Raw genomic sequence first — 187,813 nt, forward strand, 5'->3', positions numbered from 1 at the left:
CGCCGCGTCGAGTGAAACGCGGATCGGATCGGATGAATCTGCGTAGCTCGTGTGGCTCGTGACCCAAGACGTGAGGTACGCTGCTGGGATTTCTACATCGCGCAAGATCAGCACTGGATCGCGATGGCTCGGAACCGCTACGGCGTGATATGAGAAAAAGCCCGCCCCAGCGTCGAGACCTGTCAGATATTGAATGTTCTCGGGCTGATGCAGGAGTAACACGTCCAGATCATGCTTTGCCATTTCCTCCTGCGTGCGTTGAAGGCGTGTCTTATATTCTTCAACAGGGAAATCCATCCCGCTATTCGTATGCTCGGTCACCGTCGTGGGCTCCTTCGTTGTCGCCCCACCTCTAGATGTGCGTACCTTCTGCATTCGCCTGGGTGAAACAAATCTCTTGGCCAAGGATAGCAATTGGGCAAGTGGTACCATCCGGAGGAGAGGACTTTGCGCCAAAATGAGTCAGCAGCTGAAACGTGAGCCGCGCAAGGGTGCTCGGTTTGACATGCAATCTTCCGTTGGCCTCCGTTCGACGACCCGTTAGGGATTCATCCAAATCAACGGGCTGTATGTAAGCGAGGATCTACTGCTCGTCATCGCGATCGGCATGAAGGGGCGGAATAAGAGCAGTTCGAAATCGTACGAGGCCTTTATCAACCAAAGACAGCTACGGCGGATTTGACGATGATGCAGCCATACTGGCTTTGGCGCATCTGACGACCTATGGCTGTGCGAAAAACATTCGTCAAGTGCAGCGCAGGCGTCACGCGCGGCGACAGGGTACGCACGCTCTCCCGGCCATGCCTGGTTTTGCGAATGACGTTTCCTGTGACGACGCGCTGCGACCATCGGAAGTCGATCTCGTGGAAATACAGGTCGGCATGCTGCGGGCTGATATGATGAAAGACGCCGGCGATGGTACGGGGGACGCGGAGTTGAAGCCCTCGACCGAGTTGACGTGGACAGCGTCGCGAACAGCTGGTCTCATGCTTGGCAAAGCTCTCACCAATGGCCATGAATGCCTTCCACTCGTCGCTCATCAAGTGAGCTCCGGGTTCAATCTGCGCCTCAACGACGCGTTCGCTTGCTCGCGCCGAAAGACCGGTCACAACCGCCGCACGCGCATCACCGGCCAGCGTGCCACGCATTACATCAGTCGGACGCCGCACCATTGCCATAACTGACGTTTTGTGCGTATTCGCCTGGCCTTTCCAGCCGCGGCCCGGAGGTGGGTCGTCGGGATTCTTTCTGGGCCTTTCACCGAGATGGAAATGGTCGATCTCCACCGTGCCGGCGAGCACGTTCTCCCGCGCCACCAATAAGACGCAGTGCATGTCCAATTCGCCAGATGCTGGCTGGCTCACCCCGAGCGCCTCGGCTGGACGCACCCACGACAAGCCCTTGTCGGATGGCAGTAACAGCCACATAGCCTTCAGGCAAACACTCAAGGGAAGCTTCGTGGAGTGCAGAGGCGTATGTGTCGTCACCGTGAACTGGAACCGGCAATCGCCGCTGGAACATTGATAACGACCCGGTCGGGCACGCCGCTTGCCGGTATCGCGACCGGCAAGTGCAATCGAGCGTTTGTATCCGCAGGCGGAGCAGATCCGGCCATCCGGCCGAACCAGCAACCGACGGCTATGCTGCTATCCGGAAGGCCGCGATCATTTCTTCAACAGTTCGAATGCTGGAAAGCGTGACAATGTTCTTCATCAGCCATGCAGCAGCCACGCCTGAACCAGGGTACCAAGGTTCGAAATAAGTGCAGCTGACCACTAGCAACGGAACGACTTATGTAAAACGGTAACGGGTGGAGATGTTCTCCTCGACATTGTCAGAGCTTCTCGATCGATTGCGGGCTGGATTTCACGAGTTATTCAAATGGCCCTCGCCATTCAAGCCAAGCCGCCAAACTTGCGCACCCGCTAACACCAGAAGCGGGATCCGTCATGGCTAGGGTCAGGATCTGTAATTTGCAGAGCTTGGCGGTGTATCCCTTGAGGGTTTCAAGGATCTGTCCGCACTGGCCGAGCCGGAGCTGGTCGTGCTGTATCGGGTCTCACAAGGCCGGACGTTGCATTGACTCGAAGCGGGCTGTCAGGCCCATCTGACTACCTTCGCATATCGTCCGTCCCTGCGTTCCCTCGCGGGACACCGCCCTCGGATCAGCGCTGGCGCTTCACCGCTGGCAAACTGTTTCTACCTCATCTCAAGCCTCGAACAAAGTGCCGTCGCGCAGCATGGCATGCATGATGACAGCGAGACGCCGCGCGAGTGCCACTCGGGCTTTCTTCAGGCCGCGGCGCTTCGAGATTTTCAGCGCCCAGGTCTTGAGCGCGAAGCTCTCCCGGCTCCGAGTCAGGATTGAGTTGGCCGCTTCATAGAGAAGCTTGCGGACCATGCTGTCACCTTGCTTGGTGATCCGGCCGGTCCAGTCGAGTTCGCCAGATTGACGACGCCTGGGCACCAGACCAAAGTAGGCGCCCGCGTTTCGCGATTGTCGGAACCGACCGCCTCGTCGATGGCGGCGGAGAACGCGGCTGAAGTCTGGATGCCAACACCAGGTATACTCATAAGGATTTGGCAGGCCTGCGACTGAGCGGCGAGCATACGCAGCTTGAGATCCAGCTCCTTGATCTGCTCGACCAGTTGCACGCGCACCGTCAGCAACGAAGTAATCGCTTCGCCAAGACCAGGGATGTGGGATGCTTCCATGATGCGTTCGATGAAGGCCTTTCCCTGCCCGACGCCCGGCCTATAGCCGAAGGTAGCGCACAACCAACGGATCATGTTGTCGAGCCGGACACGGGCCTCCACCAGATGACCGCGAGCGATGATCATGCTGCGTATACCGTGTGCGCCCGGCGATTTGACATGAACCTCCTTGTAGAAGCCCGTTCTTGCCAGTTGCGCGAGCCCTGCAGCATCATGCGGATCGGTCTTGTTCGCCTTCATCGCCTCGAGGCTCTGGTGCGCCTGGCGGGCATCGATACACACCACGTTGACGCCCAACTCCCGCAGGCCAAGGCAGATCGCGGGTGACATACGTCCGGTTTCGATCACCGCCCGCTCGATCGGGCCGTGTCGGCGTAATGCGTCGGCGATCGCATCCGGCGTGCTCTCAGCGTTCTCGGAACTCAGCTTGCGCCCATTTTCATCGATAATGCAGACCTGCGTGCTTTCCATCGACAGGTCCAGTCCGGCATAATGCTTCATGGCTGTTTCCTTCCTTCAGGATTCGACAACCAGAAGTGTGCGCCTCACCCGAGTCCCGAGGGAAGCAACCACAAATTACACGATGACTCATAAGCGCGCAGCCACAGGCGTATTGACGCGAGCTGGACCATGGGGAGGAAGTTGTCGGCGAGCTTTTCATAGCGGGTTGAGACGCGACGGAAGTGCCTCAACTTGGAGAAGAAGCGTTCGATCAGGTTGCGCTCGCGGTAGAGCCGTTTGCTGAAGCAGGGCTTCCATTTCCGGTTACTCTTGGCCGGGATGTTGGGCGTGGCACCCTGCCCCTGGATCAGTGCCCGGATGCGGTCGGCGTCGTAGGCTTTGTCGGCCAGCACGATGGTGCGTGGGCCAAGATGATCGAGAAGCCGATCAGCGATCTGACCGTCATGTGCCTGTCCTGCTGTCAGACCGAGCCGGATTGGGAGCCCTTGCGCGTCGTCGACGACGTGGATCTTGGTCGTGAGCCCACTGCGCGATTGACCGAGACAATGATCTGGCCCCCCTTTTTTGCCGTCGCAGCCTGCTGGTGCGCCCGGATGGAAGTGCTGTCGATCATCTGTATGGCGCCGTCGTGGGCGGCGCTGATGGCGTCCATCAGGCGGTCCCATACGCCTGCCTTCCGCCATCGCGCAAACCGGTTGTAGCAGGTGGTCCGCGGACCGTAGCGTTCCGGCAGGTCTCGCCATGGGGCACCGGATCGCAAGACCCAGAAAATGCCGTTCAGCACGTGGCGGTCATCGACGCGCGGCATCCCTCCCGGCTTGTTGGGCAAGAGCGGCTCGATAACGCGCCACTCGAAGTCGGTCAAATCATATCGGCTCATAGAGAGTCTGAATCAGAATTCGCGGAGATATGAAAGTGGACCGTCGGAAAACGGCTTAACCGCAAATATTGACGGATCGCTTGGCAACGCTGCATCCTTGGCACCATGCTAATCGCAGACGCTGAAGCCAGGATCCGTGAGATCATAATTTCCATCTCCGCAGGGGACTGCCAGAGTGCAGTCACCAAAGCGGATGTGTCGCACTGTTCGGCGGCCGACGTCGATCGCGTTATATCGGATTATGGACGAACATTCTCTGCGCCGCCGTTTGCCGTTTGGATGTAATAGCTGTCAACACAGCGGTCGGCGAAGAAGTGGTCAGTCCGAGCGCCGCTTTGGAGCCAAAACGAAGGTGGTCGATCCGATTTGGAGCTTCGTCTCACCGTGACAATGATCAACGGTGTGGCGACGGTTGAGCTAAAGCGTGTCGCGATTAATTGGCCTCATATCCGGCAGCTTTGAAGAAGTTTCTGCATTCGGCTGGCTGGAACAGATGGCAGATATCGCCGAGAGCCTCGCAGAGGGCATCGAAGCTTCTGGCCGCCTTCTTTCGCAGCCTCGCCTTGAGTTTTGAATAGGCCATCTCGATCGGGTTGAGGTCTGGCGAGTATGGCGGCAGGAACAGGAGCCATGCGCCCCTTTGGCGAACCAGTTGCGCGGCGCGCTCGTTCTTGTGGAAGCCGACATTGTCGAGAATGACGACATCGCCGGGCGACAGTTCGGGAGCGAGCTGAGTTTCGACGTAGCGTTCGAAGATGGCGGCATTCATCGGCGCGTTGACGATCCATGGCGCGACAAGACCGTGGCATCGCAGCCCGGCGATGAAGGTTTGCGTCTGCCATTTGCCGAATGGCGCATGCGTCCTGAAGCGCTCGCCCTTCGGCGCCCAGCCGGTGCGGGCGCAGGTTAATCAGATTGTTCACAAAGCGAGGCGAAACGCGGAAATGACGCGCGGCCTCGCGGTGGCCATGTCCCTCATCGACATACGCAACAACACGCCGACGCAACTCAAGCGGTAGCGGCTTGCTTTAGACGACATACTTGTAGCTTGATCGCAGTTCGCCAAGCATCGCGGTCATCCCCAATTTATGAGTTCACGACCTAATTGAGAACTGCTGACGAAAGCTCGTTGCAGCTTGCTGGTAATTGTATGGTGTTGAGCAGAAAACGTGAGCCGCGGTTATTCAGAAATCGGCGTTAAGATGAGCTATCTCGTCCCACAGACTTTGACCAAAGCCGCGAAGCACAATCAGCTCAAAACGATTCAAAGCGACGCGCGTGATGTGCACGGAAATGTGTCCCATCAGCGTCATCGCGGACTGTCCCACGGCCACGGCGTTAAGATCGATAGCGGTACCTTTTGCCAGCAGCGATTGGACAGCGCGGCCCGCGACTTCAATCCTGATGCGTCCATGGGTCTGGTCGACCGCAAATGCCCGTGTGTCGAGTCTTTCGAAGAGGGCCTGCATATCTGAGCGGGATGTCGGCTCATCCCTGACGACCAGCCATTGGCCGGGGCCGAAGGTGCGGATCCTGTTGGCCTCGCCGCCGAACAGGCCTTGCAGCGTGGCCGTAAGATTCTCTGCGCCGGGCTTGCCGAGTATGTGGATCAGGGTGCCCTCGGGCATCGCCTTCATAGCGAAGGCGTCGGAGCTCCCTACCGGTTTGGTGCTGATCGCCGGACGGTGGATGAGTTCGAAATCAGACATGGAGCTTCTCGTTTGCTGGATCGAAGAAGACCGGATTGCAAAGACGTGCGACGGTAAATTCCTTGCTCAGGCCGTTCCACACCACCACCTCTTCGCCATGCCTGGCATGGCCACTCTTCACCAGCGCCAACCCGATAGTCGAGCCGACGTGGGGTGAAAAGGCACTCGACGAGACATAGCCCTGGTCGTTCTCGAGCGTCTGCGCGGCCCCCTTGGCGAGAATGTGCGAGCCGGTGCGGAATGTGGTCGTTGGATCGAGCGGGACGACGCCGACAAGGCTCGGGCGATCCTGGGCCACCAGTCCCTCGCGGCCGAGCATCGCCTTGCCGATGAAATCCGGCTTGGCTGTCGACACCATCTTTGCGAAACCGAGATCCGAGGGGATCACAGTACCGTTGATCTCGTTATGCGTCACATGGCCCTTCTCGATGCGCAGTACGCTGAGCGCCTCCACGCCATAAGGCTGGATGCCATGTTCCTTGCCTGCCTGGAGAACGCCGTCGGCGACGCTCTCGCAATAGCCGGCCGGCACGGCAAGCTCATAAGCCAGTTCGCCCGAGAACGAGATACGAAACAGGCGGCCATGCAGCCGGCCGCCGAAGAGCGAGACCTCCTTTGCGGCAAGAAAGGGGAAGGCAGTGTCGGAAATATCACCATCGACGATCGCCTGCAGCGTCGCGCGCGCCTTGGGCCCGACCACGGACATCTGTCCCCATTGGTCCGTCACCGAGGCGAGTCGTACGTCGAGCTCCGGCCACAGCCCCTGGGCGCAGAATTCGAGATGCGTCATGACGCCGGCGGCATAGGCCGTGGTCGTGGTCATGAAGAAGCGGTCGTCAGCCAGGCGGCTCGTCGTGCCGTCATCATAGATGAAGCCGTCCTCGCGCAGCATCAGACCATAGCGCGCCTTGCCGACTGGCAGTTTCAGGAAGGCGTTCGAATAGACCCGATTGAGGAACTCCGCCGCATCCTTGCCGCAGACCTCGATCTTGCCGAGCATCGACACATCACAAATCCCGACATTCGTTCGAACGTTCAGGACCTCGCGATCGACGCTCTGTCGCCAGCTGGTTTCACCCGCGCGCGGGAACCAGGATGAGCGATACCAGAGACCGGTCTCGACGAAGACCGCGCCGTGCTTCTTGGCCCAGTCATGCAGAGGCGACTTGCGCACCGGCTGGAAATGATGGCCGTGATGCGGGCCGGTCAGCGCGCCGAAGCTGATCGGCGTATAGAAGGGCCGGAAGGTCGTCGTGCCGACTTCGGCGGGAGAGACGCCACGCGCTTCGGCCAGCAGGCCAATTGCGGTGACATTGGAGAGCTTGCCCTGGTCAGTGGCCATGCCCGATGTCGTGTAGCGCTTGGCAAGTTCGACATCGCCATAGCCTTCCTGCACGGCAAGGCCGAGATCCTTGCGGCCGACATCGTTCTGGAAGTCGACGAAGGCCTTGCCCTTCACGCCACGGATATTCCAGAGCGGGCTGGCCGGCGAAGCAACGATGTCGCCATCGACAGGACCGGCGTCGAATGGTTGGGCGGCGAACCCGAGATCTTGGGCCATGGTAGCGCCGCGCGCAGCGCCCTCTGCAAAGCTTGCCGACAATCCGGTTGTGCCCGTGACTGCGCCTGCGAGCACGAGGCCCCTGGTTTCCGACGGGGCCATGAAGGCGCCATGCACATCCGACCATTGCGGCTTGCCGCCGCGATGGCAGGCAAGGTGAATAATCGGGCTGAAGCCGCCGGACATGGCGAGCGCATCCACAGCAATGGCTTCGGTCGCGCCGTTTGCGGCCGTGACGTTGACGCTGGAGAGCGCTTTGCCGCCCTTGGCATCAGACACGACGGCGCCCTTGAGAAGGCGAGCCTTGCCGGTATACACGAACTGGGATTCGGCGCGGCTGTCGATGATTGCGGTAAGCTGGACACCCGCCGCCTCGAGGTCGCGGGCGAGTGCATATCCGCTGTCATTGGTGGTGAAGATGGCGGTGCGCTGGCCGGGGGCCACGGCAAAGCGGTTGAGATAGCAGCGCATCGCACCCGCGATCATCACACCGGGAATATCGTTGCCGCCGAACACGAGCGGCCGCTCCTCGGTACCGGTGGCGAGAAGCGCCTTTTTGGCGACGATGCGCCACATGCGCTCGACCGGCTTGTTCGGATCGGGGTGGCGCACATGCTTCTGGGCGCGCTCCACAGCGCCAACGACATTGCCGTCATACCAGCCGAAAGCGGTTGTGCGGGTCAGTACGCGTACATTCGGCAGCGTTTCCAGCTCGTCGGCGAGCCGCTTGGCAAATGCCGGCGCGCTTTCCCCGCCGATGGTCGCGGCCTCCGACAGCAACGATCCGCCCGCCAGGCTGTGTTCGTCGAGGATGATGACACGTGCCCCTGCACGGCCGGCGGACAGCGCGGCGGCCAGCCCGGCTGGGCCGGCGCCGATCACCAGCAGGTCGCAATGCGCCCAGCGCTTCTCGTAGCGGTCGGGATCGGCTTCGTAGGTCGCCTTGCCGAGACCGGCGGCGCGGCGGATAAAGGGCTCGTAGAGACCTTCCCAGAGCTTCGCCGGCCACATGAAGGTCTTGTAGTAGAAGCCCGCGGCGAGGAAGGGTGAGAGCAGGCCGTTCAGCGAACCGATATCGAAATCGAGCGAAGGCCAGCGGTTCTGGCTGCGGGCTTCGAGACCGTCGTAAAGGTCCTGCATCGTAGCCCGGGTATTGGCCTCCGTGCGCCCTCCGCTGCCGATGGTCATCAATGCATTCGGTTCCGCCGCGCCCGCGGTTAGGATGCCGCGCGGCCGATGGTATTTAAAGCTGCGGCCCACTAGCTGGCGGCCATTGGCGAGCAAGGCGGAGGCCAGCGTATCGCCGGCATGGCCCGTGACCGACTGGCCGTCGAAGCTGAAGCCGAGGCGTGACTGGCGATCGATCAGGCCACCCTTGGGCAGTCGATAGGAGGTCATCAGAGCGCCTCCGCCGATAGCTTGAGTACCACGTCGCGGGAGCCCGAGATTTCATGCGTTGCCGTATTGCGGCTCACCACCAGCCAGCGCCGGCAGCCGGACGTATGATGCCAATATTCCTCATAGGCGCCGCGCGGATTGTCGCGCAGATAGACATAGTCGATCCACGCCGCCGTGCCGGCATCAGGTGCGGGTCGGGCGAGTGCCGCCCCCTTCACAGTGAACTCTTCTTTCGGTCGAGAGCCGCAATGGGGACACGGGATCAGGCTTGCCATGTTCAGGTACCCTGCAAATTAGTGGAGGTTGGGCTGGGCGCCCTGGCCCTTTTCGTCGAGGATATGGCCGCGCGCGAAACGGTCGAGCCGGAAGGCGCGAGCGGTCTCGTGCGGCGTGCCGCGTGCGATGAGATGCGCAAAGCAGAGGCCCGATGCGGGGGTTGCCTTAAAGCCGCCGTAGCACCAGCCGGCATTGAGGTAGAGATTGTTGATGTGGGTGCGGTCGATGATCGGCGAGCCGTCCATCGACATGTCCATGATTCCGCCCCAGGACCGCAGCACGCGGACGCGGGAAATGCCGGGGATCATCGCCTTACCCGCCTCGGCGACATGCTCGACGGTGGCGAGATTGCCGCGTTGGGCATAGGAATTGTAGCCATCGATGTCTCCGCCGAAGACGAGCCCGCCCTTGTCGGACTGCGAGACGTAGAAATGGCCCGCGCCGAAAGTCACGACGCAATCGATGAAGGGCTTCAGGCCCTCGGAGACGAAGGCCTGCAGCACATGGCTTTCCAGCGGCAGCTTGATATCGGCCATCTCGGCAACGCGCGAGGAATTGCCGGCGGCCGCAAGCGCCAGCTTGCCGCAGCCGATGAAGCCGCGCGTGGTCTCGACGCCGAGGACCTTGCCGTTTTCGCGGCGAATGCCGGTCACTTCGCAATGCTGGATGATGTCGACGCCGCGCATGTCGGCGCCGCGCGCATAGCCCCAGGCCACCGCGTCATGCCGCACAGTACCGCCGCGCCTCTGCAGCAGACCGCCCTGGATCGGGAAGCGTGCATTGTCGAAATCGAGGAATGGCAGCTTGGCGCGCACCGCCTCGCGGTCGAGCAGTTCCGCATCGACGCCATGCAGCAGCATCGCATTGCCGCGCCGCGTATAGGCGTCGCGTTGCGCGTCGGAATGATAGAGATTCAGTACGCCGCGCTGAGAGACCATCGCGTTGAAATTGAAATCCTGCTCCAGTCCTTCCCAGAGTTTCATCGACAATTCGTAGAAGGGGTTGTTGCCCGGCAGCAGGTAGTTGGAGCGGATGATCGTCGTGTTGCGGCCGACGTTTCCGCTGCCGATGTAGCTTTTTTCCAGCACTGCGACATTGGCGACGCCAAATTCCTTAGCGAGATAATAGGCCGTCGATAGGCCATGCCCGCCACCGCCAACGATAATCACGTCGTAGTGGGATTTGGGCTGCGGCGCGCGCCAGGCCGGACCCCAGCCGGTATTGCCGCGAAGGCCGTTGAGAAAAATCGAGAGAGCGGAGTATCGCATCGCTGGCCATGTCCAAGCTGGGGAGTCGGTGCAACCTATGCCCGTCGACAACAATTTAGTTCCAAAAATGGGACGATTAGTTATATAGATCGGACATGACGGTTGAATTGGATCGACAAACTCAGCGGTTTGGTTTTCTCCTGCTACCGAATTTCGCGCTCATGTCCTACGCATCGGCGACCGAACCCTTACGCGCCGCCAATCTGCTCGCGGGCCGCAGCCTTTACACTATCAGGCAGCTTTCGCAGGGTGGCCTGCCTGTGCAGAGCTCCGGCGGCATCGACATTGCCTGCGATGATCTCTCGTCCGCGGGTGCGGAATTTCATACAGTGTTCATCTGTGCGGGCGGCGATCCAAGCAACTGGGCGGAAGCGGACAGGCTGTTCAGGGCGTTGCGGCGGCTGTCTCGTCTCGGCGTCCGTCTCGGCGCGATCTCGAGCGGCGCGTATATCCTGGCCGCCGCCGGTCTGCTCGACAACAGGGACTTCACCATTCATTGGGAGCATGCCCCGATCTTGCGCGAGGCCTATCCGGCTCTAGCGCTTAGGCAAGCCCGCTACGTCATCGACGGCGATCGTATAACCTGTGGCGGCGGCGTGGCTCCGCTCGACATGATGCATGCGCTGATCGCCGAACGCATGGGCGCGCATTTCGCGAGCCGCGTCAGCGACTGGTACCTTCACACTGCGATTGCCGACCCATCCGACCCGCAACGCGGTTCTGCGGCTGAGCGATTTGGCACTCACAATCCGATCCTGCTGGCCGCGCTTGAAAAGATGGAAGCGACGATCGAAAATCCGCTCGATCGCGAAGCAATGGCGCATTTCCTCTCGATCAGCTCCCGCCATCTGGATCGCCTCTTCACCCAGCATCTGAGCGCCGGCTTCTTGCAAACCTACCGCCGGATCCGGCTGGATCACGCGCGGCGGCTGATCGAACAGAGCCCGCTTGCGATCGCCGAAATTGCCTTTGCCACCGGGTTCTCCAGCACCGGACACTTTTCCCAGGCATTCAAGGCCCATTACGGCAGGGCTCCTAGCTCTTTGCGATAAACTCCTCCGAATGCACAGGTCTCCTTCGGAATAGATGCATCGCCTCGCCACGAACTGTCGGCCTGCTTGCGAACGGGGCGCGTGTTGCGGGTCCCCAGGGCACGGGTACGCAGGCGAGGCAAGAGCTTTGTCTCGCCGGAGATCATGATTAGTCAACGCCCCGCCGAAGCGGCCGATCGCGGAGTGCCGGGCCACTGGGAGCGAGACCTCATCCTTGGTCTTGGCAGCTCGGCGATCGGCACGCTGGTTGAGCGTACGACACGCTTCACGATGTTGCCGCATCTTCCGCGGCTTGCGGGGCATGGCGAAGCTCCGCGCATGAAGAATGGCCCTGCTCTCGCGGGACACGGGGCCGAAGCCGTGCGCGACGCGATTACGCGCACCATCATCACCTTGCCCGAAGAGATGCGTCGTTCGCTGACCTGGATCAGGGAGCCGAAATGGCTCAGCACGATCGTCTCAAGATCGACGCGGGTGTCCAAGTCTATTTCTGCGATCCGCAAAGCCCCTGGCAGCGTGGCACCAACGAGAACACCAATGGGCTGCTGCGTCAGTACTTCCCGAAAGGCACCGACCTGAGCGTCCACAGCGCCGACGAGATCGCCGCCGTGGCCGCGGCCCTCAATGCTCGACCGAGAAAAACTTTGGGTTGGAAAACGCCAGCAGAGACGCTTGACGAGTTGCTGTCATGAGTGAACACAATCGGTGTTGCGACGATCGCTTGAATCCGCCCAATACGCCTGCGGGGCCTACTCCGAACTTCTGCATCGTCACGGTATCCAGGCGAGCATGAGACGCTCAAACCGACCGAGGAAATCGCTGTCGGGTGAGATACTGCGCAGATCGCGCCTTGCAAAAGGACATCAGAGCGATGCGCCACGGCACCTTGCAATAGCTCGATGAACATGGAGCTTACGCGCAATGACATTGGAACATGCAGACGGCGATGTGGTCCCCGAGAGCAGCGGCGCTGCGGCGTGCGACGACGGTGTAACGATGCCCGGCCGCGCGGCAACAAATGCATTAGCTCGGGTGAGGTGGATTACGAAGGCCATATCTCCCGCCGTGGAAATACACACATGTGCGTTCACTTCTCTATGAAGGCTGCAGTTGTGAGCCTGACTGGGAAAAGATCGGCTTCAGAGGTACCGCCGTCGCTGTCGCCCCCTAACTCGCTGTGGCATGCGATGCTTCGATCCGCCGAATTCCTTGAGGCGACAGCCATCAGCTATCGTTCGAGCTCTGCAGCACCCATACCGTGCGGATACGTCCCTGCCGGGGCCGAAGCTGGTTCATTCCGTTAAGACGGTTGCGCCACGAATTTACCTGGAACGTGCGAGACATACACCGGAAGGACTTCCCCACGAAGTGACCTGCCACTGAGTTTTTCCTCCACTTGGAGTTAGAGTCCGGCCTCATTTGAAGGACGGACAGATGAAGCGGAAGCGGTTCACGGAAGAACAGATCATTGCGGTTCTGCGCGAGCACGAGGCGGGTGCGAAGGCGGGCGATCTTGCGCGCAAGCACGCGATCAGCGAGGCGACGCTGTATAACTGGAAGGCGAAGTATGGCGGGATGGACGTGTCCGACGCCAAGCGCCTGAAGGCCCTGGAAGACGAGAACGCGAAGCTGAAGAAGCTGCTCGCCGACCAGATGCTGGAGGCGGCGGCGCTGAAGGAGCTCCTGTCAAAAAAATGGTAGGGCCCGCCGCCAGGCGCGAAGCCGTCGCGCATCTGCAGGCCGTCATGGGTCTGTCGGAACGCCGGGCCTGTTCCATCGTCGGCGCCGATCGGAAGATGGTGCGCTACCGGTCCTGCCGGCCGCCGGAGACAGAGCTGCGCGGCAGGCTTCGCGAGCTCGCCAACGAACGCCGCCGCTTGGGCTATCGGCGGCTGTTCATTCTGCTCCGGCGGGAGGGCGAGGCATCAGGGGTCAACCGCATCTACCGGCTCTACCGCGAGGAGGGACTGACGGTGCGCAAGCGCCGGGCACGGCGACGAGCGGTCGGAACGCGGGCACCGATCCTGGTCGAGGCGAGGCCGAATGCCCGCTGGTCGCTGGACTTCGTGCATGATCAGTTCGCCTGCGGCAGGCGGTTCCGGGTGATGAACATAGTTGATGACGTGACCCGGGAGTGCCTGGCCGCGATCCCCGACACCTCGATCTCCGGTCGCCGAGTGGCACGCGAGCTGACCGATCTGATCAGCCTTCGCGGCAAGCCCGACATGATCGTTTCCGACCATGGCACCGAGTTCACCTCGAACGCCATCCTGGCCTGGTCGAAGGATCACCGTGTCGAATGGCATTACATCGCGCCGGGAAAGCCGATGCAGAACGGCTACATCGAGAGCTTCAACGGCCGGATGCGCGATGAGCTCCTGAACGAGAGCCTGTTCTTTGGCCTCGATCACGCCCGCTGCGCCATAACCGAATGGGTGGAGGACTACAACACCGCGAGGCCTCACTCCTCGCTCGGCTACCAGACCCCGGCGGCGTTCGCCGAGGTCCTCACCGCAACCGGCTCCAACGCTGCGCTCGATGTGGGCTTCGCGTCTCCGCCGGTTGCTCAACCCGCGCCCTACGGCGTAACTGAAACGGTCGAGGCTCTAATCGCCGCTGGATGACAGTTCAGGGGCAGGTCAGAAGCAGCACGTGGCCATGTTCGCGGCAATCAGCCAACCGTAGCTAAAAGGCGCCTGCTCAATCAGCTCCGATATGTCCTACCTTAAGAAATACTATCTAATGCGACAAGATCTGGCTAAGGAACAGCCTGGTCCGTTCATGGTGGGGGTTGGTGAAGAAGTCGTTCGGATTGGCCTCCTCAACAATCCGGCCTTTATCCATAAAGATAATCCTATCGGCGACGGCACGTGCAAAGCCCATCTCGTGGGTAACGCAGACCATGGTCATGCCATCGCGTGCCAAGCTCGTCATGGTTTCCAACACTTCCGACACCATCTCAGGATCAAGTGCCGATGTAGGTTCATCGAATAACATGACCGCGGGCTCCATGCACAGCGAGCGGGCAATGGCCACGCGCTGCTGCTGTCCGCCCGAGAGTTGAACCGGGTATTTATTTGCCTGTTCTGGAATTCGCACGCGTTCGAGATATTTTAGCGCAGTCTGTTTAGCTTGGGCTTCGGGTACCCCCTTGATCCACATTGGGCCCGCCATGCAGTTCATCAGCACAGTCATGTGAGGGAACAGATTGAAATGCTGGAATACCATTCCTACGTTCTTGCGAACTTCGGTCACATTCCGCATCTTGTTGTGCAATAGCATCCCATTCACCCTGATCTCGCCCTCCTGATTCGCTTCGAGCCGGTTGAAGCAGCGGATCAAGGTGGACTTGCCCGAGCCGGAGGGACCACAGATGACGATGCGTTCGCCTTTGCGGACGGTAAGGTTGACATCAGTTAATGCTCTGAAGCTGCCGTACCATTTAGAGACGTGCGTCGCTTCGATAATTTTGTCAGCACTCATTGGCACCTGCTTCTGGCCGGATAACGCCTGCGATGATACTGGTATGCGCCGCACATTGCCTGTCGCCATCGAGGAATCGCCTCCATTGAGGCCTATCAAATGATCTATGTCGGTAGCGGTCATCGCACTTTACTCCTTGCGAAGTGGTGCTCAAGCCGTGATTGGAGCACCTCGAGGCAGGCGGACAGGATCCAATAGATCATCGCCGCTGTTATCAGCATCTCCATATGATGAAAGGTCGGCTGGCCGATCGTGCGAGCAAGGAATGTCAACTCCCATACGCCGAGGACCGAGACAAGCGAGCTGTCTTTCAGCATTGCAATGAACGTGTTGCCCATGGGGGGAATGATGACTGGAAGCGCCTGCGGCAGGATTATCTTGCGTATGGTAAGGCCGAAGCCAAAGCCGATCGAACGGGATGCTTCCCATTGGCCGCGGTCAATGCTCTGGATACCCGCGCGGAAGATTTCCGTCATATAAGCTCCTACGCAAAGCGACAGTGCCAATATACCCGAAGGAACTGCATTGATCACGATACCCAGCTGCGGCAGCCCCAGGTAAATCAGGTAAATCTGGATAAGAAGCGGCAGACCGCGGAAAAACGAGGTGTAAAAGCTGGCGAGGGCATAGGCGAAGCCATTGCTTGAAAGCTTTGCAATAGCAGCGATCATCGCGATGATTGATGCGAAAATAAGTGAAACTGCCGAAACATAAATCGTGGTCACCACACCCTGCGTGATCAGGTATGGCAGATGCTCCCAGATGAACGGCATGTTAAGGTTAAATGCGTTGAAGAAGCCGAGAAACAGCAGCAGCAGCTCGGCCCATACAATGCCGATCTGCACCCTCAAGGGGGCAAACCCGATCAGCACGATGTTGACGCAGAACATCACCGCAATGACGAAGGCGATTGCGACACGCCCATAAATGCCGCTCTGCAGCGGGTCGCCGATAACAGGCCGCATAAGGTCGCCGAACGCTGTGCCCGAAAGGTTGAACATCAGAGAAACTGCGAGCACGGCGGCGAAGATCGACGCAACAAACCAAGGTCGATGGACTAGTACCTCGGAATCAACAGTATCTTGGTAAAGCAAGAGAGATCCTCCAACCAGGCGGCTCGGTTTGACCCGAGCCGCACAATGTTCACGAAGCTACTTACTTCGCGACAGAGTGGTCCGATCCATACCACTTCACTGATAGCTTCGACAGTGTCCCGTCATCCCTCATGCTTTTGATCGCGGCAGAGACCTTTTCTACCAGTTCTTTATCGCCCTTCATCATCGGGATTGCCGCAGGCAAGGCAAAGAGCCTATCGATAATCTTGATTGGATAACCTGACTTGATTGCACCTTCCGTGAAGGTTTCGTCTGTAATGACAGCGTCGAGACGGACGCCATCGCCCAGTCGAAGATCATCAAAGGCGATAGTCGAATTGCCATACGTTTTGACCTCGCCAGCTTTGAAATCGTAGGGAACGGGCGCCGCATTGGGGTCATCCGGCGTGTAGGTTTGGTTTGCATAAGCTTCTGCAACAGTTCCACCGTTTACGCCAATCTTCTTGCCCTCAAGATCGGAACCTTTTGTTGCCTTGCTATCCTTGTGGACGACAATCACCGTGCGGTCGTAGAAGTATGGCACAGAGAAATCGAACTTATCCGCGCGAGCCTTGGTAGGTGCCATTTGTCCTGTACCAATGTCCCACCGACCTGCCCAGTTACCGGCCGCAATCAAGTCCCAGCCGGGCGTTACAAATTCAGCGTTTACGCCCAAATACTTCGCAATTCCTTTGGCAACATCGATATCGTAGCCGACTAGTTCGTTCTTTTCGTCCAGGTGAGCAATTAGCCCCCAATCGGCACCCGCAGCAACCCTGAGGGTTTTAGAGGTAAGGATGCGATCCAGAACCTCTCCCGCGTGAGCCGAAGGGCCAAAAGCCACTGACGTGAGAGCGATTAACACCGCTGTTACAGCCATCTTAATCTTTTTCATGCTCGTTCCCCTTGTTAGGTTAGTTTTTTCGATCTCCGGCCGACATTCTACTACTCAGATTTCTGAGCCGGCCTCCTCATGGTACGAGGTCTCAGAATCGTGTGGGTAAACACTAAGCCAATGGCTACCTATGCTGACGAGGTCCCAGGCGAGATGTGAACGCACGGTATCGAGCCGTTCACACATCGCCCCGGAAGTTTTTGTCTCCAGTCCCAACAGGCTTTCGTTGGCCGTCGTCATATGGCCATGAATAGTACATGATGGCATGGGATGTGCGCCAGAATGTGCCCGAGGCCGAAATGGCCATTTCAAAAGGCGCCTTTGTTTGAAATCCGTTGATGTCACTGTTCAAGAACTTGGATAGGCGGTCATTCTCCCGCTTCCACGTTGCAGGCCTTAGATGTCCAAGTCATTTTGCATCCCCAGGAATGGCGGAATGGCAGCCACCTAGTCTAGACTAGGCGCGTCCATAAACGGCAAGCTGCTGATATTATTGAATGAATCCTGATTTTGGGTAGGCAAGGCCCGGCGGGTTCAGATACACTTCGAGATCAAGCCACTGATTCCAAAGCGTTTCTGCCACCGCCGGAGCCGACAATGCGCCAAGAACGCACCGTCCAATCCAGTGTATTTGATCTTTTCGCCGGACACGAGATCGGCTGTGAATTGAAAGCCATGTCGCAATGGCTGGACGGGCATCGCGAGCTTTTGAGCCTGGTGACGCGGGACCTGCGCCGGCACGATCTCAAGGAGACCGGCCGCGAGGGCCTGCCGGCGGAGGCTGTGCTGCGCTGCGCGCTGCTCAAGCAGCACCGCCAACTAAGCTATCAGGAACTGGCCTTTCACTTGGAGGATTCCGCCTCGTTCCGGGCTTTTGCCCGGCTGCCATGGGGGTGGAGCCCAAAGAAATCAGTCCTGCACAAGACGATCAGCGCGATCCAAGCGCCGACCTGGGAAGAAATCAACAAAGTACTGCTGGCAAGCGCCGGGCGAGAGAAGCTGGAAGGCGGCAAGGTCGTGCGCGTGGACAGCACCGTCACCGCCGCACTCGTCCACGAGCCGAGCGACAGCAGCCTGTTATGGGACGCTGTGCGGGTGATGGTGCGGCTGTTGCAGCACGCGGATGCACTGGGCAGCGCCATCCCATGGCACGATCACTGCCGCGCGGCGAAGAAGCGGTCCCGGTCGATCGAATATACCCGCGGCCGCCCGAAACGGGTGAAGCACTACCGCGAGCTGCTCAGGATCACACGCACCACCTTGGGCTATCTCCAGCAGGCGGCTGAGCAGCTGACCCTGGCGGCGTGCCCGGCCGTTGAACTGTGGCAGGCCCAAGTCCGCCATTACCGGCCGCTGATCGAGCGGATCATCGCCCAGACCGAACGGCGGGTCCTGGCAGGCGAACCGGTCCCGGCCGGCGAGAAGCTGGTGAGCCTGTTCGAGCCGCATGCCGATATCATCGTCAAGGGCAGCCGCGACGTCGATTATGGTCACAAGATCAATCTGACGACCGGTCGCAGCGGACTGATCCTCGATCTCGTCATCGAAGCGGGCAACCCAGCCGACAGCGAGCGTCTGCTGCTAATGCTGGAGCGCCACATCGCGTTTTACGGCGAGCCGCCGCGTCAGGCGGCGGCCGACGGCGGCTATGCCAGCCGCCCCAATCTGCGCCAGGCCAAGGCTTGGGGCGTGCGCGATATGGCGTTCCACAAGAAGAGCGCCCTCAGGATCGAAGACATGGTCAGCAGCCGCTGGGTCTATCGCAAGCTGCGCAACTTCCGCGCTGGTATCGAGGCCAGCATCTCCTGCCTGAAGCGCGCCTATGGCTTGGCCCGCTGCACCTGGCGCGGGCTCAACCACTTCAAGGCTTACGTCTGGTCCTCGGTGGTCGCTTACAATCTCGCCCTCTTCACCCGCCTCAGATCGAACTGACCCCAGTCATCGGGCTGCGTTCAGGAGCACGCCGGCGAGCGCCGGCCGATACCCCTATGACCCCATTGCCGCCAGATCGACCCCCGGCCGCAACCTCCATGCCCTTGTACCATCACGCCTCCCCAAAACATCGCTTCAGCAGGCCAAAGACCACTGAAAACTCCGGAAAAACAGCCGTTTATGGACGCGCACTAGACTAGACTAGAGGCTGGATCGATTTTCTCACATGGCGCCCAACAACCTATTGAATTCCGAGTCTCAAAGGCTCAAGCACAGGCTTATGTCTTTGATGTTACCCGCAAGCCATTAATAAGAGGGAGTAGCGGCTGCCGTGGATTCAGATGAACGTGTCGGCAGCAATTCTGAGCTTAGGACGCTTGAGGACCGCCTTCGCGTGCTCCGCCGCTAGACGATGGAGGTTGAGGTGCTCCGCGGCGCCCTTTCAACTTTCAAAGCAGGCCGAAAACAGATATCGTGGCCTGTCTTTTTTGCCGAAGGGCGGTCGCCGATGAAGACCGCGGCCGACGTTCTGGGAGTCTCTCGTTCCAAATTCGCTGAGAGCCTGAGGAGCGTATTAAACTCGCGCGGTGATTGTCATAGGCCGAGGATGCTGAATTCCCGCAGCTTTCGCACATTGATAGAACGGTATGTCCTCCGGCTCGCCCTCGAGGACGGCAACGAAATCTCTCCGATACCTCGCTCAAGATGGCTCCCAGGGCAGTTCCTACTGGCAATATCAACCTGGCTGACTTTCCCCCGGTGAAACAAGGAGCATTCCAGTCAGAGACGCCACCTGCCGATCTGGATAGCGGAACTATGGCTGACAAATCTCATACAGAACATCCATCTAGTCCTGCCAACTCTCCTTAGACAGTGCCGGGATTCTGATCGAGGTGCGGCAGTCTTAGTGGGATGACTCCCAGTTCTTTACCGACCTCCACAAAGCATTCCACCGCGAAATCGACATCCGCCAGAGTATGTGCTGCTGACATCTGAGTGCGGATGCGCGCTTGGCCTTTCGGAACGACAGGAAAGGAGAAGCCTATCACATAGATGCCCCGGAGGAGCATCATTTCGGCCATCTGCTGCGCTACGCTCGCATCGCCCAGCATCACCGGTATTATGGGATGGTCCGCGCCGACCAACGTAAAGCCCGCCTTGGTCATTTCGGACCGAAAACGACGGCCATTATCGTAAAGCTTCTGGCGCAAAACCCCCGCACGATCGACAATGTCGAATACCTTCAGCGAGGCAGCGGCGATCACCGGCGCCAGCGTGTTGGAGAAGAGATAGGGCCGAGAACGCTGGCGCAGCCAATCAATCACTTCTGAATTGCCGGACGTGTAGCCGCCGGAAGCACCGCCGAGCGCCTTGCCGAGCGTGCCCGTGATAATGTCCACCCGACCCTCCACGCCGCAGTATTCGGCAGAGCCGCGCCCATGCTCCCCGACGAGGCCGACGGCGTGGCTATCGTCCACCATGACCATCGCATCGTACCGGTCCGCGAGGTCGCAAACGCCCCTCAGATTTGCGATGATGCCATCCATCGAGAACACGCCATCAGTCGCGATCAACTTGAAGCGCGCACCGTCCGCCTTTTTCAGTTCTTCCTCCAGCGCCTTCATATCGTTGTTGGCGTAACGAAAGCGCCTTGCCTTCGAAAGGCGCGCGCCATCGATGATCGAGGCGTGGTTCAAGGCGTCGGAAATGATAGCGTCCTCCTCACCAAGCAGCGTCTCGAAGAGGCCTCCGTTCGCATCGAAGCAGGAGGAATAAAGGATCGTATCCTCCATGCCGAGAAAGCCGGAGATGCGCGCTTCCAGTTGTTTGTGCTCTTCCTGTGTGCCGCAGATGAAGCGTACCGAGGCCATGCCAAAACCATAACGGTCAAGCGCCTTTTTGGCGGCGTCAGCAATCTCTTCGTTGTCCGCCAGGCCTAGATAGTTGTTCGCACAAAAATTCAGTACACTATTCCCGTTGGCAACCCTGATCTCTCGAGACTGCCGCGAGCTAATCACCCGTTCGGATTTGTAGAGACCGCCGGACTTAAGATCCGCCAGTTCACGTCGAAGATGCGCAAGAAAGGTTTGGGTCATCGATGTATCCGACGTTCAGCCTTGCGCAACTCCCCCGAGATCGGAGCCGTCTGCTTAACGCTCGACTAGTTACGCATATTTAACGGGGGTAGACCAAGCATCATCGGAATGCTTTTGCCAGTAGAGGTCCATCAGCTGCCGGGTCACGACGCCAACTTTACCGCTGCCGATGGATGAACCATCAACGCGCGTCACGGGCATGATCCCCCCTGCGGTGGAGGTGATGAACACCTCATCGGCTTCGCCCAGTTCAAGACGAGGTAGGTCTGCAGCCGTCACCGCAAGTCCCACTTCCCCACACAGGTCGAAAACGGACTGCCGCGTTATTCCTGGAAGCACCCCAAAGGCTGGTGTCTTCAGCTGACGGTTCTTAACGGTGAAGACATTAAAGCCGGGACCTTCCGCAATATTGCCGTTGGTGTCCATTATGAGCGCCGTTTCCGCCCCCACATCGTAAGCATCGTAAAGACCTCTGACCAAGTCAAGCCAGTGGTAATTCTTGATCGTCGGATCCACTGACTTCGGCGGAATTCGGACAGTTTCGCTTACGCCAACGTGGAGACCACGCTCCAACTGTTCTTTGTTGGCAACCGAACCAAACGGCACAGCAAAGGCAATGAACCGATTCTCGGCCTCGCGCGGATCGCGGCTAAATGTCGGCGAACCTCCCCGCGTGCAGATCATCTCAACATAGGCTGATTTATGTCCAGACAGAGCGACGCAGTTTGAAAGAACCCGTTCGACCTCTCGGCGATGATAGGGCAGCTTCATTCGGAGACGATCCATCCCCCTGAAGAAGCGATCAAGATGAAGGTCCAGTCTGAAGAATCGCCCTTCCCAGACGTGCACGGTATCGTAAGTAGCGTCAGAGTGCAGGAAACCCCAGTCAAGGACAGAGATCTTCGCTTCAGACATTGGGAGGTACTGTCCGTCCATGAAGGCGACACCGTGAGGATAACGCCGGGTATCCTTATGGGTAGTTTCGACTTCCGGAACTCCCACCGTCGCGTCTGTCGTGGCAAGTGTCATGTTTTCTTCCTCTAAACGTGGCTACGCCAAGATCTCTGCGCGCGTCTGACCTCATGCCGTCCCAAGGGACCTCATGTACTTTCCACGCGAAACCTTGTTGCTGCTAATGGGTCGCTCTAAGATCCCGTTAGGTCTGGAATGTCTAACGTTCGCGTGACGAACAAGAGGACCGAAGCCGCTAGTTCATACATGCTGGCAAAACGCCAGTGCACCTATTCATTGCATCAAATTATGCGCACGCACGATCAAATCGGCACCGCAAGCGCAATAGGCGCTTCAAAAAACACCGTCTGCTGGCAAAAAAAATCAGCGTAAATAAGCCTTAGACCAAAATGCGAGGTTCGAACTTCACACGGTCGAGCGTGATCATACTTCTAAACTTGCGAACGTTTGGATTAGTATAGAGCTTGGTCTTCACAAACACATCGAACGCTTCTACGTCCTCCACTGTGACGATCAGAACGAAATCTGCCTCGCCCGTTACCATGTAACATTGAGTTACCTCCTTTGCGGCGCGCATGGCGCGCTTGAACTCGTCGACAAGATCTAAGCGTTCCCGGTCTAGTTCCACATTTACAACAACGGTCAGGGATTTCCCAAGCGCTTTCGGATCGACTAGCGCTATATCGGCTATTATCACTCCGTCCGCTCGGAGCTTATTGACGCGCCGCATGCACGAGGCTGCCGAAGAACCTACGAGCTCAGCCAGTTCCGCAAAGGACAATCTATTGTTCTTCTGAAGTGCGGCGATGAGGCGTCGATCGAGATCATCCAACATGTTCGTGCAGCTCCGGCATTATACTCGGCAAACTATCGACAGCGCCGAGGTACCGCAAACTATCTTAACGCATGGTTTTCTACAAAGCACGCGCCACCTTTTGCCAGGCGATGCAATGTAGGTTTCAAGTCGACTGGAATCATGCAACGATGTCAGCGAGTGCTTTCGACAGGGTGGTTGAATACCAGCTGCCGGTTTGGCTACCAACCTTGGAGTTTGGTCAGCTAGGCGTATCGGCGAAATTCTCACCTCGCGCCGCTTCCGAGTGTGGCTGGTCGCCTCGGAGTGAGGATATTGGCCAAGTTAAGGGCGTTGCGGGACACGTCGGCAATAACTGACAGTCGCATTTTGGAGTCTGCTCCTGTTTATGGAGAAGGGTAGTGGTTTTGAATCGGATGCCATGAGGTGACGATCATCGGCCAGCAAAAGGTCCGGCGCTGGAACCCTGCTTTGCCCATGCCGGCGTAGTTTCGTGCGGCTATTGTTCACCCTAGGCCGCCCCTGGTACTCCGCAGAAAGCCATCAAGTGGCTATTCATGGAACATGCACCGATCATCCAGCGGCCCAAGATCGTCCACGCCATGCTCTCCTGGCTGGTGAAGATATTGTTCAACTGCACGTCCGGACGGTATGCCATCAACTTGCCGCTCTCCGGCAAGCAGAGCGCTCAACTTAGACACTCTGCCTCCGTGAAGTCGACCCCGGCGCGGGTCACAGAAGGCACGCCCGTATCGTCAACCAATCGAGGTCAGTAATTCACGAGCAGTTTACGCGACATGTTGCTCAGCGACTTCGCACCAGTCTCAGTGACGCGGACGGTCTCACTGAAGATGTAGCCGTCTTCTTTCTCCCAAATGCCAATAAGGACATGGAAGGTCATGTTAGCTTCGATCACGGTGTGATCGTCGGGATTGAAGCTGAGATCACCACTCCAGTCGATACCCGTGGAGTAACCGCTCCTGGACTCTTTACGCACGCCATAGGGTTCGAATGCTCGCTTAAACGCGTGGGAGACATCGGAGCACTTAACGCCCGGCCGAATTGCGTCGAACTCCGAGAGAAAGCCGTCCAGCGCTGCTCGATGTAGATGTTGTGCGCGAGCGCTTGGCTCACCCAAGAAAATCGTCCTCGACAATGCGCATGCATAACGGTGTCGAAAGGCGCCAATCTCAAAATTTGTCTGACATCCCAACCTGTAGGTGGCATCGGACCACTTGAGATGAGGTGCATTGGCCGGGGAGCCAACGGGCATGGTGAGAGCGCCATAGCAAGGCCCGCCAGGGAATTCTGGAGTTCCTCTAATGAGAGCACTTTGAACTGCGGCAGCCACGTCACACTCGCGCGCGCCCACAGAAATCTCAAGCCGACCGGCTTGCAAGGCCCTGTCGGCAATCTTCCCAGCCTGTTCCATGTAGGCGAGTTCTGCCGGCGATTTTACTCGATGCAGCGTGGCAACCATGCCATCCGCATCAATCGCTTTCGACATGTCAAGATTGTTGGCAAGAGCGGCATAAGATTTCATGCCAAGAATTTTCGCCCCCATTTCAACGCCGAGCCGATTAGATTTGGAACGCTCCCTGATAAGATCGGCTATCGGTTGCCACGGCGTGCGCTCGCTGGAACCAATATATTGCTCGGGATAGCTTAGGACGCGCGACTCCGGCAGGTAGGAGGTCGGTGTCGCGCAAAATGTATCAATCTCGCGCAAGATGAGCCACGGATCTTCTTCGTCTTGAGACACCAGAGCGAGTTGCGGAACGTAATCTGAATACCCCTCATAGCCAGTGAGATAGTTCATATTTGACTCGTTCAGGACGAGCAGCGTGTCAATGCCGCGCTCGGCCATCCGCTGGCGAAGTCGACGTGTGCGTTGGCGATATTCTTCTCGAGTGAATGCGGCGGACATCAATGGTTCTCCTAGTTGTGTCTGATAGCGATTCGCCAAACTGCGCCACCCTGACATGCGTGGCGGCAGGGTCATTGCCGGGCGCCGACCGGATCGAGGTTGTCAGCGCGAATAGGCGCCGCGTGGTCGTGGACCACGATGTCCAGTTGAAGCGCTGCTTGGGATCATGTGCCAATTGGATGCGCTGCGGTGAATCCGTTTTCCGATGGGAACAAGGCGGGCGAATCGAGGTCGCCTCGGGCGATAGCGCCTAACACTCTTAGGCTGCCGAGAACGGCCAGTTGGCCGAACCGGCAAAAGGCTCTCAACCGTTACAGCTATGGTATTTGCGTCGGTCCGCTTCACATGCGGCACATAGGTCGCGCATAAGCAGCTCGAGGCGCGCTCGTCGTTCCTTCGTGTGGGAGACACGATCCTCTACTCCTCTTGCTTCGACGCGAACGGCAGCCTATTCGAAGCGATTTTCATCTCCGACTCGCTCAACTGTGCCGCGATCATAGACAGCGTGCGCATCTCTAAGGCCAAGGGCTTTCGCTATGCCAATAACGACATGGGCCGCTGCAAGTTGAACTGCAGAAAGCCAAGGAGCGGAGTTGCAGGAAGCGAGGCGAAGCCGTCCGACATCCCCAATCGGGAAGTTCGGAATCCTTCAGGCATGTGAAGGCCCAAGGAGCGGCTGGTGGAAATGGACCGTCAATCCAACACGCCAAGGTTCGGCTCGCCGACGACCTCTCAAGTTCTGTAGCCGGCTGTCCTTTCCAGCATCAATAGGTCGCTCGGATCGCCACGGCTCCCCCGCGCCGTCGGATAGGCATGTTGCCTGGGAGCGGCCAGGGATGAAACGAGATATGACAGTCCCCCCTCCTCGAAATTCAATGCTGCGGCAACAAGGTCCTCCTGCCATTCGCGCCCGAGATTTTCGGTGATGTTCATGAACTTGTGAATGACTTGCTCTCTCGACATCGGATTTGCCACATCTCCAAGCGGATGCAGTACAAGCATTTCTTGAACCCCATCACCCTGATCGAGGAAGACCCTAGCCGGTGTACCAAAAGGAAATGCCGTGGCGAATTCCGGCGACGGGACGAGTTCGATGAGGTTAGCAATTTCGAGAACCCTCTCGTCAGTGAGTCTCTCTAAGGCGACCGGTTGAAGTTCCTCAGCGCCGTAAAGAGAAGCGAGCGCGCAATTGAAATAGAAGCTGTACTGAGCCCCCTCTAGGTTGGTTGGGGCGCGCTCGTTTGCCAAGCGCATTGCTTGGGGAAACGTGTTGATTCGAAGCGTCTTGATCTCAGTTCCACGTCTACGCATCGAGATGATAGCGTCAACGGCTGCATGCATGTATCGGCAACACGCGTAAGGTTTCAGATAGCAATTTTGCGCCTCCCAAGACGATCCCAGACCGCCCAAAAGAACGTTGCGATCAAAACGAACCTCGTCGTTGAAGAGGTCGAGCGGGCCGGTCGCTCCCTCTCGAGCCCGATAAGCAGCAGTAATACCTGCCACGACGGCAGGAGGAATACCTTCTTTGATCGTGCTGCCTTCGAACTTTGGAGACGGGGCCGTGAAGACGATTGGGCCTTCGCCGCCCGCGATACCAAGCGCATGAGCGGTCTCGTTAGCGGTTAACTTGAGCAGGCGGGCTGCAGCGGCTGCAGCGCCATAGTTTACCCATCGCCCACTAGCATAGGTATCCACCGATTCCGCGGGGCGGGAACTTGCGACGCGCAAAGCGATCTCGTAACCGAGCGCAATTGCTTCCGATACTTCCGATGATGATCCACCAACGGCTTCGGCGACTGCCAGAGCAGCAGGTATAACGCCGGCGCCAGCGTGACCCGCAGCGCCGCGGTGACCGTCATCGATATCAAGCGCGCTGGCGGCAGCGCTGTTGGCCATGGCAGCGCCTACAACACTTGATGTCCGATTAGTCAGCCAAATCCTCACAGACCCTTCACCATATGCATTAAGGGCGGATGCTCTGGCAGCCCTCGCAAGCGGCGAATGTAAGCCCGCTCCTGCAGCACCGATCAGATCGAGCATCAGGGTGGAGATCGTCTGCGTGGTTGGCACAGGCAAACTTTTCGGCGGAAAGGTAGCCACGAAGTCGGCGAGTTTTAAAAGGGGCTGCACGATGTGCTCCAATATTCATGATAAGCCGCCTTAGCAGTCGTAAGAAAAAGTATCTTGCGCTCAACCCATAGTCATTACTCGCGCGGCTATTGATGTGAGTGAGCGGGTTGCCATCCTAAAGGAAGCTGAGCGTTTTGCAACATGCGTCTACCTGCCGCTATAGTGAAACGACGATACTGCTGCTCTTTGGCCTTATGGATTTTACTTGACCCCGCAAGCTTTGGCGAAGTTCTGAATCAGTGACCGGCACGCAGGCTCGCTCTCGAACATCGCCTCGGGATGCCACTGCACACCGATGACAAAGGGCCGATCCGGCGCCTCGATTGCCTCGACGATACCGTCGTCGGCTCGTGCCGAAACGACGAAACCAGGTGCCAGCCTGTCAATAGCCTGGTGATGCGAGCTGTTGACCCGGAATGACAAATTTGGGCTTTCGACAAGTCGCGAGAGGTATGTATTTGGCTCAATGTTAATCCCATGGACTGTCTGTTCAAGCGGGGTCCCATCACGATGGTCGCCGACTTCAGGGAGAGCGTCCCGAGTATGGGGATAGATAGTTCCTCCCGCGACAACATTCAGTATCTGCATGCCACGGCAAATACCGAGTACCGGCACCGGCCGTTCAAACGCTGCCCGGGCGAGAGCGAACTCGAATCGATCACGCTCGGGGATCATTCGCTGTACAGTTGGGTGTGGATCCGCACCGTAGAACTCGGTTGGAAAGTCCCCACCGCCGGTCAGAACTATTCCCGACAATGTGTCGAGCAACTGCCCAACATCGCCTTCACTAACATAAGGCAGGATGATTGGAAGCGCTCCGGATTGCTCGATCGCACGAACATAATTTTCTAAACAGAAGTAACCCTTCTTATCGACTTCAAAGTTGCTGACAATTCCAACAAGTGGTCGCATTTTGTTCCCCAGGGTAAGCCGTCAGGCACTCTCAAAAAGTCTACGGTCCAAGCCCGTCAGGCGTTCAGGCCCATCTTCCGTTACCAGAACAGTCTCGCTGAATCCCATGCCGCCGGCGATCGCCACCATATGGAACACCATTCCGGGCTGCAGCACCCATTTCACATCCGGCAGGAACTCTCGGATCAATTCGGCGGTGGAGGGCCGTTGATTGAGCCCCAGCGAATAGCCAGTACGGTTGGTGTAGGTCTGGCGAAGACCCGCCACTAAGATCGGTTCGCGGCAAGCTTGATCGACTACGCTGGCCGGTATGCCCGGGCGCATCAGCGCGATAGCCTCGTCTTGAATGCCGATGATTTTCTCCGCTACACGGCGCTGCTGCGCAGTCGCCGGGCCAACGACCGCGGTACGCATCAAGCGCGCCCAGTATCCTTTGTGAATTCCGTTGAGCTCAAAATAAACAGGATCGCCGCGTTCCAAGCGTCGGTCAGTGGACCACCCGTGTATGAGATTTGTTCGGTCACCAGAGGTGATTTGACAGCCGTCTGGCACCTGTGTGCAAGCGCGTGTCAATTCGCTATAGACTGCGACAGCCAACTCTCGCTCCGACACGCCGCCCTTGATCGCATCAAGACCCACTCGCATCCCCGCGTCAACGCTCCGAGCAGCGCCACGTAGATAATCTATTTCCCGCTGTGACTTGATCAGGCGGAGGTGATCGACAATCAGCGGTTCTGCGACTAAGTTTGCATGAGGCAGCACCGTTTGAAGCATTTTCCAACGTTCTGCGGTCAAGAACCACGAGTGGTCATCTAGACCAATCCGTCCGCCTGCCAAACCTAGGCCATGTAGGGCCTTGTGTGCTGCATCGAGAGAAACACGGAGCGGATCGATAGCAGCATCTGGATATACCACGTAGTCTTTTACCCACGATGTGTTTTGTGCTGCCGGAACTTCCATGTCGCGAATGACAAGCACCGGGTTTCCGCGGCTGGGAACAACTAAGGCAAGATAGGAGACGTACATAACGTCATCCAAACCGGTAAGATAGTTGATGTTTTCTGGTTGGTGCAGCAAGAGGACAGGAAGATGGTATTTCGCCATTTCCTCCTGGGTACGGTGCAACCGTGCACGATACTCCTCGAGTGGGAAATCCATCCTGCTATTCGCCGCCTCAGTCACTGTTCTCAGCTCCGTTGAAAGTTAGTGCCAGTTTGTGGTTCCGGGACCGATGGTTCAGCCAACCCTCATATGTTAATATCGAAACAAGACGCGTTTCCGTCAAAACTTAGTGCTTGTTGAAATTCGGTTGCAGAAGTTGGCCCAATTTGAAATCGGCGCTCAACGTACGAGGTTTCGCTGGTGAAGATCGCTCACACGCACATGCCCAAGCTATGGAGTTTTGACGGCCCGACAGCGATCTTCTGTCACGACTGCAGCCGAGTATCCCGGCGACCCCGACAAACAGCGCTACTTTGTCGGAAGAGTTTTTAAGTCCTCCTAGTCTAATAGCCGCTTCGTACGCCCTCGGGTGAAGGGCACGCGGCGTCAGCCGTATAAAGTCGAGCCCAGCCAGAAGCGCGCCCGCCGTGCATTTCTGCAATCTCGAACATTGCCTCCGTCCGCCGCCTAAAGCGTGTCGCGATTTAAGGGATTCAGGATTCCCCTTGATTTGAGATCGTGATTCATTGCGGTTGAAAGGAGACCGCGATGGGCAAGCCGCTACCGCTTGAGTTGCGTCGTCGTGTTGTTGCGTATGTCGATGAGGGACATGGTCACCGTGAGGCTGCGCGCCATTTCCGCGTTTCGCCTCGCTTTGTGAACAATCTGATCAACCTGCGCAGGCAGACCGGTTCGCTTGAAGCGCGCCGGCAGGGCCATGTGGGCGGCGGGAAGCTTGAGCCGCATGCCGAGTTTGTCCGCTTGCGGTTGGCCGAGGCCGGCGAACTGACGCTGGATGAGCTTTGCGTCGAACTGGAAGTGCGCGGGGTGAGCGTGCACCGCTCCAATGTCGGGCGCCTGCTCAATCGCCTGGGGCTCAGTCATAAAAAAAACTCTGCAGGCCAGCGAGCAGCAGCGAGCCGACGTGCGCCAGGCGCGTGAGCTGTGGATCGGACGGCGAAAGCGCTTCTTCAACAAGGCTTTGGCGCGGCTGATCTTCATTGATGAGACGTCGACCACACCAAGCTGACCAAACGCACCGGCTGGGCGCCGAAGGGCGAGCGCTTCAGGACGCATGCGCCATTCGGCAAATGGCAGACGCAGACCTTCATCGCCGGGCTGCGATGCCACGGTCTTGTCGCGCCATGGATCGTCAACGCGCCGATGAATGCCGCCATCTTCGAACGCTACGTCGAAACTCAGCTCGCTCCCGAACTGTCGCCCGGCGATGTCGTCATTCTCGACAATGTCGGCTTCCACAAGAACGAGCGCGCCGCGCAACTGGTTCGCCAAAGGGGCGCATGGCTCCTGTTCCTGCCGCCATACTCGCCAGACCTCAACCCGATCGAGATGGCCTATTCAAAACTCAAGGCGAGGCTGCGAAAGAAGGCGGCCAGAAGCTTCGATGCCCTCTGCGAGGCTCTCGGCGATATCTGCCATCTGTTCCAGCCAGCCGAATGCAGAAACTTCTTCAAAGCTGCCGGATATGAGGCCAATTAATCGCGACACGCTTTAAGGCCTAAGGTCTTTGCGCCGCCAGCGCACCATGCCGTTTGCGCCCAGGATCGTGGCCCTGTTCCACCAACGCGCCAACGCGACCTTCTGCGTCGGCGTCACTGCGCCTGGAGCTCCAGCGATTTGCGGCTGCAAAGGCCGCTCAATCCGCCCGCATTGTAGCGAAGCATGCAGTGGCGCGGCGTCTGCCGATGCATGCCCAGTGTCCGCCGCTATCTTGCGGTCGCGGGCGATCGCCCGTGTCCGGGGTGCCGCCCGTGCATCCCGCGTCTTCGCCGGCGCAGCCCGAACTCGCGCTGCCGTCAGGTCCATCCGCGTGATTGCCATCTCGCCAAGCCGCGTTCGGCTCGCGACAGCCGTGAGTAAGGCTCGTCGCCTTTTGGCGACCCCGTACGAGTCATCCGCAAATGCTGTTGCTATAAAAGCGCGTGAACGTCCGAGCCTTTTCTGGCTTGGCAACCATTCGGCGAATTGGAAAGCCTGCACTAAGCTACCTTACTCTATCCTCCTTGAGGCAATTTCTAGCGCGTGCCAGAGCGAAGCGCCAAACGAGCGCGCGCCAAGCACGGCGACATGGGTTTCGCTGCGGCGGATTACGAAACAGGTCATGTGATCAAGGACTGTACGCGTCGCGCGACCCGGACCGAAACCGGCAAGATCGATGTTGATTAGCTTCGCCAGCAATGCGTCGAGGGGGCCTGTGCCGGCCCGAGATAAAATTTCGACAGCCACCCACCCACCAGTTTGCTCGGTCACCGAACAACCGCGGGCAGCCTCTTTCAGATCTGCGGCAAAGTCCTCTTCGGCGCGGCCTTCGGCTTCAACCATCCACTGACCTGGTCCAGTCCAGAAAGCTGCCACTTCCTGATCTGCTACCCAGCGTCCCGGCCTCGGCAAATTCAAACCGAACGGTTGGGGTGCAACGGTTTTCCGGCGCAGCGCTAGAGAGGCAAGCGCCAAATCTAGGTTCTCACGAATCTCCAGCGCTGCAAACGATGCGTAACGAGGATTTTCGGCGCCCAGCGCCTTGAGCGGTCTCAGGTTAGCCACGCAGACGTACTCCTTCAGCATCAACGAAATGGGACGAAACGACGCGCAGGCGTGCGCTTTCCCCTTCGACCGGGTTCGCAGCCATGATCACCTCGCCCAACCGTTCATAGCCATTCTCGAGGAAAGCCAGCCCGATCATTGAGCCGACATGGGGCGAATAGCAGGCTGACGTGATCCAGCCCTGATCGGTATCGTGGTTCAATGCTGCTCCTTCGGCGAAGAGATGTGAGCCGACAACGATCTTGCTCCCAGGCTCGACGGGCTGAAGACCCATCAGTCGGCGCTTATTTCCCGCCAGCCCCTCGCGCCGAGACATGATCGCGCCGATTGCGTCTTTCTTCTGCGACACCATTTTGCCGAGTCCGAGCATTTCGGCAGTGGTTTGGCCGTTAAGCTGGGCTCCACCGACGTGACCCTTTTCCATCCCTAGGACAGATAGCGCTTCGACTCCAAAAGGTGTCACTTCCAGATCTTCACCCATCTCCATCAGCCGATTCATCAGTGCATGCCCGTAGCGGGCGGGAACCGCAAGCTCGTAGCCAAGTTCTCCCACGAATGAGACGCGGAAGAGCCGCGCCCGCAGACCGCCGCAAACCGTTAGTTCCGCGCAAGCCATAAAAGCAAACGCGTAGTTCGATAAGTCGAACCCGTCGACGACCCGCTCGAGCAGCGCACGCGATCTCGGACCTGCGACAGCAATTTGCGCCCAGGCCTCCGTCGTGGATATGAGCTGTACGTCAAGCTCGGGCCAGAGGCATTGCCTGGCGAAATCCATATTTCGGAAAACCAGGCCCGCATTGCCCGTCGTTGTGGTGACCACATAGTGGTCATCGGCGAGTCGCGCGCAGGTACCATCGTCATAGGGAAAGCCGTCCTCGCGCAGCATCAGCCCATAGCGAACGCGGCCGACCTTCAGCGTCGACATCATGTTGCTGTAAAGACGATCGAGAAACTGCCCCGCATCGGTGCCCTGCACGTCGATCTTTCCGAGCGTGGAGACGTCACACAAGCCAACGGCGCTACGCACGGCCTGCGCCTCGCGATCTACACTCTGGCGCCAGTGCGTTTCCCCCTTACGGCGAAAATAATCGGCTCGCCGCCAGGGGCTAGACTCGTCAAATACCGCGCCTTGGGCTTCGGCCCACCGATGGGTCGGCGTCAAGTGGGGAGGGTGGAAATGCGGCCCTATATCGCCGCCCCCCAGGACCGCCAGTGCCACGGGAGTATAGGGCGGGCGGAAGATTGTAGTTCCGGTTTCCCGGATTGTTTTTCCAGTGAGCTCCGCCATTACGGCGAGCCCGATCACATTGGCGGTCTTGCCCTGATCCGTCGCCATGCCCAAAGTCGTATAGCGTTTCAAATGCTCTACCGACCGCATGTTCTCGGCATGGGCGAGCTTGATGTCCTTCACCGTCACGTCGTTCTGGAAATCGACCCAGGCGCGTCTCCTACCCGGCACGTGAAAGACGGGTGCGATTTTATATGCATCCTCTTCCGGGGTCGGAAAATTAAGAGATTTCGCCGTGATCCCTATGTCTGCCAACGCACATCTCGCCGTTTCCGCACCCGAACGCAGCGCTTCCGCGGTCGAGAAGCGGCCCGCTGCAGCGCCCGCCGCCCGCAACCCAGAAGGCCCGTACTCGCCAGGCAGGAACGCCAGCAGCAGCTCATTCCAGGTCGGCTTACCCCGATGGTGCGAAGCCAGATGCACGTTCGGGTTCCAGCCGCCCGCGACCCCAAGGGCGCCGCAATCGATCCATTCGGACCTGCCCTTTGTTTGAAACTCAATCGAGGTTAGGCCAAGACGGCCGCGCGAGCCGGTCACAACCCCGCCGGCGATTAAACGGTAATCACCACGAGCCTTCGCCTCTGGGCGCGCGTCGATGACAGCGGCGATCTCGACGCCCTTGGCGGCGAGGTCGCAGGCGGTACGGTGACCGTTCTCGTTGTTGGTGAAGACGGCGACCCTTTCGGATGGGCACGCTGCCCAGCGATTCGCGTAAGCTCGCATCGCGCCGGCCAGCATGATGCCGGGACGGTCATTGTCCGCAAAAGCGACGGGTCGCTCTATCGCGCCTGCAGCCAAGATGGCACGTTTCGCCGTTATGCGCCAAAGTGTCTGGCGTACGCGGCCTCTTGGCTGCGCAAGATGATCCGAAACCCTTTCCACCGCACCATAGATGCCGTGGTCATAGACGCCGAAAACCGTGGTTCGGCTCATCACCCGAAGACGTGGCAGGCTCTCGAATTCTGACTCCAGCGCTGAAATCCAATCGAGGGGCGGGGCCTCGCCCAGTGTTTCCGTCTCGCATAACAGCCGCCCGCCCAGGCGGAAATCCTCCTCCGCCAGGATCACACGTGCGCCTGAGCGAGCGGCCGTCAGCGCCGCAGCAAGTCCGGCTGGCCCCCCGCCGATCACCAGCAAGTCGCAATGCAGGAAGCCCCTGTCATAGGCATCGGGATCGGCCTGCATTGAGATGCTGCCGAGTCCTGCCGCCCTACGGATGGCTGGCTCGTAGACTTTTTCCCAGAAACTTTTCGGCCACATAAAGGTCTTGTAGTAGAACCCGGCTGTGAACAGCGGTGAGAACAGGTCATTGATAGCCATTGCGTCGAAACCAAGCGAGGGCCAGCGATTCTGGCTTCGCGCCTCCAGTCCCTCGAACAGCTCGACCGTTGTCGCGCGTGTGTTAGGCTCCTGTCGCGGGCCGGTGCGCAGCTCGACCAAGGCATTTGGCTCCTCCGAACCGGCGGACAACACCCCGCGGGGACGATGATATTTGAAGCTGCGCCCAATCAGGCGAACGCCGTTGGCTAACAGCGCCGAGGCAAGCGTGTCGCCGGGATGCCCCTGGTAGCGTTTTCCGTCAAACTTGAAGTTCAGTGTTTGTGTACGGTCGATTAATCCGCCTGAGAGCCGCGTCATTTTACGCTCCTCTTGCGCGCAAGGGCCACGTCGTGGGCCAACTCGGCGCCGAGAATTTCGTGGGTGATCGTATTGCGCGTAACGACCAGCCAGGAGTGGTCGCCGTGCTCGTGGAACCACAATTCCCGGTGCGCGCCCGCTGGATTGTCGCGCAAGTATACATAGTCGCAAAAGGCGGCCTCGGCATCGGGTGCAGATGGGTCTGGACGGTCGATAAGCCGGGCGTCTCCGAGATAGGCAAATTCTCTTGCATCGCGCAAACCCAGAACTGGATGGGGAATGAGCATTTTGACCTCACTGTAGGTTCGGCTGCGCACCAGCGCCGCTTTCATCGATTAAGTATCCTCTTGCGAAGCGATCGAGTCGGTAAGCGCGCGCAGTCTCATGAGGCGTATCGGTCGCAAGAAGATGGGCGAAGGCGTGGCCGCTGGCGGGCGTCGCCTTGAAACCCCCAACGCACCAGCCCCCGTTAAAATAAAGGCCTTCGATGCCCGTGCGGTCGATGATTGGCGAGCCGTCCATCGACATGTCCATAACGCCGCCCCATTGCCGCAGGAGCCGCACCCGACCGATCATCGGCATCACGGCCATGGCGCCTTCGCAGACATCCTCCACCATCGGCAAGTTCCCACGCTGCGCATAGGAATTGTAGCCGTCGATTTCGCCACAGAAGACGAGGCCGCCCTTATCGGATTGGCTTATATAGAAGTGCCCCGCGCCGAACATGATAACACAAGGAATAATGGGCTTGAGACCTTCCGTGACGAACGCCTGCAGGACATGGCTCTCGATCGGAAGGCGCATCCCCGCCATCGCCATGACGCGGCTCGAGGAGCCCGCCACTGCCACGCCGACCTTGTTGGCACCGATGAAGCCACGCGAGGTCTCCACACCACGGATGTTGCCATCAACGATGCGAAAACCTGTCACCTCGCAATTCTGGATAAGGTCCACACCGTACAGATCGGCGCCACGAGCGTAGCCCCAAGCGACAGCGTCATGCCGTGCCGTCCCCGCGCGTGGCTGCATAAAGCCGCCATGGATCGGAAAGCGCGCATTGTCGTAGTTCAAGAAAGGAAGCATCGCCTTGAGATCCTCGCGGCTTAACAGGCGCGCGTCCGCACCGGCGAGCGCCATCGAATTGGCGCGGCGTCGATACGCATCTCGCTGCCAATCCGAGTGAAAGAGGTAAATGACGCCGCGCTGGGAGACCATCGAGTTGAAGTTCAGTTCCTGCTCCAGCCCCTCCCAGAGCTTCAGTGAAAACTCGTAGAACGGCCCGTTACCGGGCAGTAGGTAGTTCGAACGGATGACTGTCGTGTTTCGGCCAACATTCCCGGATCCCAACCAACCCTTTTCCAAAACGGCGATACGGGATTGCCGGAAGGTCTTGGCCAGGTAATAAGCCGTCGCGAGGCCGTGCCCGCCGCCGCCAACGATGACGTAATCGTAAAACGGCTGCGGATCAGGATTGCGCCATAAAGGTTTCCATCCAGAATGACCTTTGAGCGCTTCAGAAAGAACGCGAAAGCCTGAAAATCTCACAGCGGGATTCCTCGATAGCAACGTCAGAACTACAACTCCGTCACCCAAGACACGCAGTTTCGAGATGTCCGAATGTGGCAGAAAAGGTGTACCACTGCGAAAATGGCGGGGGTATCGCAAAAAATCTGAGGATCTGTTCGTGACGTGTCAAAAAAGGGCGTCGAATGACGAATTGCGCCACGCGGACCGCACTTGGCGCATTGAATGTTGCGATGGGTTAGGCGATCTCTTTTGGGCTACCTTGATGAGGATACCCTAAGGCTTTGTCATGACAGGCGAATAATGCCAGTCAAGCGCGGCAGTTTGCCGGCGATCGGTTCGAGCTATGATGTGGCTCTGGTGAAGATGCAGCGCTGCCCCGCAGGGCCACGGTGCGGCTCAAGCAGGACTAGGTGGTGCAGGTCAATAAGTGCGGTTCCAATGGGTTAAGTAACGGCAGAATCTCCGGTTAAGCCGCCGCTGTTGAATGACAATCAAGGCTCGGCATTGTCGCAAGCAATCGACCTCGACGGGGCCATGTGCTGATGGCTGTGTGACCTGGCCTGGTGGCTTTGGGGGGAATTACGTCTCAGTAAGCGAGCAGACCTTGGGGGGCGCGGAGTGCGCCAGACGGGCTACCGCACCCCTCGTCCCGCCCGAGGCATCATGCGGAGGATGCCTCGGGCGCTTTCGATCGAATATAGAGCCACCCAGTATTGGCGGACATTGACATCTCACCGTCGCGAGCCGCCGACATGTTCAGCAGCCTCTCAGGTTTTGCCGAGGCGATGCTCCGCCTTTACAGCGCGTACAAAGAGGAGCAATTCGCTGCTGCCGATCCGCGGAAGTCGCGATGGTCGGTTGCGTGGGTGCGAAGGTTCCTTGCCACATGACGCGACTGCGTTCTTGGCTTAGGAGGCTGAAAAAAGAGCGGAGATACCCGTTTTGAATTTGCTTTGTGCTTGATCTGATTCCGACACGTTCCGTAAACAAAACAGTTGTTCAACAGATGGGGTGATTGGGGTCTCGCCCGAGCCAAATTGAGGGCGGCTGCTCCTATCGAGATGTGAGAACGTGGTCGATGTAGATCGCCACAAACATCAGGAGGAGCAGCCATGAAGTATTTTGCCGGACTTGACGTGTCTTTGGAAGAGACCGCCATCTGCGTCGTCGACGAGAGCGGCCGGATTGTGAAGGAAGGGCGGGCGGCGAGTGAGCCGAGGGCGCTTTATGAGGTCTTGCGGAAAATCGATCTGCCGCTGGACCGCATCGGGCTCGAAGCCTGCTCGCTGGCGGCCTGGCTTTATGACGGTATTCGCGCCGAAGGATTGCCGGCCATTTGCATCGAGACCCGACTGGCCAATGCGGCGATGAAGACGATGCCGAACAAGACGGACCGGAATGATGCCCGCGCCTTGGCGCAGATCATGCGCACCGGCTGGTATCGACAGGTGCATGTGAAGAGCCAGCAGTGTCGGCGCTGGCGGTCCCTCCTCGTCGCACGACGCACGGTCCTCAATGAAATGCGATCCATCGAGAACGTGATCAGAGCGATTCTGCGGGAGGCCGGCATCAAGCTCGGCACGCCAAGTCGTGCAGCTTTCGCCGATCGCGTGCGCGAACTGATTGGCGCAGATACGGTCGTCATGGCGCTTGTCGAGCCGCTTCTGGCGATCGTGGCCACGATGCTCCGCGAGTTCGGGCGACTGACAAAGCAAGTCCTCAATATCGCCCGCAAGGAGCAAGTCTGCCGGCGACTCATGTCCGGGCCCGGTGTGGGACCCATCACCGCGCTCGCCTTTCGTGCCACGGTCGATCAGCCGGACCGCTTTCGCCGATCGAGCGATGTCGGAGCGCATCTGGGTCTGACCCCGGCACGCTATCAATCAGGCGAGACGGACATTCAGGGCAAGGTAAGCCGATGCGGTGACGAGCTCGCCCGCACGGCTCTCTATGAAGCGGCTCATTCGCTGCTTGTGCTCAGCAAGAAATGGTCGTGCCTCAGAGCGTGGGGTATGAACGTCGCCAAGCGGCGCGGTATGGCCCGAGCCCGAGTTGCTGTTGCCCGCAAGCTCGCTGTCATTCTGCATCGCATGTGGAGCGACGGGACAGAATTCCGCTTCGGCAAGGCACCCGGCCCCGTATCGGCATGAAATAGGGACAACAGACCAACGAAGGAGGAGTTGATTCCGCCCGAAAGGGCGTGATCCGGATCGTTCCCGCGGGGACGATGGGCAAGGCGATCTCGTTAGCAGGCACGATCCTGGGACGAACTCTCTCAAGGTCGTTCAACAGATTGAGACGCCTCGCCCTACTGACCCCATCATGCGGCGGCCTAACGTCGACCGCGAAGAGAAGCGAGTGACCCGCGGGGCGACATGGTCCGGAAAAAAATATCAGGAGGAGCTTGACCCCAAGGACCCCAATCAGAGAAGCCTGCTAGATCACCTCTCGCGTTGCGTCTGCCTTGCTTAACATCACCTCGCGATGCCTGTTCAGCTTGGCACCGCGAACAGTGGAGCGCCGGGTAATGCGGACAGGGCGGCTGTGACTAAAGGCTCCCCTCGGGTTGCGACCGATGTGATACCTGTCGGCGGAAGCGCAGTCAGTCGCTGCGACATCCTTAACTTCAAGTCCACCAGAGAACAAGATCTGGCCGGGCAAATCCGAAAAAGCTGTTTAGCAGCACGCGACGCTTTCCGTTGCCTGCTTGACCAGTGACCCCATGAACGAAACCGCCGTCAAGTAAGGCGATGTCCCCGGCCTTGAGCCGGATGTCGCGACAAGGCACATCCTTTAGATAGACTGCAGAATAGGGATAGCCCGTTGTCTCCACCCCCTGCGACTTTCGGTCGTCAACTGTCGGCTTGTGGCTCCAGAGCCGCAGATTGCCGCCTTCCTCGGACATGCTGGGGTAGAAGTTGAGCGCGGCGACGGTATTGTGCGCCACCGCAGATAGCTCGTAATCGTTCCCGGCACGTAGCACTTGAGCGACATCGTCGTGGGGGTCCAAGGAAAACGTGCCGCTGCCGGTCCAACTGAGAGCCCGACAAACGTTAGCCTGACCGTGTTCTGAGCGCGCCAGCCGCAATTCAATGCCTTGTTTGTGAAGCTCGCGCTTCAACGCGTCGAAGAGGGCTCGGACCGGATCAACTAAATTGCCAAAAAGAGCGTCAACGTGCGGCCGCGCAGTTTCTGCCTCCGCGAAATAGGTGGCTGCATCCTTCCTGTAGTGGGATGCGCCCACATATTGTCCGGGGACGCCATCTTTGCGCTCCCTGAGACCGGGACTGCCAAAAAACTTCGCGGTGATCTCCTCGGCTATTTCGGTGCTGAAAGCTTGGCTGATATGCAGAGCCGTGATCTCACCTTTTAGGACCGAGATGATCTCCGCAGTGCTGATCGAGCCGGTTCGTTCCTCGATCGTAAGAGGCGAGATGGCCGGCGTTTGACGTGCTTGGTTAGTCGCCATTTGTTTTCTCCTGTAGTGCCTGATCGAGGATGGCAATTCCGTGATCAAGTTCGTCATCTGAGATGGTTATCGGCGGAAGGACTTTAATGACGTCGCGATTTGGCCCCGACGATTCGATCAGCAGGCCGTTTTCGAACGCGACATCGTGCACACGGCCAACAACGGCCTGTGATCGGCACTTGAGGCCGGCCATCAGACCACGGCCGCGCTTTTGTTCGATGCACTTAGGGAATTTCGCAACGAGGCGATCAAGGTGTTCTTGCAGTTTGACGGCCGTCCCCTCAACGGCTTTAGTAAACTGCCTATCGGACCACATTTTGCACATGGCCGCGGAAGTCACAAAGGCGAGATTATTGCCTCTAAAGGTCCCGCTATGTTCTCCCGGTTTCCATATGTCCATCTCGGGGCGAATCAGAACTATGGACAACGGATTACCTGAACCGCTTAGGGACTTCGAAAGACACACGATGTCGGGCTCGACTTTCGCGAACTCGAATGAGAAGAAATCGCCCGTTCGTCCCGAACCTGCCTGAATGTCGTCGACGATGAAAACGACGTCGTGCTTACGGCAAATGCGCTGAATTTCTGCAAGCCATGGTGCGGATGCGGTGTTCATGCCGCCTTCTGCCTGGATGGGCTCCAGGATGATTGCGGCCGGCTTTTCTATGCCGCTGCCCGGGTCGCCCAACACGTGATCAATGTAACTCGCGGAATCGAAAGTTTGGTTCGGATAGTTCTCGTAAGGGACACGGATCACGTCGTGGCGAGCAACGCCGCCAAGCTGTCTGGTTGACGCTGAACCCGATACAGCCAAGGAGCCGAGTGACATGCCATGGTACGAATTTGTGAAGGCCATAACACTCGAGCGGCCGGTATATTTTCGCGCCAGCGCCAACGCCGCTTCGTTAGCGTTTGTCCCGGTTGGCCCAGGAAACTGTATCTTGTAAGAAAGGCCCCGGGGCTTCAGGATCGAATTGACGAACACTTCGATGAAATCACGCTTTGCAGTTGTGTACATATCAAGCGACAAGACGATATTTTGGTTGGCGAGATATTGAATTGCCGGCGCCATAATATCTTGATTGTTATGACCGTAATTGAGCGCACCTGACCCAACAATGAAATCAATATAAGGTTTTCCGGACTCGTCCCAGATTGTCGCCCCAAGAGACTTTGTAAAGACTGTTGGGAAGGATCGTCCATAGCGACGAACGTTAGACTCGTAAGCTTCAAAAATGTCGATATCCATTAAAGGGCCTCTCTGTATGCGGCTTGCGATTCAACGCTGCAGGTTCTATGTTCACGCATTCCAAACCAATTATTTCGACGATCAGCTACGGCAAATCTCTGCCTTAAAGCGAACGTATCATGGTCAGCGACTTGAGTTCGCAAAGAGTCTGTAAACTTGTTTGACGAATCTGTTGCAACGCATTGGATAGCGATAGCGTGACAGTCAGTACCCGCCTTGCGGCAGCGCTAATCGGCGGCGTTGTTGGCGGGGGCACTGACCACCGGTTTTTCCAAGCATGACTGCAACCACGATGCTTGGGTATTTCCCTATGTCGGCCGTGACGGGATCCTTGCCGACGAGTAGCTGTGACAGATAGCGATTTCTCTCCTTCGATGTGACGGCGAGACCGGTGGCCGCTCGAGTTTCGTTTTGGACGCGGACGAGCCAGACCGCGGTTTGCGATAGAACTGGAACTGTCCGCGGCCTCTAATCGCGGCCGTGGCCGCCGTGGCGGTGATTGCGCTGTTGCCTGGGCGGCGTGTTGGCCCACCTCCTGGCTTCACGGCATATTGAACGCCTCAGTCGGCCCTCGCGAGATGGCGGCCGCACTACAGTCCATGGACCGAGCACGCGAGTGGTGTTCGGCACCCACGAGCCGACGCAGAATCGACTGCGCCCTCGAGGAAGCGCGATCGATGCGGCTATCGACCACCCGGTGTTCGCCACCGCACTGCGTGGTCACGATGGCGCGGCTTTTGGAGCGCAGCACGACTTAAGAGTTCCCACCCTTACACTGGTCAACATTCATGTGATCGAAAACGCTGGCTCAGGCGACGCCACTGGCGATGTGTCCGATGCCGCTTTTTGAACGCAAGGTTCACTCTGTCCGACATCCGACAATTGTTAGATGTCAGACAGGGCGCAAAATCAGCTAACCCGTTGTTTAATTGAATTTTCCTCTCTGGCACGTTCTGTGCAGCGTAGCTTGCGAAGCATCAGCAAGAAACTTGCGAAGCATCAGCAAGAAAATAGTCCCATGATCACACTTACTGAAAACGCCGTCGCTGCCATCAAGACCGCGCTTTCCCGCGCCGACGAACCGGCGGAAGGCTTTCGCATCATGGTCGAGGCGGGCGGCTGCGCCGGCCTCAAATACCTGTTGGGTCTGGAAAGCGTCTCGCGCGAGGGCGATGCCATCATGGAGACGGACGGGTTCAAGGTGTTCGTCGACGCAAACTCCCAGCCCCATCTCGCCGGCATGACCGTTGACTTCGTCACGGACCTGGAGTCCTCGGGCTTTGTCTTCGACAATCCCAATGCGCGGGACAAATGCGCCTGCGGCAAGTCCTTCGGCTAGCCGCCATCACGACAAGGATCGGCGCCGTGCGGGATAATACCGACAACGTCTACCTCTTCAACGACAAGCTCTATCTCATCAACCCGCACAATGTCGGCGCTTTGGACACCCCCAATGCGGCCGGCGAGGTCGGCGCCGTCGCCTGCGGCGACGGGCTTAAATTGATAATGGGTTTCGACCCCAAGACCGAGACGATTACTGCCGCAACGTTCCAGACCTTCGGCCGCGGCTCGGCCATAACCGCTTCCTCGACATTTACCGAATTCATCGTCGGCAAGACCATCGATGAAGCCCTTCAGATCACCGATCAGGACATGGCGGATTTTCTCGGCGCCCTGCCGCCGCACACGACCTACTCATCGCTCGACCGCCTCATCCTGGAGCGCGGCTTGCGGCTGATGAGCGAGTTCTTCCGTGCTGTGAGGCAGGCTTTCGAGGAGACACCAGGATTCTCACGCCTCGTCGTCGTCAAGGCATCATCGCCATGACCGGCGTGATAGCGGCGTTTTTCGAGGTGATAGGTTTCAAGGAGGGAGAGGCCCTTCCCCGCAGCCTCCGCCCGCTGAAACCTAATTCTGCGTGGAGTTCGGGTGAGTGGGTTTTCGGCAATCAGCCTCGATGGTGGAACGAACTGCAAAACCTGCAGTGGGACATTTCCCACCGATTGCCGCGTCTCCTAAGCCAGCAGAGATGCTCCCTTGCTCACTCGAAGGCCGCTTAAGCCATGCCATATGCGGTCAAAGAAATTTTCTACACCCTTCAAGGTGAAGGACGAAATGCCGGGCGGGCTGCCGTATTTTGTCGTTTCGCCGGCTGTAACCTTTGGTCGGGACGTGAAGGCGACCGGGCAAGAGCATTCTGCGAATTCTGCGACACGGATTTCGTTGGGGTAGATGGCCCCGGTGGCGGACATTTTGCCACCGCACAAGAGTTTGCGTTGGCGGTCGAACAAGCCTGGCGCGGGTCGGGAACTAGGCAGCGTCTTGTCGTGCTCACCGGAGGGGAACCCCTCCTCCAGATCGATGAAGAACTCCTGGAAGCTCTGCATTCCTTGGCGTTTGAAATTGCCGTGGAGACCAACGGTACCATTCCCACACTCGCCGGCATCGACTGGCTGTGCGTCAGTCCGAAATGCAATGCACGCCTCGTGGTCATGGCAGGGGACGAGCTAAAGCTTGTATATCCTCGGATTGGCGCGGAGCCCGAACATTTCGAAGTTCTCGCGTTTGAGCACCTTCTGCTTCAGCCGATGGATGGGCCCGAACGCGAGGCGAATACGGCCGCCGCAGTGGCCTATTGTCTTGCCAACCCACGTTGGCGCTTGAGCCTTCAAACCCACAAGTTTCTCGGGATCCCATGAAAATTACGCAAGCTTTCACCTTCGAGGCAGCGCACTGTCTTCCGCGCGTGCCAGAGACCCACCGCTGTCACCGCATGCATGGCCACTCATACCGTGTGGAACTGCGTCTGGAAGGGCCCGTCGATCCAGACACGGGCTTTGTCATCGACTTCTTCGATGTCGGGGCTGTGTTCGGACCGCTTCTGCAACGTCTCGACCATCAGCATCTGAATGAGGTTGAGGGTCTCGACAATCCGACAGCGGAAAACATTGCGGTCTGGATCTGGAACCAAACCAAGCCGCTTCTTGGCCAAATGTGCTCGGTAACGGTCTATGAGACGCCGCTGTGCTGGGCTGAATACGAGGGTTGACCCGATGCAACGAGATCCGGGAACCGCACTCGTCCTTTTCTCCGGCGGCCAGGATTCGACAACCTGCCTGGCTTGGGCGCTCGAGAACTTCGAGCGCGTCGAGACAATCGGCTTCGACTATGGGCAGCGGCACCGGATCGAGCTCGATGTGCGGCCCTACCTGCTCGGGCGCATTCGAACAGACTTTCCGGCCTGGCGTGGGCGACTAGGCGAGGACCACATGATCGACATGGCCGTGCTCGGTCAAATCAGTGATACCGCGCTCACGCGCGACGTCGAGGTCGCACTGAACGCGAACGGTCTAACAAATACCTTCGTGCCTGGCCGCAACCTTCTGTTCCTCGGCTTTGCGGCCGCGATAGCTTACCGGATGGGCGCGAAACACCTCGTGATCGGCGTGTCCGAGACGGATCGTTTCAGCTACCCGGATTGTCGGGATGACGCAGTCAAAGCGATGCAACTTGCCCTTAACCTTGGAATGGAGACGCATCTCGTCATTCACACACCCCTCATGCGGCGCGACAAGGCGCAGACCTGGGCGCTGGCGGGTTGGCTGGGCGGCGAGGTGCTGGTGAAGCTCATCTGCGAGGGAAGCCACACCTGCTATAGCGGAGACCGCGAACATAGACATAGCTGGGGTTTCGGTTGCGGGACCTGCATCGAGTGTAATCTTCGCGCAGCGGGATGGGAGCAATTCCGGTGCTGCAAAGAGGCACCCGTGGCCGCCCATGAAATGACGTGAGCGCCCCAGGTCCGGGCCGACGGTGGCAATCTGTTCCATAGATCGTTTCCTTCTCTTTGTGGTGTTCAGCACGACCAGGGTGGGTGCCTTCGATGCCGTTTCGAAGGGCTGTTCCATAGGATTGAAAAGGCGGCTGCCGTCACGAACGATACGCGTGACCGCATCAAGCGCCGGGGCAAAGCCATCCCAATGAATTAGAATGGCGAAAGTGTTGTCGAGGTCCAGAAAGCACTGTCCGTTGACGTCAGCCAGATTGGCGCCTTCGCGTTGCAGCGCGCCGCGTGGCTTCGGATCGCACAGCCGCAGCGCGCGTGGTGCCATCGGGAAAAATGGCGGCCGCGGGCGAACAATCGTGCCGATTGGCGTCAGGCGGCGCGAAGCTTTGTGCAATATGTCAGACCTCTCCTTGGGCCTACTCCGCCTTCGTCGCTGACTAGATGGCGTTTGCACTTGGTAGACGTCATTCACGAAATGAGAGGCGGCTGATGAACAGGCCAACGATCGCCGATCTGGCGAAAGCCGCGGGCGTAAGTGTTTCCACGGTCAATAGGCTCTTGCACGGAACTGGCACACTGCGACCGCAGACGGCCGACCTCATTTTGAGCGCAGCGCAGCAGATCGGCTTCCGCAGTTCGGGGCCGCTGCACGAACGCAGGCGGGACAATCTCCCGCATCGGCACTTGAGCTTTCTCATGCAGCAATCGCACCGGCCGCTCTGCCGGATCTGGGCCGAGGCGCTTCTAGGTGCCTGCGCGCGACGCACAGATGCGGTTATTGAGCCAGACGTGCTCTTCGAGGACGACCCTTCCCCCGAAGCGGTTGCTGCCAATCTGCTGAAGATAGGCGGAAGCGCCGACGCAATCGCGGTAATCTCGGCCGATCACCCGCTCGTCGGCCAGGCGATTGATGAGTTGCGCCTCAAAGGCGTTCCAGTGATCGCCTACGTCACTGACCTGTCCGCCGCCAGCCGGGCCGGCTTTGTGGGAACCGACAACTGGAAGGCCGGCCGCACCGCAGCATGGTTTATCAGCCAGACGTCCGGTCGGCCCGGCAAGATCTTTCCTCTCATCGGCAGCAACCGTTATCAGTTCCAAGACATCTCGGATGCGAGCTTTCGCTCCTACATGCGCGAGCACGCGCCCAAGTTCCACGTCAGCGAAACCCTGCTGACCCATGAGGCGCCGAAGAACGCCTATGCAATCGTTCGCAGGCTGATAGCGGAGGAGCCGGAGCTCCGGGGCATCTTCGTTAATGGCGGCGGCATTTCCGGCGTTCTGCGTGCTATGCGCGAGCTCGCTGCGGAGCAGCAGTGCAAAATCCGGGTCGTCTGCCGCGACATCGGGCCCGAGGCACGCAAGGGATTGAGCGAAGGCCTGATTACTGCTTCCTTGTGCCATCCCGTCGACAGGATGCCTGAAGAACTCATCAATGTGATGCTGCGCATGATCGAACGCACGGACACACGGTTAATCGAACAGCGGATTGTTCCGTTCGAGATCCTCACGCCAGAGAGCATTTGGACTTAAGAATCGGAAGAACCATCGTCGTCCGGATAAGGTCGTCCGTGCCGCTGCGAAGCGAACCGCTTCGTGGGTTAAACTGGGGCGCAAAGGGCAGCTCGGCACTCATGATCCTCGTTGCAACCGAAATTGGCCAGGAGGACGAGGAGATGGAAATCTCCGAGGAAGCCGATCTTGTCGAGAGCTGGACCCCACGCTCGCGCCAATGATTAGGCTGCTTCGGCCGTCCGTGCCGATTTGCGCGGCTTGTGGCGCACCACAACGTCCACCTTATAAGCGCGCGTCGATCGAGGCAGCGCACCGGGCGATCTATAGAGAACTTGCCTGTTCGCCCATGACTACGGCGGATATGTCGAGCTGTTTCATAACAAGCAATTGAGCTGATTTGGCTTGAGTGAGGCGCCGACGCATAATGATGGCGCGGATCTCACGGGCGAGCTTGGCTTTCCGCAATTCCTCTTCGGAATTATCAAAGCCAAAATCCGCAAACACGTTGCCGCTGGTCATTCGGCCGGTGATTCTTCGTCATAACTTTGTTCCTTCCCATAGTTTTCGCGATCGTGCGTCTCGGCCGCCTTCAATCGCGCCTAACGAGATCGATTTCGCACTTGGGCGTGTCCCTGCCTTTCTTCTGGAAGCAAGGATGTAGATCACGCCAGCGAAGCGACGGCATGGACGGCGCGATAAGTATCCCTGTCTAAGTCGTCGACCCCCGCAAGGATGCGGCCGCCAAATCCCTTGAGGGCTTTGACCGCCAGATGCTGTTCGCCATTTGGGCATCGTTGATTGCAACACCCATCACGCTGCAGATATCGACCAATCTGACTCCGCTCAGCCACTGAAAAGAAAGATTCGGGTCAAACAGCCGTTTTCGCCAAGTGATCATATTTCCTATGAACGCATTTTGGACTGCACGGACCGTTCCAGCTCGGCGCAAAACCCTCCCAGATATTCGTCAATCGCGCTCTGCAAATGCACCCAGTAGAGCACTTTGGCGGTGCTACATCGATAATGAGCCCAGTTTTGCTTTTTTTGAGAAGATGTCCCTCTTGCTTGGCCGCAGCCAATATCCCGGTAAAAATTGGCGGCAGCGCATCGCGTTTAGCGCTCGCCGGGCGGAGCTGGTCCGGGTTGCGAAGCCCGGCGAGCGCGGATCGTCTTGGGCGATGTGTTGATCAGGCGCGGTTCTTGGAGCGCCAGGATTCATGTCCGGTTTCGATGATCTCGCAATCATGCGTGAGAGGATCGAGCAGTGCGGTCAGTTGTTCCGTCGAAGTAGCCGCGCCCGCTGACGCGGATGAGCGCCCGGGCGATGGCAATGGCCAGATGCCGCTTCCCGTTCCGGGCCACCAATCAACACGCCATTGGACAAATGCCATCAAGGGCATCTCACCGCCGGTCGGCGGCGAACAAGAAGGAGAGGAAGACATGGAACGCAGGCTTGATGACGTGATCGCAGCCCTCCCTGAGTAGCGTCGGGAGCGTGTCGATGCACGTTTCGAAGAGCTAAGGACGGAGGTCGAGTGCCTCGGCGGTCTGCGCCGTGCGGCTGGGAAGGCCCAGGCGGAGATTGCCTTGCCCCTCAAGATCAACCAGCCCTCTGTCTCGAAGATCGAGCAACAGGCCAATACGTATCTGTCGACACTTTAGAGCTACGTAGAGGCGATCGGGGGACAACTCGACCTCATCGTCGCCTCGCCGCGCGCGCCCCTCCGTATAGAGCGGCTCTGCGACGTCGTAGCCCAACCCCCTCCGCACGTAGTGCTGAAAGAGCGCCAGGTGGATGAACCCGCCCGAAGGCAACGCGCCGGCTGAACGCGCCGTTTCGGTCAAAATTGCCGAAGGGACGACAGTCTCGTCGACGCTCGCAATAGGTATGAGCAAGGCCTCGTTAAACCGGATACCGACTGCCCGCGGTCACGTCGCGGGGGACGCCTCTTCCCCTCCCCCATGCTGGCCCAGCTCACCGCCGCGCTGGGGGTGTCCGGCGATGTGCTCGCCGACGACGACCCCGCTCGAGCACGCTTGGTCACAGCTTCCATACCTGCTCAAGTAGATACCACGCGCCTGCGGATATCTTCGGTGGCTTACAATTTATAAAATTTACGGCGATTATCGCCGCACCGCAAAATGACAAAAAAGTCAAACGGACACGTCTTCTCCCTTCTTATGCGGCTTCAGGACACATTGAGCACAGGCAAATGCTGCCAAGCATGCCAGCACCACGACCCCACGTCGTGGCGGCAGTTAACAACTGCCCGCTGAAGTTTGCCAACGGGCCTTCGGTCAAACCTGGCGGAGCGCTGTTACGGCAGGCACAGCACGTGGAGAGCTGTCGAGCATCAGCCATTGCGAAAGGTGTAGCCATAACCGTTGATGGCCGGCGCGCCGCCGAGATGCGCGTAGAGTATCCTCGAGCCCTCAGGAAAAAAGCCTTTTTGAACGAGGTCAATCATCCCTTGCATCGATTTGCCCTCATAGACGGGATCGGTAATCATACCCTCGAGCCGCGCACACAGACGGATCGCCTCCTTGGTTTCCTCGGATGGAATGCCGTACCGCGGGTGCGCGTAGTCCTCCAGCAACACCACGTCATCCTCGGCAAGTTCCGATCCGAGCTCGACGAGGGTCGCTGTATGTCGGGCAATGCTAAGCACCTGCGCCTTGGTCTTGGCCGGGGTAGCAGAGGCATCGATACCGATCACGTTGCGCTGCCGACCGTCCTTGGCAAATCCGACGAGCATGCCGGCGTGCGTTGAACCGGTGACCGTGCAAACGACCATGTAGTCGAAGGCAAACCCGAGCTGTTCCTCCTGGGCGCGCACTTCCTCCGCGAACCCCACATAGCCGAGGCCTCCATTCGGGTGAACAGACGCCCCGGCCGGTATCGCATAGGGCCTGCCGCCCCTTGCCTTGACCTCATAGAGCGCTTTTTCCCAGCTGCGGCGGATACCGATGTCAAAGCCATCGTCGACCAGACGCACCTCTGCGCCCAAGATGCGGCTCAAGAGAATGTTGCCGGCCCGGTCGTAGACGACATCCTCATGTGGAACCCAGCTCTCCTGGACCAGGAGACATTTCATGCCGATCTTGGCGGCAACGGCGGCGACCATCCGCGTGTGGTTGGACTGCACGCCGCCGATGGTGACAAGGGTATCGGCATCTGACGCGATCGCGTCAGGGATGATGTATTCGAGCTTGCGCAGCTTGTTGCCGCCGAACGCCAGACCGGAGTTGCAGTCCTCGCGTTTGGCGTAGATCTCCACGTTGCCGCCCAGATGCTTGCCGAGCCGGTCGAGCTTCTCGATGGGTGTGGGTCCAAAGGTGAGCGGGTAACGCTCGAATTTTTCCAGCATATTCTCTCCGGCGATGATCATTCAGCTGAAATAGCCACGCAAAACTCGTTCCATAAGCGCTGCTTGGATTGGTCGGCCGCGCTCTCCGACCACCCATCAGAGCTTTGGGGATTTCCAGCGCTCTCCTTGCGATTGAGACGAAGCGATCCACATGTCGCCATGCTGCGATGAGGCGACCATCGCCTAGGAAACCTAGGACGACACGCGGTCGACATCTGCGTTTTTGCCAGCTTTGCAAGTGCAGCCAGACTGCCAAACCAACAGACTTCGATAAAAACGCAGTGGCTCTTGTTTGCGATTGGACCGGCAGGAACTGCACGGTTGCCGAGCCGGATTCCGCGAGGCGATTTTTGTGGCGCTCAACGCGTCACAGAGGTTTCAGCTGCTCGATCGAAGTGCTCGTCTACCTGATCGAAACGGGTGCCAATGCCCTCGAAAGGCTGGGCTCGCCGCGGCCGTAAGTCGTCGGATTGTAGTTGACGAGCGTGTGGGTCCTAGCGGTATCCAGCAACTGATTAGTAATCTGTGTCGGTGTTGCTGACGTGAACTTGCTGCTCTTCTGAACGCGAGTCGTCTGAAAGGCATGCCCGGCAGAGACGGAGCTCCCTGCCGGGCCGGGTTCGCCTTGGGAGGTGGCGTAAGCTAGCGACTTTCGTGGCGGTGGAACCACTCAATCCGTGCGTTTTGCGCAATAACGAGCATGTACCGTGCCAAGCCAAAAAGCATTTAAAAAACACCCAAGAGTCAGCTTCCTCTACGTTGCATACCCGACATTGTCGGTTATCGGACAATGCCGAACGTGCCTCTCGGCATCGACCTACGCCTGAACCCGAGCGCCCCCGCAAGGTCGTTCGCTGCCATTTCGACCTGGTGGTGACCGGGTTTTAGCTCCGACTGTTCTCCGCTGACGGACAGGGCGGATGTCGCTTTTAAAAGAGGAACTGTCTGTACCTTCAATTCAAGAGGGCGCGGCCACGAGAGACGGCGCGGCGAATGCGGTCGCGCAGATGATCGCGAGGATCAACACATCCGGCAGACTGGCAAATCAGCAGCCTGATATCTGTCCACCCTCAGGGGCGCACTCCAAACCGGGGTCAAAATTGGACGCCGATTCCCCGCCTCAGGTGTCAAAATCGCACGCCGAAACACAGGACCGTCATCGGCGAATCCGCCCGGAGAACCGAAACTGCATTCCCCTGGGCGGTAGAACGATGAGAATGCCGTCGCCTTCGACCCTACCAGGGAACCACAGCCTGAATAATGAATCTGCGCTCTGATCTTGTTACGGCGCCTCAAGGGAGGAGCAGCGATATGCCGAGCGTTTGATTGCGCTGGGGCACATCTTGAGTTTCATTCCTATGCTCATCGTCGCGCGACTGGTACCGAACTTCCTGGGACCCATCGAAAAGCTCAGCCCCTTGGCCGGCTTTGCCAGCGCAGCTGGATCGCCAAATCAGAAAGAGCACACTTACGAAATAGCCCAGCTGAAGAAGTAGCGAGCAGCCCAGCGTCGTGACGACTGCTAGACGGAAAGAATGCGAGGCGAAGTAAACCGCCACAGCGTTGCCGCACAGGACCAGCCCGAGGAGCCGACAAAAGATGATGAAGCGCATGCCGTTCTCCTGATTTTGTCTCGTCAAATCATGCAGCTCATGCTGCGATCTGGTCGGCCGCGAGATGGGTCTGGCAGTTCTTTGGGCAGACGCGGCCGCAGGCTCCGCAGCCAATGCAGCGGCCGGCATGGTCGACAACCATGATCATACGATTGAGCTCACCGTCGAAATCGTCGTCATCGGCGCCGCAGGCGCCGAGGATTTCACCCGCGTCATCGACGCCGTAAAGATGCATGACCTCCCGCGAGCAGACTTTGAAGCAGCGGCCGCAGCCGATACAGATCTTGCCATCGATAGCGATCAGATATTCCGGCACCCATATTGAGCCGTCGCGGCTGATGAATTTGCTCCTCATCGCAAAGTCTTCATTTTGGCAAGCTCTCTCCTGGCACCATCCAACTCGGCATAAACGGCATGCGTTTTCTCGGCGACTTCCTCTATCTCAATCCATTTGACCGGGAGACCCTCGGCAAGGTCGCGCAAGTTCGTCTTGGCAATTGCCGCGCGCAGTTGAAGCTTTCGGACTTTCTTCGCCATCTCATCCAGGTTTGACATGATCCTTCCTCGAAAATGGGTTTCTTCACGCCCGCGCCACTTCGGGATAGGCAATAGCTGCAGTCTCATCGCCGACCAGTTTCGCGCCGGTATCCGCGAGTTTCCGGAGAGTCTCGAAGCCGAATCGGAGACGTCTCGACAGCCGTTTGATTTCTGTTGTTGACAATGTCATCACGCCTGAGCGCTCCTCGATCGCCAGCTCCGACATGTCGAGCCTCCACAGCACGTCCGGATCCGGATTGCCAATGAGTGGATATTCCGGCGCAGTTCCTCGGTGATAATGAAATCGGCCAGCAGCCAAGTGTCCGATTTCCGTTGGCATGAGCCGTGGAAATCCTGAGCACGGATCAGCCGCAGGAGGCATTTGACGAACGGGCGGGAAAGGGCCTCGCCATTCTTGTTGACGGCAGGGCCAAGCGCTGCGTGAGACATTTCGTTTCGTTTCCTCAATTTCAGGTCTCGTCCTCAACGGAGGATTTCTGCTTTCGGTTACGCTGACTTCGGGCTCGCTTCCGCAGCCGACGTCCGGCCTCGCCAGGCCGATTCCACGTAAATGCTGCCCCTGTGGCCGACCTTGAACAGGTCCTGGACTGTGACGTCTTCAACGGCGGGCCAAATTCGCTTCGAATATCGCCGCCGCGGCTATTCGGTTGGAAGTCTAAGGTCCGAGCCCTGAGCTGGAGCAAACCGTCGACCCTGTGCTCCATGGACACAGTTACTGCGGGCGCGCCGCAGAAAATGGGCGAATTGACCAGGGTTCCATTCCACTTGTCATCCCGACACCTTGCCGGGCTGAAAGTTCGTGAGAGGATCGCCACGCAGCCAGTCGTCCACTTTGATCAGAGGAGCCGGTGACTCTCTACGCAACATGTTGTTCTCCATTCCCACACCTTTCCTGACGTTTATGCGCGAGCTGGTTCTCTCAGAACGGAACATTAGGAGACCATCAAAGTCTTGCGTGTTCTCATGCGATCAGCCCTCACTCAGTATTTCCGATCTCAACCAGCAAACGTCATGCCAGCGCGTTGCCCGCAGTAAATGCATGATTCTGCCTGGAAACCTTACAGGCCCAAGACGGCCGGTTGTTTTGAACCCAACATGTTTTCTGCTGCTGTCAGCTTTTGGACACGCATCATGCGTCAGACGCTTGAGGGCGAGAACGGCTTGGCTGTCTGCCCTGCGGCAATGTTGGCGTCGGCTCATCTAGCATCATTCGCCGCTGGCGATGCGCGGGCGCGCTAGGCTGACCCAGCGCCCCGAACCGCATGACCTTCTTGATCGGCTGGCTACAGGTCGGAAATTCCGCGATTCCGAAAAAGTTGGTCAGCGCAGTGCAGCCCGCTCGGCATTTGCCGCACGAATGGCAAGCGCCCGAAAGCTGTCAACCGAGGGATCCTCCAAGGCGCGGGCCGGCATCTCGACGATATGTTGGTTAAGGCCGGCCAGTGTTTGTGCCTATGGTCTGGGAGTGGCCTTCGGGCAGCCAGTGGTAGCGAGTAAAGCTTTGGCATCCTCGGCTTTGATTGCCGCCCAAATCTGGTCGAAATCACGATAGGCTATTATGCCTCCTCCTCATGGAGAACAGGAAGCTCTGCTCTGGCGTAGAAGCCTAGCACGGGTCCGAGATCAAAGGTCGTTCCTGGCGCAAGGCGCCGGACGGACGTGGGCCATGTTTCGGTCGAGACGCCATCGATAGCTCGCGCCAGCGTGCTGGCGAATCGGGGCATCAGCGGTGCGAGTGTCTGCGCCAGGATCGCAGCGGCCGTCGTCTGAAGGGCGAGCGAAGTGCGGGTGCGGGCGGGATAGAGACGTCGCGCCGCTTCATAGTCTTGCGCCTGTCGGTAGACTACACAATCGCTCACGAAATCGCAGGCCTGCGCGGCCGCGCGCCGGACCGAGAAGCCATCGTCCGAATAGGCGCGTTCCATCGCCGCGCGATGGATCTCTATCCGAGCAAAGAAAGCGCGATCGGCGGGAGCCCAGTCGCCTGCATCGGGCACACAGCCGCCAAAGTCCTGCTTGATTTCCCGGTGCAGCGCATCAAGCCAATTCAGCCAGATCCCTTGGAACACCTCGTTCTTGGTGCGGCGTAGCGCGTCCAGCGTGAAGTTCGTTCGCTCACCTTCCGGGCGTGTCAGGCCCAAATGAAGACGGACGACATCGACTGTCTTTGGGCCCAGAACCTCTTTGCCCCAGACCGCATGACCGCGGCTGGTCGAGAACTTCTGGCCGTCGAGCAGGTAGAACTCGTTCACATGATACCGGATGCGCGGGGTCCAGTGGGAGAAGACCTCAGCATAAAGCGCCGGATAAAGCAGGGCGTGATAGAAGGAATTATCGAAGCCGAAGAAATGGACAATTTGCCAGTCCTTGCTGGGCAGGGCCGCATTCCAGTCTCGGCCGAGCGATGTAGCTAGCGCCTGGATGTTGTAAAGAAAACCAAACGCCATCTCTGGCCAGACCCAGATCACCTGCCCCGGGAGCCCCTCGGCCGGCAGGCCCCAGTCCGAGGGGTGGGTGATGGGCACGGAAAAGTCGCCACGTTGGCGTAGACGCGCGAAGAGGTCCATGATCCGAACGGGGGCGCCCGACGCCCTTAAATGCCGGTCGATAGTGTCGTAGCACCGTTCCAGCGCAAGTTCGGGACGGCGCACGGAGCCGACCACCGGCGCCTCGGCCGAGTGCCGCGACCGGACTGCACCTAGGTCGTGGCATAGGTTCGGTGCGCCGCATTCCTCGCAGATGTTGCCACCAGCGGAGCTGCCGCAATAGGGGCAGAGGCCGATTACATCCGGTTCGTAAAGGTAGTCGCCTGTCACAGCATCGAAGAGCGCAGGGCTCCGGCGCAGATCTACCGCCGTGCTGCTCAGAAGACTACGGAAACACGCGGCTTGAAACTCTGCGTAAGCGCTATCGCCCAAAGTCGGGAGGAAGCTATGGACCTCACAGTCGAGAAGCGCAAGCGTGGCTCGAATCTCGTCGGCGTAGTTGCGCGCCACCTTTGCGGGCGTCGATTGATCGGCATCGGCACGCGTGGCGACGTAGCTCTGGTAATCGTCGCTTCCAGTCAGGTGATAGGCTTCGACCCCTTTCATGCGCAGGAAACGCGTGTAGACATCGGCGCCAAAATAAGGGCCAGAAAGATGCCCCAGATGCAGATCGCCATTAGGTGTCGGCGGCGTGGAGAAGACGAAGATCGGTCCGCGCGGAGTCGCGACCTGTGCAGCAGCTTCGAGGGCGGCCTTGCCGTCGCGCCAGTAGACATCGACGAAATTTAGCTCTTCGTCCCCATCGTTGTGCAGCACATGCGCTTCAAAAGGGTGGAACAGAACGACGTCGCCGGCTTTGACCGAGATTTCCCCAAGGTCGGTCCTGACCTTGCCCGCTCCTGACAGGACCACGAAGGCCTCGATTTCGTCGTGCCGATGGGGCTCGGATGTGACGCCTGGTGCCACCTTGCCAAATGAAAACCCGGTGCCCGCGCTTCCCGTCCCAAGCGCAGCCATGTCGATACCGAACACCCGCGACAGCTGCGTTCGAGAAAACGTGGATTTCCGCATGACGAACCTCAGCTGTCGAAACAGTGGTCTCTTCGGCTGCCGACGCAACAGCATCTGCTGCAAGTTGCGAAGAGAGCGGCAGCCCGACACGTTGGCCCCCCGTCAGAATAGTCCGGCTCTGGGCCCCAGGCGGGCGAAACTACGGGCGCCAGGAGGGCTTTAGGCGTCACAGAAGAGCGCCCGGCGACACCTCTTCACATCGACATACCGAAGCGTCGTGACGGACTGCAGGCGATGCTCCAGTAGCCGGCAATCAAAACCATGCTCTCCGCGCATTTTTTTGGCGGCCGATCAGTTTCGTTTGCATTCCCGCCTGGTTCCGTGAGCTCAATCGCGATAGAAAATGCCGTTTGGGAGCTTGAGGTTGTCGAGATCAGCCACTTTGCCCTCTGGCGGATTAAGGGCGCGCTTAAGCACGTTATACTCAGCGCGGGTCGGTCCACCGGTTGAAGCACGCTGGAACACCAAGTAGAGCGTCCGCCGCGAACGATTGCTTTTATTCGGCTTCGAGTAATGCGGTGCATAATCGTCGAAGATGAAGATGTCGCCAGCCTTCCATACTACGGGTTCCCAGGAGAATGTTTCGGCGACCTCAGGATCAATCACCCCGCCGGCATCCATGGGAAATACCCCCTTCTTGTGGTTGCCGGGGCTGAAGAAAAGGCCACCATTGTCCGGGTCGGAATCGTCAATGCCTATGGCAACGATCGCATGGACCATCCGGTCGGGCAGCCTGTGTGGAATGTGATAAATGTCCTGATGCGGGCGATAACCGCCGCTATCGGGATAGTGGAAGATCAGCAACTCCTTGAGTCTGCGCGAATCTTCGCCAAGCAAATCCTCGACCGCAGAGTTTATGCGCTGATCTTCTAGGAGGAGCAGACGCAATGGGTCATGGAAGTCCAGAAAATTCTCGGCCTTAGACGTGATCTTTCGATCATCAGTCGTCTTCTCGAACCACATGAGCCATTTATCATCGCTGACATCCCAGCGTGATATGTCTTCAACAAAGCTAGACATACCTTCCACAGCCGCGGGATCGAAGAACCTTTCGAGCCTGATGTATCCGTCTTTCTGCCACTTTTCTCTTTGTGCATCGGTCAACATGCGAAAAGCCTCCTGTTGGAAAGAGTGGTTGGTCAAACATTCCGGTTAGAGGCAGTCGGGCGCCGTCAGGGTGTGGGCCGGAGACGATACTCCACGGCATGCAGACGGCGACGCTAAGTGCGTTGCGCTCCGGGTGGATTGCAAGGCTTTGTTGTCCCTCCTCAATGGAGAGATCGCCCAGGCCCGTAAAGATCTATCGATCCGGTACGTCTGCATAGTAGTCACGGCCGAGCATGCTGTTGATGGTGCGACTGCCCGATAAGAGGACCTTTCGTGCAGCCTGACGCAACGCAAGTCGTGCGCCGCGCAAATCTTTGCGACAAGTTCCCGTTCGGGTCGGGCGATCAGGGAGGCACGTCGCTGGCATCGGGTCCATCGATGCTCCAAAAACGAGTATTGTCCGCACAAGTTCGGCGCCAGACTGCCCATCCGAGGCCACGCAGGGTCCAGGGATTCCCGAAGCTGGTGCCGATCACTTACCTCACCCGGTCCAGCCACCACACGCATCGCTACGAGCCGGAAGCCTCCGCTGACGGCCGACGCAGCCATGGTCGCCAGGGCCACTGCGCACTTTCGAGTGAGCGACCTAGTACGGTTTCGACGACCCTGGGGCAAATGGACGCCCGCAGAATAAAGCGATGCGCCCATAGATCCAAGGGCATGTTCAGTGACGATGAGTTCGGAGCGGACTCCGGCCGTCGCCGCGGCGGAGGCGGATAAAATTCCTTGGATGCCACCGCCGATGATCAGTAGTCGCTGAGTCATATCCCGCTGCCCATTTCTTCGGCTACCGGGTCGGGCCAGCTCTCGACGGTGGTACGGCTGATAAAGCCAGGATGCTCAGGGTTCGCGCACGGCGCGCGCTGTAGAAGGCTGTCAAGAATGCGGCGAGCTCGCCACGCCAGCAGGCTTAGGTTCGGATCGGCCAGCCCGCGCTGGCCGGGATTGGCGTTCTGTACGAAGATGCGTCTGTCACGCGGTCCGTCCCAGCACACCGAAAAATCCTCGTTGATGACCAACTCATTGTCGGTCTGTTGCAGCTGATCCGCCATCGGTTCCAAAAAGCTTGGCACGGCGTTCTCGTAACCGGTGGCCAGGATGACGATGTCGGCCGTGACTTCTTCGACGTCGCCCAAGCCGCGCTGCAGCGTCAAGTTGTGACCCGCGCCGGCGTTGATGCAGCGCGAAACGTTGCAACCCGGCCGCAGTGCGATGTCACATAGGTCTGGCTCAAGAAATTCGTGGCGATACAGCGCCTGGTAGACGGCGCGCAAAGTGCGATCCGAAATCCCATCCGAGGCGAGCACGAAACGCCGCAGGAACAGCTTGCGCTGCGGCTCGCTCATGGCCGCGAAACGATCCGAAAAACAGGGCATGAACAACTCGTTTGTGAACGGGCTGTTGTCGAGGGGCAGGTAGTTTTCGCGCTGCGAGACCCAGGTGATCGAGGCAGGCCGCCGTTCTCTTGGCCCACCGACCAAATGCAACAGCACCTCGGCTCCCGACTGGCCTCCACCAACGACACAAACATGTTTATGTCGCACCTCAGGATGGATGTGCAGCAAATCGGATGAATGGAACAGGTTGCGTCCGATCCAGCCCTGAAATTGAGGTGGAATCCGCGCTTGCTTGCCGATGCCGACCACCAGGTCTCTTGCACCGAGAACTGCATCGTCCGTCCGCACCCGAAACTCGCCATCATAGCGTATTTCGCGGACGGTCTCGCCGCCGCGCACAAGTGGGTTTCTGCGGAACGCCCAGTTCAGGTATTGTTCGAACTCAGCCCTGAGCACAGCATCGAACTGTGCATTCAGAAAGTGGTATAGACGCCCGTTCTCGTGCAGGTAGTTTATGAACGTGTAGGCGGATCGCGGATTCACCAGCGTGACCAGATCCTTGATGTGGCTGACCTGGAGTTCTGAGGACTCGAATGCGCTGCCTGGATGCCAGCGGAAGTCGACTTGCCGATCCAAGAACAGTGCCCCGTGCCCAACCTGCTCATGGATCTGACACGCGAGGCTCAAATTGGACGGGCCAGCACCGATCCCAATGCAAGAGAGCTCCAGGTGCCTTGCTCCTGCTGACGCCTCCCAATCAGGCGCTGTACGCGGCGAATGTCGGCCATAGCCGGTCGGCTTGCCCTCCCCGCACGCATCATCGACACCACAGGACTTGCAACAGTTTGTCCGGGCGTTCGTAGTATCGGGTGTGACGCCCGCAGATGCCGGCTCCGTGATGAGATCTGAACTCATGCCGACGACATGTTGCGCGTGGCTGGCATCAAGACTCCCGCCTCGATGACCCGGAGTGGTCAGTGACATGCTTTCGCAGCCTATCCCTCATTGCAATTGGGCTCGGTTGCCCGCCTCGACCGTGATGAGCCGACCTTCGGCCTGCTTGGCGACCAGCGAGGGCACGATCATGAGTGCGGCGACAGCATTTTTCCGTGGGTTTGATCATAGAAGACCTCCGCTGCTGCTTTCGGGAGGTCCCCTGCATCGAACGTGCCAGAGCAAAACATCAGCAAAGGGAACGGAAGGCAGGTTCGCAATCCTGTCGAGTATCCGACATTGAGGCCGAAACCTTGCACCGGCGCCGATTTTTGCACGCAATCGTACTCTTCGACTTCATAGCGTTGCAGGCTCTCTTGGCACTTTCCACACGGCCGTCATCGAGGACTGGCCCGGCGCCGAGTGTCGATCCCTGAAAAGGAATTTCCGTTATCAAGGTCCTCATGAGGACTATCCCGACATGGTCCTGCATTACGGCGACACGACGGATGCGGCTATGCGGTGGCGAAGCTCTACGGCTACTGGAGCACCATGAACTACCGCGAGGTATACGGGCTCTATGGCATCCTGTTCAATCACGAAGGGCCGACGCGCGGCGAAACTTTCATCACGCGCAAGGTGACGCGTGCGGTGGCTCGATCATGGCCGGCAAACAGGACTGTCTCTATCTCGGAAACCTGGAAGCAAAGCGCGACTGGGGCTCGGCGCGCGCCTATGTCGAGGGCATGTGGCGCATCTTGCAGCATCAACCTGACGATTTCGTGCTGGCAACCGGCGAGACACACACGGTCCGCACCTTTGTCGGGGCTTGCCTTCAGGCGAGTCGAAAAGGAAATCGTCTGGGAGGGCGAAGGCGTTGACGAGGTGGGCCGTGAACGCATGAGTAATCAAGCGCTGATCCGGATCGACAAACGCTGTTTCGGGCCAATCGAGGTTGACCTGCTGATCGGCGATGGCTCCAAGGCAGCCGACAAAACTCGATTGGAAGCCGAAGACCACTTTCGATGAGTTCGTCTCGGAAATGGTCGAGGCTGACTGCCGCGCCTACGGGATCGTGTTAGCGTGGCGTGAAAACACGATGACTTCGCGGCATGTGCATCTTGCCGTTTCAGGGACGTCGGCATTTCAGGCCCGCCGCGGTCAGCCGGCGTCAGTCAGTTCTATCGTTTGGATCGGCAAATTCACACATCCTGCAAAGCAGAAAACCAGCCGCTCCATTCATGCGATCGACGATTTCGCAAAAAACTTGGCTTTTAAAGAGATCGCCATATTCGTCGCATAGAAGGTTGCCCAATACGTGACGCCGCTCAAAATCCATGGAGCAGAGAGTGACCTCGCCGTTTGGAAGTAGTACATTCCGATACTGCCGTTCGTCCACGCATATCAGCGCTCCGACGACTGGCTGCCGTGGTTCTACAATCTTAGGGTCTACGCTTCCACCCCTGCTGCTCACCGGTCGCGCGCGAACTAGGGCTTGGGCAGGGATAATGTCGGCGATATCGGGATGGGGCTCACCCAAAACCACGAATCGGATCGAAGGGATGTCGGCGTCGACGAGTTGACCAACCAAATCGCGATACTTGGCTCCGACAAGGCGGCTATTCATGTGGGCGCCATCATCAAAAACATGAACCACGAATACCCCCAACCGCAGCGCCTGCAAGCGTTGTAGATCCTGCCCCTTCATTCCCACAAGCGTCGTGAAAATCCTGATGCCGTGGCCTTTGGCGGAAGCGTGCTCGACCATTTCGGTGCAATCGGGATTGAGCCATGGCTCAGAATACCCGGCAAAACTAATGTCGACGGAGGCTGGTACGCGCGCCAGACAGCGCTTGAAATCTCCAAGACTAAGATGCTTCGTATCAGATACTTTTCTTTGCCGGTCAGCGAACTTGTCCTGCGGACAATATGAACATCCCACGATGCATCCGGTGGTCGTCGTTATCTCCAAAACTCTGCCGGCTGGGATAGCAGAGCGCAGTTCCGGTAAAATCATTCGTTGTGACTCCCACTCGTCTTGGTCATGCATAACGTCCAGCATGGTGTCGTTGGCTTCATGACACCGACGGTCAAGACAGTCCGAATGAGCCCAGCCATCTCCGCCTGGGCAGCAGTCAACAGCCGGTTTCCTCAATCTGCCGGGCGGACTATCAACGAACTTTGGGCGCATCGGCGCGGCAGGGCGGCGCAACCGCAAAGTCGCGCGTCAGCCATTGCCAAGGTGTAGCCGTGACCGTTGAGCGGGCGCGCCGCCGAGATGGCGCAGCAGAAAATCAATCGTCTCGCGTTCTTATGCGGTCAGCCCCCACTCAACATTGCCGCATCTCCAGCAAAGGCCGTGCCAGCGCGCTTAGCCGCAGCAACTGCACGAGTAGGCTTCGAGAAACCTCACGCCCAAGGCGGCCGGTGGTTTTGGACCAGACAGTTTTTTGTCGCTGTCAGCTTTTGGACATGCATTTCAGACGCTTGAGGACAGACTTGGCTGTCTCCCCTGCGGTAATGTTGGCGTCGGCTCATCATCTAGCATCATTTCGGCACCGGCTGTGTGCGCGGAAGATCTACACGACCTGACCGCCGCGTGCAGCGACTGCCTGCCGGCTCATAGCTGATCTTTTCTCCTGAAGCCGGCGATGGGGCCAGGCCGTCGAGTGCGTGCTGCCGGATGCTGCGTATGCTGTCTGGCTAGACGGCGGATACCGCGTCACCTCCATATTTTCGCGACAGAGGTTTGGTGGCGTCGCAGGCCTTCCTGCTACATCACCGCAGTGCTCGGGAATTCGTATCTGATCCCCGTGAGGCGAAGACCTTCTCTCTCGACTGGCTCGCCGAGGCCGTCTGTCCTGCGGGCACCGAATGATTTCTCATTTGGCATGGCGCATGCGCGTCGATCCGCAAACCCCGTCTGGACAAATCGGAGCTGGCCGCCACTCCACCTCCTCCTACCACGAGGGCAGACGGGAAGCAGCGCCTTCAAATAAGGAACAAAATCACTTTACCTCGAATCTTGCCTCTCGATCACAACCGGAGCCATGGAACCGCGTCCGCGACCATCGCCTCGCGCCCCAAGGCAATTGCCCAGCGCAAATGGCTACGCGCGATTACGCCATGCATCCCTTACGAGGCTATGACAGCACCTCGGAGAGCCTCGCCGCCATCATGCAGACCGATCTAAGCCCACCTGATCCAGCACAAAGGAATTTCAAACATGCACCAAGATACCGTCCGTGGGAAAGCTTTCGCCATGCCCCTGACCAGCCCGGCCTACCCGGCCGGCCCATATCGCTTCCGCAACCGGGAGTATCTGATCATCACATATCGCACCGATCCGCAGAAACTGCGCGACCTTGTGCCGGAGCCGCTTCAGGTGTGCGAGCCTATGGTCAAGTTCGAGTTCATTCGCATGCCGGACTCGACGGGCTTCGGCGACTACACGGAAGGCGGACAGGTCATCCCTGTCTCCTTCTGTGGCCGCAGGGGGAGCTATACCCACTGCATGTTTCTCGACGACCATCCGCCGATAGCGGGCGGACGCGAGTTGTGGGGCTTTCCCAAGAAGCTCGCTAGCCCAACGCTCCGAACGGAGACGGATACCCTTGTTGGCACGCTGGACTACGGGCCGGTCCGCGTCGCGACGGGTACCATGGGCTACAAGCACCGAGCCGCCGACCTCGCGAGCGTGAGGGCCTCGCTCGCTGAACCGAACTTCCTCCTCAAAATTATCCCGCATGTCGACGGCACGCCGCGCATCTGTGAGCTCGTGGAATATCATCTAGAGGACGCCCATTTGAGGGGCGCCTGGACCGGCCCGGCAGCCCTGAACCTCTGGTCGCATGCGCTTGCCCCCGTCGCCGAACTGCCGGTGCTGGAAGTAGTCTCGGCAGTACACCTCGTCGCAGATCTCACGCTCGCGCTCGGGAAGGTCGTCCACGACTATCTCCCGGAAGCCTAGCCTCGCCATCGGAAAGGAAGAACCATGAACTTTTACAGTGATATCTCATTGAACCAACGCGATGGGGAGCTGCTGGACGGCTTCTCGACAAGGAACGCCACTGACAATCTCATACAACGTCTTTCCAGCTACCTAGCCTTAGAGGACATTCCGCCGCTTTGCAGCGAGTGCAGGCGCCTCGCGAGTAAGAGCGATTGCCCTTGCCCATCCTCCCTGCTTTTGGTGCAACATATGCTCGCTGCCGTTTACCAGCGGCTTGACGCCATTGACTGCCTCTCAGAGCAAGGCCCCATAAGACTGAAGGCTTTTACCGATTATCTGGCGGCGGTCGTTCGAATAGCTTCAGAGAGCGGCGACGCGGCACCCTGGATTGATCTAGCAACCCGGTTTAGCGCTCTTTTCGATCCCGACGAGGTTGCCCATTGATCTCGCGCTTATCGCTTTTTCGTGGAACGAGCAGCCTCGTCGGCAGATGCGTCATCGATCGCCAGCGGCGTGCCGGCGCATATGCGAGCGTAAAAGTGCCGAGCAGCCGGTGATGTATCTCGAACGTGACGACGCCGATTGGCGCGATGCGCGTTGGCTCGGGGCCTCGTGCCCAAGCATGGGTGCGTTCCCATTCCGCTGCATCGTACTCGCGATCCCGTCTGTGCCGTGCTCAAGCAAACGAGCTCGAGCGAACCGCCCCAGGTTGCGGATTTAGACAGTCGTTGATGGAGTTGGCTGGCGAATTGGCGCGTTCGGCCTTCGGTTGGAAGACCGGCTTGAGGGGGGCCAACGAGACGGAATTGGCGAAGCCACGCTGGAGTATGCCTTCACTGGGGTCGCGTCCCTGCACGTGCTGTAGCGCAGCGTTCGCGAAGCCGCTCGCGAGCGCGCCCTCATAGCGCTGAGCGGGCGAGCGGCTTCGGGGCGGGCGCAGAGGCTGGGTAGACGGGCCGGACTCACCTCACCTGGTCCAGCCACGACATGCATCGCCAAAGGCAAGGACCCCGCTGACCGCGCCCGCAAGGGGGGAGATTGGCCGTCATCGCTGCCTTCGCCAATCTCCAAGGCTAGAAGTTTGGAGCCGCCAGGGAAGCTGCCGGTCTCCCCCTTGCGGGGGAGATGGCCGGCAGGCCAGAGGGGGGCTGTCCCGCCAGCGTTAGATCACATTCAATTCCCTGAACGCCCGCCCTTCAGCGACACGGCTGTACCCAAACGCCGAGCAGTCCACCGTGCGGTAGCCGCCGTGCACGATCAGCTCGGCCAGCGCCTTGCCGACCGCCGGGGCCTGCTGCAGGCCGTGACCGGAAAAACCATTGGCGAAGAGGAAACTCTTAACCTGCGGATGCGGGCCGATCACCGCGTTCTGGTCGAGCGTGTTGTAGTCGTAATGGCCGGCCCAGGCGCGTGTCGGCTTGATCGCCTCGAAGGCCGGAATGCGGGTCGCCAGCACCGGCCAGATCACCTCTTCGAACAGCGGCCAGTCGACCTCGAAATCGGTGGGGTCGGCCGAGCCGTCGCCTTCTTCCGGTTCGGCGCCGCCAGTGAGATAGACCGAGCCTTCCGGCCGGACATAGATGCCGGAGGGATCGACCAGCAGCGGCATATCAGAATATTTGTCGCGCGCCTCGAAGACGAAGACGTTGCGCTTGCGCGGCTCGACCGGCAACACCAGCCCCGCCATGGCAGCCACCGTGCCGGCATTCGGCCCGGCTGAGTTGACGACGATGCCGACTTCCAGCCTGTCGCCATTGTCGAGGCTGACACTGGTCACGCTCTGGCCGTTCCACCTCCGCCTTGCGCATGACTGGAGAGATTTCCGGCGGGCGTCGCCTCCCGAGCAATGCTTTTCATGTTCGTTACTCTTCGTAAGATCGATTATTTCGATGGAGCCCATCTACGTATGAATGCAGGCGTCACAGTAGAGCTTTGAACAGCATCGGTGCGGGTCCGGAACCGTCATCGAGCCAAAAACAGCGGCAATGTCGGCTTTTCAAAGATCCATCTGGTCACACCGCCAAAGAGCCGCTCACGCAGCCGACGGCTGCCATAGGCGCCCATGACGATCATGTCCGCAGAAATGTCGATTGCGTGCTGCGCAAGCACCGTGGCCGCCGATTTGCCGGCACTTGGCAGGAGGTCAACCGACACCCGAGCACCGTGCCGAGTGAGATAGGCAGCGATGTCGGCTCCAGGCTCCGCGCCGTTCCCGTTGTAGTTGGCCTTCGGATCGACCAGGGCGACACGAACTTCCTCAGCAGCGCATAGGAGACCCAGCGCTTCTCGAGCCGCACGGGACGCCTCGACTCGGGAATCCCAACCGACCAGGACGCGCCGTGGCCACAGTGTCGCCTCAGCCCCCTTCGGCACAACGAGCACCGGCTTTCCCGTATCGAACAAGCAGCCGTTGACCACAGGAGGTCCGAGATTCTCGTCGTTGAGGAGCCCCGGTCCGATGATCGTGAGGTCGGCGCAGAGCGCCCGCTGTCGTGCCACTTCACCGAGGCTGGCCGGATCGCAATAGTCGGTGTCAACGTCATAGGCGAGCGACATAGATTCCAGCAGTTTCTGGATATCTTTGGAGCGTTTTTCCAGTCTGACCACGTCCTGTGTAAATCGATCGATTTGCCGAAACCGATCGTTCAATCTGGCAATTGCCTGTCCACGCCCTACCGGCCACTCGGGGACACCATCTCCGATCCGCCGATGCGACATAAGGAGCATCGGAGGGGGTATGATCAGTACGGAAAGGTGCGCGCCGACTTCCGCACACAAGCCGGCAGCGGTTCTGACGTCCTGATCGGAATGGTCAGCGCCGGTCAAACAGAGTACCGTTTTAAAGCCCATTTTCCTGCTTCTTCCTGAGTGTTCGATGAGGGCGTTTCAGGCCGCGAGACCGGCTCACAGCGCGAGGAAAGGGAGTGGAACCACACCCGGCACTCGATTCAGCCGTCCAGCTTCTCGAGCGAGTAGCCGGCCGACCTGACGGTACGGATGACAATACCGGTCGAGGCCGCCTCCAGAGCCCTTCTGAGCCGACTGATGTGGACGTCGACTGTGCGTACACCGACATGGATATTGGCCGGCCAGGCCCCCCCGATCAGCTCGTCCCTACTGAAGACCTTGCCGGGAGCCTCAAGCAAATGCCGAAGCACGTTGAACTCGATCGGTCCGAGATGGATGTCATGGCCATTGCCGCAAACCCGGTGGGCATCGAGCTTCATCTCAAGGCTGCCATAGGAAAGCCAGCTGTTGTTTTCAATCGCGTTTGAACCCGGCTTCGGCAGCGCCAGCCTCGTCCGCAGATAATCGAGCAGCTTGGCCGGCGCCATTGGCCGCACAAAGCTCTCGTCAATCCCGGCCTTCAACAGATCAAGGTGCTGGTTCTCGGCGCCGGGCGCGATCAGGGCAATGATGGGCAGGCCGCCGGTCCGGGGTTCCCGCTTGAGCCGGGCGCAGATTGCGGACCCGGTAAGGCTCGTTGGACCGCAGTCCAGCACCACGGCCTGGAATTCCCGTTCGTCGGCCTTTGCAAGTGCTTCCTTGGCGCCGCCTGCCGGCTCACTGACGAAGCCATCCACCTCCAGTATGTGGCTGAGGAACAGATAGAACTCCGCATCTTGCGAACAGATCAGGACGAGTGGCTTCATCAGCGCTACCCCGAGAACCACATTGGCCTCGACCGCGTCGGCCGCGTGGGCTGGCCATCGCGGCTCCTCAAGGCCTGACATGATCCTCTTGCTCCAAAATTGGTTTCATGCCCGTGCCACCTCGGGATAGGCGTCGATGGCTGCGATGGCATCGTCGACCAGTTTCGTACCGGCCGCGGCGAGTTTGCAAAACGTCTCGAAGCCGAAGCGATGGGCGTCGCGCAGGGTCCTGGACAGAACGACCAGCCGCCCGGCGGTGAAAAGCACGCGCCCGAACCCCTCATGGCTCATTTCGATCATCGGCGATGCCATCAGGCCGGAGCGCTCCTCGATCGCAAGGGCGACGGCAGTGTAAAACTTGTCGAGCCTCCACAGCACGTCCGGATCGGGATCGCCGATGATTGGAATCGTACGCCGCTGTTCCTTGCTGACGATGAAGTCGGCCAGCAACTCACCGTCCGCTGTGCCGTCCCATGACCCGTGGGAATCCTGAGCACGGATCAGCCGCACGAGGCATTTGACGAACGGGCTGGCAAGGGCCGCCTCGTCATCGTTGACAGCAGGGCTAATCGCGACTTCAAACATTTTGCTCTTTCCTCGTTTTAGTCCTCGTCCTCGAAGGAGGGTTTCTTTTCGGCGACACCAGCTTCGGCCAGCACCTTGCGCAGCCAGGGCGGAGGACACGTTCTCAGCATCATCTGCGTGCGCAACAGCACCTCTTGGATGGTTTGTGGCTGCGGCACCTTGATTGGATGGATTTTTGCCGAAATAACCTTGGCTGCCGAAGGCCCGCCGATGGCCAGACAGAACAGCAGATGGCAGCCCTTCAGCGCCTCCACCTTCGGCGTGACGCGGTCATCGCCCTCGGTCCGACGCTTCCCGCTCTCATCGGAAACGTCATCGAAGGCCACGGCTTCCACGAGATGCCACTCCTCGCGCGTCACGTCGTAGACAGCAAAGCGCTTGGCCGACCCGAAATGAGCATTGAGATTCTTCATGTCTTGCGTGGCGATGGCTACGCGCAATGCGCCTACTCGTCGTTCCGGCATTGGTGCGTGAACCTCGTCAGTGACGAGTGAGAGGCGACGAACGGAGCTCATCTGGCATTTCTCGTTTCCGGAATGGATCAAGCGCCTCAGGCGTCGGCGCGTGCTGATTGGCCTGGAAGATGTTGGCAACATCGAAGATCAGGTCGCGCGTCCCCCGATAGAGGATTGTGAGCTTGTGCTGGCTGCCGAGCCGGTCGAAGATCGGGAAGCCGACGCGCATGAGCGGAATGCCAAGGCGTCGCGACGCCTGGCGACCGTGGGAATGCGTAACGAGAAGATCCGCGCCCGCTGCAAGAACTTCCAAATCGCCGAGATCGCCGATCTGAACCCAGTCCGCCGGTACTTTTTGCAGAATCTTCGACATATCGGTCGTCGTGACCGCCGCTGCGATTTCGCAGCCCATGCCGGTGAAGAAGGTTGCGAGTTGATAGAGTTGGTCTGGTTCCGCAGCGATCGCAATTCTCTTGCCTCCGAAATGGAAATGTCCGTCGAGCAATGCATCCTCCAATTGCGCCCGGCGACGGCGAACCCGGGCCGGCACCGCCGCGCCCGAAACCGCCGATAGCAGCGAGACGAACCGGTCGACGGCCTTCAATCCGGTCAGCGACTGGAACACCGCGTAAGGCACGCCGGTCAACCCGTGCAGCGTTTTCGCCGGGTGGCGCATGTGCTCGCCGATGACGATGCATTGCGCGGCCGTGCCAAGCTCGCGGATTTCCTCGACGCTGGTGCCGCCATAGGTAGTGGTTACCCAGCGGTCAGGAACCGTGCCGTCGAGTGAGCCGGAGACGTCCGGCAGGATAACCGGCTTGAGCCCAAAACTTTCAACCATGTCACGCAAATGCTCGACGTCAGCGACAGTGAGATTGCATCCGGGCAGGATCGCGATCTTCTTCGGCTGCCGGGTCCGTGCGCCCGACCGTGTAATCCCTTCGATCATCGCCGCGACAGCCTTGGCCCAGCCTTCTTCGATAGCGCCGCCGAAATCAGGCGTGTTGGCCAGCACAACCTCCGTACCCGCGAGCTCTTCCGCATGCTTCAGCTTGACGTTGGCGATATCACTCGCGCAGTCTTCGCCACGGGTCTCCACCAGCGCGGTCGTGCACACTCCTATCAGCTTTGGCTTAGTGCGGGTTTTGAGGTTGAGGATCGCCTCTTCCAGATGGTCCGCTCCGCCGAGTATGGTTGCCACCTCATCCATCGCCGTTGTCTGCAAGGGGATCGCTTCCTTGAAATGCCGCACGAAGAGCACGAGCGCGAAGCTGGTGCAGCCTTGGCTGCCATGGAACAGGGGCATCGCACCCTCGACTCCAAGAAAAGCGAAGGCGGCACCCAGCGGCTGCGACGACTTCAGCGGGTTGACCGCCGCTGATTTGATTTTGCGAAGGATGCGGACCATCGAATTTCCTCAACGGTTGCCGAAGCGGTGAGCCGTCGCGCCAGCAAATTCATTGAAGGCGTTCACAGTCGCGGTCCCGTTCTTCATGCTCGCCAGATTGTCCTCCACAGCAGGCTGGCGATCCCACGGCGCCGGCTCCCGCACCTGGTCCCAGATCGGGCTATGAATGGCGAGGTCGATCTGCCGGACAAGTTCCACCATGCCGTCATAGCCGGCATAAGGATGTTGGCGCTCCTGGTTGATATCGAGCCAGGGTGTCTTGGCCTTCAGCGCGATGAATTGCGTGCGCCCGCCCGACAGCATGATGTCGGCCTTGTGTTTTGAGAGCATGGCGTAAAGATCGAGCGCTGCCATCTGCTCGAACATGTGGTTTTCGTCCTTGAGGATCCGCTTGATCCGCTCCTTGTCTTCGACTGTGGATTTCTTGACCGAGGTGCCGACGATCTCCATGCCGATCTCCATCAGCGCGTGGACGACTGACCAGGACTTCACACCGCCCGTATTGAGCAGCACGCGCTTGCCTTGAAGCCGCTGGCGGTAGGCCTCGAGCTTCTTCCACGCAATCGCCTCCTGCTCAGCGATCAGCGTGTCCGTGCGCTCGAGGATCTCCGCATCGGCGCCCTTCCTCACCAGCAGCTCAGCAATGTTGCGAAGTGCCTCCGAGGTATCGGTTATGCCGTAGAAGGAGCCCTCGAAGAACGGGATGTCCCAGCGCCCCGCCATCTTGCGGGCCAGATTGATCAGTGCGCTCGAGCACACCAACATAGCCGCCTGGGAGCGGTGCGCGGATGCAACGTCGATGTAACGCGCATCGCCCGGAATGCAGGCGCGCACCCGGATGCCGAGCCGATCAAGCAGCGGCTTCACCAGCCAGAATTCGCCGGAGAGGTTGAATTCGCCAAGGATGTTGATGTCGTAGGGCCCGGCGTCGTCGGGTTCCACCGTGCCGATGACATGATCGAGCAACGCTTCGGCGGCGAGTTTGTTGCCGAGGTTCTTGGAGCCGGCCAAGCCCGGCGCATTGATCGGCACCACGGCCAAGCCGAATTTTTCGGCCGCGCGTTTGCACACGGCCTCAATGTCGTCGCCGATCAGCGCCGTCACGCAGGTCGAATAGACGAAGACTGCCGGCGGCGCATATGTTTCCTTGATCTCGCGGATCGCCCTGAACAGCTTCCGCTCGCCCTGCCCCATCACGACGTCGAGTTCGGTGAGGTCGGTTGTGAAGCTTGTCCGCCACAGGGTTGGCCCGGACGAGGCTGCGCCTCTGTTGTCCCATGAATTGCCCTCGCAGGCGAGCGGTGCATGGACCAGGTGCGCAACGTCGGTGATCGGCTGCAGGACGATCTTGGCGCCGTCAAAGGCGCAGCCGCCGGCTGCCGCCCCGGGGGTCAGCGGCTTCGAGCAGCCCTGCTTGCGCGCCTTGGCATCCTTGCCGCGGTTGTTATCGCAGGCGGGCTCGTCGAAAACGTCCTGGATCTTGGCACTGAGCGAGGTCATTGCGTCAGTCTCCGAAGTCCATTGGGCGATTGGCGGCCTCGGCGAAAAGCCGGCACGGGCTTAGCGGGTGAGGTCATAGGAATAGTCCGTCACGCCCGTTTCGCTCGTCTCGCGATCGAGCTTGTCGAATATCTTGTCGAGGATCGTCGTCAGCACGCGTAATCCACCCTGGTAGCCCATGAGGGGAAAGCGATGGTGATGGTGCCGGTCGAAGATTGGAAACATCAGCCGGATCAGCGGCGTGCCGGTGTCGCGCTCCAGATACTTGCCATAGGAATTGCCGATCAGCAGGTCCACCGGCTCTGTAAAAAGCAGCGAACGCATCGCCCAGAGATCCTTGCCCGCCCAGACCTGGGCATCCTGGCCGAAGGACGAGGATGCAAGCAACTCCTTCATCTCGGCCTCCCAGGCCGATGTGCCGTTGGTCGCGAGGCAATGTGTCGGCTCGCCGCCGGTCTCCATGACGAAGCGGGCCATGGCGTAGACGAAGTCCGGATCCCCATAGATTGCGTACTTCTTGCCGTGCAGCCATGACTGGCTGTCCGCCATGGCGTCAACCAGTCGGCCGCGCTCCATCCGGATCGTCTCGGGGATCTCCTGGCCGGAAATCGCTGAGACCTTCATCAGGAATTCGTCGGTCGCCTGGACTCCCAGCGGATAGTGGAAGGATGCCGTCGCCTGCCCGACCTCGTTGCAATATTCCAGCGTCTTGCGGGTGTTGTAATGCTGCAGCGACAGTGTCGCCTCCGCGTTGAGTGCCCCTTTCACGTCTTCGATCTTCGTGCCACCGTCATACATGCGGTATTCACCGTCCGACGGCGTGTCGAACTGGTCTGAGGCGTCTTGAATGACGGTATAAATGACACCCATCAGGTCGAGGAGGCGCTTGAGTTCCCGGTTGTTTCCGACGCAGAATCCGTCGAAGCCTGGAATGATGTTGATGGTCCCAGCGGCTTGCGAGCGCTCGCTGCCCTTCCAGAAATGCTCCAGCACGCCCTTCACCATGCCGTCGTAGCCATCGACATGGCTGCCGACGAAGGCAGGCGTATGAGCGAAAGGCACGTCGAAGTCGCACGGGACCGAGCCTTCGTTCTTGGCGTTCTCTATGAAGCTCCGCAGGTCGTCGCCAATGACCTCGGCCATGCAGGTGGTCGAGACGGCGATCATCTTGGGGTCGTAGAGCTTGTATGTATTGGCGAGCCCGTCGACCATGTTCTTGAGGCCGCCAAACACTGCCGCGTCCTCGGTCATCGAGGAGGAAACCGCTGACGAAGGCTCCTTGAAATGTCGCGACAGATGCGAGCGGTAGTAGGCAACGCAGCCCTGGCTACCGTGGACGAAAGACATGGTGCGCTCGAAGCCCGCGGCCGCGAACACCGCACCGAGCGGCTGGCAGGCCTTGGCGGGGTTTATGACAAGCGCCTCGCGAGCGAGGTTCTTTTCGCGGTATTCCCAAGTCTTGGTCAATTCGCGTTGATCGGTGACGATCTGATCAGGGTGCGGACATTCGAAATTCAGTTTCTTCTCGGCAAGCATTTGTCTGTATTCCGGCTCGCGGAACAATGGAGCATGGTCGAGAACTTTTTCGGCCGATTGCGGCATGGTGGTTACCTTTTCCATCTGGCTGCGGCAAGCGGCAGCACAGGGACATCGAAACTTGAAGGGCCTCTCGCGGATCGAGTGCCCCCGAGCATTTATCGGCCTCCCTGCCTGGCAGGGAGGCCAGTCCTCATTCGGCGGCGACGGCCCTCAGCGGTGCGTCCTTCATCTTCTTCCACGGCGCGCGGTAGAGACCCCAGACCGGGTTGTTGATGGCCAGATCCATGTCGCGGGCGAAAATGGCGAAGCCGTCATAGCCGTGATACGGGCCGGAATAGTCCCAGGAGTGCATCTGGCGGAACGGGATGCCCATCTTCTGCACCGGGTACTTCTCCTTGATACCGGAGCCAACGAGATCAGGGCGGATGCCTTCGATGAACTTCTCCAGCTCGTAACCGGTGACGTCGTCATAGATGAGCGTGCCATTTTTCACGTAATGGCCGGTGCGCTGATAGTCGTCGTTGTGGGCGAACTCATAGCCGGTGCCGACGATCACCATAGCGAGGTCCTCGTAAGCAGTGATGACGTGACGAGGACGTAGCCCGCCGACATAGAGCATCACCGTCCTGCCTTCGAGGCGCGGTTGGTACTTGGCGATGACGGCATCGACCAAGGGCCGGTATTTGGCGATGACCTTTTCGGTCTTCTCCTCGATTTCCGGGCCGAAATGCTTGGCGATGTTGCGCAGAGAGGCCTCGATCTGGGAGGGGCCGAAGAAATTGTATTCCATCCAGGCGATGCCGTACTTTTCCTCCATGTGCCGGCAGATGTAATTCATCGACCGGTAGCAGTGGATCAGGTTGAGCTTGGCCTTGGGAGCGCGCTCTATTTCGGCGAGTGTGGCGTCGCCCGACCAGTTGCCGACCACCCGAAGCCCAATCTCTTCGAGCAGGATTCGCGAGGCCCAGGCATCGCCGCCAATGTTGTAGTCGCCGACGACGTTGACGTCGTATGGGCCGGACTCGAACGCGACATCGTCCTTGTCGAAGACCCAATCGCGGATCGCATCATTGGCAATGTGGTGGCCGAGCGATTGTGAAACGCCGCGGAAACCTTCGCAGCGCACCGGTACAATCGTCTTTTCGTGCTCCTTGGCTTTCTTGCGCGACACGGCCTCGATATCGTCCCCGATCAGGCCGATCGGGCATTCGGACTGCACCGAGATGCCGCCACTGAGCGGAAACAGGTCCTCGATCTCGTCGATGATCTTTTCCAGCTTCTTGTCGCCGCCGAAAACGATGTCCTTCTCCTGGAAGTCGGAGGTGAACTGCATTGTCACGAACGTGTCGATACCCGTCGTGCCGACGTAATAGTTGCGGCGTTGCGACCAGGAATATTGCCCACAGCCGACCGGCCCGTGCGAGATGTGGACCATATCCTTGACTGGACCCCACACCACGCCCTTGGAGCCGGCATAGGCGCAGCCGCGGATTGTCATCACGCCCGGAATGGATTTGATGTTCGATTTGACGTCGCATTCGGAAAGGCCCTTGTCCTCCCCGCCGGCCTCGTCCTTGCTCGTTGCGACACTGAGGTGCTTCTTGCGACGCTTCGCCGCCTTGTCTGGATATTGGGACAGCACGTCTTCGATAAGCTTCGCATGCAAAGCGCCGTCATTCTCATAGTCGAGGCCCATGGGACCTGCCCCTTTCAAGGTTCGGGTAACGCCTCGCCAACGAGGCCTTGTTTCGTACAAAGGGGCGCCAGGTCACGGTCGGCGCCCCCTGTCGGTAGCGGCGGCTACTGAGCGACGGCCAATTTCGCTTCCTTGGCCTGAAGCTCGGCAAGCATTTGCTCGTCCGTCTTCATGATGCCGAAGTCGAGCAGCATGTCCTCGAGCTCCTCCATGGTGATTGGGGTCGGGATGGTGCCCTGGCCCGAATTGACATGGATCTTCTCGGCCAACGCGCGGTACTCCCCTGCCTGTTTGGAGTCCGGCGCATACTGGATTACCGTCATCTTTCTCAGTTCGGCGTGCTGGACGATGTTGTCGCGCGGCACGAAGTGGATGAGCTTGGAATTGAGTCTGGCGGCCAGCGCCTCGGAGAGGTCGAGCTCGCGGTCGGTCTGTCGCTCATTGCAGATCAGCCCGCCGAGCCGCACGCCGCCCGAATGGGCGTATTTCAGGATACCCTTGGCGATGTTGTTGGCGGCATAGAGCGCCATCATCTCGCCGGACATGACGATGTAGATTTCCTGGGCCTTGTTTTCGCGGATCGGCATCGCAAAGCCGCCGCACACCACATCGCCCAGCACGTCGTAGGAGACATAGTCGACATTATCATAGGCGCCGTTCTCCTCGAGGAAGTTGATCGAGGTGATGACGCCGCGGCCGGCGCAGCCGACACCCGGCTCGGGGCCGCCGGACTCCACGCACTTGATGTCTTTGTAGCCGATCTTGAGCACGTCCTGGAGTTCAAGGTCTTCCACAGAACCTTCTTGGGCGGCGAGATGCAGAACGGTATCCTGCGCCTTTGCGTTCAGGATCAGCCGGGTGGAGTCGGCTTTGGGGTCGCAGCCGACGATCAGGATTTTCTGTCCGAGGTCGACCAGGGCGGCTAGCGTATTTTGAGAGGTGGTGGACTTGCCGATGCCCCCCTTTCCGTAGAATGCGATCTGACGCAGACCTGACATGTTGCTTCCTTCCTTCTTTCCATCCATAGCGGTTACCGCGACTTCAATGCCGGTCGGCAGATCCCGCCGCCTCGCACCGATCGTTTCAAAACTCGTGCCAATTCGGCCAGTTAGATCGAAGAAGAAATTTTATGATTGCTTTTCAGCTATTTAACATTTGGCAAAAATATTAAATTGGCTAAATAGACTTGTGTCGCGGGCCCGACAAAGGCGACAGGAGATGTCGGATGAGGCCGGCAATCGCCTCGAGATGACGTTGCTCCGGGCCGGCGTCGGGAAGCCTCCACGGAAAGAACCCGCGGGCATGCAGAGCGGTGAAGAGCGGTTGTGGTCGTGACGCCCTCGTCCATGGCGGCGCGGGCGTAACCGGTTAGCCGATCCGACTTGTAGAACTCGGTGAACATAGAGATTCGTCAGCGTCACGAGGCTCGCCACGCACTTCCGAATGGCCCATGTTCTTCGTCTTCGAGCCAACCGACTGGATCAGTTTCTGGTAGGCAACGTTCGCGACCCGCAACGCTGTCTCCGCAGCCTTGTTCGCTCGCCTGCGAACTTCAGGCGTCGACCAAGCTTGGACACTAGGTCAGGCAGGCTTTCGCCAACGTCGTCGTCGGCAAGCTCTGGCGTTCGCTTGATGAGACCGTAGATTGCGTGGACGACCTCCTGCGGTGTGGGGAAGGACGCACCACGAGAGAAAAGCGCTCATAGGTATCGAGGAGCGCCGCTTCGTAGAGGAACCGGAATTTGCGGGATAAGATCAAAAGAGCGTCATCATTAAGATAACGGAAGAGTGTCATTCGTGGCATTTACCCGAGGTGCCCACGAATTGTATGCCACCGCTTAGCGAGCCAACTTTTTCATGAACTTAGCGACACAGCGAAAGTTGCGATTTTGGCGATAGGTACGGTACGCCTGGCGCTCTTGCTTGCCGTGGAACCATCATCGCGGTCACAACGAAGTCGTGCGCTTCAATTGCGGTGCCAACTCTTTCCTGCGATTATTGGCGGGGGGAGCGGGCGATGATTAAAGGCTCAATTGCTGGATGCTTGTTGGTTCTGACACCGCTGCCGGCATTGGCCGGCGATTTCGGTGGTCTGACGTTAACTTCGACGTGCGACCAATATAACAAGTCATCAGGTTCGAACCGCGCCGGCTTCGTCCACGACTTGATCGTCGGAACAAGTGCCGCAACGGGCAAAGACTACCAATCCCACCGCGTTGACATTCAAGCGTGTGTTGCAGCGACGTTCGCCCCACCCTGCGTGACGGGAACAACATCCATCCGCGAAGTGTTGGCCGCTTGCATGCTGATGGTAGGCAACTAAATCGATGAGAGCAGTATCCCGTGCCTGTGGCTGTTGAAGCGGTTTGGACGAGCAAAGAGATCATCCTCGCGATCATCGCGACAGGGCTAATTTCGGCTTTGGCAGGCTGGGTAGCCGATTTCGTTAAGGAGCGTTGGTCCGAAAAGCGGTCAGCGCGATACGCGGCGATGCGGTGCGCGATCGCCTTTGAAAGCTACGCCGCAGATTGCTGGAACAATGCCAATATGAGCGAGGGCCATTTTCATATGGCCGAGGAGGCCTATTCGGAGTCCCTTCCACCGGCGCCTGTCATTCCGGAGGATATTGATTGGCGTTCAGTGGATCCGATTTTGGCGGATGCGGTCTTGTCCTTTATGACGTCCAGCAAGATCGCGGAATCAGAGGCGGCTTACGCACGCGTCTACGAAGGCAACCCCTTCGACTTCGACGATGCTACTCGGATGCTGGGACGTCGGGCGCTGGAAATATCGTCCAAACTCCGCTCACGATATGGCATGCGACCAAGTGCAGAGTACGAGAAGATGCATAAGCGGTTGAAAGGCAGCGGCTAGCCTGTCTGGCTGGATTGACAAGACCCGCCACCGTAGCAGCGGGCCAAATTCCAATCCGGTGGGGATTTCACTCGTACCGGAAATCCTGCAGCGAGGCGTGACGCAAATCCTCCTCGCCTCGCCCGATCAGCCCAGGCTTGGCCCATATACTCCAGCGCACCCAATTTTTTGGCGATTATGTACTTTACAAACCAAGCCTCAATAGGTATCGTGAACTATATATCAGGGTTGCCATGTCTATCTTTTCCAAGCCTTATTTTCATGATGAAGCAGCCGCTTTCGAGCACCTTGAGGAGGTGCTCTGGAGGGGCGAGCCGGTATGTCCGCACTGCGGCACGATCAACAACGCTACCAAGTTGCAAGGTCAGGCTACCCGAGTTGGCGTTTGGAAGTGCAAAGACCGCCATTGCCGGAAGCAGTTCACGGCAAAGGTCGGGACTGTGTTCGAGAACGGCCGCATTCCTTTGAACAAAATGTTGCAGGCGGTGCACCTGATGGTCTCCTCCAAGAAGGGGATCAGCTCGCACCAACTGCACCGCATCCTTGAGATCCAGTACAAGAGCGCATGGTTTCTGGCGCACCGTATCCGTGAGGCAATGCGTGACGGTTCACTGGCGCGGATTGGCGGCGGTGGCGGCTTTGTGGAGGCTGACGAGACTTTCATCGGTCGCGAGCCCGGAAAAGCAAAGAAGCGCGCCTACCATCACAAGATGAAAGTGCTTTCGCTGCTCGACCGCGAGACCGGCCAAACGCGCAGTATGGTCGTGGACGACCTGAAGCCGGCGACCATAACTCCAAACTTGGAAGAGAACATCGCCAAGGAAGCCCGCGTCATGACCGAAGGCCGGACACTATTTCCACCTCAACAAGAGCTTTGCTGAACACAGCATCGTTCGGCATGGACAGGAGGAGTATGTTCGCTACGACGCTCGCCATATCCACCCACACCAACACGATTGAAGGCTATTTTTCGATCTTCAAGCGCGGCATGAAAGGCGTTTACCAGCACTGCGGCAAGAAGCACCTGCACCGCTATCTGGCGGAATGTGAGCGCTGTACCGGCACCACCTTTCGCGCGTGGTCGTGAGCAGCGATGTTCGGAGCCTTTGAGGGCTTCGACACATGACGATTTCAGAGCTTACGCTTAAGTCCAAGGATTCTGAGCCGGCGCGACGTTTCGAGGTGTTCACGGGTTCTGGACGGCGGCGCGATTGGTTGCCGGAGGAGAAAGCGCGGATCGTGGCGGAAAGCTACGATGCTGGCGAGACCGTGAGCGCAGTGGCCCGGCGACATGCATTGTCCCCGCAGCAGCTGTTCGCCTGGCGCCGGTCCGCGCGGGTGCCGTTGGCGAATGCGCCAGCACCGGAGCCGTTGTTTGTTCCAGCGGTGGTCGCGGCACAGGAGCCCGAACCGGCGGGGAAGCGCGCGAGATCGACACGGAAGCGGAAGGCCGCGCGAGAAACCGGCGTGATAGAGCTGGAGATTGACGGCGTCGCCATGCGGGTCGGTCGTGGCGCCGACGCCAGGACAGTGGCGGCGGTGATCCGTGCGCTGAAGGCGCCGTCGTGATCGGGCCGACGGGTGTGGTCAAGGTGATGGTCGCGACGAAGCCGGTGGACTTCCGCAAGGGGGCCGAGGGCCTGGCGGCGCTGGTGCGCGAGACGATGGGCGCCGATCCGTTCTCTGGCGCGGTCTACGTCTTCAGGGCCAAGCGCGCCGACCGGGTCAAGCTGGTGTACTTCGACGGCACCGGCGTGTGCCTGCTGGCGAAGCGTCTGGAAGACGGGAAGTTCTGCTGGCCTGCCATCACCGATGGCGTGGTGAGGTTGTCGGCGGCGCAATTGCAGGCGCTCCTGGAAGGGTTGGATTGGCGGCGCGTGCATGACGCCCGCGAGACGCGCGCGCCGGTCGCGGCAAGTTGATTCCATGGGAGGCTAGAGGCGCTGGCAAAGCATTGGAATGCATGATTGAATCGGCCTTGTGAGCAACCCGGCCGAGCCTCAGACCAACGATCCGATCGCGCTTCAGGCGATGCTGGCGGCGGAGCGCGCCGAGAACGAGCGGCTGCGCCAGATCATCAAGGAACTGCAGCGCCACCGCTTCGGCCGCAGAGCAGAGAGCCTGCCGGTCGACCAGCTGCTGCTGGGCCTTGAAGAGGCCGAGCAGATCGAGGCTGAAGGCTTCGCCGCGGAGGACACCGCCGATACTGCCAAGCGCGAGGCTCGCGCCAGGAAGCGCCGCGCCAACCGTGGATCACTGCCCGCGCATCTGCCGCGTATCGAGCAGATCATCGACATTCCCGACTATATCTGCCCGTGCTGCAAGGGGATGCTGCACGTCATGGGCGAGGATCGTTCCGAGCGCCTCGACATCGTGCCGGCCCAATTCCGCGTCATCGTCACGCGCCGGCCGAAGTATGCCTGTCGGAGCTGCGAGGAGATTGTAGTGCAGGCGCCGGCTCCGTCGCGGCTCGTCGAGGGCGGCATCCCGACTGAGGCGACCGTCGCCCATGTGCTGGTCTCCAAGTACGCCGACCATCTTCCCCTGTATCGCCAGGCGCAAATCTACGCCCGCCAAGGCGTGAACCTGGATCGCTCAACGCTTGCCGATTGGGTCGGCAAGGCGGCTTTCCTGCTCCGCCCCATCCACGAGCGGTTGTTCGAGCGGCTGAAGGCGTCCGGGAAGCTCTTCGCCGACGAGACCACGGCGCCGGTGCTCGATCCCGGGCGCGGCCGCACCAAGACGGGCCAACTGTTCGCCTATGCACGCGACGATCGCCCCTGGGGCGGGATCGATCCGCCCGGCGTCGCCTATCTCTATGCGCCCGATCGAAAGGCCGAGCAGCCACTGCGGCACCTTCAGGGCTTCGTCGGGATTCTGCAAGTCGACGGCTACGCGGGATACCGGGCGTTGGCCGAGCGCAATGCCGTGAGCCTGGCCTTCTGCTGGGCCCATGTCCGTCGCCGCTTCTACGAACTGGCCCAGTCCGGGCCCGCGCCGATCGCGACAGAGGCGCTCCAGCGCATCGGCGAGCTCTACAAGATCGAGAGCGAGATCCGGGGCCGCCCGGCGGAGGAGCGCTGCGCTGCTCGCCAGCAGAGAAGCCGACCCATCATCGACGCCCTCGAGCCGTGGCTGCGCGGGAAACTCGCGCTGGTCAGCCAGAAGAGCAAGCTCGCCGAAGCAATCCGCTACCCGCTGTCGCGCTGGGCTGGGCTTGGTCGCTTCCTCGACGACGGCCGCGTCGAGATCGACTCCAACGTCGTCGAACGCTCGATCAGGCCAATCGCCCTCAATCGGAAGAATGCGCTCTTCGCCGGTTCCGACGGCGGTGGAGAGCACTGGGCGACGATCGCCTCGCTCGTAGAAACCGCGAAACTCAACGGCCTCGACCCGTACGCCTACCTCGCCGACGTCATCACCCGCATCGTCGCAGGCCATCCGCAAAGCCAGCTCGACTACCTGCTGCCCTGGGCGTATGCCCCCGCGCCACTCAAGGCCGTGGCCTGAGAACAGCGGTTACGGCGGAATTTGACTTCCGCTACAACAACCGCGTGGCGTTGGGCGTTGACGATGTTGCCCGGGCTGAAAAGCTCGCCAAGGGGCTCGGCGGAAAGCGCCTGACCTATCGCAGGCCTGACGTCACCACAGCCTAAGCGCCGGCTCACACCGCGCGAGCTTTGGGAGGCGATGAAGCGGAAGCACCGCTAGGCGGCGCTTCGGTATTGAGGTTTGTGAACCTGTGCGTCTCGAAGCTCGTCGGGCACTTTAAGGCCCTTGGATACGACGAGAAGTTCCGAGCCAACGCGCTTTACCTGAGCCGAGTAGTTGAGAGAAATCTCATACTGCCTGCGCGTCTTGTAGAGAGCGCTTATTTCGTCGCAGCGGTCGTAGGTGATTATCCAAGGCCTATCGAGGCCCAGGATTTTCGTCGCGACCGCTGCATGGTCCTCGGGATCGTAGAAGCTCGTATAGAGGGTCGAGCCTTTTTTGAAGTACGGCGGATCGATGCAAAGGAATGTGCGTTCGGGGAGGTTTCGTTCGACGTGCTTGAGGAAGTCTAGCGCGTCCTTTCTGTGCAGGTGGATGTGGTCCCGGTATCTTTGCACTCGCCTAATTCGCCGCTCTAATTCGCTCTTGGTGAAGCGGCAATCAATCTTGTAGTCGCCTACCTGACCGAGGCCACCGATAACCCCTGCGTTCTTGATGATTCCGGAGCGATTTGTTCGATTCAGGAAGAACGTGGTGAAGGCTATTTCTAGTGGTGATAGGCCGCGCTGATTTCGTTGCATTTCACGTCTTCGACGCCATTCGTCGAGCGTGACAGGCGTTCGATTCATCAAGTCGATGAAATCGTCTGTTTGGTTGAGGACGACATTCCAAAACGCCCATATTCCGCGGTCGATGTCGTTGATGTGAATGTCGCTGACGTAGCCGCCGTAAAGCAAGCCGAGCGCCAGCCCGCATCCCCCGGCATAGGGTTCCGCATAGTGCCCGTACTGCAATTTGTTCAGACGGATGATTTGGGACACAAGTCCCGTCAGTGGAGCTTTTCCGCCCGGATAGCGCAGCGGTGAGGTTGCCAAAGGCATATCGCAAACGACCCTTCACTTTGAAATGATGGGGGATTTTAGCGAGTTCGTTTCGCCACGGCCATAGCTATTTTCGCGGCTTTATGGATTCGGCCGTTTTGGTCAACAATGGCGTAATCGTCGCCAGATCGTTCGCGAGTTGCAACCTGTCAAAATTCGCCGATGTCTGATGATGCTTGGTTGCGTTTCCGTTGCGGGCAATACGCATCAACGCATCGCGGATCGGATTGAGTGCCCTGCCGCTTGCGAGGCCCAAGTCTGACATCCTTTGATTGCTGAAGAATGCGTTGAAATCAGTGTCCGCATTCTTGCCTGCGAGGGCCGCCAGCGATTCAACAAATGCCCACACGCCAATCGTCAGGAGCAACGTATGTTCGACGTGCACCGCGCAAATCGAATAGTAGAGTGCCTCAAGCTTGGAATTTGTGTTGTCCTCAAGAGCCTTTGCAAGGCCCTTTTCGTATTCCAGATGGGATACGGGCCGCGGCTTCTGGGGCTGGGCTTTCCGGCGGCTTTTCACCACGGCCGGCGTGATTGTTTTCAGCGAAATGGGCTCGGTGCGCTCGCCGGTGATATCCGAACTGGCCGCCAGCTTGCGGCCGTAGGTATCGATCTGCGCACGATTCCGACGTGAATTTATCTTTTCGCCTTCTTTGAGATCATCAACGAACCGAGCGAGCTGCTTCTTTATGTCGTCGGACGGTCGAGTGTACGTCACATCGTCAGGGCTGCTTGAGTCGATGCCGATCGCCTCTCGCACAATGCTGCTGTTCAGGAAACGTTGCGCTGTCGTCAGCTTGCCTTGGCGTTCGTCCTTCGAGATGAAGCCTAGGCTTTCGGCGGCATCCAATACCGCGAGGGCAACCCTGTTGCGACTTGACCCGAAGTGGCGCGCTTTCTGCGCGGCATCCCAGTCAAGCAGACCAACGCCGCCCTGCGCGCCATCGTGGATGATCCCCATCCAATATTTGAGGTCGTCATGGTCGCCGAAAACAACAGCGCTTAGCTTCTTGATCGGAACATGGCCCGAGGTTGACGATAGCCGGGCAAAATCCTTCCGGAGATGCGGCGGCGCAAGGTCCGGATCATTAAGCAGTTTGATCGCGCATACCCGTCGGTTGCCTTCCCAAACCTGGTAGGTCTTTTTTGTGGCGGCCGATCCGGAACCGGGAATCTGAACGAGTCCAACCAATTGCAGCGGATTTGGCCCGGCTTCCGCAATGCTTCTGGCGAGATTGAAAACTTGTTCATCCTTGCACAGATACTCTATAATCTCGTCTTGAGATTCCATAGGCTCATGGCGAGGGTTTTCCTCATACAGGTAGATTCGATTCACCTCAATAGAATCCGGCTGTCGAGTTGTTGCCACTGCGTTTCCCCCCAAGAATTGTCCGTCATCGGAACAGGACATTTTTAGTATGACGGATGAGAAACACCTAACGCAATCTCAGAAGTTTGAACAGGCAGCCCGCGAATTGGGCTGTGATGATTCAGAGGAAGTGTTCGACGCTAAATTGCGGGCGATTGCCAAGCAGAAACCAAAAGATGAGCACCCGCGCCAGAAAGCCGGCAAGCCTCGGTCGCACTCAAAGTAGGGGCGACGCCGGTCATGCGTGTAGCCCGTATCTAGCGGTTGGTGCGAAAAGTACATAATCGCAGTTTTTTCGCAAGCGGGGGTGTATGGCGAGTTGTCACTGGACGGATACGATTCAAAACTCGTGCTGCATGACGTCGAGCATGAGCTTTACCCAGGATCGTTGGACTTAACCATTCACGGCGTTGTCGACCATACAGTTAAGATCTCTCTGGTCGATTGCATCCGGATGGGCAGCAACAGAAAAGCAGATGCTAAATGGACTATTTCAAAACATTTCGTCACCATATAATATTTGGTGGTATTAATTTCAACGACATAGATAGATATATTAACTTCTATTCTTCCCCGTCTGACTGACTCCTCCAAACTGTTCTGTGACTCCGATACATTTTGAACTATTATCGACCTCGATCTTGTCAAAGCGACCTTGGCTGCTAATGCTGATTTTTTCAAGGCGTACGATACACATGCTGATCGACAGAGCCGTGTCACGCAATCAGGCGACCGCAAACAACCGGTCAGCGACAGCTCGGCGTACCTCTTCGTCATGGAAGATGCCGACGATCGCTGCCCCGCGCGCCTTAGCTTCGGTGATGAGGTCGACGACGGTGGCCCGGTTGGCGGCGTCGAGGGATGCAGTCGGTTCGTCGAGGAGTATGATGGGATAGTCGACGACGAAGCCGCGGGCTATATTGACACGCTGCTGCTCGCCACCGGAGAAGGTGGCTGGTGCGAGCGGCCAGAGCCGTTCGGGAATGTTGAGGCGCGTGAGCAGCGTTTTGGAGAGCGCCTTGGCCTGGTCGGCCGGGATGCCCTTGGCGATGGCGGGGCCCGCGACGACGTCGAGGGCGGGCACCCGCGGGATGACGCGCAGGAACTGGCTAACGTAGCCGATCGCGCTGCGGCGGATTTCGACGACCTCCCAAGGTTCGGCGGCGAGGAGATCGACGGTTTCGTTCCTATGTACGACGAGGATCTTGCCGGCATCCGGCTTATAATTGGCGTAAAGCGAGCGCAGGAGCGTCGACTTGCCGGCGCCGGAAGGACCGACGAGGCAGACGCACTCACCGGCGTTGACCGTGAGTTCGATATTGTCGAAGACAGGCAGGACAATGCCGCCCTGGGCGTGCAGCGTGAAGGTCTTGGCAAGGCCAACGGCGCGAAGTGCGGGGTCCGTTGCTGAGGATATCACCAGACAATTCTCCTTGAGGGTCATCGGACCGTATGCTTGCGGTCCGCTTTCTATCAAAATACTTGACGACCTTGCCTCCACACTCCGCGAACAACGGGAATGTCGGCGATTTCAACGATGTGGCAGAGATCGGCGCGGCCGCCGATTCCAATCATCCCTCTGTCGCAAAAGCCGGTCACCGAGGCAGGGACCGAACTAACCGTGGAAATGGCCTTCGTAAGACTCATCCCGATCGGATCCCTTGTCAGTTGAAAGGCTCCATGCAACAGGCTCGCCGGAACGTAATCCGAGGCAAGGATGTCGAGGTGACCGGTTGTCGCCAGCTCACGGGCGCTTATGTTTCCCGAGTGCGAGCTGCCGCGAACGATATTCGGTGCGCCCATTAAGATGCAAATGCCAAGGGAGCGCGCAATCTCCGCAGCAGCCCGGGTTGTCGGAAATTCAGAGATCAAAACTCCAGCGTCATTCGCTTCTCGAACATGTTCAGGTGTTTGATCATCATGGCTGGCGAGCGGCAGTTGCCGAGCGCGCGCAAGGGCAATAATTCGGCTTCGGTTTTGAGGTCCTATCGTCCGTGAGGCATCGATCCATGCTTCGATTCGACGGTCGGCGTCCTCTGCCGACCAGCCATACTGCTTGATCTGCATTTCACGGAAGCGGTCGAGTTGGGGCGATTGGCGATGACCAGGGGCATGGTCCATCACCGATACGAGTTTCACAAGCGGATCGCCGACCAAAGGCGTGAACACGGACATCACCTCTTCGTCGGTCACCTCGCAACGCAAATGCAGAAAATGATCCGCTCGAAGCAGTCCATGGGCCCTGGCTTCACGAATCCCGTCGATGAGAACGGGCAGGATGCGAGCTCGATCAGCTTGTCTGGTATGATCCCGGGTCGTTGATCCTATGCAAAGGGAATCAAAAACTGTCGTGATGCCGGCTGCTATGACCAGCGCATCGTGTGCCATGACCGCCGAAAGATGATTCCACACCACGCCGGCGCGCGGCAGTGCATGCTTCTCCGAATTGTCGGTATGGAGATCGATGAGGCCTGGCGTCACATAGCCGCCTTCGAGGTCGATCGCGCCAGGCACTGTGCTTCTGCCGGCGGCGATGTCGTCGATGTAGCCATCGATGATGTGGACTGTTCCATCATAAACTTCATCCGGCAAAACAAGTCGCGCGCCGGTTAATGTCAGTTCGTTCGGGGAGAGCTTTGCCGCTGCACGGTGCGGTGAAGTATCCGTTCTTATGATCATTCAGAGCACCGAGGAAACGAGAAGCTGCGTGTAGGGATGATGCGGATCGTCCAGAACCTGGTCGGCGAGGCCGGTCTCCACCATGTTTCCTCGCCACATCACGATGATGCGGTCCGCCAATAGTCGGGCAACAGACAGGTCGTGGGTGACTATCACGACAGCCACTCCGATATTCATGACCAGGCACCGCAGCAGGTCGAGCAGCCGGGCTTGAACCGATACATCGAGGCCGCCCGTCGGTTCGTCCATAAAGACGAGGCGCGGCTTGGTAACGAGAATTCTGGCAATTTGCAGACGTTGCTGCATGCCACCGGAAAACGTTTTCGGTCGATGATCTGTGCGCAGCAGGTCAATCTCAACCTGGGCAAGCCAATTCTGAGCTTCCTCTCGTATGCGACCATAGTGGCGTGCACCGACTGCCATTGGCCGCTCCCCTATATTGCCACCAGCGGTGACTTCCATTCTAAGGCCATCTCGCGGGTTTTGGTGGACGAGTCCCCAGTCCGTCCGCATCAGCTTGCGGCGTTCCGGCTCCGATAAGGTCAAAATGTCCGTCGGTCCTTTATGATTCAGATCGTAAATGACGGAACCCTGATCAGGCATCAAACGTCCCGACAGGCAGCTGAGCAACGTCGACTTTCCGGATCCGGATTCCCCGACAATCGCGATGATTTCCCCTGGAAAGAGATCGAACGAAAGGTCCCGGCAGCCTACCGTCTTTCCATACATTTTCGTGAGCTGCCGGACGGAAAGCAGCGGCTGGCGGCGGGCGGGCTGGAACTGAGCCGCTGCTCTCATCGTGATTCCGATCCCGTTGCGATTTTCGAGGGTAAGAGCAATTCGATGTCGGCGGGATCGCCACGATCCGGTCCAAGGTGACCATGGTTCCGGCGAGTAGTGCAGTAGTCGGTGTCCGAGCAAACGAACATCCGACGACCCTTGTCACTCATCACGATCTCATCAAGATAACTGTCAGTCGCCCCACAAAGGGAGCAGCATTGCCTCCATCGCTGCACACGAAACGGATGGTCTTCGAAATCCAGGCTCTGCACCTGTGTGTAGGGGGGGACGGCGTAAATCCGCTTTTCACGGCCCGCGCCGAAAAGCTGAATGGCTGGATTGTTCGCTATCTTCGGGTTGTCAAATTTGGGAATAGGTGAAGGCGACATCAAATATCGCCCGTTTGTCATAACTGGATAGCTGTTGGTCGTCGCAATATGACCAAAGCGCGCGATATCTTCGTAAAGCTCGACACTCATCAGACCATATTCTGCATAGGCATGCATCTTACGGGTTTCGGAGTCCCTCGGTTCCAGCCGGCGCAACGGTTCGGGCGACGGCACTTGGTAGACGATAATTTGTCCCTCCTTGAGAGGCGTTTCGGGCACCCGATGACGCGTCTGAATGATTGTGGCAGCCTCTGTTATTTCGGTCGTAGCGATGCCGGCCACACGCTTGAAAAAACGCCGGATGGAGACGGCATTCGTTGCGTCGTCCGCGCCCTGGTCAATCACCTTCAGCGTGTCGTTTGGTCCAATGACACTGGCTGTGACTTGAATGCCGCCGGTCCCCCACCCGTACGCCAGCGGCATTTCGCGGCTGCCAAACGGAACCTGAAGGCCTGGAACGGCCATGGACTTCAAAATGCATCGCCGGATCATCCTTTTGGACTGTTCGTCCAGATACGCAAAATTGTAGGGTTGGCGGAAGCTGCGGCCGGCTGCGTTGTCATGAGGTCCCGTCATTCCGCGGCCTCCTTGCTTGAACGGCGGCGGTTATGCTCCTCCCGCAACTGTCTTATGAATTGCAGGTCGCCCTGGAAATCGACATAGTGAGGCAAAGTGAGATGCGAGACGAAACCGGCCGCCTCGAGATTGTCGGTATGGGACAGAACGAACTCTTCATCCTGAACAGGGTATTTTGCTTCCTCGCCGTATTCGCGACAGCGCAACGATCGGTCAACGATTGCCATTGCCATCGCCTTGCGCTCACTCTTTCCAAATGAGAGACCATATCCGCGGGTGAAGCGCGCAGGCTCGTCTTCCGAGCCCCCAAAGAAATCCAGCATCTGGCATTCCGTGACGATGATGTCGCCAATAGAAACAGAAAAGCCCAATTCCTCGGGTAGGATTTCTATCGTGACATCCCCAACCCTTGTTTCCCCTACGTAGGGATGGGCAGCGCCATAGCCACGCAGCGCTGAATACGCCAAACCCACGACAAATCCCTCATCGCCACGGGCCAGATTTTGCAAGCGCTGATCGCGACCGGCGGGCATGGCAAGAGGATCTCGGGTGAGATCGAAAACCGGTGACTGGTCGGGTTCCGGCAACTCGGCTTCAATCAGGTCTTCGTCGGAAATGCTGTCGAAGGCACGCGGAAAAGTTGGATCCAGCGGATCATCCGCGACCTTCGCTTTCGGCATATCGCAATCAACAATATCGAGATGATCAAAATCAAGCAGCCTATGTGTGTACTCATAGGTCGAACCGAGAATCTGCCCTCCGGGAATGTCCTTGAAGGTTGCTGAGACGCGTCGCTGAATGGCCATCCGGGCTGTATCGAGCGCGTTTGACACTGCCAAGCGCGGTAGAGTCGTGCGAAACGCCCGGAGAAGGAAGATCGCCTCAACGGCGTCGCCTTGGGCTTGTTTCAATGCCAATGCCGCAAGCTCTCTATCGTAGACAGAGCCCTCACACATCACTCGGTCGACAGCGAGACCGAACTGCTCGGCAATCTGCCGGACCGTAAGTTCGGGAACTGCTGGGTCTCCCCGCCGATCCTCCGCAACCAAACCATGTGAGTTGAGGATAGCCTCCTCCCCACCTTTTACGGCAACATAAGCCATCTAGATCTCCCCGGATATGCTGCGAGGAAGAGCGATAATTGCATTTCCGGAGGTAAAGAGAACATCGACTCCACTCGGATAAAGCTCATGATTGAGCTCCCAGTCCTCCCAAAACCAAGATGCAAGCCCATCAACGTCCACCGAAACTTCGCGCTGGATGCCCGGTCCACGCCACCGAACAGGCGGACCGCCGTTTAAAGATGGCACCTGGACAACAATCGTCGTCGAGACCTGAGGCTCCAATTCTGTTCCGGGATTGAACTCGGCCAGGCGCGGCATCGTCATCGGATTGGCCACAATGGCAAATGTCGATCTTTCAACGCTGTCCACAAACGGCACCCCGCAGTGAAACCCAAGGTACTTGCGAACCGAAGGTAGATTCGACCGGGAATCGAGCCAGACCGGTGTTTCGCAATCCGCAAGCGTGAGGCAGACGGCGGCGGTCGCCGGATCAAGGGGACCGACTGCCGCAGTGGCAGAGACCAGCGTTTGCGGCCTGCCGACATATGCATACGCATCTAACACGCGGCGGAATGTGTCCTGGCTATCGAAGACAGGATTTGCGAATCCGGGCTCAAGCCCGGCAGTATCCAAAACGCTGATCATTCCGGACTGATGCCTCGAGCCATTGCGAAAAAGTGGACCTTAGTCGAAGCCGCTTTGCGGCTCTTGATCTCACGGCGGGCGGATTGCGCGATTCCAAATTCGGTAACGAACCGAAGTACGCCGCTCGCACTGTCATCTGTTCCTTGCAACAGCGCATCGAAAACTGCCGCCAGTTGTGCATGACGCTGGTCGCGCCCGAGGACGAAGGCGAAGCCCGTCATGCCATCGGCCAACCTAACGGCACATCGGGTCATCGTGACCTCACCAAGGTTGAATAGGGCGCCGGTACCCCCGGCGCGTCCACGCACAAGCACGAGGCCGGTTTCCGGTCGGCGAAGCCAATCAAATTGCGGCTGGATGGCCAGGTTGTCCCAGGCCCGCTCAAGTTCATCGCATCGGGCTCGCGCGAGAACCGCCATCCATCGCTGCCGCTTTTCAACTTCAATCCGCACCGGTGTTCGCCGCTTCGATTAAACGCCCGGCTCAGGTCCGGGCTCATCAGGGTGTTGGACATTGATGCCTAGATGTCTAGGTATCTCCGGATAGACATAGTTCCTTTTTGCAACGATTTGATGACAGGGCATCGGCCCATCAAGTATTATTGCGATCCCGACTGGCAGAGCGGCCGCCTGATCCGCCAGAGGTGGTCTCGCGAATAAGCCGCCGTGTTCACACGCGACTCTTCGCGCTTATTCGTTCGTTTCAATAAGATATTCGTACCGGTCGCTTCGTATGACGCTGAAAGCGTATTTGATCGGTAAGCCATCCGGCGTTACGTCGACATTGGTCTCAAAAAGTACCGGGCTGGACGAAGATATTCGCAGGAGCTGCGCTTCTTGCGGGCTAGGTCTTCGGGCCGTGATCCGTGTCCATTTCCGCTTATATTCCGCGATGCCGCAGCGCTTCAAGGCGGCAGTGGGAGAGTTCATTCCCTCGAATGCGGTGGCGAGGCCAGGAACGCGCGCTGCCGGATAGTAGCTCGTTCCGGTCGCCAAAGGCCAATCATTGATGAATGAGGTCGACCTGACCTCGGTAACCAGTGCTGAGGGAGCGATGTTCAAATGACTTGCAATATCAGGTTCGACAGAAGTTTCGTTGATCGACAGTATCTCCCGCTTCACGGACTTGTTCTGACCAAGGAGCTTATAAGTGAACCTGGGATCGCTGTTCAGTTTGTGTGAAACGAAATCATCAGCAACAAAGGTTCCGACACCATGCTGAACTCGCAAGGCGCCTTCAGATTCCAAAACCTTGATGGCATTGCGCACGGTATGCCGATTGACGCCAAATCGGTCTGCCAAGACAAAATCGCCAGGCAGGCGGCCATCCTGGAAGGCTCCCGCATCAATATCATTGAGTAGAGCGGACCGAACCAGTTCCCAACGCTTCATTGAACACCATTTTCTTTTCGGTTCGAATCAATATCGTCTCCTGGAGCGATATAACTGCTCATTGTGTATTATCGGAAAAGCGGGCAATCGGAAAATGTATCGCCGGGCAGTCCAAGGACGCATGAAAGCGTTGGAGTTAAGCGCGTCGCTTCAGCCCCTTCCGCGACCTCATTCGGAACAGCCGGCCCGGAAATAATGCAAACACGATCATCCGCAGCAGAGCCAGGTCGAAAACCATGGGTAGATTTGTATTTCGGACAGCCGACCGGTTGGTCTGCCGGATGGTGTGCCGGGGTCTCTTCGAAATCACATTCTGGCGGCGCCGTGAAAGTGGCAATTCTGTTGCGGAGTTCAATTGGTAGATGATCGCTATTCCAGGCCTCTGCGCCATACTGGAGCAATTTCTTGGTTACCTCTCGGCGGTCCATATCGCTTTCAACCAAAACGTGCAGCGTTGCACCTTCGGACTGCCACACCTTTCCCGGAATGATCAGGTCCGGCAAGATTGATGTTTTGATGTTACGGTGGCCATGATCGCTGACGATCGCAATCGTGTAATCATCACGCCGACCTGCCCGGCGCAGACTATCCAAACAACGACCAACGAGAGAATCCGCGAAAGCGATCGCGAAATGAGCTTCGTCGCTCCCATAGCCGAAGTCATGCTGGAAGGCGTCCGTGGCATTGATCTCCGTAATGAGAAGATCAGGTGCCTCTTCTGACTCGAGCAGACTGGCGGCCGCGGCGATCGTAAGCTGGTCACCGATAAGCGTCCTGGTAATGCTGGATACGCCGTCCGGCCCGCTGAATTCAGGTACGTAAGAGGGCAGCGGGATGGCCCCCAGTCGGCCGCGTGGATCCTTTATCTTCAGCAGTGACGGCGTACTCCCATCGCTGGGGATCTTGATGAAGCCCGGGCCACGCAGCCAGCAAGGTGGAACATAGATGGACGTATCTTCCGGCTTAATGAGGGCGTGCCCGATGCAAGCCACGTCGAGGCCGGCACGCGAGGCAAGAGTCGCAATCGTCGGAACGAGGAGGTGTTCTGCTTCAGCTGCAACAAAGGCGCCGTCACTCAGGATGCGATTGCCAAAGATACCATGTATCTCGGCTCCGACACCTGTGAGTATGGAAGCCCGACCCGGCATGGAGGTCGCTGGTACCGCAGAGCGCATGCGGCGTACGAGATATCCATCGGCTGCCAGTGACGATAAGTTTGGCAGACGGTTGGCATGTGCTTGGAAATAGTCGGCGCTCACGCCATCGATCATTATGAGAAGAAGTTTTCGATGCGTCATTGCAATCTAGCTCACTCAAAAGAGATTAACGTTTTATACATGCTATCCAGTGGCCTGCGCCGACTTGCCGAAGATCTGGCGTGACCTTGGCACATTCTGCGCTGGCAATTGAGCACCTCGTTCTAAAGACGCAGCCTGATGGAGGTGTAACAGCGCTCGGAACTTCGCCTTTCAGAACTACCCGTGCTCGGCGAAGACTTGGATGGGGAACGGGAAGCGCTGAAACCAGGGCTTCGGTATAAGGATGAGCGGGCGCATTTCGAAATATTTCGGCCGGTGCGATTTCCACGACCTTACCGAGATACATTACGATTACCCGATCTGCTATATGGCTAACCACTCGCAGATCATGCGAGATGAACAGGATCGTAAGAGCATGCCTTTCCTTCAGATCAAGAAGTAGATTAACGATCTGAGCCTGGACCGAAACATCGAGCGCCGATACGGGCTCATCGGCGACGACGAAATCCGGCTCGGTGGCCAGGGCCCTGGCGATGGCAATCCTTTGGCGTTGCCCCCCACTAAAAGCGTGAGGGTGACGCGAGCCGTGTGCTGGGGATATTCCGACTTGAGATAAGAGTTCGGCGATCCGTACCTGCCGCGCCTGCGTTGTCAGATGAGCTTTGTGGATTGACAGCGGGTCACCAACAATTTCCGCCACAGTCATGCGCGGGTTGAGGCTGCTATACGGGTCCTGGAACACCATCTGCATTTGCCGCCGAAAAGAATACATCTCTTTGGACGACAGAGCTGTCAGATCGGTCCCTTTAAATCGGATCCGACCGGAACTCGGCGTGACAAGCCGCAGCAAGCTCCGACCTAATGTCGTCTTGCCTGAGCCGGATTCGCCGACCACGCCCACGATTTCGCCAGGAGCAATGCAAAACGATATTCCATCGACGGCTTTTATGGATCGTTTCAACCTGAACGGTGAGATGTTGCGGAGTGGCAGATGGACGCGAAGGCTGTCAACTTCAAGCAAGGGCTTGCCACCATAGGTGATCGGGACTGCACCGGTTTCGGGCGTTTCAATATCGCTAATATTAGCATTCATAGGACAGCCTCCGGCTCCCCAGCGGCCTCCACGATTTGACGCCAATGCATGCAACGCACGCTGTGCCCGCGGACTGTTTCGAGGTCCGGTGGGCGGTAGGCGCAATCAGCGGCTGCATGGCAGCATCGTGGGCGAAAGGAGCAGCCAATTGACAGGTTTGCGAGGTCCGGAGGATCGCCGGGCACGGCAGAAAGCCGCCGGGAAGATCCGTCTCCGGAGTGGAGGCCCGGCCGCGCTTTTAGTAGACCGCGAGTGTAGGGCATCCACGGATCGTCGAATATCTGCATGACATCGCCTTCTTCGACAATTCGGCCGGCGTACATCACCAGAACCCGGTCAGCGATCTCGGCGACGACGCTGAGGTCATGCGTGATGAACAGCAGTGCCATGCCAGTGTCCGCCTGCAACTCGTGAAGGAGGCCGAGAATTTGCGATTGAACTGTCGCGTCGAGCGCTGTGGTCGGTTCATCGGCGATGAGTAACTTAGGGCGACACGAGAGTGCGATCGCGATCATTGCTCTTTGTCGCATGCCACCGGACAGCTGGTGCGGGTAATCGTCCAGGCGGCGTTGAGCGTCGGGAATACCGACGCGATCAAGCATTGCCTTTGCTTGCCGGCGCGCCTCACGAGCACTGCACTGTTTATGGGTTCGAAGAACCTCCGCGATCTGCTCGCCTACGGTGCAGACGGGATTAAGCGCCGCCGCGGGTTCTTGAAATATCATGGCAATTTCGTTGCCCAAGATCGTGCGTTGACGTCGTTGAGAAATCCGGAGAAGGTCCTCCCCTCCATAGAGGACCTTCCCCGCAACTACGCGCCCCATCGACTTTGGGATAAGGTTCAGGATAGAAAAGGCAGTTGCCGATTTGCCCGATCCGGATTCTCCGACAAGGCACACAGTACTCCCTTGCTGAACCGAGAACGACACATCTTCGACTGCTCTGACAGTGCGACCTTGGGAGTAGAAATAGGTGCGTAGATTTTCGACACGGAGAAGCTCGCTCTGTTTCATCCTAGACTTACCTAGTTGCTGGGAGGTCTAGCTTTTCACTTCGTGAAGTGAATGTTGTCGGGGCGAAAGTCCATTGTGTATTCGGTGTTCGGGAGCCACTGAATACCTGATCGGACCCCGTAGAATTCCGGTGCGCGGTACAAATACGTGCCCGGAGCTTCCTCCTCAAAAAGGTCGATCATCTTCTGGTAGATGTCGTGACGACGTCTCCTGTCGAGGGTCGTCTCGCCCTCCTCGGCCAGTTCGTCGAAGTGCGCCTCGTCTTTCCAAAGGTCCTTCGACCAAGTCATGTAGAGGGTGACCGCAGGATCCGTTGGCACGACCCAGTCAGAGCTGTTTCGTGCGGTAAGTACCGGATTGTCCTTGGTGAGTTGGGTCCATCCTTCATCGACGCGGACACTGGCATTTACGCCAATCGCCTTCCACATCTGCACGACGGCTTCCGCAACAGCGACGCCATTGGTGTAGTACACTGGGTGCGTCACGTAGAAGATCGGCTGCCCTTTGTACGATGATTCCTTAAGCAGCTGACGAGCTCGATCCGGGTCGAACGGCGGAGTCGGGCGATTGGGGTCATAAAGCTCGGGTCCCCATGCCTCGTATTGCGCCGAATGCGGAAGCGTGGCCTTGCCATCCCATAGGGCATCGACGAGCAACTGGCGATTGATCGCCAGATTGAGGGCCTGTCGGAGCTTCACATCGGCCATCACCGGATTATAGGTGTTGTATTGAATGAAGTGGTGGTTCATCAAGACACTGCGAACTTTGCAGCAACCCAGACTTTCCACGGCTTTTAATTGATCCGGAGGTATGCTGTTGACAATGTCGACTTCACCATTTGCAAGTGCAGTTATTCTTGCCGACACCTCTGGTATGGACCTGAACGTCAATCTGGAGATCGTGGGGCGTCCACGGAAGTAGGAGTCATTTGCTTTGAGATCGATGCTTTCATCAGGCTGGAGCTTGACGAAATCGAATGGACCTGTGCCCACTGGCTTTTGCCCAAAACCGCTTTCTCCGACCGACTCGAAATATGCCTTCGGCACGATTTCGCTGGTGTGATAGGCCAGCAGCTGAAGCAGGATCGGGCTTGGTGCCTTCGTCGTGATCCTCACAGTTAGGTCATCGACGGCGTCGATTCGCTCGATAACCTTGAGAAGATTCCTGGCTTCGACATAATCGGAAGCCGGATCCAGGATGCGGTCGAACGTGAATTTCACATCAGCACTGGTGAGAGGCTGACCATTGTGGAAATGAACATCGGGCCGGAGTGAAAACTCCATGGTGCGGTCATCGATCTGCTTCCAGCTCTCTGCCAAGCCGGGCACGAGTTCATAGGACGTCCGGTCTTTGCTTTTGGAAAAGTCCCTCGCGACCAGCGTATCAAACATGTTGTAGGTGATGGGTAAGTCCACATTCCCGAGAGCTAGCCCAGGATCGAAATTGGCGCGAACCGTGTTGACGCCAACGGTGAGTGGCGGCCTCGTATCCTCCTGCGCGACAGCGAAGGTCGGCAGCAGCATGGCGATGGCCAAGAGTAGTTTTCGCATATGGGGTCTCCAAGATTAAGGTGATGGTGGCTAGTCTTTCCTGCAGGAAATGGGATTGGAGCTGCGGCTCTTACGTGCGGCTCCGGGGATCGAGGGAGGCACGCAGCCAATCACCGATCGTGGCTGCCGCGACGGTGATCATAACGATCACGACACACGGAAATATCGCGAGCCAAGGTGTGGAGATCAGGTAGTTTCTGGCCTCGCCGAGTAGCGATCCGAGGGAAACATTTGGCGGCTGAACACCTACGCCGAGGAAAGAAAGTGAAGACTCCAGCACGACGATCTCGGCAAAGCTCAAGCTGGCCAGAACGACGACGGGCGAGAACGTGTTAGGAAGAACGTGACGCATCGCGATACGCCAAGGCGACGCCCCTGAACATCGAGCCGCTTCGATGAAACTGCGTCCTTGGAGGGCCACGACCTGCCCGCGGACGATGCGGGCATACCTATAGTAATCCGAAAAGCCGATGATCAGCACCAAAACGAGTGGATGCGTACCAGCTAATGCGACTGCTGTCAGAGCCACCAAAGTGGTTGGCACAGCGGCCTGCGCGTCAACCACAGCCGACAGGCATTGGTCGGCCCATCCTCCTAACGTTCCGGAAATCAATCCGCCCAGCGTGCCCGCGACGACGCCAATAAAGACACCGGCAAAAGCGATGAATAGCGTGGTGCGCGTCGCGAAAAGGAGGCGAGAAAAAACATCGCGCCCAAGATGATCAGTTCCTAACGGATGGTCGTCTGTGCCGCCTGCGAAAACAGGCGGCTGGAGACGACTCAACAGGCTTTGCTCGGAGATATCGTGTGGAGTGATTGCGGGAGCAGCTAAAGCCAACAAGATCATAAGAAACAGAATGGAGAGCGAAATGATCCTCGCTGCCGGCGGGCGGCCACGCCGGGGCGGAGCCAGAACAAGCTTGTCTTCGGTTTCGCCAACAATTGGTTCCGACACGCGGATATCAATGCTCATGATCACCTCTCACGTATCCTGGGATCCAGCAGGCCGTAGGCAACATCGACAAGAAGGTTGGCGAAGATAATCGCTGCCGAGAAAACCAGAATTCCGAATTGAAGCAGGGCGAAGTCGCGTTTCATGACAGCATCGATCACGAGACGCCCTGCGCCAGGCCAGGCAAAGACTGACTCCGTCACGACCGCGCCCGCAACTAGGCCGCCGAATTGCAAACCCATAATAGTCAAGACAGGGAGTATTGCGTTCCTCAGCCCGTGCTTCAGCACGACAACAGCTGGGCTCAATCCTTTGCTGCGGGCATAGCGCATGTAATCCTGCGCTAAGACCTCAAGCATGCAGGTTCGGACGAGGTGAGCTGTGTTCGCGCACGTCGCAAGAGCGAGCGTGATCACGGGCAGAATAAAATGTTTCCACGTCCCCATGCCGCCACTCGGCAGAAGCCTGAGGGAGAGGCTGAAGATTAAGATGGTGGCGATGCCGACCACGAAATTTGGGATAGCCTGCATCACAACTGTTGCAGTCGTGAGCGAACGATCGAAGAGACTATTGTGACGGAGCGCAGCCCATAGGCCGCCGCACAAGCCGATGGCGACAGACAACACAAACGCTGGAACGGTTAAAAGAAGAGTGTTGGGGACCCGCTCCATAAAAAGTTCGACAACTGGTCTTTTGGAGAAGAAACTTTGCCCAAAATCTCCCCGAAGGAGCGCTTCGCCATACCTTAGATATTGTGTTGCGATGTCATCATTCAGTCCAAGCTTTGCCCTAAGCTCAATTCGTTGTGCTTCGGGCATCTCTGGCGGCATAAGGAAGCCTGTTGGATCTCCCGTCAACCGTGTCGCAAAAAACACGATGGTAAGAATTGCCCATAAGGTAAGTGCGCTGCGTAAAGCTCTAGAGATGAAGAACACAGGTCTTGCTCCACGCAACAGCCTGAAGGGCTATGAGTGATGTACAGATGTCTAGGTATCTTAGGAACCTTCGTGTAACGCTTTGATGACAATGGGACCAAGGAATTTGGTTTTCCTGCAAACGGGGAGAGCTTTGGTCGATGTACCGCCTCAGCCAGAGCCGGTTACGCAGCCAGCGTTGTTTGCGTCCCTCCGGCTTCAGCTAGCCCTGCTCCATCGCTGGCCATGAGACCGAACCCTCAGAATTTGGTCAGCCGGCGGGTCGTTTGCGGGTGATCGAACGTTGACTCTATCGGGTCGGTCACAAAAAAGCCGACTGCCAGCCACCCGGCTGCCGCGTCTTCGAATTCGCGCACCTTAGTCCGGCAGCTCGGTGTGAGTGGAGGCGGGCAATGGGTGAGCGCGATGGCACGGCGCTACCGGCGGCATTCGAGCCAGCTTTCACTTGGCAGCGCGTGGCGGGAGCGGCGTGAGCCCGGCCCGCATGGAGCACATCGGATCGATGGAGCACCGCTCGTCACGACCAAACCTGGCGAGTCCCTTCTGAGCTTCTTCTTGTATGCGGCCATAAAGCCGCGCGCCGATCGCCCTTGGCTCTGTCGTAATTCCCCACAGGCGCTAACTTCATCGTGACACCATCCCCTGCAAAGCGGGCCGGCTAATCCGCGGGTGCATCAGCGAATTAGCCACGGTTTCGCGCCGAATTCTCCGTGCTAATCATTGATTTCGATAAGATATTCATATCTGTCGCTTCGTATGACGCTGAATTCATATTTGATCGGCAACCCATCGGGGGTTACATCGACATTGGTCTCAACCAGTACCGGGCTGGACGACGATATCCGTAAGTGTTGTGCCTCCTGCTGGGTGGGTCTTCGTGCCGTTATCCGTGTCCATTTCCGCTTGTATTCCAGAATACCGCAGCGCCTCAAGGCGACAGTGAAGGAGCTTACTCCTTCGAACGCAACTGCAAGACCCGGAGCTCGGCTGATTGGAACGTGGCTCGATCCGGTGGCCAAGGGCCAGTCATTGAGGAACGAAACCCACCTGACCTCAGTAACCAACACTAACGGAACGATCCTCAAACGCTTTGCGATATCGGGTTCAACGGAAGTCTCGTAGACCGACAGTATCTCTCGCTTCACCGATTTGTTCTGACCGAGGACTTTGTAAGTGACCCTGCGATCGCTGTTCAGCCTAGGTGAAACGAAATCATCCGCAACAAAAGTCCCGACACCGTGCTGAACCCGCAAAGCGCCTTCAGATTCCAGGGCCTTGATCGCATTGCGTACCGTGTGGCGATTTACACCAAATCGTTCTGCTAAGACGAAGTCGCCAGGCAAGCGCCCATCCTCGAACGCACCAGCATCGATGTCACTGAGGATAGCAGATCGAACCACTTCCCAGCGCTTCATACCTCACGACCTTCCTTTCCGACTTGCGTCAACAACCTTCTCCGAAGGAAAAAGGACTGGGGAAGACCCGACGAGCGGACCACCGGCAGCCAGCGGTTGACGTCTACTGATTTGCGCGAACAGCCCTGGTCATGCGTAAGGCCGGAGGGTGGCTGGAGCGAAGTGCCGAGGGGCCGTTAGGCACATGCGTCGTCATGCGCTCGGCGGATTTCGTCGTGATGATTTTGTTTGGGGCACCATCTCGCCAGACATCGCAAGCAACCATATGGTCGATGGAATAATAACCGACCGGGGCGACGCCAGCGGCAAGCAACCCGTCGATCCGGTTCAGCCCCAACATCAGCCGCGACCGAAGCTGCGTGGCGAGCGCACGGCGTTTTCGATGGCGACACACAATTCTCATGGTGTTTTGCGAAATACCGACATGTACTGCCAAGATGCGTTGTCAAACGGGCGCCTATGCCAGTCTCCGTAACGCTCGAGAAGCTCAAGTCCGCTGATCTTTGCGAGCAAGTCGAGTTCCGTTGGATAAACATATCGCATTTTAATCGGCATCGTCCGGCTTCCGCCCGGTGTGATCCAAAGGTCTTGAGAAACAAAAAGTTGTCTAGGTCTGTCATGCCTGGTAAATCGCACCATCGCGCGCCGTTCATCGATATGAATAACGGTCGTTCTTTGGTCACCATAGAAGCCTGCGCCTGAAAAATTCTCAGTATCTGGATAGTACAAGTGCACCACAAAGCGACCGTCAGGCTTTAACGACTTCGCGACCGATTCAAAGCAGCCAATTTGTTGACCGACGGTCACCATAAGTGAAAAAGTGCTATTAACGCAGTAGACGAGATCATATTGAGTGCCCAGGTCAAACTCTGCCATGTCGCCAAGGTGCGTTGTGACCAAATCGCCACCGGCTTTGGCACGAAGCGATGCAAGCATCCTTTGCGAGTTATCGAGACCGTGAACCGAAGCTCCCGTCGCCGAAAGGGGCAAGGCGATGTGGCCGTTTCCTACGCCCAGTTCGAGCGTGGTTCCGTTCCTTGCGAAGGGCGTGAGAAAATTGACTGCCCGCGCGTTCTCGACGGACTCATTGAGCGCTTCCACATATTCATCGTAGACATCGCCCCATATTTCACCATAGGCGGTGTAAGCGTCCTTCACTTGCGCATGATCTTTCATGACGTCTTCCTCAATTGCCTGTCCAGCCAGTATGTTGATACAGGCCCTTCGGAAATCGCCCGCCAGAGTTGCGCATACTGGTTTCGTGTTGCCACAGGTCACACTGCCTCGGGCTCGCGAGTACGGGCCTTATCTTTGCCGGCCATGGGTGCTTTCGTGAGCTATTCTTCATCCAAAAATCTGACTTCAGCTCGAACAATGATGAAGTGCGGCGGAAAGTCCGTTTTGTAGAATTTCGCTTGGTGTTTCGGCGGATAATTTTGATGCATGTCGTTTCGAAAGCTCTTGCCAGCAACAGCTTGGCTCGAAGAGGGTGAGCTCGGGGGCGAGAGGACAGCCGACCTTGAGCATGACTTTGCCGCGAGATGCAGGGCCGTATCCTGCGTGCTTTCGAGTTCATTATCAGACGGCTGTCGGCTTCGGGTCACAGCCGACGATGCGGATCTTCTGCCCGAGGTCGACAAGGGCCGCGAGATTTTTTTTGGGAGGCGGTGAACTGCCGATGCCCCCTGCCGTAGAATGCGATCTGACGCAGACCTAACATGTTGCTTCACTTCCTCCGTTCCCATCCATCACGACTGCCCGCGACATGAACGCTGGTCGACAGCTCTCGCTGCCTGTGCCGAAGCGATTCAAAACTCGTGCCAACTCTGGCCGATCGAGCCGAACGAAACTTTGTGGCTGCTTTTCATCGATTTAGCCTGAGCAAAACAGGAGATCGGCTAAGGCTGTGTTGCGAATCCGACAAAGGCGACAAGCGATGTCGGATGGCGTGTTTGAGACGACGGCCTCGGAGGCCGGAAGGAAGTCAGGGGGCCTCGGGTGGCGAGACTAGGCGATTTTGATCGGAAGACCGCGGCAGGGAAGGCGGTTTACGCAAACTTGCGTATCGCTCCAGGTGCGTTTTGGCTCAGCGTCGACCCTACTTGTGCGGCCGCCATCGGGACGCTTTGCCGCCAATGGGGCACGTAGTCTACCAAGTATCCTATGTCGCGGGCGACCTACCTTCGGAAATATTGAATCGCGCCGTCAAATCTCGGATGCACACTTCGCCATTGGCCTGATGATTTCGACGAGCCTTTTATGACGGTTATAAATAAGACAACGTGCTTTCCTCTCGCGGAATATGAAAAGGACCAGTCAGTTCGAAGCGTACATGTCACGTCAGACATTGGTCTCAGAGACGGTAGATGAGTGGCTTAAAGTGCGCCGCAGGGTTTTTGCCAGCCTCTCGTTCTCCGCCCGACTTCGAACCGTCAGGCGAAGATATCGATCTGCGTCGTCCATCGCTTGGTAGCCGCATTCTCTTACAAGGACGGATTCAAAGAGAACGAGGCGGCGCTTGAGCTCAGCGGCGGATACCGAATTTTCAGGCAGCCGGCATAGGATGAAATTCGTTTGCGAAGGAACTACGTCGAGACCCGGTACCGTCTGCAGCTCCTGGATCAACAGCTCTCTATCCTTTCTTAACAGTCTCAGACTGTCTTCCAGTTCCTCTGCGAATTCGGGCAGCAGGAACAGTGTGTATTCCGCAATGCCGTTGATGTTCCACAACGGCAGTTTCCGGCGCACGGCCGCAACCAGGGCGGGATCGCCAGCCAAGAGGTAGGCGAGCCGGATTCCGCCGAGTCCGAAGACCTTTCCAAGGCTCTTCACCACGATCAGATTGCCACAGGACTGCACCAGATTCTCAACGCTGTTTGATCGGCCGTCGGCGGGAAAATCAATAAACGATTCATCCACGATCAGCCGCAGCCCGCGAGACCCTAGACCCTCGGCCAGCCATGCCACGTCAGCATAATCAACAAGTCGACCGGTCGGATTGTTTGGATTTACAACGATTGCCGTATCTGCGCCTGTCGCCGTTGCGAATTCCAAGAAAGCTCGAACGTCGAGATCGAAATAGGGCGGAGCGAGGACGAAGTTGTTCTTTCGTTCGTCATCGAGTGGCGTTTGAAAGCCGGCGAACGTGGGCGTGGGAATCGCGATTGTGGGGTTCAGCACTGAATAGAGCGCCTGGATGAGATCGGTCACCCCGTTTCCGACTGCAATAAAGTCCGGCTGCTGCGACGTCATCGCGCCAACAACTGAAACGATATCGATCTGCTGAGAAGGATAACATGTTAACACGCCTTCAAGCCTCGTCGCCAGCCGGTCGTAAAAAGCCGTCGGAGGGAAACGGGTATTGCAAAGAAGCATGTGCTCGGCGATTGGCTTACGCCAATAACCTCCGACGCTCGTTTCCAGACGCCGCAGCAAGTTCTCCTTGTCACATCGAAATTCCGCTATGGATGCGTCGACACCGTCGCGAATATCGAGCAGTTCGGAGCCAGCATTCAACTCATCTGCAGGGAGCGCCATCTCCAGCCCGGACAGACCCACGGCTAACGTGCTCAAGGTCTGACGTCGAACGTCAGATGCCGCGCCGTGGCTTTCAGGTAAAAAATTGCGTAGAACATCCGCACTCAATCGATAAATCCCGGTCGGTGCGTCGGGCCGCCAGGCAGAGCCGCGCAATCCGCTGTCGGTATCGATTCCGTCAAGAACCTCGCTGTCGAAAAACGGCGTTCCCCATATTAGGAGAGTGTCACCCTCATGATCCCGTAGCCTCTCAATGAGGTCGCTGTGATGCGCAGCGCGCCACGAAAGGGTATTTGTGCTGTCCTGTAGGCAAAACCTCTCGGATATGCCGCTGCTTAAATTTTCAACGAGAGCGACATCTTCAATGCCGTTTTCGGAACAGGCGTTGACGAGACGGTCCAAGAGCGGCTGACCGCTGATCGGGACCAATGGTGCATCGTAACTGCCGCTCCACAGATGTATTTTTGGCGTTCTGAAATCGAGGATAAAAACGGCACGAGTTGTACCTACCATTTCGGGGCTCCTTTCTTACAAGACGCAAAAAGTACGAATGGAAGCCCCTCCATCCCCAAATGAAAACGACGAACAGGCGATCGAAATGTCCGTATGCGTTCATATCGGCGTCATCCGGAGCTTATAGGGGGCTCGGATATTCGTCATGAGAATACCTCTTTGAAGAATATCCCAAGGTTGGCCAGCAGCCAGAACTTCCGGCCAAACGAATCTGAAGGATTTCGTCGTCCGGCCTTGAACCAACGCCGCAAAGCAGCAGGGTCGAACAAATCTCCCAGCGGAGAGTCCTTATCAAACAACAGCCTTCGATATTCCGTTGCTCCCTCGCCCACGGCCCACTGGCCCAATGGAAGCGGAAATCCCATCTTTTTGCGAGATAGAACAGATTTGGGCAAGACGCTCCGGTATTCCCTTCGCAAGGGGTATTTTGAGACGTCGAGACGTTCACTGAAGGAAGCAACCGGATGCCAAAGTGCCTGGGCCGAAGCGATTGGAGACCTCCACCTCAACCGCTGGGAGCCGGGCATCGCCATTGCGGCGGTGACGAGCTGGTGATCGGTATAGGGGACGCGAGCTTCAAGCCCAGCTGCCATTGTGGTGTTGTCAACCATTTCCAGCAACGCGGGCAAATGCGTAGAGACGAGAACATATGAGATCTTGCTAAAGAAATCTCCGCCCGCCTCCGCAAATTGAGTCGAGAAATGATCGAAGAGCTCCATCTCGTGCTCGGTTCGCATCTGGCCATCGATAGCAAGTGAACGGATCTCATCAGCCGGGAAGTAGCTATAGCGCTCCAGGAAGAACTGCAGCTGACTGCAATGGACGCCGAGTCCAAGGCGTCGACGTGCGATCTGAGCAAGAGCAGGTGGCAATGCGGTGATGATTTTGCTTCGGTTGTAATCATACGGTGTACGGAACAATCGGCTGTAACCAGCAAAAATCTCATCGGCGCCCTCGCCCGTGAGTACGACTTTGTGCTCCTTCGAAATCGCCTTTGCGAGCGTGAACATGGCGGTTTCGTTATGCATTCCAAGCGGATGTCCACGCAGGCGAACCAGCTCCGCTACAGCGTTGATATCGGAAGGTTCTCCAATTGGGACGACCCGGTGAGTGAGCCCGAATTCGGCGGCGACCTCCATCGCATAGGCCGTTTCGTCATAATCGGGGGTCTCGACCTTGCCGGTATAGCAGACCGGACGGATTTGGGAGCGAGCGGATGCCTCATAGGCCAGGATGCTCGAGTCAAGTCCACCGGACAACAATGCGGCGACCGGTACGTCAGCCACCAGCTGACGTTCGACGGCGCTTCCAAATAGTCTCCTTATGTCGGAATAGTCCGGCTTCGATCGCGAAATTCGCGCGGACAGATTCCACCAACGTTCGGACGTGTGTCGCCCATTTCTTATTTCGAGGAGATGTCCGGGCTCTAACTTGGAGATCCCGGCGAACAGCGTTCTGGCGCCGACAACCGCGCGATAGGATAGAAAGCTGAGCGCGCCGATCATGTCAGGTCCGTGCATTACGCCCGGCCAGCGAATGAGAGCGTTCGGCTGCGACGCAAACAGAAGCCCAACATCGCAAATCGTGTAGTAGAGGGGTTTTACCCCCAAACGATCTCGGGCGATGAGAACAAGCGATTTCCGTGGATCGAAAAGCGCGAAGGCAAATATCCCGTCAAGGCGATTTAGGAATGACTTTCCCCAAGCAATATAGCTAAGAATTAGAACCTCGGTGTCGGACACCGTCGAAAAGGAAAAGCCCATATCCCTCAATTCAGCTTTAATTTCCCGATAGTTGAATATCTCGCCGTTGTACGTTACCACCACTCCGGTATTGGCATCGCGATAGGGCTGATTGGCTCGAGAATGAGCGTCGACAATCGATAGCCGTCGATGCGCGAATGCTACCGATTGATTAATGTATAGGCCGCTGGCATCAGGTCCGCGATGAGCGAGAGCGTCAGCGCAACGCTCAACGGCCGCAGCACAAACGGGTGTTCCCTCGTTTTTGAGGACTATCCCAAAGATTCCGCACATTGGGGTCGCTCTCTTGGCACGAATAACGCCGACTACGTGCTCGGCTTTTCGCCGATCATCTGGATGCAGCCATCGCCGAACCAGAAGCGGGCCAGCGGGTGGTCATAATGACGGTACATCGGAGCGAGAAAACGCCGAAGGTTATGGAAATTTCTCGTATATCTTGAGATCCTGCGGATTTTCTCGAAGCCGCACTCGCCATACCAACCTCGGATTTGAGCCTCTGTGAAGGCGAACTCGTGATAGGTCGGCGCCTGGAAGCGATCCCGGATCGTCACGAACAAATCATCATCAAAAAGACTCCGAAAGAATTCGTTTTCGCCAGGTATATATTCCTTCTCTTCGCCGTCCTTTATTCTCAAGATCCAGTTGATGGCTTCGCGTGCGGTGGATGCATCCAGATTGTCAATGGAACTGCGGAATTGCTCGTCGCTTTGGTAGAGTTCTCGCAAGTGATTGATGCATCGGTAAATGACGCCGTTGGCGGTACCCATAATCGTCAAAAAGAAGCTGCCGCCGGGGCGGGTTACACGGGCAAGCTCTTCAAAGCCTTTTTTCGGATTGCTGGTGTGCGGCAAAACCCCTGCGCAATGGACAAAATCAAAACTGAAGTCGTCAAACGGCAGATCGAGCACACTACCAGCGACCAGTTCCGAGCGCGGCCCAAATCGGCTGAGCCGTTTGCGCGCGCAATCCATCCAATCATTGCTCAATTCAAGCGAAACAACGTTTCGTGCCCCCTTGTCGAGAAACGCATAGGACGCATTCGCGTTGGAGCCGCAGCCCGCGTCCAGGACATCAAGGCCGCGGAAGCTGCCGGTTGGCAGGCCGAAATATTCCTCCTCGATTAGAGAGACCAACCTGTCGAATATGTGGTCGTCATTCTCCTGCTGGCGCTGGTAGCGATCAAAGACGGTGCGAGTTTCGATCTCGAAAGAGTTTTCCATGTATTCTCTTCCCTATAGCTTTGTGAGCAAGGCGACAGATCCGGCTGCGGCGAGTGTAAGGTTGCCCAAGCGCAACGCACTGCCGGTACCCGGAAATTTGAAGTTTGAAAGATGCAGGACCGACAGCACAAACCCTGCACCGATCAATAGGTTGCCCAGGCCCTTCACCGGCAAGTGACGGTCGGCGACGAACAGCAATGCCAACACGAAGAGGTTATTGTTCAACGGCAATCCTCTGCCGAATCCGTCAGCGTCCAGTCCGAACGTCGAAAAATAGCTGAGGCGCAGAGCCCCTGACAGGATGAGGCAATTGGCAGCCAACAATGCGGGAACGGAGAACGCGTTGAAGGACAAAATGAGAACCGCTGGAAAGACGGCTGCGTAGACCAAATCAAGCAGCCCGTCCAACGTGCCACCCAGCTGTGCCATCAAAGCGGACCGGTTCGGGGAACTCTTCGCAACCATGCCGTCGGCATCATCCGCCAAAAGAGCCCACAAGCCGAAACAGATGCCAATCTCGAAGCGCCCGATCAAAGCAAAGTAGATCGCCGTGGTGGCCAAGATCAGCCCAAGGGCCGTAATGGCATTTGCAGCATCGAACAGATAGCGGATCATCCTCCTACCCCCGCAACGGCGGCCGGCGCGCCGGCACTGTGTCTGTGAGGTCGCTCGAGGGCGAAAATTCTTTCCGCCACCCGCAGGTCCTGTTCACTGTCGATCTCGTACCATCGCAAATCGTCACATCGCGCCGCGGCGAGTTGCAGCCCGCGCTGCTCGATGAGATGCGCGAGCAACTCCTCCGTATAGGCTTTGATCGCGCCCGAGCCGATCAGGTCGTGGAGGACCGGGACGATCACCGTTTGGAGTTCGGCGCCAGAGAACCGGATGAGGTTCATCATCTTGAAGAGCACCGGGGTGCCTGATGCCAGATTTGCTGCCGTCTGCTTCAACCGGACTTCGGATATGAAGCCGTTGCCGGAAAGGACGGCCGCGGACCCTTCCATGGATGGATCGAACGGCGCGACCGCGGCGGCATTGGCCGCCTCCACCCTGATCAGGTGGCGCAGCGCATCTTCTTCGAAGAAGACGTCACCTTCGAGGAGATAACAGTCGCCGGAAAGAAGCGTGTCGCGTGCCAGCCAGAGCGAGTAGGCGCTCCCTGTCTTGTCGAAGACCGAGGACTCGACATAGTTGATTTCAAGTCTGCCGAAGCGTTTGCCACAGGCATGGCGTATGGCATCCTTGCGATAGCCGACAACAATCGTTACCTCTTCGACTCCCACCGCCTGAAGGTTCCACAGTGCATTGTGAAGTATCGGTGTGCCGTTGACTTCGACGAGGGGCTTGGGACACAGATCGGTCAGCGGACGCAGGCGGGAGCCGAAGCCGGCAGCGAGAATGACGGCTTTCCTGGGAGCAGCGGGAGGCATCTCATTCACCTCTTTCGTTGTGTTGCGGTGTCATTTCCAGGCGTTGAGGAATTCGACGAGCCGGGCCAGGCCGGTCGCGAGTTTTTCAGGTGGAATTCCATAGGACAGGCGCAGGCCGGCGGGGTCGCCGAACGCGGTGCCCGACACAGCTGCGACGCCAGCTTCGGCAAGCAGACCCGTCACGATATCGTCGGCTGTCGTTGAGGCGCCGTCTTCCGCTCCCGGTCGCAGCAGATGGGAAAGGTCGAGATAGAAATAAAAGCCCCCTTGCGCCCTGGCGACCGGGACACGCGTCAACGAAGAAAGCACGTCGAGACCGACCCGTCTGGCGCTTGTCAGGCGTGAACGCAGCTTGCCTTCATAGTCCGAGCCACCCCTTTGCAAATGGGCGAGCACCGCGTGCTGGGCAATTACGTTTGGATTCGAAGTGGTGTGCGATTGCAGGGCCTTGACGGCATTGATCACCCCTTTTGGACCCGCCAGATAACCGATGCGCCAGCCGGTCAATGCTAGCGATTTGCTGAAGGAGTTGACGATCAGCGCGCGTGCTCGAATTTCGGGAGCGACCGAGACGATCGGATGGTGGGTATGACCCCCATGCACGAAGTCACCATAGCACTCGTCGAAAATGATCCACAGGTTGCGGCTGACCGCCAATTCAGCGATGGCCATCAGAGTCTCAACATCGTAGACCGCACCGGCCGGATTGCTGGGCGTGTTGACGACGATCGCCCGCGTGCGTTCGGTGACCGCCTCCTTGATGTGTTCGGGGCGCGGGACGTAACCGTTGGACTTGGTGTCGACGAAGACCGGTGTGCCGCCGGCGATTAGCACCTGGGCCGGAAACGTTGTCCAGTAGGGCGCCGGGATGATGACCTCGTCGCCCGGATTTAGCAGCACCATTGCGGCATTGAACAAGGCCTGCTTCGCTCCGGACGTCACGGCAACTTCCTCGGCCTTCCAGATCTGTCCGGTATCGAGGGAGATCTTCCGCGCCAGTGCCTCGCGCAACTCCACCATGCCAACGCTATCAGTGTAGCGATTGACGCCCTTATTGATGGCGTCGATCGCGCCGTCGCGAATCGTGGGTGCAAGCTCGCTCCAGATCTCGCCGGCGGTCAGATCGATGATCTCCTTGCCAGCATCGGCCGCCGCTTTTGCGGCAGCGCGCGCCGCGGCGGTACCCGATGTACCGAACAGATTTGTCCGATGCGCAAGCATGTGCGCTCCTGTTTTCGTTTTGCTTTTCAAAAGACGGGCTGGGCCTGCTACCGCACGCTGGTCGCCGTCTGCGGCAGATATTTCTCTTCCGCCGCTGAGAGTTCCTGGTAGTTGAGGAGATCGAAGAGTTCGTCGAGCGTCGCCACCTCGTCCTCGATACCGGCGATACTTTCTTCGCGGAGGATGCGGTCGCAGACCTGGCGCATGGCCGAGATCGCCGCGCGCATGTTATGGTTCGCCCATATGACCGTGGAGATTCCGGCCGCCCGATACGCGGAGACCGGTGTGCGGTAATATTTCGTAGGCACGATCACGACCGGAAGGTGGTTCTGCCAGGCGCGCGTGAAGGCGAAAATCTGCTCAGCGTTGGACTTGCGGGAATGAATCAGAATAGCATCGGCGCCGGCCTCAGCGTAGGCTTGTGCTCGCGCCAGCGCCTCATCCTCTCCGCGGCCGGCGATGAGCGCCTCGATCCGGGCGACCAGAACGAACTCCGCATCCGGCACTTGGTCCTTCACCGCCTTAAGCCGGCCGCAGAACTCGGGAATATCGGCCAACGGGTGCCGATCACCGATGAACGAGTTCATTTTCGGGAACGCCGTGTCCTCGAGACATATGCCGCTCGCGCCATGTTGGCGCAGCTTGCGGGCGACCAAACGGGCATTGTTGAAGTTCCCGAACCCGCTGTCCCCGTCGACGAGGACTGGAATGTCCACCGTGTCGGAAATTCGCTCAACGACATCGACGAGTTGGGACCAGGAAGCTTCGTTCGCATCTCGATATCCGAGACTGGATGAAATCGAGAGGCCGGACGCCCAGAGCGCCTTGAAGCCAGCGCGCTCGGCAATCGCCGCCGAAAGGCCGTCATGAGCCTCCATTGCGAAGGCGAGTTCACTGGACGCGATCATTCGGCGCAAGCTCTCTCGCGTCTGCGCACCAGACTGCCTCTCCACCATGCGGTCTCACCTCCACCAACGCTATCCAGCCGACAAGCCTGTCATCGCTGCCGCACGAAGTACTTTCAGTGACGCACGCTCTGCCCGCCGATTGGCGATCCGCCACTGTCGTGCACCCATACAGAATCAATGAAGCAAGGCGCGTGCCGAATTGGCGAACCACCTGCGCCGCACCAGTTCTCCATACCGGCGCGCCAGGTCCCCTCTCGACCATTTGTCGGGCTTCCGACATCCTCGTCCAACTTCGGACACAAGAAGGGTCGCGGGAGTGGCTATTCGTCTACGCCATGGCGGCCGTTCCGGGCTGCCGATCAACGGTCTCAAGCGAGATGGCCAGGGAGCGGAAGACCGGCGGTCCGTGCAGGCAAGGACGGACGACGTTGGTCTTCGATCCCGGCAATCGCCAGTCGGCTTGATTATTTACCCATGCCTCATGGACGAAGTGTCGAGCATCGGCATACGAGATTTCAACACCCCCAGGGGCCCGCCCCAAGCTTCAAGCCTTGACCTAACCAAGCGACTTGTTGATCGCTGGAATGATCTTGTCTCCCCAGAGCTCAATCTGGCGTAGCATCGTCTTTTGGTCGAAATCTCCCAATTGGGTCTGAATTGCGATCTGGTCCGGCTTCAGGATACTTATCTCTTCCAGCAGGCGATCGATGACGCGACTTACGCTGCCGATCGGCAGGTTCTGGCGCATGGTCTCGAACGACAGATCCTGCTTCGTCGGTGTTTCCTGCAGCAGATAGCCGTCCCGGCTCTGCTGGCGGCGCTGATGAAGTGCTTCAGATAGCCGGCGCTGGAAGCGGGCGTTGTCGAGATAGCTGTCGAACTCCGCCTGATCGTCGCTGGCATAGCAGCAGCGCAGAAGCCCTACCTTGGCGGCAGTGACATCCTTACCCCGCGAGGCCGCTGCTGCCTCGATGGTCTCACGCAGCGTTCTCAAGTTTTCCAAGCCGTTGTGGAACGCCGTGACGAAAAGATTGTGGCCCTCACGATAGGCCCGGCACATGCTTCGCGCGGACCCGCAGGCGATCCAGATCGGTGGGGCTGGCCTTTGGATGGTGCGCAGCGAAATCGCCGTTAAAGGTATTTTCTCATACTGGCCATTGTGCTCGAAGACCTTCTGGTTAAGGCCCTTGAGAAGGATATCCAGGTATTCCGCAAACACGGCCGGCGCCTGATCGACATCGACGCCGAAGCGCTCGAACTCGAACTGCTGGTATCCCGAGCCGACGCCGAGTTCGAGGCGGCCGTTCGAAACGATATCGGCAAAGCCGATCTCGGAGAGCAGGCGCTGCGGTTGATATAGCGGCAGCACACACACACCGGTGCCAAGGCGAATGGTGCTCGTAAGGCCAGCACAGTGCGCCACCATCATCAAGGGCGAGGGAACCAGGCTGTAATTGTTGAAGTGGTGCTCGGCGAACCAAGCGGTGTTGAAGCCAGCCTGCTCCGAAGCGATTGTCTGTTCTATGGAATTACCGATGACGCTGTCGCACGATTGATGATAGCCTCGCTGGGCCGCCAAGATGAACGTCGCGAATTCCATGGCGTGTCCCTCGTTTACACAAAGTGGCCAATCAAGCCTTCGACTTGTGCCGATTGCGGGTGGGCCGCGGTATCGATCCGGCCTGGCGGCGACGTAGTCGACGATCTTGCGCAAAGCCGCTTATCGTTCGGCGGCCGCAGGCAAGCGCCAAAACCTGGCTAGTGATTCGACCCTGATGACGAGTTTTCCGTCACCGATGAAGACGATCACTTGGCAAGCCGTGCTTGGCACGTGCCTTGCAGCCGCAGTCTCAATCCTCGAACCTCGTCGGCTTCGACGAACCGCAACCGGTCGCCGGCGAACATTCGGTTGGATTTTCTTGATCGGTTGGCTGGGCGTTTCGCGCGTCAGCCAACGAGGTCAAGCCGCCGTCCACGTAGAGGGTCGAGCCGTTTACGTATGAGGCATCAGGCGAGGCCAGAAAGAACACTGCCTCGGCGACGTCTTCGGGCTCTCCCATCCGCCCCATCGGGATGCGCCGTTTGATCGCTACGGAATCGATGCAGCCGGACTCGATCAGCTGAGCAATGTCAGGCGTACGGATATAGCCAAGAGCGACGGTGGCCGTTCGGATGCCGACCGACCCGAGTTCGGCCGCCATGCACCGGGTCAGAATGTTCATACCCGCCCTGGACGCCCCATAGGCATGGCGCGGCACGAAGGGCAGGAAACTATTGATCGATCCAAGATTGAGGATTACGCCGCCGGCGTCCATCGACTTGATCGCCTCGCGCGCGCAGGTGAAGGTGCCGGTGAGATTGACGTCCAGTACCCGCTCGATCTGTCGCGGGATTTCGATCCCTCGCACAAACGTATCGGCAATAGCAGCACAGTTGACGAGGATCTCGATGCGACCGAAGCGCCCCCGTATTTCCTCGAACAGGGCCACCACCTCGCTCTCGACCGCCAAGTCGGCGGATTTCGCCACGTGCCTGCCGCCCAGCAAACCAGCGAGTTCTGCCGCCCCAGCACCATCTTTATCAGCAATCACGACTGTGTCGGAGTTCGCGGCAAAGCGGCGAACGACGGCGGCGCCTATACCGTTCGCGCCGCCCGTCACGACCACTGTGCGCGCGCCAGTTCGTTCGGCCGGCCGGAAGAGTTCGGCTCGAGGCGTCTCGTCGACCGGCGGGTGCGCGTCGCCCGGCTGGTTGAACGACATCCAACCGCCGTCGACCGTCAGCACCGATCCTGTGATGTAGCCCGTCTGTGCGCTGGCCAAAAAACGCACGGCCCGAGCGATCTCGTCGGGGCGCGCCATTCGCCCCATGGGCACGCGGCGGCGCACGGCCGCGAGGTCCATCTTGCCCGCACGTTCCAGTTCCGCCACCATCGGCGTGCGCACGTATCCTGGCGCTACCGCCGTTACGCGGATGCCGCGCGAGGCCCACTCGCATGCAAGCGATCTCGTGAGAGCGATCAAGCCTGCCTTCGAGCTGGCATAGGCGTTGCGCTTGGGATTGCCGAGCACGCCCGCCAGCGAAGCGACGTTGACAATGGCAGCGCCGGGCTGCATGCGGCTCGCCGCTTCGCCGGCCATGATGAAAGGCCCGATCAGATTTGTTGCCAGCACGCGTCGGAAGGCCTCGAAACCGGTGTCGATAGTCGCAGCCATGGCGGGTCCTATCGCCGCGTTGTTGACGAGAACATCGATTTTCGCGAACTGCGCTTCGATGTGGCCGTATAGGGCGACAATGTCCTCTTCTCGTGAGACATCGCATTCGAGGCCCAGATGCGGATGGCCGAGACCGCCGGCCAGTTCAAGAACGCCGCTGCCAGGAAGGTCCACCGCAACGACGATGTCTCCATCGGCGGCAACGATCTCGACCAGCGCACGGCCGATTCCGCCTGCCGCTCCCGTTATGATGACGACCCGTCCTGCCTGCTTCATATGAACCTCTCCGCAGCCAGCGTCAGAGATATCGACGCGAGTCAGCCGCAAGACCGGTCGCGGACGTCCTGGTGACGGCGAGTTTCCATACCGGGTAGACGTGTTGCGTTCCGCGACCGCTCCCGCGACGCGGCTCCGCAATTGGGAGCCTTGGAAAGCATTGTGGTGACATGCATGGCATTTTCATTTTGATGACGAGCTGCGGCGCTTCCTGAGCGCGTAAACCGGGTCATTGGGATGCGCTGCTCCGATCGGTTGCCGCAAGCCGAACCGTTCTGCCTCGGGGACCGCTGGTGGGGTCTGCTCTTCGATCCAATCGTAAACGACGGTCCGTTCGGCGATGCGCCACGCCCCTTCCCTCTTCTGAAAAAGATCGCAGTAACGGCCGCAGAGAAGCACCTGGCGTGCTTCTCCGTCATTGTCTGGTCCGCGTTGCAGCGCGGTGAAATAGCTTTCGACCACTGCCTCCGGCGGGTCGATGAATTCGATCAAGACGTTCGTGATCTGGTGGATTAAGCGCGGTCCGGTTTTGAAGAGACCAAGCGCAAACTCAAAGAAGCCCTCGGCTGAGCCGCGATAGGCACCGTGATTGTCATGCGCATCGGGCCAATATGCACTGCGCAGCGCAGCCTCATCCGCGCGGTCTATGCCGCGGCAGTACCGATAAAGGCAGTCGCGGATCGCCTCGCGGTCGCGCAGTTCGGTGATTTTTGCCTGGCCCATCGCTCTGTCGCAAATTTGAGATTGGAAGAGGCGTTTCGTGCCTCTAGGTGCGTGCAAGGTCGAACCGATCGGCAACTGAAGAAGCCAGAACGGAGACGAACTTCACGTGTTGCGTGCGTGTCATTGAGGTCTCGACGCCGGAGAGAAGGTAGGCAGGGAAGCGGCCGGACATCTTGCTTTGCGGTGTGGGGCCACGTCTCGTCGATTCCACCTAAGCTTCCCCAGTTCTTGGTTGCATGGCGGCTGGTCCGAACCGCGCTGCCGATGTGCGATCGACTTCCAGCGCACGTTCGGGGCAGGATCGCGCGCCTTGTGACGCAAGCAGTTGCTCCCCCTCCGCAACCTGAATGTCACCGGGCAGGATGTAGCCATCGTCATCAAGCTTGAAGATGTCCGGCGCTTGCGCCCAGCATCGCGCGTGACCCTGGCATTTGGCATTGTGGACGATAATGCGCATAGCGCTGCCTCCATTGTCTTGGCATGGCTCGGCGATGGTCATGACCAGTCCAAGATCAGATTTTCGATCCCGAACACATGGCCGCCACAGGTGATGGGCGCTGTACCCTCCTTGATCCGGAAGGTCGGTATGCGCGCCAGCCACTCCTCCAGGCCAATGACAATCTCGCGCCGGGCAAGGTGTGAGCCAAGGCAACGGTGGGGACCATAGCCAAAGGCGGCGTGGCGGTTGTGCTCTCGCGCCAGATCGACCGTGTTGGGGGATTCGAATTCCTCCGGGTCGCGATTTGCAATCATCGTGGCGCACGAAACATAGTCTCCCTTTCGGATCGGCGCGCCTTCGAAGTCGATATCTTTCGTAGCCACGCGGATCAACTGAATGGGCGGATAGGCCCGCAGCAACTCTTCGGTTGCGAGCAGGATGCGGTCCGGTTCGCTGCGCAGCAGTTCCTGATCCTTGAGGTTGCGCGCTAGATAAGCCAGGTCAAAGCCAATAGCTGCTGCGACAGTGTCAAGTCCCGCGACGAACACAAGCACGCCGATGCCACGGATCTCCCCGTCGGTTAGCCGGCGGCCTTCGATCTGTGCCTGCACGATGAAGGTCATGAGATCGTCGACCGGATCCTTGCGGCGATTGGTTGCAAGTTCATCGATGAAAGCCACAATCTTGCGGGCAGCCACAGGTCGTTCCACATCGTCGCCGTGGAGCAGATCTTTCGCCCAGCCGACAAATGTATCGAGTCCCTGATCCGGCAACCCCAGAAAGCGAAGGAAGATGCTGACAGTGAACGGAAAGGCAAAATCCTTCATGACGTCGCAGCTCGTGGCCGATGCGGTGATCCGGTCGATCAGGGCTATCGCTCGCTCACGGACAGCCGGTTCCAGTGCCGTCACCCGCTTGGGCGAAAGCAGCGGACTGAGCAGTGAGCGAAATGCGCCATGGGCCGGTGGATCGAGCTCAAGCGGGATCGTCGGCCAGGTTTCGCCCAGTATGGAGGAGAAGATGCTGCGATGGCTGGAAAAAGTTTCAGTGTCCTGCAGCACCTTACGCTGGTCTGCGGCGCGGGTGATGACCCAGGTGCCCCGGCCATCTTGCGTGTTGTAGGGGGAATAGAAGATCGGAGGCCCGTCATGGGCGCAAGCGACGGCTGCGTGTGGATCCCCGTTGGGCGTTGGTGGCATGCCTGGCGATGTGAACAGGCTGAAGTCTCTCACCATTTCGGGCGGGACATGATCTGGAACCGGGTTGATCGCCATTGCATTTCTCCTGCCGTCTAACCACTAACCAGGCCGCGCACCATGGCATCTTGGCCATCCAGCAAGCTTGTTGCCCTCTTGGCCAGACCGCTGCCTGTCCGCCAAAGAGCCGACGAGCGAAATCGTCGGAGACGCGGCGTTTTCCAGCTTCGAACGGCGAACCGGAATGAAGCTCTTGCTCCACAGCGGTTCGGGGTCGATCATCTCTTCGAGGATATCCGCAGCGCGGCACGCGAAAGACCGGCTGGCCGCCGAAGTGCTCGCCGGTCTCCTCAAGCGCCGGCGAGAGGACAGGAGCAAGCACATTCTGGTCGAACCGTATCTGCAGGTCGATCGGTGGCCATTGGCCGGTGCCGGGCGGTTGTGACGGTGACGCCAGTCACGCCGGTCGATATTGCATTCCGCGGGCAATGCCCGTTTCGGATAGAAACTGAACTGACGCTGACCTGACATGTCGTCTTCCTTCATTGCATTGAGCACTCACGAATGGACGCCAGTCGGTATCTCCTGCCGTCTCACATGAGAGCTTCAAAAGTCGTGCCAACGGCGCGGAAAGAGCCCTGCAGGAGATTTTCTACATATCATTCAACAGCTTGAACGAATGCGCAGCCGCAAGCCTGGCGGAGCAAAGCCGTGTCCCGGACATGACAAACCCGACGGCAAAGTCGCGGCAGCTTCAAAATGCTCCGAGAGCACAAGGCGGTCTTCCCGTCACTTCAGGACCGTGCCCGCCTCACGCAAGCGCAGTTCAGGAAGATGGGCATGGCCAGCTTGCTAATGGACGTGCTGGCTTTTTTGTACCCGTTGTCGATTTCGAAGCGGTCTCGCGGGCGTCGGTAGGGCGAAGCGCGTGGGCCTGTCAGCCGTCTCAATCCTGAGAACGGAGGCCATAGGGACCCTCGTCAGGTTAACCCCGATCGACTCCTGTCCCTCGTTCCGAGTTTGAGCCCAGATTTTCGCTTCGAATACGAGCCACGTGTTCGCCGACCCGGCGACCCGGCGACCCTCCGGTCCGACTTCCGACATTTTTGTCCAGCTTCGGACAAAGAGGGGGCGCGGCTTGATACGCATAAACGGGATCTCCTCTGCCCAGAGCTCACGATCAGATGATTATGGGCGCGCTCGCTCTCGGCGAAGGCACGGTCTTGGCCGCTCAAGGCAAAGAGTGTCGCTGCAAAAAACAGTGTGAACCCCCAGCCTAAAATCAAATGGCACGGCGCTTGCGTCGTACTCGGCAGAACCCATCACAAGGTGGCCAGGAGTAAGACCATTGCTGACATCGCGACGCCCCGTACAAGCGCGTAGTGAAACCGTTCTCGTGCCGCCACAAATCGAGAACGCCCGTGCTCGCGAGCGGTTTTGCCATGGCTGATCCAAGGTCGACGCAAAACGCGCGGCGCTCGACCGAATTGCCGGCCGCGGTCGATGCCGTGTCAGTTTCAACCGAAAAAGCAGCGCACCAGTTTTCCTCCAGGAGCACATTGATGACGGTCAAAAAAAAGGTTCCTTTTGTCACCTTTCGCACGCGTGTTCGCGATGAGTCCATCGAGGGGCCAAACCCGTACCGCTGGGAAGACAAGACATCCGACGACTATTTCAGCGGCAAGCGCATCATCCTGTTCTCGCTGCCCGGTGCCTTCACCCCGACCTGCTCGACCTTGCAGTTGCCCGATTTCGAAATGCTCTACGACGAGTTCGAGAAGGAGGGAATTGACGCGATCTACTGCGTTTCCGTCAACGATGCGTTCGTCATGAATGCGTGGGGCAAGGCCCTGGGGCTGAAGAAAGTCCAGCTCATACCAGACGGCTCGGGCGAATTCACCCGCAAGATGGGCATGCTGGTTGCCAAGGACAATCTCGGCTTCGGCATGCGCTCCTGGCGCTACGCTGCCGTGATCAACAATGGCGTAGTGGAGCAGTGCTTCGAGGAGAACGGTTTCTGCGACAACAGCGAGGCCGACCCCTATGGCGTATCGTCGCCGCAGAACGTCCTTGAAACGCTGAGAGCCGCCAAAGCCGTGACGGCTGCATGATCTAGACGAGTCAACGTCTCGAAAATCCCCTTGCACAAGGCGAAGGGTCGCTCGGTAGGAGTTTCACGCTAACCATGGAGTCCTCAGCAAGCCTGCTTCAGCGTCAGAAGCAATCGTTGGTTTTGACGCCGCAAATGATGGAATCCATTCGCCTGTTGCAACTGGCGCATCCCGAACTGCATCAGTTCGTCGAGCAGGAAATCGAGAAGAACCCCTTTCTGGAACGGGCATCAAACCGGGCGCCGAAGGACATTCCGTCGATTTCGGCCGGGAAGCCGCGCATCGGGCCGACCACGGGCGGAATATCGGATCAGGCCTCGCAGTGGAAATCAATCCGCGGCAAAAACAATGTCCAACCGGGGGGAAACCATGCGTTCGAAGATACCTGGACGTCCATCGAAACATTGCACGACCATGTCGCTCGTCAGATCGCTCTCAGCGCATTCGCGCCGCTGGAGCGGCGAATAGCTGGCGAGCTTGCCGGTCATCTGGAAGACACCGGATACCTTCCGGTGAACCTTGCGGAACTGGCCCGCAGCCTGAATGTCCGGGAGGCTGTTGTGGAACGGGTTCTCGGAACCTTGCAGCAGTTCGATCCACCGGGTATTTTTGCGCGAACTCTCAGCGAATGCCTTGAGATACAATTGCGGCAGCTAGACAGATTCGACCCGGCAATGGCAGCGCTGGTCGCCAATCTTGAAGCGCTGGCGCGACGCGATTTTCAATCATTGAAGCGCCATTGCGGTGTCGATGAAGACGACCTTCTCGACATGTTGCACGAAATCCGCGCGCTCGATCCCAAGCCTGGAAATCGATTCCAATCCGGAGGGCCTGAATCGATCATTCCCGACGTCTTGGTCCAGCCCTCTCCCGGAGGTGGGTGGCAAATCGAACTCAATCCAGACACGCTGCCCAGGCTGCTGATGAACCAAAACTATTTTGCCCAGGTCTCCCGCCTAAGCGCCCAAAATTCGAAAGACCAGTCATTTCTCAACGAATGCCTCCAAAACGCGAACTGGCTAATCCGCAGCCTTGATCAGCGCGCCAAGACGATCCTCAAGGTAGCGGCTGAAATCATCCGCCAGCAGGACGCCTTTTTTGAACATGGGGTCGCCCACCTGCGGCCTCTCAATCTCAGGACTGTCGCGGATGCGATCAACGTGCACCAGTCGACGGTAAGCCGGGTAACGTCGAACAAGTACATGCTGACCCCGCGCGGCGTGTTCGAACTGAAGTATTTTTTCACTGTCGCGATCGGCTCCTCCGAAGGCGGCGACGCGTACTCCGCCGAAGCTGTGCGCCATCAAATCAAGGCGATGGTTGCCGTGGAATTGCCCGACGAAGTGCTTTCCGACGACGACATCGCCACGCGGCTCAAGGAAACCGGGATCGACATTGCTCGCCGCACCGTTGCGAAATATCGTGAGGCGCTGAACATCCCGTCCTCCGCGCGACGTCGCCGGGAAAAGCGCGTGCGGCTTCGATGCCAATCAAGCCCGGACGGCGGCGGCGACGAAAGCAGCTCTTAATCCAAAGCGAACCCGTTCTTGATCCGTGCCAAATGGCTTTCGCCTTCCTCCGGGCCAAAACAGCTTTCGAAATCGCCGCATTCCTGACAACTGGGCGCGGTGCATAGCGAAAAGCCTTCAGCCTCGCAGAGCTTACGATAGAAATACTTCTTCCATTTCATGTTTTTGGTGTTGCCGGCCGCCAGCGCCGGGAAATGCCTGGCCATTAAGCGGCTGAGTTCGGCCCGATTGAAAAGGCCAAGGTCCTGCCACAGATGGTCATTGCGCAAACTGCGCCTGGCGATGATCTTGGCGAAGAGGGTGCTCGCCGGATCGCCTGGTCTGGCATGCCCAATAAGCAAGCCGCGCAGAAGCCCTTCCTCCATATCCGGCTCGGGATCGGTCAGCTTTTCCAGCGCGAAGGCGTTGACGGGAACAGCCGGGAAATAGCGTGTCATGACATCTCGCAGGTCGGCACGCGAAAGGCCGGTTGCTTCGGTCGCGGTCGCCTTGCCGGCCTCGACCTCCTCGAACGCGAGGTAGAAAACACAGGCAAGCACATGCCGGTCGAACGCCGCCGCCTGGTCTGTCGGCGGCCATTGGCTGGTGCTGAAACAGCCACGGTGATGGGCGAATGTGGCGCCGTTCTGCTGGTCTTGTCCCCAGCTCATGCAGCAAGCTTGTCGGCCGCAAGGTGGGTCTGGCAGTTCTTCGGGCAGACGCGGCCGCAGGCGCCGCAGCCGATGCAGCGGCCGGCATGGTCGACGATCATGACCATGCGGTTGAGCTCGCCGTCGAAGTCGTCGTCCTCGCCCGCGCAGATGCCGAGGATTTCGCCTGCGTCATCGACGCCATGAAGGTGCATGACCTCGCGCGAGCAGACCTTGAAGCAGCGGCCGCAGCCGATGCAGGTCGCGCCATCGATCGCCGTCAGATAGTGCGGCGTCCAGGGAGAGCCGTCGCGGGTGACGAAAGCGCCCGTCATTGTGAATTCTCCAACGCTGCGAGTTCTTCCTTTGCCGCATCCAACTCGGCAAAAACCTCGAAGGCTTTCCAGGCGACCGCCTCGATCTCGGTCCAGTTGACCGGAAGGTCCTCGGCAAGGTCGTGCAATTCCATCTTGGCGGCTCCCGCGCGCGACTGCAGCTTGCGGACCTTCTTCTGCAACAGCGCAAGGTCTGACATGATCCCCTTCCTCGCAAGCCGGTCGTTACGCCCGCGCCATGTCGGGACGCGCTTCGATGGCCACGACCGCATCGCCGGCGCGCCGGCCTCGGCGGGTTTCCGGAACGTCTCGAAGCCGAGCCGGTGATGCCGATGGTAGGCGAGACGCTGCAGCCAGCTTATGCAATCCCGCGCGGCGAGACGCAGGTCCGTATCCTGCACCTCGAGTTCGGCATAAGAGCGGTTGAGCGCAGACGACAATCAAGATCTTGTTCCCGACGTCGACGCGGGCGGTGAGCGCATATTGTGAGGGTGTCGATTTGGCGACACCCATATGCCAGAGAAGGCGGATCTCGCGTGGACCCGGCGCGTTGCTTTCCTTCGCTCCATTGATCGCATCAACCAGGATCTAAATGATCGCGCGGCGGCCGCCGCCTCAGGAGGAAGCCCCAAGCGCCGTGCCGGGAACGCAGGACGCAGCTCATAAAAAATTGTCTTCATCCCATTCATTGGTTTGCTCAAGAGCGCGTCAGGAAGACAGGCCGGCACCAAGCGTGTCGTGGATTGGACAAACCCGACGACAGGTTGGGGCCGCCCGTTCAGGAACGGCCCGACAGGATTGCTGGGGAGGCAAGCTGAATTCACGCCGCGTTCAACCGTGTTGCACATTGGTCTCATCCCACCCCTTTGTCAGTTCCAAGGCCTGCCGCTCGAACAGGCGGCGGTAGATGCCGTCGCGACGGATCAGCGCGTCATGGTCGCCCTGCTCGGTGATGCAACCACGGTCGAAGACAAGCAGCCGGTCGAGTGCCCGCACCGTCGAGAGCCGGTGCGCAATGACGAGCGTGGTGCGCCCGACCATGAGCCGCTCCATCGCCTTCTGGATCAGCACCTCCGATTCCGAGTCGAGGCTTGATGTCGCCTCGTCCAGAATGAGGATCGGGGCATCGGCGAGGAAGGCGCGCGCTATCGCCACACGCTGGCGCTCGCCGCCTGAGAGCTTCACGCCGCGTTCGCCGACCAGCGTACCGTAGCCGTTCGGCAGGCGCGCAATGAAGTCATGCGCGCTGGCGAGCCGCGCCGCCTGCTCGACATCGGACCGAGAAGCACCCGGCCGCCCATAGGCTATGTTCTCGGCCAGCGAGCGGTGGAACAGGAGGGGCTCCTGCTGTACGATCGCGATCTGCGAGCGTAGCGAACCCTGCGTCACCCGCGAAATGTCCTGCCCATCGATCAAGATTCGTCCAGCATCCAGGTCGTAAAGCCGCTGGATGAGCTTGACGAAGGTGGTCTTGCCGGAGCCAGAGGGGCCGACCAGACCGACCCGCGCGCCGGCCTCAATCGAAATCGACAAGTCGCTGTAAAAGGGCGACCAATGATTGCCGTAGTGGAAGTGGACGCTCTCAAAATCGATGTGACCCTTCGTGATCCGGATCGGCTTGGCGCCCGGATCATCGGCCACGTCGGGCGGCTGGCTGTAGGTTTGGACCAGTTCCTCCATCTCATTTACAGAGCGCTGGATGTTGCGCACGTGTATGGAAACATCACGCAAGTAGCCATATAGGACGGTGAAAGAGGCGAGCACCAAGGCGATGTCACCTGGGGTAGTCTGGCCGCGCGACCACAAAAATAAGGCATAGCCAATCAAAGCCGCTCTCATCGCAAGAAGCATGATCCCCTGGAATGCAGCACTGACCGTCCCGCGCACCCAGGTCCGGAGGGTGCGGTGCCGCCACTTGGAGATGACTTTCGCAAGGCGATGATCTTCCCGCACCTCGGCGCCGAAGCCTTTGACCACCGCGTTACAGCTGATCGCGTCCGCAAGCGAGCCGCCAAGCCTCGTATCCCAGTTGTTGGCGAGGTTTGCGGCTGGCGCCACATAGCCGAGCGACAGGATAATGATCAGCGCCACATAGCCAACCGAGCCGCAAGCGATGATCAGCCCCATCATCGGCCAATACCAGCCGAGCAGAACGCTCGACCCCACGAGCATGATAAGCGACGGGAACAAGGCAAGAAGGATCGTGTCGTTAAGGAGGCAGAACGCCCACATGCCGCGCGTGATCTTGCGCACCGTAGAGCCGGCGAAGGTTTTCGCATGCCAATCGGTCGAAAAGCGCTGGACGCGATGGAACGCGTCGCTGGCGATGTCCGACATCATCTTCAGAATGAAGTCATTGACGGCAATGAAGGCGATGTTGCGCATGACGACGGCGCCGAGTGCGAGCGCGATCAACATTGAAAAGGCCGCAAGAGCCGCATCCCACACGACGGCGTCGGCTGCCGCTCCTTGGGCGACCGCGTTTACGAGCCGTCCGGAATAGAGCGGCGTCAGAACGTCAAGGAGCGTTGCCACCAGCACCGCGATCATAATGATCGCGAGCCGGACCGGCTGCTTGCTCCAGTGGCGCATGGTGAAGGCGAAAACGTCGCGAAAGGCGGCGCCGCGTAGATCGATGTGAAAACGCCGCGTGGCTTTGTACGAGCGCAGCAGGCCGCTCGGTCTCAAGAAACCCGAAATGGAAGGTCTGCGTGAGGACGAAAACATCGCTCGGAATGCGGGTGGCTGATCTGGACCTGACATGTTGCTTTCTTTCCTTCGTTCCATCGATCGCGATGTCACCCGCGAGATGAATATCGGCCGCGGGCACGCGCTGCCCTACGAGGAGAGAACCGCAAAAGCCGCGCCAAAGGCTCAGAAAGAAGCTCAGAAGAATTTTCTGCATATTCTACAATGACAAACGAGATCTCAGCAGGGCAACGGGGGCGTAACAGTGCCGTGTCGCGCACGCGACAAACCCGACAGGACGCCTCGGTCGCGCGGGCATCCTTGGCGAACGGCCCGACAGGATTGCTCCTCACGCGAGGCGGAATCTACGCCCGCCCGATTCAACGGCGTTCCGCGTTGAACAATTCCCGCCGATGTCGGACATGCGACATAGCAGTGTTAGAGCCATCATGTTGTTTTGAAATGATTCCCTTCTTTGGCACGGTCCATGCGTAGCTGTTCGCGAACGCGTCCGGCCTGAAGGAGAGACAGTCCATGATCAAGCGCACCGAAAACGCCGTGGCCTAAAGACCGCGCTTGCCGGGGGCCGAGCCGGCGCAACGCTGGCGCACCAAGGTCGAGGCGGGTTGCCGCGCCGGCGCCAAGAAGCGCGCAGGCCGAATGTGGCGGCGGCAACTCCTTCGGCTAACCATCATCATCATCATCATCATCATGACAGACCGGGCGTGCGCCTTGTGTGATTGCGCTCAGCAGAAGGATCACATCCATGAGACCTGTTTATCTGGACAACAACGCAACGACACGGGTCGATCCTGAAGTCGTTCAAGCAGTGCTGCCGTTTTTTACCGACCAATTCGGCAACCCTTCGTCGAGCCACGATTTTGGCGCTTCCGCCGGGGCGGCGGTGAGAAAGGCGCGCCTGCGGGTGCAAACGCTGATCGGAGCGGAGTTCGAGGACGAGATCACCTTCACCTCGGGCGGGACGGAAAGCGACAACGCCGCGATCCTTTCTGCGCTCGAGGTGATGCCTGAGCGCACAGAGATCGTGACTTCCGCAGTCGAGCATTCGGCCGTGCTGACGCTTTGCGCCCACCTTGAGAAGACGCGCGGCATCAAGGTGCATAGGATCCCGGTGGATCGCCACGGCCGGCTCGACCTCGACACTTATAAGGCCGCCCTCACCCCGCGCGTGGCGATCGTCTCGATCATGTCGGCGAACAACGAGACCGGAACGATCTTCCCGGTGGTCGAGCTTGCTGAGTTGGCCAAGGAAGTCGGCGCCCTTTTTCATACCGACGCGGTGCAAGCGGTCGGCAAGCTTGCGATCGACTTGAAATCGACGGCAATCGATATGCTGTCTCTCTCCGGTCATAAATTACACGGACCGAAAGGGGTCGGCGCACTTTATGTAAAACGCGGCGTGCGCTTCTGTCCGCTGATCAAGGGGGGAGGCCAGGAGGGCAACCGCCGCGCCGGCACGGAGAATACGCCAGGCATCGTCGGTCTCGGCGTGGCAGCCGATCTTGCCTTGAAATTCATGGACGACGCGAACACACGGGTAAAGGCGTTGCGCGACCGCCTGGAGAAGGAACTTCTCCAGCGCATCCCACACGCCTTCGTCGCCGGCGATTTGCTAAAGCGGTTGCCGAACACCGCAAACATCGCCTTTGGAGATATCGAAGGTGAGGGCATACTGCATTTCCTTAATCGCGAGGGCATCGCCTGCTCCTCCGGCTCTGCTTGCGCCTGCGGCTCGCTGGAGCCGAGCCACGTCTTGGTGGCGATGAACATCCCCAATAGCGCGGCACACGGGGCAATCCGTTTCTCCTTTTCGCGCAACAACGGCGAGGAGGACGTCGACCGCGTGCTCGAGGTCATGCCCGGGATCGTTAAGAAGCTGCGTGAGCTTTCCCCATCTGCCAGCCAGGCGAGAGGACTTCAATCAGCTCCAGGCCTGGGCGACAAGGCAAACCCGACCACCGTTTCCGGCCCAGGAGAATGCAATGCGCAGTTGTTTCGCTGAAAGCCGCGCCATCGATGTCACCGACATCCTCGCCCGGCTGAAGAGCCTGTCGGCTGCGGAGGAGTTCTTCGCAGCCCTTGGCATCTCTTATGATCCGAAGGTGCTCAATGTCTCACGGCTGCATATCCTGAAGCGCATGGGCCAATATCTCGCTGAAGAGGATTTCGCCGGCCTTCCCGACGGGGTGATCGCCGCGCGGGCGCGTGCGACGTTGGAACGCGCTTATGAGGATTTCGCGACATCCTCGCCACTCACCCAACGGGTCTTCAAGGTGCTCAAAGAGCACGATCCCGACAAACCGGCCACTCGGGACCACACCTTTGTCCCGTTCGAGTCGATCCTGAGGCGGTTCGGGACAGAATAACGCGACACGAGTGCGACGCGACAATGTCGAAAAGCCGACAAACCCGGTCATCACGACGGCACCTTCGGAAGAAAACAACCCATGTCAAAAGGAACAGAGCAACGCAAAATGGTTGGCACGAATGATGCTGCGAAGGAGATGAACGCCAGGGCCGCTTGCGGATTGGAGCCGAGAAAGACGCAATGCACATTGTAATCTGTATCAAGCAGGTGCCGGACTCCGCGCAGATACGTGTCCACCCGGTGACGAACACGATCATGCGCCAGGGCGTGCCGACCATCATCAACCCTTACGACCTGTTCGCCCTCGAAGAGGCACTGAAATTGCGCGGCGCCCATGGCGGCGAGGTCACCGTGCTTACGATGGGTCCGCCGATGGCAGAAGATGCGCTGCGCAAGGCGCTCACCTATGGCGCCGACCGAGCGGTACTCTTGACCGACCGCTGTTTTGCCGGCTCCGACACGCTGGCGACCTCCTTCGCGCTTTCTCGGGCAATCGTGAGAATTGCCGAGACCTTCGGCGCGCCGGACATCGTCTTCGCCGGCAAGCAGACGATTGACGGCGATACCGCCCAGGTCGGGCCCGGCATCGCCAAGCGCCTCGGCCTCCTGCAGTTCACCTATGTGGCGAAGATCGACTCTATCGATGTCGATGCGCGCGAGATCACCGTCAAGCGCCGTTCGGAAGGCGGTACGCAGATGCTGAAAAGCAGGCTGCCTTGCCTCATCACAATGCTGGAAGGCACCAACGAAATCCGCAGGGGCTCGCTCGACGACGCCATGCGCGCCGCGCGCAGCCAGATCGTGAAATGGAGCGCGGCCGAAGCTGGCATTGAGGACCTCAACAAATGCGGCCTGCGCGGCTCGCCGACGGTCGTCAAGCGCGTTTTCGCCCCAACCACGAAGGCGGAAAAGGCGACGCAGATCGACATGACCGACAAGACGCAGCACGACCTCGCTGACGAACTGATCGCCGCAATCTTTACCCGCCAGCCAGCGCTGGAACACGAACTCGCCTTCGACGGCGGCCAGTGACGGGACGGCAAGGAGAGATGATGTCGAACGCGAACCGCGAAGCCCCTCCTTCCGCCGGCCGTGCCGGCATCAAGAGGGAATTGCCTGAGCACTTTAGGGACTATCGGCACGTCTGGGTTTTCATCGAACTGGAACGCGGCGAGGTCCATCCCGTGTCCTTCGAACTGCTTGGCGAAGGCCGCAAGCTCGCCGACAAGCTAGGCATCCAGCTTGCGGGGATCGTGCTCGGACCGCCGGGCGAGGCCACGCAGCATGCCGTTGCCGAGGCCTTTGCTTACGGCGCCGACCTTGTCTACCTCGTCGAGGCACCGCTGCTTGCCGACTATCGCAACGAGCCTTTCACCAAGGCGATGACGGATCTGGTCAATACCCACAAACCGGAGATCCTGCTTCTCGGTGCGACCACGCTCGGCAGGGATCTCGCTGGCTCAGTAGCGACGACCTTGCTGACAGGGCTCACTGCCGACTGTACCGAACTCGATGTAGATGTCGACGGTTCGCTCGCCGCGACCCGTCCGACTTTCGGCGGTTCCTTGCTATGCACGATCTATACGCTCAACTACCGGCCGCAGATGGCCACGGTACGACCGAGGGTTATGGCCATGCCACCGCGGACGGACAAGCCGGTCGGGCGTGTCATCCGGCACAAGCTGTCAATGACCGAGGAAGAGATCATCACTAAAGTCCTTGGCTTCAACCTCGATCGCCAATCGGCAAAGGCAAATCTCGCCTACGCCGACATCGTGGTTGCCGGAGGCCTCGGTCTCGGCTCAGCGGAGAATTTGCAGCTTGTGAAGAATCTAGCGCGGGCAATCGGCGCCGAATATGGCTGTTCGCGCCCGTTGGTCCAGAAGGGCTGGATGCCTGCCGATCGGCAGGTTGGCCAAACTGGCAAGACCATCCGGCCAAAGCTTTACATAGCGGCCGGGATTTCCGGCGCCATTCAGCATCGGGTTGGCGTGGAGGGGGCTGATTTGATCGTGGCCATCAACACCGACCCGAACGCCCCGATCTTCGAATTTGCCCATCTCGGCATCGTCACCGACGCAATCCGTTTCCTGCCGGCATTGACGGAAGCTTTCACCCGGCGGCTGTCGCCGCACAGCCACGACAAGCTTGCGAGCTAAAGGGAGAGGGCCATGATCGAGCAAGAATTCGACGCCATCGTCGTCGGGGCCGGTATGTCCGGAAACGCGGCCGCCTACACCATGGCAAGCCAGGGCCTGACGGTGCTGCAGTTGGAGCGCGGCGAGTATCCGGGCTCCAAGAATGTCCAGGGCGCCATCATGTACGCCGACATGTTGGAGCAAATCATTCCGGATTTCCGGGATGATGCGCCTCTCGAGCGGCATCTGGTCGAGCAGCGATTCTGGGTGATGGACGACACCTCCCACACCGGGATGCAGTATCGATCGGACGATTTCAACGAGGCGAAGCCCAATCGCTACACGATCATCCGCGCCCAATTCGACAAGTGGTTTTCGCGCAAGGTGCGCCAAGCCGGCGCGACGGTGCTGTGCGAGACGACGGTGACCGAACTTGTCCGCAGTGCCAGCGGCAAGGTGATCGGCGTGCGCACCGACCGGGCTGGCGGGCCGATCTACGCGGACGTCGTCGTGCTCGCAGAAGGTGTCAACGGGCTGCTCGGTACACGGGCCGGCCTGCGCAAGATGCCGAAGCCAGAAAGCGTGGCGCTCGCTGTCAAGGAAATGCATTTTCTACCCGATGAGGTCATTGAGCAGCGGTTCGGCCTCCAGGGCGACGAAGGCTGCGTGATCGAAGCGGCGGGCACGATTTCCCGCAGCATGGCCGGACTGGCCTTCCTCTACACCAACAAGGAGTCGATCTCTCTCGGCATCGGCTGCCTCGTCTCCGATTTCGCCCAGACAATGGAGAGCCCTTACGTCCTCCTCGACAACTTCAAAAACCATCCTTCGATCCGGCCGCTGATCGCGGGCTCGGAAGTCAAGGAGTATTCCGCGCATCTCATTCCCGAAGGTGGCTACAAGGCAATTCCGCAGCTCTTCGGCGACGGCTGGGTGGCGGTCGGTGATGCCGCCCAACTGAACAACGCTATCCACCGCGAGGGTTCGAACCTCGCCATGACTTCCGGCCGCATCGCGGGCGAGGCAATCATTGAGATCAAGGGCCGCAACCAGCCGATGATCAGGAGGAACCTCGCCCTCTACAAGACCATGCTGGACAAGTCCTTCGTAGTCAAAGACCTGATGAAATATAAGGACATGCCGGCCCTGATACACACCAATTCCCGCAATTTCTTCATGACATACCCGCAGTTGATGTCGCAGGCCGCGCAGAACTTCATGCGGGTCGACGGCACCCCGAAAATCGAGAAGGAAAAGGCGACCACTGCTGCCTTCATCAAGGCGCGTTCGCGCTGGGGGCTGATCAGCGATGTGGTCCGCCTGGCACTCGCGTGGCGCTGAAGGAGAAACAGGATGACGATGGCCGTGACGAAGTTACGAGTCGAGGAGAAGCTTTATCAGAACCGCTATCTGGTCGATCCGGGCCGCCCGCATATCAAAGTGCGACCGCACGAGAGGCCGAGCGCGAACCTGCTCGCGCTGACACACATCTGCCCGGCCAAGTGCTATGAGTTGAACGACAAGGGACAGGTGGAGACCACTTCCGACGGCTGCATGGAATGCGGCACCTGTCGCGTGTTGTGCGAGGCCAACGGTGAGATCGTATGGAATTACCCGCGCGGCGGCTTTGGCGTACTCTTCAAGTTTGGATGACTGGCGCAAAGAGCGAGAACGAGAGGCTCGCAATTGCGGTCAAGACCGCCAATATTGTTCACAATTGCCGAAAAGCTGAAAATACTATGTTTCTGGAACTCGAAGTACAAAAAAGGGGTTGGGAGGAGCACCTTGGACAACCCTTGAGGTGTTTGCATGGCTCACATGCTTCCAGATCAGGTCGGTGAAATTGTATCTCGGAACACTCCGCCTGAACCTGCGGTCGAAGCGGCGCGCAATGCGGACAGCTTGCTCAGGGGAATCTACGAGATATCGAAGATTCTGACTGCCCCGACCCGGCTGGAGATTACGCTTGCCAATGTCGCGAATATCCTCTCCTCGTTTGTGCAAATGCGTGATGGCGCAATCGTCGTCCTGGACGCTGAAGGAGAGCCGCAGATTAGCGCAACTACCGGCGGTGCTGTGCCTAAGTCAGCCGCCGGCAGCGTCATACCCCAGGCTGTAATAGACAAAATCGTCGCTACTGGAGTTCCGATCGTCATACAAGACACAAGCACGTCCGAGCTATTTCAGGCTGATCCTCAATCGAGCAGCGGCACGGTCGCAACTGCGTTTATCGGTGTCCCGCTAAAGGCTGAGGAAAAGATCTTCGGGACGCTGTCGATCGACCGCGTCAGGAACGGTACCACCAGGTTCCGCTACGAGGAGGACTTACGTTTCCTGGCCATGGTCGCCAATCTGGTCGGCCGGACCATCCGCCTGCATCGCACTTTGAGCACGGCTGGTCAGCGACTTATCGAGAAGCAACCGAGACCAGAGCAGTCGCTCGACGAGGACAGGACCCATTCGGCCCGACATCCGCATGTCAAGATCGACGGAATCATAGGAGAAAGTCCCGCGCTCAAGCAAGTGCTGGAGATCGTCTCGGTCGTGGCCAGGACCAATTCCACCGTGCTTCTTCGAGGCGAAAGCGGTACCGGCAAGGAGTTCTTTGCACAGGCCATCCATAAGCTTTCACATCGGAGGGAGAAATCCTTCGTCAAATTGAACTGCGCGGCACTGCCCGAAAGCGTTTTGGAATCGGAGCTCTTTGGCCACGAGAAGGGCGCCTTCACCGGGGCTATCCTGCAGCGCGCTGGCCGGTTCGAATTGGCAAATGGCGGAACCCTGCTGCTTGATGAAATCGGCGAGATTTCGCCTGCCTTTCAAGCCAAGCTGTTGCGCGTCTTGCAGGAAGGAGAACTGGAGCGAGTGGGCGGCACCAGGACCCTAAAAGTTGACGTGCGGCTCATATGCGCCACCAACAAGGACCTCGAGACGGCTGTCCGGAATGGAGAGTTCAGGGCCGACCTTTATTACCGCATCAATGTGGTGCCAATAGTCCTGCCTCCCCTCAGAGAACGACCGGGCGATATTCCACGCCTTGCGAACGCTCTCCTCGACCGATTCAACAAGGAGAACCATCGCGATCTTGGCTTCACGCCGTCGGCGCTTGACCTGATGTCGCAATGCTATTTCCCTGGCAACGTGCGTGAGTTGGAGAATTGTGTGAGACGGACGGCCACACTTGCGCGTTCAACGACAATAACTGCGTCGGATTTCGCCTGCAAGAACAGCCAGTGCCTGTCTTCGCTTCTGTGGAAAGGAGTCGACCGTTCGCACGGCGCCTATGCCGTCGACGAGTTCGCACGTGGCAATATGATGCCGGTTGGATCGCCGCTGCCTGCCATGCGAGTCGGCCCCTCACAGAATGAGGCATCGCCCGGCGAGACCTGCGACCCCCACCATCCCGTTTGCCCTGCAATGAACCCGCGTCTGACGGAACGCGACCGGCTGATTGATGCGATGGAGAAAGCCGGCTGGGTTCAGGCCAAGGCGGCTCGTGTTCTTGGTCTCACGCCGCGGCAGGTCGGCTATGCTTTGCGCCGGCATCGTATCGGAGTGAAGAAGTTCTAAACGTCCCTGATGACATCAAACGTGGGGGCGCGCTTGCTGCCCGCACCGGGCGTAACTGAGACAAGACGTCACTTTTCGCATTGCTTTTGACCGTTGTCGGCGACCTGACAAAACCGTGTCGCAGGAAACGGACACAATTGGACACAAAAGGCCGACGTAAAAGCCAACATGACGGATAAGACCGCTTTTGGGGTTGGCATATCTCTTGCGCTCTGAAGTGCGATGTTCACATCACGCACGGAGCCGCTCCATGTCCGCACCGATGATTTCGCTACAGGGCCTTTCCGGCACGACAGTCTTCGATCAGTCGCCGGCGAGAGCGAAATCCGGTGGCTGCGCATCTTCATCCTGCGGCTCCTCCGCGAAGCCGCACGAGATGGACTCGGCCGTCTGGGAGAAGATCAAGGATCATCCCTGCTTTTCAGAGGAAGCGCACCACTATTTCGCGCGCATGCATGTGGCGGTCGCCCCAGCCTGCAATATTCAATGCAACTACTGCAATCGCAAATTTGACTGCGCCAACGAAAGCCGGCCTGGGGTCGTTTCGGAAAGGCTGACGCCCGACCAGGCGCTGCGCAAGGTGATCGGGGTTGCCAACGAAGTGCCGCAGCTTTCCGTGCTTGGCATCGCCGGACCGGGCGATGCCTGTTACGACTGGAAGAACACAAAGGCGACATTCCAACGGGTCGCCAAGGAAATCGCCGACATCAAGCTGTGCATCTCAACCAACGGGCTCGCGCTGCCAGACCGCGTCGCCGAGCTTGCCGAAATGAATGTCGATCACGTGACGATCACCATCAACATGGTCGACCCGCGGATCGGTGCCAAGATCTATCCGTGGATCTTCTATGACAACCGCCGTTATACCGGCGTTGAGGCAGCCACGATCCTGCACGAACGACAGATGTCGGGGCTGGAGATGCTGACGGCGCGCGGCATCCTCACCAAGATCAATTCGGTAATGATCCCCGGCGTAAACGATGAGCACCTGATCGAGGTGAATAAATGGGTCAAGGAGCGCGGCGCGTTCCTGCACAATGTCATGCCGCTGATTTCCGACCCGGCGCACGGTACGCATTACGGCCTGAGTGGGCAGCGCGGCCCCAAGGCAATGGAGCTGAAGGCCCTTCAGGATCGTCTCGAAGGCGGCGCCAAGTTGATGCGCCACTGCCGGCAGTGCCGGGCCGATGCTGTCGGCCTGCTCGGCGAGGATCGTGGCCAGGAATTCACGCTCGACCGGCTTCCCGACAAGGTCACGTACGACGCCAGCAAGCGCGAGACATATCGGGCAGTGGTCGCGCGCGAGCGGGGCGATCGCCTGGCGGCCAAGAGCGAGGCGCTCGGGATGGTCAAGACCGCAGGCTCCGGCAAATCGCTTCTGGTAGCGGTGGCGACCAAGGGTGGCGGCCGCATCAACGAGCATTTCGGCCATGCGAAGGAATTCCAGGTTTATGAGGCCTCTCCGAAAGGGATCAGTTTCGTCGGTCATCGCAAGGTCGAACAGTATTGCCTCGGCGGCCGGGCCGAGGACAAGAGGCTCGACGGCGTCATCTCTACGCTCGAAGGCGTAGACATCGTGCTGTGCGCGAGAATTGGAAATTGCCCCGAGGATCGTCTCAAGGAAGGTGGGATCCGAGCAACAGACGCTTACGGGTATGACTACATCGAGACCGCGATCGGCGCGCTTTACGCCGCCGAGTTTGGGAGTGAGCCACTGGCTGCGACGGCCTGAGCCGCCTCATTCTAACCGAACCGGAGTTGAAAATGGCCTTTAAGATCATCGCTTCCCAATGCACCCAGTGCGGTGCCTGTGAGTTTGAATGCCCTTCGGGCGCGATTAAGTTCAAGGGCGAGATCTACGTGATCGATCCGAAAAAGTGCACCGAATGCGAGGGGACCTTCGAAACGCAGCAATGCGCCTCGGTATGTCCGGTGTCGAAGACTTGCGTCCCTGCCTGACCTCCATTTCGGCTACCGACACGGTCGAGGCGCCTCCGCAGGACTATTGACCTCCTGTTGGAAAGCTGCAGCCGAGAGAAAGGAACGGCCATGAGCCTCGGACGCGAACAGGACATCGAAATCCGTACACCCCCGCGATTCATGCCGGGTGAGCGGGTCCGCGCCACACGCCACATAAAAAATGACGGCACCTATCCGGGCAAGGAGATCGGTGAAAATCTGGTGCGCAAAGGCGACGAGGGCTATGTGCGCGACATCGGCACCTTTCTCCAGCAGTTCTACATCTATGCGGTCGAATGGGTCGATCGCGGCACCGTCGTCGGCATGCGTGCGCGTGAACTCATGAGCCTTGAGACGGCCCGGACTCCTTCCAGTGCCGAAATCGGTGCTGGCTTTAACAAAGGAACGGCCCGATGAGGGTAATGATCCGCAGGACCGGTGCTGGCTTGTCGGCATATATTCCCAAAAAGGATCTCGAAGAGCCGATCATCAAGGTCGACAACGAACACTTATGGGGCGGGGCTGTGACGCTGAAGAACGGCTGGCGGTTAGTTCTGCCCGACCTTCCGTGGGACACGCCTTTGCCGATTACCGTCGAGGCAAGGAAGATTTCCGGCGAGGACTGACCTTCGGGTTGACACAAAGAGAGCGGCAAAGGGATACGAGCATGAACACAATGACCTCGGGCCATCTCGTCGTCATTCGGGACAGTTTTGCCGAAAGGCAGCTTGACCTTTTGAAGAAAGCGCTCGCGGCCGATCAGGTCATTCCCTATCTCGGCCCGGGTCTGCTTGAGATCCGCTCCGCGGGACCGCCCGTACCGCATACCCCCGAAGCCGTTGCCGCAGCGCTCAACAAGCGCACGCCAGCCCCTTCGAAGATTCGCACCAACATGTGGTCGGTAGCGCAGTATATCGAACAGCGCCGGCACCGCCGGACGCTTCAAGCTTGGATGGCCGAAATATTCGCGGCCCCGGTGGTGCCGACCATCTTGCATGCCTGGCTTGCAACGCTGCCGCTCTCCGTGATCGTCGACAGCTGGTACGACGGTGCCATGCGCGCGGCTCTAATACAGACCCGCCGAACGGACGTCGTCGAAATACAGGGCGTAACACGGGCGCACGAGATCGGTGACATTTGGACGAAAGCCTACGATTTGTCCGGGATATTACTCGAATCCGCACCAGCGGCGAAGACGGTTCTCTACGCCCCTCACGGCGGTGCCAGGCCGGCCGCAAACTTCCTCGTCGCAGATTCCGACTACGTTGAAGTGCTGAGCGAAATCGACATCCAGACGCCGATCCCTGACCTGGTGAAGGAACGGCGAGCCAGCCGTGGTCTTTTCTTCATCGGCTGCCGCTTCAACGATCAGATGCTGCGCACCTATGCCCGGCAGATCATGAAGCGCTCCAATGGCCCACATTTTGCGGCAATCGATACAGCGACGCTGACCAAGAACGAGCGTCGTTTCCTTGCGGCAAGCGCAATCACGGTCATTGACATGCCGACGGGTCAGGCCGCAGCCCGTCTCGTCGGACTGGGCGAGACATTGCATGAAGCCAAACGGGGTATCGTTTGAGCCATTCTCAGACGCCTCAACATTGCCGAAAAGGTAAAACGGGCAATTGACTTCCGGGTTTTTCAACAACTCCGAGAGGCGCTCTGAAAAGCTACGACGGTTATTTCATTCGAGGCTGCAGTGGATATGGCATTCGATGCTGCGGATGAACACAGCGGCGACGGGCTCGAACCAGCCGAGCAGAGCATAGTCTGGCGCCAGGGTTGTCGCGGCGAGCGGTCGCAGCTGATCGGCTTCACTTGGCGGTAAAAGCTGTGGCACGGCGCGATGACCAGGGCCGGTTGGGGTCGATGCCAATCGAGCTAAGGCCAAGCGTGCTCACCGCATAGGCGGTCACCTGCCACTGCCATCCCAGAGTGTCAGGATGATCGCGTTGCGACAGCTTGGCGCGCCGCAGACGCGAGCGATTGGTTCAGGGCAGCCCGCTTCGCCATCAACGAGACCCACTGCTGCATGAGTTGTAAACGCCCGCACCACGGCGCCGCGAATCCGCGCTTGTGGCGCCATGACCTTGAGGCGAGTGAGTTCGGCGCTAACAACGCAGACTGAACCAATCCGATCAGCCCGGCCCATGCCGGAGAGCACGGCGACCAATGCCGCCAGCTCCACCACGCAGGGGGACACGATCCCGCCTGCGGCTAAGCGCGAGTTGAAAAGCATACGTCGACGCCCGCCATTTCCGCATGCACCGCCTTGGATAAGGCCTGCCTCGAGGCATGATGCGGGCCTGGTTGGCCTTCCTGTCGATGCCAGCTTCGTAAGCAGCGGCTCCCGCGAGGTCGAGCAGTTCTAACTGGCGGCTTGAGTTGACGGCGCTCACGCACAGCCGTTCCAGTGCGGCCGGTTATGCGGCCTTCCTTCCCTTCCCATTTGGCTTGGGCAAGCTTCTGGGTGATCCTCTGCATCGCCGGTCGCAGAGAGGTCCGGTCTGCAACGTCAGCACAGGCCACTATTGCGGCCGCCTCGGGATGTATGCGTCCCTCTCATCTGTTTGGCCGGACTGGGCGAGCTTGCACCCGGTCGGACATGCAGTCCAACCTGGATGCGCGCTTCCACATCAAGCCGCATGAAGGCGAAGAAAATCCTCATACGTCGCTTGCAACCCGGCACCAAGAGACGTTTTGGCTTTCCAGCCAAGGTTACGCAAGCGCGTTACGTCCAGTAGCTTGCGCGGAGTACCGTCTGGCTTCGTCGTGTCGAACACCAAATTGCCCTCCCAGCAGACCGCCGCCTTGACGAGTTCCGCCACCTCGCGAATTGTGACGTCCTCACCAACGCCAACATTAATCAGGGGCGCAGTGTCGGGGGCTGTCAAGGCGTCAAAATCCGAATCTGGCAGGCCAAGCAGGAACGCAATGGCATCTCCTACATCCGACGAATACATAAACTCTCGCCGAGGATTTCCGGATCCCCAGACCCCCACAGAGGAGTCGCCGTTCATTTTAGCTTGATGAAAGCGGCGTATCAGAGCAGGCAGAACGTGACAATTTTCGGGGTGATAATTATCGCCGGGACCATATAAATTGGTCGGCATCAACGCGAGATAGCGCGCCTTGTACTGCCGGTTGAAAGACCAGCACGATTCGACACCTGCGATTTTTGCCAAAGCGTAGGGACGATTCGTCGCTTCAAGCGGACCGGTGAGAAGGTATTCCTCCCGTATCGGCTGCGGACAGTCGCGTGGATAGATACACGAGGAGCCAAGAAAAATCATCCGTTCGACGCCGGAAGCGTAAGCGGCATCAAAAACACTGACTTGAATCGCGAGGTTGTTATGAAGGAAATCGACAGGGGAGCTGGCGTTCGCCAGTATACCACCAACCTTTGCGGCGCACATAACGACGTAATCTGGCCGCTGCGACATGAAGAACCTGCGCGTCTCGCTCCGGTCAAATAGATCCAGTTCGTCGTGAGTACGTGTTATTATCTCATAGGATCCTAATGCCTCGAGGGCTCTCATTGTGGCGGATCCAACAAGGCCGCGATGGCCTGCCACATAGACTTTCTTCATCTTTTTGTTTTCCATTGTTAACGCTCTGGGCGCTCCTTAAGAAGGCCACCATAGCACTGACAACAACCCAGCATGGCGCCGCCGTTGTCAGCATAACTCTCGTGGACTGTGTGAATAATAACCCTGCTTCATCAGCACTGCTTCACGCTCAGCCATGCGCAAATCTTCCCGAACCATCTCCCTAACCAATTCGATGAAGGAGATTTTGGGCTCCCACCCAAGTTTTTCTTTCGCCTTGCGGGCATCGCCGAGAAGTGTCTCGACTTCTGCAGGACGAAAATAACGGGGATCTACTTTTACGATCAGAGCTCCCGTCTTTGCATCGTACCCCTCTTCGTCGACCCCTTCCCCCACCCAACGAACATCGATGCCGAGTTCAGCGGCCGCGACGGTGACGAATTCGCGCACCGAATGTTGCTCACCGCTAGCGATCACAAAGTCTTCAGGTTGCTCCTGCTGCAGCATCAACCACTGCATCTGGACGTAGTCTCGAGCGTGCCCCCAATCGCGACGCGCATTAAGGTTGCCCAGAAATAGAGTGCGCTGCATTCCAAGCTTAATCCGAGTCAAGGCGCGCGTGATTTTGCGAGTTACAAATGTTTCTCCGCGCGCAGGTGACTCATGATTAAATAAAATGCCGTTACACGCATACAAATTGTAAGATTCTCGATAGTTTACGGTGATCCAGTGAGCATACAATTTGGCAACAGCGTAGGGGGACCGGGGGTAGAACGGTGTCGTCTCGGTCTGTGGCGTTTCCCGCACCAGCCCGTAGAGCTCAGACGTCGAGGCTTGGTAGTAGCGCGTATGCTTGACGAGCCCCAGGATCCGAATTGCCTCGAGGATACGCAGCGCACCCAAGGCATCGGAGTTCGCGGTGTATTCTGGTTCTTCAAAGGAGACTGCAACGTGGCTCTGAGCTGCCAAATTGTAAATTTCGTCCGGCTGAACCAGTTGGATGACGCGCGTAAGGCTCGACGAGTCTGTCAAGTCCCCGTGGTGAAGTGTAAGATCAACGCCACTTTCATGAGGGTCATGATAGAGATGGTCTATACGGCCCGTATTAAAAAGAGACGATCGTCTCTTTATCCCATGCACGGAATAGCCCTTTTCTAAAAGCAATTCTGCGAGGTAGGAACCGTCTTGCCCCGTAACCCCGGTGATTAAAGCTACTTTTCTCTTTGACAAGCTTGAATCCTTTTGATTTTGACGCGCCCATGAAAACGCTCGCGTGCGGCGGGATTGCGTGGCGAGAAAGGGGCGTATTGGGCAGGGCGAACGGGGGCCTCTGCGCGAAGGCAAGTGAGAGTTCGAGCGGGATGCCAGCCTTTCATGGAGCCGGGGGACGTTCGAAAGAGTTGTCGATCAAGATCAAACGACGCGGGTCATTCAAATCGAATTCGACAATTCGTGGCACGAAGAGGCGGGCATAGCGGGTGAAGGCGCTAGTCGGAGGAAAGCGAATAACAGTGTCGCATCGACCGAGGAGATACATCTCAACGAGCGCGGAAAACCCCCCGTCGGTGCCCAGTGCTGCACTGTGTAAGGGGCCGGCCTGATCCTCCTGGAAGCGTTTTGGGACGGTGAAAAGTTCGGGAAATACGCCCGACAGGTGATCAACAACCTTGGCGCTGTCTGTACACAAGAACACCCTTACAGGTCTTGAATGCGGTTGCGCCTTGGCCATACGAATGGCAGTGCATACCTGCTCTAAGGCAACCTTTGGATCAGCCCAGTAAGGTGCGTGATCCATAATATCTTCGCCGTTGCCGTGGCGGACATGGACTCCAATTATGCTGTGCCCGTCAAAATGTTCCTGGTAGAGCGCTTCAATGCGATCCTCAATTTCGACCCTCGGTGTGATGCTCCTAAATATGGTTCGCTCCGCCTTTTCATCGCAGCGCCACATCAAGCAAGCATCACACACTACCGTGTTGGCTTCACAATCATCTTGGGCCTGGAAAAGATCGTTAAGCTCGTCACGTTCTTGGAAAATCTGTTCATCCGGACGGTACACGCAGTCGATGGATGGCTTGTTCCACCACGACGGGAAGAAGGGACCAGGGAATGAGACGTGGTTGATCTGGTCATCGCAAATGACCCGTACACCACCGATATCCGCAATTGGCTTGAAGAAAGCTGGAAAGGCATTCGCAAACGGGTTGTCAAGGTAACAAGAGCCGCGCCAATCTATTGCTAAAGCGCGTCCCGTCCGATGTGCGTAGTCCCAAGCCGACGCGAGAGACCACAGGCAATCACCGAGACCCGTGCGCCGTCGAGAAACAACGAACCGATCGTTCCTTGAGCGATCAACAAGCATCTAAATTGCCTCTCTCCAGAACACCACAAGCCTCAGCTTTGCTGCTGCGTTTGAGGCAAGCGCCTGCGCAATTCGGGGAAGATTGTCGTGCTGTGCCAATGCGATGTAGCTTGCGTCTGTCGCGGAAGTGCCTGGCCGCGATGGACGCGCGCCTGGGCTGGTCTTCCGCGCAGACCAGAAAATGCTCTTCGGAGCCAACGCAAACATCAACCACTTTCCTTAAGGCTGCTACATTCTTGAATTCTTTCTATGCATCGTGCCGTAACATCGGTAAAATCGTCTGTTTCGATGAAACGCATCCACGCCATGGATGGCTAGGGACATGGGTTCCAGAGCGTTGGCTGTGAACCCGCTCGCTGTGCTCGACGCACCGCTAACCCCAGCGGAACCTCACGGTGACAGCACGCAGCATCGACCTAAGTGAGCCGGCCATGAGCGCGGGCCGCGGCCACGAAGCTTCGACTGGGCCAGGTTCTGCACGGGAGCGCCACAAAGAAAGAGGCGATGCGTCGAGCTGTAAGCGAGCCTGAGCTCGCTTTCGAAGCGCTATGCCATCAACCCCAAGACGGTCGCGAAGTGGAGGAGCGGAGTTCGACCGCCGATCTGCCCACCGGCCCCAGGGAGCCGAGATCGAAGGTTCTGTCTGCCGTAGAAGAGGACTGTTGTTGTGGCCTTCCGCCGCAACACACTGCTGCCGCTGGACGATTGCCTCTACGGCCTTGCAGCCGACGATCCCGCATCTGACGCGCTCTTCATTGCACCGATGTCTGCAGAGCAAGCATCGGCTTCTTCCACATTGATATTGCGGAGATCCCAACCGAACAGGGCAAGCTAAACATCAAGGCCTTTGTACCGCGGCACCGCCTGTCGCGAACCTTCGCGCCCCTCTGTCCCGCCGGCACCAAAGGAGCCGTCGCGGCGCCGTTGTTGCTAGATCACATTCAATTCCCTAAACGCCCGCCCTTCGGCGACACGGATGTACCCAAACGCGGAGCAATCGACCGTGCGGTAGCCGCCATGCACGAGAAGCTCGGCCAGCGCCTTGCCGACCGCCGGGGCCTGCTGCAGACCGTGGCCTGAAAATCCGTTGGCGAAGAGGAAATTTTTCACCTGCGGATGCGGGCCGATGACCGCGTTCTGGTCGAGGGTGTTGTAGTCGTAATGGCCGGCCCAGGCGCGTGTCGGCTTGATCGCCTCGAAGGCCGGAATGCGGGTCGCCAGCACCGGCCAGATGACCTCTTCGAACAGCGGCCAGTCGACCTCGAAATCCTGGGGATCGGCCGGGCCGTCGCCCTCTTCCGGCTCGGCGCCGCCGGTGAGATAGACCGAGCCTTCCGGCCTGACATAGATGCCGGAGGGATCGACCAGCAGCGGCATGTCGGCATATTTTTCGCGCGCCTCGAAGACGAAGACATTGCGCTTGCGCGGCTCGACCGGCAGCGCCAGCCCGGCGAGAGCGGCGACCTTGCCGGCATTCGGCCCGGCGGAATTGAGGACGGTGCCGGCTTCGATCGTCTCGGCATTGTCGAGCCTGACGCTGGTGACACGGTGGCCCTGCCGCTCGATGCCGATGACCGAGGCGGTCATAAAGTCCACGTTCTTGCCGCGCAGCGCCTTGCGGAACAGCGTCAGCATCGCATGCGCGTCGAACCAGCCTTCGCCGCTGCGGCCGTAGGAGCCGGCGGATATACCTTCGGTCGACAGCCAAGGGAAGCGGCGCGTCAGCTGATCCGCGTCCTCGAGCAGGATGTCGGCCCCCTCGGCGACCTGCGCTTCGTGATTGGCATACAGGATCGGCAGCCCGTTCTCGCTAGCGAGAATGAGAAAGCCGCCCTCGCGAAAACCGATGTCGGCGTCCGCGCCGAATTCTTCCTTCAGCCGCCGGAACAGTTTCATGGTGAACTGCGACAGGCGGATGTTCTGCGGGATCGAGAATTGCTGGCGAATGGAGGCGCAGGACAACGTCGTTGCCGCGTGCGCGAACTGCGGATCGCGCTCGATCAGCGCGATCGAGCCGGAAAACCCTTCATCGCGCAGATAGTAGGCGATCGAGGAGCCGACGATGGCTCCTCCGATGATAACGATGTCGTAACGCACTTTTTTGTCGCCTTTCCGGTAACCGCCCGTGTCGATCACACAGCCGTCAGCATGATGTCGAAGCGCGTGCCGCGGCGGGCGCGGGCCTAGCGAGTTGAAAAGGGTTGCCGCATGCGCTTGATCCAGCGGCGCTCACGCAGCTGCCGGTCCTGCCTCACGCAGCAAGTCGTCGGCTCTGTCCTTCTTCTCCCAGGTGAACTCAGGCTCTTCACGGCCGAAGTGTCCGTATGTCGCCGTGTTGCGGTATATCGGGCGTACGAGATCAAGCATCTTGATGATGCCTTTCGGTCGGAGATCGAAAACATGCGAATCCAAACATGAGGCCCTGATCCCGCCCTTGCTCGAGATCCTGCCATCGTCCTTCATCAACGCCCTGGCTGATGTCGGGCGACTGCCCGGTGAGAGCCAGAACGACGGCGCAATTTCGACCATCAAAGCCGATGGCATCGTCGTAGCCAATATCGAGTATCGTATCGCGGGCGACTTGGGTGTAATCGATGTGCGCATGGCTGGTACCCTCGTCCTGCTGGCTTTGTCATTTCGCGCTCTTCGCAAATGCTGTTTGGCGGCGGAACATAAAACGGCACCAGATTTCTGCCGCCACTGATCTCGCAAGTTGTGATGAGCGTACCATTGACAGCGATTTGCGCTCGCAACGATTCCATGAATTTCTTTGAAGGATCTGTTGCAACGCTAAACAACAACGCAACGAGATTGGCGGGGGCCTGGTAAGACGGCAAGCTGGAACTGGTTGGCCAAGAGGGAGGCGATCGGCGCACCTTTCCCCAGGCGACGTGCTAACTTGCATCGTGCACCTCATCCGCCATTTGCTAAATGTTTAGTCCCGGCATTTGCTGGAGCGGATTGAAAGTGAACGCTCGGGCTGGGAAGCCCATGCCTTCCAGATGAACTCGCAGGGCGTGAGGCCCTTGAGGGTCTTCAGCTTGCGGCCGAAATTGTAGGCCGCGACGAAGTCGGCAAGATGCCGACGCAGTTGGTCGCGATCGTCGTAGTGGAAGCGCTTGACGGTTGCGTCTTGATGGTCCGGTTCATTCTCTCGACTCTTCTCGCCGGCCTGTCGCCGTCGACATCTGGCAATCGGCCGATGCTTGCCTGCAGACAGTGGTGGGAGCGCGTCAGATGCGGGACGTCGGCTGCAACGCGTAGAGGCAATCGTCGAGCGGCAGCAGCCTTGTTGCGGCGGAAGGCCACAACAACGGTTTTCCTCGACACACAGAACTGTCGACTCCCTGGAGCCGGTGGACAGATCGGCGGTCGAATTCCGCTTCTCCACTTCGCGACCGTCTTGGGGTTGATGCCATAGCGCTCCGAAAGCGACCTCAGGCTCGCTTCACCTAGCCCATAGTGCATCCTTTGAGTCGGACGAGAATGGCGAAATTTCTTTTCCGCGACATGCAAGCAAGAAGGCTTCAGCCAATGGCGGTTTTTCGATAATCGGCCGTGTCTATCCCATGCCGTTTCAGCTTGTCGTAGAAGGTCTTGCGGGGAACTCCCAGGACTTCGATCGTGCGCCTCACGTCGCCGCCGCATTCCTGCAAGGCATCGCGGATGACAGTCGCCTCATAAAGGCTGACCTTCTCGGACAAGTGGAGGCTTGATACCGCTTGTTCCTTTCGACCTGATGCAATGGGCGTGCCTAGCCTTTCAAGTCCCAATGCAACGCGATCGGCGAAATGCACGAGTTCACGGACATTGCCGGGCCAATTGTGGCTCACGAGGCGATCGCGCACGCCAGCGCTTATGTCCGGAACTGGCCTGCTGAAGCGTTTGGAGGCGCGTTCCAGGAAATGCCCAAAGAGCATCGGGATGTCTTCGCGCCTTTCGCGAAGCGGCGGGATGCGGAGCGTCACCACATTCAGCCGGAAATAAAGGTCTTCCCGGAAATCTCCGCGGGCGGCCGGATCGCCGAGATCGGCCTTGGTAGCCGACACGACACGAAGGTCGATGCTGCGGGTTTCGTTCGTGCCAAGCGGCGTGATCTGTCGGGTCTCAAGCACCCTCAGAAGCTTCACCTGGAGTGCTGGCGGCATCGACTCGATTTCGTCGAGGAAGAGCGTCCCTCTGTTCGAATGCTCGATGCGACCGGTCCTGCGCCTCTGCGCGCCAGTAAAGGCGCCTGCCTCGTGCCCGAAAAGTTCGCTATCGATGACGCTTTCGGGCAGCGCTCCACAATTCAGGGCAACGAAGGGCTTCGTGCGTCGTCTGCTCCAGCGGTGAAGCAGATCCGCGACCACCTCCTTGCCCGTGCCCGTCTCGCCTTCCACAAGGACATCCACATCAGTATCGGCGATCTGGCGGAGAGTTTCGCGCAATCGAATCATGGTCGGTGCCTCCCCGATCAGCGGGATATCGCCCGCAGATCGGACAACCGCATCCCTAAGACGTCTGTTTTCCAGGACCAGGCGCCGTTTTTCCGAAGCGCGATGCAGCGTCACGAGAAGCCGGTCGTTCGCATATGGCTTCGAGATGAAATCGTAGGCGCCATCCTTGATGGCGGCAACGGCCAGCTCGACGTCGGCATGCCCGGTGATCAGGACAACCGGAATTTCCGGGTCGATCGCCTTCACTCGCTCGAAGAGCTGAAGTCCGTTCAGCCCGGGCATACGGATGTCACTCACGACAGGGCCATCGAAGTTCCCGTCGATTCTGGCGAGTGCGGCCTCGGCCGAACCGAACACGCTCGGTGAGAACGAGGCAAGCTTCAGCATCTGCGTGGCTGCGCGAAGCACATCCTCGTCATCGTCGATAAAAATGACCGGTCCTGATTCAGCACTCATGCCGCTCGCCTCAGCTCGACCGTGAAGGAAGTCCCTCTCCCGTGGCCGGCATCATCATGCCGCAACGAGCCGCCGAGCTCACGTGCGATCTCTTGCGAAATGACCAGGCCAAGACCGAGACCCTTTTCCTTGTTGGTAACGAACGGCATGAAGAGGCTCCTGCGAATGTCGGGGGCAAGGCCGGGGCCGTTGTCCCGAAGGGAAATAGCGACCATTTCCCCGTTTTCGGCGAGCGCTATCTCGACGCGGGGCTTCGGTTGATCCTTCAGAGCGTCAAGCGCGTTCTGGAGAAGGTTGACGAGTATCTGCTCCAGTCGCATGCGGCTTGCCATGACAATTGGAGACGGATCGATCCGCTTCCGTTCAATCGTCACCCCGGAATCGCGAATTCGGCCTGAAAGAAGCGACAGAGCGCCGTCGATCGCGTCGTCCGCCAGTATCGGTCCCATCGATCCGCTGGCGCGGCGGGAAAAGGACCTTAGCGTTTCAGTGATCGTGCCGATCCTGCCGGTTATGGCGACGATCGAGGTCAGATTCTCGGCGGTTTCTTGCGACCGGCCGATCCCTAGAAGACGCGCGGCATTTTCAGCATAGGTGCGGATTGCGGCGACCGGCTGGTTGATCTCGTGGGCGACCCCGGCCGTTATCTGTCCCAGGATTGACAAGCGGTTCGCCTGGGCGAGTTCCTCGCGCAGGCGACGCACTCTTGCTTCAGCGTTCTCTCGCTCGGCGATCTCACCGGCGAGCGCTGCGTTCGAGCTCTGGAGCTCCGCCGTGCGCAGTTCGACGCGATGCTCCAGTTCCGCATTCAGCAATACAAGCACTTCTTGCCGCTGCCGGGCCGCCCGCCGCCGTCGAACAATGATGAAAATGACGAATCCAACGAGAACGAGGGCAAGCAGCGTTGTCACGCGGGCTGTCATGACCGCCGAGGAGATCTCGGTGTCGGCGGGGATGAGCAACGACATGCGCCAGCCCGGAACTGCTTTGCCGAGATCCTGCGAAACCGCAACGAAACCGGCTGATCGACTCTCAGGAGTTGCGGTGACCAGGTTGTCGCCGCGGCGGGAAAGCGGCACCGGCTCGAAAGTCACGCCCGGTAGCTGCAGACGATCGCGAGCGGTTTGCTTCTCCTTTGCGGAAAGCGGTGAGAGAGCGCCAAAACGCCATTGGGGCACGCTCGTGGCAAGAACCACGCCTCGCTCATCGGTCGTGAAGACCACGAAGCCGCTCTCCAGCCAACGCGACTCGACGCGGTCGAGCTCCACCTTCACCACAACCACACCGAGCGGCCCCTCCGGCCCATCGACCCGGCTCGACAGATAGAGACCAGGGCGCGCGCTAACCGTGCCGAGCGCATATTGCATAGCCGCGCCATCCGCCATCGCCTCGGTGAAGTAGTGGCGAAAGCGGTAATCGCTGCCGACGAAACTGGTCGGCTCGCCGGCGTTGCTCGCAGCAACCGCTACGCCCTCAGGATTAATGATGTAGAGTATAGAAGAGCCGGCGTCGCGCGCGATGGCGCGAAGCTTCTCATCAAGCGCGGCTTCGTTGGCAGTGCTCGGACTGCGAAGCATCTCCTGAACGGCACCGTCGCGTGCCAGAACCAGCGGAATCATTCGCTGCTTCTCGATCTCTCCTTTCAAACTGTCGGCTGCAAGCGGGAACGCGGCAAGAGCACGGTCGCGTAGGGCATACTCTGCTCTGGTGCCGGCGATGCGTCCCGTTGCAAAGACGACGAAACAGAGCGCCGCACCAAGAATTGCAAGCAAAACCACAAGCCAGAGAGATCGACCGCCGGATCTACCAGGGAAGACCAATGGGGCGCGCTGGAAGGCGCCATTACCCATGTCTTCTTCTTCTGCCATCGTATTCTTAAAACCGATCATTGACGAACCATAGTGCGGGGTTCCGCCAGAAGGGAAGGCGATCCGTGCGGAAAACCGCACAATCTTGCTGCGCGATTTGTTGAAGATACCTGAGGCTCCGGCGATTTCCGCGCTCTCTTGGCTTGGCACGGCTATTGCGGTCAACAACGCAGCAGCGTTCGACCGGGGCGCCGCGATGGGAGAAGCCGCGGGGAGGAACAGCCCGCCCCAAACCGGTCAGGGAGAGAAAACTTACATGTTGACCCCACTGGCTCCAAGCGTAAAGCGCGCACCCCGCAAGACCCTTTTTGCCAAGCCTTACGTGCAGGTGCTTGTCGCAATCCTCCTCGGAGTTGCGGTTGGCCATTTTTATCCGCAAATCGGAGAAAACCTGAAGCCGCTCGGCGATGCCTTCATCAAGCTCGTCAAGATGATCATCGCGCCCGTTATCTTTCTGACCGTGTCGACTGGAATTGCCGGCATGAGCGATCTTCAGAAGGTCGGCCGTGTTGCCGGCAAGGCGATGGTCTATTTCTTCACCTTCTCGACGCTCGCGCTTATCGTCGGCCTCATCGTCGGCAATGTCATTCAGCCTGGCGCCGGCCTCAACATCGATCTGACCTCGCTCGACGTCCAAGCCGTCAATGGCTATGCCTCAAAGGCCCATGAGCAGTCCGTGACCGGCTTCCTCATGAACATGATCCCGACCACGATTGTCGGCGCCTTTGTGGAAGGCGACATTCTACAGGTGTTGTTTTTCTCCGTCCTCTTCGGCATCGCGCTGGCGATGGTCGGAGAATCGGGCAAATCGGTTCTTTCCTTCCTTCAGGACCTCACTGCACCCGTTTTCAAATTGGTCGGCATCCTGATGAAAGCCGCGCCGATCGGTGCTTTCGGAGCAATGGCCTTCACGATTGGCAAATATGGCATCGGTTCGGTAGCCAACCTTGCGATGCTGGTCGGGACCTTCTATCTCACGGCCTTCCTCTTCGTATTCGGGGTTCTCGGTGCAGTCTGTCGCTACAACGGCTTCTCGATCTTTTCTCTTATCCGCTACATAAAGGAAGAGCTGCTGCTGGTCCTCGGAACGTCCTCCTCCGAGGCTGCGCTGCCCTCTCTCATGGAGAAAATGGAAAAGGCCGGCGCCAAGCGCTCGGTCGTGGGCCTGGTTATCCCGACCGGATATTCCTTCAATCTGGATGGCACCAATATCTACATGACCCTCGCCGCCCTTTTCATCGCGCAGGCGACGAATACGGATTTGTCAGTTGGCGATCAGGTCCTGCTGCTGCTCGTCGCGATGCTTTCCTCCAAGGGTGCAGCAGGTGTCACGGGTGCCGGCTTCGTCACGTTGGCCGCGACGCTCTCCGTAGTGCCGGCAGTTCCCGTTGCTGGAATGGCGCTGATCCTTGGCGTCGATCGCTTCATGTCGGAATGCCGGGCACTGACGAATTTGGTCGGTAACGCGGTGGCATCGCTCGTCGTCGCCCGCTGGGAAGGCGAACTGGATCAGGCGCAATTGAAAGCTGCATTCTGCGGCCACCAGCCTGCCGAGACATCAACCGGCCAGCCACTGAGAACGCCCGCGCCGAGCAACTCGGCAGCATCGCTGCCGGTTGAATCGCCTGGCTGGTCCCAAACGCCGGACGATCGGGCCGCGGGTTCCAAACAAACTCTCGCGGGCCGATGAAATCAAGAATCCCGAAATGCAGTGGGTGCAAAATCATCTGCGCCTTGCGAAGGTCTTGCACCGGGCACGACACACAAGCCATCGATGATGCGCTTAATGCCTCCGAAGTTTGCGACGGTTCGTGGAACCGGGCGTGGAGCTCGATCGGAGCCGTCGGCACGGCTGAACAATTCGCCCACGCTCTACGTCTCGGCTTCTACCTCGCACCATGCCACGACAAGAATTCGGTAGCGAACAGGATCAATGCAGGAATGACAGATTTTACTGAATCGACCTTTGCCGGGACTCTTGATGTCGTTTAATCAGACTCGAACAATGGCGAAGCGACCCATAATTGCTGATATCGCCCGGGAAGCCGGGGTTAGTGTTGCCACCGTTGACCGAGTTCTGAATGCCCGTCATCCGGTGCGGAAGGAGACTGCGCAGCGGGTCTTAGCGGCGGCACAGGCCATCGGATATCACGCCGCAGGTCTTATCAAGCAGCGCCTGCAGCCGGACCTGCCGCAATATCGGCTTGGCTTCATCTTGAGAAAACCGACTCACCACTTCTACCAGGGCTTCGCGCGTGAGGTCGAAGCGGCGGTCAACGCGGCGAAGTGCTTCCATGGCACTTCGCTCATCGAATTCGCGCCGTCGCACATGCCATGCGACCTTATTCCATTGCTCAAGGAATTCGGAGCGCGCTGCCACGCGATCGCCATGGTGGCGCCGGACCATCCGGCGATCACGGCAGCCGTCCAAGAACTCAAGGCAAAAGGCATCCCCGTTTTCTCGCTGCTTTCCGATTTCGCCGAAGGTGTTCGTGAGGGTTATATCGGCCTCGACAACCGCAAGGTCGGGCGGACGACAGCGTGGATGCTTTCAAAGGTCGCAAGACGGCCGGGCAAGGTGGCGGTTTTTGTCGGCAGCCACCGTTTTCAGGGGCAGGAGCTGCGGGAGGTCGGCTTTCGCTCCTATTTCCGTGAGAATGCACCGGCATTCGAGCTGCTCGATCCGCTCGTGAACCTTGAGGCACGGCAGATCACCTACGAGGCCACGCTGGATCTCATGCAACGGGAACCCGAACTCACCGGCTTCTATGTGGCCGGCGGAGGTATGGAGGGAGCGATCTCCGCGCTCCGTGAAGAAGGCGAAAGCCGGGGTCTCGTCGCGATCGTTAACGAGATCACGCCGGAGTCACGGGCTGCACTCGCAGATGGCATGATCACGATGTCGGTCGCCACGCCCCAGCGCCTGCTTTGCCAGGAACTGATGACGCTGATGGCCCAGGCCATCAAGGTCGGCACTTCGGAGACGCTTGGGCAGACTTTTCTGCCGTTTGAGATCTATCTGCCGGAAAACATCTGAAAAACTGATAAAATACTATCATGAGAGCCTAATTTCCTTTCATTCATGAAAGAAAAGCAGCGGGAGTTTGATTGACTCACCTGCCTCATTCCGGTCTCGTTTAACAACGAATGATTGCTGCGCGGCGGAAGCCAGTCAGCCGAGAACGATGACCCGCACTTCATGAAGAGAGAGGAAAGCCATGCGTCAAGCATCGCTCCGCTTTGCGATCGACCGCATGACGCCGCCCCATCTTGCCAGGGCCGCACTTGCTCGCGGCCCGGGCCTGACTGGCATCGACATTAGCTATCATCTCGATGGCAATTTCATTGCGCGCGAAAAGCCGGCTGCAGACGTCCGTCTTGCTGACGGATCAATCGTCACGACTATCTTCATCAACGCCTTTTCGTGTTTCAATGAATCCCCGCGTGCAAGGGCGAGGCGAGCAAACTCGTCGATTGTGCAGCGGCCTGCGGAGCGAAGACGCCGACGAATGCGATTCGCCAAGGACATCCACGCGCTGGACAATAGGCGCACTTGCCTCGGGCATCGATTTCATGGCGCGAGATGGATGATCACATGCACGATACTCGCAACTGCGAGCAAAGTGCCAGGCAGATCTCGTCACGCTGCATATCGCTTCCAAAAATGAAAAGCCCTAATTCAAAGTCCGAGATGAATAACGTGGTCCCTATTGTGCCGTTGCACCAGAGGGCGCCGGACATCTTTGAAACGTCGACAGCGCTCACCGCTCCCTCTGGGCTGGAAGCCGCGTTGGCCAACGTCGTCGACCTCCTGCCATCGTTGGTGCAGGTGCGGCACGGCATCATCTCGCTCTGCGACGGTGCCGGCATACCGGACATGACCGTCGGCGCCGGCTGGAGCGAAGGCAGCGATGAGCGCTACCGCAAGCATCTGCCACGGGCGGCGATCGACCAGATCATAACGACGGGCATGGCGCTCGTCGCCGAGAACATAGCGTTGGATCCGGCTTTCAACGCCGCCGACAAGGACGTGCTCGGGGCGTCCGACAACATGAAAGTGTCGTTCATCGGCGTACCCATTCGCGTCGATGCGAACGTCGTGGGCACGCTGACCATCGACCGCATCCTGGACAACAAATCAGGCTCCCTCCTCGATTACGACCTGCGCCTCCTTACCACAATCGCTAATCTGGTTGGACAGACAGTGAAGCTGCATCGCCTGTTCGCGTCCGACCGCGAGCGACTGATGGCCGAAAAAATCCGGATGCAAAAGCAATTCGGCGAACTAAAGCAGCCTGGGCATGAGGGCAAAAGGGCTCATGTCAAGGGGATCATTGGCGACAGCCCGGCGCTGCGCGGGCTGCTTGAGAAGGTCGCGTTAGTAGCCAGGTCCAACAGCACCGTTTTGCTGCGCGGGGAATCGGGGACCGGCAAGGAGCTGGTCGCCAAGGCCGTTCACGAGATGTCGGGACGCGCCAAGCGGCCGTTAATCAAGCTCAATTGCGCAGCGCTCCCTGAGACAGTCCTGGAATCCGAACTGTTCGGTCACGAAAAGGGTGCCTTTACCAGTGCATTCAACTCGCGCAAGGGGCGCTTTGAGCTCGCCGACAAGGGAACGTTGTTTCTGGACGAGATCGGTGAGATTTCGGCCTCGTTCCAGGCAAAGCTGCTGCGCGTGCTGCAGGAGCAGGAGTTCGAGCGCGTCGGCAGCAACCAGACGATTAAGGTCGACGTTCGCGTGATTGCCGCCACGAACAGGAACCTGGAAGACGCGGTTGCAAGGAATGAGTTTCGCGCCGACCTTTATTATCGCATCAGCGTTGTTCCCTTGCTGGTGCCGCCATTGCGCGAAAGGCGCGGTGATATTCCGCTCCTTGCCGCTGAGTTTCTCAAGAATTTCAACAGCGAGAACGGCCGTACGATGGTCTTCGATGCGAGTGCGACTGAAGTGCTGATGAACTGTGCTTTTCCCGGAAATGTCCGCGAGCTTGAAAATTGCGTGCAGCGCACAGCGACCCTGGCAGCGGCAGCGTCAATCGGCAGAAACGACTTTGACTGCTGCCACGGCCGATGCCTTTCCGCGATGCTATGGAAGCACGCATCGAAGGAGACTGCGCCGAAATCGGAGCCGATCGCACCATCGTCACTGAACCCGGCCATGCAATCGTCTGGTGCTTTTGCTTCGGCCGCCTTTGGCGGCCCGCCCGTTGACAGCGAGCAGGCACTGCCAGCGCCTGTTCGGCTAGGCCTCGTAAGCGACGCGACGATGACCGATCGCGAGCGTCTCATCGCGGCCATGGAAAGATCCGGCTGGGTACAGGCAAAGGCAGCGCGCCTGCTTGGACTGACGCCGCGCCAGATTGGCTACGCGCTGAGGAAATACGGTATCGAGATCAAGAATCTCTGAACCGGCTCGCGGACCTCAAGCAGGGCCGCGAGATAGCGCGCGAGGAGAATAGCTGGGACAATGAGCGTTGATTGGTACGGCTCGGACCTCCGTCGGTGAGACGTTGCAGCCGTCCTGTTGGCGCCGGCCGCAATCCACGGCCCGCTCGACCGCACGGCGCTTGGTATCCCAATCAAGTTGGCGAGAACGCAGCGCCGTCATGGTCGGTCCGATGGCCATGTCGCTCCGCCGGCCCCGTGCCGGATGTCTCGCGATTGAAACGGAGAACAGTACGCCGTCAACCAGCCTAACCGGAGTGGTGTAGGTCGTCAGGCAGATAAGCGCCGTACTGCCTTTCGCGCACGGATATCCGGCGGCGTGATCGCCTTTCACGAACCAGCGACGCTCAATCGACGTCTCTCCTCACCCAGCGTCACCCACGGCGAGTGTCGCGTTTGGCATATTTTTGTGCAGGCGCGAAGAGGTAAAGTCGCCACAGCGCGTGGTGTTGACGCGACGATTGGTATGATACAGAACAGAACTAAATCGGTTTAGACAGTTCGCGCGGAGGCCTACCCAAGTGGGTCAGGAACCATGGATCAGGCCAAAGGACCAAGGAAAGGCAGAACCATAGGCAAGACCAACGATGTCAACGCCGACCTGATCGCAGTCGTGGTCGCCGTGAACGACGCTGGACCATGTGTTCTGACCATCGAACAGGGGGCCGCTCTTCCCTCGGGCCCGTTTGAGCTCGCTCATCGTTCGCTCCAGTCGGGGCTCAGGGCATGGGTAGAACTGCAGACCGGTCAGCCTCTCGGTTATATCGAGCAGCTCTACACCTTTGCCGATCGCGATCGGGTCGGCGCCAACCAGCGCGTGATCTCGATCAGCTATCTCGCACTCACCCGCGAAGAAGATGCGGGCGCCTCGGGCAGGCGCAGTTGGGCCAGCTGGTACGACTATTTTCCGTGGGAGGATCATCGCTCCGGCAGGCCCCCGATAGTGCTGGAAGAATTGCGGCCGCGCCTTATCGAATGGGCGGACGGCGCGGACGACGGCGCGACGCGCTTCGATCGCCGACGGCGAGCGGCGGTTGCCTTTGCCTTGGACGGCCGGGCATGGAACGAAGAGCTCGCGCTGCAGCGCTACGAGCTGCTCTACGAAGCCGCCCTGGTGGAGGAAGCAAAGCGCGGCGGAGTTTTGGCCATCCTCGCTTCGGTGCCGGGCAGATCGATGATCGCCGATCACCGCCGCATTCTGGCAACGGCTATTGCGCGACTGCGCTCCAAAATCAAATACCGGCCTGTTGTGTTCGAACTGATGCCGCCGCTCTTCACGCTTTTGCAGCTACAGCGAACTGTGGAGGCGCTCTCCGGCAGGCTCATCAACAAGCCGAACTTTCGCCGGCTCATAGAGCAGCAGGAACTGGTTGAGAAGACAGGGGCGACGACCGCCGAGACCGGCGGCCGGCCGGCGCAGCTCTACCGCTTCCACCATACTATTCTCGACGAGAGGCCTGTGGCCGGCACAAAATTGCCGATCGCACGGGCTTGACACCGCTTATAGTCACAACGATTATATACGCCTTATAATCAGGTAGACTATAACTGGAGGCTCGATGAGCGCCGTCCTGCCTTCGAGCGCCTCACTGTACGACCGCGTTCGGCGCGTTATCCCACCGATCGAGTGGCCGGTCTTCGTCGAGGATATCGATGCAATCCTGAAACTGAAGCGACAGCGCAATGCCGTCATCCTGGCGCATAACTACCAGACGCCGGAGATTTTTCACTGCGTGGCTGACATCGTTGGCGACAGCCTGGCGCTGGCCCGCAAGGCCATGACGGTCGATGCGGACGTCATCGTGCTCGCGGGCGTGCATTTTATGGCCGAGACCGTCAAGCTGCTCAATCCGGACAAGACCGTGCTCATCCCGGATCTCGGCGCCGGCTGCTCGCTGGCGGACTCGATCACGGCCGAAGACGTGCGCATGATGCGGCAGCGCTATCCGTCCGTTCCGGTCGTCACCTACGTCAACACCTCCGCCGCGGTGAAAGCCGAGTCAGACATTTGCTGTACCTCAGGCAACGCGCTTGCAGTCGTAAAGTCGCTCGGCGCGCCGCGTGTGATCATGCTGCCCGATGAATATCTGGCGAAGAACATCGCGGCGCAGACCAAGGTCGAGATCATTGCCTGGAAGGGGCGCTGCGAAGTGCATGAGCGTTTCTCGGCGGCCGACATCCGCGAGTTGCGTGAGGCCCATCCCGGCATCAGTGTACTTGCCCATCCCGAATGTCCGCCTGAAGTGGTCGCGGAAGCCGATTTCGCCGGCTCGACGGCGGCGATGTCCGACTATGTCGCTTGGCACAAGCCGGCGCGTGTGGCGCTGATGACGGAATGTTCAATGAGCGACAATGTCGCGGTCGAGCATCCGGACGTGGATTTCGTGCGTCCCTGCAATCTGTGCCCACATATGAAGCGCATCACACTTCGTAACATCCGCACCGCGATCGAGGAGAACCGCCACGTCGTCACGATCGATCCTCATGTCGCTGAACGGGCCCGCTGGGCTGTGGAACGCATGCTCTTTGTATGACGGCGGACATTCATCACATTGGCGGAGCGCCGGTCATCATCGGGGCCGGTATCGCCGGGCTCATGACGGCGCTTCACCTGGCGCCGCAACCAGTCGTTCTGCTCTCCAGAAGCCCACTCGGGACGGAGGCCTCGAGCACCCTCGCGCAGGGCGGCCTCGCAGCGAGTCTTGGGGAGGACGACAGCCCCGACCTGCACCTCGCCGATACGCTTGCTGCCGGCGATGGGCTTTGCGACGAACAAATGGCCAGGCGGGTGGTAGAGGCCGCACCTCAAGCCGTCGAGAACCTTATTCGTCTTGGTGCTCCTTTCGACCGGTCGCTGGACGGGAGGCTGCAGCTGGGCCTGGAAGCGGCGCATTCGCGTCGCCGCATCGTGCACGCCGCCGGCGACGCAACCGGCCGCGAGTTGTTTCGGGCGCTACTCGGCGTGGCGCGGCGAACCCGTTCGATCACGATCATGGAAGGCATGACAGCGCTTCGCTTGGTTGTCGCGGAAGGGAGCATTGTAGGGGTGGTGGCTGCCCTGCACGGCGGCGTGTTCGCATTGCCCACACGCCGCGTGGTGCTGGCCACCGGTGGGATGGGCGGCCTGTTTTGCGACACAACCAATCCGCTCTCCACATTCGGGCATGGCCTGGCGCTGGCCGCCTGCGCGGGCGCGGAACTAGCCGATCTCGAATTCGTGCAATTCCACCCAACGGCCCTCGACATTGCGCGCCGGCCAATGCCGCTTGTCAGCGAAGCAGTGCGTGGCGAAGGCGCGGTGCTGATCGATGAGCACGGCCATCGCTTCCTGGCAGATACGCCCGGGGCAGAACTCGCATCGCGCGATGTGGTCGCGCGCGCGATCTCGGATCAGCTCGCAGCCGGGCATGGCGTCTATCTCGATGCCCGACATTGTCTCGGGCAGAAATTCGCAAGACGCTTTCCGGCAATCGACGCTATTTGCAAGCATGCCGGCATCGATCCGGCGGTGGAACCCATTCCCGTGCGGCCCGCTGCTCACTATCACATGGGCGGCGTGGCCGTTGACGCCGATGGGCGAACTTCCGTTAGCGGCCTGTGGGCCTGTGGCGAAGTCGCATGCACGGGACTGCATGGCGCCAACCGGCTTGCCAGCAACTCGCTGACCGAAGCGGTTGCAACCGCCGCCTGGGTGGCTGAAAGCGTCGCGGCTACCGCTGCGGGTTGGCAGTGGCCTAGGCTTCCCGCAACTGTTCCCATTCGGCCCGACCCTTCACCTATTCGCCCGATTGTGTCCAATGCGCTTGGCATTGTTCGGAATGGGAAATCACTGCGCGACACGGTCGCGACACTGCTGCCGATATCTGTTTGCGAGACGGCCGCGGCCGATCCGGCCCTGGTGGCATTGTTGATGGCGATCGCCGCGCTTCGGCGCGAGGAGAGCCGCGGCTCCCACTATCGATCCGATTTCCCTGGCCGCGATGCCGCCGCCCTCCCCTCACGACTGACGCTCTGCACAGCTTTTGAGAATGCCGTCACGCTCAGATGGCAAGCATCCGAACGGAGCCTTTGACATGACTTCACTTGCACCACTTCCCCAGATCATCATGGAGCCCATCGTGCGTTGTGCCCTACTTGAAGACCTGGGCAGAGCCGGCGACATCACGAGCGATGCGATCATTCCCGCCGATTGCAAAGCGACGCTGGCGTTGAATGCCCGGCAGGGAGGCGTTGTTGCCGGGCTCGACTTGGTCATGTTTGCCTTCCTGCTGGTCGATCCCGGGATCAGCATCCAGCTGCGTTGTCCTGAGGGCGGCAAGGTTTCGGCCGGCCAGACCATCGCGATCGTAAACGGGCCGGCGCGCAGCCTGCTGACGGCGGAGCGGACGGCGCTCAATTTCTTATGCAAACTCAGCGGCATCGCGACGGCAACGGCTACGCTCGTAAACGCGGTGAGGGGCCATCACGCAAAAATCGTGTGCACGCGAAAGACGACGCCGGGCCTGCGCGTCCTGGAAAAATATGCGGTACGAGCGGGCGGCGGTGCCAATCACCGGTTCGCGCTCGACGACGCCGTGCTCATCAAGGACAACCACATCGCCATTGCCGGCGACATTCGCACTGCAATCGAGCGCGCGCGCAGCGCCATAGGTCACATGGTCAAGATCGAGGTCGAGGTGGACAGGCTGGACCAGTTGGAGATCGCGCTTACAGCGGGCGTCGACGCCGTGCTCCTCGACAACATGTCGGTCGAGGACCTTGCGCAGGCTGTGGCTATGGTCGGGGGCCGTGCGATCACCGAGGCTTCAGGCCGGGTGACGCGGGCGAGTGCCGCGGCAATTGCGGCGACCGGCGTCGACCTCATATCGGTCGGCTGGCTTACCCACAGCGCGCCCATTCTAGACATCGGTCTCGACATGCCGGCCGACCGAAATTGCAACAGGCATCTGAACTGATGGAGAGGACATGAGCCGGGATCGCAGGAACTCCTTTGGTCGCAGGCTAACCTGCATCGGCACGTCCCCGGTTCCACCAACAGCCGACGCAAGCCTGCTCGGCGACAAGCGCCACGCTTCAACAACGGAGGCGGGAACGACGGACCAGCAAGGCACAGAAAGCCGCGTCGCAGCCCTTGGCGTCATCATCTGCCGACTCGACGAGATGCGCCAGTTGGCGGCCTCTCACGGCCTGGAACTTCTGGGTTATCTGCTGGACGTCGCCTTCACCGAATCCTGCGACGCGATCAGAAAGGAGCATTCCTGCGCTCAAAGTAAAACAACGGAAACCGAAATCCCCACGGATGACGTGAGTTGAGCCTGCGGGCAGCAGTTGGAGAATCCGCTTCAAGCGCGCCACCGCTCGCGTTTCGATAGAAGACTTCCCGCTGGCATGCGCCTTGTCTTCAACATCCACTGCAACGCTCCAGGTCAAGGACGGAAGATTAGGAGAACAAGACCGTTATGAACGAACTCAGCCCAGACCTGACCTCGGATCCAATCGGTTGGGCGCTTCCCCCCTGGACGCGAGCGGAAGCCCAGGCGGTCTACGACCTGCCTTTCAACGACCTTTTGTTTCAGGCGCAGACCCTTCACCGGCACAATTTCGATCCCAACAAGGTCCAGCTCAGCCGGCTTCTCAGCATCAAAACAGGCGGATGCCCGGAGGATTGCGGCTATTGCAGCCAATCGGCACATCACGAAAGCGGGTTGAAGGCGTCAAAGCTGATGGAGGTCCGGCACGTCATCGCCGAGGCGACCAAGGCCCGTGACGCCGGCGCCACCCGCTATTGCATGGGCGCTGCCTGGCGAAACCCGAAGGCGCGCGACATGGACGCGGTGGTGGCGATGGTCGAGGGTGTCAAGGCACTCGGTATGGAGACCTGCATGACGCTCGGCATGCTCGATCTTGAGCAGGCCGCTCGTCTGAAAGAGGCCGGTCTCGACTACTACAACCACAACATCGACACCTCCGAGCGCTATTACTCAGAGATCATCTCGACGCGCACGTTTGCCGACCGGCTGGATACGCTCGCCAATGTCCGCGACAGCGGCATTAAGGTCTGTTGCGGCGGCATTGTCGGCATGGGCGAAGAGCCGGTGGACCGGATCGACATGCTGGTGACGCTGGCCAACCTGCCGGAGCACCCGGAAAGCGTGCCGATCAACATGCTCATCCCGATCGAGGGCACCCCGCTTGCCGAGGCTAAACCCATCGAGCCGATCGAATTCGTGCGCGTCATCGCGCTGGCGCGCATCATGATGCCGAAATCGCATGTCCGACTCTCCGCCGGCCGCACCGCCATGACCGATGAGATGCAGGCGCTGTGCTTTTTTGCCGGCGCCAACTCGATCTTCGTCGGCGACACACTGCTGACGGCGGACAATCCCGGCGAAGACAAGGATACTCTGCTGTTCCAGCGTCTCGGCATCGAGCCGATGGACCTCGAGACGCAATGAACGAGGCACTTCTTGCCCGGTATGACGCGTCCTTGCGCGGACTGGCGCGCAAGGACCGGCTGCGGACGCTGTCGCCACGTGCCGGGCTCGACTTTTCCTCGAACGACTATCTCGGTCTAGCTGCCTCCAAACGACTTGGCGATGCGGTTGCGGCAGCAATTGCGCGAGGCACGCCGGTCGGCGCCACCGGGTCGCGGTTGTTAAGGGGCAACTCACCGGAGCACGAGGCCCTGGAGGCAGACGCCGCGGCGTTCTTCGGCGCCGAACGCGCGCTGTTCTTCGGCAGCGGCTATATCGCCAACTTCGCTCTGCTGACGACGCTGCCGCAAAAGGGCGACCTCTTGATCCTCGACGAGCTTGCTCATGCCAGCATGCATGAGGGGGCCCGCGCTGGCCGCGCCGAGTTCAAGCTCGCCGCGCATAACGACATCGATGCTGTCGAGGATGCGATCACCCGCTGGCGCGCCGAAGGCGGCATGGCCCGCATCTGGATCGCGGTCGAAAGCCTCTACAGCATGGATGGCGACCGCGCCCCGATGGCGCGCCTTATCGCGCTTGCCGATCGGCACGAGGCATTCCTCGTCGTCGACGAGGCGCATGCCACCGGCATCTGGGGACCGGACGGCCGCGGGCTGGCCGCCGCTTTCGAGGGCCGCGACAACATTGTCGCACTTCACACATGCGGCAAGGCGCTCGGCGCGTCCGGCGCACTCGTCACCGGGCCGGGAACGCTATGCGACTATCTCGTCAACCGCTGCCGGCCATTCATCTACGCCACCGCGCCGTCGCCTCTGATGGCGGTGGCAGTGCGCGAAGCGCTGGCCATGCTATCCGACGAGCCCCAACGCCGTGTCCAGCTTCAGGAGCGCGTAGCCTTCGCGGGCCGCCAATTGGCCGAGCGCTGCGGCGTGAAGCCCAGCGGCTCGCAGATCCAGCCCTTTGTCATCGGCGACAACAGGCGCACCATGGCGGTGGCGGCGGCGCTGCAGACGCGCGGTTTCGACATACGCGGCATTCGTCCGCCGACCGTACCCGAGGGCACATCGCGACTGCGCATTTCGCTGACGCTCAACGTCGACGAAGCCGACATTTCCGCCATGGTCGAGGCGCTCGTCGAGGTGCTGGCCTCGACATGACCAAGCGCATCGTCATCACCGGAACAGATACCGGAATCGGCAAGACGGTGTTTTCGGCGGGATTGGCCGGCTTCCTCAACGGCTTCTACTGGAAGCCGGTGCAGTCGGGCCTCGACGGCGAGACCGACAGCGAGGTTGTTGCGCGGCTTGCCGGCCTTCCGCCGGGGCGCGTGCTGCCGGAAGTGTATCGCCTGAAGGAGCCGCTGTCGCCGCATCGTTCGGCCGAACTCGATGGCGTCGCGATAGACGTGGCAAGGCTCTCGCTTCCGGACTTGCCGGGTCCGATCGTCATCGAAGGTGCCGGGGGACTGATGGTGCCGCTCAACCGGCGGACCAAGTTCATCGACATATTCGCTCAGTGGCGGGTGCCGGTCATCCTGTGCGCCCGTACCAAGCTCGGCACCATCAATCACACCTTGTTGTCGATCGAGGCCCTGCGGGCTCGCTCGATCCCGCTCGTCGGCATCGCCTTCATCGGCGATGAAGTGGCCGATACGCAAAGGACAATCGTGGAATTCAGCGGCATACGCCAGCTTGGCAGGCTGCCGCTGCTCGATCCGCTGACGAGTGAGACGCTGAGGGAAGCGATGGTTGCCGGCTTCGACCTCGCAGCGATCGCAGGAGGCGAGTGATGTCGCAGTCTCAAGTCTGGCATCCGTTCACCCAGCACGCGCTCGAGCCGGCTATCCCTGAAATCGTCAGGACGGAAGGCGCCTATCTCTACAAGGCTGACGGCACACGTATCCTGGACGCCATTTCGTCCTGGTGGGTCGTCACGCATGGCCACCGCCATCCCCGCATCATCAGGGCCATCGAGACGACCGCGTCGAGCCTCGACCAGATCATCTTCGCGGGCTTCACCCACGAGCCAGCCGAACGCTTGGCCAGGGCGCTTGTCGGGCTCGCTCCCACCGGTCTCGACTGGGTGTTTTATTCCGACAGCGGCTCGACCTCAGTCGAAGTCGCGCTGAAGATGGCGCTCGGCTATTTCCGCAACATCGGCGCGCCGCGCTCGCGCATCGTCGTCATGGAGCACAGCTATCATGGCGACACCATCGGCACGATGAGCGTCGGCGCCCGAGGCGTGTTCAACGCCGCCTACGAGCCCTTGCTGTTCGAGGTCGACACAATCCCCTTCCCGGCCTCCGGGCGCGAGCAGGAAACGCTGGATCGTTTCGAGGCCGTCAGCCGTGACCGGCGCGCGGCCGCGCTGATCGTCGAGCCGCTCGTGCTTGGCGCCGGCGGCATGCTGATGTATCCGGCCTCGGTTCTCACCGAATTGAAGAAGATCGCAGAAACCTCCGGAACTCTGCTGATCGCCGACGAGGTGATGACCGGCTGGGGGCGCACCGGGACCATGTTCGCCTGCGAGCAGGCGTCCATATCTCTTGATATCCTGTGCACCTCGAAGGGCTTGACCGGCGGTGCCATCCCGCTGGCCGCCACACTTGCCACCGATGCCATCTTCCAGGCCCATTATTCCGAGGACCGCACGAAGACGTTCTTCCACTCGAGTTCCTACACCGCCAATCCGATTGCCTGCGCGGCAGCACTTGCCAATGTCGAGATCTGGCGCGACGAGCCGGTGGCCGAACGGATCGCGACCTTGAGCGCGAAGCAGGCCGCCGGGCTGCAACGCTTCCGGGACAATCCATATTTCACCGACTGCCGGGCGACCGGCACGATCGCGGCACTCGATCTGCGCACCGGCTCAGCCGGCTATCTGGCCGAGATCGGACCGAAGCTCCGCGCCTTCTTCCTCGAGCGCGGCCTGCTAGTGCGCCCGCTCGGCAATGTCCTCTATCTTCTGCCGCCCTATTGCATCACCGGCGAGGAATTGGACGGGCTCCATGACGCCATCGAGGAGGCCGGCGAACGCTTCGGCACAAAGCCATGAGCCGATCGTCGCGCGTCCTCGGGTTTGGTCATCATGCGCCGTCGCGCAAGGTCGAGAACCCGGAAATCGAAAACCGTCTCGGGCTAGAACCCGGCTGGATCGAGCGGCGCACCGGGATACGTTCGCGCTTCTGGGCAACGGACCAAGACACGCTGTCTGGTCTTGCCACGCAGGCTGGCGACATGGCTTTGGCGAACGCCGGCATCGACCGCAGCGACATCGGTCTTTTGTTGCTTGCCACCTCGACACCCGACCACCTTCTGCCGCCCAGCGCACCCCTGGTCGCGCACAAACTCGGCCTTGGCCGCGCCGGCGCCGTCGATCTGACCGGCGCTTGCGCCGGCTTCATCTATGCGCTGATGTTTGCCGACGGCTTCACTCGTCTGCATGGGAAGGCGAGCCTTGTCATTGCCGCCAACATCCTCAGCCGCCGCATCAATCCGGCCGAGCGCGCAAGTTCGGTCCTTTTCGCCGATGCCGCCGGCGCCCTGGTGATTGGTGCGTGCGAGGACCCTGATCTAGGTATTCTCGGCGCTTCGGTGGATTCGGACGGCTCGCGCTACGGGCTGATCCAGATCCCGGCCGGCGGAAGCAGCATCCCATTCCATGACGATCTGGATCTCGGGCAAACTCGGATGACGATGACCGACGGACGCGAAGTGTTCGCCAAAGCTGTTGAGATGATGACCGATTGCTCTACAAGCGCGCTTGCCGTTGCCGGAGTGCGACCACAGGACATCGATCGGTTTGTGCCGCACCAGGCCAATGCCCGCATTTTCGATGCGGTCGGGCGAAACCTCGGCATCGCCGATGAAGCGATCGTCAAGACGATCGCCGAGTATGGCAACTCTTCCGCCGCGACGATCCCGCTCTCGCTGTCGCTCGCCCATCGGGCGGCGCCGTTCCGGCCAGGGGAGAAGGTTCTTCTGGCGGCCGCGGGTGCGGGTCTTAGCGGCGGTGCGATCGTCGTTGGAATTTAGCCGCGCGAACCGAACTGCCAAGACTGACCTTGAACGATGAATACAGGGACAACGACCAATGCGAAAACTAGTCGCCGGCAAGCTGCACGGCATCCACGTCACCGAAGCGAACCTCAACTACCATGGTTCGATAACGCTCGACCCCGACCACTGCGAGGCAGCCGGGATCCTGCCGATGGAATTCGTGGAGATATGGAACAAGAATTCCGGTGCGCGGATTTCGACCTATGTCATCCTCGGCGAGCGCGGTTCACGGTGCTGCATCCTCAACGGAGCGGCGGCTCGCACCTGTCAGCCCGACGACCCAATTATCGTCTGCAACTCCATCTACCTGGACGAAGCGCATATCACCTCGCTGAAGCCGCGCATCGTCACGTTCGACCAGGATAACTACATACTCGACCGCCTGAGCTACTCCGTCGATCTTGACACAGACGGCCGTTACAGTTTCTCGATCCTTGATGAGGCGAATGAAGCTTTGGCAATTCCAGCCTTGGTTTCCGGGGCGTGAGCCGCGCTCCGCAGATGTGCGAGCCTCGGCACTGAAGAGCGTCTGGTCTAAGACTCGACGAAGTTGCTGAAAAAGGCCGATGCCCACTGCGCCTTGGGCACCGTGGGCCTTCGTGGGATGGCGCAATGTCTCGCAGCTGCTGATCCGCGAACAGCGGTTTGCATGTCTGACCCTTGTCTCAGGTTACTTGCGGTGGCGGCTTGCAAATTCTCTCTGCTTTCTCAAGCGCCGCGGCTGGGTCCTTGACGACCTGGCTTTTCATGATCTTTGCCGCCGTGTCGATCAAGCAGGCCACCGTCTTCCGCATCGGCAGCGGTGCCAACCATCATCGCGAATATGGCTAGCCGAACGGCCGCAAGCAGCATTGAGGTGGGCCTTCGGCAAAGTGTTTCTCGCCGGCGCCAAGGCTCGCCAGCCATCCGACGCCTGATCGCGTTACATATCAGGTTCGTCGATCGGTGGCTTGGCAGCAAGACCGAGCCTGGCTCGTTGGCCATCGGCGTAATTTTCGGCGGGAAACTGTGTCTTGAACCGAAGAACTGTCAGTTTGCCGTCCTCGACAATATGAACAACCCATCCCCCACTACAACGCTTGACCCGCACGTCATTAGGTTCGCCAGCCACCATTGCTGCCCTCATTTTCGTTGCCCTTGGGCTGAGACTGGAAGTCGTTCCCGCACATCGGAAAACATAGGACCTTACGTAACGTCAAGCCCCGATTTTGGGATAGCCGATGCCTTGTCGATTTCAGGGTGACGGCGATTCTGGTCCGCAACGTCCGTGAGTGCTCAAATCGATTTAGATGCGCAGATTCTGCATGTTAATTCAGCCTTGTTATCCACAACTAACGTGAATGGGAACGCGTATTCAGTCCGAGTACCTCTGCAAAAAATCTGCCGCTCTGGTGAGGGGAGCGGGCGATCAGGGCGTGTGAGGTGCTGACGTCAAACGCGAGATTCCGGAAGATTGATAAAATCGTTTGTTTCGATGAGATGCATCCACCCTGTGGATAGAAATACAGTCCCATGAACGGGCAAGCCTCTGGTGCGGGAGATGATGCTAAAGGAGACATCCCGCATGGCCACTCCACGCAAAAGCTCGGCACGTCTCGGCGCTACCAAATGCTCAGCCCCTCACCTCGCTCTCTACGGTGCGACGAAGCGCGCTGGCAGATCGCGGAAGGCACAATGGTTACCGATCCGCAGGGTGGATTCATCCTGTGGGTCGAGCCTCCGAACACCATCGATTGGCTCGACTCTTTCAGGGCTGCATCGTCCGGAAAATCGTGATCGCCCACCCTCTTGTCTTGACTAGCCCCCGCCTGGGGCTTATCTCGTCGCATTGTTAGCGCTCGCCCTTGGTGAGTGCTAACCGCAGGCCGGCATAGCCGAGCTTTGTAAGTTATCCGGCGTCGCCGGACGCTTTTCTCACCGTTCTCATCGAGGAAGAAAAAATGGCAAAGTCGAAGTTCCGCCCGCTTCATGACCGCGTGGTCGTTCGCCGGGTCGAATCCGAATCCAAGACCGCCGGCGGGATCATCATCCCGGATACGGCAAAGGAAAAGCCGCAGGAAGGCGAGATCATTGCTGTCGGCTCCGGCGCTCGTGACGAAGCCGGCAAGCTCGTCCCGCTGGACGTCAAGGCCGGCGACCGCATCCTGTTCGGCAAGTGGTCGGGCACCGAAGTCAAGCTCAATGGCGAAGACCTTCTGATCATGAAGGAATCCGACATCATGGGCATCATCGGCTGATATCAGGCCTTTCCGTCAACTGAATTCCCGGGCTCAATCCAAGCCCTTGCCAGGAGTTAAAAATGGCTGCCAAAGACGTAAAATTCTCCCGTGATGCCCGCGAGCGCATGCTGCGCGGTGTCAACATCCTCGCCGACGCGGTGAAGGTCACGCTCGGCCCCAAGGGCCGCAACGTCGTCATCGACAAGTCGTTCGGCGCCCCGCGCATCACCAAGGACGGCGTCACCGTCGCCAAGGAAATCGAGCTTGAAGACAAGTTCGAAAACATGGGCGCACAGATGGTCCGCGAAGTCGCTTCAAAGACCAACGACATCGCCGGCGACGGCACCACGACCGCGACCGTTCTGGCGCAGTCGATCGTCCAGGAAGGCCACAAGGCGGTTGCCGCCGGCATGAACCCGATGGACCTGAAGCGCGGCATCGATCTTGCCGTGACCGACGTCGTCGCGACGCTGATCAAGAACGCCAAGAAGATCAAGACCTCGGAAGAGGTTGCCCAGGTCGGCACGATCGCCGGCAATGGCGACGAGTCGGTCGGCAAGATGATCGCGGAAGCGATGCAGAAGGTCGGCAATGAAGGCGTCATCACGGTCGAGGAAGCCAAGACTGCCGAGACGGAACTCGAAGTCGTCGAAGGCATGCAGTTCGACCGCGGCTATCTCTCGCCCTACTTCGTCACCAACGCCGACAAGATGGTTGCCGATCTCGAGGACGTCTACATCCTGCTGCACGAGAAGAAGCTCTCCAACCTGCAGACCATGCTGCCGGTTCTCGAAGCCGTCGTGCAGACCTCGAAGCCGCTGCTCATCATCTCGGAAGACGTCGAAGGCGAGGCTCTGGCCACGCTGGTCGTCAACAAGCTGCGTGGCGGCCTGAAGATCGCCGCCGTCAAGGCGCCGGGCTTCGGTGATCGCCGCAAGGCCATGCTGGAAGACATCGCCATCCTCACCGGTGGCCAGGTCATCTCCGAAGACCTCGGCATCAAGCTCGAGAACGTCGGCCTCAACATGCTCGGCCGCGCCAAGAAGGTGTCGATCTCCAAGGAGAACACCACCATCGTCGACGGCGCCGGCAAGAAGGAAGAGATCCAGGGCCGCGTTGCCCAGATCAAGCAGCAGATCGAAGAGACCACGTCGGACTACGACAAGGAGAAGCTGCAGGAACGTCTCGCGAAGCTGGCGGGCGGCGTTGCGGTGATCCGCGTCGGCGGTGCGACGGAAGTCGAAGTCAAGGAAAAGAAGGACCGCGTCGATGACGCCCTCAACGCGACACGCGCGGCCGTGGAAGAAGGCATCGTTCCCGGCGGCGGCGTTGCCCTGCTGCGCGCTTCGCTGAGCATCAACGCTGTCGGCGCAAACTCCGACCAGGCCGCCGGCATCAACATCGTGCGTCGCGCGCTGCAGGCTCCGGCCCGCCAGATCGCGGCCAACGCCGGTGCGGAAGCCTCGATCGTTGCCGGCAAGATCCTTGAGAACAAGGGCGCGACCTTCGGCTACAACGCCCAGACCGGCGAATATGGCGACATGATCGCCATGGGCATCGTCGATCCGGTCAAGGTCGTGCGCACGGCTCTCCAGGACGCGGCCTCGGTCGCCGGCCTGCTCGTCACCACCGAAGCCATGATCGCGGAGGCTCCGAAGAAGGAGTCTGCTGGCGGCGGCGGCATGCCTGGCGGCATGGGCGGCGGCGGCATGGGCGGCATGGGCGGCATGGACTTCTAATCTAGCCTCTATCAGCTTTCAAATACCGAGAGGGCGGCAGCGACGCCGCCCCCTTTTTTTGGGACGGAGCCGGTCGGAAAAGGTTTGGGCTCGCGTGATATTGTAGTGCGCGCGCCTACACGGCCACACTACATCGTCGCAGTGGAGCTTTCGGGTGGCGAACTGAACAAACATGGCTTTGTGCGCGACTATCAAGACTTAGCAGCGCTCAAGCCACTACATCGATGGCACGTTCGACCATGGCGGTCGGTTTTCGATATGCCTGATATGAGCGGCCGTGGAAGCCGCTCAAAGAATGATACCGCAGTGCTGTTGCCAACGTCGGCGATTTCGATGATCGACTCCGCCTATGCCAGCTCTTCACGAGCTCTATCCGCGCTTGCCTACTATGGAGCGAAAGCCTTAGCGCGACTCGTGATTGAGGCTGTCATTGCTATGGGCTAATCAGTCGGGAAGCTGCGCTTGCAATGACGGAGGGCCGGAACGATCTCGTCCGATCATCTGGCACAAGGTGTGCTTATTAGTACGTTGCGAAGCTAGTAACTTAACCATGAAGGGGGACGACGGTTTGACCGTGACACAGTCGCTGACGAGACGTCTCAAAAATCCCGAGCTATTTGACGATCTGGCCGGTGTGCCTGGTCGGAAGGCGGAGCAATCCACGAGGCGTTTTTCGGTGTTCAATCCCTCAACGGGCGAGCTGTTGGCTGAGCTTCCAGATATGGATGTCCGGGACGTTTCCAAGGCAATCGATAAGGCTGAAGCTGCGCAGGAACATTGGGCGGCGCTCACCGCGCGCGAGCGCTCCGACATCTTATGGGAATGGCACCAACTGATCCTCGACCACAGCGAGGATCTTGCAGCCATTTTGACGGCTGAAATGGGTAAGCCGCTTGCAGAGGCGAAGTCTGAAATCGCCCATGCCGCAGCCTACCTCCAATGGTATGCCGAGGAGGCCAATCGCATCTATGGCGAGACGATTTCACCGCCTTCTAACGACAGGCGTATGCTGGTAATCAAACAGCCGATCGGTGTTGTCGGCGCCATTACTCCTTGGAATTTTCCCGCCTCGATGGTGGCTCGCAAGATTTCGCCTGCGCTTGCCGCCGGCTGCGCGATTGTTCTGAAACCCGCGGAGCAAACACCGCTTGTCGCGGGTGCTATGTTCACGCTTGCCCGGATGGCAGGTTTTCCCGATGGCGTTCTAAACTTGATCTACGCATCGGAAGGCGATGCGGTTGGGCGTGAACTTTGCTCGAACCCGAAGGTCCGCAAGATCAGCTTCACTGGGTCGACCGAGGTCGGGCGGCTGCTCATGAGGGAGTGTTCGGATCAGATCAAAAGAACTAGCTTCGAACTTGGTGGTAACGCTCCTTTCATTGTTTTTGATGATGCAGACGTCGACGCTGCCGTCGATGGTGCGCTACAGGCAAAGTTTCGGAATGCAGGCCAGACCTGCGTTTCAGCCAATCGGCTTTACGTACAGTCCAGCGTGTATAATGAATTCTGCGACAAATTCACCAAGCGCGTCAGTGCATTGCGCGTCGGTGACGGTTTCGAGCCAGAAGTTGCGATCGGTCCCCTGATCGATAAGTGCGCGCTTGCAAAGATTGAAGATCATATTCGCGATGCTGTGCGGCAGGGTGGGAAGATCCGTTGCGGTGGCAACCGTATCGGCGAATCGGGAACCTTCTTCGAGCCAACGGTGATCACCGACGTCGAAAGGACAATGCGGGTCGCTCAGGAAGAAACCTTCGGACCGCTGGCTCCCATAATCCGCTTCAACGATCCCGACCAGGTGGTGCGCGAGGCGAATGACACGATTTACGGTCTTGCAGCCTACTTCTACGCTTCCAATCTAAAGCGCGTGTGGCGCGTGGCTGAAACCCTCGAATACGGAATGGTCGGCATCAATACGGGACGCATGTCATCCGAGGCCGCACCCTTTGGCGGAATGAAGCAATCAGGGATCGGTCGTGAGGGGTCGCGCCACGGCCTCGAGGATTATCTCGAAATGAAGTACCTGTGCATGGGTGGGCTATAATCCCACAGCATCGGCGTCCCATTGACTTCGCCCTGACAATCCGCCGCGGCCATCGATGGAATGGTGGCCTTCGATCAAGGCCCAGTGTAAAACCTTGATGCTGTCATCCTTGCCTTCGGCCGCATTCACCGATCCCTGATTGACACGTGCTTGCCATGTACCGCTTCAATCCGCCGGGAGTGGTTTTTCCTGTCTCGGCCGCGACAGATCAGGGTGCTGGTGAACAAAATCTCCGTCCATCCGACAGCCGGCGAGCCTTCGATCACAGTTCTACCGTATGGGTCGAATGGCGGCATCTTCTGAAGCCTTATTGCAGCCCTAGCTTCCTCTTCAGTTCCGCGTTCTCTGTGCGCAGGCGTTCCGCGAGCAGGCTCTTCAATCGCTTGTTTTCTTTCTCGAGCGCGACCAGGTCCTTCAGATCGTCACCATCGGATCTAGGCGCCGCGGCCTTCTTCCAGTGATAATAGGTCTGTTCCGATATACCCGCCTGCTTTACGGCGCTCTTGAGAGTGGTGCCGCCGCTGATCGACGTCTCGACCTGAGCGAGCATTTGGGCGCGCTCTTTTCCGGAGTAGACCTTCCGGGCGCTCCGCACGGCCGCTCCTGTTGCTGTTGCTTCCGCCGGGGACGCCGTATTGGCGCCATTCTTGCGACCAGGCTCAGTCTTGGCCTTCCGCGAAGGTGGGGTTTTCTTCTTCGTTTCAGGCGTCCTTCCTTTGGGAGCGTGTTCGGTTGCAGCTTCTACTGATTCAGCGTCTAGGGGATTTGCCATGAGATACTCCGCTCGCGGTTTGTGCGCGTGTTCAGCATCAAGGGCTATGACATTAGAGTCAATCAGCCGACGATTTGGCAGATCCATATCTTTGAGCTCCCTTGTTGTGTCGGCTATAGCCGCGGAGAGATCGACATCGCTCCAGATGGAATGGCCCCGTTTTTGATAATTGCGCTTTTGTTTGACCTCCACAGTGAACGGTCGGGTCTGCCGCCTCATAGTTTCTTCCTTGTTAGAACGAATTGCACAGGAGGTCGCGGCTGACGATGACTGAACAACTGGCGCTTCCTCTGTTGCGCCGAGCTATATGGATGAGATAGCCCGAGAGCAAGCGGCACTTGCGGTGTGCATCGACAAATGCTCGGGCCACGTCGCTGGCTGGCCGCAGCTTTGTTTTCATATCGATGCGTTTGCAGAGCTGGAACAGCGGCTCGCGCGTCATAGCTTTCCAGTTGGATAGGCCTCGCCGGAAGTCATGATCGTCTCGTCCCAGTGAAGGTCGCAATCATTCGTGATTGCGACCTTCACTAGCCAGCTCCGGCCAATCATTGCGGGAGGATATGCAATACAGGTCGAGGCGTTGTCGGCGTTTCGGCGGGTAAGACGGGATAGGCGACCTCCGGTACTTTTCCGGTCAGCGAATTAAGGAAGGCAACGAGCAGGTCGACTTCTTTTTCCGTCAATTCTTGGCCGAGCTGGGTGGTCCCCATAATGGCGACGGCCTGTTTCAGATCCCAAACCTTGCCCGAATGAAAGTATGGCGCGGTGAGTGCTACGTTGCGCAACGGCGCCACGCGGAAAACATAGGAATCGTCGGCTTCATGGGTCACGGCAAATCGGCCTTTGTCGTTTTCCGGCAGGACATCGGTGTTGGGCTTTTCAACGAGGCCGAATGGGGAATAGCCCTCCCCACCCACGTTGATACCGCCGTGGCAGGACGAGCAGCCTTTGTCCATGAAAAGCGTCAGGCCCTGTTTCTGTTCGGAAGTCATAGCGGCGTCATCGCCGTTGAGGAAGGCATCGAAGGGCGCCGGTGTGACCAGTGTCGCCTCAAAGGCTTCGATTGCCTTGGCGACGTTTTCGAAGGTGACGCGATCGGCTTCGCCCGGGAAAGCTGAATTGAACCACTCGACATATTGCGGCATCGACTTGAGCGTGGCGATGAGTTGACCTGGTGTGTTGGCCATTTCGACAGCGGCTTGGATCGGTGCCTTGGCCTGAACCTTCAGGTCTTCAGCACGACCATCCCAGAACTGCGCTATGTTGAAGACAGCGTTCAGTACCGTCGGCGCGTTGCGCGGTCCCTTCTGCCAACCATGGCCGATCGAGCTTTCATGATTGTCGTCGCCCCCGGTGGCCAAGTTGTGGCACGAATTGCACGACAAGACGCCTGACGCCGAGACGCGTGGATCGAAGAACATTGCCTTGCCCAGGGCTATCTTCTCCGGTGTGATCGGGTTGTTGGCGACTGTCGGCGTGATGGATGGTAGAGGCTTGAAGGTGGCCCGTGCTGTTTCTCTGAGGTATACGGGGATCGTTTGCGCAGCAAAAGCGATGGCCGGCAACGCGACAGCCACCGTAGTGAATAGGATTTTCACAAGTGATCTCCCTGCGTTTTGCACGGAAGCCATTGTTGATATGCGGTTCGTGAACGCCTTGCGCTAAAGGCGGCAATCCTCTTTGCATAAAACCGATTCTGACGCGGACCTGACATATTGTCTTCCTTCGTTGCATTGCGCGATATCACCCACGATGAACGCCAGTCGGTATCTCCTGTCGCCTCTCGAGAAGCATCAAAAGTCGTGCCAACTGAGCAGAAGGAACCTCCGGGGGATTTTCTGGTCATCATTCAATAGGTTGAGGGAATTCGCAGCAAAGCGCAGCTCTACTCCGGTGTCGCGGATCTGACAGCCAGCAGTCGGGCTGAAACAGAGAGATGTTGGTCCCTCAGCGTCTTGTCCGATGGGCACCCGGCCTCCTGCATGGGCGGGAGGGGACCACACGGTATTAAAGCTCAAGATGAACGCCGCCGGCAAGCATCGCTAGACAGTCCCCGCAGATACTTTGACGCTGGTCCGCGAGCTGGTGCGCCTAGTGCCCGACCGCCAGATCGCGGCTCCTCAATCGCGCCGCAAGCCGACGGCGCGTTAAAGCGGCCGCGCAATCATCGATGTGAGCGTGATGACGGCGCTGCACTGTGTCGTCGAATTGTGGCCACTGGAGCAATCCTCGTAAAGCGAGCCAAGGTTCTTGATCTAAACGGCGGCGGCCGCCATATTAGCGTAGCGCCTCTCACACGTTCGAGAGTGATCGCATTTTTGGATGCCGCCGGCTCGGGCTGTTTCGGCATCCTATTTCAACATCGGCCGCCGCTTGTTTCGAGTTATCGAATGGCCGTTCTCTGCATTTGGAGGCAAAATGACCGCAACGCCTTTCGCGCTGCCCGAGGCAGTGCTTACCGCAATCTCAAACGGAAAACCCGTAATTCAGGCATGTCGGGAACATCTTGGCTATTCGACCGAGGACGTTGCCGTGACCAGCGGTCTGACAGTCGAGGAGGTCGGGCTGATCGAATCTGGCCATTGTTTCGACAAGGGCTATCGCGATCGGATCGCTCGGGCGCTTGGCTTGGCTGAGAGTATCTTCGATGAAATCTGGGGTATCCCGAACGCTGCCTGACGTCGGCCTCTGAAGATTACCCGCCGCCTGCCAGGTCGGATCAAAATCCCAAGGGTATATCAATACCCTTACGGCGGCGGGGCGGTGGCAGAATTCTTATTTCTACGGAATCGATTCGCTCTGCGGAAGATCGGCCTCATGCTGGGCGACACGGATGTAATCTTGGCCCGCACGAGAGGCCAGATCTGTGGATAGAGAGAACCGGCTAGCCGGTTGATCGTACGAGGGCATGTGGACAAAATATTCCTACCCGATGGTGGCGCCGAACTACGGCACAACGATCAGCGCTTGCGAAGTCGAGCGCTTAGACGAAAGATTTCGGCGAAACCACCCGAGGCCATCAGGAAGGTTCGTCACGATGAAAGCGATCCCTTGCCCGTTCTGCACAAGCTGCGAGGTTAGGCCATATGAGACGGACGAGGCGCGCGTTGTGATGAAATGCGAGGACTGCGGTGCATCGGGGCCGGTCTGCATCGACGAAGTCAACGCCGTCGAAAGCTGGAATTACCGTCCATCTGCCCAGCCCGAATAGGATTGTCCACGTGGCATGGCGATAGCGATGCGCCTACGCCTAATGGCCCCGGTCCGTCACCGGCGCGCAGGAGCGTATTATCTTCGTCAGCCGGTGCCGCGTTTCTCTTCCGAGCCCCGCCAGTCAGGCCCGGCGCATGCTGGCCTACCCCGTCAGAGTGCCAGGCCGCTCATGTCGCGCCTGCCGTACATGGCAACGAACCTTATCGCGCACCTGATCGACTGATATTGCCGATACCTTCCGCAACTCGAGCGGCTGTAGCAGCGCATGCCGTTACATCGGATGCGCAAGTGTCGTCTGACAATCTCGCCGGAAAACTGCCGTCTCAACAATTCGGCCAGCCTGTCGTTGCGACATCGCTCACTAGCCATACTCATAAAACCTGTTCTGGTTTGCCTCGCCTTGCCTAGCCGCCGGTCGCCTGACAGCCCACATGCCGACGCAGGTTCGGTCTGCCAGCCACCGTAGGGCATGTGACGTTGAACTGTCAGGTTCGACCGTATACGTCCTCAAGCCGCACGATGTCATCTTCGCCGAGATACTCGCCGCTTTGGACCTCGATCATCACCAGTCCGATATTGCCGGGGTTTTCGAGCCGGTGTTTGTGGCCGCAAGGGATATAGGTGGATTGATTGGTGGTCAGGAGTAGCTCCTGGTCGCCGTTGACTATTTTCGCAGTGCCGCTGACCACGACCCAGTGCTCGGAGCGGTGATGGTGCATCTGCAGGCTCAAGCGTCCGCCCGGCTTCACCTCGATGCGCTTGATTTTGAAGCGCTCGCTTTCCTCCAGAACCGTGTAGGTGCCCCAGGGCCGGTGCACGGTACTGTGAAGCAAGTGCGCTTCATGTCCCGCAGCCTTGAGGCCCTCGAAGAGTTTCTTGACGTCCTGGACGCGATCGCGGGATGCAACAAGCAATGCATCGGGGGAATCCACGATCACCAGGTCGCTGATGCCGACGGTGCCGATGACGCGTTTGTCCGAGCTTATGTAACTGCCCACGGTGTCGACCACATGGACATCGCCGCGAATCCTGTTGCCGCTCCCGTCAGCGGCGACCAGTTCGGCCATTGCGTTCCAAGATCCAATGTCATTCCACCCCATTTCGCAGGGAACGACAGCGAGATTGTGGGTTTTTTCCATCACCGCATGGTCGAGTGAAATACGCGGCGCCATGGCGAAGTGCTCAGATGAGAGTTCGACGCTGGCAACATGTTCGCCGTGGCTGACGCGAGCGTTATCATAGCTATCGAGAACGGCATCGATCACCTGCGGGCAATGCGCAGCCATTTCGTCGAGCATGACCTGCGCCTTGAAGCAGAAGATGCCGGCGTTCCAGAAGAAACGTTTGGACGCGACATAAGATTTGGCAGTCTCGGCGTTCGGTTTCTCGACGAACCGGACAACTTTCTCACCGTCGGCCTCGATGTAGCCGAATGCGGTGTCTGGCCTATCCGGGGTTATGCCCAAGGTTGCAATACGCCCCTGCTGCGCCTGTTCGATTGCCCGGTTCATGGCGGTTTGAAATGCGGGCAGATCACCAATCATATGGTCGGCGGGAAAAACACACAGAACAGCATCGGGACCCTGTGTTGCCTTGGCATGGACGGTTGCCGCAGCGACGGCGGCGGCGGTATCCCGACCCTCAGGCTCAAGCAGAAAGGTGCGTGGCAAAACAACGGAATCCAGCTCGTCGAAAACGTCTTTCGTAAGGAAGAGGTGCCCCGTGGACGTCACGGTAACAAGCTCCACGACATGCTGCATCGAAGCGGCGCGCAACACGGTGTGCTGGATGAGCGAAAGTCCATCCGCCACCTTGAGGAAAGGTTTGGGGTGCGATTGCCTTGAGGCGGGCCAGAGCCGCGAACCAGCTCCACCGCTGATGATGACCGGAACCACTTTCATCAAAGGTCCTCTATCTCGTCTGTAAGCGCGAACGCATGTGCCCCTTGCAGCGTCGAGGCGACGATCGCCATGGCCCTGCTCTCGGTCGAAGCTTCCGAGTAGCAGCGCAGTTCCGGGGCATTGCCGGAAGGCCGCAGATGTATGATCTCACCTGAAAGCATCCGCGCCCTGAGGCCATCGGTTTTGTCAATTTCGGCGACGGTCCCGAACGAGGCAAGAAAGTGCTGCAGTGCGTTCCGGCTTGCGAGATGATCCATCAATCTGCGCGAACTTTCCGCGGGGAAGTTCTGAAGCCGGTCACTGACGCACACAGGAAGATTCCAAAGCCCGCGCAGTCGCGACAGCTTCTTTTTTGTCGACGCCATGGTACTGAGCACGGCCAAAATCGGGAGGAATGAGTCCCGCGTCGGCAGTGCAGTCAATGTCTTCCCATTCACCACACAATCCGAGCCCAGCAGAACACCACCATTGGCCTCAAAGCCGACGATGACGCCGCCGGCGCCGTGTAATGCTTCCATTGCTTCAATGACAAATGGAGACCCGACTTTCGTCCTCTGGACCGCGAAACCAAAGGCCTTCGAAATTCCCGAATTGGAGGTCACTGGCGTCACGATCGTGTCTGCCTTCAGGAAAAGAGCCGTTGCAAGCCCAACCAGGTCGCCGCGAAGAAGATCGCCATTTTCATCAGCGATGAGTGGCCGATCAGCGTCCGCATCGGTCGACACGATGGCATCGAGACCGAATTCGCGGACCCACTTCTTCAATTTTGCGATTGTTGCTGCGTCCACGGCTTCGGTATCGACAGGTACGAAGGTCCCGGTTTTCCCGACGGCGACCACGCTGGCACCGAGCGATCGAAGAACCTGTACCAACAGTTCCGCCGCGACCGAACTGTGCTGATAGACACCAAGTCTCATGCCGGAAAGTGAGCCCGGCTCCAGCATGTCATGGGCGCGCTCTCGATAAGAGGCGATCGCTTCTTCACGGTGCATAGGCCACGTCGTTCCCAAACAAGCCGTTGGTAAGCAATACGCAATTGATCTTTCGGCTACAAAGCGCGTAATCGCGGCCTCATCCGCCTTGCTGATTTCACCATTCGGGCCATAAAATTTGATGCCATTGCGATCGGCTGGAATGTGCGACCCGGTGACCATAAGAGCCGCCGCGCCGTGTTTGCATGCATATAGTGCCAGGGCAGGCGTGGGTATGGTGCCGCAATCGATCGGCTGGAAACCATTTGCGGCCAACGCCGCCATGCAATTGTTGGCTATCGCCTGACTGCTGTCACGTAGGTCGCGGCCTATGAAGACTGAACTATTCGGCTGAACCCGGCTGGAAATCAAACGCCAAGCGAAAGCTTCGGTATAAAGTCCGCTGGCCTTGCCGACCAATTCCGAAGCCAAACCTCGAACGCCGCTTGACCCGAATTTCATGATTTCGCTTTGCTAGTGGACAGGCAGGGTGGGGTAATGTTGCAACGGGCTAGTACTTTCTACTGCAAGCGCCATCGTTCTCAGGCACCTGCTGTTCAGGTATGCGGTCTCTACAACACGGTGTGGCGTAAGGACCCCTCAGAGTTCCGCCGAACAGCAGGGCATCCACTGGCACAGGGGCATCCACAGTTCTCCTTCTAATGGAATCTTTTGGCGCGCTCATCTAATGATCAAGGAAGTGGAGTGATCGATCGGTGCCTGCCGGTATTTCGCTATGCATCATCATGACAGGTCCGTAAACTTGGTTGTTTGGATGGAACGCATCCATGGCATGGATAGGGCTAGAAAGCCGTCTCGATCAGCGCAATGGACCCTGTGATTCTTGGGTAATGGATTAAGGTCAGCCAGAGCGCTCGCCGACCATGGCGTCGCCTAGGGCGCTGGGCCCAAGCAGGAACCGATGCTTGGATCAGTTGGGGCGACGATCAGCGCCGACAATGTCTTGGCTTGCGACGCCTTCAGAAAGTTGTTTCTGGAATTGCGTTCGATCAAGGCCCAGCGCAAAACCTTGATGCAGTCGTCGCCGCCGCAATCTTCGCCTTCGGCTTTGTCTACATCCATCCGTTCGAGGATGGAAACGGCCGCATTCACCGCTACCTGATCCACCACGTCCTTGCCATGCACCGCTTCAATCGCCGGGAGTGGTGTCCCGTATCGGCCGCGATCCTGGACCAGATCGACGAGTACAGGCGCGTGCTGGAGAGCAATTCGAAGCGCCTTCTGCCATTGGTCGAATGGGAACCGACGCCGCAATTCAACGTGCTGAATGACACCGGGGATTTCTACCGATACTTCGATGCAACCCCGCACGCCGAATTTCTTTATGCCTGCGTTCGGCGGACGATCGAACGGTACCTTTGACGAAACAGCTTTTCTGCAGCGCTACGATCAATTCCGGCAATAGGTGAATGCCTTTATCGACATGCCCGAGCGGCTGATCGATCTGCTCTTCCGTCTCCAACCAGAATGGTGGCCCCTCTCGAGCCGCGCCCTCGGAAAGGAATTCCCACCAATGACGAGGCGCGGCGGCTCGAGGCGATCTATGCGCAGACCAGAAAACGGCAAACCACGAGGCAGAAGCCTTTCACTGGACTGCCGGTCGACCCTTGCGTTGTCGCCGAAACTCGGGACGTCATGTTCTGGGGCAAACCGGACAAGCCGAAGGTGTGTCGGGAATGCTGCTGCGCCACGGCAGTGATTTCTGCATCGTCTATACGCCTATATACGCAGTGCCGGCGTCAGCCCCCCAGCGGTCGAAGATACGCGACAAGTCGCGTGCAAAGTCATCTTGGGGACGCTGACAACAAGGTACGTGGGCTCAATCGCGTCCACCCCATTCACAAAACCGGCTCCGTGGAGTAGTGGGAACGCAGAGAAATCTCCGGTCGCAGCCTTACCCGGTCAAAACAAGGACTCAAACCATGAATGCCCTCGTCATCTGCTCCGGCGGATTGGACTCTGTTTCGCTCGCTCACAAGGTGGCGACCGAGCAGAAACTCATTGGCCTGCTTTCGTTCGATTACGGCCAGAGGCACAAAAAGGAACTCGGCTTTGCCGCTATCTGCGCCAAGCGGCTGGGTGTTCCGCACCAGATCGTCGATATCCGCGATGTTGGCCGGAACCTGAGCGGCTCGGCGCTGACTGATAATGTGGACGTGCCCGACGGGCACTATGCCGAAGACTCCATGAGGATCACGGTGGTGCCGAATAGGAACGCCATCATGCTGGCCATCGCCTTCGGGGTTGCCGCCGCGCAGAAGGCCGATGCGGTGGCCACTGCCGTCCACGGCGGAGATCATTTCATCTATCCCGATTGCCGGCCCGCTTTTATCGACGCCTTTCAGACGATGCAGAACCATGCGCTCGCAGGCTACGCCGATATCCGCCTGTACGCTCCGTATGTGAATATGTCGAAGGCCGACATCGTCAGCGAGGGGGCAAAGTACGCCACGCCGTTCGAGGCGACGTGGTCCTGCTACAAGGGCGGTGCACGTCATTGCGGTCGCTGCGGGACATGCGTCGAACGGCGCGAAGCATTCGATCTGGCCGGCATCACCGACCCGACAGATTATGGGGACGCAGACTTCTGGCTCCACGCTATCCAGACAAGGAGCGCGTAATGTTCCACATTACCAAAGAGTTCCACTTCTCGGCCTCGCATCAGCTCACCTCCTTGCCACCAGGTCATCAGTGCGCACGTCTGCACGGCCACAACTACATCGTCGTAGTGGAGCTTTCAGGTGGCGAACTGGACGAACACGGCTTTGTGCGCGACTACCAAGATCTGGCGGCGTTCAAGCACTACATCGATGGGACCTTCGACCATCGGCATCTTAACGACGTGCTTGGGCATGACCATGCCACAGCGGAATACCTGGCCAGGCACTTCTACGACTGGTGCAAGGTGCGGCTACCCGAAACCTCCGCCGTGCGGGTGAGCGAGACGCCGAAAACCTGGGCGGAATACCGACCATGACTTGCGCGTTGCATCCCGGAATCCGGGTGAGCGAGATTTTTGGGCCGACCATTCAGGGCGAAGGCGTGCTGATCGGCTTGCCGACGGTGTTCGTAAGAACCGGCGGGTGCGATTATCGCTGTTCCTGGTGCGACAGCCTGCATGCGGTGGACCGTCGCTTCCGCCATGATTGGGAGATGATGTCTCCCGACGCGGTTTGGCAAAAGGTCATTGCGCTTTCCGGCGGTCAGCCCGTGATGGTATCGCTGTCGGGCGGCAATCCGGCCATCCAGCCGCTTAGCCAGTTGATCGACCGCGGGCATGGTGAGGGCTACCGTTTTGCATTGGAAACCCAAGGCTCGGTGTCTAAGCAATGGTTCGCGGATCTCGACGTGCTGGTACTAAGCCCTAAGCCGCCCTCAAGCGAAATGACGACAGATTGGGCCGCGTTCGACGCCTGCTTAGAGGCGGCGCAGGATAAGCCGCAGATGGCGCTCAAGCTCGTTGTCTTCGACGATGATGACTATGCCTATGCCAAAGACGCCGCGGCGCGCTACCCGCAATTACCCGTCTATCTGCAGCCCGGCAATCACACGCCGCCGCGTCCCGGCGACGAAGACGCGTTCATCGACATGGCCGGTGTGATGAGGCGCATGGAATGGCTGGTTGAAAAGGTGACTCGTGACAGGTGGTTCGAGGCGCGTGTACTGCCGCAGCTTCATGTTCTGCTCTGGGGAAACAGACGGGGCGTCTAGCCGAAGGGGAAGGATTGCCGACGACGAGCAAGACAGACATCTATAGCAATCTCACCCAACTGGGCGGCAGCAGCGTCGTTCCGGAAAGCCCCGAAAATACCGTGCTGGAAAAGGCACCGAATCCGCATGAGGGCTCGCCTTATTGGGGGCGCTTCACCGCTGCTCTGGGGCGTCACTTGCTCTCGATACTAGCATGCTTTTCCGCTGGGTTTGTTTGGTCGTCGATCACCGCTGCGGGACGAATGCGCTTGACAAAATAGCGCCGGCCCATTCAATTCGACGCATTCACCAGGGGAGTCCCGGCAAGGGGCTGAGATACTGCTGGCTTTCGCGGCGCAGTGACCCGTTGAACCTGATCCAGTTCATACTGGCGTAGGGACGGTGCAAGCGCTTTGCGGGAGTTCACGCCCGAAGACCTGTTTTGAACAGGTCGACAAAAGCGTCTTTTCATCCTTCCGGCACAGAACTGGGTCTCCAATGCATGAGCAAAGGAGCCTCAAGATGAATGCCCTCACCCCAGCCGTGTCGACGGGACCGCTGCCCGCCTCACGGAAGATTCACAAGTCCGGCGTCCTCCATCCGCACATCAAGGTGCCGATGCGCGAAATCTCCGTCCATCCGACGGCCGGCGAACCGCCCGTCATCGTCTACGATCCGTCCGGCCCCTATACCGACCCGATTGTCGAAACCAGCATCGAAAATGGCCTTGCCCGGCTTCGTAACGAATGGATCACAGCGCGCGGCGATGTCGAGGCCTATGACGGCCGCCATGTCCGGCCGGAGGACAACGGATTTGCGACCGGCGAGCGCCTGACGCCGGAATTTCTCACTCGCAACCGGCCACTCAGGGCCAAGCAGGGCAAGGCGGTGACCCAGCTCGCCTATGCGCGCGCCGGCATCATCACGCCCGAGATGGAGTTCGTCGCCATCCGCGAAAACCTCGGCCGCGAGATGCTGCGTGGCAAGCTTGAGCGTGACGGCGAAGCCTTCGGCGCGGCGATCCCAGACTTCGTCACGCCGGAATTCGTGCGCGATGAGGTTGCGCGCGGGCGTGCGATCATTCCCGCCAACATCAATCATCCCGAAAGCGAGCCGATGATCATCGGCCGCAATTTCCTGGTGAAGATCAACGCCAATATAGGCAATTCCGCCGTCACCTCCTCGATGGCCGAAGAGGTCGAAAAGATGGTCTGGGCGATCCGCTGGGGCGCCGACACGGTGATGGACCTGTCGACCGGCCGCAACATCCACAACATCCGTGAATGGATCGTACGCAATGCGCCGGTGCCGATCGGCACGGTGCCGCTCTATCAGGCGCTCGAAAAGGTCAACGGCATTGCCGAGGACCTTACCTGGGAGGTCTACCGCGACACACTGATCGAGCAGGCCGAGCAGGGCGTCGACTATTTCACCATCCACGCCGGCATGCGGCTGCACTACATCCCGCTGACTGTCGACCGGGTCACGGGCATCGTCTCGCGCGGCGGTTCGATCATGGCCAAATGGTGCCTGCAGCATCACCGGGAAAGCTTTCTCTACGAGCACTTCGCGGAAATCTGCGACATCTGCCGCGCCTATGACGTGTCCTTCTCGCTTGGCGACGGTCTTCGTCCCGGCTCGATCGCCGACGCCAACGACGCGGCGCAATTCGCCGAGCTGGAAACGCTTGGCGAGCTGACGCAGATCGCCTGGGCCAAGGATTGCCAGGTGATGATCGAGGGGCCTGGCCACGTGCCGATGCACAAGATCAAGGAGAACATGGACAAGCAGCTCGCCGTTTGCGGCGAGGCGCCGTTCTACACGCTTGGACCGCTGACGACCGACATTGCGCCGGGCTATGACCACATCACCTCCGGCATTGGTGCTGCCATGATCGGGTGGTTCGGCACCGCCATGCTCTGCTACGTCACGCCGAAGGAACATCTCGGCCTTCCCGATCGCAACGACGTCAAGATTGGGGTGATCACCTACAAGATCGCCGCCCATGCCGCCGATCTGGCGAAGGGCCATCCGGCGGCGAAAGTCAGGGATGATGCCCTCTCCCGCGCGCGCTTCGAGTTCCGCTGGGAGGACCAGTTCAACCTGTCGCTCGATCCTGAAACCGCGCGGTCCTTCCACGACCAGACCTTGCCCAAGGAGGCGCACAAGGTGGCGCATTTCTGCTCGATGTGCGGGCCGAAATTCTGCTCGATGCGCATTTCCCACGACATCCGCGCCGAGGCACAGAAGGAAGGCATGGCGGCGATGGCGGCGAAATATCGCGCGGGTGGCGATCTCTATGTGCCGGCTGACAAGACCGGCGTAGCACTCATGACAGGGGCGCCGGAGCCGTCATGAGGGTGCTGGTCAAAGGGGCCGGCATCGCCGGCCTCACCGTCGCCTTCGAACTCGCCACGCGCGGCGCGGCGGTGACCGTTGCGGAGACAAGGCATGGCCTCGGCGGCAATGCGTCGTGGTTCGCCGGCGGCATGCTGGCGCCATGGTGCGAGCTCGAAAGCGCCGAGCAACCGGTGCTGGATCTCGGACGCGATGCCGCCGACTGGTGGGAGGCGGCAACGCCCGGGCAGGTGACGCGGGCCGGAACACTGGTCGTGGCCGCGCCGCGCGACGCGGGCGAACTCGACCGGTTCGCCAGCCGCACGTCGGGTCATCGGCGCGTCGATGAGGATGAAATCGCATTGCTGGAGCCCGACCTCGCCGGCCGCTTCCGCCGCGGACTGCTTTTCTCCGACGAAGCCCATCTCGACCCGCGCCAGGCGATGGCGTTACTTCATGACAGGCTGGCGGCGATGGGAGTCGAATTCCACTTCTGCGCCGATGCCCAGGCTGTTTCCGGGTTCGATCGCCAGATCGACTGCACGGGAATAGCGACGGGCGACGACCGGCTGCGTGGCGTTCGTGGCGAGATGCTGATCCTGCGAACGCCTGAAGTCTCGCTGTCACGCCCGGTCCGTCTGCTGCATCCACGCTTTCCGCTCTATGTGGTGCCGCGTGCCGACCACCATTTCATGGTCGGCGCGACGATGATCGAGAGCCAGTCCAGTGGACCGGTCAGGGCGCGTTCGATGATGGAGCTTCTAGGTGCCGCCTATGCCCTCCATCCGGCCTTTGGCGAGGCCGAGATCGTTGAAACCGGTGTCGGCGTTCGTCCGGCCTTTCCCGACAACCTGCCGCGTATCGAGGCACTCGGAAACACGGTCGCGATCAACGGGCTCTATCGCCATGGCTTTCTGCTCGCCCCAGCCATGGCGCGCCAGGCGGCCGAGCTTGTCTTCAGTCACGACAAACCCGCGGAGTTTGCACATGAATCTGATCGTCAACGGCGAACCGCTTGAGACCGCCGCCACATCGCTGGCGGCGCTGCTTGCCGCGCTCGACTATGAAGGCGATTGGCTAGCAACCGCCGTCAACAGCGACCTCGTACACAAAGCCAACCGCGCGGAGTTCCAGTTGAGCGACGGCGACCGGATCGAAATCCTCTCGCCCATGCAGGGAGGCTAGCATGTTCGAACTTTTCGGAACGTCGCTTCCCTCGCGGCTGCTTCTCGGCACGGCTCAGTATCCTTCACCGGCCATCCTTGCCGATGCGGTCAAGGCGTCGGGCACATCGGTGGTGACCGTCTCGTTGCGGCGTGAGATGGCAGGCGGGAGGGCCGGCGAAAAATTCTGGTCGTTGATCCGCGCGCTCGGCACGAGAATCCTTCCCAACACTGCCGGCTGCCACTCCGTCAAGGAAGCGGTCACGACCGCGAAGATGGCGCGCGAAGTGTTCGGCACGAGCTGGATCAAGCTCGAAGTGATCGGCAACCAGGACACGCTGCAACCGGACGTGTTCGGCCTGGTCGAAGCCGCGCGCATCCTGTGCGAGGACGGTTTTACGGTATTTCCCTATACCACCGACGACCTTGTTGTCGCCGAGCGGCTGCTGGAGGCGGGCTGCAAGGTCCTGATGCCGTGGTGCGCACCGATCGGTTCCGCCCTCGGGCCGGTCAACATCATGGCACTGCGTTCGATGCGCGGACACTTCCCGGATGTCCCGCTCATTGTGGATGCGGGGCTCGGACGGCCGTCGCACGCGGCAACCGTCATGGAACTCGGCTTTGACGCCGTGCTGCTGAACACGGCGGTCGCCAGGGCGGCTGATCCGGTCGGCATGGCGCGTGCGTTCGGCAAGGCTGTCGAAGCCGGCCGTGAAGCTTACAGCTCGGGAATGCTCGAACCGCGCGACGTCGCCGTGCCATCGACGCCGACAATTGGCAGAGCCGTTTTTTCATGAAACTCGATCCCTTCTACCTGATCGTCGACAGCGCTGCCTGGATCGAACGGCTGGTCCCACTCGGCGTCAAGCTGGTTCAGCTTCGCATCAAGACCATGGATGAGGCCGGGTTGCGCGCGGAGATCCGCAAGGCAAAGGCCTTGTGCGCCCAAAACCGTTGCCAGCTCATCGTCAACGACCACTGGCGCCTGGCAATCGAGGAAGGCTGCGACTTCGTCCACCTTGGCCAGGAGGATTTGCAGACCGCCGATCGTTCGCGGATTCGGGTAGCCGGCGTGAGGCTCGGACTGAGCACACATGATGATATCGAACTGGAAACGGCGATGGCCGCCGGGCCGGACTATATCGCGCTTGGGCCGATCTATCCGACCATCCTGAAGACGATGAAATGGGCGCCGCAAGGGCTCGAACGGATCAGCGAGTGGAAGCGCCGGGTCGCGCCAATCCCATTGGTCGCCATTGGCGGTCTCAACCCTGACAGGCTCAACGGTGTTTTCGCGGCGGACGCCGATAGCGCGGCAGTGGTCACCGACATCACGCTGAATGCCGATCCCGAAGCGCGCACACGAGAATGGATCGAAAAGACGGAGCGATGGCGCTGAGGCGAGAACCGCATGTGCTTGTCGTTGGCGGGTCGGACTCCAGCGGTGGAGCTGGAATTGCCCGCGATATAGAAACGGTTTCCGCCTTCGGGCTGCGCAGTTGTCTTGCCATCACCGCCGTGACAGTCCAGACGCACTCGGCTGTCGAGCACGTCAAGCTTGTGCCGTCGGAGCTTGTCGCCGCTCAGATGCGCGCCGCGTTCGCTGCCAACGCTGTCGCGGCCGTCAAGATAGGCATGATTGGGACATCGGCGGCTGTTGAGGCAGTCGGCGCTGTTTTGGTCAACCGCCAAGTGCCTGTGGTACTCGACCCGGTCCTGGCCTCTACCTCGGGACGCAATCTGCTGGCGGACGATGCCATTAATATGCTGCGCCACGATCTGATGCCGATCTGCCGGCTTGTAACGCCTAACCTGGTCGAGCTGGCTGCGTTTACCGGCTCGTCACCGGCCGCGGACGAAGAAGGGGCTTGTCGTCAGGCTGAAGAGCTATCGAGGACGGTGAGGACCGCTGTACTCGTCAAGGGCGGCCATGCACAAGGAACCCGTTGCGTCGACGTGCTTTTGCAGCCGAACCAACGTGCAGTTCGGTTCGAGGCGCCCCGCTTGCCGCGAGGGATGCGCGGAACGGGTTGCATGATGGCCAGCGCAGTCGCCGCCTCGCTTGCTCTTGGAGCGTCGCTGGAAGCGAGCGTGCGCCAAGGCAAGCAATATGTTCTCGATGCGCTTGCCGGATCGAAGGACATCGGGCCGATTAGCTGATCGGGCCGAACGTATCCAACGCTCCGATCAAGTCTGGCAGGCGATCGTGGGTCTACTGCTAGGACATGAAGGCCCTATCCGAGGGGTGAGAATGCGGCATACACGGTCGCTTTCGCCTATGAACAACACGCCGCTTTGAGGAGGAAGCCGCATGCCTCTGTGCCAACCGGTTGATGGGTCATCCGAAACCCGCACCTAGTCGTCGCTAGCGACAGCATGCCGCTTGGCACGTTGTTGGGTGAGCGAACGTTCGAACCGGGGTTAGCCAACTCGAGCCATAATTGCGGATTGAATCGCCGTTGCGGTATATAGGGAAGCATCTAACGACAGATTCCCAAACGCCGGTTGACAAAGGAGGTAGTTTGCACCTGCCGCTTCCAGCTGATCAAGAAGAGCTTGTCCCGCAGATGCTGCCGTTCCTACTACGCACAATTCCTTCTCGATTGCTGCATCGAAGGTCAGCGGCAGGTTTGGTGGAGTCGGCATGCCATTGAGATCATAAAGGAATTTAAAGCTCTTGAGCCACCGTTCGTAAGCAGGTGCGGCGAGTGAACGTGCATCTGTTTCAGAACGCCCAATCACGACCATTCGGAGCAATCCAAGAAATGGCGCTTGGTCGTCCGCCTCACTGGTGTGCTCTCGACCGGCGCGGAAGGCATCAGTGATTCTTCGAACGGAAGAGGAAGGTCCCACGCACGCGATGTTCATGCCATTCGCAGCGGCCCAGCCTGCCGATTCCGGTCGATTGGTGGCGATCCAAGTCGGCGGATGTGGACGCTGATGAGTTCTTAGCGTCAGCGGAACGCTGTTCAACTCAAAATGGCGACCTTGATACGATAGCGTGCCGCCCTTCAGCGCATTGATAAGAATTTCGCTGGCTTCCGCATAGTGGTTTGGCGCCGCGTCCGAGCCAATCCCGAAGTAACCCAATTCGATCGGGAGCGAGCCGCGCCCTATCCCAAGTTCGAGCCTGCCACCGCTCAATTGGTCCAGCATACAGATCTCTTCGAACGCACGTAGCGGATGATAGAGGGCAAGCAGCATTACCAACGGGCCGACACGAAGGCGCCGGGTTCGCTGGGCTACGCTCGACAAGAACAGATTCGGTGAGGGACCTCTCCCATGTGGGGTACAATGGTGCTCTGCGAGATGATATGCATAGAACCCAAGGTGATCGCACGCCTCCGCTAACATCAGGCGATCTTCGTACTGTCGGGCGATATCGGGGCCGTCCTCGTCCAGATGATCGAAGATGCCGACAGCTAAGCCTGAAGGAAAGGCCTTATCCATGATATTGTCTCCATTTTTGACGCAACAAGTCCGGTTGCTTGCGCATTACAAGCAATTTAAAGATTTCTCGCTTGTGTAATCGCTCGGATTATTGCCTGCGAAATGCTAAAGCAGAGCCTTAGCAACCTAATACGGGGGCCTTGACATATTCAATATTCGACTAATACGACTAGCGGCACGAAGAAACGCATCCATTTGCTCTTTTGTACCGATGCTGACGCGGATGTAATTTTCCAAACCTTTATCGGGAAAGACGGCAACAAGTATTTTTTGCCTTGCAAAGGCTGATTGCCACCATAAGCCGTCCTGTCCCGTTGGCACGCGGGCAAGTAAGAAGTTTGCGTGGGAAGGGATTACGGAAAATCCAAGTTGCGAGAGCGCGAGCGTCACTCGCCGTCGTTCATGCCTGATGTGTCTGTGGTTGTCTGCATAGGCGGCGCGGTGCGCAAGGACGCTGATACCAACCGCCTGCCCGATCACATTCATGTTGAAGACGTTCTGGATGTTGCGTAGCCTGCCGATAATTTCAGGGTGACCGAAACCGAAACCGACGCGAACGCCGGCGGCAGCATAGCTTTTCGAAAATGTCCTTAAGACCAGAAGGTTCGAATATCGATTGATGAGGCGTAGACCATTCTCGGGTGCAAAGTCGACGTAGGCCTCATCCAGCACGATCAAGCGGTCCGATTTCGCTACCAGGCGTTCGATATCGGCCACCGGAACGAACGTTCCGGTCGGATTGTTCGGATTGGCTAACAGAATGAACTTGGCGTCCTTTGCAGGACCGAAGAGCAATTGCTCCATCGGCAAGGAATGATCTTCGCTAAATTTGATTTCGACAAATTGAGCACCCTGCAACGTTGCAAGTTTGCGGTTGAACGAAAACCCTGGCGACATCATCGCCACGCTATCCCCCGGGGCAAGGAAAGCTCTGTAGACAAGTCCAAGCAGTTCAGACGATCCGTTGCCGGCGATCACCTGATCCATGGAGACGCTGTAGGCATTTGCGGCTGCTTCCCTCAAGCTGATGTTATCGTCTTCTGGATATAGATACTGCCGTTCGAGAGCTGCAATCGCGCTTTGCATTATGATTGCTGGAAGCGGGAACGGGTTCTCATTCGTGTTTAGTTTTACCCAACTTGAACCAGGCGCTGGTCTATCGGATGGCAGAGCATCTAACTGTCTCGCCACTTGCGAAAGAGACGAAAGCACACTCTGAAGTTTTGCATCGGACATGTTTTTCTCCGTTTCAGTCGCAGAGGGAATCCGGGATGAGCGATGGTCTAGAGCACATGGCCGACCGACGGTTCGTTCACACCGCCGTTGTCAGCACATTGACCCCGTGAGGTCGGGCGGGCTGTCCTCCCGGGTCGGATTGGCCCGACGCTCAGGTCCGCATCCACTCGTCATCGGGCCAAGGCTCCGCCAACCACCAACGCTTGATTTGTCCCTGATATTGCCTCGGTCGGCCTTTCAAGGACGCTTGATCTGATGCCGTATTTCCTCAGCGGGTATCCAATCTGGCGCGGCGTCAGTCCAAGCAGGCGCCGCCTTTGCCTGCACCGAGCCACATCTCTCCACGGCCGCGATGACACGCTCGCGATTTGACATACTCGCACCGCGGATTTTGACCGGTCACGGGCAAGCGCGAAAAATGCCCTGGCCGTAAGTCGCGACGTGTCGAGTGCACAGCGGTGTGATGCCTGGCCATGGGTTTCCTTTCATGAATCGCGACCGTCGACTGACTTCTGCAGGCCGCAACCGCACGTTGATTCACGAGACCGGAATGGGGCGGGCGAGTCAATCGAGCTTTCTTTCATCCGCGAAAGGAAACTCTGCGCTCATGATAGAATTCCATCAGTTTCATATACCTCCGGTAGATGATATCGAACGGCAGAATGTCTGCGCCGGCGTCCCCGCGGTGCCGGTGCTGATGGCCCGGGCCATCAGTCTAATCAGCTCCTGGCAAAGCTGGCGCAGTGGCGTGGCGACCGCCATTGCGACGATGTCATCTACGAGGGCCGACCGCGACTCCGGCGTGATTTCATCACAATCGCGACAAGGTCTTGACCTTTGCCCACCTCGCCGAGCGGCTGATGGCCCCCTGTCCCGCCGACCAGCTGCGCTGCGCCGTTTCCCAAACCTCTAGGTCACATTTTCGAAGTGCGTGTTGGAATCGGTGATTCCGTATCACATTATCGCCACGTTTTAGCCAGACGTGGTCGCAATCTCCCACCGAGAGCGCCGTCACCGGACCGACGCCCGGGATCGCCATGAAGCGCCGGCAGAGCTCGCTCTTCGCGACGATCTTCACGACCAGGTCGTGCAGCCGACAGTACTCTCGCCACAGCGCGGCGCGTGCTGACAGCATGGCGTCCATCAGCTCGGCCGACAGCGGATCGTCTGTCACAGCCGTGCGTACCGCCTGGTCGAAAGCGCCGCGCGATGTGCCGCCAAGCTTGATGCCGAACGCTTTCAGCGAGTGGCGGATGGCGTTTTCGATATCGAGGAACTTGCGCTTCAGGTTACGCCGGTGGGTCAGCAAAAGCCGCATCAGCTAGCAGTCCTGCGTTTTGATATGCGCCTGACGGAACCAGCCCGTGCGCATGATGTGGGCGATGCCGAGCGCGTCGGCAGCGTCCGTCTTGTTGCGCTGCGCCGACATCGCGGCGCGCACGTGCTGGGTCTCCAGGCAAACCACTGGCGTCCGCGTTTCAGAGCTCGGGATGCAGCCATGGCGACAGAGATCCCGCCTTATGGCCGACACGCCGCAGCCGGGCGACGAACGGCTTCAACACCACAAACAACGCATCGGGATCGGTCTCCACCTTGACCGTCAGATGCACCTCACCGTGCTCGTCGACGACGCACACCGCCGTCTCGTCCACTGCAACATCCAGTCCGCAAAAGTATTCCACGAGCCGCCTCCTGCGTGGTTTGACAATTGATTTCTTAGCAGTCGGCGCAGCGGGCGGCAGCGATCCGGCAAATAGAGGAGCGGCTTGCCGATTACGGGCGGCAATCCCTCGCCATCCGATCCGGCTTTTCCTGCAGCGTCTCGTACGCGAGAAGGCGGGTGCTGTGGAAAGCCGCGACGGAGAGATCAAGCGCCTTCAGTCGATCATCAGAAAGCTCCAAGAGTGTAGTTTGGTCGGCGTTCCAAACGTCTCGATCCAGATCAACTGGCACTCGCGCTTGAAGACCTCGACGCCGATATCGCCCCGCATCCGGGTGAGCCGTCGCAGTGTCAAAAGACAGCGGTACGAGCGGCCATCCCACCGCAACCCGCTGCCCGATCATCTGCCGTCAGATCGGGTGCATGATCACCGCCAACTTGCACGACGGCGACACAGGCCTTGCCGTCGCATGAGCCCGGCCCACCTTGGACCTCCACTTGAGGCGCGTCAGCAATTTCGACGCCGCTTCGTAAGTGCGACGTCCCCGTCGCCAAAGATTCGGCTCTGAACGTCGATTCAGCGGACTGATGTAAACATGCAAAAACGTTGTCCACTGCCTGTGCCAAACCTCACGGCAAGGATACCGCCTGCCGGAAATGCCGATGAGCAGGATACTACACGGTTGAGCATCTCATCATGTTGACACACCGACACCCGGGCGGCATGTCGAGCATTGATAAGCTGGCCAACATGTCCTGGGGCGAATGCCTGCGTTGCCAACAAATCTGATTGGCTGCCCGTGGCCCGCTGACATGTGTGGTTACGCGGCCAGGCTCAACTAAGTTCGGCGAGGCACTGTCAAGTGCGACCACCGCGCCAATATCGTGACCTTGCCCCTCAGATCTAATCCGGTTTGAAGTTCGTTCTGGCCCATCGAGAGGACCAGGACATGAAACGTAGCCGCTTCTCTGAAGAGCAGATCATCGGAATTTTGAAGGAACACGAGGCCGGGGTATCGGTTGCCGATCTGTGCCGCAAGCACGGGGTCAGCGACGCCTCGATCTACAACTGGAAGGCCCGCTTCGGCGGGATGGATGTCTCCGAGGCTCGGCGACTGAAGGCGCTGGAGGACGAGAACACGCGGCTGAAGCGGCTTCTGGCCGACGCCATGCTCGACAATGCCGCGTTGAAGGATCTTGTGGGAAAGAAATGGTGACGCCCGCGGCCAAGCGGAAAGCTGTCGCTCGCCTGAAGGAAGGCTTCGGGATGAGCGAACGGCGGGCGTGTAAAGCCATCGGCTGTTGCCGCTGACCTGCCACTGAGAATTTCCTCCATGTGAGATTAGAGTCCGGCCCTTGATCGAAGGACGGACTGATGAAGAGAAA

Annotated in this window: 155 protein-coding genes, 16 pseudogenes and 1 riboswitch; of the genes and pseudogenes, 75 read left to right on the top strand and 96 right to left on the bottom strand. The window is 59.0% G+C overall.

Translation table 11 applies throughout. From position 1 onward, the window contains the following. The 9 genes and pseudogenes from LB557_RS25570 to LB557_RS25615 all read right to left on the bottom strand — a co-directional run. The coding region (locus LB557_RS25570) for an aminopeptidase P family N-terminal domain-containing protein (RefSeq protein ID WP_224713123.1) at positions 1–321 on the bottom strand (321 nt) is incomplete at its 3' end. 332 nt (positions 322–653) lie between these two features. Then, positions 654–1,631, bottom strand: a complete 978-nt coding sequence (locus LB557_RS25575; RefSeq protein ID WP_152536301.1) for an IS1595 family transposase — start codon at positions 1,629–1,631, stop codon at positions 654–656. Positions 1,632–2,209: 578 nt separating this feature from the next. Then, positions 2,210–3,216, bottom strand: a pseudogene (locus tag LB557_RS25580) (IS110 family transposase). Between the two features lie 44 nt (positions 3,217–3,260). Continuing rightward, positions 3,261–4,057 (bottom strand): IS5 family transposase gene (locus LB557_RS25585; RefSeq protein ID WP_411970574.1). Its coding sequence is split into 2 segments (ribosomal slippage): positions 3,261–3,710 and positions 3,713–4,057, totalling 795 coding nucleotides; the frame shifts between segments, so codons are not numbered across the junction. A 433-nt stretch (positions 4,058–4,490) separates the two neighbouring features. Further along, positions 4,491–4,949: pseudogene (locus LB557_RS25590) on the bottom strand (IS630 family transposase); the annotation flags it as partial. Between the two features lie 292 nt (positions 4,950–5,241). Further along, a complete protein-coding gene (locus LB557_RS25600; RefSeq protein ID WP_027033261.1) occupies positions 5,242–5,766 on the bottom strand; it encodes a sarcosine oxidase subunit gamma family protein in 525 nt (174 codons plus the stop codon). Next, complete coding sequence (locus tag LB557_RS25605) at positions 5,759–8,725, bottom strand: sarcosine oxidase subunit alpha family protein (protein WP_027033260.1); 2,967 nt, start codon at positions 8,723–8,725, stop codon at positions 5,759–5,761. The genes LB557_RS25600 and LB557_RS25605 overlap by 8 nt, the downstream gene beginning before the upstream one ends. Continuing rightward, the gene (locus LB557_RS25610; protein WP_027033259.1) at positions 8,725–9,000 is read right to left on the bottom strand and encodes a sarcosine oxidase subunit delta; all 276 of its coding nucleotides are present in this window, start codon (positions 8,998–9,000) and stop codon (positions 8,725–8,727) included. The genes LB557_RS25605 and LB557_RS25610 overlap by 1 nt, the downstream gene beginning before the upstream one ends. Before the next feature lie 18 nt (positions 9,001–9,018). Further along, positions 9,019–10,269, bottom strand: a complete 1,251-nt coding sequence (locus tag LB557_RS25615; protein ID WP_027033258.1) for a sarcosine oxidase subunit beta family protein — start codon at positions 10,267–10,269, stop codon at positions 9,019–9,021. Positions 10,270–10,364: 95 nt separating this feature from the next. Here LB557_RS25615 and LB557_RS25620 point away from each other — a divergent pair, with 95 nt between their 5' ends. The 3 genes and pseudogenes from LB557_RS25620 to LB557_RS25630 all read left to right on the top strand — a co-directional run bounded on the left by LB557_RS25620 (position 10,365) and on the right by LB557_RS25630 (position 13,945). Continuing rightward, a complete protein-coding gene (locus LB557_RS25620) occupies positions 10,365–11,321 on the top strand; it encodes a GlxA family transcriptional regulator (RefSeq protein ID WP_027033257.1) in 957 nt (318 codons plus the stop codon). 45 nt (positions 11,322–11,366) lie between these two features. Beyond that, positions 11,367–12,013: pseudogene (locus tag LB557_RS25625) on the top strand (IS30 family transposase); the annotation flags it as partial. A gap of 742 nt (positions 12,014–12,755) precedes the next feature. Continuing rightward, positions 12,756–13,945 (top strand): IS3 family transposase gene (locus LB557_RS25630; RefSeq protein ID WP_106406554.1). Its coding sequence is split into 2 segments (ribosomal slippage): positions 12,756–13,008 and positions 13,008–13,945, totalling 1,191 coding nucleotides; the frame shifts between segments, so codons are not numbered across the junction. 115 nt (positions 13,946–14,060) lie between these two features. On the opposite strand, the gene LB557_RS25635 is transcribed toward LB557_RS25630, so the two are convergent. The 3 genes from LB557_RS25635 to LB557_RS25645 form a co-directional block, all read right to left on the bottom strand. Beyond that, positions 14,061–14,804 carry an amino acid ABC transporter ATP-binding protein gene (locus LB557_RS25635; RefSeq protein ID WP_027033253.1) on the bottom strand — a complete coding sequence of 248 codons (744 nt, stop codon included), beginning with the start codon at positions 14,802–14,804 and terminating at the stop codon, positions 14,061–14,063. Positions 14,805–14,923: 119 nt separating this feature from the next. Beyond that, positions 14,924–15,898, bottom strand: coding sequence for an amino acid ABC transporter permease (locus LB557_RS25640; RefSeq protein WP_027033252.1), 975 nt, complete (start codon positions 15,896–15,898; stop codon positions 14,924–14,926). Between the two features lie 61 nt (positions 15,899–15,959). Continuing rightward, positions 15,960–16,793 (bottom strand): ABC transporter substrate-binding protein, encoded by an 834-nt coding sequence (locus LB557_RS25645; RefSeq protein ID WP_027033251.1) that lies wholly within the window; start codon positions 16,791–16,793, stop codon positions 15,960–15,962. A gap of 597 nt (positions 16,794–17,390) precedes the next feature. Here LB557_RS25645 and LB557_RS25650 point away from each other — a divergent pair. Continuing rightward, positions 17,391–18,725 carry an ISNCY-like element ISMlo5 family transposase gene (locus LB557_RS25650; protein WP_027033250.1) on the top strand — a complete coding sequence of 445 codons (1,335 nt, stop codon included), beginning with the start codon at positions 17,391–17,393 and terminating at the stop codon, positions 18,723–18,725. Between the two features lie 866 nt (positions 18,726–19,591). On the opposite strand, the gene LB557_RS25655 is transcribed toward LB557_RS25650, so the two are convergent. From LB557_RS25655 to LB557_RS25665, 3 genes are all read right to left on the bottom strand, one after another. Further along, positions 19,592–20,821 carry a glycine C-acetyltransferase gene (locus LB557_RS25655; protein ID WP_051371477.1) on the bottom strand — a complete coding sequence of 410 codons (1,230 nt, stop codon included), beginning with the start codon at positions 20,819–20,821 and terminating at the stop codon, positions 19,592–19,594. 69 nt (positions 20,822–20,890) lie between these two features. After that, complete coding sequence (locus tag LB557_RS25660) at positions 20,891–21,850, bottom strand: aminotransferase class IV (RefSeq protein ID WP_027033249.1); 960 nt, start codon at positions 21,848–21,850, stop codon at positions 20,891–20,893. A 322-nt stretch (positions 21,851–22,172) separates the two neighbouring features. Beyond that, complete coding sequence (locus LB557_RS25665; protein WP_027033248.1) at positions 22,173–22,628, bottom strand: Lrp/AsnC family transcriptional regulator; 456 nt, start codon at positions 22,626–22,628, stop codon at positions 22,173–22,175. Positions 22,629–23,051: 423 nt separating this feature from the next. Here LB557_RS25665 and LB557_RS25670 point away from each other — a divergent pair. Further along, positions 23,052–23,269: pseudogene (locus LB557_RS25670) on the top strand (D-amino acid dehydrogenase); the annotation flags it as partial. A 107-nt stretch (positions 23,270–23,376) separates the two neighbouring features. Here the strand turns inward: LB557_RS25670 and LB557_RS25675 are convergent. Continuing rightward, complete coding sequence (locus LB557_RS25675) at positions 23,377–24,534, bottom strand: M24 family metallopeptidase (RefSeq protein ID WP_158673669.1); 1,158 nt, start codon at positions 24,532–24,534, stop codon at positions 23,377–23,379. 266 nt (positions 24,535–24,800) lie between these two features. Here LB557_RS25675 and LB557_RS25680 point away from each other — a divergent pair. After that, positions 24,801–25,114: pseudogene (locus tag LB557_RS25680) on the top strand (glycine C-acetyltransferase); the annotation flags it as partial. A 152-nt stretch (positions 25,115–25,266) separates the two neighbouring features. Here LB557_RS25680 and LB557_RS25685 read toward each other — a convergent pair. The 3 genes from LB557_RS25685 to LB557_RS25695 all read right to left on the bottom strand — a co-directional run bounded on the left by LB557_RS25685 (position 25,267) and on the right by LB557_RS25695 (position 28,737). Continuing rightward, entirely contained in the window at positions 25,267–26,667 is a 1,401-nt protein-coding gene (locus LB557_RS25685) for an MmgE/PrpD family protein (RefSeq protein ID WP_080680520.1), read from the bottom strand. A gap of 201 nt (positions 26,668–26,868) precedes the next feature. After that, positions 26,869–27,579 (bottom strand): gamma-glutamyl-gamma-aminobutyrate hydrolase family protein, encoded by a 711-nt coding sequence (locus tag LB557_RS25690; protein WP_080680393.1) that lies wholly within the window; start codon positions 27,577–27,579, stop codon positions 26,869–26,871. A 21-nt stretch (positions 27,580–27,600) separates the two neighbouring features. After that, a complete protein-coding gene (locus tag LB557_RS25695; RefSeq protein ID WP_080680519.1) occupies positions 27,601–28,737 on the bottom strand; it encodes a M24 family metallopeptidase in 1,137 nt (378 codons plus the stop codon). A 552-nt stretch (positions 28,738–29,289) separates the two neighbouring features. Between LB557_RS25695 and LB557_RS25700 the strand changes: the two genes are divergently transcribed. Together LB557_RS25700 and LB557_RS25705 are read left to right on the top strand one after the other, a co-directional pair. Beyond that, on the top strand, positions 29,290–29,682 hold the full coding sequence (locus tag LB557_RS25700) for an IS630 transposase-related protein (protein ID WP_152536278.1): 393 nt from the start codon (positions 29,290–29,292) through the stop codon (positions 29,680–29,682). A gap of 84 nt (positions 29,683–29,766) precedes the next feature. Next, complete coding sequence (locus LB557_RS25705) at positions 29,767–30,240, top strand: IS630 family transposase (RefSeq protein ID WP_051371482.1); 474 nt, start codon at positions 29,767–29,769, stop codon at positions 30,238–30,240. A gap of 510 nt (positions 30,241–30,750) precedes the next feature. Here the strand turns inward: LB557_RS25705 and LB557_RS25710 are convergent. From LB557_RS25710 to LB557_RS25725, 4 genes are read right to left on the bottom strand one after another with little or no spacing between them, the layout of a single operon-like run. Further along, entirely contained in the window at positions 30,751–31,305 is a 555-nt protein-coding gene (locus tag LB557_RS25710; RefSeq protein ID WP_027033242.1) for a sarcosine oxidase subunit gamma, read from the bottom strand. Next, positions 31,298–34,231: a sarcosine oxidase subunit alpha family protein gene (locus LB557_RS25715; RefSeq protein ID WP_027033241.1), complete on the bottom strand. Its 2,934-nt coding sequence runs from the start codon at positions 34,229–34,231 to the stop codon at positions 31,298–31,300. The genes LB557_RS25710 and LB557_RS25715 overlap by 8 nt, the downstream gene beginning before the upstream one ends. Then, positions 34,228–34,518, bottom strand: a complete 291-nt coding sequence (locus tag LB557_RS25720) for a sarcosine oxidase subunit delta (protein WP_027033240.1) — start codon at positions 34,516–34,518, stop codon at positions 34,228–34,230. The genes LB557_RS25715 and LB557_RS25720 overlap by 4 nt, the downstream gene beginning before the upstream one ends. A 7-nt stretch (positions 34,519–34,525) precedes the next feature. After that, positions 34,526–35,776, bottom strand: a complete 1,251-nt coding sequence (locus LB557_RS25725) for a sarcosine oxidase subunit beta family protein (protein ID WP_027033239.1) — start codon at positions 35,774–35,776, stop codon at positions 34,526–34,528. Positions 35,777–36,870: 1,094 nt separating this feature from the next. On the opposite strand from LB557_RS25725, the gene LB557_RS25730 reads away from it, so the two are divergent. Next, positions 36,871–37,908: an IS110 family transposase gene (locus LB557_RS25730; RefSeq protein WP_027033238.1), complete on the top strand. Its 1,038-nt coding sequence runs from the start codon at positions 36,871–36,873 to the stop codon at positions 37,906–37,908. A gap of 476 nt (positions 37,909–38,384) precedes the next feature. On the opposite strand, the gene LB557_RS25735 is transcribed toward LB557_RS25730, so the two are convergent. Together LB557_RS25735 and ectB are read right to left on the bottom strand one after the other, a co-directional pair. Continuing rightward, the gene (locus tag LB557_RS25735; protein ID WP_027033237.1) at positions 38,385–39,227 is read right to left on the bottom strand and encodes a hypothetical protein; all 843 of its coding nucleotides are present in this window, start codon (positions 39,225–39,227) and stop codon (positions 38,385–38,387) included. Then, positions 39,217–40,476, bottom strand: a complete 1,260-nt coding sequence (gene ectB / locus LB557_RS25740) for a diaminobutyrate--2-oxoglutarate transaminase (RefSeq protein ID WP_027033236.1) — start codon at positions 40,474–40,476, stop codon at positions 39,217–39,219. Before ectB ends, LB557_RS25735 begins: the two co-directional genes overlap by 11 nt. Before the next feature lie 616 nt (positions 40,477–41,092). Between ectB and LB557_RS25745 the strand changes: the two genes are divergently transcribed. The 7 genes from LB557_RS25745 (at position 41,093) to LB557_RS25775 (ending at position 45,793) form a co-directional block, all read left to right on the top strand. Next, a complete protein-coding gene (locus LB557_RS25745; RefSeq protein ID WP_152536176.1) occupies positions 41,093–41,326 on the top strand; it encodes a hypothetical protein in 234 nt (77 codons plus the stop codon). Between the two features lie 168 nt (positions 41,327–41,494). Beyond that, positions 41,495–41,815: an iron-sulfur cluster assembly accessory protein gene (locus LB557_RS25750; RefSeq protein ID WP_027033235.1), complete on the top strand. Its 321-nt coding sequence runs from the start codon at positions 41,495–41,497 to the stop codon at positions 41,813–41,815. A 26-nt stretch (positions 41,816–41,841) separates the two neighbouring features. Continuing rightward, positions 41,842–42,303 (top strand): iron-sulfur cluster assembly scaffold protein, encoded by a 462-nt coding sequence (locus tag LB557_RS25755; protein ID WP_027033234.1) that lies wholly within the window; start codon positions 41,842–41,844, stop codon positions 42,301–42,303. Between the two features lie 236 nt (positions 42,304–42,539). Further along, complete coding sequence (gene queE, locus LB557_RS25760) at positions 42,540–43,175, top strand: 7-carboxy-7-deazaguanine synthase (RefSeq protein WP_027033232.1); 636 nt, start codon at positions 42,540–42,542, stop codon at positions 43,173–43,175. Further along, positions 43,172–43,525 carry a 6-carboxytetrahydropterin synthase QueD gene (gene queD / locus LB557_RS25765; protein WP_027033231.1) on the top strand — a complete coding sequence of 118 codons (354 nt, stop codon included), beginning with the start codon at positions 43,172–43,174 and terminating at the stop codon, positions 43,523–43,525. The genes queE (LB557_RS25760) and queD (LB557_RS25765) overlap by 4 nt, the downstream gene beginning before the upstream one ends. Positions 43,526–43,529: 4 nt before the next feature. Then, positions 43,530–44,267: a 7-cyano-7-deazaguanine synthase QueC gene (gene queC / locus LB557_RS25770; RefSeq protein ID WP_027033230.1), complete on the top strand. Its 738-nt coding sequence runs from the start codon at positions 43,530–43,532 to the stop codon at positions 44,265–44,267. A gap of 485 nt (positions 44,268–44,752) precedes the next feature. Continuing rightward, entirely contained in the window at positions 44,753–45,793 is a 1,041-nt protein-coding gene (locus LB557_RS25775) for a LacI family DNA-binding transcriptional regulator (RefSeq protein WP_027033229.1), read from the top strand. Positions 45,794–46,096: 303 nt separating this feature from the next. On the opposite strand, the gene LB557_RS25780 is transcribed toward LB557_RS25775, so the two are convergent. Then, the gene (locus tag LB557_RS25780; protein ID WP_027033227.1) at positions 46,097–46,294 is read right to left on the bottom strand and encodes an XRE family transcriptional regulator; all 198 of its coding nucleotides are present in this window, start codon (positions 46,292–46,294) and stop codon (positions 46,097–46,099) included. Positions 46,295–46,840: 546 nt separating this feature from the next. On the opposite strand from LB557_RS25780, the gene LB557_RS31885 reads away from it, so the two are divergent. Continuing rightward, a complete protein-coding gene (locus tag LB557_RS31885; protein ID WP_167334839.1) occupies positions 46,841–47,260 on the top strand; it encodes a hypothetical protein in 420 nt (139 codons plus the stop codon). A gap of 869 nt (positions 47,261–48,129) precedes the next feature. Here LB557_RS31885 and LB557_RS25790 read toward each other — a convergent pair. The 8 genes and pseudogenes from LB557_RS25790 to LB557_RS25825 form a co-directional block, all read right to left on the bottom strand. Next, positions 48,130–49,143 (bottom strand): 1-aminocyclopropane-1-carboxylate deaminase, encoded by a 1,014-nt coding sequence (locus LB557_RS25790; RefSeq protein ID WP_027033225.1) that lies wholly within the window; start codon positions 49,141–49,143, stop codon positions 48,130–48,132. A 1,292-nt stretch (positions 49,144–50,435) separates the two neighbouring features. Further along, on the bottom strand, positions 50,436–50,756 hold the full coding sequence (locus tag LB557_RS25795) for an exopolysaccharide production repressor protein (protein ID WP_027033224.1): 321 nt from the start codon (positions 50,754–50,756) through the stop codon (positions 50,436–50,438). A 37-nt stretch (positions 50,757–50,793) separates the two neighbouring features. Further along, positions 50,794–51,111: a ferredoxin III, nif-specific gene (gene fdxB / locus LB557_RS25800; protein ID WP_027033223.1), complete on the bottom strand. Its 318-nt coding sequence runs from the start codon at positions 51,109–51,111 to the stop codon at positions 50,794–50,796. After that, positions 51,108–51,311, bottom strand: a complete 204-nt coding sequence (locus LB557_RS25805; RefSeq protein WP_027033222.1) for a CCE_0567 family metalloprotein — start codon at positions 51,309–51,311, stop codon at positions 51,108–51,110. Before LB557_RS25805 ends, fdxB (LB557_RS25800) begins: the two co-directional genes overlap by 4 nt. A 25-nt stretch (positions 51,312–51,336) precedes the next feature. Further along, positions 51,337–51,743, bottom strand: a pseudogene (locus LB557_RS25810) (DUF269 domain-containing protein). A gap of 1,127 nt (positions 51,744–52,870) precedes the next feature. Further along, positions 52,871–54,871 carry a class I tRNA ligase family protein gene (locus LB557_RS25815; RefSeq protein WP_027033221.1) on the bottom strand — a complete coding sequence of 667 codons (2,001 nt, stop codon included), beginning with the start codon at positions 54,869–54,871 and terminating at the stop codon, positions 52,871–52,873. A 327-nt stretch (positions 54,872–55,198) separates the two neighbouring features. Continuing rightward, positions 55,199–55,978, bottom strand: a complete 780-nt coding sequence (locus LB557_RS25820; protein WP_027033220.1) for a phytanoyl-CoA dioxygenase family protein — start codon at positions 55,976–55,978, stop codon at positions 55,199–55,201. 761 nt (positions 55,979–56,739) lie between these two features. Further along, complete coding sequence (locus LB557_RS25825) at positions 56,740–58,044, bottom strand: lysine N(6)-hydroxylase/L-ornithine N(5)-oxygenase family protein (protein WP_027033219.1); 1,305 nt, start codon at positions 58,042–58,044, stop codon at positions 56,740–56,742. A 720-nt stretch (positions 58,045–58,764) separates the two neighbouring features. On the opposite strand from LB557_RS25825, the pseudogene LB557_RS25830 reads away from it, so the two are divergent. Continuing rightward, positions 58,765–59,311, top strand: a pseudogene (locus tag LB557_RS25830) (GDP-mannose 4,6-dehydratase); the annotation flags it as partial. A 108-nt stretch (positions 59,312–59,419) separates the two neighbouring features. Here LB557_RS25830 and LB557_RS25835 read toward each other — a convergent pair. After that, positions 59,420–60,310: an SPASM domain-containing protein gene (locus LB557_RS25835; protein WP_224713124.1), complete on the bottom strand. Its 891-nt coding sequence runs from the start codon at positions 60,308–60,310 to the stop codon at positions 59,420–59,422. A gap of 1,164 nt (positions 60,311–61,474) precedes the next feature. Here LB557_RS25835 and LB557_RS25840 point away from each other — a divergent pair. Together LB557_RS25840 and LB557_RS25845 are read left to right on the top strand one after the other, a co-directional pair. Beyond that, entirely contained in the window at positions 61,475–62,218 is a 744-nt protein-coding gene (locus tag LB557_RS25840) for an acetoacetate decarboxylase (RefSeq protein WP_027033217.1), read from the top strand. A gap of 24 nt (positions 62,219–62,242) precedes the next feature. Then, on the top strand, positions 62,243–62,644 hold the full coding sequence (locus tag LB557_RS25845) for a hypothetical protein (RefSeq protein WP_027033216.1): 402 nt from the start codon (positions 62,243–62,245) through the stop codon (positions 62,642–62,644). Between the two features lie 718 nt (positions 62,645–63,362). Here LB557_RS25845 and LB557_RS25850 read toward each other — a convergent pair. The 10 genes and pseudogenes from LB557_RS25850 to nifH (LB557_RS25895) all read right to left on the bottom strand — a co-directional run. Continuing rightward, a pseudogene (locus LB557_RS25850) lies at positions 63,363–63,986 on the bottom strand (NAD(P)/FAD-dependent oxidoreductase); the annotation flags it as partial. 176 nt (positions 63,987–64,162) lie between these two features. Continuing rightward, positions 64,163–65,050, bottom strand: a complete 888-nt coding sequence (locus LB557_RS25855; RefSeq protein ID WP_027033215.1) for a universal stress protein — start codon at positions 65,048–65,050, stop codon at positions 64,163–64,165. A gap of 98 nt (positions 65,051–65,148) precedes the next feature. Continuing rightward, positions 65,149–65,934, bottom strand: coding sequence for a response regulator transcription factor (locus tag LB557_RS25860; protein WP_027033214.1), 786 nt, complete (start codon positions 65,932–65,934; stop codon positions 65,149–65,151). Positions 65,935–65,958: 24 nt separating this feature from the next. After that, positions 65,959–66,438, bottom strand: a complete 480-nt coding sequence (locus tag LB557_RS25865) for a NifX-associated nitrogen fixation protein (protein ID WP_027033213.1) — start codon at positions 66,436–66,438, stop codon at positions 65,959–65,961. Between the two features lie 17 nt (positions 66,439–66,455). Further along, entirely contained in the window at positions 66,456–66,953 is a 498-nt protein-coding gene (gene nifX / locus LB557_RS25870) for a nitrogen fixation protein NifX (RefSeq protein WP_027033212.1), read from the bottom strand. Further along, positions 66,919–68,301, bottom strand: a complete 1,383-nt coding sequence (gene nifN / locus LB557_RS25875) for a nitrogenase iron-molybdenum cofactor biosynthesis protein NifN (protein WP_027033211.1) — start codon at positions 68,299–68,301, stop codon at positions 66,919–66,921. The genes nifX and nifN overlap by 35 nt, the downstream gene beginning before the upstream one ends. Positions 68,302–68,310: 9 nt before the next feature. Beyond that, on the bottom strand, positions 68,311–69,801 hold the full coding sequence (gene nifE / locus LB557_RS25880) for a nitrogenase iron-molybdenum cofactor biosynthesis protein NifE (RefSeq protein ID WP_027033210.1): 1,491 nt from the start codon (positions 69,799–69,801) through the stop codon (positions 68,311–68,313). A 60-nt stretch (positions 69,802–69,861) separates the two neighbouring features. Then, positions 69,862–71,403 carry a nitrogenase molybdenum-iron protein subunit beta gene (nifK, locus tag LB557_RS25885; protein WP_027033209.1) on the bottom strand — a complete coding sequence of 514 codons (1,542 nt, stop codon included), beginning with the start codon at positions 71,401–71,403 and terminating at the stop codon, positions 69,862–69,864. A 127-nt stretch (positions 71,404–71,530) separates the two neighbouring features. Beyond that, positions 71,531–73,036 carry a nitrogenase molybdenum-iron protein alpha chain gene (nifD, locus tag LB557_RS25890; RefSeq protein ID WP_027033208.1) on the bottom strand — a complete coding sequence of 502 codons (1,506 nt, stop codon included), beginning with the start codon at positions 73,034–73,036 and terminating at the stop codon, positions 71,531–71,533. Between the two features lie 104 nt (positions 73,037–73,140). After that, positions 73,141–74,034: a nitrogenase iron protein gene (gene nifH / locus LB557_RS25895; protein WP_006331760.1), complete on the bottom strand. Its 894-nt coding sequence runs from the start codon at positions 74,032–74,034 to the stop codon at positions 73,141–73,143. A gap of 1,019 nt (positions 74,035–75,053) precedes the next feature. On the opposite strand from nifH (LB557_RS25895), the gene LB557_RS25900 reads away from it, so the two are divergent. The 7 genes and pseudogenes from LB557_RS25900 to LB557_RS25930 all read left to right on the top strand — a co-directional run. Beyond that, the gene (locus tag LB557_RS25900) at positions 75,054–75,359 is read left to right on the top strand and encodes a hypothetical protein (protein ID WP_152536177.1); all 306 of its coding nucleotides are present in this window, start codon (positions 75,054–75,056) and stop codon (positions 75,357–75,359) included. A 20-nt stretch (positions 75,360–75,379) separates the two neighbouring features. Further along, entirely contained in the window at positions 75,380–75,910 is a 531-nt protein-coding gene (locus tag LB557_RS25905; RefSeq protein WP_152536178.1) for a hypothetical protein, read from the top strand. A 233-nt stretch (positions 75,911–76,143) separates the two neighbouring features. Next, a pseudogene (locus LB557_RS25910) lies at positions 76,144–76,955 on the top strand (IS1595 family transposase); the annotation flags it as partial. Positions 76,956–77,032: 77 nt separating this feature from the next. Continuing rightward, positions 77,033–77,479, top strand: a complete 447-nt coding sequence (tnpA, locus tag LB557_RS25915; RefSeq protein WP_027033206.1) for an IS66-like element accessory protein TnpA — start codon at positions 77,033–77,035, stop codon at positions 77,477–77,479. 26 nt (positions 77,480–77,505) lie between these two features. Further along, on the top strand, positions 77,506–77,832 hold the full coding sequence (gene tnpB, locus LB557_RS25920; RefSeq protein WP_224690299.1) for an IS66 family insertion sequence element accessory protein TnpB: 327 nt from the start codon (positions 77,506–77,508) through the stop codon (positions 77,830–77,832). A 109-nt stretch (positions 77,833–77,941) separates the two neighbouring features. After that, positions 77,942–79,420, top strand: a complete 1,479-nt coding sequence (gene tnpC, locus LB557_RS25925; RefSeq protein WP_106406564.1) for an IS66 family transposase — start codon at positions 77,942–77,944, stop codon at positions 79,418–79,420. Between the two features lie 14 nt (positions 79,421–79,434). Next, a pseudogene (locus LB557_RS25930) lies at positions 79,435–79,566 on the top strand (IS1595 family transposase); the annotation flags it as partial. Between the two features lie 51 nt (positions 79,567–79,617). On the opposite strand, the gene LB557_RS25935 reads toward LB557_RS25930, so the two are convergent. Then, positions 79,618–80,502 carry a DNA adenine methylase gene (locus tag LB557_RS25935; RefSeq protein WP_027033204.1) on the bottom strand — a complete coding sequence of 295 codons (885 nt, stop codon included), beginning with the start codon at positions 80,500–80,502 and terminating at the stop codon, positions 79,618–79,620. A 67-nt stretch (positions 80,503–80,569) separates the two neighbouring features. After that, the gene (locus LB557_RS25940) at positions 80,570–81,838 is read right to left on the bottom strand and encodes a hypothetical protein (RefSeq protein WP_152536179.1); all 1,269 of its coding nucleotides are present in this window, start codon (positions 81,836–81,838) and stop codon (positions 80,570–80,572) included. 82 nt (positions 81,839–81,920) lie between these two features. On the opposite strand from LB557_RS25940, the gene LB557_RS25945 reads away from it, so the two are divergent. Further along, complete coding sequence (locus tag LB557_RS25945; protein ID WP_167334892.1) at positions 81,921–82,097, top strand: hypothetical protein; 177 nt, start codon at positions 81,921–81,923, stop codon at positions 82,095–82,097. Positions 82,098–82,595: 498 nt separating this feature from the next. Here the strand turns inward: LB557_RS25945 and phnL are convergent, their stop codons facing one another. From phnL to LB557_RS26090, 29 genes and pseudogenes are all read right to left on the bottom strand, one after another. Continuing rightward, positions 82,596–83,291 carry a phosphonate C-P lyase system protein PhnL gene (gene phnL / locus LB557_RS25950; protein WP_224713126.1) on the bottom strand — a complete coding sequence of 232 codons (696 nt, stop codon included), beginning with the start codon at positions 83,289–83,291 and terminating at the stop codon, positions 82,596–82,598. 53 nt (positions 83,292–83,344) lie between these two features. Next, positions 83,345–84,550: a phosphonate metabolism protein PhnM gene (gene phnM, locus LB557_RS25955; protein ID WP_080680392.1), complete on the bottom strand. Its 1,206-nt coding sequence runs from the start codon at positions 84,548–84,550 to the stop codon at positions 83,345–83,347. Beyond that, the gene (gene phnK / locus LB557_RS25960) at positions 84,551–85,348 is read right to left on the bottom strand and encodes a phosphonate C-P lyase system protein PhnK (RefSeq protein ID WP_051371143.1); all 798 of its coding nucleotides are present in this window, start codon (positions 85,346–85,348) and stop codon (positions 84,551–84,553) included. Next, positions 85,345–86,295, bottom strand: coding sequence for an alpha-D-ribose 1-methylphosphonate 5-phosphate C-P-lyase PhnJ (locus LB557_RS25965; RefSeq protein ID WP_051371145.1), 951 nt, complete (start codon positions 86,293–86,295; stop codon positions 85,345–85,347). The genes phnK and LB557_RS25965 overlap by 4 nt, the downstream gene beginning before the upstream one ends. Then, the gene (locus LB557_RS25970; RefSeq protein ID WP_027033200.1) at positions 86,292–87,398 is read right to left on the bottom strand and encodes a carbon-phosphorus lyase complex subunit PhnI; all 1,107 of its coding nucleotides are present in this window, start codon (positions 87,396–87,398) and stop codon (positions 86,292–86,294) included. Before LB557_RS25970 ends, LB557_RS25965 begins: the two co-directional genes overlap by 4 nt. Next, a complete protein-coding gene (gene phnH, locus LB557_RS25975; protein WP_027033199.1) occupies positions 87,399–88,004 on the bottom strand; it encodes a phosphonate C-P lyase system protein PhnH in 606 nt (201 codons plus the stop codon). Then, positions 88,001–88,456 (bottom strand): phosphonate C-P lyase system protein PhnG, encoded by a 456-nt coding sequence (gene phnG / locus LB557_RS25980; RefSeq protein WP_027033198.1) that lies wholly within the window; start codon positions 88,454–88,456, stop codon positions 88,001–88,003. Before phnG ends, phnH begins: the two co-directional genes overlap by 4 nt. A 237-nt stretch (positions 88,457–88,693) precedes the next feature. Further along, positions 88,694–89,395: a phosphonate metabolism transcriptional regulator PhnF gene (phnF, locus tag LB557_RS25985; protein ID WP_080680390.1), complete on the bottom strand. Its 702-nt coding sequence runs from the start codon at positions 89,393–89,395 to the stop codon at positions 88,694–88,696. Between the two features lie 68 nt (positions 89,396–89,463). Continuing rightward, entirely contained in the window at positions 89,464–90,693 is a 1,230-nt protein-coding gene (locus tag LB557_RS25990; protein ID WP_051402054.1) for an alkaline phosphatase family protein, read from the bottom strand. 25 nt (positions 90,694–90,718) lie between these two features. Continuing rightward, positions 90,719–91,747, bottom strand: coding sequence for an ABC transporter ATP-binding protein (locus LB557_RS25995; protein ID WP_080680389.1), 1,029 nt, complete (start codon positions 91,745–91,747; stop codon positions 90,719–90,721). Next, the gene (locus tag LB557_RS26000) at positions 91,744–92,760 is read right to left on the bottom strand and encodes an ABC transporter ATP-binding protein (RefSeq protein WP_027033197.1); all 1,017 of its coding nucleotides are present in this window, start codon (positions 92,758–92,760) and stop codon (positions 91,744–91,746) included. The genes LB557_RS25995 and LB557_RS26000 overlap by 4 nt, the downstream gene beginning before the upstream one ends. Before the next feature lie 35 nt (positions 92,761–92,795). Next, positions 92,796–94,310: an ABC transporter substrate-binding protein gene (locus LB557_RS26005; RefSeq protein WP_027033196.1), complete on the bottom strand. Its 1,515-nt coding sequence runs from the start codon at positions 94,308–94,310 to the stop codon at positions 92,796–92,798. Between the two features lie 70 nt (positions 94,311–94,380). After that, positions 94,381–95,283, bottom strand: a complete 903-nt coding sequence (locus tag LB557_RS26010; protein WP_027061207.1) for an ABC transporter permease — start codon at positions 95,281–95,283, stop codon at positions 94,381–94,383. A gap of 2 nt (positions 95,284–95,285) precedes the next feature. Further along, a complete protein-coding gene (locus LB557_RS26015; protein WP_027033194.1) occupies positions 95,286–96,197 on the bottom strand; it encodes an ABC transporter permease in 912 nt (303 codons plus the stop codon). Between the two features lie 713 nt (positions 96,198–96,910). Beyond that, on the bottom strand, positions 96,911–97,612 hold the full coding sequence (gene phnF, locus LB557_RS26020; protein WP_027033193.1) for a phosphonate metabolism transcriptional regulator PhnF: 702 nt from the start codon (positions 97,610–97,612) through the stop codon (positions 96,911–96,913). A 399-nt stretch (positions 97,613–98,011) separates the two neighbouring features. Continuing rightward, positions 98,012–98,788 (bottom strand): class I SAM-dependent methyltransferase, encoded by a 777-nt coding sequence (locus LB557_RS26025; RefSeq protein ID WP_051371149.1) that lies wholly within the window; start codon positions 98,786–98,788, stop codon positions 98,012–98,014. Between the two features lie 344 nt (positions 98,789–99,132). Further along, positions 99,133–99,332, bottom strand: a pseudogene (gene nifH, locus LB557_RS26030) (nitrogenase reductase); the annotation flags it as partial. Between the two features lie 620 nt (positions 99,333–99,952). Next, on the bottom strand, positions 99,953–101,662 hold the full coding sequence (locus tag LB557_RS26035) for an aminotransferase class I/II-fold pyridoxal phosphate-dependent enzyme (protein WP_027033191.1): 1,710 nt from the start codon (positions 101,660–101,662) through the stop codon (positions 99,953–99,955). A 143-nt stretch (positions 101,663–101,805) separates the two neighbouring features. Then, positions 101,806–103,698: an asparagine synthase (glutamine-hydrolyzing) gene (gene asnB / locus LB557_RS26040; RefSeq protein WP_027033190.1), complete on the bottom strand. Its 1,893-nt coding sequence runs from the start codon at positions 103,696–103,698 to the stop codon at positions 101,806–101,808. 32 nt (positions 103,699–103,730) lie between these two features. Continuing rightward, complete coding sequence (locus LB557_RS26045) at positions 103,731–104,645, bottom strand: class I SAM-dependent methyltransferase (RefSeq protein WP_006333821.1); 915 nt, start codon at positions 104,643–104,645, stop codon at positions 103,731–103,733. Between the two features lie 12 nt (positions 104,646–104,657). Then, positions 104,658–105,260, bottom strand: coding sequence for a phosphatidylcholine/phosphatidylserine synthase (locus tag LB557_RS26050; protein ID WP_006333822.1), 603 nt, complete (start codon positions 105,258–105,260; stop codon positions 104,658–104,660). After that, positions 105,257–106,075 (bottom strand): phosphocholine cytidylyltransferase family protein, encoded by an 819-nt coding sequence (locus tag LB557_RS26055; RefSeq protein ID WP_006333828.1) that lies wholly within the window; start codon positions 106,073–106,075, stop codon positions 105,257–105,259. The genes LB557_RS26050 and LB557_RS26055 overlap by 4 nt, the downstream gene beginning before the upstream one ends. Before the next feature lie 30 nt (positions 106,076–106,105). Continuing rightward, positions 106,106–107,296 carry an aminotransferase class I/II-fold pyridoxal phosphate-dependent enzyme gene (locus LB557_RS26060; protein WP_006333830.1) on the bottom strand — a complete coding sequence of 397 codons (1,191 nt, stop codon included), beginning with the start codon at positions 107,294–107,296 and terminating at the stop codon, positions 106,106–106,108. Between the two features lie 47 nt (positions 107,297–107,343). Continuing rightward, the gene (aepX, locus tag LB557_RS26065; RefSeq protein ID WP_027033189.1) at positions 107,344–108,252 is read right to left on the bottom strand and encodes a phosphoenolpyruvate mutase; all 909 of its coding nucleotides are present in this window, start codon (positions 108,250–108,252) and stop codon (positions 107,344–107,346) included. A gap of 508 nt (positions 108,253–108,760) precedes the next feature. Beyond that, positions 108,761–109,804: an LLM class flavin-dependent oxidoreductase gene (locus LB557_RS26070; RefSeq protein ID WP_027033188.1), complete on the bottom strand. Its 1,044-nt coding sequence runs from the start codon at positions 109,802–109,804 to the stop codon at positions 108,761–108,763. 250 nt (positions 109,805–110,054) lie between these two features. Beyond that, complete coding sequence (locus LB557_RS26075) at positions 110,055–111,695, bottom strand: SDR family oxidoreductase (RefSeq protein WP_027033187.1); 1,641 nt, start codon at positions 111,693–111,695, stop codon at positions 110,055–110,057. A 183-nt stretch (positions 111,696–111,878) separates the two neighbouring features. Next, on the bottom strand, positions 111,879–112,418 hold the full coding sequence (locus LB557_RS26080) for a nuclear transport factor 2 family protein (protein WP_027033186.1): 540 nt from the start codon (positions 112,416–112,418) through the stop codon (positions 111,879–111,881). 211 nt (positions 112,419–112,629) lie between these two features. Then, positions 112,630–112,875, bottom strand: coding sequence for a ferredoxin (locus tag LB557_RS26085; protein ID WP_027033185.1), 246 nt, complete (start codon positions 112,873–112,875; stop codon positions 112,630–112,632). Positions 112,876–112,913: 38 nt separating this feature from the next. Next, positions 112,914–114,131, bottom strand: coding sequence for a cytochrome P450 (locus LB557_RS26090; protein WP_027033184.1), 1,218 nt, complete (start codon positions 114,129–114,131; stop codon positions 112,914–112,916). Positions 114,132–114,297: 166 nt separating this feature from the next. On the opposite strand from LB557_RS26090, the gene LB557_RS26095 reads away from it, so the two are divergent. From LB557_RS26095 to rpoN, 3 genes are all read left to right on the top strand, one after another. Further along, positions 114,298–114,498 (top strand): hypothetical protein, encoded by a 201-nt coding sequence (locus tag LB557_RS26095; RefSeq protein ID WP_027033183.1) that lies wholly within the window; start codon positions 114,298–114,300, stop codon positions 114,496–114,498. Positions 114,499–115,615: 1,117 nt separating this feature from the next. Further along, entirely contained in the window at positions 115,616–116,164 is a 549-nt protein-coding gene (locus LB557_RS26100; protein WP_027033182.1) for a peroxiredoxin, read from the top strand. Positions 116,165–116,238: 74 nt separating this feature from the next. Beyond that, a complete protein-coding gene (rpoN, locus tag LB557_RS26105; protein WP_051371151.1) occupies positions 116,239–117,693 on the top strand; it encodes an RNA polymerase factor sigma-54 in 1,455 nt (484 codons plus the stop codon). On the opposite strand, the gene LB557_RS26110 is transcribed toward rpoN, so the two are convergent. From LB557_RS26110 to LB557_RS26125, 4 genes are all read right to left on the bottom strand, one after another. Continuing rightward, positions 117,690–118,343, bottom strand: a complete 654-nt coding sequence (locus LB557_RS26110) for a nitrogen fixation protein NifQ (protein ID WP_027033181.1) — start codon at positions 118,341–118,343, stop codon at positions 117,690–117,692. The genes rpoN and LB557_RS26110 overlap by 4 nt on opposite strands. After that, a complete protein-coding gene (gene fdxB, locus LB557_RS26115) occupies positions 118,340–118,657 on the bottom strand; it encodes a ferredoxin III, nif-specific (RefSeq protein ID WP_006333844.1) in 318 nt (105 codons plus the stop codon). The genes LB557_RS26110 and fdxB (LB557_RS26115) overlap by 4 nt, the downstream gene beginning before the upstream one ends. Beyond that, entirely contained in the window at positions 118,654–118,857 is a 204-nt protein-coding gene (locus LB557_RS26120; protein WP_027033180.1) for a CCE_0567 family metalloprotein, read from the bottom strand. Before LB557_RS26120 ends, fdxB (LB557_RS26115) begins: the two co-directional genes overlap by 4 nt. Before the next feature lie 631 nt (positions 118,858–119,488). After that, entirely contained in the window at positions 119,489–121,384 is a 1,896-nt protein-coding gene (locus tag LB557_RS26125) for an ABC transporter ATP-binding protein (protein ID WP_161634538.1), read from the bottom strand. Between the two features lie 34 nt (positions 121,385–121,418). On the opposite strand from LB557_RS26125, the gene LB557_RS26130 reads away from it, so the two are divergent. The 13 genes from LB557_RS26130 (at position 121,419) to LB557_RS26190 (ending at position 132,980) form a co-directional block, all read left to right on the top strand. Further along, complete coding sequence (locus LB557_RS26130) at positions 121,419–121,574, top strand: hypothetical protein (RefSeq protein WP_154674715.1); 156 nt, start codon at positions 121,419–121,421, stop codon at positions 121,572–121,574. A 537-nt stretch (positions 121,575–122,111) separates the two neighbouring features. Then, a complete protein-coding gene (gene nifS, locus LB557_RS26135; protein ID WP_027033178.1) occupies positions 122,112–123,368 on the top strand; it encodes a cysteine desulfurase NifS in 1,257 nt (418 codons plus the stop codon). Next, positions 123,349–123,732: a nitrogenase stabilizing/protective protein NifW gene (gene nifW / locus LB557_RS26140; protein WP_006333852.1), complete on the top strand. Its 384-nt coding sequence runs from the start codon at positions 123,349–123,351 to the stop codon at positions 123,730–123,732. Before nifS ends, nifW begins: the two co-directional genes overlap by 20 nt. Before the next feature lie 182 nt (positions 123,733–123,914). Beyond that, on the top strand, positions 123,915–124,766 hold the full coding sequence (locus tag LB557_RS26145) for an electron transfer flavoprotein subunit beta/FixA family protein (RefSeq protein ID WP_027033177.1): 852 nt from the start codon (positions 123,915–123,917) through the stop codon (positions 124,764–124,766). A 20-nt stretch (positions 124,767–124,786) separates the two neighbouring features. Then, the gene (locus LB557_RS26150) at positions 124,787–125,893 is read left to right on the top strand and encodes an electron transfer flavoprotein subunit alpha/FixB family protein (RefSeq protein WP_006333854.1); all 1,107 of its coding nucleotides are present in this window, start codon (positions 124,787–124,789) and stop codon (positions 125,891–125,893) included. Positions 125,894–125,905: 12 nt separating this feature from the next. Continuing rightward, a complete protein-coding gene (locus LB557_RS26155) occupies positions 125,906–127,213 on the top strand; it encodes an FAD-dependent oxidoreductase (RefSeq protein WP_027033176.1) in 1,308 nt (435 codons plus the stop codon). Positions 127,214–127,225: 12 nt separating this feature from the next. Beyond that, positions 127,226–127,525 carry a ferredoxin family protein gene (locus tag LB557_RS26160; RefSeq protein ID WP_027033175.1) on the top strand — a complete coding sequence of 100 codons (300 nt, stop codon included), beginning with the start codon at positions 127,226–127,228 and terminating at the stop codon, positions 127,523–127,525. 156 nt (positions 127,526–127,681) lie between these two features. Then, on the top strand, positions 127,682–129,442 hold the full coding sequence (gene nifA, locus LB557_RS26165) for a nif-specific transcriptional activator NifA (protein WP_027033174.1): 1,761 nt from the start codon (positions 127,682–127,684) through the stop codon (positions 129,440–129,442). Between the two features lie 250 nt (positions 129,443–129,692). Continuing rightward, positions 129,693–131,174 (top strand): nitrogenase cofactor biosynthesis protein NifB, encoded by a 1,482-nt coding sequence (gene nifB, locus LB557_RS26170; RefSeq protein ID WP_027033173.1) that lies wholly within the window; start codon positions 129,693–129,695, stop codon positions 131,172–131,174. Positions 131,175–131,206: 32 nt separating this feature from the next. Next, positions 131,207–131,401 (top strand): 4Fe-4S binding protein, encoded by a 195-nt coding sequence (locus tag LB557_RS26175; RefSeq protein ID WP_027033172.1) that lies wholly within the window; start codon positions 131,207–131,209, stop codon positions 131,399–131,401. Between the two features lie 90 nt (positions 131,402–131,491). Continuing rightward, entirely contained in the window at positions 131,492–131,818 is a 327-nt protein-coding gene (locus LB557_RS26180) for a nitrogen fixation protein NifZ (RefSeq protein ID WP_006333875.1), read from the top strand. Continuing rightward, on the top strand, positions 131,815–132,027 hold the full coding sequence (gene nifT / locus LB557_RS26185) for a putative nitrogen fixation protein NifT (protein ID WP_027033171.1): 213 nt from the start codon (positions 131,815–131,817) through the stop codon (positions 132,025–132,027). Before LB557_RS26180 ends, nifT begins: the two co-directional genes overlap by 4 nt. A 41-nt stretch (positions 132,028–132,068) precedes the next feature. Beyond that, on the top strand, positions 132,069–132,980 hold the full coding sequence (locus LB557_RS26190) for an SIR2 family NAD-dependent protein deacylase (protein ID WP_027033170.1): 912 nt from the start codon (positions 132,069–132,071) through the stop codon (positions 132,978–132,980). A 1,057-nt stretch (positions 132,981–134,037) separates the two neighbouring features. On the opposite strand, the gene LB557_RS26195 is transcribed toward LB557_RS26190, so the two are convergent. From LB557_RS26195 to LB557_RS26205, 3 genes are all read right to left on the bottom strand, one after another. Continuing rightward, the gene (locus LB557_RS26195) at positions 134,038–134,991 is read right to left on the bottom strand and encodes a GDP-L-fucose synthase family protein (RefSeq protein WP_006333891.1); all 954 of its coding nucleotides are present in this window, start codon (positions 134,989–134,991) and stop codon (positions 134,038–134,040) included. 87 nt (positions 134,992–135,078) lie between these two features. After that, positions 135,079–136,179, bottom strand: a complete 1,101-nt coding sequence (gene gmd, locus LB557_RS26200) for a GDP-mannose 4,6-dehydratase (protein WP_027033167.1) — start codon at positions 136,177–136,179, stop codon at positions 135,079–135,081. Positions 136,180–136,321: 142 nt separating this feature from the next. Continuing rightward, positions 136,322–137,311 carry a nodulation protein NodZ gene (locus LB557_RS26205; protein ID WP_027033166.1) on the bottom strand — a complete coding sequence of 330 codons (990 nt, stop codon included), beginning with the start codon at positions 137,309–137,311 and terminating at the stop codon, positions 136,322–136,324. A 462-nt stretch (positions 137,312–137,773) separates the two neighbouring features. Between LB557_RS26205 and LB557_RS26210 the strand changes: the two are divergent. Continuing rightward, positions 137,774–138,169, top strand: a pseudogene (locus tag LB557_RS26210) (IS481 family transposase); the annotation flags it as partial. A 72-nt stretch (positions 138,170–138,241) separates the two neighbouring features. Here LB557_RS26210 and LB557_RS26215 read toward each other — a convergent pair. Both LB557_RS26215 and LB557_RS31890 read right to left on the bottom strand, forming a co-directional pair. Next, the gene (locus LB557_RS26215; RefSeq protein WP_027033165.1) at positions 138,242–139,408 is read right to left on the bottom strand and encodes an NAD(P)/FAD-dependent oxidoreductase; all 1,167 of its coding nucleotides are present in this window, start codon (positions 139,406–139,408) and stop codon (positions 138,242–138,244) included. 132 nt (positions 139,409–139,540) lie between these two features. Further along, entirely contained in the window at positions 139,541–139,855 is a 315-nt protein-coding gene (locus LB557_RS31890) for a methionine adenosyltransferase domain-containing protein (RefSeq protein ID WP_411970577.1), read from the bottom strand. On the opposite strand from LB557_RS31890, the gene LB557_RS26225 reads away from it, so the two are divergent. Next, positions 139,746–140,015, top strand: a complete 270-nt coding sequence (locus LB557_RS26225) for a hypothetical protein (protein WP_167334891.1) — start codon at positions 139,746–139,748, stop codon at positions 140,013–140,015. The genes LB557_RS31890 and LB557_RS26225 overlap by 110 nt on opposite strands. Before the next feature lie 223 nt (positions 140,016–140,238). On the opposite strand, the pseudogene LB557_RS26230 reads toward LB557_RS26225, so the two are convergent. From LB557_RS26230 to LB557_RS26240, 3 genes and pseudogenes are all read right to left on the bottom strand, one after another. Further along, positions 140,239–140,779, bottom strand: a pseudogene (locus LB557_RS26230) (IS3 family transposase). A 59-nt stretch (positions 140,780–140,838) separates the two neighbouring features. Next, positions 140,839–142,206, bottom strand: a complete 1,368-nt coding sequence (locus LB557_RS26235) for a sigma-54-dependent transcriptional regulator (protein ID WP_027033163.1) — start codon at positions 142,204–142,206, stop codon at positions 140,839–140,841. Then, a complete protein-coding gene (locus LB557_RS26240; RefSeq protein ID WP_032926719.1) occupies positions 142,203–144,074 on the bottom strand; it encodes a sensor histidine kinase in 1,872 nt (623 codons plus the stop codon). The genes LB557_RS26235 and LB557_RS26240 overlap by 4 nt, the downstream gene beginning before the upstream one ends. Before the next feature lie 256 nt (positions 144,075–144,330). Here LB557_RS26240 and LB557_RS26245 point away from each other — a divergent pair, with 256 nt between their 5' ends. The 17 genes from LB557_RS26245 (at position 144,331) to LB557_RS26330 (ending at position 166,013) form a co-directional block, all read left to right on the top strand. Further along, positions 144,331–145,764, top strand: a complete 1,434-nt coding sequence (locus LB557_RS26245) for a dicarboxylate/amino acid:cation symporter (RefSeq protein ID WP_027033161.1) — start codon at positions 144,331–144,333, stop codon at positions 145,762–145,764. A gap of 315 nt (positions 145,765–146,079) precedes the next feature. Continuing rightward, positions 146,080–147,111, top strand: coding sequence for a LacI family DNA-binding transcriptional regulator (locus tag LB557_RS26250; RefSeq protein ID WP_010913552.1), 1,032 nt, complete (start codon positions 146,080–146,082; stop codon positions 147,109–147,111). A 654-nt stretch (positions 147,112–147,765) separates the two neighbouring features. Beyond that, positions 147,766–149,481, top strand: a complete 1,716-nt coding sequence (nifA, locus tag LB557_RS26255; protein ID WP_161634539.1) for a nif-specific transcriptional activator NifA — start codon at positions 147,766–147,768, stop codon at positions 149,479–149,481. Between the two features lie 573 nt (positions 149,482–150,054). Next, complete coding sequence (locus tag LB557_RS26260) at positions 150,055–151,014, top strand: NUDIX hydrolase (RefSeq protein ID WP_027033159.1); 960 nt, start codon at positions 150,055–150,057, stop codon at positions 151,012–151,014. A gap of 64 nt (positions 151,015–151,078) precedes the next feature. Beyond that, complete coding sequence (nadA, locus tag LB557_RS26265; RefSeq protein ID WP_027033158.1) at positions 151,079–152,053, top strand: quinolinate synthase NadA; 975 nt, start codon at positions 151,079–151,081, stop codon at positions 152,051–152,053. Further along, positions 152,050–153,591, top strand: coding sequence for an L-aspartate oxidase (locus LB557_RS26270; RefSeq protein WP_027033157.1), 1,542 nt, complete (start codon positions 152,050–152,052; stop codon positions 153,589–153,591). The genes nadA and LB557_RS26270 overlap by 4 nt, the downstream gene beginning before the upstream one ends. 1 nt (position 153,592) lies before the next feature. Continuing rightward, positions 153,593–154,474 (top strand): carboxylating nicotinate-nucleotide diphosphorylase, encoded by an 882-nt coding sequence (gene nadC, locus LB557_RS26275; RefSeq protein WP_027033156.1) that lies wholly within the window; start codon positions 153,593–153,595, stop codon positions 154,472–154,474. Positions 154,475–154,484: 10 nt separating this feature from the next. After that, positions 154,485–154,832, top strand: a complete 348-nt coding sequence (locus LB557_RS26280; protein ID WP_027033155.1) for a hypothetical protein — start codon at positions 154,485–154,487, stop codon at positions 154,830–154,832. A gap of 146 nt (positions 154,833–154,978) precedes the next feature. Further along, on the top strand, positions 154,979–155,974 hold the full coding sequence (gene bioB, locus LB557_RS26285) for a biotin synthase BioB (protein WP_027033154.1): 996 nt from the start codon (positions 154,979–154,981) through the stop codon (positions 155,972–155,974). Beyond that, positions 155,971–157,110: an 8-amino-7-oxononanoate synthase gene (locus tag LB557_RS26290; RefSeq protein ID WP_027033153.1), complete on the top strand. Its 1,140-nt coding sequence runs from the start codon at positions 155,971–155,973 to the stop codon at positions 157,108–157,110. The genes bioB and LB557_RS26290 overlap by 4 nt, the downstream gene beginning before the upstream one ends. Then, the gene (gene bioD, locus LB557_RS26295; protein WP_027033152.1) at positions 157,107–157,742 is read left to right on the top strand and encodes a dethiobiotin synthase; all 636 of its coding nucleotides are present in this window, start codon (positions 157,107–157,109) and stop codon (positions 157,740–157,742) included. The genes LB557_RS26290 and bioD overlap by 4 nt, the downstream gene beginning before the upstream one ends. Further along, positions 157,742–159,007 carry an adenosylmethionine--8-amino-7-oxononanoate transaminase gene (locus tag LB557_RS26300; protein WP_027033151.1) on the top strand — a complete coding sequence of 422 codons (1,266 nt, stop codon included), beginning with the start codon at positions 157,742–157,744 and terminating at the stop codon, positions 159,005–159,007. Before bioD ends, LB557_RS26300 begins: the two co-directional genes overlap by 1 nt. Next, the gene (locus LB557_RS26305; protein WP_027033150.1) at positions 159,004–159,987 is read left to right on the top strand and encodes a beta-ketoacyl-ACP synthase III; all 984 of its coding nucleotides are present in this window, start codon (positions 159,004–159,006) and stop codon (positions 159,985–159,987) included. Before LB557_RS26300 ends, LB557_RS26305 begins: the two co-directional genes overlap by 4 nt. Before the next feature lie 58 nt (positions 159,988–160,045). After that, on the top strand, positions 160,046–160,498 hold the full coding sequence (gene panD, locus LB557_RS26310; RefSeq protein ID WP_006333949.1) for an aspartate 1-decarboxylase: 453 nt from the start codon (positions 160,046–160,048) through the stop codon (positions 160,496–160,498). Positions 160,499–161,951: 1,453 nt separating this feature from the next. Further along, the gene (gene groES, locus LB557_RS26315) at positions 161,952–162,248 is read left to right on the top strand and encodes a co-chaperone GroES (RefSeq protein WP_006203049.1); all 297 of its coding nucleotides are present in this window, start codon (positions 161,952–161,954) and stop codon (positions 162,246–162,248) included. Positions 162,249–162,310: 62 nt separating this feature from the next. After that, complete coding sequence (gene groL / locus LB557_RS26320) at positions 162,311–163,969, top strand: chaperonin GroEL (protein ID WP_027033148.1); 1,659 nt, start codon at positions 162,311–162,313, stop codon at positions 163,967–163,969. A 550-nt stretch (positions 163,970–164,519) separates the two neighbouring features. After that, complete coding sequence (locus LB557_RS26330; RefSeq protein WP_051371157.1) at positions 164,520–166,013, top strand: NAD-dependent succinate-semialdehyde dehydrogenase; 1,494 nt, start codon at positions 164,520–164,522, stop codon at positions 166,011–166,013. Positions 166,014–166,320: 307 nt separating this feature from the next. On the opposite strand, the gene LB557_RS26335 is transcribed toward LB557_RS26330, so the two are convergent. Then, the gene (locus tag LB557_RS26335) at positions 166,321–167,004 is read right to left on the bottom strand and encodes a transposase (protein WP_080680386.1); all 684 of its coding nucleotides are present in this window, start codon (positions 167,002–167,004) and stop codon (positions 166,321–166,323) included. A gap of 326 nt (positions 167,005–167,330) precedes the next feature. After that, positions 167,331–168,416 carry a cytochrome-c peroxidase gene (locus LB557_RS26340; RefSeq protein WP_032925888.1) on the bottom strand — a complete coding sequence of 362 codons (1,086 nt, stop codon included), beginning with the start codon at positions 168,414–168,416 and terminating at the stop codon, positions 167,331–167,333. Positions 168,417–169,203: 787 nt separating this feature from the next. Here LB557_RS26340 and LB557_RS26345 point away from each other — a divergent pair. After that, positions 169,204–169,464 (top strand): XRE family transcriptional regulator, encoded by a 261-nt coding sequence (locus tag LB557_RS26345; protein ID WP_027033144.1) that lies wholly within the window; start codon positions 169,204–169,206, stop codon positions 169,462–169,464. Positions 169,465–170,483: 1,019 nt separating this feature from the next. Here LB557_RS26345 and LB557_RS26350 read toward each other — a convergent pair. Both LB557_RS26350 and LB557_RS26355 read right to left on the bottom strand, forming a co-directional pair. Next, entirely contained in the window at positions 170,484–171,899 is a 1,416-nt protein-coding gene (locus tag LB557_RS26350) for a mannose-1-phosphate guanylyltransferase/mannose-6-phosphate isomerase (RefSeq protein WP_006334012.1), read from the bottom strand. Then, positions 171,899–173,332, bottom strand: coding sequence for a phosphomannomutase (locus LB557_RS26355; RefSeq protein WP_027033142.1), 1,434 nt, complete (start codon positions 173,330–173,332; stop codon positions 171,899–171,901). The genes LB557_RS26350 and LB557_RS26355 overlap by 1 nt, the downstream gene beginning before the upstream one ends. Positions 173,333–173,839: 507 nt before the next feature. Here LB557_RS26355 and LB557_RS26360 point away from each other — a divergent pair. From LB557_RS26360 to LB557_RS26405, 10 genes are all read left to right on the top strand, one after another. Beyond that, on the top strand, positions 173,840–174,253 hold the full coding sequence (locus LB557_RS26360; protein ID WP_224713127.1) for a Fic family protein: 414 nt from the start codon (positions 173,840–173,842) through the stop codon (positions 174,251–174,253). A gap of 560 nt (positions 174,254–174,813) precedes the next feature. Continuing rightward, positions 174,814–175,512: a 7-cyano-7-deazaguanine synthase QueC gene (gene queC / locus LB557_RS26365; RefSeq protein WP_027033139.1), complete on the top strand. Its 699-nt coding sequence runs from the start codon at positions 174,814–174,816 to the stop codon at positions 175,510–175,512. After that, positions 175,512–175,868, top strand: coding sequence for a 6-carboxytetrahydropterin synthase QueD (gene queD / locus LB557_RS26370; RefSeq protein WP_027033138.1), 357 nt, complete (start codon positions 175,512–175,514; stop codon positions 175,866–175,868). Before queC (LB557_RS26365) ends, queD (LB557_RS26370) begins: the two co-directional genes overlap by 1 nt. After that, complete coding sequence (queE, locus tag LB557_RS26375) at positions 175,865–176,602, top strand: 7-carboxy-7-deazaguanine synthase QueE (protein ID WP_027033137.1); 738 nt, start codon at positions 175,865–175,867, stop codon at positions 176,600–176,602. The genes queD (LB557_RS26370) and queE (LB557_RS26375) overlap by 4 nt, the downstream gene beginning before the upstream one ends. 280 nt (positions 176,603–176,882) lie before the next feature. Further along, positions 176,883–176,999, top strand: a riboswitch (TPP riboswitch). 104 nt (positions 177,000–177,103) lie between these two features. Beyond that, complete coding sequence (gene thiC, locus LB557_RS26380) at positions 177,104–178,939, top strand: phosphomethylpyrimidine synthase ThiC (RefSeq protein ID WP_032925884.1); 1,836 nt, start codon at positions 177,104–177,106, stop codon at positions 178,937–178,939. Beyond that, a complete protein-coding gene (gene thiO / locus LB557_RS26385) occupies positions 178,936–179,937 on the top strand; it encodes a glycine oxidase ThiO (RefSeq protein WP_027033135.1) in 1,002 nt (333 codons plus the stop codon). Before thiC ends, thiO begins: the two co-directional genes overlap by 4 nt. Next, complete coding sequence (gene thiS, locus LB557_RS26390; RefSeq protein ID WP_027033134.1) at positions 179,906–180,103, top strand: sulfur carrier protein ThiS; 198 nt, start codon at positions 179,906–179,908, stop codon at positions 180,101–180,103. Before thiO ends, thiS begins: the two co-directional genes overlap by 32 nt. A gap of 1 nt (position 180,104) precedes the next feature. Continuing rightward, positions 180,105–180,878 carry a thiazole synthase gene (locus LB557_RS26395; protein WP_006334021.1) on the top strand — a complete coding sequence of 258 codons (774 nt, stop codon included), beginning with the start codon at positions 180,105–180,107 and terminating at the stop codon, positions 180,876–180,878. Continuing rightward, a complete protein-coding gene (locus LB557_RS26400; RefSeq protein ID WP_027033133.1) occupies positions 180,875–181,480 on the top strand; it encodes a thiamine phosphate synthase in 606 nt (201 codons plus the stop codon). Before LB557_RS26395 ends, LB557_RS26400 begins: the two co-directional genes overlap by 4 nt. Next, a complete protein-coding gene (locus LB557_RS26405; protein WP_027033132.1) occupies positions 181,471–182,241 on the top strand; it encodes a hydroxymethylpyrimidine/phosphomethylpyrimidine kinase in 771 nt (256 codons plus the stop codon). The genes LB557_RS26400 and LB557_RS26405 overlap by 10 nt, the downstream gene beginning before the upstream one ends. Positions 182,242–182,502: 261 nt before the next feature. Here LB557_RS26405 and LB557_RS26410 read toward each other — a convergent pair whose 3' ends face one another. The 4 genes and pseudogenes from LB557_RS26410 to LB557_RS26420 all read right to left on the bottom strand — a co-directional run. Then, complete coding sequence (locus tag LB557_RS26410; protein ID WP_027033131.1) at positions 182,503–183,531, bottom strand: LLM class flavin-dependent oxidoreductase; 1,029 nt, start codon at positions 183,529–183,531, stop codon at positions 182,503–182,505. Between the two features lie 126 nt (positions 183,532–183,657). Further along, a complete protein-coding gene (gene hisC, locus LB557_RS26415; protein ID WP_027033130.1) occupies positions 183,658–184,767 on the bottom strand; it encodes a histidinol-phosphate transaminase in 1,110 nt (369 codons plus the stop codon). A gap of 254 nt (positions 184,768–185,021) precedes the next feature. After that, a pseudogene (locus tag LB557_RS31785) lies at positions 185,022–185,142 on the bottom strand (helix-turn-helix domain-containing protein); the annotation flags it as partial. Between the two features lie 622 nt (positions 185,143–185,764). Beyond that, positions 185,765–186,449: pseudogene (locus LB557_RS26420) on the bottom strand (IS110 family transposase); the annotation flags it as partial. A gap of 928 nt (positions 186,450–187,377) precedes the next feature. On the opposite strand from LB557_RS26420, the pseudogene LB557_RS26425 reads away from it, so the two are divergent. Continuing rightward, positions 187,378–187,736 (top strand): annotated as a pseudogene (locus LB557_RS26425) (transposase); the annotation flags it as partial. Between the last annotated feature and the right edge of the window lie 77 nt (positions 187,737–187,813).

It is taken from the genome of Mesorhizobium sp. BR115XR7A (assembly GCF_020165315.1).
GTDB classification, from domain to species: Bacteria; Pseudomonadota; Alphaproteobacteria; order Rhizobiales; family Rhizobiaceae; genus Mesorhizobium; species Mesorhizobium australicum.

What these genes read in the sequence shown, in the direction of transcription:
- LB557_RS26330 (WP_051371157.1), top strand. Translation starts at nt 164,520, where the DNA reads ATGAAGGGGGACGACGGTTTGACCGTGACACAGTCGCTGACGAGACGT.
- nifA (WP_161634539.1), top strand. Translation starts at nt 147,766, where the DNA reads ATGAATAACGTGGTCCCTATTGTGCCGTTGCACCAGAGGGCGCCGGAC.
- LB557_RS26110 (WP_027033181.1), bottom strand. Translation starts at nt 118,343, where the DNA reads ATGAGCTGGGGACAAGACCAGCAGAACGGCGCCACATTCGCCCATCAC.
- LB557_RS25700 (WP_152536278.1), top strand. Translation starts at nt 29,290, where the DNA reads ATGGGCAAGCCGCTACCGCTTGAGTTGCGTCGTCGTGTTGTTGCGTAT.
- LB557_RS25820 (WP_027033220.1), bottom strand. Translation starts at nt 55,978, where the DNA reads ATGTTGACCGATGCACAAAGAGAAAAGTGGCAGAAAGACGGATACATC.
- LB557_RS26160 (WP_027033175.1), top strand. Translation starts at nt 127,226, where the DNA reads ATGACGATGGCCGTGACGAAGTTACGAGTCGAGGAGAAGCTTTATCAG.
- LB557_RS25965 (WP_051371145.1), bottom strand. Translation starts at nt 86,295, where the DNA reads ATGACGGGACCTCATGACAACGCAGCCGGCCGCAGCTTCCGCCAACCC.
- LB557_RS26080 (WP_027033186.1), bottom strand. Translation starts at nt 112,418, where the DNA reads ATGGGCCAGGCAAAAATCACCGAACTGCGCGACCGCGAGGCGATCCGC.
- LB557_RS26125 (WP_161634538.1), bottom strand. Translation starts at nt 121,384, where the DNA reads ATGTTTTCGTCCTCACGCAGACCTTCCATTTCGGGTTTCTTGAGACCG.
- LB557_RS25775 (WP_027033229.1), top strand. Translation starts at nt 44,753, where the DNA reads ATGAACAGGCCAACGATCGCCGATCTGGCGAAAGCCGCGGGCGTAAGT.
- LB557_RS26035 (WP_027033191.1), bottom strand. Translation starts at nt 101,662, where the DNA reads ATGGTAGGTACAACTCGTGCCGTTTTTATCCTCGATTTCAGAACGCCA.
- LB557_RS25610 (WP_027033259.1), bottom strand. Translation starts at nt 9,000, where the DNA reads ATGGCAAGCCTGATCCCGTGTCCCCATTGCGGCTCTCGACCGAAAGAA.
- aepX (WP_027033189.1), bottom strand. Translation starts at nt 108,252, where the DNA reads ATGGTGGAGAGGCAGTCTGGTGCGCAGACGCGAGAGAGCTTGCGCCGA.
- LB557_RS26405 (WP_027033132.1), top strand. Translation starts at nt 181,471, where the DNA reads ATGGCGCTGAGGCGAGAACCGCATGTGCTTGTCGTTGGCGGGTCGGAC.
- LB557_RS25660 (WP_027033249.1), bottom strand. Translation starts at nt 21,850, where the DNA reads ATGACACTTGCCACGACAGACGCGACGGTGGGAGTTCCGGAAGTCGAA.
- queD (WP_027033231.1), top strand. Translation starts at nt 43,172, where the DNA reads ATGAAAATTACGCAAGCTTTCACCTTCGAGGCAGCGCACTGTCTTCCG.
- LB557_RS26025 (WP_051371149.1), bottom strand. Translation starts at nt 98,788, where the DNA reads ATGAAAGATCATGCGCAAGTGAAGGACGCTTACACCGCCTATGGTGAA.
- LB557_RS26280 (WP_027033155.1), top strand. Translation starts at nt 154,485, where the DNA reads ATGAGCCGGGATCGCAGGAACTCCTTTGGTCGCAGGCTAACCTGCATC.
- LB557_RS31890 (WP_411970577.1), bottom strand. Translation starts at nt 139,855, where the DNA reads ATGCCATCGGCTTTGATGGTCGAAATTGCGCCGTCGTTCTGGCTCTCA.
- rpoN (WP_051371151.1), top strand. Translation starts at nt 116,239, where the DNA reads ATGGAGTCCTCAGCAAGCCTGCTTCAGCGTCAGAAGCAATCGTTGGTT.
- LB557_RS26045 (WP_006333821.1), bottom strand. Translation starts at nt 104,645, where the DNA reads ATGGAAAACTCTTTCGAGATCGAAACTCGCACCGTCTTTGATCGCTAC.
- LB557_RS25900 (WP_152536177.1), top strand. Translation starts at nt 75,054, where the DNA reads ATGATTAAAGGCTCAATTGCTGGATGCTTGTTGGTTCTGACACCGCTG.
- LB557_RS26205 (WP_027033166.1), bottom strand. Translation starts at nt 137,311, where the DNA reads ATGCTTGTTGATCGCTCAAGGAACGATCGGTTCGTTGTTTCTCGACGG.
- LB557_RS26355 (WP_027033142.1), bottom strand. Translation starts at nt 173,332, where the DNA reads ATGAAATTCGGGTCAAGCGGCGTTCGAGGTTTGGCTTCGGAATTGGTC.
- LB557_RS26400 (WP_027033133.1), top strand. Translation starts at nt 180,875, where the DNA reads ATGAAACTCGATCCCTTCTACCTGATCGTCGACAGCGCTGCCTGGATC.
- LB557_RS26245 (WP_027033161.1), top strand. Translation starts at nt 144,331, where the DNA reads ATGTTGACCCCACTGGCTCCAAGCGTAAAGCGCGCACCCCGCAAGACC.
- nadC (WP_027033156.1), top strand. Translation starts at nt 153,593, where the DNA reads ATGACTTCACTTGCACCACTTCCCCAGATCATCATGGAGCCCATCGTG.
- LB557_RS26395 (WP_006334021.1), top strand. Translation starts at nt 180,105, where the DNA reads ATGTTCGAACTTTTCGGAACGTCGCTTCCCTCGCGGCTGCTTCTCGGC.
- LB557_RS26095 (WP_027033183.1), top strand. Translation starts at nt 114,298, where the DNA reads ATGAAGCTCTTGCTCCACAGCGGTTCGGGGTCGATCATCTCTTCGAGG.
- LB557_RS25650 (WP_027033250.1), top strand. Translation starts at nt 17,391, where the DNA reads ATGCGCCAAGAACGCACCGTCCAATCCAGTGTATTTGATCTTTTCGCC.
- asnB (WP_027033190.1), bottom strand. Translation starts at nt 103,698, where the DNA reads ATGTGCGGAATCTTTGGGATAGTCCTCAAAAACGAGGGAACACCCGTT.
- LB557_RS25735 (WP_027033237.1), bottom strand. Translation starts at nt 39,227, where the DNA reads ATGGCGACTAACCAAGCACGTCAAACGCCGGCCATCTCGCCTCTTACG.
- LB557_RS25945 (WP_167334892.1), top strand. Translation starts at nt 81,921, where the DNA reads ATGACGGATGAGAAACACCTAACGCAATCTCAGAAGTTTGAACAGGCA.
- nifN (WP_027033211.1), bottom strand. Translation starts at nt 68,301, where the DNA reads ATGGTCCGCATCCTTCGCAAAATCAAATCAGCGGCGGTCAACCCGCTG.
- LB557_RS25655 (WP_051371477.1), bottom strand. Translation starts at nt 20,821, where the DNA reads ATGACCCAAACCTTTCTTGCGCATCTTCGACGTGAACTGGCGGATCTT.
- LB557_RS26240 (WP_032926719.1), bottom strand. Translation starts at nt 144,074, where the DNA reads ATGGCAGAAGAAGAAGACATGGGTAATGGCGCCTTCCAGCGCGCCCCA.
- LB557_RS26090 (WP_027033184.1), bottom strand. Translation starts at nt 114,131, where the DNA reads ATGGCGATCAACCCGGTTCCAGATCATGTCCCGCCCGAAATGGTGAGA.
- LB557_RS26130 (WP_154674715.1), top strand. Translation starts at nt 121,419, where the DNA reads ATGTTGCTTTCTTTCCTTCGTTCCATCGATCGCGATGTCACCCGCGAG.
- nifD (WP_027033208.1), bottom strand. Translation starts at nt 73,036, where the DNA reads ATGGGCCTCGACTATGAGAATGACGGCGCTTTGCATGCGAAGCTTATC.
- LB557_RS26055 (WP_006333828.1), bottom strand. Translation starts at nt 106,075, where the DNA reads ATGCCTCCCGCTGCTCCCAGGAAAGCCGTCATTCTCGCTGCCGGCTTC.
- phnF (WP_027033193.1), bottom strand. Translation starts at nt 97,612, where the DNA reads ATGAAGCGCTGGGAAGTGGTTCGATCTGCTATCCTCAGTGACATCGAT.
- tnpB (WP_224690299.1), top strand. Translation starts at nt 77,506, where the DNA reads ATGGTCGCGACGAAGCCGGTGGACTTCCGCAAGGGGGCCGAGGGCCTG.
- LB557_RS26075 (WP_027033187.1), bottom strand. Translation starts at nt 111,695, where the DNA reads ATGAAGCAGGCAGGACGGGTCGTCATCATAACGGGAGCGGCAGGCGGA.
- LB557_RS25990 (WP_051402054.1), bottom strand. Translation starts at nt 90,693, where the DNA reads ATGACGCATCGAAAACTTCTTCTCATAATGATCGATGGCGTGAGCGCC.
- LB557_RS26050 (WP_006333822.1), bottom strand. Translation starts at nt 105,260, where the DNA reads ATGATCCGCTATCTGTTCGATGCTGCAAATGCCATTACGGCCCTTGGG.
- LB557_RS25620 (WP_027033257.1), top strand. Translation starts at nt 10,365, where the DNA reads ATGACGGTTGAATTGGATCGACAAACTCAGCGGTTTGGTTTTCTCCTG.
- LB557_RS26235 (WP_027033163.1), bottom strand. Translation starts at nt 142,206, where the DNA reads ATGAGTGCTGAATCAGGACCGGTCATTTTTATCGACGATGACGAGGAT.
- nifT (WP_027033171.1), top strand. Translation starts at nt 131,815, where the DNA reads ATGAGGGTAATGATCCGCAGGACCGGTGCTGGCTTGTCGGCATATATT.
- nifH (WP_006331760.1), bottom strand. Translation starts at nt 74,034, where the DNA reads ATGTCAGGTCTGCGTCAGATCGCATTCTACGGAAAGGGGGGCATCGGC.
- nifW (WP_006333852.1), top strand. Translation starts at nt 123,349, where the DNA reads ATGCGCAGTTGTTTCGCTGAAAGCCGCGCCATCGATGTCACCGACATC.
- LB557_RS26100 (WP_027033182.1), top strand. Translation starts at nt 115,616, where the DNA reads ATGACGGTCAAAAAAAAGGTTCCTTTTGTCACCTTTCGCACGCGTGTT.
- LB557_RS26335 (WP_080680386.1), bottom strand. Translation starts at nt 167,004, where the DNA reads ATGAGGCGGCAGACCCGACCGTTCACTGTGGAGGTCAAACAAAAGCGC.
- LB557_RS25795 (WP_027033224.1), bottom strand. Translation starts at nt 50,756, where the DNA reads ATGCGCTTCATCATCTTTTGTCGGCTCCTCGGGCTGGTCCTGTGCGGC.
- bioD (WP_027033152.1), top strand. Translation starts at nt 157,107, where the DNA reads ATGACCAAGCGCATCGTCATCACCGGAACAGATACCGGAATCGGCAAG.
- LB557_RS26180 (WP_006333875.1), top strand. Translation starts at nt 131,492, where the DNA reads ATGAGCCTCGGACGCGAACAGGACATCGAAATCCGTACACCCCCGCGA.
- LB557_RS25730 (WP_027033238.1), top strand. Translation starts at nt 36,871, where the DNA reads ATGAAGTATTTTGCCGGACTTGACGTGTCTTTGGAAGAGACCGCCATC.
- LB557_RS25855 (WP_027033215.1), bottom strand. Translation starts at nt 65,050, where the DNA reads ATGGGCTTTAAAACGGTACTCTGTTTGACCGGCGCTGACCATTCCGAT.
- ectB (WP_027033236.1), bottom strand. Translation starts at nt 40,476, where the DNA reads ATGGATATCGACATTTTTGAAGCTTACGAGTCTAACGTTCGTCGCTAT.
- LB557_RS25695 (WP_080680519.1), bottom strand. Translation starts at nt 28,737, where the DNA reads ATGGATTTCCCACTCGAGGAGTATCGTGCACGGTTGCACCGTACCCAG.
- nifX (WP_027033212.1), bottom strand. Translation starts at nt 66,953, where the DNA reads ATGAGCTCCGTTCGTCGCCTCTCACTCGTCACTGACGAGGTTCACGCA.
- nifK (WP_027033209.1), bottom strand. Translation starts at nt 71,403, where the DNA reads ATGCCGCAATCGGCCGAAAAAGTTCTCGACCATGCTCCATTGTTCCGC.
- LB557_RS25865 (WP_027033213.1), bottom strand. Translation starts at nt 66,438, where the DNA reads ATGTTTGAAGTCGCGATTAGCCCTGCTGTCAACGATGACGAGGCGGCC.
- LB557_RS25635 (WP_027033253.1), bottom strand. Translation starts at nt 14,804, where the DNA reads ATGAGTGCTGACAAAATTATCGAAGCGACGCACGTCTCTAAATGGTAC.
- nifA (WP_027033174.1), top strand. Translation starts at nt 127,682, where the DNA reads ATGGCTCACATGCTTCCAGATCAGGTCGGTGAAATTGTATCTCGGAAC.
- panD (WP_006333949.1), top strand. Translation starts at nt 160,046, where the DNA reads ATGCGAAAACTAGTCGCCGGCAAGCTGCACGGCATCCACGTCACCGAA.
- LB557_RS25605 (WP_027033260.1), bottom strand. Translation starts at nt 8,725, where the DNA reads ATGACCTCCTATCGACTGCCCAAGGGTGGCCTGATCGATCGCCAGTCA.
- LB557_RS25835 (WP_224713124.1), bottom strand. Translation starts at nt 60,310, where the DNA reads ATGCTGGACGTTATGCATGACCAAGACGAGTGGGAGTCACAACGAATG.
- LB557_RS26270 (WP_027033157.1), top strand. Translation starts at nt 152,050, where the DNA reads ATGACGGCGGACATTCATCACATTGGCGGAGCGCCGGTCATCATCGGG.
- LB557_RS26350 (WP_006334012.1), bottom strand. Translation starts at nt 171,899, where the DNA reads ATGAAAGTGGTTCCGGTCATCATCAGCGGTGGAGCTGGTTCGCGGCTC.
- LB557_RS25675 (WP_158673669.1), bottom strand. Translation starts at nt 24,534, where the DNA reads ATGTCCGCCGCATTCACTCGAGAAGAATATCGCCAACGCACACGTCGA.
- LB557_RS26175 (WP_027033172.1), top strand. Translation starts at nt 131,207, where the DNA reads ATGGCCTTTAAGATCATCGCTTCCCAATGCACCCAGTGCGGTGCCTGT.
- thiC (WP_032925884.1), top strand. Translation starts at nt 177,104, where the DNA reads ATGAATGCCCTCACCCCAGCCGTGTCGACGGGACCGCTGCCCGCCTCA.
- nadA (WP_027033158.1), top strand. Translation starts at nt 151,079, where the DNA reads ATGAGCGCCGTCCTGCCTTCGAGCGCCTCACTGTACGACCGCGTTCGG.
- LB557_RS25715 (WP_027033241.1), bottom strand. Translation starts at nt 34,231, where the DNA reads ATGACGCGGCTCTCAGGCGGATTAATCGACCGTACACAAACACTGAAC.
- LB557_RS26155 (WP_027033176.1), top strand. Translation starts at nt 125,906, where the DNA reads ATGATCGAGCAAGAATTCGACGCCATCGTCGTCGGGGCCGGTATGTCC.
- tnpC (WP_106406564.1), top strand. Translation starts at nt 77,942, where the DNA reads ATGCTGGCGGCGGAGCGCGCCGAGAACGAGCGGCTGCGCCAGATCATC.
- phnK (WP_051371143.1), bottom strand. Translation starts at nt 85,348, where the DNA reads ATGAGAGCAGCGGCTCAGTTCCAGCCCGCCCGCCGCCAGCCGCTGCTT.
- LB557_RS26300 (WP_027033151.1), top strand. Translation starts at nt 157,742, where the DNA reads ATGTCGCAGTCTCAAGTCTGGCATCCGTTCACCCAGCACGCGCTCGAG.
- LB557_RS25840 (WP_027033217.1), top strand. Translation starts at nt 61,475, where the DNA reads ATGCACCAAGATACCGTCCGTGGGAAAGCTTTCGCCATGCCCCTGACC.
- LB557_RS26005 (WP_027033196.1), bottom strand. Translation starts at nt 94,310, where the DNA reads ATGCGAAAACTACTCTTGGCCATCGCCATGCTGCTGCCGACCTTCGCT.
- LB557_RS25970 (WP_027033200.1), bottom strand. Translation starts at nt 87,398, where the DNA reads ATGGCTTATGTTGCCGTAAAAGGTGGGGAGGAGGCTATCCTCAACTCA.
- queC (WP_027033230.1), top strand. Translation starts at nt 43,530, where the DNA reads ATGCAACGAGATCCGGGAACCGCACTCGTCCTTTTCTCCGGCGGCCAG.
- LB557_RS26070 (WP_027033188.1), bottom strand. Translation starts at nt 109,804, where the DNA reads ATGGAATTCGCGACGTTCATCTTGGCGGCCCAGCGAGGCTATCATCAA.
- LB557_RS25750 (WP_027033235.1), top strand. Translation starts at nt 41,495, where the DNA reads ATGATCACACTTACTGAAAACGCCGTCGCTGCCATCAAGACCGCGCTT.
- LB557_RS26150 (WP_006333854.1), top strand. Translation starts at nt 124,787, where the DNA reads ATGTCGAACGCGAACCGCGAAGCCCCTCCTTCCGCCGGCCGTGCCGGC.
- queD (WP_027033138.1), top strand. Translation starts at nt 175,512, where the DNA reads ATGTTCCACATTACCAAAGAGTTCCACTTCTCGGCCTCGCATCAGCTC.
- groES (WP_006203049.1), top strand. Translation starts at nt 161,952, where the DNA reads ATGGCAAAGTCGAAGTTCCGCCCGCTTCATGACCGCGTGGTCGTTCGC.
- LB557_RS26145 (WP_027033177.1), top strand. Translation starts at nt 123,915, where the DNA reads ATGCACATTGTAATCTGTATCAAGCAGGTGCCGGACTCCGCGCAGATA.
- LB557_RS25815 (WP_027033221.1), bottom strand. Translation starts at nt 54,871, where the DNA reads ATGCGGAAATCCACGTTTTCTCGAACGCAGCTGTCGCGGGTGTTCGGT.
- thiO (WP_027033135.1), top strand. Translation starts at nt 178,936, where the DNA reads ATGAGGGTGCTGGTCAAAGGGGCCGGCATCGCCGGCCTCACCGTCGCC.
- groL (WP_027033148.1), top strand. Translation starts at nt 162,311, where the DNA reads ATGGCTGCCAAAGACGTAAAATTCTCCCGTGATGCCCGCGAGCGCATG.
- thiS (WP_027033134.1), top strand. Translation starts at nt 179,906, where the DNA reads ATGAATCTGATCGTCAACGGCGAACCGCTTGAGACCGCCGCCACATCG.
- LB557_RS26190 (WP_027033170.1), top strand. Translation starts at nt 132,069, where the DNA reads ATGAACACAATGACCTCGGGCCATCTCGTCGTCATTCGGGACAGTTTT.
- LB557_RS26250 (WP_010913552.1), top strand. Translation starts at nt 146,080, where the DNA reads ATGGCGAAGCGACCCATAATTGCTGATATCGCCCGGGAAGCCGGGGTT.
- LB557_RS25845 (WP_027033216.1), top strand. Translation starts at nt 62,243, where the DNA reads ATGAACTTTTACAGTGATATCTCATTGAACCAACGCGATGGGGAGCTG.
- LB557_RS25665 (WP_027033248.1), bottom strand. Translation starts at nt 22,628, where the DNA reads ATGTTGGATGATCTCGATCGACGCCTCATCGCCGCACTTCAGAAGAAC.
- phnM (WP_080680392.1), bottom strand. Translation starts at nt 84,550, where the DNA reads ATGATCATAAGAACGGATACTTCACCGCACCGTGCAGCGGCAAAGCTC.
- nifB (WP_027033173.1), top strand. Translation starts at nt 129,693, where the DNA reads ATGTCCGCACCGATGATTTCGCTACAGGGCCTTTCCGGCACGACAGTC.
- LB557_RS26340 (WP_032925888.1), bottom strand. Translation starts at nt 168,416, where the DNA reads ATGGCTTCCGTGCAAAACGCAGGGAGATCACTTGTGAAAATCCTATTC.
- LB557_RS25805 (WP_027033222.1), bottom strand. Translation starts at nt 51,311, where the DNA reads ATGTCAAACCTGGATGAGATGGCGAAGAAAGTCCGAAAGCTTCAACTG.
- LB557_RS25995 (WP_080680389.1), bottom strand. Translation starts at nt 91,747, where the DNA reads ATGAATGCTAATATTAGCGATATTGAAACGCCCGAAACCGGTGCAGTC.
- LB557_RS26195 (WP_006333891.1), bottom strand. Translation starts at nt 134,991, where the DNA reads ATGAAGAAAGTCTATGTGGCAGGCCATCGCGGCCTTGTTGGATCCGCC.
- LB557_RS26410 (WP_027033131.1), bottom strand. Translation starts at nt 183,531, where the DNA reads ATGGATAAGGCCTTTCCTTCAGGCTTAGCTGTCGGCATCTTCGATCAT.
- LB557_RS26290 (WP_027033153.1), top strand. Translation starts at nt 155,971, where the DNA reads ATGAACGAGGCACTTCTTGCCCGGTATGACGCGTCCTTGCGCGGACTG.
- LB557_RS25615 (WP_027033258.1), bottom strand. Translation starts at nt 10,269, where the DNA reads ATGCGATACTCCGCTCTCTCGATTTTTCTCAACGGCCTTCGCGGCAAT.
- queC (WP_027033139.1), top strand. Translation starts at nt 174,814, where the DNA reads ATGAATGCCCTCGTCATCTGCTCCGGCGGATTGGACTCTGTTTCGCTC.
- LB557_RS25860 (WP_027033214.1), bottom strand. Translation starts at nt 65,934, where the DNA reads ATGTCAGGCCTTGAGGAGCCGCGATGGCCAGCCCACGCGGCCGACGCG.
- LB557_RS25645 (WP_027033251.1), bottom strand. Translation starts at nt 16,793, where the DNA reads ATGAAAAAGATTAAGATGGCTGTAACAGCGGTGTTAATCGCTCTCACG.
- nifE (WP_027033210.1), bottom strand. Translation starts at nt 69,801, where the DNA reads ATGACCTCGCTCAGTGCCAAGATCCAGGACGTTTTCGACGAGCCCGCC.
- LB557_RS25720 (WP_027033240.1), bottom strand. Translation starts at nt 34,518, where the DNA reads ATGCTCATTCCCCATCCAGTTCTGGGTTTGCGCGATGCAAGAGAATTT.
- queE (WP_027033137.1), top strand. Translation starts at nt 175,865, where the DNA reads ATGACTTGCGCGTTGCATCCCGGAATCCGGGTGAGCGAGATTTTTGGG.
- LB557_RS26085 (WP_027033185.1), bottom strand. Translation starts at nt 112,875, where the DNA reads ATGCGCATTATCGTCCACAATGCCAAATGCCAGGGTCACGCGCGATGC.
- LB557_RS25780 (WP_027033227.1), bottom strand. Translation starts at nt 46,294, where the DNA reads ATGACCAGCGGCAACGTGTTTGCGGATTTTGGCTTTGATAATTCCGAA.
- LB557_RS26010 (WP_027061207.1), bottom strand. Translation starts at nt 95,283, where the DNA reads ATGAGCATTGATATCCGCGTGTCGGAACCAATTGTTGGCGAAACCGAA.
- phnH (WP_027033199.1), bottom strand. Translation starts at nt 88,004, where the DNA reads ATGATCAGCGTTTTGGATACTGCCGGGCTTGAGCCCGGATTCGCAAAT.
- LB557_RS25690 (WP_080680393.1), bottom strand. Translation starts at nt 27,579, where the DNA reads ATGCGACCACTTGTTGGAATTGTCAGCAACTTTGAAGTCGATAAGAAG.
- LB557_RS26120 (WP_027033180.1), bottom strand. Translation starts at nt 118,857, where the DNA reads ATGTCAGACCTTGCGCTGTTGCAGAAGAAGGTCCGCAAGCTGCAGTCG.
- LB557_RS26305 (WP_027033150.1), top strand. Translation starts at nt 159,004, where the DNA reads ATGAGCCGATCGTCGCGCGTCCTCGGGTTTGGTCATCATGCGCCGTCG.
- fdxB (WP_006333844.1), bottom strand. Translation starts at nt 118,657, where the DNA reads ATGACGGGCGCTTTCGTCACCCGCGACGGCTCTCCCTGGACGCCGCAC.
- tnpA (WP_027033206.1), top strand. Translation starts at nt 77,033, where the DNA reads ATGACGATTTCAGAGCTTACGCTTAAGTCCAAGGATTCTGAGCCGGCG.
- nifS (WP_027033178.1), top strand. Translation starts at nt 122,112, where the DNA reads ATGAGACCTGTTTATCTGGACAACAACGCAACGACACGGGTCGATCCT.
- LB557_RS25600 (WP_027033261.1), bottom strand. Translation starts at nt 5,766, where the DNA reads ATGTCTGATTTCGAACTCATCCACCGTCCGGCGATCAGCACCAAACCG.
- queE (WP_027033232.1), top strand. Translation starts at nt 42,540, where the DNA reads ATGCCATATGCGGTCAAAGAAATTTTCTACACCCTTCAAGGTGAAGGA.
- LB557_RS25935 (WP_027033204.1), bottom strand. Translation starts at nt 80,502, where the DNA reads ATGCCTTTGGCAACCTCACCGCTGCGCTATCCGGGCGGAAAAGCTCCA.
- LB557_RS26345 (WP_027033144.1), top strand. Translation starts at nt 169,204, where the DNA reads ATGACCGCAACGCCTTTCGCGCTGCCCGAGGCAGTGCTTACCGCAATC.
- LB557_RS26260 (WP_027033159.1), top strand. Translation starts at nt 150,055, where the DNA reads ATGGATCAGGCCAAAGGACCAAGGAAAGGCAGAACCATAGGCAAGACC.
- LB557_RS25790 (WP_027033225.1), bottom strand. Translation starts at nt 49,143, where the DNA reads ATGCTGGAAAAATTCGAGCGTTACCCGCTCACCTTTGGACCCACACCC.
- bioB (WP_027033154.1), top strand. Translation starts at nt 154,979, where the DNA reads ATGAACGAACTCAGCCCAGACCTGACCTCGGATCCAATCGGTTGGGCG.
- LB557_RS26000 (WP_027033197.1), bottom strand. Translation starts at nt 92,760, where the DNA reads ATGAAACAGAGCGAGCTTCTCCGTGTCGAAAATCTACGCACCTATTTC.
- fdxB (WP_027033223.1), bottom strand. Translation starts at nt 51,111, where the DNA reads ATGAGGAGCAAATTCATCAGCCGCGACGGCTCAATATGGGTGCCGGAA.
- LB557_RS26060 (WP_006333830.1), bottom strand. Translation starts at nt 107,296, where the DNA reads ATGCTTGCGCATCGGACAAATCTGTTCGGTACATCGGGTACCGCCGCG.
- phnF (WP_080680390.1), bottom strand. Translation starts at nt 89,395, where the DNA reads ATGAAGCGTTGGGAACTGGTTCGGTCCGCTCTACTCAATGATATTGAT.
- hisC (WP_027033130.1), bottom strand. Translation starts at nt 184,767, where the DNA reads ATGTCCGATGCAAAACTTCAGAGTGTGCTTTCGTCTCTTTCGCAAGTG.